The 230,686-nt window shown below is 42.3% G+C and carries 228 protein-coding genes, 12 tRNA genes, 3 rRNA genes, 1 other RNA gene and 1 riboswitch (2 of these 245 cut by a window edge); of the genes, 91 read left to right on the forward strand and 153 right to left on the reverse strand.

Features of this window, described 5'->3' with window-relative positions:
- Positions 1-1,063 carry the 3' portion of a PAS domain-containing protein gene (locus IEZ33_RS17590; protein ID WP_191601301.1) on the forward strand. It extends 173 nt beyond the left edge of the window, so 1,063 of the gene's 1,236 nt are visible here — the last part of the coding sequence; the start codon falls outside the window, past its left edge; its stop codon occupies positions 1,061-1,063.
- Between the two features lie 105 nt (positions 1,064-1,168).
- Here IEZ33_RS17590 and IEZ33_RS17595 read toward each other — a convergent pair whose 3' ends face one another.
- The 5 genes from IEZ33_RS17595 to IEZ33_RS17615 form a co-directional block, all read right to left on the reverse strand.
- Positions 1,169-1,675 (reverse strand): dihydrofolate reductase, encoded by a 507-nt coding sequence (locus tag IEZ33_RS17595; RefSeq protein WP_191601302.1) that lies wholly within the window; start codon positions 1,673-1,675, stop codon positions 1,169-1,171.
- 31 nt (positions 1,676-1,706) lie between these two features.
- Positions 1,707-2,540, reverse strand: a complete 834-nt coding sequence (locus IEZ33_RS17600; protein WP_191603695.1) for a thymidylate synthase — start codon at positions 2,538-2,540, stop codon at positions 1,707-1,709.
- A 68-nt stretch (positions 2,541-2,608) separates the two neighbouring features.
- Complete coding sequence (lgt, locus tag IEZ33_RS17605; protein ID WP_191601303.1) at positions 2,609-3,403, reverse strand: prolipoprotein diacylglyceryl transferase; 795 nt, start codon at positions 3,401-3,403, stop codon at positions 2,609-2,611.
- 29 nt (positions 3,404-3,432) lie between these two features.
- Positions 3,433-5,724, reverse strand: coding sequence for a phosphoenolpyruvate--protein phosphotransferase (gene ptsP / locus IEZ33_RS17610; RefSeq protein WP_191601304.1), 2,292 nt, complete (start codon positions 5,722-5,724; stop codon positions 3,433-3,435).
- 20 nt (positions 5,725-5,744) lie between these two features.
- Entirely contained in the window at positions 5,745-6,248 is a 504-nt protein-coding gene (locus tag IEZ33_RS17615; protein ID WP_191601305.1) for an RNA pyrophosphohydrolase, read from the reverse strand.
- Positions 6,249-6,382: 134 nt separating this feature from the next.
- Between IEZ33_RS17615 and IEZ33_RS17620 the strand changes: the two genes are divergently transcribed.
- On the forward strand, positions 6,383-7,039 hold the full coding sequence (locus IEZ33_RS17620; RefSeq protein WP_191601306.1) for a histidinol-phosphatase: 657 nt from the start codon (positions 6,383-6,385) through the stop codon (positions 7,037-7,039).
- 93 nt (positions 7,040-7,132) lie between these two features.
- Here IEZ33_RS17620 and IEZ33_RS17625 read toward each other — a convergent pair whose 3' ends face one another.
- Positions 7,133-8,329 carry a class I SAM-dependent rRNA methyltransferase gene (locus IEZ33_RS17625; RefSeq protein WP_191601307.1) on the reverse strand — a complete coding sequence of 399 codons (1,197 nt, stop codon included), beginning with the start codon at positions 8,327-8,329 and terminating at the stop codon, positions 7,133-7,135.
- Between the two features lie 105 nt (positions 8,330-8,434).
- Here IEZ33_RS17625 and IEZ33_RS17630 point away from each other — a divergent pair, with 105 nt between their 5' ends.
- Positions 8,435-9,301: an HDOD domain-containing protein gene (locus tag IEZ33_RS17630; RefSeq protein WP_191601308.1), complete on the forward strand. Its 867-nt coding sequence runs from the start codon at positions 8,435-8,437 to the stop codon at positions 9,299-9,301.
- Between the two features lie 22 nt (positions 9,302-9,323).
- Here the strand turns inward: IEZ33_RS17630 and IEZ33_RS17635 are convergent, their stop codons facing one another.
- From IEZ33_RS17635 to IEZ33_RS17690, 12 genes are all read right to left on the reverse strand, one after another.
- Positions 9,324-10,394: an ABC transporter ATP-binding protein gene (locus IEZ33_RS17635; protein ID WP_191601309.1), complete on the reverse strand. Its 1,071-nt coding sequence runs from the start codon at positions 10,392-10,394 to the stop codon at positions 9,324-9,326.
- A 22-nt stretch (positions 10,395-10,416) separates the two neighbouring features.
- Positions 10,417-12,069 (reverse strand): ABC transporter permease, encoded by a 1,653-nt coding sequence (locus IEZ33_RS17640; protein ID WP_191601310.1) that lies wholly within the window; start codon positions 12,067-12,069, stop codon positions 10,417-10,419.
- Positions 12,070-12,098: 29 nt separating this feature from the next.
- Entirely contained in the window at positions 12,099-13,127 is a 1,029-nt protein-coding gene (locus IEZ33_RS17645; protein WP_191601311.1) for a Fe(3+) ABC transporter substrate-binding protein, read from the reverse strand.
- Between the two features lie 132 nt (positions 13,128-13,259).
- Entirely contained in the window at positions 13,260-14,462 is a 1,203-nt protein-coding gene (locus IEZ33_RS17650) for a UbiH/UbiF/VisC/COQ6 family ubiquinone biosynthesis hydroxylase (protein WP_191601312.1), read from the reverse strand.
- Between the two features lie 32 nt (positions 14,463-14,494).
- Positions 14,495-15,799, reverse strand: a complete 1,305-nt coding sequence (locus tag IEZ33_RS17655) for an aminopeptidase P N-terminal domain-containing protein (protein ID WP_191601313.1) — start codon at positions 15,797-15,799, stop codon at positions 14,495-14,497.
- A 38-nt stretch (positions 15,800-15,837) separates the two neighbouring features.
- Positions 15,838-16,428, reverse strand: a complete 591-nt coding sequence (locus IEZ33_RS17660; protein ID WP_191601314.1) for a UPF0149 family protein — start codon at positions 16,426-16,428, stop codon at positions 15,838-15,840.
- An 84-nt stretch (positions 16,429-16,512) separates the two neighbouring features.
- On the reverse strand, positions 16,513-17,355 hold the full coding sequence (gene folD, locus IEZ33_RS17665; RefSeq protein ID WP_191601315.1) for a bifunctional methylenetetrahydrofolate dehydrogenase/methenyltetrahydrofolate cyclohydrolase FolD: 843 nt from the start codon (positions 17,353-17,355) through the stop codon (positions 16,513-16,515).
- Between the two features lie 84 nt (positions 17,356-17,439).
- Positions 17,440-19,167 (reverse strand): single-stranded-DNA-specific exonuclease RecJ, encoded by a 1,728-nt coding sequence (gene recJ, locus IEZ33_RS17670; protein WP_191601316.1) that lies wholly within the window; start codon positions 19,165-19,167, stop codon positions 17,440-17,442.
- A 399-nt stretch (positions 19,168-19,566) separates the two neighbouring features.
- Positions 19,567-20,283, reverse strand: coding sequence for a 16S rRNA (uracil(1498)-N(3))-methyltransferase (locus IEZ33_RS17675; protein WP_191601317.1), 717 nt, complete (start codon positions 20,281-20,283; stop codon positions 19,567-19,569).
- 131 nt (positions 20,284-20,414) lie between these two features.
- Positions 20,415-21,800 (reverse strand): threonine synthase, encoded by a 1,386-nt coding sequence (gene thrC / locus IEZ33_RS17680; RefSeq protein ID WP_191601318.1) that lies wholly within the window; start codon positions 21,798-21,800, stop codon positions 20,415-20,417.
- Between the two features lie 9 nt (positions 21,801-21,809).
- Entirely contained in the window at positions 21,810-23,111 is a 1,302-nt protein-coding gene (locus IEZ33_RS17685; RefSeq protein ID WP_191601319.1) for a homoserine dehydrogenase, read from the reverse strand.
- Between the two features lie 149 nt (positions 23,112-23,260).
- Positions 23,261-23,980, reverse strand: a complete 720-nt coding sequence (locus tag IEZ33_RS17690; protein ID WP_191601320.1) for a thioredoxin fold domain-containing protein — start codon at positions 23,978-23,980, stop codon at positions 23,261-23,263.
- Positions 23,981-24,402: 422 nt separating this feature from the next.
- On the opposite strand from IEZ33_RS17690, the gene IEZ33_RS17695 reads away from it, so the two are divergent.
- Entirely contained in the window at positions 24,403-24,756 is a 354-nt protein-coding gene (locus IEZ33_RS17695; protein WP_191601321.1) for a hypothetical protein, read from the forward strand.
- 152 nt (positions 24,757-24,908) lie between these two features.
- Here IEZ33_RS17695 and rplS read toward each other — a convergent pair whose 3' ends face one another.
- The 5 genes from rplS to ffh form a co-directional block, all read right to left on the reverse strand.
- Complete coding sequence (gene rplS, locus IEZ33_RS17700; protein WP_191601322.1) at positions 24,909-25,271, reverse strand: 50S ribosomal protein L19; 363 nt, start codon at positions 25,269-25,271, stop codon at positions 24,909-24,911.
- A 73-nt stretch (positions 25,272-25,344) separates the two neighbouring features.
- Positions 25,345-26,097, reverse strand: a complete 753-nt coding sequence (gene trmD / locus IEZ33_RS17705) for a tRNA (guanosine(37)-N1)-methyltransferase TrmD (protein ID WP_191601323.1) — start codon at positions 26,095-26,097, stop codon at positions 25,345-25,347.
- Between the two features lie 25 nt (positions 26,098-26,122).
- Positions 26,123-26,665 carry a ribosome maturation factor RimM gene (gene rimM, locus IEZ33_RS17710; RefSeq protein WP_191601324.1) on the reverse strand — a complete coding sequence of 181 codons (543 nt, stop codon included), beginning with the start codon at positions 26,663-26,665 and terminating at the stop codon, positions 26,123-26,125.
- A 14-nt stretch (positions 26,666-26,679) separates the two neighbouring features.
- On the reverse strand, positions 26,680-26,928 hold the full coding sequence (rpsP, locus tag IEZ33_RS17715) for a 30S ribosomal protein S16 (protein ID WP_191601325.1): 249 nt from the start codon (positions 26,926-26,928) through the stop codon (positions 26,680-26,682).
- A gap of 196 nt (positions 26,929-27,124) precedes the next feature.
- Complete coding sequence (gene ffh, locus IEZ33_RS17720) at positions 27,125-28,495, reverse strand: signal recognition particle protein (protein WP_191601326.1); 1,371 nt, start codon at positions 28,493-28,495, stop codon at positions 27,125-27,127.
- 131 nt (positions 28,496-28,626) lie between these two features.
- On the opposite strand from ffh, the gene IEZ33_RS17725 reads away from it, so the two are divergent.
- The 3 genes from IEZ33_RS17725 (at position 28,627) to IEZ33_RS17735 (ending at position 31,276) form a co-directional block, all read left to right on the forward strand.
- Positions 28,627-29,394: a cytochrome C assembly family protein gene (locus tag IEZ33_RS17725; protein ID WP_191601327.1), complete on the forward strand. Its 768-nt coding sequence runs from the start codon at positions 28,627-28,629 to the stop codon at positions 29,392-29,394.
- 84 nt (positions 29,395-29,478) lie between these two features.
- Positions 29,479-30,735, forward strand: a complete 1,257-nt coding sequence (locus tag IEZ33_RS17730) for an HlyC/CorC family transporter (protein WP_191601328.1) — start codon at positions 29,479-29,481, stop codon at positions 30,733-30,735.
- A 4-nt stretch (positions 30,736-30,739) separates the two neighbouring features.
- Complete coding sequence (locus IEZ33_RS17735; protein ID WP_191601329.1) at positions 30,740-31,276, forward strand: NUDIX hydrolase; 537 nt, start codon at positions 30,740-30,742, stop codon at positions 31,274-31,276.
- Positions 31,277-31,283: 7 nt separating this feature from the next.
- On the opposite strand, the gene IEZ33_RS17740 is transcribed toward IEZ33_RS17735, so the two are convergent.
- Genes IEZ33_RS17740 through greB form a run of 3 tightly spaced genes read right to left on the reverse strand, consistent with a single transcriptional unit; the run spans position 31,284 to position 33,038 of the window.
- Entirely contained in the window at positions 31,284-31,592 is a 309-nt protein-coding gene (locus IEZ33_RS17740; protein WP_191601330.1) for a YqfO family protein, read from the reverse strand.
- Between the two features lie 55 nt (positions 31,593-31,647).
- Complete coding sequence (locus IEZ33_RS17745) at positions 31,648-32,493, reverse strand: DUF72 domain-containing protein (RefSeq protein ID WP_191601331.1); 846 nt, start codon at positions 32,491-32,493, stop codon at positions 31,648-31,650.
- Positions 32,494-32,528: 35 nt separating this feature from the next.
- The gene (greB, locus tag IEZ33_RS17750; protein WP_191601332.1) at positions 32,529-33,038 is read right to left on the reverse strand and encodes a transcription elongation factor GreB; all 510 of its coding nucleotides are present in this window, start codon (positions 33,036-33,038) and stop codon (positions 32,529-32,531) included.
- A gap of 401 nt (positions 33,039-33,439) precedes the next feature.
- Between greB and IEZ33_RS17755 the strand changes: the two genes are divergently transcribed.
- Positions 33,440-34,003, forward strand: coding sequence for a hypothetical protein (locus IEZ33_RS17755; RefSeq protein WP_191601333.1), 564 nt, complete (start codon positions 33,440-33,442; stop codon positions 34,001-34,003).
- Positions 34,004-34,132: 129 nt separating this feature from the next.
- The gene (locus IEZ33_RS17760) at positions 34,133-34,699 is read left to right on the forward strand and encodes a GDSL-type esterase/lipase family protein (RefSeq protein WP_191601334.1); all 567 of its coding nucleotides are present in this window, start codon (positions 34,133-34,135) and stop codon (positions 34,697-34,699) included.
- 57 nt (positions 34,700-34,756) lie between these two features.
- Here the strand turns inward: IEZ33_RS17760 and IEZ33_RS17765 are convergent, their stop codons facing one another.
- The 7 genes from IEZ33_RS17765 to dctP all read right to left on the reverse strand — a co-directional run bounded on the left by IEZ33_RS17765 (position 34,757) and on the right by dctP (position 42,899).
- Positions 34,757-35,545, reverse strand: a complete 789-nt coding sequence (locus IEZ33_RS17765) for a coniferyl-alcohol dehydrogenase (RefSeq protein WP_191601335.1) — start codon at positions 35,543-35,545, stop codon at positions 34,757-34,759.
- 28 nt (positions 35,546-35,573) lie between these two features.
- On the reverse strand, positions 35,574-37,031 hold the full coding sequence (locus tag IEZ33_RS17770; RefSeq protein ID WP_191601336.1) for an aldehyde dehydrogenase family protein: 1,458 nt from the start codon (positions 37,029-37,031) through the stop codon (positions 35,574-35,576).
- A gap of 12 nt (positions 37,032-37,043) precedes the next feature.
- Positions 37,044-38,327: an alkyl/aryl-sulfatase gene (locus tag IEZ33_RS17775; protein ID WP_191601337.1), complete on the reverse strand. Its 1,284-nt coding sequence runs from the start codon at positions 38,325-38,327 to the stop codon at positions 37,044-37,046.
- A gap of 57 nt (positions 38,328-38,384) precedes the next feature.
- Positions 38,385-40,031: a sulfatase-like hydrolase/transferase gene (locus IEZ33_RS17780; RefSeq protein ID WP_240009570.1), complete on the reverse strand. Its 1,647-nt coding sequence runs from the start codon at positions 40,029-40,031 to the stop codon at positions 38,385-38,387.
- Between the two features lie 9 nt (positions 40,032-40,040).
- Positions 40,041-41,336 carry a TRAP transporter large permease gene (locus tag IEZ33_RS17785; RefSeq protein WP_191601338.1) on the reverse strand — a complete coding sequence of 432 codons (1,296 nt, stop codon included), beginning with the start codon at positions 41,334-41,336 and terminating at the stop codon, positions 40,041-40,043.
- A complete protein-coding gene (locus IEZ33_RS17790; protein WP_191601339.1) occupies positions 41,329-41,790 on the reverse strand; it encodes a TRAP transporter small permease in 462 nt (153 codons plus the stop codon). Before IEZ33_RS17790 ends, IEZ33_RS17785 begins: the two co-directional genes overlap by 8 nt.
- Before the next feature lie 68 nt (positions 41,791-41,858).
- The gene (dctP, locus tag IEZ33_RS17795) at positions 41,859-42,899 is read right to left on the reverse strand and encodes a TRAP transporter substrate-binding protein DctP (RefSeq protein WP_191601340.1); all 1,041 of its coding nucleotides are present in this window, start codon (positions 42,897-42,899) and stop codon (positions 41,859-41,861) included.
- A gap of 143 nt (positions 42,900-43,042) precedes the next feature.
- Here dctP and IEZ33_RS17800 point away from each other — a divergent pair, with 143 nt between their 5' ends.
- The gene (locus IEZ33_RS17800) at positions 43,043-43,939 is read left to right on the forward strand and encodes a LysR substrate-binding domain-containing protein (protein ID WP_191601341.1); all 897 of its coding nucleotides are present in this window, start codon (positions 43,043-43,045) and stop codon (positions 43,937-43,939) included.
- 189 nt (positions 43,940-44,128) lie between these two features.
- Positions 44,129-44,962, forward strand: coding sequence for a TauD/TfdA dioxygenase family protein (locus tag IEZ33_RS17805; protein WP_191601342.1), 834 nt, complete (start codon positions 44,129-44,131; stop codon positions 44,960-44,962).
- 33 nt (positions 44,963-44,995) lie between these two features.
- On the opposite strand, the gene IEZ33_RS17810 is transcribed toward IEZ33_RS17805, so the two are convergent.
- Complete coding sequence (locus IEZ33_RS17810) at positions 44,996-45,829, reverse strand: LysR substrate-binding domain-containing protein (RefSeq protein WP_191601343.1); 834 nt, start codon at positions 45,827-45,829, stop codon at positions 44,996-44,998.
- Positions 45,830-45,989: 160 nt separating this feature from the next.
- Here IEZ33_RS17810 and IEZ33_RS17815 point away from each other — a divergent pair, with 160 nt between their 5' ends.
- Positions 45,990-47,756 carry a SulP family inorganic anion transporter gene (locus IEZ33_RS17815; RefSeq protein WP_191601344.1) on the forward strand — a complete coding sequence of 589 codons (1,767 nt, stop codon included), beginning with the start codon at positions 45,990-45,992 and terminating at the stop codon, positions 47,754-47,756.
- Between the two features lie 12 nt (positions 47,757-47,768).
- Here the strand turns inward: IEZ33_RS17815 and IEZ33_RS17820 are convergent, their stop codons facing one another.
- On the reverse strand, positions 47,769-48,221 hold the full coding sequence (locus tag IEZ33_RS17820) for a nucleoside-diphosphate sugar epimerase/dehydratase (protein WP_191601345.1): 453 nt from the start codon (positions 48,219-48,221) through the stop codon (positions 47,769-47,771).
- 95 nt (positions 48,222-48,316) lie between these two features.
- On the reverse strand, positions 48,317-49,528 hold the full coding sequence (pobA, locus tag IEZ33_RS17825) for a 4-hydroxybenzoate 3-monooxygenase (RefSeq protein ID WP_206696973.1): 1,212 nt from the start codon (positions 49,526-49,528) through the stop codon (positions 48,317-48,319).
- A gap of 183 nt (positions 49,529-49,711) precedes the next feature.
- On the opposite strand from pobA, the gene IEZ33_RS17830 reads away from it, so the two are divergent.
- Positions 49,712-50,617, forward strand: a complete 906-nt coding sequence (locus tag IEZ33_RS17830) for a helix-turn-helix domain-containing protein (RefSeq protein ID WP_191601347.1) — start codon at positions 49,712-49,714, stop codon at positions 50,615-50,617.
- Between the two features lie 44 nt (positions 50,618-50,661).
- Here IEZ33_RS17830 and IEZ33_RS17835 read toward each other — a convergent pair whose 3' ends face one another.
- The 3 genes from IEZ33_RS17835 to IEZ33_RS17845 all read right to left on the reverse strand — a co-directional run bounded on the left by IEZ33_RS17835 (position 50,662) and on the right by IEZ33_RS17845 (position 54,096).
- Entirely contained in the window at positions 50,662-51,654 is a 993-nt protein-coding gene (locus tag IEZ33_RS17835; protein WP_191601348.1) for an aldo/keto reductase, read from the reverse strand.
- A gap of 94 nt (positions 51,655-51,748) precedes the next feature.
- Positions 51,749-52,702 carry a Gfo/Idh/MocA family oxidoreductase gene (locus IEZ33_RS17840; RefSeq protein ID WP_191603697.1) on the reverse strand — a complete coding sequence of 318 codons (954 nt, stop codon included), beginning with the start codon at positions 52,700-52,702 and terminating at the stop codon, positions 51,749-51,751.
- A 158-nt stretch (positions 52,703-52,860) separates the two neighbouring features.
- Positions 52,861-54,096, reverse strand: coding sequence for a LysR family transcriptional regulator (locus IEZ33_RS17845; protein ID WP_191601349.1), 1,236 nt, complete (start codon positions 54,094-54,096; stop codon positions 52,861-52,863).
- Between the two features lie 202 nt (positions 54,097-54,298).
- Here IEZ33_RS17845 and IEZ33_RS17850 point away from each other — a divergent pair, with 202 nt between their 5' ends.
- Genes IEZ33_RS17850 through IEZ33_RS17865 form a run of 4 tightly spaced genes read left to right on the forward strand, consistent with a single transcriptional unit; the run spans position 54,299 to position 57,959 of the window.
- A complete protein-coding gene (locus tag IEZ33_RS17850; RefSeq protein ID WP_191601350.1) occupies positions 54,299-55,315 on the forward strand; it encodes an amidohydrolase family protein in 1,017 nt (338 codons plus the stop codon).
- 27 nt (positions 55,316-55,342) lie between these two features.
- Positions 55,343-56,020 carry a 4-carboxy-4-hydroxy-2-oxoadipate aldolase/oxaloacetate decarboxylase gene (locus IEZ33_RS17855; RefSeq protein ID WP_191601351.1) on the forward strand — a complete coding sequence of 226 codons (678 nt, stop codon included), beginning with the start codon at positions 55,343-55,345 and terminating at the stop codon, positions 56,018-56,020.
- A complete protein-coding gene (locus IEZ33_RS17860; protein ID WP_191601352.1) occupies positions 56,013-57,071 on the forward strand; it encodes a 4-oxalomesaconate tautomerase in 1,059 nt (352 codons plus the stop codon). The genes IEZ33_RS17855 and IEZ33_RS17860 overlap by 8 nt, the downstream gene beginning before the upstream one ends.
- A 15-nt stretch (positions 57,072-57,086) precedes the next feature.
- A complete protein-coding gene (locus IEZ33_RS17865; protein WP_191601353.1) occupies positions 57,087-57,959 on the forward strand; it encodes an amidohydrolase family protein in 873 nt (290 codons plus the stop codon).
- A gap of 133 nt (positions 57,960-58,092) precedes the next feature.
- Here IEZ33_RS17865 and IEZ33_RS17870 read toward each other — a convergent pair whose 3' ends face one another.
- Positions 58,093-58,938, reverse strand: coding sequence for a class III extradiol dioxygenase family protein (locus IEZ33_RS17870; RefSeq protein WP_191601354.1), 846 nt, complete (start codon positions 58,936-58,938; stop codon positions 58,093-58,095).
- Positions 58,931-59,332 (reverse strand): protocatechuate 3,4-dioxygenase, encoded by a 402-nt coding sequence (locus IEZ33_RS17875; RefSeq protein WP_191601355.1) that lies wholly within the window; start codon positions 59,330-59,332, stop codon positions 58,931-58,933. The genes IEZ33_RS17870 and IEZ33_RS17875 overlap by 8 nt, the downstream gene beginning before the upstream one ends.
- A gap of 146 nt (positions 59,333-59,478) precedes the next feature.
- Between IEZ33_RS17875 and IEZ33_RS17880 the strand changes: the two genes are divergently transcribed.
- Positions 59,479-60,360: a helix-turn-helix domain-containing protein gene (locus IEZ33_RS17880; protein WP_191601356.1), complete on the forward strand. Its 882-nt coding sequence runs from the start codon at positions 59,479-59,481 to the stop codon at positions 60,358-60,360.
- A gap of 117 nt (positions 60,361-60,477) precedes the next feature.
- Here the strand turns inward: IEZ33_RS17880 and IEZ33_RS17885 are convergent, their stop codons facing one another.
- From IEZ33_RS17885 to dinB, 6 genes are all read right to left on the reverse strand, one after another.
- Positions 60,478-61,299, reverse strand: a complete 822-nt coding sequence (locus tag IEZ33_RS17885) for a mechanosensitive ion channel family protein (protein WP_191601357.1) — start codon at positions 61,297-61,299, stop codon at positions 60,478-60,480.
- Between the two features lie 32 nt (positions 61,300-61,331).
- Positions 61,332-61,697 (reverse strand): hypothetical protein, encoded by a 366-nt coding sequence (locus tag IEZ33_RS17890; RefSeq protein ID WP_191601358.1) that lies wholly within the window; start codon positions 61,695-61,697, stop codon positions 61,332-61,334.
- A gap of 5 nt (positions 61,698-61,702) precedes the next feature.
- Positions 61,703-62,161 carry a DUF2489 domain-containing protein gene (locus IEZ33_RS17895; RefSeq protein ID WP_191601359.1) on the reverse strand — a complete coding sequence of 153 codons (459 nt, stop codon included), beginning with the start codon at positions 62,159-62,161 and terminating at the stop codon, positions 61,703-61,705.
- 132 nt (positions 62,162-62,293) lie between these two features.
- Entirely contained in the window at positions 62,294-62,404 is a 111-nt protein-coding gene (ccoM, locus tag IEZ33_RS20945) for a cytochrome c oxidase subunit CcoM (protein ID WP_338040927.1), read from the reverse strand.
- Between the two features lie 151 nt (positions 62,405-62,555).
- A complete protein-coding gene (locus IEZ33_RS17900; protein WP_191601360.1) occupies positions 62,556-63,230 on the reverse strand; it encodes an alpha/beta hydrolase in 675 nt (224 codons plus the stop codon).
- 76 nt (positions 63,231-63,306) lie between these two features.
- Positions 63,307-64,365: a DNA polymerase IV gene (dinB, locus tag IEZ33_RS17905; protein WP_191603698.1), complete on the reverse strand. Its 1,059-nt coding sequence runs from the start codon at positions 64,363-64,365 to the stop codon at positions 63,307-63,309.
- 211 nt (positions 64,366-64,576) lie between these two features.
- Here dinB and IEZ33_RS17910 point away from each other — a divergent pair, with 211 nt between their 5' ends.
- From IEZ33_RS17910 to IEZ33_RS17940, 7 genes are all read left to right on the forward strand, one after another.
- On the forward strand, positions 64,577-64,777 hold the full coding sequence (locus IEZ33_RS17910; RefSeq protein WP_191601361.1) for a hypothetical protein: 201 nt from the start codon (positions 64,577-64,579) through the stop codon (positions 64,775-64,777).
- A 72-nt stretch (positions 64,778-64,849) separates the two neighbouring features.
- The gene (locus tag IEZ33_RS17915; RefSeq protein WP_191601362.1) at positions 64,850-65,467 is read left to right on the forward strand and encodes an LPP20 family lipoprotein; all 618 of its coding nucleotides are present in this window, start codon (positions 64,850-64,852) and stop codon (positions 65,465-65,467) included.
- A complete protein-coding gene (locus IEZ33_RS17920) occupies positions 65,467-66,681 on the forward strand; it encodes a flagella assembly protein FlgT (protein WP_191601363.1) in 1,215 nt (404 codons plus the stop codon). The genes IEZ33_RS17915 and IEZ33_RS17920 overlap by 1 nt, the downstream gene beginning before the upstream one ends.
- A gap of 42 nt (positions 66,682-66,723) precedes the next feature.
- Positions 66,724-66,954: a cell division protein ZapB gene (locus IEZ33_RS17925; protein ID WP_191601364.1), complete on the forward strand. Its 231-nt coding sequence runs from the start codon at positions 66,724-66,726 to the stop codon at positions 66,952-66,954.
- On the forward strand, positions 66,951-67,415 hold the full coding sequence (locus tag IEZ33_RS17930; RefSeq protein ID WP_191601365.1) for a hypothetical protein: 465 nt from the start codon (positions 66,951-66,953) through the stop codon (positions 67,413-67,415). The genes IEZ33_RS17925 and IEZ33_RS17930 overlap by 4 nt, the downstream gene beginning before the upstream one ends.
- A 154-nt stretch (positions 67,416-67,569) precedes the next feature.
- Positions 67,570-68,544, forward strand: a complete 975-nt coding sequence (locus tag IEZ33_RS17935; RefSeq protein WP_191601366.1) for a ProQ/FINO family protein — start codon at positions 67,570-67,572, stop codon at positions 68,542-68,544.
- A gap of 58 nt (positions 68,545-68,602) precedes the next feature.
- Positions 68,603-68,686, forward strand: a tRNA-Tyr gene (locus IEZ33_RS17940).
- 176 nt (positions 68,687-68,862) lie between these two features.
- Here the strand turns inward: IEZ33_RS17940 and IEZ33_RS17945 are convergent.
- The 10 genes from IEZ33_RS17945 to IEZ33_RS17990 all read right to left on the reverse strand — a co-directional run bounded on the left by IEZ33_RS17945 (position 68,863) and on the right by IEZ33_RS17990 (position 71,103).
- Positions 68,863-69,174 carry a hypothetical protein gene (locus tag IEZ33_RS17945; protein WP_206696875.1) on the reverse strand — a complete coding sequence of 104 codons (312 nt, stop codon included), beginning with the start codon at positions 69,172-69,174 and terminating at the stop codon, positions 68,863-68,865.
- Between the two features lie 4 nt (positions 69,175-69,178).
- A tRNA-Lys gene (locus IEZ33_RS17950) sits at positions 69,179-69,254 on the reverse strand.
- 20 nt (positions 69,255-69,274) lie between these two features.
- Positions 69,275-69,351: transfer RNA gene (locus IEZ33_RS17955), tRNA-Pro, on the reverse strand.
- 2 nt (positions 69,352-69,353) lie between these two features.
- A tRNA-Asn gene (locus IEZ33_RS17960) sits at positions 69,354-69,429 on the reverse strand.
- A gap of 41 nt (positions 69,430-69,470) precedes the next feature.
- Positions 69,471-69,546, reverse strand: a tRNA-Lys gene (locus IEZ33_RS17965).
- A gap of 21 nt (positions 69,547-69,567) precedes the next feature.
- Positions 69,568-69,643 (reverse strand) — tRNA-His (locus tag IEZ33_RS17970).
- Between the two features lie 25 nt (positions 69,644-69,668).
- Positions 69,669-69,745, reverse strand: a tRNA-Pro gene (locus tag IEZ33_RS17975).
- Position 69,746: 1 nt separating this feature from the next.
- A tRNA-Asn gene (locus IEZ33_RS17980) sits at positions 69,747-69,822 on the reverse strand.
- A 39-nt stretch (positions 69,823-69,861) separates the two neighbouring features.
- Positions 69,862-69,952, reverse strand: a tRNA-Ser gene (locus IEZ33_RS17985).
- 62 nt (positions 69,953-70,014) lie between these two features.
- Positions 70,015-71,103, reverse strand: coding sequence for a polysaccharide deacetylase family protein (locus IEZ33_RS17990; protein ID WP_191601367.1), 1,089 nt, complete (start codon positions 71,101-71,103; stop codon positions 70,015-70,017).
- Between the two features lie 191 nt (positions 71,104-71,294).
- On the opposite strand from IEZ33_RS17990, the gene IEZ33_RS17995 reads away from it, so the two are divergent.
- The 3 genes from IEZ33_RS17995 to nudC all read left to right on the forward strand — a co-directional run bounded on the left by IEZ33_RS17995 (position 71,295) and on the right by nudC (position 74,430).
- Entirely contained in the window at positions 71,295-72,500 is a 1,206-nt protein-coding gene (locus IEZ33_RS17995; protein WP_191601368.1) for a glycine C-acetyltransferase, read from the forward strand.
- Positions 72,501-73,526, forward strand: coding sequence for an L-threonine 3-dehydrogenase (gene tdh, locus IEZ33_RS18000; RefSeq protein WP_191601369.1), 1,026 nt, complete (start codon positions 72,501-72,503; stop codon positions 73,524-73,526). It abuts the gene before it with no gap.
- Positions 73,527-73,623: 97 nt separating this feature from the next.
- Entirely contained in the window at positions 73,624-74,430 is an 807-nt protein-coding gene (gene nudC / locus IEZ33_RS18005; RefSeq protein WP_191601370.1) for an NAD(+) diphosphatase, read from the forward strand.
- A gap of 136 nt (positions 74,431-74,566) precedes the next feature.
- On the opposite strand, the gene ppnN is transcribed toward nudC, so the two are convergent.
- The 3 genes from ppnN to IEZ33_RS18020 form a co-directional block, all read right to left on the reverse strand.
- Positions 74,567-75,940, reverse strand: a complete 1,374-nt coding sequence (gene ppnN, locus IEZ33_RS18010) for a nucleotide 5'-monophosphate nucleosidase PpnN (RefSeq protein WP_275672784.1) — start codon at positions 75,938-75,940, stop codon at positions 74,567-74,569.
- A gap of 93 nt (positions 75,941-76,033) precedes the next feature.
- Positions 76,034-76,513 (reverse strand): peroxiredoxin, encoded by a 480-nt coding sequence (locus IEZ33_RS18015; protein WP_191601371.1) that lies wholly within the window; start codon positions 76,511-76,513, stop codon positions 76,034-76,036.
- A 60-nt stretch (positions 76,514-76,573) separates the two neighbouring features.
- Positions 76,574-78,553 (reverse strand): HAMP domain-containing methyl-accepting chemotaxis protein, encoded by a 1,980-nt coding sequence (locus tag IEZ33_RS18020; RefSeq protein WP_191601372.1) that lies wholly within the window; start codon positions 78,551-78,553, stop codon positions 76,574-76,576.
- 240 nt (positions 78,554-78,793) lie between these two features.
- Here IEZ33_RS18020 and IEZ33_RS18025 point away from each other — a divergent pair, with 240 nt between their 5' ends.
- The 3 genes from IEZ33_RS18025 to IEZ33_RS18035 all read left to right on the forward strand — a co-directional run bounded on the left by IEZ33_RS18025 (position 78,794) and on the right by IEZ33_RS18035 (position 81,393).
- On the forward strand, positions 78,794-80,200 hold the full coding sequence (locus IEZ33_RS18025) for an aminotransferase-like domain-containing protein (protein ID WP_191601373.1): 1,407 nt from the start codon (positions 78,794-78,796) through the stop codon (positions 80,198-80,200).
- Between the two features lie 261 nt (positions 80,201-80,461).
- On the forward strand, positions 80,462-80,872 hold the full coding sequence (locus IEZ33_RS18030) for an energy transducer TonB (protein WP_191601374.1): 411 nt from the start codon (positions 80,462-80,464) through the stop codon (positions 80,870-80,872).
- Between the two features lie 5 nt (positions 80,873-80,877).
- Complete coding sequence (locus IEZ33_RS18035) at positions 80,878-81,393, forward strand: DUF501 domain-containing protein (RefSeq protein ID WP_191601375.1); 516 nt, start codon at positions 80,878-80,880, stop codon at positions 81,391-81,393.
- A gap of 50 nt (positions 81,394-81,443) precedes the next feature.
- Here the strand turns inward: IEZ33_RS18035 and IEZ33_RS18040 are convergent, their stop codons facing one another.
- On the reverse strand, positions 81,444-81,728 hold the full coding sequence (locus IEZ33_RS18040) for a hypothetical protein (RefSeq protein ID WP_191601376.1): 285 nt from the start codon (positions 81,726-81,728) through the stop codon (positions 81,444-81,446).
- A gap of 126 nt (positions 81,729-81,854) precedes the next feature.
- Positions 81,855-83,342, reverse strand: coding sequence for a glycerol kinase GlpK (glpK, locus tag IEZ33_RS18045; protein ID WP_191601377.1), 1,488 nt, complete (start codon positions 83,340-83,342; stop codon positions 81,855-81,857).
- A 145-nt stretch (positions 83,343-83,487) separates the two neighbouring features.
- Here glpK and IEZ33_RS18050 point away from each other — a divergent pair, with 145 nt between their 5' ends.
- From IEZ33_RS18050 to IEZ33_RS18060, 3 genes are all read left to right on the forward strand, one after another.
- Positions 83,488-84,252: a DeoR/GlpR family transcriptional regulator gene (locus IEZ33_RS18050; RefSeq protein ID WP_191601378.1), complete on the forward strand. Its 765-nt coding sequence runs from the start codon at positions 83,488-83,490 to the stop codon at positions 84,250-84,252.
- Between the two features lie 173 nt (positions 84,253-84,425).
- Positions 84,426-85,925, forward strand: a complete 1,500-nt coding sequence (glpD, locus tag IEZ33_RS18055; protein ID WP_191601379.1) for a glycerol-3-phosphate dehydrogenase — start codon at positions 84,426-84,428, stop codon at positions 85,923-85,925.
- A gap of 134 nt (positions 85,926-86,059) precedes the next feature.
- A complete protein-coding gene (locus tag IEZ33_RS18060; protein ID WP_191601380.1) occupies positions 86,060-86,833 on the forward strand; it encodes a TSUP family transporter in 774 nt (257 codons plus the stop codon).
- Between the two features lie 20 nt (positions 86,834-86,853).
- Here the strand turns inward: IEZ33_RS18060 and gcvA are convergent, their stop codons facing one another.
- From gcvA to IEZ33_RS18080, 4 genes are all read right to left on the reverse strand, one after another.
- The gene (gene gcvA / locus IEZ33_RS18065) at positions 86,854-87,768 is read right to left on the reverse strand and encodes a transcriptional regulator GcvA (RefSeq protein WP_191601381.1); all 915 of its coding nucleotides are present in this window, start codon (positions 87,766-87,768) and stop codon (positions 86,854-86,856) included.
- 432 nt (positions 87,769-88,200) lie between these two features.
- Positions 88,201-89,580 carry a glyceraldehyde-3-phosphate dehydrogenase gene (locus tag IEZ33_RS18070; RefSeq protein ID WP_191601382.1) on the reverse strand — a complete coding sequence of 460 codons (1,380 nt, stop codon included), beginning with the start codon at positions 89,578-89,580 and terminating at the stop codon, positions 88,201-88,203.
- Positions 89,581-89,842: 262 nt separating this feature from the next.
- Positions 89,843-90,175, reverse strand: a complete 333-nt coding sequence (locus IEZ33_RS18075; RefSeq protein ID WP_191601383.1) for a DUF3392 domain-containing protein — start codon at positions 90,173-90,175, stop codon at positions 89,843-89,845.
- Between the two features lie 71 nt (positions 90,176-90,246).
- Positions 90,247-90,882 (reverse strand): uridine kinase, encoded by a 636-nt coding sequence (locus IEZ33_RS18080; protein ID WP_191601384.1) that lies wholly within the window; start codon positions 90,880-90,882, stop codon positions 90,247-90,249.
- A gap of 122 nt (positions 90,883-91,004) precedes the next feature.
- Between IEZ33_RS18080 and IEZ33_RS18085 the strand changes: the two genes are divergently transcribed.
- A complete protein-coding gene (locus IEZ33_RS18085) occupies positions 91,005-91,616 on the forward strand; it encodes a uridine kinase family protein (protein ID WP_191601385.1) in 612 nt (203 codons plus the stop codon).
- A gap of 31 nt (positions 91,617-91,647) precedes the next feature.
- On the opposite strand, the gene dnaJ is transcribed toward IEZ33_RS18085, so the two are convergent.
- From dnaJ to IEZ33_RS18125, 8 genes are all read right to left on the reverse strand, one after another.
- Positions 91,648-92,775 (reverse strand): molecular chaperone DnaJ, encoded by a 1,128-nt coding sequence (dnaJ, locus tag IEZ33_RS18090; protein ID WP_191601386.1) that lies wholly within the window; start codon positions 92,773-92,775, stop codon positions 91,648-91,650.
- Between the two features lie 160 nt (positions 92,776-92,935).
- On the reverse strand, positions 92,936-94,852 hold the full coding sequence (dnaK, locus tag IEZ33_RS18095) for a molecular chaperone DnaK (protein WP_191601387.1): 1,917 nt from the start codon (positions 94,850-94,852) through the stop codon (positions 92,936-92,938).
- A gap of 101 nt (positions 94,853-94,953) precedes the next feature.
- Positions 94,954-95,544, reverse strand: coding sequence for a nucleotide exchange factor GrpE (gene grpE, locus IEZ33_RS18100; RefSeq protein WP_191601388.1), 591 nt, complete (start codon positions 95,542-95,544; stop codon positions 94,954-94,956).
- A 327-nt stretch (positions 95,545-95,871) separates the two neighbouring features.
- On the reverse strand, positions 95,872-96,858 hold the full coding sequence (dgcA, locus tag IEZ33_RS18105; protein WP_191601389.1) for an N-acetyl-D-Glu racemase DgcA: 987 nt from the start codon (positions 96,856-96,858) through the stop codon (positions 95,872-95,874).
- Positions 96,858-97,871 carry an N-acetyltransferase DgcN gene (gene dgcN, locus IEZ33_RS18110; protein ID WP_191601390.1) on the reverse strand — a complete coding sequence of 338 codons (1,014 nt, stop codon included), beginning with the start codon at positions 97,869-97,871 and terminating at the stop codon, positions 96,858-96,860. The genes dgcA and dgcN overlap by 1 nt, the downstream gene beginning before the upstream one ends.
- 89 nt (positions 97,872-97,960) lie before the next feature.
- Positions 97,961-98,680, reverse strand: coding sequence for an ABC transporter permease (locus tag IEZ33_RS18115; RefSeq protein WP_191601391.1), 720 nt, complete (start codon positions 98,678-98,680; stop codon positions 97,961-97,963).
- A gap of 25 nt (positions 98,681-98,705) precedes the next feature.
- On the reverse strand, positions 98,706-99,434 hold the full coding sequence (locus tag IEZ33_RS18120; protein WP_191601392.1) for an ABC transporter permease: 729 nt from the start codon (positions 99,432-99,434) through the stop codon (positions 98,706-98,708).
- Positions 99,435-99,506: 72 nt separating this feature from the next.
- Positions 99,507-100,283: a transporter substrate-binding domain-containing protein gene (locus IEZ33_RS18125; RefSeq protein ID WP_191601393.1), complete on the reverse strand. Its 777-nt coding sequence runs from the start codon at positions 100,281-100,283 to the stop codon at positions 99,507-99,509.
- A gap of 118 nt (positions 100,284-100,401) precedes the next feature.
- Here IEZ33_RS18125 and IEZ33_RS18130 point away from each other — a divergent pair, with 118 nt between their 5' ends.
- Complete coding sequence (locus IEZ33_RS18130; RefSeq protein WP_240009571.1) at positions 100,402-101,397, forward strand: LysR family transcriptional regulator; 996 nt, start codon at positions 100,402-100,404, stop codon at positions 101,395-101,397.
- Between the two features lie 250 nt (positions 101,398-101,647).
- A complete protein-coding gene (recN, locus tag IEZ33_RS18135) occupies positions 101,648-103,318 on the forward strand; it encodes a DNA repair protein RecN (RefSeq protein ID WP_191601394.1) in 1,671 nt (556 codons plus the stop codon).
- 73 nt (positions 103,319-103,391) lie between these two features.
- Here recN and fur read toward each other — a convergent pair whose 3' ends face one another.
- A complete protein-coding gene (gene fur, locus IEZ33_RS18140) occupies positions 103,392-103,799 on the reverse strand; it encodes a ferric iron uptake transcriptional regulator (protein ID WP_191601395.1) in 408 nt (135 codons plus the stop codon).
- A gap of 69 nt (positions 103,800-103,868) precedes the next feature.
- On the opposite strand from fur, the gene IEZ33_RS18145 reads away from it, so the two are divergent.
- Positions 103,869-104,189: an outer membrane protein assembly factor BamE gene (locus IEZ33_RS18145; RefSeq protein ID WP_191601396.1), complete on the forward strand. Its 321-nt coding sequence runs from the start codon at positions 103,869-103,871 to the stop codon at positions 104,187-104,189.
- Positions 104,190-104,197: 8 nt separating this feature from the next.
- Here the strand turns inward: IEZ33_RS18145 and IEZ33_RS18150 are convergent, their stop codons facing one another.
- Genes IEZ33_RS18150 through IEZ33_RS18160 form a run of 3 tightly spaced genes read right to left on the reverse strand, consistent with a single transcriptional unit; the run spans position 104,198 to position 106,272 of the window.
- Positions 104,198-104,491 (reverse strand): RnfH family protein, encoded by a 294-nt coding sequence (locus tag IEZ33_RS18150; RefSeq protein ID WP_191601397.1) that lies wholly within the window; start codon positions 104,489-104,491, stop codon positions 104,198-104,200.
- A complete protein-coding gene (locus IEZ33_RS18155; protein ID WP_191601398.1) occupies positions 104,481-104,912 on the reverse strand; it encodes a type II toxin-antitoxin system RatA family toxin in 432 nt (143 codons plus the stop codon). The genes IEZ33_RS18150 and IEZ33_RS18155 overlap by 11 nt, the downstream gene beginning before the upstream one ends.
- A 1-nt stretch (position 104,913) precedes the next feature.
- Entirely contained in the window at positions 104,914-106,272 is a 1,359-nt protein-coding gene (locus IEZ33_RS18160) for a sodium-dependent transporter (RefSeq protein ID WP_191601399.1), read from the reverse strand.
- Between the two features lie 170 nt (positions 106,273-106,442).
- Here IEZ33_RS18160 and smpB point away from each other — a divergent pair, with 170 nt between their 5' ends.
- Both smpB and ssrA read left to right on the forward strand, forming a co-directional pair.
- Positions 106,443-106,922, forward strand: coding sequence for an SsrA-binding protein SmpB (gene smpB / locus IEZ33_RS18165; RefSeq protein WP_191601400.1), 480 nt, complete (start codon positions 106,443-106,445; stop codon positions 106,920-106,922).
- A 66-nt stretch (positions 106,923-106,988) separates the two neighbouring features.
- Positions 106,989-107,350, forward strand: a transfer-messenger RNA (tmRNA) gene (gene ssrA, locus IEZ33_RS18170).
- 107 nt (positions 107,351-107,457) lie between these two features.
- Here the strand turns inward: ssrA and IEZ33_RS20890 are convergent.
- The 18 genes from IEZ33_RS20890 to IEZ33_RS18250 form a co-directional block, all read right to left on the reverse strand.
- Positions 107,458-107,592, reverse strand: a complete 135-nt coding sequence (locus IEZ33_RS20890; RefSeq protein WP_275672785.1) for a hypothetical protein — start codon at positions 107,590-107,592, stop codon at positions 107,458-107,460.
- Positions 107,592-107,717: a hypothetical protein gene (locus IEZ33_RS20895; protein ID WP_275672786.1), complete on the reverse strand. Its 126-nt coding sequence runs from the start codon at positions 107,715-107,717 to the stop codon at positions 107,592-107,594. Before IEZ33_RS20895 ends, IEZ33_RS20890 begins: the two co-directional genes overlap by 1 nt.
- A gap of 8 nt (positions 107,718-107,725) precedes the next feature.
- Positions 107,726-107,869: a hypothetical protein gene (locus IEZ33_RS18175; protein ID WP_191601401.1), complete on the reverse strand. Its 144-nt coding sequence runs from the start codon at positions 107,867-107,869 to the stop codon at positions 107,726-107,728.
- 9 nt (positions 107,870-107,878) lie between these two features.
- The gene (locus IEZ33_RS18180) at positions 107,879-108,385 is read right to left on the reverse strand and encodes a lytic transglycosylase domain-containing protein (protein ID WP_191601402.1); all 507 of its coding nucleotides are present in this window, start codon (positions 108,383-108,385) and stop codon (positions 107,879-107,881) included.
- Positions 108,386-109,084 (reverse strand): hypothetical protein, encoded by a 699-nt coding sequence (locus tag IEZ33_RS18185; RefSeq protein WP_191601403.1) that lies wholly within the window; start codon positions 109,082-109,084, stop codon positions 108,386-108,388.
- 3 nt (positions 109,085-109,087) lie between these two features.
- Positions 109,088-109,894, reverse strand: coding sequence for a hypothetical protein (locus IEZ33_RS18190; protein WP_191601404.1), 807 nt, complete (start codon positions 109,892-109,894; stop codon positions 109,088-109,090).
- Position 109,895: 1 nt separating this feature from the next.
- On the reverse strand, positions 109,896-110,144 hold the full coding sequence (locus IEZ33_RS18195; protein ID WP_191601405.1) for a hypothetical protein: 249 nt from the start codon (positions 110,142-110,144) through the stop codon (positions 109,896-109,898).
- Between the two features lies 1 nt (position 110,145).
- Entirely contained in the window at positions 110,146-110,415 is a 270-nt protein-coding gene (locus tag IEZ33_RS18200; protein WP_191601406.1) for a hypothetical protein, read from the reverse strand.
- Between the two features lie 10 nt (positions 110,416-110,425).
- Positions 110,426-111,289, reverse strand: coding sequence for a major capsid protein P2 (locus IEZ33_RS18205; protein WP_191601407.1), 864 nt, complete (start codon positions 111,287-111,289; stop codon positions 110,426-110,428).
- Positions 111,289-111,453, reverse strand: coding sequence for a hypothetical protein (locus tag IEZ33_RS18210; RefSeq protein ID WP_191601408.1), 165 nt, complete (start codon positions 111,451-111,453; stop codon positions 111,289-111,291). Before IEZ33_RS18210 ends, IEZ33_RS18205 begins: the two co-directional genes overlap by 1 nt.
- 141 nt (positions 111,454-111,594) lie before the next feature.
- Entirely contained in the window at positions 111,595-112,287 is a 693-nt protein-coding gene (locus IEZ33_RS18215; RefSeq protein ID WP_191601409.1) for a type IV secretory system conjugative DNA transfer family protein, read from the reverse strand.
- Positions 112,284-112,775, reverse strand: a complete 492-nt coding sequence (locus IEZ33_RS18220) for a hypothetical protein (protein ID WP_191601410.1) — start codon at positions 112,773-112,775, stop codon at positions 112,284-112,286. The genes IEZ33_RS18215 and IEZ33_RS18220 overlap by 4 nt, the downstream gene beginning before the upstream one ends.
- Positions 112,772-112,963 carry a hypothetical protein gene (locus IEZ33_RS18225; protein ID WP_191601411.1) on the reverse strand — a complete coding sequence of 64 codons (192 nt, stop codon included), beginning with the start codon at positions 112,961-112,963 and terminating at the stop codon, positions 112,772-112,774. The genes IEZ33_RS18220 and IEZ33_RS18225 overlap by 4 nt, the downstream gene beginning before the upstream one ends.
- A complete protein-coding gene (locus IEZ33_RS18230; RefSeq protein ID WP_191601412.1) occupies positions 112,960-113,385 on the reverse strand; it encodes a hypothetical protein in 426 nt (141 codons plus the stop codon). The genes IEZ33_RS18225 and IEZ33_RS18230 overlap by 4 nt, the downstream gene beginning before the upstream one ends.
- Positions 113,378-113,674 (reverse strand): hypothetical protein, encoded by a 297-nt coding sequence (locus IEZ33_RS18235; RefSeq protein WP_191601413.1) that lies wholly within the window; start codon positions 113,672-113,674, stop codon positions 113,378-113,380. Before IEZ33_RS18235 ends, IEZ33_RS18230 begins: the two co-directional genes overlap by 8 nt.
- Positions 113,675-113,711: 37 nt before the next feature.
- Entirely contained in the window at positions 113,712-115,301 is a 1,590-nt protein-coding gene (locus tag IEZ33_RS18240; RefSeq protein ID WP_191601414.1) for a replication endonuclease, read from the reverse strand.
- Between the two features lie 8 nt (positions 115,302-115,309).
- The gene (locus IEZ33_RS18245) at positions 115,310-115,702 is read right to left on the reverse strand and encodes a hypothetical protein (RefSeq protein WP_191601415.1); all 393 of its coding nucleotides are present in this window, start codon (positions 115,700-115,702) and stop codon (positions 115,310-115,312) included.
- 11 nt (positions 115,703-115,713) lie between these two features.
- The gene (locus IEZ33_RS18250; RefSeq protein ID WP_191601416.1) at positions 115,714-115,992 is read right to left on the reverse strand and encodes a hypothetical protein; all 279 of its coding nucleotides are present in this window, start codon (positions 115,990-115,992) and stop codon (positions 115,714-115,716) included.
- A gap of 139 nt (positions 115,993-116,131) precedes the next feature.
- Here IEZ33_RS18250 and IEZ33_RS18255 point away from each other — a divergent pair, with 139 nt between their 5' ends.
- From IEZ33_RS18255 to IEZ33_RS18275, 5 genes are all read left to right on the forward strand, one after another.
- A complete protein-coding gene (locus IEZ33_RS18255) occupies positions 116,132-116,800 on the forward strand; it encodes a LexA family transcriptional regulator (RefSeq protein ID WP_191601417.1) in 669 nt (222 codons plus the stop codon).
- 11 nt (positions 116,801-116,811) lie between these two features.
- On the forward strand, positions 116,812-117,573 hold the full coding sequence (locus IEZ33_RS18260; protein WP_191603722.1) for a hypothetical protein: 762 nt from the start codon (positions 116,812-116,814) through the stop codon (positions 117,571-117,573).
- Positions 117,563-118,573, forward strand: a complete 1,011-nt coding sequence (locus IEZ33_RS18265; protein ID WP_191601418.1) for a phage integrase — start codon at positions 117,563-117,565, stop codon at positions 118,571-118,573. Before IEZ33_RS18260 ends, IEZ33_RS18265 begins: the two co-directional genes overlap by 11 nt.
- 390 nt (positions 118,574-118,963) lie before the next feature.
- Positions 118,964-119,362 (forward strand): hypothetical protein, encoded by a 399-nt coding sequence (locus tag IEZ33_RS18270; protein WP_191601419.1) that lies wholly within the window; start codon positions 118,964-118,966, stop codon positions 119,360-119,362.
- Between the two features lie 4 nt (positions 119,363-119,366).
- Positions 119,367-119,855: an ImmA/IrrE family metallo-endopeptidase gene (locus IEZ33_RS18275; protein ID WP_191601420.1), complete on the forward strand. Its 489-nt coding sequence runs from the start codon at positions 119,367-119,369 to the stop codon at positions 119,853-119,855.
- 365 nt (positions 119,856-120,220) lie between these two features.
- On the opposite strand, the gene IEZ33_RS18280 is transcribed toward IEZ33_RS18275, so the two are convergent.
- Positions 120,221-121,120, reverse strand: a complete 900-nt coding sequence (locus IEZ33_RS18280) for a LysR family transcriptional regulator (RefSeq protein ID WP_191601421.1) — start codon at positions 121,118-121,120, stop codon at positions 120,221-120,223.
- A gap of 99 nt (positions 121,121-121,219) precedes the next feature.
- Here IEZ33_RS18280 and IEZ33_RS18285 point away from each other — a divergent pair, with 99 nt between their 5' ends.
- From IEZ33_RS18285 to IEZ33_RS18335, 11 genes are all read left to right on the forward strand, one after another.
- Complete coding sequence (locus IEZ33_RS18285) at positions 121,220-121,543, forward strand: hypothetical protein (RefSeq protein WP_191601422.1); 324 nt, start codon at positions 121,220-121,222, stop codon at positions 121,541-121,543.
- A gap of 48 nt (positions 121,544-121,591) precedes the next feature.
- Positions 121,592-122,278, forward strand: a complete 687-nt coding sequence (locus IEZ33_RS18290) for a hypothetical protein (RefSeq protein WP_191601423.1) — start codon at positions 121,592-121,594, stop codon at positions 122,276-122,278.
- 323 nt (positions 122,279-122,601) lie between these two features.
- Positions 122,602-124,185 (forward strand): ABC-F family ATPase, encoded by a 1,584-nt coding sequence (locus tag IEZ33_RS18295; protein ID WP_191601424.1) that lies wholly within the window; start codon positions 122,602-122,604, stop codon positions 124,183-124,185.
- Between the two features lie 277 nt (positions 124,186-124,462).
- Positions 124,463-126,181, forward strand: coding sequence for a SulP family inorganic anion transporter (locus tag IEZ33_RS18300; protein WP_191601425.1), 1,719 nt, complete (start codon positions 124,463-124,465; stop codon positions 126,179-126,181).
- 294 nt (positions 126,182-126,475) lie between these two features.
- Complete coding sequence (locus IEZ33_RS18305) at positions 126,476-129,274, forward strand: monovalent cation/H+ antiporter subunit A (RefSeq protein ID WP_191601426.1); 2,799 nt, start codon at positions 126,476-126,478, stop codon at positions 129,272-129,274.
- Entirely contained in the window at positions 129,274-129,645 is a 372-nt protein-coding gene (locus IEZ33_RS18310; protein WP_191601427.1) for a Na+/H+ antiporter subunit C, read from the forward strand. Before IEZ33_RS18305 ends, IEZ33_RS18310 begins: the two co-directional genes overlap by 1 nt.
- Positions 129,646-131,157: a monovalent cation/H+ antiporter subunit D gene (locus tag IEZ33_RS18315; RefSeq protein ID WP_191601428.1), complete on the forward strand. Its 1,512-nt coding sequence runs from the start codon at positions 129,646-129,648 to the stop codon at positions 131,155-131,157.
- Positions 131,154-131,654, forward strand: coding sequence for a Na+/H+ antiporter subunit E (locus IEZ33_RS18320; RefSeq protein ID WP_191601429.1), 501 nt, complete (start codon positions 131,154-131,156; stop codon positions 131,652-131,654). Before IEZ33_RS18315 ends, IEZ33_RS18320 begins: the two co-directional genes overlap by 4 nt.
- The gene (locus tag IEZ33_RS18325; protein WP_191601430.1) at positions 131,648-131,917 is read left to right on the forward strand and encodes a K+/H+ antiporter subunit F; all 270 of its coding nucleotides are present in this window, start codon (positions 131,648-131,650) and stop codon (positions 131,915-131,917) included. Before IEZ33_RS18320 ends, IEZ33_RS18325 begins: the two co-directional genes overlap by 7 nt.
- A gap of 10 nt (positions 131,918-131,927) precedes the next feature.
- On the forward strand, positions 131,928-132,311 hold the full coding sequence (locus tag IEZ33_RS18330) for a Na+/H+ antiporter subunit G (RefSeq protein WP_191601431.1): 384 nt from the start codon (positions 131,928-131,930) through the stop codon (positions 132,309-132,311).
- A gap of 93 nt (positions 132,312-132,404) precedes the next feature.
- The gene (locus IEZ33_RS18335; RefSeq protein ID WP_191601432.1) at positions 132,405-133,214 is read left to right on the forward strand and encodes a DUF547 domain-containing protein; all 810 of its coding nucleotides are present in this window, start codon (positions 132,405-132,407) and stop codon (positions 133,212-133,214) included.
- A gap of 65 nt (positions 133,215-133,279) precedes the next feature.
- Here the strand turns inward: IEZ33_RS18335 and nhaD are convergent, their stop codons facing one another.
- The 11 genes from nhaD to serA form a co-directional block, all read right to left on the reverse strand.
- Entirely contained in the window at positions 133,280-134,536 is a 1,257-nt protein-coding gene (nhaD, locus tag IEZ33_RS18340; protein ID WP_191601433.1) for a sodium:proton antiporter NhaD, read from the reverse strand.
- Between the two features lie 209 nt (positions 134,537-134,745).
- Positions 134,746-134,860: ribosomal RNA gene (rrf, locus tag IEZ33_RS18345) — 5S ribosomal RNA — on the reverse strand.
- A 261-nt stretch (positions 134,861-135,121) separates the two neighbouring features.
- Positions 135,122-138,008, reverse strand: a 23S ribosomal RNA gene (locus tag IEZ33_RS18350).
- A gap of 374 nt (positions 138,009-138,382) precedes the next feature.
- A tRNA-Ala gene (locus IEZ33_RS18355) sits at positions 138,383-138,458 on the reverse strand.
- 133 nt (positions 138,459-138,591) lie between these two features.
- Positions 138,592-138,668 (reverse strand) — tRNA-Ile (locus tag IEZ33_RS18360).
- A gap of 96 nt (positions 138,669-138,764) precedes the next feature.
- A 16S ribosomal RNA gene (locus tag IEZ33_RS18365) occupies positions 138,765-140,298 on the reverse strand.
- Together the 16S, 23S and 5S rRNA genes with 2 tRNA genes alongside form the textbook arrangement of a ribosomal RNA operon.
- A gap of 465 nt (positions 140,299-140,763) precedes the next feature.
- On the reverse strand, positions 140,764-141,573 hold the full coding sequence (locus IEZ33_RS18370) for an ABC transporter permease (RefSeq protein WP_191601434.1): 810 nt from the start codon (positions 141,571-141,573) through the stop codon (positions 140,764-140,766).
- Entirely contained in the window at positions 141,570-142,457 is an 888-nt protein-coding gene (locus tag IEZ33_RS18375) for an ABC transporter permease (RefSeq protein ID WP_191601435.1), read from the reverse strand. Before IEZ33_RS18375 ends, IEZ33_RS18370 begins: the two co-directional genes overlap by 4 nt.
- The gene (locus IEZ33_RS18380; protein ID WP_191601436.1) at positions 142,450-143,532 is read right to left on the reverse strand and encodes an ABC transporter ATP-binding protein; all 1,083 of its coding nucleotides are present in this window, start codon (positions 143,530-143,532) and stop codon (positions 142,450-142,452) included. Before IEZ33_RS18380 ends, IEZ33_RS18375 begins: the two co-directional genes overlap by 8 nt.
- A 91-nt stretch (positions 143,533-143,623) precedes the next feature.
- Complete coding sequence (locus IEZ33_RS18385; protein WP_191601437.1) at positions 143,624-144,736, reverse strand: extracellular solute-binding protein; 1,113 nt, start codon at positions 144,734-144,736, stop codon at positions 143,624-143,626.
- A 365-nt stretch (positions 144,737-145,101) separates the two neighbouring features.
- Complete coding sequence (gene serA / locus IEZ33_RS18390) at positions 145,102-146,331, reverse strand: phosphoglycerate dehydrogenase (protein ID WP_191601438.1); 1,230 nt, start codon at positions 146,329-146,331, stop codon at positions 145,102-145,104.
- Between the two features lie 228 nt (positions 146,332-146,559).
- Between serA and IEZ33_RS18395 the strand changes: the two genes are divergently transcribed.
- Positions 146,560-147,099 (forward strand): hypothetical protein, encoded by a 540-nt coding sequence (locus IEZ33_RS18395; protein ID WP_191601439.1) that lies wholly within the window; start codon positions 146,560-146,562, stop codon positions 147,097-147,099.
- Between the two features lie 56 nt (positions 147,100-147,155).
- Here IEZ33_RS18395 and trmA read toward each other — a convergent pair whose 3' ends face one another.
- From trmA to tkt, 10 genes are all read right to left on the reverse strand, one after another.
- Positions 147,156-148,250, reverse strand: coding sequence for a tRNA (uridine(54)-C5)-methyltransferase TrmA (gene trmA / locus IEZ33_RS18400; protein WP_191601440.1), 1,095 nt, complete (start codon positions 148,248-148,250; stop codon positions 147,156-147,158).
- Positions 148,251-148,320: 70 nt separating this feature from the next.
- A complete protein-coding gene (locus IEZ33_RS18405; protein ID WP_191601441.1) occupies positions 148,321-149,310 on the reverse strand; it encodes a hypothetical protein in 990 nt (329 codons plus the stop codon).
- Between the two features lies 1 nt (position 149,311).
- The gene (gene mtnN / locus IEZ33_RS18410) at positions 149,312-150,007 is read right to left on the reverse strand and encodes a 5'-methylthioadenosine/S-adenosylhomocysteine nucleosidase (RefSeq protein WP_191601442.1); all 696 of its coding nucleotides are present in this window, start codon (positions 150,005-150,007) and stop codon (positions 149,312-149,314) included.
- An 11-nt stretch (positions 150,008-150,018) separates the two neighbouring features.
- Entirely contained in the window at positions 150,019-152,598 is a 2,580-nt protein-coding gene (locus tag IEZ33_RS18415) for a hypothetical protein (RefSeq protein ID WP_191601443.1), read from the reverse strand.
- 27 nt (positions 152,599-152,625) lie between these two features.
- Positions 152,626-153,639 carry a type 1 periplasmic-binding domain-containing protein gene (locus IEZ33_RS18420; RefSeq protein ID WP_191601444.1) on the reverse strand — a complete coding sequence of 338 codons (1,014 nt, stop codon included), beginning with the start codon at positions 153,637-153,639 and terminating at the stop codon, positions 152,626-152,628.
- Positions 153,640-153,739: 100 nt separating this feature from the next.
- Positions 153,740-153,824, reverse strand: a tRNA-Leu gene (locus IEZ33_RS18425).
- A gap of 99 nt (positions 153,825-153,923) precedes the next feature.
- Positions 153,924-154,991 carry a class II fructose-bisphosphate aldolase gene (fba, locus tag IEZ33_RS18430; RefSeq protein ID WP_191601445.1) on the reverse strand — a complete coding sequence of 356 codons (1,068 nt, stop codon included), beginning with the start codon at positions 154,989-154,991 and terminating at the stop codon, positions 153,924-153,926.
- A 155-nt stretch (positions 154,992-155,146) separates the two neighbouring features.
- Entirely contained in the window at positions 155,147-156,310 is a 1,164-nt protein-coding gene (locus IEZ33_RS18435) for a phosphoglycerate kinase (protein WP_191601446.1), read from the reverse strand.
- Between the two features lie 41 nt (positions 156,311-156,351).
- Entirely contained in the window at positions 156,352-157,365 is a 1,014-nt protein-coding gene (locus IEZ33_RS18440; RefSeq protein WP_191601447.1) for a type I glyceraldehyde-3-phosphate dehydrogenase, read from the reverse strand.
- A 79-nt stretch (positions 157,366-157,444) separates the two neighbouring features.
- Positions 157,445-159,439, reverse strand: a complete 1,995-nt coding sequence (gene tkt / locus IEZ33_RS18445; RefSeq protein ID WP_191601448.1) for a transketolase — start codon at positions 159,437-159,439, stop codon at positions 157,445-157,447.
- A gap of 340 nt (positions 159,440-159,779) precedes the next feature.
- Between tkt and metK the strand changes: the two genes are divergently transcribed.
- From metK to IEZ33_RS18475, 6 genes are all read left to right on the forward strand, one after another.
- Positions 159,780-160,943, forward strand: a complete 1,164-nt coding sequence (metK, locus tag IEZ33_RS18450) for a methionine adenosyltransferase (protein WP_191601449.1) — start codon at positions 159,780-159,782, stop codon at positions 160,941-160,943.
- Positions 160,944-160,994: 51 nt separating this feature from the next.
- Complete coding sequence (locus tag IEZ33_RS18455; RefSeq protein WP_191601450.1) at positions 160,995-161,729, forward strand: 16S rRNA (uracil(1498)-N(3))-methyltransferase; 735 nt, start codon at positions 160,995-160,997, stop codon at positions 161,727-161,729.
- 152 nt (positions 161,730-161,881) lie between these two features.
- Entirely contained in the window at positions 161,882-163,336 is a 1,455-nt protein-coding gene (locus IEZ33_RS18460; RefSeq protein ID WP_191601451.1) for a TolC family outer membrane protein, read from the forward strand.
- Between the two features lie 5 nt (positions 163,337-163,341).
- Entirely contained in the window at positions 163,342-163,932 is a 591-nt protein-coding gene (locus IEZ33_RS18465; protein ID WP_191601452.1) for an OmpA family protein, read from the forward strand.
- A 146-nt stretch (positions 163,933-164,078) separates the two neighbouring features.
- A complete protein-coding gene (gene gshB / locus IEZ33_RS18470; protein ID WP_191601453.1) occupies positions 164,079-165,026 on the forward strand; it encodes a glutathione synthase in 948 nt (315 codons plus the stop codon).
- A gap of 7 nt (positions 165,027-165,033) precedes the next feature.
- Positions 165,034-165,891, forward strand: coding sequence for an energy transducer TonB (locus tag IEZ33_RS18475; RefSeq protein ID WP_191601454.1), 858 nt, complete (start codon positions 165,034-165,036; stop codon positions 165,889-165,891).
- Between the two features lie 79 nt (positions 165,892-165,970).
- Here the strand turns inward: IEZ33_RS18475 and rpoH are convergent, their stop codons facing one another.
- The 4 genes from rpoH to ftsY all read right to left on the reverse strand — a co-directional run bounded on the left by rpoH (position 165,971) and on the right by ftsY (position 170,071).
- Positions 165,971-166,837: an RNA polymerase sigma factor RpoH gene (rpoH, locus tag IEZ33_RS18480; protein ID WP_191601455.1), complete on the reverse strand. Its 867-nt coding sequence runs from the start codon at positions 166,835-166,837 to the stop codon at positions 165,971-165,973.
- A gap of 121 nt (positions 166,838-166,958) precedes the next feature.
- Positions 166,959-167,972: a permease-like cell division protein FtsX gene (ftsX, locus tag IEZ33_RS18485; RefSeq protein ID WP_191601456.1), complete on the reverse strand. Its 1,014-nt coding sequence runs from the start codon at positions 167,970-167,972 to the stop codon at positions 166,959-166,961.
- Positions 167,973-168,644, reverse strand: a complete 672-nt coding sequence (gene ftsE / locus IEZ33_RS18490; RefSeq protein ID WP_191601457.1) for a cell division ATP-binding protein FtsE — start codon at positions 168,642-168,644, stop codon at positions 167,973-167,975. It abuts the gene before it with no gap.
- Positions 168,645-168,727: 83 nt separating this feature from the next.
- Complete coding sequence (ftsY, locus tag IEZ33_RS18495) at positions 168,728-170,071, reverse strand: signal recognition particle-docking protein FtsY (protein WP_191601458.1); 1,344 nt, start codon at positions 170,069-170,071, stop codon at positions 168,728-168,730.
- A gap of 188 nt (positions 170,072-170,259) precedes the next feature.
- Here ftsY and IEZ33_RS18500 point away from each other — a divergent pair, with 188 nt between their 5' ends.
- From IEZ33_RS18500 to IEZ33_RS18555, 12 genes are all read left to right on the forward strand, one after another.
- Entirely contained in the window at positions 170,260-171,564 is a 1,305-nt protein-coding gene (locus IEZ33_RS18500) for a peptidase M16 family protein (RefSeq protein WP_191601459.1), read from the forward strand.
- Positions 171,561-172,160 carry a 16S rRNA (guanine(966)-N(2))-methyltransferase RsmD gene (gene rsmD / locus IEZ33_RS18505; RefSeq protein WP_191601460.1) on the forward strand — a complete coding sequence of 200 codons (600 nt, stop codon included), beginning with the start codon at positions 171,561-171,563 and terminating at the stop codon, positions 172,158-172,160. Before IEZ33_RS18500 ends, rsmD begins: the two co-directional genes overlap by 4 nt.
- Before the next feature lie 178 nt (positions 172,161-172,338).
- Entirely contained in the window at positions 172,339-174,222 is a 1,884-nt protein-coding gene (locus IEZ33_RS18510; protein ID WP_191601461.1) for a methyl-accepting chemotaxis protein, read from the forward strand.
- 212 nt (positions 174,223-174,434) lie between these two features.
- Positions 174,435-175,592 carry a homoserine O-succinyltransferase MetX gene (metX, locus tag IEZ33_RS18515; RefSeq protein WP_191601462.1) on the forward strand — a complete coding sequence of 386 codons (1,158 nt, stop codon included), beginning with the start codon at positions 174,435-174,437 and terminating at the stop codon, positions 175,590-175,592.
- Positions 175,592-176,182, forward strand: a complete 591-nt coding sequence (gene metW, locus IEZ33_RS18520) for a methionine biosynthesis protein MetW (protein WP_191601463.1) — start codon at positions 175,592-175,594, stop codon at positions 176,180-176,182. Before metX ends, metW begins: the two co-directional genes overlap by 1 nt.
- Positions 176,183-176,191: 9 nt before the next feature.
- Complete coding sequence (locus IEZ33_RS18525; RefSeq protein WP_191601464.1) at positions 176,192-176,626, forward strand: DUF4426 domain-containing protein; 435 nt, start codon at positions 176,192-176,194, stop codon at positions 176,624-176,626.
- Between the two features lie 7 nt (positions 176,627-176,633).
- Positions 176,634-177,239, forward strand: a complete 606-nt coding sequence (rdgB, locus tag IEZ33_RS18530) for an RdgB/HAM1 family non-canonical purine NTP pyrophosphatase (RefSeq protein WP_191601465.1) — start codon at positions 176,634-176,636, stop codon at positions 177,237-177,239.
- On the forward strand, positions 177,239-178,423 hold the full coding sequence (gene hemW / locus IEZ33_RS18535) for a radical SAM family heme chaperone HemW (protein ID WP_191601466.1): 1,185 nt from the start codon (positions 177,239-177,241) through the stop codon (positions 178,421-178,423). The genes rdgB and hemW overlap by 1 nt, the downstream gene beginning before the upstream one ends.
- A gap of 332 nt (positions 178,424-178,755) precedes the next feature.
- Positions 178,756-180,345: a BCCT family transporter gene (locus tag IEZ33_RS18540; RefSeq protein ID WP_191601467.1), complete on the forward strand. Its 1,590-nt coding sequence runs from the start codon at positions 178,756-178,758 to the stop codon at positions 180,343-180,345.
- Between the two features lie 97 nt (positions 180,346-180,442).
- A riboswitch (yybP-ykoY riboswitch) is annotated at positions 180,443-180,572 on the forward strand.
- A gap of 78 nt (positions 180,573-180,650) precedes the next feature.
- Complete coding sequence (locus IEZ33_RS18545) at positions 180,651-181,217, forward strand: TMEM165/GDT1 family protein (protein ID WP_191601468.1); 567 nt, start codon at positions 180,651-180,653, stop codon at positions 181,215-181,217.
- A gap of 28 nt (positions 181,218-181,245) precedes the next feature.
- Complete coding sequence (locus IEZ33_RS18550; RefSeq protein WP_191601469.1) at positions 181,246-183,102, forward strand: putative nucleotidyltransferase substrate binding domain-containing protein; 1,857 nt, start codon at positions 181,246-181,248, stop codon at positions 183,100-183,102.
- A complete protein-coding gene (locus IEZ33_RS18555; protein ID WP_240009572.1) occupies positions 183,103-183,819 on the forward strand; it encodes a 3'-5' exonuclease in 717 nt (238 codons plus the stop codon).
- A 28-nt stretch (positions 183,820-183,847) separates the two neighbouring features.
- Here the strand turns inward: IEZ33_RS18555 and IEZ33_RS18560 are convergent, their stop codons facing one another.
- The 7 genes from IEZ33_RS18560 to IEZ33_RS18590 form a co-directional block, all read right to left on the reverse strand.
- A complete protein-coding gene (locus IEZ33_RS18560) occupies positions 183,848-184,927 on the reverse strand; it encodes a LacI family DNA-binding transcriptional regulator (protein ID WP_191601470.1) in 1,080 nt (359 codons plus the stop codon).
- A gap of 22 nt (positions 184,928-184,949) precedes the next feature.
- Positions 184,950-186,566, reverse strand: a complete 1,617-nt coding sequence (locus IEZ33_RS18565) for an alpha-glucosidase (protein WP_191601471.1) — start codon at positions 186,564-186,566, stop codon at positions 184,950-184,952.
- A gap of 19 nt (positions 186,567-186,585) precedes the next feature.
- Positions 186,586-187,683: an ABC transporter ATP-binding protein gene (locus tag IEZ33_RS18570; protein ID WP_191601472.1), complete on the reverse strand. Its 1,098-nt coding sequence runs from the start codon at positions 187,681-187,683 to the stop codon at positions 186,586-186,588.
- A gap of 84 nt (positions 187,684-187,767) precedes the next feature.
- Positions 187,768-188,910: a carbohydrate ABC transporter permease gene (locus IEZ33_RS18575; protein ID WP_191601473.1), complete on the reverse strand. Its 1,143-nt coding sequence runs from the start codon at positions 188,908-188,910 to the stop codon at positions 187,768-187,770.
- Between the two features lie 2 nt (positions 188,911-188,912).
- Positions 188,913-189,923, reverse strand: coding sequence for a carbohydrate ABC transporter permease (locus tag IEZ33_RS18580; RefSeq protein ID WP_191601474.1), 1,011 nt, complete (start codon positions 189,921-189,923; stop codon positions 188,913-188,915).
- A gap of 184 nt (positions 189,924-190,107) precedes the next feature.
- Positions 190,108-191,475: an ABC transporter substrate-binding protein gene (locus IEZ33_RS18585; protein WP_191601475.1), complete on the reverse strand. Its 1,368-nt coding sequence runs from the start codon at positions 191,473-191,475 to the stop codon at positions 190,108-190,110.
- A 393-nt stretch (positions 191,476-191,868) separates the two neighbouring features.
- Positions 191,869-192,897 (reverse strand): carbohydrate kinase family protein, encoded by a 1,029-nt coding sequence (locus IEZ33_RS18590; protein WP_240009573.1) that lies wholly within the window; start codon positions 192,895-192,897, stop codon positions 191,869-191,871.
- A 159-nt stretch (positions 192,898-193,056) separates the two neighbouring features.
- Here IEZ33_RS18590 and IEZ33_RS18595 point away from each other — a divergent pair, with 159 nt between their 5' ends.
- Both IEZ33_RS18595 and IEZ33_RS18600 read left to right on the forward strand, forming a co-directional pair.
- Positions 193,057-193,806, forward strand: a complete 750-nt coding sequence (locus IEZ33_RS18595; protein WP_191601476.1) for a response regulator — start codon at positions 193,057-193,059, stop codon at positions 193,804-193,806.
- Positions 193,803-195,257: an ATP-binding protein gene (locus IEZ33_RS18600; RefSeq protein WP_191601477.1), complete on the forward strand. Its 1,455-nt coding sequence runs from the start codon at positions 193,803-193,805 to the stop codon at positions 195,255-195,257. The genes IEZ33_RS18595 and IEZ33_RS18600 overlap by 4 nt, the downstream gene beginning before the upstream one ends.
- 77 nt (positions 195,258-195,334) lie before the next feature.
- On the opposite strand, the gene IEZ33_RS18605 is transcribed toward IEZ33_RS18600, so the two are convergent.
- From IEZ33_RS18605 to IEZ33_RS18655, 11 genes are all read right to left on the reverse strand, one after another.
- Complete coding sequence (locus IEZ33_RS18605) at positions 195,335-197,227, reverse strand: methyl-accepting chemotaxis protein (protein ID WP_191601478.1); 1,893 nt, start codon at positions 197,225-197,227, stop codon at positions 195,335-195,337.
- Positions 197,228-197,538: 311 nt separating this feature from the next.
- Positions 197,539-198,396, reverse strand: coding sequence for a D-amino acid aminotransferase (locus tag IEZ33_RS18610; RefSeq protein ID WP_191601479.1), 858 nt, complete (start codon positions 198,394-198,396; stop codon positions 197,539-197,541).
- A 57-nt stretch (positions 198,397-198,453) separates the two neighbouring features.
- Entirely contained in the window at positions 198,454-199,314 is an 861-nt protein-coding gene (locus tag IEZ33_RS18615) for a DUF4392 domain-containing protein (protein WP_191601480.1), read from the reverse strand.
- Positions 199,315-199,364: 50 nt separating this feature from the next.
- Positions 199,365-200,291 carry a 5-oxoprolinase subunit C family protein gene (locus tag IEZ33_RS18620; protein WP_191601481.1) on the reverse strand — a complete coding sequence of 309 codons (927 nt, stop codon included), beginning with the start codon at positions 200,289-200,291 and terminating at the stop codon, positions 199,365-199,367.
- Complete coding sequence (gene pxpB / locus IEZ33_RS18625; protein WP_240009574.1) at positions 200,288-200,980, reverse strand: 5-oxoprolinase subunit PxpB; 693 nt, start codon at positions 200,978-200,980, stop codon at positions 200,288-200,290. Before pxpB ends, IEZ33_RS18620 begins: the two co-directional genes overlap by 4 nt.
- Positions 200,980-201,711 carry a 5-oxoprolinase subunit PxpA gene (locus IEZ33_RS18630; protein WP_191601482.1) on the reverse strand — a complete coding sequence of 244 codons (732 nt, stop codon included), beginning with the start codon at positions 201,709-201,711 and terminating at the stop codon, positions 200,980-200,982. The genes pxpB and IEZ33_RS18630 overlap by 1 nt, the downstream gene beginning before the upstream one ends.
- Before the next feature lie 29 nt (positions 201,712-201,740).
- Positions 201,741-202,550 carry a putative hydro-lyase gene (locus IEZ33_RS18635; RefSeq protein WP_191601483.1) on the reverse strand — a complete coding sequence of 270 codons (810 nt, stop codon included), beginning with the start codon at positions 202,548-202,550 and terminating at the stop codon, positions 201,741-201,743.
- A 210-nt stretch (positions 202,551-202,760) separates the two neighbouring features.
- On the reverse strand, positions 202,761-203,267 hold the full coding sequence (locus tag IEZ33_RS18640; RefSeq protein ID WP_191601484.1) for a winged helix DNA-binding protein: 507 nt from the start codon (positions 203,265-203,267) through the stop codon (positions 202,761-202,763).
- Positions 203,268-203,271: 4 nt separating this feature from the next.
- Positions 203,272-204,579 (reverse strand): TRAP transporter large permease, encoded by a 1,308-nt coding sequence (locus IEZ33_RS18645; RefSeq protein ID WP_191601485.1) that lies wholly within the window; start codon positions 204,577-204,579, stop codon positions 203,272-203,274.
- Positions 204,579-205,115 carry a TRAP transporter small permease gene (locus IEZ33_RS18650; protein WP_191601486.1) on the reverse strand — a complete coding sequence of 179 codons (537 nt, stop codon included), beginning with the start codon at positions 205,113-205,115 and terminating at the stop codon, positions 204,579-204,581. Before IEZ33_RS18650 ends, IEZ33_RS18645 begins: the two co-directional genes overlap by 1 nt.
- A gap of 58 nt (positions 205,116-205,173) precedes the next feature.
- On the reverse strand, positions 205,174-206,142 hold the full coding sequence (locus IEZ33_RS18655; protein ID WP_191601487.1) for a TRAP transporter substrate-binding protein: 969 nt from the start codon (positions 206,140-206,142) through the stop codon (positions 205,174-205,176).
- A 469-nt stretch (positions 206,143-206,611) separates the two neighbouring features.
- On the opposite strand from IEZ33_RS18655, the gene IEZ33_RS18660 reads away from it, so the two are divergent.
- Complete coding sequence (locus IEZ33_RS18660; RefSeq protein WP_191601488.1) at positions 206,612-207,463, forward strand: AraC family transcriptional regulator; 852 nt, start codon at positions 206,612-206,614, stop codon at positions 207,461-207,463.
- A gap of 23 nt (positions 207,464-207,486) precedes the next feature.
- Here the strand turns inward: IEZ33_RS18660 and IEZ33_RS18665 are convergent, their stop codons facing one another.
- On the reverse strand, positions 207,487-208,077 hold the full coding sequence (locus IEZ33_RS18665; RefSeq protein WP_191601489.1) for a LysE family translocator: 591 nt from the start codon (positions 208,075-208,077) through the stop codon (positions 207,487-207,489).
- A 140-nt stretch (positions 208,078-208,217) separates the two neighbouring features.
- Between IEZ33_RS18665 and IEZ33_RS18670 the strand changes: the two genes are divergently transcribed.
- The 3 genes from IEZ33_RS18670 (at position 208,218) to IEZ33_RS18680 (ending at position 209,816) form a co-directional block, all read left to right on the forward strand.
- The gene (locus IEZ33_RS18670) at positions 208,218-208,514 is read left to right on the forward strand and encodes a Dabb family protein (protein WP_191601490.1); all 297 of its coding nucleotides are present in this window, start codon (positions 208,218-208,220) and stop codon (positions 208,512-208,514) included.
- A 98-nt stretch (positions 208,515-208,612) separates the two neighbouring features.
- Entirely contained in the window at positions 208,613-209,326 is a 714-nt protein-coding gene (locus tag IEZ33_RS18675) for a helix-turn-helix transcriptional regulator (protein WP_191601491.1), read from the forward strand.
- A gap of 115 nt (positions 209,327-209,441) precedes the next feature.
- Positions 209,442-209,816, forward strand: coding sequence for a VOC family protein (locus tag IEZ33_RS18680; RefSeq protein WP_191601492.1), 375 nt, complete (start codon positions 209,442-209,444; stop codon positions 209,814-209,816).
- Positions 209,817-209,988: 172 nt separating this feature from the next.
- Here IEZ33_RS18680 and IEZ33_RS18685 read toward each other — a convergent pair whose 3' ends face one another.
- Complete coding sequence (locus IEZ33_RS18685) at positions 209,989-210,642, reverse strand: glutathione S-transferase family protein (protein ID WP_191601493.1); 654 nt, start codon at positions 210,640-210,642, stop codon at positions 209,989-209,991.
- Positions 210,643-210,762: 120 nt separating this feature from the next.
- Between IEZ33_RS18685 and IEZ33_RS18690 the strand changes: the two genes are divergently transcribed.
- Positions 210,763-211,632: a LysR substrate-binding domain-containing protein gene (locus IEZ33_RS18690; protein ID WP_191601494.1), complete on the forward strand. Its 870-nt coding sequence runs from the start codon at positions 210,763-210,765 to the stop codon at positions 211,630-211,632.
- 88 nt (positions 211,633-211,720) lie between these two features.
- Here IEZ33_RS18690 and IEZ33_RS18695 read toward each other — a convergent pair whose 3' ends face one another.
- The 6 genes from IEZ33_RS18695 to IEZ33_RS18720 all read right to left on the reverse strand — a co-directional run bounded on the left by IEZ33_RS18695 (position 211,721) and on the right by IEZ33_RS18720 (position 218,221).
- Positions 211,721-212,374 (reverse strand): HAD family hydrolase, encoded by a 654-nt coding sequence (locus IEZ33_RS18695; protein WP_191601495.1) that lies wholly within the window; start codon positions 212,372-212,374, stop codon positions 211,721-211,723.
- A gap of 39 nt (positions 212,375-212,413) precedes the next feature.
- Entirely contained in the window at positions 212,414-213,334 is a 921-nt protein-coding gene (locus IEZ33_RS18700) for an EamA family transporter (RefSeq protein ID WP_191601496.1), read from the reverse strand.
- A gap of 27 nt (positions 213,335-213,361) precedes the next feature.
- Complete coding sequence (locus IEZ33_RS18705) at positions 213,362-215,080, reverse strand: putative 2-aminoethylphosphonate ABC transporter permease subunit (RefSeq protein ID WP_191601497.1); 1,719 nt, start codon at positions 215,078-215,080, stop codon at positions 213,362-213,364.
- Positions 215,077-216,153, reverse strand: coding sequence for a putative 2-aminoethylphosphonate ABC transporter ATP-binding protein (locus IEZ33_RS18710; RefSeq protein ID WP_191601498.1), 1,077 nt, complete (start codon positions 216,151-216,153; stop codon positions 215,077-215,079). The genes IEZ33_RS18705 and IEZ33_RS18710 overlap by 4 nt, the downstream gene beginning before the upstream one ends.
- Before the next feature lie 114 nt (positions 216,154-216,267).
- Positions 216,268-217,296 carry a putative 2-aminoethylphosphonate ABC transporter substrate-binding protein gene (locus IEZ33_RS18715; protein ID WP_191601499.1) on the reverse strand — a complete coding sequence of 343 codons (1,029 nt, stop codon included), beginning with the start codon at positions 217,294-217,296 and terminating at the stop codon, positions 216,268-216,270.
- 217 nt (positions 217,297-217,513) lie between these two features.
- Positions 217,514-218,221, reverse strand: a complete 708-nt coding sequence (locus IEZ33_RS18720; RefSeq protein WP_191601500.1) for a UTRA domain-containing protein — start codon at positions 218,219-218,221, stop codon at positions 217,514-217,516.
- A gap of 389 nt (positions 218,222-218,610) precedes the next feature.
- On the opposite strand from IEZ33_RS18720, the gene IEZ33_RS18725 reads away from it, so the two are divergent.
- The 4 genes from IEZ33_RS18725 (at position 218,611) to IEZ33_RS18740 (ending at position 222,965) form a co-directional block, all read left to right on the forward strand.
- The gene (locus IEZ33_RS18725; RefSeq protein ID WP_191601501.1) at positions 218,611-219,858 is read left to right on the forward strand and encodes an ABC transporter substrate-binding protein; all 1,248 of its coding nucleotides are present in this window, start codon (positions 218,611-218,613) and stop codon (positions 219,856-219,858) included.
- A gap of 67 nt (positions 219,859-219,925) precedes the next feature.
- Positions 219,926-220,855 (forward strand): carbohydrate ABC transporter permease, encoded by a 930-nt coding sequence (locus IEZ33_RS18730; RefSeq protein WP_191601502.1) that lies wholly within the window; start codon positions 219,926-219,928, stop codon positions 220,853-220,855.
- Entirely contained in the window at positions 220,848-221,735 is an 888-nt protein-coding gene (locus IEZ33_RS18735) for a carbohydrate ABC transporter permease (protein WP_191601503.1), read from the forward strand. Before IEZ33_RS18730 ends, IEZ33_RS18735 begins: the two co-directional genes overlap by 8 nt.
- Positions 221,736-221,855: 120 nt before the next feature.
- Positions 221,856-222,965 (forward strand): ABC transporter ATP-binding protein, encoded by a 1,110-nt coding sequence (locus IEZ33_RS18740; RefSeq protein WP_191601504.1) that lies wholly within the window; start codon positions 221,856-221,858, stop codon positions 222,963-222,965.
- A gap of 247 nt (positions 222,966-223,212) precedes the next feature.
- Here IEZ33_RS18740 and IEZ33_RS18745 read toward each other — a convergent pair whose 3' ends face one another.
- Entirely contained in the window at positions 223,213-223,776 is a 564-nt protein-coding gene (locus IEZ33_RS18745) for an NADPH-dependent FMN reductase (RefSeq protein WP_191601505.1), read from the reverse strand.
- A 75-nt stretch (positions 223,777-223,851) separates the two neighbouring features.
- Here IEZ33_RS18745 and IEZ33_RS18750 point away from each other — a divergent pair, with 75 nt between their 5' ends.
- From IEZ33_RS18750 to IEZ33_RS18760, 3 genes are all read left to right on the forward strand, one after another.
- Positions 223,852-224,205 (forward strand): hypothetical protein, encoded by a 354-nt coding sequence (locus tag IEZ33_RS18750; protein ID WP_240009575.1) that lies wholly within the window; start codon positions 223,852-223,854, stop codon positions 224,203-224,205.
- A gap of 130 nt (positions 224,206-224,335) precedes the next feature.
- Positions 224,336-224,764, forward strand: coding sequence for a tetratricopeptide repeat protein (locus IEZ33_RS18755; protein ID WP_191601506.1), 429 nt, complete (start codon positions 224,336-224,338; stop codon positions 224,762-224,764).
- A 78-nt stretch (positions 224,765-224,842) separates the two neighbouring features.
- Positions 224,843-225,562 carry a spermidine synthase gene (locus tag IEZ33_RS18760; protein WP_191601507.1) on the forward strand — a complete coding sequence of 240 codons (720 nt, stop codon included), beginning with the start codon at positions 224,843-224,845 and terminating at the stop codon, positions 225,560-225,562.
- 88 nt (positions 225,563-225,650) lie between these two features.
- Here the strand turns inward: IEZ33_RS18760 and IEZ33_RS18765 are convergent, their stop codons facing one another.
- Positions 225,651-225,938, reverse strand: a complete 288-nt coding sequence (locus IEZ33_RS18765; protein ID WP_191601508.1) for a hypothetical protein — start codon at positions 225,936-225,938, stop codon at positions 225,651-225,653.
- Between the two features lie 289 nt (positions 225,939-226,227).
- Between IEZ33_RS18765 and IEZ33_RS18770 the strand changes: the two genes are divergently transcribed.
- A complete protein-coding gene (locus IEZ33_RS18770; protein WP_191601509.1) occupies positions 226,228-226,512 on the forward strand; it encodes a hypothetical protein in 285 nt (94 codons plus the stop codon).
- 247 nt (positions 226,513-226,759) lie between these two features.
- Here the strand turns inward: IEZ33_RS18770 and IEZ33_RS18775 are convergent, their stop codons facing one another.
- The gene (locus IEZ33_RS18775; protein ID WP_191601510.1) at positions 226,760-228,196 is read right to left on the reverse strand and encodes an SEFIR domain-containing protein; all 1,437 of its coding nucleotides are present in this window, start codon (positions 228,194-228,196) and stop codon (positions 226,760-226,762) included.
- A gap of 45 nt (positions 228,197-228,241) precedes the next feature.
- Positions 228,242-228,793 (reverse strand): hypothetical protein, encoded by a 552-nt coding sequence (locus IEZ33_RS18780; protein ID WP_191601511.1) that lies wholly within the window; start codon positions 228,791-228,793, stop codon positions 228,242-228,244.
- A 1,102-nt stretch (positions 228,794-229,895) separates the two neighbouring features.
- On the opposite strand from IEZ33_RS18780, the gene IEZ33_RS18785 reads away from it, so the two are divergent.
- Positions 229,896-230,180: a hypothetical protein gene (locus IEZ33_RS18785; protein WP_191601509.1), complete on the forward strand. Its 285-nt coding sequence runs from the start codon at positions 229,896-229,898 to the stop codon at positions 230,178-230,180.
- A gap of 324 nt (positions 230,181-230,504) precedes the next feature.
- Here the strand turns inward: IEZ33_RS18785 and IEZ33_RS18790 are convergent, their stop codons facing one another.
- A protein-coding gene (locus IEZ33_RS18790) for a 5-carboxymethyl-2-hydroxymuconate Delta-isomerase (RefSeq protein ID WP_191601512.1) crosses the window boundary here: on the reverse strand, positions 230,505-230,686 show its 3' portion. 163 nt of this gene lie beyond the right edge of the window; the window shows 182 of its 345 coding nt (coding positions 164-345); the start codon falls outside the window, past its right edge; its stop codon occupies positions 230,505-230,507.

Genomic DNA, 230,686 nt, shown 5'->3' on the forward strand with positions numbered 1-230,686 from the left:
TTCTGAACAAGATAATTGGGATTGGTTATCCAATGAAATTGATATGGGTAATATAGATCGTTGCCAAGAAAAAATTCAAATTGGTGACATCGTTATAACCGCTGAGTTAGGCTTTCAATCGGTTGATGACGATCATTACCTGACTTGCGTTTACAGCACAGACTATATGGACCTTTCATCGGCTGAAAATACACTCTTGAAGTTTGCTCTTACTGAGTCCTCCACTGGCTTATGGTTATGGGAAACAGATGGCGACCTGGTTGTTTGCTCTGAATCCATTTCAATCTTACTTGGTGGTAACCCTATGGATTCACCACAATCAACAGAAGAGTGGCATAACTTAGTTCATCCCGATGATGTTCTTAAACTTAAGACCCTTGTGACTGAGCATGTGGCTAATAATGCCGATTACTACGAAGCGGAATACCGCATTAGGAAAGGCGATAACTCGTACATGTGGGTCAAAGAACGTGGACGCACTTATTCAAGAGACAGCAAAGGAAATATCGCTAAAATCATTGGTTTCATGGAGGACATTAGTTCAAGAAAAGAGCTGGAAGAACACCTTCGTAATCAAGCCACTTATGATGAATTAACTGGGTTATTGAATCGAGATGCGGCTATTTCACACTTCAAAAAGCAGCTTGGATTAGCCAAACGCCAATATACACCACTTATTATGGTGAAAATTAATATCGGTGCTGATAATTGTTTAATCGGTCTTTCTAATCAGGCTAAGAATGAAGCGATTCGAACGTCAAGCCAATATATTTATAATCATATTCGTGAAGCCGATGTATTGGCTCGAGTTGAGCCTGAAAAGTTATTGCTACTTCTACCTAATACAGGAGAAAAAGACGCTTTAAAACTCATTTCGAATATTGTGGATTCCGACACAAGATTGACCGTTAATCTATCAGACGGCAGTATTAGAGAGTTGAAACTCTGTGCAGGCGTCGCTATTTTCCCTGAAGATGGAGATACGATAGAAGAGTTAGCCGAAAGCGCTAATCTTGCTGTTGAGTCATGTGCTTCGTCTAACCGTAAAATAGCCTTAAACTAAAAAGAGGCCGTTAGTTGAGGTAACTAACGGCCTCTTTTTAGTGATTATTACATCATAGCCATCGTTAAAAAAACGCGTTTTTTACTTTTACACAAACGTAAAATGCTATCCTTTGAGCTTATCGTATACAACAAAACTGTAATCATACGGGTTTGGCTCTTGTGCTTTAAAGTCTTCTCGTGTGACTTCGTTAAATGACGACCAAGTCACATCAGGAAAGTAAGCATCGCCTTCAACAACATCATGTACATGAGTAATATAAAGACGATCGACCATAGGAAGAATTCTTTGGTAAATTTGAGCCCCCCCTATCACCATTACCTCGTCATGACCTTCAACAAATGCAATATTGTTCCCAAGAGAAATAGCTTCTTCTAACGTCTTCACACAGTCAACTCCAGTAAATTGCCAATCATCTTGACGACTCACGACAATATTTCTTCTTCCTGGTAGCGGCCTTCCAATAGATTCAAACGTTTTACGCCCCATTATAATAGGCTTCCCCATAGTAACGCGTTTAAAGTACTGTAAATCATTCGGTAAATGCCAAGGAAGGGAATTATTAATTCCAATTACCTGATTCTCAGACATAGCAACGATTAAAGACAACATAATTCTTCTCTTATGATTTTTTCGGTATTATTTAAATCGCAATAGGCGCGGATATATGACTCTGAGGTTCATAACCAAGAATTTCAAAATCGTCAAAGCGATAATCAAATATTGAATCTGGCCTGCGCAACATATTGAGTTTCGGCAAGGCAGAAGGCGTTCTCTCAAGCTGTAATTTTGCTTGTTCAATGTGATTCGCATAAAGGTGGCAATCACCGATCGAAAGAACAATTTCTCCTGGCTCTAAGTCACATTGCTGAGCCAGCATATGGGTTAAGAAGGCCAAAGAGGCTGTATTATAAGGGTTTCCAAGAAATAGATCGTTACTGCGAATGTAAAGCGACGCACTTAATTTTCCATCACAAACGTAAAATTGGTATAAGACGTGACAAGGGGGTAACGCCATTAAACCGGCCGCCGCATTCTCCCAAGGTTTTTTGGTTTCGTCTGGTAAACAAGCCACGTTCCAGCCATTGATAATGTGTCTACGACTAGAAGGGTTATTTTTCAATCCTTCTACGAGTGTGGCCACTTGATCGTATACCTTACCGTCTTCTCCTTTCCAATTACGCCACTGAGCACCATAAACAGGGCCAAGTTCGCCCTCATCCGTCGCCCATTCATCCCAGATGCTTACACCATTCTCTTTTAGGTAGCGAATATTTGTCTCACCACTTAAAAACCACAAAAGCTCATGCAAGATACTACGGATATGAAGTTTTTTTGTGGTTAATAAAGGAAAGCCCGCTTGTAGATCATAGCGAACTTGACGGCCAAACACACTGTAAGTGCCGGTGCCAGTTCGATCACCTTTAAATTGTCCGTTGTCTAAAACATCCTGCAAGAGTTGCAGATAAGGAAGCATAAAATCACCTAATAACCTGAGTAAAAATGCTCGTAATTCTAGCATTTCTACTCAGGATTTAGATAAATTTATTTAGCCGTTAAACTCGACTTGTAACCATAAAGGATCAAGGCTACCCCTCCAAACACCATTGGCAAAGATAACAACTGACCTTGAGTTAACCAGTCAAAGGCTAAATAACCAATATGAGCATCAGGCTGGCGGAAAAACTCAACCACAATCCTAAATAAACCATAGAAAAGTAGAAACATACCAGAGACACAATATCTAGGTTTCTGTTTCTGAGAAAAAAACCATAAAATGACAAAAAGTACGATGCCTTCAAGTACAAATTGATACAGCTGAGACGGATGACGTACTAGTTGGCTTGGGTCATTCGGAAATACCATGCCCCAAGAGGCTTCTGTGGCCTTCCCCCAAAGCTCCCCACCAATAAAGTTTCCAACTCGCCCTGCGCCCAACCCAATAGGGACTAAAGGTGCGATAAAGTCTGTCACGTCAATCAGGTGCTTATTATAGCGACGACTAAAGAGTAACATCGCCACTATTACGCCTAATAAGCCGCCGTGGAATGACATTCCGCCTTCCCAAATACGAAATAAGCTTAAGGGGTCGCTTAGTAATCCTTCGAATTGGTAAAACAAGATATAACCAATACGACCACCAAGAATAACGCCCATGGCACCATAAAAAATAACATCACTCATTTGATCTTTGGTCCAGTTGCCGGAGGACAACTTTGCTCTGTAAGTGCCCAGCAAGTACGCACCAGCAAAGCCGATCAAATACATAATTCCATACCAATGCACGGACAGTGGACCAAGAGAAACCGCAATAGGGTCAATATTAGGGTAATCAATCATTATCTTGTATAACCTTTATAATAAAACAACTAGTGCACCGATTGATTGCTTTTACTTGGTTTAACCAAGCGTTCAATATCCGCTTCTCTCATAAGGCGTGTCATCGTTTGAGTCACCGCATCAGCGTGAACCAAGTTCATAACTTGTTCCAGCATTTCATTAGCCTGTTCTACCGTAATGTTTCGTATAACCGCTTTCACCTTAGGCAAACTCGTTGAACTCATAGACAAGGTGTCATAACCCATTGCCATCAATAAAATAGCACCCATTGGATCTCCCGCCATCTCACCACAAACACTTAAACTGATGCCTTCATGCTTCACATCAATCACTATATTAAACAGTGCCCGTAATACAGCAGGATGGAAAGGGCTGTATAAGTCGGCTACTCGTGGGTTGTTTCTATCTACCGCCAGAAGATATTGTGTTAAATCATTGCTGCCCACTGACATAAAGTCGACGATAGCCGCTAATGCTTTAACTTGATACACGGCAGCAGGGACCTCGATCATGACGCCTATTTGAGGCATTTGAACATCATAACCTTCTTCCTTTACCTCCATAAAAGAGCGCCTAATCAATGACTGAGCTTCTTCCACTTCCGCCACATTAGATATCATAGGAAGCATGATTTTAAGATTATGCAGCCCTGCACTGGCCTTAATCATCGCACGTATTTGACCTAAGAATATTTCGGTATGGTCCAATGTGACACGAATGCCACGCCATCCAAGGAATGGATTTTCTTCTTTTATAGAGAAATATGGTAAGGCTTTATCGCCACCAATATCCAACGTCCTCATCGTTACTGGAGCCGGTGCAAAACCTTCAAGCTGTTGCCGGTATATATGCTCTTGCTCTTTTTCAGTTGGAAAACGCTCGCGTACCATAAATGGCACCTCGGTACGGTACAGCCCAATACCTTCTGCTCCACGATCAAGAGACAGTCCTATATCGGCCGATAAACCAGTATTCACAAACAAAGACATGCGATGACCGTCTTTGGTTTCGCAAGGTAAATCCCTAAGCGTCAGGAACTCTTCTTCTAATAGTTTTTGCTCATCAACAACCTGTTGATAACTTTCAATCATTTTCTCTGATGGATTGGTAAATATTCTTCCCGTATAGCCATCGATAATCATGCTTTTTTTATCAAGCTGAGCATAGGGTAAATCCATTGCGCCCATCACGGTGGGGATTCCCATCGCTCTTGCCAAAATGGCGACATGAGAGTTGCCAGACCCTCTAACGGATACAAGCCCTTTAATCATATCTAATGGGATTTCACCTAACATGGAAGCGGTTAGCTCTTCTCCAATCACTATGGCCGGTTCGGAAAAACGGTTCGCAGCATTAGGTGAACTTTCCTGAAGGTGAGATAAAATACGACAACCGAGATCTCGAACATCAGATGCCCTTTCTCGTAAATATGGATCATCCATCATATTAAATTGTGCAATGTGCGCCAGAAAGACTTGACGCAATGCACCCTGAGCCCAATTTCCTGCCTTAATTTTATTCTCGACTTCAATCGCAATGGTGTTGTCATCTAACATTTTTAAATAGACATCAAACAAGGCTCGCTCATCGGAAGAAAGATGCTGGCTAAGACGGCTACTTGCTTGTCTGATGTCTTTTCTAGCGCCTTCTAGCGCCATACGAAACTCTAAAATTTCTTGCTCTGAGTCATCCGTAACTCGATCTGGAATGGCATTTAAATCGGCAGGAGGGTACACAACAACCGCCGTGCCAATGGCAACACCAGAACTACCGGCTATCCCTTTGTAACGCAAATCAGAATGAGCGACTTCGTTTGATTTATTAAAAACCGTCATGGCACCTGTTGCTTCAGCATGAGCAATGATACTGGCTAGCTGAGCCGATAAGGTCATTAAAAAGGCTTCTTCACTTTCATCAAAACGACGTTTTTCCTCGTGCTGTACCACCAATACACCCAGCACCTGACGGTGGTGGATAATCGGTACGCCCAAAAAAGATTGATAGCGCTCTTCTCCTGTTCCTTTTAAAAAATGGAAAGCTGGGTGTTTTTGCGCATCTTCTAAATTGACGGGTTCAGCCCGACGACCAACAAGACTCACTAAGCCCTCATCAGGCTTCAAACTGGCATTACCAGCCACCTCAGCATTTAAGCCACGGGTCGCCATTAACAAATATTCTTTCGAATTGGGATCAACCAGGTAAACTGAGCATACTTCGGCCCTCATTGAGCGCCTTACTCGCCGCACAATAATATCCAATGCGGCAGACAAGGATTCTGCGGCCGCCACTTCTTGTGTAATGCGCCTTAACAAACTTAGCATGGTTCTCCTTTTATTTATCCTCAAGCTACTGACCTATCTACCTTATCTAACCATCTGTGGGCATTAGGAATTAATTCCTTTAATGCACGACGGTAAACATCCTTTTTAAAAGCAACGACCTGACCTAAAGGATACCAATAACTTACCCAACGCCACCCATCAAACTCGGGACATTCTGTCCCATCAACACATACATCAGCATCAGGACAGCGAATAGAAAGCAAAAACCACTTTTGTTTTTGCCCAATACACAAAGGTTTACTATTATGTCGTAACATACGTTTAGGCAAACGATACCTTAACCAGCCACGTGTTTTTCCAACAATTTCTACTTGATGAGGCTCTAAGCCAACTTCTTCTTTCAATTCTCGAAATAGAGCATCTTCGGCGGTTTCATCATTCTTAATACCGCCTTGAGGGAACTGCCAAGCATTTTGACCTATTCGCCTTGCCCATAAAAGTTGGCCTCGCTCGTTCATAAGTATGATGCCTACATTCGGCCTATATCCGTCTGTATCAATCACGAGACACTACCTTAAATCTAAAAAATAATTGAATTCATTGTTCCATAATTCATCTAGCTTAACAATTAACACTGGTGTTATTTCTCTGTAAGGTCATTATACTCCCTCATATTTGTATTAATTGAGGATGAAACGTGACGCTTGCTATATTTGATTTGGATGGGACCCTTTTAGAGGGTGACAGTGATTACAGTTGGGGGCAGTTTTTAGTTGAGCAGAACCTAGTCGACGTTGACTTATATAAAAAAGCCAATGATCGCTTCTATCAGGATTATGTTGCAGGGACACTTAACATTCACGAATACCTTGAGTTCAGTTTAGCGCCGCTAAAGAATTTTTCTGAAAGTGAGCTTGACGCTCTTCATAAGACGTTTGTTGAACAGAAAATTAACCCTATGATCCATCAAAAAGCATTAGATTTAATTGCAGATCATAGAAAAAGAGGTCACTTTTTACTTATTATCACCGCTACAAATCAATTTGTAACGGGCCCAATTAGTAAAATGCTGGGCATGGATGACCTTATCGCACCTATCCCTGAAATTATTGATGGTCGCCACACGGGAAAAATCGTTGGCATACCAAGTTTTCAAGCAGGCAAAGTAACTCGTCTACACAGCTGGTTAAAAGAAACAGGGCACTCACTTGAAGGCAGTTATTTCTACAGTGATTCACATAATGATTTGCCTTTATTAGAACAAGTGGCGTTCCCTGTTGCTGTAGATGCGGACAAAACATTAGCCGATATTGCAATGCAAAAAGGGTGGCCGCACATATCGTTGCGAGACTAGTACGCATTGCGTTCAATAAAAAAGCGCCTTCTTGATCCCTTGTTTATGCTAACAAAGGACAAGAAAGCGCTTTATATTCGCCAGCAACCGATTTTATAAGCCCATATTATTGTGCACACGATAAAACAATGCTTTCAGATATTCCGTTTCATCAATGGATGGATGAACTGGGTGATCTGGTGCTTGTGTACCCCGGTAAATGAGCTGAGAAAAACGCTCTAATGATCGAGTGTTGCTACGAACAATATCATGCAAGCGAGATTCTTCTAAATGCATAGAACATGAACCCGTCACTAAAACGCCACCTTTCGCCACCAATCTTAGCGCCAGTTGGTTTGCTCTATGATAAGCGCCCTCACCCGCTTTAATATCCTTACGACGAGTAATAAAGGCTGGCGGATCCATAACAACCACATCAAAACGTTGTTTGTCCGCAATTAATGACTGCATTGCTTCAAACGCGTCGCCCTGCATTAATGAAGAATGACCTTCATATTGGTTTAATTGTAAGTTAGCCTCTACATGACTTAATGCACTTTCTGATGCATCAATGAAAGTAACATCCGTTGCTCCAGCAGAAGCCGCTTGAACTCCCCAGCCTCCAATATACGAGAAAACATCCAACACTCTTTTGCCATCACAAAACCCTTGCATGGTCTTACGATTTTCACGGTGATCATAAAACCAACCCGTTTTTTGACCGTCCCAAACAGGCACTTGGAACAAGACATCGTTTTCTTGAATAAAGACTTCTCTAGGAACGGTACCATAGACTTCTTCAACACTCGTTTCTAAACCCTCAACTGAGCGCATCTTGCCATCATTTTTCATCAGTATGGCTTCTGGCTTAATGACGTCAATCAAACCATCAATGATGTCTTGTTTTACTCTTTCCATACCGGCTGTAGATATTTGTACAACCAATACATCGCCAAATCGATCCACAACTAATCCAGATAATCCATCTGAATCGCCAAAAACCAAGCGATAATAAGGCCCCTTATAAGCCATTTCACGAAGAGAAAGAGCAATTTTAAGGCGATGAACAATAAGAGATTTATTCAGCACGGTACCCACTTCACGACTAAATAATCGGCCGTAAATCAAAGTATTTGGGTTTACGGTCGCCATACCTAACGCTTTTCCATTCGCTGCCTCGACCACAACCTGATCACCTGCGACGAATTGCTTCAGTGGACTCACATTTGTATCAATCTCATTACTGTAAATCCATTGATGGCCTGCACGCAATCGTCGATCAGCCTGCCCTTTTAGTCGAATTATGCTCAAAATTTTCACCTAAACCTATAAAAGACGCTATTATAATTACTCAACACTTTTTTGCGAATGTTAACGCGAACTTTATTTATTATTTGTTCAATTGAAAGGTCAGGAATGTCTACAGAAATCACCGAATCGCAGCTTCAGCGTATATTGCAAGGAATCAGTATTCCACCACAACCTCAGGTTATGGTGGATCTAAACATGGAACAAGCGATGCCAGACCCAAATATCAATCGTATGGCTGAAATTATTTCACAAGATGTTGGTTTATCCGCTGCTATTTTAAAACTAATCAACTCTTCTTATTATGGCTTACCTAGAAAAGTAACATCCATTCAGCAGGCGGTTATGATGCTGGGAATCGGCAGCCTAACCAATTTAGTCAATGGTCTATCGGTTAAAAGTCAGCTGTCTGATGAGTCGATTCAAGCATTACATGGTTTTTGGGACAATGCGATGGATGTCGCAGCGGTGAGCGCCAGTATAGCGAAACAAATCGGATTTCGCTTTCAAGACGAATGCTACTCCTTAGGTTTGTTTCACAATGCCGGCATCCCTCTGATGATGATGCGTTTTAAAGGTTACTCAAAAGTATTAGAAGAGTCCTATCAAGATCCAAATTTTGAATTAACCAATAATGAAAACAAACGCTTTAAAACGAATCACTCGGTAGTCGGGTATTATTTAGCGAAATCGTGGGTTTTACCAAGAAGCAGCTGCCATGTTATCGCCCACCATCATAGAACTGAAAAATTGTTCCAAGAACGAATAGCGGGTGACAAAAATACGTTAGCTTTTGCCGCTATTTTAAAAATGTCTGAGCACATATCTGGGACTTATAAATTAATAGGCAAAGCATCTGTTGATTATGAATGGGAAAAAATTGGAGAGTATGCGTTAGAACATTTAGAGCTGACCCAATACGATTTTGAAGGCATTATTGAGGCCTGCCATGAACAAGGAATAGGCCTCGGGTAGAGGCCATTTTTCTTTCAGTCAATTAACCCGCTTTAGGAAATAAGACTAAATGATCCAAATTGACTGAAAGACCAATCTCTTGGTCAACACTATGGTTATGATGAGAAGAGGCGAAGCAAAACACGACTTTTCCAGAAGGCAGTTTCACACGATATAAAAAGTGAGACCCTCTAAACCACTTATTCACAATTAATCCTTTAAAGTTGCTGTCATCATCGTGCAAAATATCATCAGGTCTTACCAATAGATCCACTTTTTCACCTGATTCGAAACCATGAAAACCACTTCCTCTGATTTCACCTAAATCCGAATGCACACAATCATCACCACAAACAACAGAGGATAAAAAATCACCATGTCCAATAAAGCTCGCAACAAAACGAGTGCTTGGTCTATGATAAATTTGATAAGCCGTCCCTGTTTGATGGATACAGCCTTCACTCATCACAGACACCTGGTCGGCCATAGCAAATGCTTCAAGCTGATCGTGTGTTACTAAAATAGCGCTCATATTTTCTTGCAATAAAATCTGACGAATTTCTGGTACAAGCTCCTCTCTTAATTTGGTGTCTAAGCCTGAAAAAGGTTCATCCATTAATAATAATCGTGGTTTAGGGGCCATGGCTCTCGCTAGAGCGATGCGTTGTTGCTGACCTCCAGATAAAGAATGAGGATAGCGGTCATCGTAGCCAGATAAGCCAACAAGGTCCAATAAATAGGAGACACGTGAAATTTGCTTTTGCTTGCTCCAATGCTTAATACCAAAAACAATATTTTCGAAAATGGTTAAATGCGGAAACAAGGCGATGTCTTGAAATACCATGCCAAACTTTCTTTGCTCTGGCGGTACTGAATACGTTGTGGATGCCAATAGCTCGCCATCAATATGGACCTCTCCATAAGTCAATGGTTCAAAGCCGGCAATCGCCCGAAGTAAAGTGGACTTACCGCAACCACTCGGTCCCAGTAAACAGCCTATTTCCCCTTCTTTCAAAGAGAAACTTACCTCTTTGATGATCTGTATATCATCATACGAAATTGTCACATTATGAATGGATAATTCGGATACGGCTGACGTAGAAGGAGAAGTCATTAAAATAGATCTCTATATTAATTTAAGTTCGTGAAGCAATAGAACGGCTAAGCAATATAACAGGGATTAGCCCGACCAGCACAATCATCATGGAAGCAGGTGCGGCATCCGCTAAACGCTCATCAGAAGCTAACTCAAATGCCCTCACCGCTAACGTGTTAAAATTAAAAGGTCGTAATATTAACGTCGCTGGTAACTCTTTAAGCACATCAACAAACACAATTAAAAGTGCCGTCAATACCGAGCCGCGTAGTAAAGGAAAATGTATCTCCCTTAAAACACCAACAGGCGTTAAACCAAGTGATCGTCCCGCCATGTCCAAACTTGGTTTGATCTTACCTAAGCCACTTTGCACAGCACCAAGAGAAACCGCCATAAAGCGCACTATATAAGCAAACAACAAAGCAAAAATAGTGCCTGACATTAACAAGCCTATTTTATCTCCTGATAAGGATTTAACCGCATCAATAATTTGATGATCCAACCAAGCAAATGGAATAATCACACCAATCGCAATGATAGTTCCTGGTAGCGCGTACCCAAGACCCGATATAGAAACCGCCGTATTAACAGAACGACTTGGAAATAAGCGACTGGCGTAAGCTAAAACAAGAGCACAAAACACCGTTAATACTGATGCGATAAGAGCCAAAGAAAGGGAGTTCCAAGCCAGTTTATAAAAGCTCTTGTCTAAGCCAATTGAGTCAAAAAAAGCCCAATAAGCCAATTGAAGAACCGGGAACAGAAAACCGAAACAAATGGGTATTAAACAGAATATTAGGGCCAAAATGCCATTACGACCCTTTAATTGAATTTTGCGGCGGCTTGCCTTGCCTAAACCTGATGAATGGTAGCGTATCTTACGCCTTGAGTAACGCTCAAGAACAATAAGTACCGTCACAAAAAACAATAGAGTGGCGGCTAATTGAGAGGCGGCAACAGCATCCCCGAAACCATAAAAAGTACGAAATATACCTGTGGTGAAGGTATTTACGCCAAAGAATTGTACCGTCCCATAATCCGCTAACGTTTCCATCAAGGCTAAGGTGACACCGGCGACAATCGCGGGTCGAGCTAAAGGCAGACCTAACTTAAAAAAAGCGTTACGGTTGCTGTATCCTAAAGTGCGGCTGACTTCTAAAGTATTAGAAGACTGCTCTAAAAAAGCCGATCTTGCCATAAGATAAACATATGGATACAAAACCAGAGAGAGCATAACAACAGCCCCTGGCAAAGAACGAACGGTAAAGAACCAATACTCGCCGTAGCCTAATCCAGTGGTATCTCGAATAAGGGTCTGAATAGGCCCAGCGTAATCAAATAATCCAGTATAGGTATAAGCAATAATGTAAGCGGGAACGGCAAGAGGCAATAAAAGCGCTATTGAAATCCATTTATGGCCAGGAAACACGCACACACTGGTCAGCCATGCCGTAGGCACACCCAATAAAAGCACACCAATTGTGACGCCTCCCATCAAATAAAGGGAGTTTGCAATGTATCCAAAAAGTACAGTGTCTACAAGATGCCCCCAAACGGAGGCATCACCTAATACAACATGACTTAAGATAACCAAAATAGGTAAGGACAAAACGACAGAAAGGGCGATAGAAACGCCCTTTAGCCAACCACTTTCAGATTTAGAGGAAGTGGCAGTAAACACATTATTAGACATGTTTTCTCAACATTTAAACACTTTTACGATTACTTCCAACCAGCAATGTCCATCATCTCAACCGCTCTACGGTTATTTTCACCTAATTTAGTTAAGTTTAATTGATCAGATTTAAACTCGCCATACTTAACCAAGGAAGATGGATAAGGATTGCCTTTTACTACTGGGTATTCATTATTTACTTCTGCGTACCAAGTTTGCGATTTATCAGACAAAAGGTACTCGATTAATTTAACCGCATTTTCCGTATTTTCTGAAGAAGCCGTTACGCCTATGCCACTCACATTTACATGAGCGCCGCGATCACCGCTGCCTTGATTTGGCCAGAACAAACCTAACTTTTCAGCAACCGCCCTGTCTTCCGCTTTTTTGCTATTGACTAAGCGCCCAAAATAATAAGTATTAGCAACCGCAATATCGCACTCACCTGCCGCTACCGCTTTCAATTGATCGGTATCACCACCAACCGGTGGGCGAGCAAAGTTTTTTACCAAGCCGTTAATCCACTCTTGCGTATTAGCTTCCCCATCAATCTCAATCATAGAGGCGACTAAAGACTGGTTATAAATATTACCAGAGGAACGAATACATAATCGACCCTTCCACTTTGGATCAGCTAACCCTTCATATCGAGACAATTCAGCTGGATCAACTCTGTCTTTAGCGTAAAAAATGACTCGTGAACGCTGTGATAATGAATACCAATAGTTCTCAGAGTTTTTTAAATTGCTCGGTACTTTTTCATTTAAAACATCGCTTTGGACTGGCTGCAAAACACCGGCTTCTTTTGCTCTGTGTAAACGTCCAGCATCAACGGTAATAAATAGATCCGCAGGACTGGCATCGCCTTCAACCTGCAGACGTCTTAGAAGCTGATCATCTGACCCTGTAATTAAATTTACGGTTATTCCAGTATCTTCAGTAAAGTTTTCAAGCAATGGTAAAATTAAGGATTCTTGACGAGCGGAATATAAATTAACCTCATCAGACGCCAAAAGTGGTGGTGCCATTAAACTTGTAGCAGCAAGAATAGAAATAGAGCATGCTGTTTTTTTCATAGAATATTCACCTTCAAAAAGTAACCTAAAACAATAGCTAAACTATAAATGAAAACAATTACCATTACTAACCTCTTTTAAGAGTTAACCCATAAAAAAAGGCGCATTCCCCCCTTAAAAGAAATAATTTACTTAAGCTTTACGATGTCCAAAAGCCTTCTCTACCACCAAACGCTTAATCTCTGCATTTTTGTTAATAAAGTTCATGCCAGTATTACGCATTTGTACAATGAGAGGATTTTGAGTGGAATAAAGCCTTTTAAAAGACTCCATACCGGCTGCCATTTGCAAATTATCTAGCATCCTAGCTCTTTGATAACGCCTTAGAATGGTTAATCGACCAATATCATCTTGCCGTTTATGCGCTTTTAATAGGATTTCGACTAAAGCACGAACATCTGAAAACCCAATGTTAGCACCTTGACCTGCTAGAGGGTGTATTGTGTGGGCCGCATCACCAACCAATGCGATTCTCTCTTTAACATATTCCGTGGCATGGCGTTGCGTTAATGGAATCGAAAGTCTTGGAGACAGTTCTGATAACACGGAAAAACGCTCAGAAAGAGCATAACTTAACCGGCGACAAAAATTAGGCTCATCCAACTGACACAATGACTCCGATTCAAGTGGGGGGACAGACCAAACAATTGACGCAATGTGCTTTCCCTCAATACTGGGTAAAGGTAAAAATGCCAAAATACCTTCATCTCCAAACGCTTGCCAAGCGGTATTCTCATGCGAGCGATCAATTTCTATCGTTGCCACAATGGCATGGTGTCCATAATCCCACTCGCGACAAGAAAAACCGGCTTCGCGCCTAACAAATGAATTTGCACCATCCGCAGCCACTATTAACGTGGCCTGAATTTTTTTCCCCGACTTGAGTATGATATCAGAGTGATTTTGTTGTGCATCGAATGCAACAACTTGCTCACCAAAGAACGAATGAAGCTTATCTAAATCCGCATTTTTTTGATTCAACGCATCACTGAGCACTGCATTTTCTACCATGCACCCTAAAGAAGGCACGCCTAAGCTCTCGGCTTGAAATTGAATATCACTCGTACCAAGCCCATCCCAAACGTTCATAGTACGATAATGTAACAATCTCTCTTCTGGTATTCTATGCCAAACACCCGCCGTTTCTAATAAATCTTGAGATGCGGCAGAAATCGCACTCACCCGCGTATCATAATGAGGGGGAGAAGAAAGAGTTGATAGACCAGTCGATGGATCAATTAAAGCAACAGAAACCTTGTTTTGCGCAAGCAGAGACGCGATCAAACGGCCTATCATGCCAGCACCAATCACAGCGACATCATATTGATTTGCCATTACTTCCTTCCCCTTAATGCTGAATAAAACGTTTAGTTACCTGCTATCAGTAATTCTATATCGGCAATTTCTTTTGGTAACCCGTGAGTTAATACATAAGGACCTTGATCCGTAATCACGATATCATCTTCAATACGGATACCAATACCGCGCCACTTGGACTCAACATCCATATTGTCTTTTGATACGTAAATACCAGGTTCCAAAGTCAAAACCATGCCCGCTTGTAATGCTCTTGAATCAGATCCAATTTTGTAAGCGCCAACATCATGCACATCCAAACCCAACCAATGACCCGTATTATGCATATAAAAAGCACGATATGCTTTGTTTTCAATCAAGGTTTGCAGATTACCACTCAATAAACCTAGCGTTAAGAGACCCGCCGTGATGGTTTCCACCGCCGCGTTATGGCACGCTTCGTAAGCTTCTCCAACAGTCAACTTCTCAAAGCCCGCATAGTAAGCCTCAAGGACAACCTGATATAACGCGGCTTGTGCTTCACTAAAACGACCATTAGCAGGAAAGGTACGCGTAATATCTGAGGCATAGCACCCTAATTCACAGCCTGCATCAATTAATACCAGATCGCCATCGTCTATCTGATCTTGATTATTGATGTAATGTAATGTGCATGCATTTGCACCAGACGCCACAATATTGTTATACGCTAATTGACGCGATCCAGACTTCATAAATTGATAATTTAATTCAGCCTCAAGTTGGTATTCCATCATCCCAGGCTTGACCGCTTGCATGGCCGCGCGATGTGCTTGAACGCTGATTTGCGCCGCTTTTTCCATCAAGGCAATTTCTTCCGCACTTTTAATCAAACGCATTTCAGACACAATCGGCGTGAGGTCTCTCAATATGGTAGGTGCAATAGCGCCTGCTCTCGCTCGCTTAGATAAAGTAGAGCGCCACGCCATTACCTTATCCTGTAACACAGTATCCTCTAATGGAAATACGATCTCAGCGGCACCATCGAGAATAGCGAGTGCATCCCCCTCCAAAGCAGACAAAGTTTGAACCTTATTCACGCCGAAAGCATCGGCGGCATCTTCACCATAGCGAAAACCTTCCCATTGCTCTTTTTCAATGTCTTTTGGCAAAGAAAATAAATTCGCTCGTCCTTCTTGATCGATAATTAAGTAAGCGTCGGGCTCAGGAAACCCAGTAAGATAAAAAAACAAACTATTAGGACGAAATTCATACTCACAATCATTATTGCGTGTGCATAAGCCCCCTGTACGTAGTACGGCAACTGACCCTTTAGGTAAAGTAGCCATGACGTGTGCGCGACGTGACTGATAAAGCGTATTTGATAATTTCGTCATAAATTTATCCTGTATTATTCGCTAGAAATAAAACTATTTTAATGGACTAGGTTGCTATTTCTCTGTTCTGCATCTAGCTGAACATCATGATGTTCAGAGTACAACATCATGGCGGATAATCTCGCGTATTCAACTAACTCAGTCAAATCGGCTTCATTATCATTGCTATCTTCCAAGTCTTGCATGTCTGCTTGCATGGACGATACATTGGCAAAATCTCTTAGCACTTGTTTCGTTTCTTCAGAAAGATTTTCTTTTCTACCAGACAGACCATAGCCTGCTAAAAAGCCATGTGACCATTGCGCCAGAGTTAAACCACGCTCACTCAGAGGTGCATCCTCGTCCGCGATCGTTGGAACTAGGCCATAGTCACCATTCTGGAACAAAGTCAGAGTAGCCGTGTACAACTCAACAATCACCCTGCGACTTGCTTCCTCTTTCCATGAACCAATGTCACAAAATTCAACCACCATAGTCAGCCAATCTTCTAAGGGTAAGCGAACACCAGAAGCAAGATAGCCACACAATTGACCATGTAGCTCAGCGGGTGAGGCGCTAATGGACTCGGTAACAAATACATCCGCTAATAGATCAAAATCTAACGCGTCTTTTAATAATTCCGTAGACATGGACAACCTGCTGTTTCAAAATAAAATAGAAAGTGAAAAGCCGCAGTAATAGCGGCTTTTGTTTTATTCGCTAAGCAAAAGACGCTAGCTCAGATGTTTTAGACCCGATTCCAATGTTTGCAGAATCAGGGTATTAATCGTCATCGGACCCACACCACCAGGAACGGGAGTATACGCCGAGGCTCTATCAACTAGAGGAGCAAGCTCAATATCACCGATGCCTCCAGGGTGGTAGCCCGCATCAACAACAACCGCGCCATCCTTGATCCACTCGGCTTTAATGAGCTCAGGTCGACCAACAGCGCCAACAACAACATCGGCTTGCTTAACCAGCTCAGGTAAGTTTTTAGTGCGTGAATGACAAATCGTTACCGTTGCATTCGCGTTCAACATCATCATCGCCATTGGCTTACCTAAAATTGGGCTACGTCCGACAACAACGACATGCTTGCCTTCCAAGTCAATGTCATAGTTTTCCAGCAAGCGCATTATGCCGGCCGGTGTAGCGGCTCCATAAGCAGGCTCTTGCATTGCCATACGACCAAAACCTAAGCAAGTGACACCATCTACGTCTTTATGGGCGGCAATCGCGTCAAAACATTCACGCTCATCAATTTGTGGCGGAACGGGATGTTGTAGCAAGATACCATGAACATCAGGGTTACTGTTTAACGCTTCGATTTGAGACAATAACTCATCCGTCGTAGTGTGCTCAGGCAATTCAATTGCCATGGAGTCCATACCAACGCGACGGCAAGCATTGCCCTTCATTTTAACGTATGTTGCAGAAGCTGGATCGCCACCTACAAGTATAGTCGCCAGAATTGGGGTTCCGCCAGTACGACTTTTCAACTCAGCAACTTGTGCTTTCAAACGCGTTTCAGTTTCGGCGGCACAACGCTTGCCATCAAGAACCAGTGCAGTCATGACAATATAACTCCTGCAAAAAATAAGGTGGATGAATGAGGGATGGACATTATAGCGTAAATATCCCCACAACCGCAGCCACTGTCACTTAATTGCCTCAATATAATCCACTAATAATTGCAAATTCCTTTGACCTCGAAACTCATTAATTTCCAGTTTATACACTAACCGGGCTCTATGAGCCGTATTCGGCCACTCTTGTAAATCGATAAAGAAGGCTATCGCGTCTAATAAAAGCTCCGATTTAGGCTCTTTGATTAACAGTTTTAAATGTTTCTCGCCTACAATTCTCTGCTGTAGAATGTCAAATTCACCGTCGAACACTGGCTCTGGGAAATTCTGTCCCCAAGGCCCACTGCGGCGAATTAATTCCGCAAAACTTAAACTAAAATCTTCCGGCGCTAAATGACCATCCGTTACAATACGAGCTTCCAGTAAATCTTCACTTACACGTTCTGTGACAACGTCATTAAAAGCTTTCGAAAATCGTGGATAATCGTCTTCTTTTATACTCATCCCTGCAGCCATCGCATGCCCCCCAAACTTACTTAATAGATCAGGAGAACGTTTTGCAATAACGTCTAAAGCATCCCGAATATGCAATCCTGGAATAGAGCGAGCAGAGCCCTTAATAATGCCATTATCGGCTTTAGCAAAGGCAATAACGGGGCGGTAACACTTATCTTTCATCCGTGAAGCAAGAATTCCTATGACACCCTGATGCCATTCTTCATCATAAAAACAGACGCCATTTGGGAGATTCGTTTCTTCTAAAAGATCTTGGAGAATAAATTCCGCTTGTGACTTCATATCCGATTCAATACTTTTACGCTCGCGGTTTAATTGATCTAACTTTTGCGCAATCGTTTTTGATTGAATAGTACTTTCACTTAATAAACACTCGATACCAATTGACATGTCGTCCAAGCGCCCTGCTGCATTCAACCTTGGGCCCACTACAAAACCAAGATCGGACGCTTTAATTTGCGTGTAATCTCTCCCACCAATCGTCAACAATTCTAAAATACCAGGTCGCGCAAAACCGGCTTTAATCCTTTGGATACCTTGATAAACAAGAACTCTGTTGTTGGCATCTAACGGCACAACATCCGCCACCGTTCCCAAAGCAACTAAGTCCAAATAATCAGCCATTTTTGGCTCTTTAATATGTTGGGAACTAAACCATTGTCGAGCACTCAACTCCGCCCTCAACATACTCATCAAATAAAAAACAACACCCACACCCGCCATTGCTTTACTAACAAAATCACAACCAACTTGATTGGGGTTAACAATGGCATCGGCATCGGGAATATCATCGCCAGGTAGGTGGTGGTCCGTGACGACGACTTTCATACCTAACGATTTCGCCATAGCCACCCCGTCCATGCTGGAGATGCCGTTATCCACCGTCATTAAAACGTCCGGTTGACGCTGAGCCGCCACGGCCACTATTTCAGGCGTCAACCCATAACCGAACTCAAATCGATTTGGCACTAAGTAGTCAGGGTCAATCGCTCCCATTGCCTCCAGAGCAAGAATCCCAAGTGCGGTACTGGTTGCGCCATCCGCATCAAAATCTCCAACAATGAGAATGCGTTCACCCGCTTCAATTGCATCTGCCAGAATACCCGCCGCCGCCGCCACCCCTTTAAGAGGCTCAGGTCGTAACAACGACTGCAGACGATAACCTAGCTCCTCATCTGACCTGACACCTCGGGAATACAAAATCCTTTGCAGAGTAAGCGGGTATTGCGTTGAGAATGCGACAAATGATGACTCACTTTGGCGCCGCTTAATGTGTTTCTTCATTATTTTTACCGCCTAAGGCCCTAAGGATGAAATCTAAAGCAAGATACGACAACACTACTCTACGATTACAACGCATAAAACTGGCCAAAAAAACGTGATTAATTTGACAAAAGCTCTCGAGAGCTTTAACTTGGATGTCCTACGCAGAGTCTGCAGTTTAGATTGTAGTTTCCTGTGTATACCTCTAGCCCGTATTTCGAGATTTATTTCGACTTGCGGGTTTTTTTATTGGCACTTATTCTATCCAACTCTTATGGTATTAAAAACACTATTTACGGCTCTCGGTTTATTTCTGATCAGCCTTGGTATCCACAATGAAAGCCTTATAGACCTTCTTTTAGGCTCCACTTTTTTTATTTTCTCCGCTTACGACTTATATCGCCGTATCAAAAAACGAAACTAGAGCCCTGCAGGATAAAGTCGAGCTAAAAGGGTTGGCACAACCGTTTCTACTTTTAAAATCCGATCGCCTAGATGAACTTGATCAAAGCCTGCTTCACTCCACTTATCAACTTCAAATTCATTCCACCCGCCTTCTGGACCAATAGCGAGTACAGAGCTCTCTGTCAAAGCAACAGGACAAACATTTGCATTATAAGGGTGAGCTAACAAACAGCGTTTGCCAACCACCATTTGTGGAATCATATCTTCTACAAATGGTTTGAAGCGTGGCATCAATTGCAAAGAAGGCAGCAAAGTATCTTTAGCTTGCTCCAAACCTTCTCTTAAAATTTCTTGTAAGTTTTCATAAGCTAAAACGGGAGATTGCCAATAACTTTTTTCTACTTTCGCTGAATTGACAATCACAATATCCTTAACCCCCATACTGGTTACGTTCAACAAGGTTCTTTTCAACATATTTGGACGAGGTAAGGCTAACACTAGGGTTAAAGGAATTGGCTTAGGCGGGTCTTGATTTAATGATAAGATCCGAATAGCAGCCGCTTCATGACCTAAATATTCTCCATAGCCCATTTTCCCATTGAGCAACCCCATTCGTATGCGCTCACCGGCTTGCATTTTAATAACCTCATGGATATGTTTTGACTGCCTTGAAGTTAATCGCACAAGTTCATCATTAACTCTTTGCTCATTATCAAATAGAACAATATTCAAACTACGTTTCTCATCTAAAATGACACTTTTTATCCAGTCTACACACGACTCTAGCCATAAAAAAACAAACGGCAAGTTACTTTGTCGGTAACTTGCCGTTTGGCAGAGCGTGAGCCGTTTATCGCTTTGATCTACAGCTTTGCTGTAACAAAGTTTTGAACCGCTTTCAAATCATTATCAAGCACATCATAAGACTCTTCTCTTTCGAACAAGTCTTTCATGTGATCAGGCAGAACTGGAGACACACATCCAGCCTTTTCGACCGCTTCAGGGAATTTCACTGGGTGTGCGGTCGCCAAGGTAATCATAGGAATGGATTTATCTTTCCAACAAGCACGAGCCGCATCTAAACCGATCGCCGTGTGCGGATCTAGCAAGTATTGAGTGTCATCGAATACTTGTTTAATCACATCACATGTACGGCTGTCATCCACTTTGTAACTATCAAAATGACGCTTAACAAACGACCAAGCGTCATCATTCAGAGAAACGTCACCGGCATTAAATCGTGTCATCAAATCATCAATTTCAGCACCATCACGGCCATGAGCATCAAACAATAATCGCTCAAAGTTACTCGAAACCATAATATCCATACTAGGGGACAAGGTAACATTCAGCGATTGACGACTCATGTCATTTTCTGAAATCACACGATGAAGAATGTCATTTTGATTCGTTGCAACCACAAGCTGATCAATGGGCAATCCCATCTTTTTCGCCAGATAACCCGCAAAAATATCGCCAAAATTCCCTGTCGGCACAGAAAAAGAAACCTTTCGATCCGGCGCACCAACAGAAAGAGCAGAGGAAAAGTAGTAAACGATTTGAGCCATAATGCGAGCCCAGTTAATCGAATTCACAGCACCAAGCTTAGCGCCCTGTAAAAAGGACTGATCGGCGAAACTGTTTTTAACCATACCTTGGCAATCATCAAAATTACCTTTAACGGCCATATTGAAAACATTGTCATCAATGATCGTCGTCATCTGACGTCGCTGAACTTCCGATACTCTTTCATAAGGATGAAGAATAAAAATTTTCAAATGATCAGAATGGCGACACCCTTCAATAGCGGCTGACCCGGTGTCACCCGATGTGGCGCCTAAAATCACCAATTTTTCTTGGCGTTTTGTCAGCACATAATCCATCAAGCGACCGAGCAACTGCAGAGCAAAATCTTTAAATGCTAGTGTCGGACCACGAAACAACTCAAGGATCCATTCATTTGTATCGGTTTGCACCATTGGTGCAATAGAGGAATGATTGAAGCCTGAGTAAGCATCGTTAATCATCTCTTTAAATGCATCCGCTGGAATATCACCTTCAACAAATGGGTACATTATATTGAATGCTAATTCCTGATAGCTTAGTCCAGACCAAGAAGCAATTTCCTCTCGAGAGAAGGTTGGCAGTGTTTCGGGCACATATAACCCACCATCACTCGCCAATCCTGCCAATAATACATCGCCAAAAGAAAGCGCTGGCGCTTTTCCTCTAGTAGAAATATATTTCATAACCGTTTCCTACACTAAATGCTCTACACGAATACGTTGTACTTTACCTGATATTTCAGATAAAGCTTCAATTTCAGAAATCGCGGCGTTCATATTGCGTTCCTTCACAATGTGGGTCATCACGACCAGAGGAACCAAGTCACTACCTTCTCGTTCTCGCTGAATCAAAGACTCAATACTGATACCATTCTTAGATAAAATTTGAGTAATATTAGCCAATACACCGGCCTTATCTTCAATACTCATATTTAAAAAGTAGCCACTTTCTATTTCTTCAACAGACAGCACCTGTAGATCAGACAAGGAATTTGCTTGGAATGCCAAATGAGGCACACGATTGTCAGGGTCAGCCGTTAACGTTCTTGCCACATCGATCACATCAGCCACAACAGATGAACCCGTTGGCAAACCGCCTGCGCCTGCGCCATAAGTTAATGTTGGACCCACAGCATCTCCTTTAACCATAACAGCGTTCATTACCCCATTCACATTGGCTAACAATTGCTTCTTAGAGATCAACGTTGGGTGCACGCGTAATTCAATTCCCTGCTCTGTACGACGAGAAATACCTAAGTGTTTTATGCTATAGCCAAGATCATTTGCAAAACCAACATCTTCAGCGGTAATGTTGCTAATACCCTCGGTATAGGTTTTTTCGAACTGAAGCGGAATACCGAACGCAATAGAAGCCAATATTGTTAACTTGTGCGCCGCATCAATACCTTCAACATCAAAAGTAGGGTCGGCTTCAGCATAACCTAACGCTTGAGCTTCGGCTAACACATCAGAAAATGGGCGATTTTTTTCACTCATTTCGGTCATGATAAAGTTGCCAGTACCGTTAATAATACCAGCCAACCAATCAATACGGTTCGCCGACAAGCCTTCTCTTAATGTTTTAATAATTGGGATACCACCGGCAACGGCGGCTTCAAACGCAACCATGACCCCTTTTTCTTGCGCTCTAGCAAAAATTTCATTGCCGTGAACCGCAATTAAAGCTTTGTTTGCCGTAACAACATGTTTCCCATTTTCAATGGCTTGCAATACTAACTCTTTGGCCATTGTTGTGCCGCCAATTAGTTCAATCACAATGTCAATTTCAGGATTAGCAACCACATCAAAAATGTCGCGAGTCACATCGACACCCGTTAAGTCACACATATCATTATCACGACGAGCACCCACTTGCTCAATAACAATACTACGACCAACGCGACGTGTAATTTCTTCCGCGTTATTTCGAAGGATATTAAAGCTACCAGAACCTACAGTTCCTAACCCACAAATGCCGACTTTTACCGGTTTCAAAATAGTACCCCACAGAAATTCATAAAAAATAATTCAAATTGATTGAATCTCAAACAAATTGATTAAAAACATTATACCGTCAGTAAAGTCAAAACCTAAAGCCGAGTTACCCTGATAAAGCCAACTTATTAGATTATTTTAAGCTTTATTTATAAACCAAGCTCTTTAGCCAGTTCATCGGCCGGCAAATAACCCGGAATAAACTTGCCATTGTTTAATATAATACTTGGTGTTCCACGAACCCCAACCGCTTTACCTAGCTGATATTGCTGAGCGACTGGATTAGTGCAATTGGATTGAGGGACCACTTTTCCAAGCTTGGCTTCTGTCATCCACTTCTGCGGATCATCAGAACACCAAATGCTAACCAATTTTGCGTGCGCTTCAGAGCCAGTACCAGCACGAGGAAAACCTAAATAACGAACAGTAATGCCCATCTCATTTAACTTAGGCACCTCTTTATGCAGCATACGGCAATACCCACAATCCACATCGGTAAAAACGGAAATATGCGCTTTTTCTTCACCTTTAGCCGCATAAACCACCATGTTATCAAGTGGCATACTCTCAACCTGTTGCAACTGTGCTAATTCAGTTTCATTGGTAATACCATCACTTTCAATACGGTAAACATCTCCAGCAATAAAAGACTTACCGTCGGCGCTCACATGCAACACAGGGCCGCCATCCAAAGAAACAACATATAACCCCGTGCCTTTGTGCAATTCAATCGATTGAATAGCGTATTGAGGTATTGCCGCTTGAATAGAGGAACGAACAAGATCTTCTGGCGCAGAAAATACAGAAGTGGACACGACAGCCGCGCCCAAAATAAGCATCGAGTATGCTTTTGAGATTAGGTATTTCATAAACGTCCTATTTTAAAACAAAAGTTAGGTATCATTAGGCCATAAAATAAGAAGTAAGTTCCATAAAAAAGGCCAACTAAGCTGATTTATATAATTTTATAAGCACAAAAATAATGAGAAAATGATTCATTGAGAACAATACAAAACAGATAAGCGAGCGAACCGATACGTTACTCACCGTTGTAACCATTCCGCCTAGCTTCACGACTACAATCAACATTGAACTAAAAAATGAAACCAGCGAAAAAGTCACTTAAGTTTAAATGAAATTGAAATTATAATAATTAGTAGGAAAAACGGAAAAGAGGCGCATTAATCACCCTCTTTTGGTGTGTACTTAATCCAGTTAATCTACTAAAGTATAACATTGCTTTTGCTTAATCGTTTTTGCTTAATCATTTTTATTTAAAAGGTCTTTTAGTATGGAAAATCGGAGTTTAGAGTTAGCGGCTGCAAGAAAATTATTTTTCAGATTTAATAACGCGGTTGAAATCTTGGCAACGCACTCAGGAGTTATTAACTATAGAGTCAACTGTGCGTATTTTACTGGCCTTAACGCCATCAAAACAAAAGATTTTCAGCTTGATGAATTAAAAGAGATTGCTAACAAGTTTACTCTTTTAAAGGAAAAAGTAGAAAGAGATACTGATGGCTGGGATCAAAACAAAGCGTATCCCCTGGCTAAAATAGATGAACATAGAGCACTTGGTTACGCCAGTGATATTTTTGAAATATATCAGGATCTAATTGAAATCATAAAAGAGCCAAAAGATTAAACGCCCTTATTGCGCCAAAAAAAGAAACGCTAACATCTATTAATAAACACATTGTCTTATAGGGCGCAAAGCAATTAATGACGCTGACCGCCCTATTGACAGACATAAAAAAAGACAGCCGAGGCTGCCTTTTTTCAGATAAGATCTTAATCTTAGCGTTTTGCCAACTTCTCTTTGATACGAGCTGATTTACCAGAACGATCGCGAAGATAGTAGATTTTCGCTTGACGAACATCACCACGACGCTTAACAGCAATGCTGTCAACCAATGGGCTGTAAGTCTGGAAAGAACGCTCAACACCAACACCGTTCGAAATTTTACGAACAGTGAAAGCCGAGTTAAGACCACGGTTACGTTTCGCGATTACAACACCTTCGTAGGCCTGTAGACGCTCACGCGTACCTTCTTTAACTTTAACTTGAACAACAACAGTGTCACCAGGTCCGAAGGCCGGGATTTCTTTTGTCATTTGTTCAGCTTCAAGCTGCTGAATAATTAATGTTTTGCTGCTCATGGATTTGACTCCCAATGATTTGGTTTCTTACCAAGTGGAAGAAATATCTTCCACTCTGATAAGTTCACAATTCCTACTCTGCCGAGGTTGAATCTTCAGTTTCGTGAATAAACTCTTTCAACAACTCTTGCTGTTCCTTGTCCAACTCAAGGTCTTGCAAGAGGTCTGGCCGGCGTAGCAAAGTTCTTCCGAGCTTTTGCTTTAAACGCCAACGTCTAATCTCCTCATGGTTCCCGCTAAGTAGTACAGACGGCACAGGCGTCTCATTTAATACTTCCGGTCGAGTATAGTGCGGACAATCTAACAACCCATCAGAAAACGAATCTTCCTCTGCGGATGCTTTGTGCCCCAATACATCTGGAATCATACGAAACACAGAATCCATCAGAACCATTGCCGGCAACTCGCCACCACTTAACACAAAGTCGCCAATAGACCACTCTTCATCAACCTGAGATTGAATCAAACGCTCATCAACGCCTTCATAACGTCCAGCTACCAGAATTAATTCTGCTTGTTTAGCAAGACATTGCACACCTTCCTGCGTGAGTGTGCGCCCTTGAGGGGACAGAAAAATAACTTTTGCATTGGGTAACTTTTTACGAGCCACTTCAATTGCATCATTTAGGGGTTGAACTTTCATCAACATCCCTGGACCACCACCATAAGGTCGATCATCAACGGTCTTATGCTTGTCATGAGTAAAGTCACGAGGATTTAAAAAGTCTATTTCAACCAAACCTGACTTAACGGCTCTCCCTGTTACACCATATTGGGTAATAGCTTGAAACATTTCAGGAAACAGTGAAACAACACTTACCCGCACATTTAACCCTTTACAAAAATAATCGTTAAAACTCTGGATCCCAATCTACAACCATCTCTTGCTGCTCTAAGTTAACGCTTAAAACATATTGATCAGGTACGTAAGGAAGCAAGCGCTCTTCGCGATCAAAACTGCCTTCACAAGCTCGAACAACAAGCACATCATTCGCACCTGTTTCCATCATCTGAAAAACTTTACCTAAGAGGACACCCTCTTTGGTGATGACCTTCAATCCTTCCAATTGACTCCAGTAATAATCACCATCGTCAAGATCTGGTAGATTGCTTGCATCGATATAAACGTCCATACCGCAGATTTCTTTTACAAGATCTCTATCGTTATAACCTTTAACCGCTGCCACCAAGCCTCGCCCTTGAAGACGACCTTGGTTCAATTCAATCGATTTCCAACCGCTAGCGGTTTTCAACCACCAATTTGGGTAATCAAAGATCCCCTGCATTGGGTCGGTGTGTGAATATAACTTCACCCACCCTTTCACGCCAAAAACCGAAGTGATGCGTCCAACAACAAGCGGTTGCCCTGGAGCGGCTTGTTTATCTTTAGACATACCTACCTCAATAATTAAACGTTTTTGCTAGCATCTTTTACAAGCTGAGCAACACGGTCAGACAGTTGAGCACCTTGAGATACCCAATGGTTAACGCGATCTAAATCGATGCGTAAACGTTCTTCTTGACCACGAGCAACTGGGTTAAAGAAACCAAGACGCTCGATATAACGACCATCACGAGCACAACGGCTATCAGCCACGTTCAAGTGATAGAAAGGACGCTTTTTAGAGCCTCCACGAGAAAGACGAATAGTTACCATATTATTGGTTCCTTATTGCTTAACGAAACACCTCTTGCATCGGCAAATTTGAGCCATAGATCAAGAAGGCGGCATATTCTAGTTGATATAAAGAAAAAACAAAAGCGAAGTTTCACTACTTCTGCTGTTTTTTCCAACAATTTTCCAAAATTAAAGTCTACATTGCGCATTTAAGCGACAAACAAAGCACTCAAATTTACATTTTTGGGAATCCACCACCACCTGGCATCATTCCACCCAAACCGCGCATCATCTTTTTCATACCCGATTTGGAACTGAATTTCTTCATCATTTTCTGCATTTGCTTATGCTGTTTCAACAAGCGATTGACGTCTTGTATCTGCAAACCTGCACCAGCAGATATTCGTTTTTTACGCGACCCATTAATAACATCGGGATTGCGACGCTCTGCTGGAGTCATTGAATTAATCAGTGATTCCATCTGAATAAACATTTTATCGTTTACTTTATCTTGGATGTTGGCCATCTGACCACCCATACCAGGAAGCTTATCTAACATAGCCCCCATGCCACCCATATTTTTCATTTGTTGCAATTGTTCTTTAAAATCTTCTAGATCAAAGCCTTTGCCTTTCTGCAGTTTGCCGGCCAATTTTTGCGCTTTGTCTTTATCGATTTTCTGCTCAGCCTCCTCGATCAATGAAAGCATGTCCCCCATACCGAGAATACGTGAAGCTAAACGATCAGGATGGAAAGGCTCTAACGCTGTGGTTTTTTCACCTACACCTAAAAACTTAATTGGCTTACCAGTAATATGACGAACAGACAAAGCGGCACCGCCACGGGCATCACCATCCGTTTTCGTTAGGATGACACCGGTAAGAGGCAAAACATCACCAAAAGCTTTGGCCGTATTCGCCGCATCTTGACCTGTCATGGCATCCACCACAAACAAGGTCTCAACCGGATTAATCGCCGCGTGAAGCGCTTTAATCTCAGACATCATGTCTTCATCAATGGCTAAACGACCAGCCGTATCAACAATCAATACGTCTTTATGAGATTTTTTTGCCACATCAATGGCATTATTGACAATATCAATAGGTTTTTGCGAAATATCACTGGGAACGAAACCCACCCCGACTTCATTCGCTAAGGTTTCAAGTTGCTTTATTGCCGCAGGACGATAAACATCCGCACTGACAACCGAGACCGACTTTTTTTGACGCTCTTTTAAGAATCGAGCCAATTTTGCCGCCGAAGTCGTTTTACCGGCCCCTTGTAAACCTGCAAGTAAAATCACGGCAGGAGAAGCCGCTCGCAGATTCAATTCATCGTTCGCCTCCCCCATTACCTTTTCAAGCTCTTGTCTGACAATTTTCAAGAATACTTGTCCAGGACTCAGGCTTTTACTGACTTCTGTACCGATAGCCCGCTCTTTTACACTCCCAATAAAGTCTTTTACAACTGGCAGAGCCACATCGGCCTCAAGCAATGCCATACGGACTTCACGCAATACTTCTTGTATATTGTCTTCTGTTAATTTAGCTCGCCCTCGGATTCGATCCAAAGACGAGGTTAAGCGATCAGATAAATTATCAAACATAACAGCCCCAAAAAAATGTGTTCTATACGGAAAAAAACCGAGATCACGGTTTATCCAATGTTGAATTGCCCCTATTATAGCGGATAAATTATTATCACCCTATACCTTTACTAAATGGACTATTGAGATTCATGACTCAGACCACACTTTGGATAGCAAGTTTATTCTCCCTTTTTGCTGGCGCGAGCTATTTTTACCGTCCATCAAACAAGGCCACTCAACTTATTGGCGCCGCTACTATTACCATTAGCGGTATTGCGCTAGTGCTGCTTTTTAATTCAAAGGATGGATTTGACTTTCTAACCATTGGATCTTTAATTGCCATAATAGGCAGTTTACTGCTTTGGTTTAGCAATCGAAATAAAGATCTTTCGTTATTGCTCACATTTGCTTTTCCATTGTCCGCGCTAATGTTAATCCTTAATGCAATTGAACCATGGCACTTACGCTCTTTACATAGCCAATCGCTTGGCACATCCATACATATTTTGATTGCGGCGGTAGCGTATAGTTTATTTACCGCCGCCTGTGGTATATCCATACTTCTGGCATTACAAGAATACCAATTAAAGCACCATCACCTAAGACAACTGTTACGAGTTCCACCATTGCAAGTATTAGAAGACCTGATGTTTGAGTTTATTTGGGCCGCTTTTATTCTACTGACTATCACCATCGTTACCGGGGTCTATTTCATAGACGATATATTTGCCCAAAAACTGGTTCACAAAACAGTCTTCACCATCGCTTCATGGGGGGTGTTTGCAGGTTTACTCGCAGGCCATCATTTTATTGGATGGCGAGGTCAACACGCAGTGAAACTCACTCTTGGTGGCTTCATATTACTCATGCTTGGTTACTTTGGTAGCTCAATCGTTTTACAATTTTTAGCAAGATAGTAAAATTAGTTCTTGTCAGTGTTTGACAGCATGCTTTGAAACGACTAATAATCAACATTCTTAATTCTATAAGGTCTAATTTTTTTGAACGATGTCCCCTTAAGTATTCTTGGTGGAATACTGTTTTGTCTTATTATATTTTCCGCGTTCTTCTCCAGTTCAGAGACAGGAATGCTATCGGTCAATAAATACCGTCTAAAACACCTAGCGAAGAATAAAAATCGCTCTGCAATAAAAGTAAGTCAGTTACTTGAACGCCCCGATAGGTTGATTGGAGTCATTCTTATCGGCAATAATTTTGTCAACATCCTTGCTTCAGCCATTGCGACCGTTATCGCCGTTCGTCTTTGGGGCGATGCCGGCATTGCCATCGCAACGGCGGCACTTACATTAATCATCCTTATTTTCGCAGAAGTGACCCCCAAAACATTGGCCACCATTCACCCAGAAAGAATAGCCTTCCCAGCGTCATGGGTGCTCAACATACTGCTTAAACTGCTTTATCCCTTAGTTGTCGTTGTTAACCTGATTTCTAATGGTCTACTGAGGTTAATGGGAGTACATGCGAACCAAGGAAACCAAGACAACATCAGCTCGGAAGAATTAAGAACAATAGTAAACGAAGCAAGTGGTCTTATTCCCGCGGCCCACCAAGAGATGTTAATTTCCATATTGGACCTTGAAAAAGTATCAGTCGAAGACATTATGATTCCCCGTAATGAAGTAATCGGTATTGATATTGAAGACGACATAGAAGAAATCATTGAGCAAATATGCCAGTCAAGACATACCAGAATGCCTGTATACAGCGGTGAAATAAACAAGGTAATCGGTATTCTGCATGCTCGCCACGCCGCCGTTTTTTTAAGAGAAGAGAGCCCGTCAAAAGCGGCCCTATTGAAAGCAACGGTAGAACCCTACTTTATTCCTGAAAGCACTTCTTTAAATACTGTGCTATTGAATTTTCAGCAAGGCCACCAGCAAATGGGATTGGTCGTCGATGAATATGGCGATGTTCAAGGAATAGCCACGCTAGAAGACGTACTAGAAGAGATTGTCGGTGAGTTCACGCCTCCAACGGAAAACGAGGAAGACGAAATAAAAACGCTCGAAGATGGTTCTTTTAGAATAGAAGGCACAATTCACATCAGAGAAATAAACAAAACGTTAAATTGGCACCTTCCTACCGATGGACCAAAAACACTCAATGGCTTGATTATTGAAACCCTAGAATTAATTCCAGAACATCCAATCGGGTTAAAAGTGGGTAATTATTTAATTGAAATATTGGAAATAGAAGACAAGGTTGTGAAATACGCCAAATTAAGACTCAGAAGGTAATCAGATGCGTTTTTGTCCTAAATGCGGTACTCAAGTTAGTTTTCAAACGCCTCCTGGTGATAATAGAGAGAGAGCCGTTTGCGCGAACTGCCATCATATTGACTACGACAATCCAAATGTCATAACAGGCACCATCCCAATTTTTGAAAATAAAGTACTTTTGTGCAAACGTAATATTGAACCGAGGTTAGGATATTGGACATTACCCGCTGGTTTTATGGAGAATCAAGAGACCACCAAAGAGGGCGCACTTAGAGAAACCCTTGAAGAAAGTGGCTCAGACGCTATCTGCGGACCGGCTTTTAGCATGATTAGCATCCCACACATTAATCAAATCCATTTATTCTATTTAGCAAGGTTGCCAAAAGCCGATTTTCACCCTACGGAAGAGAGCTCAGAAGTAGAACTTTTTGATTATGATCAAATCCCATGGGATGACATCGCCTTTAGCAGTGTTAGCAAAACCCTTAAATTTTATTTGGAAGACTTAAAGAATGGGTCCTTTGAATTTCACGAAGACACCATTTATCCTGTAGAGTAAAACGCTATCAAAGAATAATTTCAACAAGGTAATACGGTACAACCTCATAGGGATGGCTCTTTTTCAAGGCTTGCACGCACTCATCTTTAACATCTTTTGCAATCGCCATTTCAACTCGATACTCCTCCTCTTTATGTATCTCACCAATTGTCCCTAAAAAGGGATTGCTTGACGACCCAGGCTTAAACTGCCCCTCACCAAGCACTTGCCAACAGCAATTTTCATAACCGTCCATAGAACCACCACCCACCGCAAAGATAGCGCTTTTTACACTCTCAACATGAGATACAGGGACGTTAAAAACTAAAGAATACATAACCACTTCCTAAAATAATGGAGATAAAGTGTCTCATTTACCGAATGACGCCAAATTAAAATAAAGAGTCTTGCTCAGGCCGCGCAGGTAAAGCGATACGAGCCGAGTACTCTGGCAACAAATCGAGCATTTTTTGTTCGAGAACTTGAGCTAACATAGGAGCCTTAACGTTATCCGATGAATGAACAAAAACATAGGGCGAATGGCCCAAATTCATCCAGCGTACTAACTTATGAGCCCATTGCTCTAAATACACCTCATTTAAGGGTAGATCTGGATGCCCTATGAAGCGCACAACAGGCTGACTTGATGTGGCAATAGGATGACAAGGTACTCTCGGCTTTTTCGACTGCGCCTCAACCAAACTGCCACAATACGCCTCGGTTGAGAATATCGGACGTGAGTCCATAATAACTCGGTTCATTTTCTTGTCTGACAGCATTCGCAGAAAGGCGGACTCTTCCTCACTTTTATTAAAAAAGGCTTGATGCCTCACCTCTACCGATAAAGGCGTCTTTAATGACCAAACCTCACATAATCGCTTAATATAAGATAAGTCGTTAGGACCAACAGTGGCAGGGAATTGCATCATAGTCACCCCAACTTTGTCTTCAAAAGCGCTCAATTGCTTACAAAATTCACTTAATTTTTTGCAGCTCGATTTGATTGTTTGCTCACTAAGATGATGGGTTACGGTTTGGGGGATTTTAAATGAAAAGCGAAAATCGGCAGGCACCTGCTCATACCACTGGCGAATGGTGTGATCGGTTAAGTCCGTATAAAAACTGCTCCCCACTTCAACACTATTAAAAAAATGAGCATACTCCTCCAGTCGAGTAGAACGGCCAGAACCATTAGAATACAGCCACCCCACCCAATCAGGATGATGCCATTGAGCCATGCCAAAATACACCTTATTAAACAAAGGTATTCCCTCTACACCGTCAACTCAATATACTCTATGTCTTCTAATGAATAGATTTTCTCTTTGCCTTCGACTCGAATCAACACCTCTTCTCCTTCTTCTTTTTTTAACAATGCTCTGGCTACAGGTGAATCAATACTGATGTAGTCGGGATGGTGGTCTAACTCATCGGGACCGACTATGCGGTAACGTTTGCTATTTTCTTGTTCGTCTTCAAGGGTTATCCAAGCGCCAAAGAACACCTTACTGCGGTCATTCGGTATACGGTCCACTACCGTACAAGCCTCTAAGCGTTTTTCTAAATAACGCACACGTCGGTCAATTTCTCGCAATTGTTTTTTGCCGTAAATGTATTCTGCGTTCTCTGAACGATCGCCTTGAGCAGCGGCCTCTCTAACGGAATCTGTCACTTGGGGACGTTTTTCTTTCCATAAATACTTCAATTCAGACAGTAATTTATCGGCGCCCTCTTTGGTGATATAAGCGGATTTGGGAGCAGAAGGAGGACGGTAACGACTCATTAATGTATTCCTATTTTTCAGTAGTACGGTAAGTCATGCCGTGACAAGCGTTATTCACCGCATAATTTTTACCAGAATGCCACGATTTTATCATAACCAGACCCGCTCCTATTAACCTATTCGAAGGAAGAAAAAACCTCCTATTAAGAGATGTATCGATCCGTTATGTCTTATGATACAAACTCATTGTGTTTCCAATCAAAAGAACTCACCATTCAACACCTATTCATAAGGATTTGGTTTTAGAAGAAACAAGCTTGTGGTTCAATGGTTATCGTTGGTCAACAGGTTCATTTTCAAAATGCAACTCGCCTCGGTCCGACGCAATCGCGCACTTATTGTCTGAGTTTAAAGCTAAATTCTGTCTTAATTAAGCGGCATAAGGAATACAAGGAGTCAATATGAAACGTTTTACCCTATTAAACACCCTAGTAATAGGCACATTGTTATCCACACAGGTCAGTGCAACCGACTTTTTTTCACATACTAGAGTGAATTTACCCGATGGACTTCACCACAATAGTGCCAGCTCATGGTCGAAAGTAATCAACTCTCAAGCAGAACTTGAAACCTTTTATAACGATTTGCCAAAAGCGTTTAATTGCTATTACAAAAACCTTATCGTAACGACAGAACTGGAAGAAAACCCCAACTTACCTCAAGATAACAGTTGTCAATTCAGTATGGTGATTAATACGTCTGAAGTACCTGAAATACCCACTATCGATTTTGAGCAATTCACCTTTGTTCTTGGTGGAATCACCCGAAACTCTGGTTGTCACTCGCTGAATATTGATCAAGTGTCTTACTCGGGTAATGACACCAATATCTCGGCAGAGGAACGTATATATACTGGTCTATGTACGATGGCGGTATCCTTCAATAATGTAGGACTATTAATTCGTAAAACAGAAGCCGAAAACATCCATATATCTCTGACCCAGTACAGTTATGGCCTGTATTAACGTGCTTATAGGATCATTGACATCACGCTAATCCACTCCAACCCTCTGCCACCAGCCTTAACGCCGTCAACACAAGATGCGGACTGGTGGTTGCCGCGTCATGAAGAGAAACTGAAGCAGAAGGATTCAATGAAGTCCGTCGACCTGGTTTTTCTAGGGGATTCCATTACCCAAGCGTGGGAAACAAATGGCATGAACGTATGGGACACATTTTATCGACCTCGTAACGCACTGAACCTTGGGTTTAACGGTGACCGAACCGAGCACGTATTGTGGCGTCTTGAACATGGCGCGGTGGAAGGAATTCGTCCTAAATTGTTGGTACTGTCTATCGGCACTAACAACACAGGACACAGACAAGATCCAGCAGAAGAAACAGCGCTTGGCATCCAGAAAATAGTGGATGCTTTGCAAGAAAGGCTTCCCAATATCACGATTTTACTGCTGGCCATATTTCCCCGGAGCGCAAAACCGACACAAAGAATGCGACGATTAAACAACGACATTAATGCCCTTATTCAATCCTACGCGGATAATACCAGCGTCTTTTATCTGGATATTAATCCGCATTTTTTAACTGAAGACGGTCGCTTAACAAGTGACGTGATGACGGATTTTTTACACCCTAATAAAGATCAATACCTCATGATCGCTAGATTACTCGAACCTCATATCAAACGCCTTATGTTAGAGTAAATTCAGCCCGTTAATGATAACAAGATAATCACAGTGTCATCATTATTCACATGTAACTTAAGACCTGCTTAAACGCTTAGGAAGCGTAAATGCATCGGTAAGGTGGCAGGCTCCCATTCCACCGTCGACAGTAATATCAATGCCTTTCAACCAGTTGCTTTGTGATGAAGCAAGGAACAGGATGACTTCTGCTACCTCCTTAGGCCAACCCGCTCGGCCAACACGAGCAATATTCTTAAGGGTTTTTTCGCCGAATGCGTCTTTAAAATCTTGTAATATTCCTGTTTCAATGGCAGCAGGGCTAACGGAGTTGATTCGAATGTCTTGTTTTAATAACGCTTCACATTCAGCCATGCCCCACACAATGACGGCTTCTTTGGATAAGTTGTAGGCACGTACATCATCAATGTCATGGGCTTTACAAAATTGGGCCAATTCATCTGTAGAAGACAAAGCCATCAATGATTTTACTTGCTCTATATTCTGACGCCACATTGCTCCAGCTTTTGATGCCACATTAACAATAGAGGCCCCTGAATTTAGTTTACTCAACATGGATTCCGTAAATTCGCGCGTCCCCATAAAGTTGACCTTGAGTCCTAAAAGCGCATTGCCTGCTCGAGGAGGCAAGCCCGCCACATTACACAGTGCATCGTATTGTCCTGATACTTTTGCAACCGCTTCTTTAATGCTGTCAGGTTCTGATAAATCTAATTCAATGTATTCATCTACTTCGTAATCTGGCTTAAGAATGTCAAATACCGTAACTTTTCCGCCTTGTGCATGAATCAACTCAACTACTTTTTGACCAATTCCAGTGGCTCCGCCAGTGACTGCAATTCGCATAAAACTCTCCTAAAGAATAAATAGATAACTAATCGATACGGGCTGTGACGTTGATTAAATCTGAGAAAAACTCCAATGATTCTCTGCCGCCTTGAGCCCCAACGCCAGAAGCACCAAGACCGCCCATTGGCGTACGAATGTCTCTTAACTGCCAATCGTTGATCCAAATATTACCCGCTCGAATTTTAGAGGAGACTCTGTGCGCTTTAGAAAAGTTTTGTGTCCAGATGGAAGAAGCTAAGCCGTATTTTGTATTGTTAGCTAGTTTGACTACTTCTTCTTCCGTATCAAATGGGGCTATGTGGCAGACAGGACCAAATACCTCATTACGAACAAAGCTAGCCGATTCAGGGAGGCCAATCGCTACAACGGGCTGAATAAAGGCACCATTATCTTTTTCATCATTAAATTGAGGGATGCGGCCGCCAGTGACGAATGTCGCACCGTCTTTTAGGGCTTCATCTATCATGGATTTCACCTTATCCCTATGATGGTGAGACACTAAGGGCCCCATTTGTACGCCGTCTTCTTCAGGTGAGCCAATTTTCATATTGCCAACGGCGTTTCCTAAGCGTTTCACAAATTCATCAAAGATGGGGCGCTCTACATACATGCGTTCTGTTGAATAACAAATTTGACCGCAATTGGTGAATGCTGAACGCAGGGTTCCAGCAACGGCTTTATCTAAATCAGCGTCAGCAAAAACAATCCCTGCATTTTTACCGCCTAATTCAAGGCAGACATTTCGCACGCCTTTTGCCGCACTTCGCATAATAATTTCGCCCGTGCTGGTGTCTCCTGTAAACCCGAAAGCGGCTACGTCTGGGTTTTCTGTTAGAAAAGCACCTGCTGAGTTCGCGCCAAAGCCATGTACCAAATTAAATACGCCAGCGGGAAAACCGGCTTCTTCAATAATTTCCGCTAACAAAGTGGCGGATTGAGGGGTTACTTCTGACGGTTTCGCAATCACACAATTGCCCATGGCCAACGCAGGGGCGACTTTAAAGACCAGAAGCAATAAAGGCACATTCCAAGGTGAAATGGCCCCTACCACACCTTTTGCTCGTCGCATCGTATAATGCAGTGCATGACCGCCGTTAGGGGGGGTAAATTGATGGGACTGCTCAAACATATTGGCCACCTCATCAGCATACATGCGAAAAGCAAACGCCGAACGCCCTACATTTAACATCCGGGCGGCCGGATACGGCACGCCAACGTCTGTACTTTCTGCCAGCATCAATTCTTCACTGCGGCGTTCCATAATATCCGCCACATTACGCAGTAATCGGCAACGCTCTTGCAGTGTCACTTGCCCCCACTCTCCTTCAAAGGCTTCTTTTGCTTTTTGAACGGCAAGGTCAACCATCGCTTTATCGGCTTCATATACCGTCGCAATCTCACGACCGTTTACCGGGCTCACTTTAATAAATGGCTTATCGGATTTGAGCCATTCACCGTTTATATAATTTAAAAGCTCTTTCATCTTTAATTCTCGTTATAAACTGTTCTGTAGTTCAAGCGCACAGGTTAAATAATAATTACGAGCAGGAGCGTTCATTTGTAAATCAGCAATCTGTCGTAATGCCTTGATACGAGTCTGTTTAACCTTAATAGAATCGGAATGTTGTAATAACCAATCTGTTAAGTGCAATGCCCATTGATAGTCTCCCTTGGTCATGGCGGTCTCAAGTTCAGTGCAGAGTTTCTCATCTCCCACCAGCGCGATAAATCGGTTGGAGTACTCCTGCGGCGTAAAAGGAAAAAGGTGCGTCGGGTTGCCATCAAACCACCCTATTTTGCCTGCAAAGAACGCTCTTACAGACCATTCCACCGTGCCATAAAACTCGGCTAAATAAGGTCGGCTGCGTAGCGGCTCTGGCAGGGTGACAAACGCCACTAACTCATCTGGCGTCATTCCCTTATTCATGCCCTCAACTGACTTTTCAATAATAAATCGAATAGCGGCGCTGTAATCTCCCAAACATTGGGAGATGGCCTCTTTTCCAGCGACTGGCTGTCCATGTCCGGTTAACATAAGTTCCGCCCCCATGGATTGGATGTTATCTAAGGTATCCGCCCAGACTTCAAAGTCTCTATAAGATGTGCCGCGAATGGCATACAGATTAGGGAAAGAGTGGTAAAAGTTGTCCGCTGCAAACACAATATTTTCGGTCGGCATCCACACCATCATTTGATCGTTGGTTTCTCCCGGAGCGGCGATTAGATCGAATATACGATCACCAATATTTAAACGAAGTGCGTCGTCAGAAAACGTGTCTGTCGGCGTTAGAAAACCTTTTCCTAAGCCTTCAATAGGTCGATCTGCTGGGCCAATGCCAAGGTTAATGCGCTCACTTCCTGCTTGAAGAGGAATGCCGAATTGGCGGGCGGCACGCTTTCTAAAAATGACATCAGGGTTGGACGTACTGCCGCCTTCTGCCATTTCATTGCTTAAATTGGCTCTGGCATAAATCTTTACCTTTTCATGCTCAAAACCCTCCGCCGCAAAAACAGACGCACCGCCTACATGGTCACGGTGACCATGGGTATAAATGATAGCGACCACTTTATCTTGTGTGATTTTGCGTAAATCCCGCAAAATATTGTCTGCCGCCGTGGTGCTTTCTGTTGTGTCTATAATCACTAAACCAGCGGATGTACTGACAATCGACACATTGGAGGCGGCGTAACCAATGGCAATCCAGATACCTTGAGATGGCTCTTGTATCGATTTTTGGAAACGCTCACTGTGCTGTTTAAGCTTGTCTAATGGTTGCATTGGAAAAACCTTCCATTGAATGTTTGTGGTAAATAACAGTATCAATGTTGCATGGTGTTAGAAGATGCCTGTCTTCGTCGGAATTTTGCGATGAGGAGGAACACTCTCTTCACACCAAAACCCAGGAAGTATGCCTTGCTGTAATGATTTGCCAACAGAGCTCTGAAACATCTCCTCACTAACCGCCGTTCGGTTGCGTAAATTGGCACTCCAATCCAGTAGTTTTTCCTGCATTTGATAACGGATATGGGCATAACCAGAATCTCGACCTAGATCAAAAAACTCCTGAGGATCATTCTTCACATCAAATAAAATGGGGTCAAAGCCCAGCGCGTGAATAAATTTATACTGTCCATCAAAGGCCATCGTCATACGAGCATTATAGGGCGTGCGTTTCAGCGCTTTTGCCACGGGCAATCGACCATAATCGTCCTCACAAACAATAATGTCACGCTCAGGTTCAAATTCGCCACCATGAAGAATGGGGCACAATGATCGACCTTCTAAACGGTGATAAAGCGGTTCTTGTCCCATTAATTCCATAAAGGTAGGGATCAAATCAATGGCACAGGTTAATTCATCACAAACTTGCCCTCGAGTCGCATTTGCGGCAGGTGACGGATCATGAATAATCAGCGGGACGTTAATGGCCGAATCGTGAAAGAGGTCTTTTTCACCCAGCCAATGGTCACCGAGATATTCCCCATGATCTGCGGTAATAACAATGCTGGTATTCTGATCCAAACCTTTCTCTTCAAGGTGCTTGAATAATCGCCCTAGCTCATCATCTAGCTGTTTCACTAACCCAAGATACGCAGGCATAACATGATTGCGTTTCGCGTCATCAGAAAACACCTTAGCGACGCCAATCTTCATAAACTCACGATAAATAGGATGTGGATTTTCTCGCTCTTTCTCTGATTTAATCGCCGGCGGTAAGTCAATCCCTCGATACCTATCGTGATAAGGCGCTGACACCACAAATGGCCAATGGGGTTTAATATAAGAAAGATGCAGACACCAGGACTTTCCTTCAAGCGAATTAATGGTCTCTATGGCTCTGTTGGTCATATAAGCTGTTTCAGATAATTCATGAGGTATTCGTGCAGGCAAGTGAGCATGCTGCATAAAAAATCCAGAGCGAACCTTACCATCGTTATCTACAACGGCATTAGCCCACTGTAACCACGCATTATCACCTTGGTAACCTTGTTTTTTGACCCACTTATTGTATTCAGGGTCAACCTTGCTATAGCGACCCAGAGGCCCTTCTGGGTGCAGTCCATCATCATGCTCGCCTTTGACAAACCCGGCATTTTTAACATGCTGCCCAACAGGAGAATTGATATCGATATCAAGGCGTGACATCCCATCTAGATCCGGTTTCATATGGGTTTTTCCCAGTAAAACAACTTCCGCACCAGACGGTTTTAAATAGTCACTCAGCGTCCACTCAGCGACATGAAAAGGCCAATCATTCCAGGTAGCGCCATGTGACCGTACATGTCGCCCTGTGTAATACGAAGCGCGCGAATTACCGCAACTGCTGCCTTGAACATAAGCCTTAGTGAAACGCACGCCTTTCGATGCAATACGATCAATATTAGGTGTTTCAATTACTGATTGCCCGTAGCAAGACAAACAATCCCAACGTAATTGATCCATCATAATAAATAATATGTTGTTATTTTTCTGCTGATTCACACTCTTCTCCTAGCGCATCAAATTCGGTAAGCCCATAGCAATCGACGGAAAATAAAGTATTAACATTGCTGTGACGATCATCGCCATCACAAACGGCGTCACGCCCATAAATACTTCTTTTAAACGAATATCTGGTTGTGCGGCTTTAACCGTAAAAACATTGATTCCTAATGGAGGGGTAACCAGTCCAAGTTCAACCAAAATAATAACAATCACACCAAACCAAATAAGGTCGATACCTTGTGCGGCTAAAGAAGGGAGAAAGATAGGAATAATCAAAACTAAAATACCAATAACTTCGAATACCATACCCAAGAAAACACATAATATACTGATCGCGATAACCAGCTCGATCCCAGTCAACCCCCATTGATCCATTAGGTCAACTAACTCAAAAGGCAAACCGCTGATGTTGACAAACTGACTGAACACTAAAGCGCACGAGGCCACAGCAAAAATAGACGCTGAAATACCTGCTGAAGCACCAATAACCTCACGGTATTCCGTTAAGGTGCGCATTTTTCCACGATGAAGAGAGAATAAAAATGCCCCAAAAGCCCCCACACTTGCCGCTTCCGTAGGTGTGAAAACCCCTAAATAAATACCACCTAAAACAATGGCAAACAGCACAAGAAAACTACGTGCTCGCATTAATGATCCAGGCTTAACTTCCAACTCTTTTATGTCTGCGGATGCGGCCAAATCTGGTTTTACTTTAACCATTATAATGATGGTTAAGATAAATAAGGTCATCATTAATAGACCTGGAACAATGCCAGCCATCCACATTTTACCAATGTCTTCTTGCGCAAAAATGCAGTAAATAACCATAGGAACACTAGGCGGAATTAAGATTCCCAAAGTGCCACCTGCTGCCACTGTTCCAGCAGATAAAGAATCTTTGTAGCCTAGCCGTCTCATCGGCGGCAACGCCACCTTGGTCATAGTTGCGGCCGTCGCAATAGAGCTACCGCATACAGTCGAAAAAGCACCGCTTGCAATCACTGTCGCCATCGCAAGTCCACCTTTAAAGCGCCCCATCATATGTTGACCTAATTCATATAATTCGTCCGTAATACCGGCACGACGAACGAGCTCACCCATAAGAATAAAAATAGGGACAACAACCAGATTAGGATTAGCTATAAGTTCAGCAACCTGCTGACTGGCCATAAACAAAGACGATTCTAAGCCTCGATAATACGCAAACCCTATGAGGCCAACCAATAAGGTTGCAAAGGCTAAGGGGACGCCTAAAAGACTGACACCAATAAGTACAGCAAAACCGATGAGAGCCTCAAACATGTCTATCACTCCTTTTTATTGGTCGAAAAATATAAAGAGCGGACAGCGCGGAAAAGACACTTGTGACAAAAAAGACAGGAGCAATCGGCCATTCCAACACCACGGTAGCTTCTTCAAACTCCCAAGCTTCATAGGTATAAACACCAACAATAAAGGCAAATAAGAAGGTTCCTAATACCTCTAAAGCCTTCACAAAGGCATGATATTTTTCACCAAACATACGTAAGAACGTACCTTCTAAAATATCTACTTTTATGTGACTTCTATCGGACGCCGTTACCACTAGACCGCCACCTATAGACAAAGTAAGTAGCAGATTTGCTATTTCATTTGATCCATATATAGGGCTATTAAACACCCAACGTAACACCACATCTGTCACCGTCATGGAGATCAACACCATTAACGCTAGTGCACTTAACCACTGCCCAGAGTGATATAAAAAACGATGCATAAAACACCTCTTTACATTTAAGGGGTAATACAGGACGAGGCTTATTTAGTGAATAAGCCTCGCTTAAATTATTCAGATAGGTTGTTGGTTTCTTTGGCGTTTTCAGATTTGAAAAAATTCAGCATTTCATTACCGTTGACACCAATTTTATCGGCTTTTTTGACGAAATCGGTGAACAGTGGCTTAGCCGCATGTTGTAATCCTTGATATAGATCCTGCGACCCTGGTATGACTTTTATACCGGACAGTTCCATTGCAGTTAATGCAACTAAAGATGCATTTGCGGCGGCCTTACCGACTTTTCGAGAGAGCGCTTCACCGGAAAGCTGCTTAATAAGCATTTGATCTTCTTCGCTTATTTTCGACCAAGTGCGCTTATTTATAAATAATGAGAAACTGGTGGAGGTTCCAGCAAAAGGAAACTGTACGATATTTTTAGTATACGGTGAGGCTTTAAAGTCCGTAACGCTTTCATAAGAAATACCGTAGAAGGCATCGACCACCCCTTTTGAAACCACTTCACTGACTTTTACCGCAGGACCCGTCACAGGACTGACCCCAATATTTTTAATATTATTGGCCGTGTAACCTGGAAGAGCCCATAGACGCTTAGATTTTAACTCCTCTATGGTTTCTATAGGCTTGTCTTCTAGACCGTACAAATTCCCTCCTGAATAGTTAAACACGCTTAACATTTCTACACCGTACTTTTTCAATGGTGCTTTGTTCGCCAAGAATTTTTCATAGGTACGCCAATTGGCGACAGACGCCGCTTCGGCATTACTCACTAAAAAAGGCAAAGAGGAATAACTTAATACGGGTACTTGTTTTTGAATGAAGATATTCGCTGTCATGGCCACATCGGCAATACCCGACTTAACAGCCGATAATTGCTGTGGTGGTGGTGCCAATGTACCGGCTGGCACAATGAATGTGACTCGCCCATCCGTCGCTTCTGCTACATCACTTATCCATTCATTCATCACCCCATGAATAAAATGGGACGGTGGAAAAAAATTGTTAAAAATTAACTCTTTCGCTTGCAGAACAGAAGTAGATGAAGCGATAGCAACACTCACAGCAGCCAACTTAATTGAACGTAAAAACATATTTTCACTTCCTATTGTTATTTTTGTATCAGATGGACTAAGACTAGCAAAAAGTCAGGTGAAAACTTAAGATGTAAATTTAGTCTTTATGATAACTTTTTGGCATCACTGTATTACTTTTTATATAACTAACGAGCCGCTTTATGAAAATAAAATCGATTGAAGTCTTTCTTGCTACAGTACAAAGTGGCAGTATCCGAGCAGCGGCTAGACAACTTGAGCTATCTCAACCCGCCGTATCTAAAGCAATTAAAGCCTTAGAAGAAGAGGTTGGAGCCCCTTTATTAACTCGTGGAACGAAAGGGGTTTATCTGACAGAATTTGGCAAGGCCTTCCTCATCAGAGCGACCACTATTTCCCAAGAAAGCGCGAAAGCAATAGAGGAAATCAAACAGATGAGAGGAGAAGTCAATGGTTCTGTGTCCATTATGCTATCCCCTGTTACCGCCATGCTATTAGCCCCCCTGGTCATTAAACAGTTCCTTCATACTCATCCAGCAGTGAAAATACACATATTTGAAGGTTTGCAAGCGTCCGCTGTTGAAAAGCTGCGTACGGTTGAAATTGACTTCGCCATTGCCGCAGTGACTAAACCTCACTTACTCTCTAATAAAGAATTTGAAGTGCACCCTATAAAAGAATACCCGATGGCGATTGTTGGTCGTCGAGACAACCCATTTAAAAATAGAAACAGTTTGGTTGAATTACACAGTGCAAAGTGGGTGCAAATCGGTTCAGGAGGGCATTTAACAACATTAATTAATGACTTTTATGAAACAAAGAACCTGACACCGCCAAATATCAATATTGAATGCCACTCGTTTACCAGCTCTCTCGCCATGATAGAAAATACAGATATGTTAGGCATGATGCCTGAAATTTGGCTAAATGATCCATCCTATTCAAGTCGCTTTTGTAAGATCGACGTTAAAGAAGGAATGGCTGTCAATAAACTGCAACTAATTTTTCGACGAGACAAACCCTTAACCCCTGTAGCAAATCAACTGCTAAATCACTTCTTGCGACGCGCTGACGTATAAAGCCTTCTTCTGGTGATCAATAAAAAGTCTCATGCACAGCCTTCTACGTTAATAATCAGAAGTAGATAACAGATAAAAGAATGCTAAAACCGATGACAAAGAGGAAGCAATCGATTACAAATGATCATTTTGACGCTTTTTTAATACTGTATTAGCGCTGTTAACAACCGAGCAAAGGCCTTTAGACATATGAAAATACAGCCATTATCGCAACACATAGGCGCTCTCATTGAAGGCATTCAGCTGGCAGAACTGGACGAGCCTGCTTTTAATGAACTGCAACAAGCCTTTCTCAAACATCAGGTGTTATTCTTTCGAGAACAAACCATGTCTCCTCAGGAGCATCTTAAATTGGGGCAACGCTTTGGTCAAATCGAAGCCGTGCACCCTTTTTTTCCTCATTTAGACGACGCCGATCAAGTGGTTATCATTGAAACCTCGCGAGGCAACCCTCCTGGGGAAAGCTTCTGGCATACGGATTTAACTTGGCAAGAAAAGCCTTCTAAATGCTCTATTCTGCACGCTCAGTATGTGCCACAAACCGGAGGTGACACTGTCTGGTGTTCCATGCAAGCGGTGTGGGACAGGGTGCCCGCTGAGCAAAAAAACTACCTGCGAACATTGCAAGGTCATCATGCCCTACACGCCTTCGAAGGCAGCCGCTACGACCGCCATGAAACAGATCAACCTGGCAAGCAACAAAGCTTCGTCGCCAACAAATCCAAAGAATACCCGCCAGTCATTCACCCAGTCGTTACACGTCACCCTGAAACAGGAAGAGAAACTTTATTCGTCAATGAGCAATTCACTCGCTCTATTGTTGGCATGGAAGACGCTGAAAGCCAAGCCTTGTTAAACGAACTCTTTGCACTCGCCAGATCGCCCGAATTTCAAGTACGCTTTCAATGGCAAGCTGGTTCAGTCGCCCTCTGGGACAACCGCAACACCCAACACTACGCCGTTACCGACTACGGCGACCAACCAAGGCGACTGCACAGAGTCACCGTTTGTGCGGATGGGTAGCATAAAGCCCATGCATTGATACACACTGAACAATCAGATCTTTGCCAGTATGGATTTGATCAAGGCGCTATGCTCCCCTTGGGATTTATAGGCGGCAAAGGCGCGCATTTCGATCACGGGTGCGTCGACGACTTGATGCAGTTGTCCAACTTCCAGTGCTTGCTTGACCATGACATCGGGTAAATAGGCGGCACCGCCATTGTTTAGAATCAAACTGAGGGCGACTCTACCACTGTTGACTCGTACACGGGCGAGGGGTCGTTGAGGAAAGTGAGACTCGTGCATCACAGCAAAGGCCGTGCCCCATTCGACACGAATATAACCTTCAGCGACCGCTTTCTCGGTTGAAATACCTTGTTTGTCCGATACCAGAATCATGGGCACCATGGCCACCTGTTGAACAATTAAACCTTTCATGGAAGGTGGCTCGTACATGAACCCCACATCAATCAAGCTTTGATCCAATTTTTCCACCACACGTAATGGGGTACTTTCTTCAGCGCGTAAGCTGAGCTCTTTATGGGAAATATGAATGTCATTGAGCCAGTCTTGTACAAAAATATCCCATAAACTGGAGACCGCCGCGACCACCAAGCGTCTGTGGTGTCGCTGACTGAGGGCCGTGTCTTCATAGGCTCTTTCCCACGCTTTGAGAATGAAGTTCGCGTGCCGCTCGAGTCCTTCACCAGAGGGTGTCAAACTGATTTCATGATGCCGACGAATAAACAGCGACACCCCCATAATGGATTCTAATTGTTTTATTCTAGCGCTGACCGTAGAGGAAGAAACGTTCAGGTTAATGGAAGCTTGCCCAAAGTTCCGAGTTTTCGACACTTCTACAAAGGTTTGCAATAAGGTGGTATCCAAATCAACATCCTATTTTTTTGGCCGTAATAGCCAATTAATTTCGTTTTTCATGCCATCTAGTATCGCTTAACATTATAAGCTAATGCAAAAACGAACCTAACCACTCAACAAAATGCCCTGATACAAGGCCAACACTGAGGTTGACATACGGAAAAATACCATGAAAAGAAAGACAACGCCTTGGCCCACAGGGTCGGCCCGAAAATGGATGCCCTTTTTAATCTGGGGTAGGACACTCAACAAACACTCCTTTTTCGCCGACCTGTTGGCGGGATTAACTGGCGCCATTATTGTACTGCCACAAGGTGTCGCTTATGCCCTTATAGCTGGGTTACCCGCCGAATACGGTTTGTACACAGCCATCGTAACGCCTGTGATTGCCGGGATATTTGGCTCCTCATTGCACCTTATTTCTGGACCAACGGCCGCCATTTCGATTGTGGTGTTGAGTGTCGTCAGCAGTGTGGTTCCTCAAGGAACGGACGCTTTTATTCCGGTTGTGCTGACCTTGACTTTATTAACGGGCATCATTCAACTGGGCATGGGATTGGCCCGAATGGGTATCTTGGTTAATTTTATTTCTCATACTGTCGTGATTGGCTTTACCGCCGGAGCCGCTGTACTGATTGCCACCAGCCAATTAAAACACGCTTTGGGCATCCCTGTGCCTTCTGGGTCGTCTTTTTTTGAAAGTTGGCAGGCGTTGTTACAAGGTCTTTCACTCATCAATTTTTACTCTGTCAGTATTGCTGTCATCACCATTGCCGCCACTCTTTTTGTAAAAAAAGTCTACCCAAAAATGCCCGCCATGTTATTTGGCATGATTGTCGGCAGCGTAACGTGTTTTTTACTGAGTGGCGAGCAACACAATGTTCCGCTTGTTGGTGCTCTTTCTGGCCGTTTGCCTCCACTGTCCTTGCCAGATTTGTCGGCAGGCACTATTAGCCGCATTCTGCCGGGGGCCATCGCCATTGCTATTTTGGGGTTAGTCGAAGCCGTATCGATTGCTAGGGCCATTGCGATCCGTTCAGGGCAACGTATCGACGGCAACCAAGAGTTTATCGGTCAAGGATTATCTAATGTGGTCGGGAGTTTTTTCTCCTGTTACCCTGGCTCAGGTTCTTTTACTCGCTCTGGGGTCAATTACGACGCAGGCGCAAAAACCCCTTTGGCGTCCATTTTTGCCGCTATGATCTTGGTGGTGATTATCGTGTTCGTTCCACAAGTGACCGAATATCTGCCTCTGCCCGCTATGGCAGGCGGCATTCTGTTAATTTCATGGAATTTAATCGATACCCACCACATTGGCCAAATTCTTCGCAGTAACAAGCAAGAGGCCGCCATTTTAAGCGTCACCTTCTTCTCCACCTTGATTGTTGAACTGGAGTTTTCTATTTATCTGGGCGTATTGCTGTCGTTAATCTTTTATTTAAAACGCACAGCCAATCCAAGAATCATGGAAGTGGCCCCCAAAACACTGGACCAAGGAACGGACTTACGCAGCATTTCACGTTTTCAATTGTCGGAGTGCCCACAAATAAAAACCGTGCGCATTGATGGTTCCATTTTTTTTGGGGCCGCGGATCATATTCAAAAAACACTGATCGACACCAGCACCAAGATAGAAGCAAACACCCACCTTATTCTACTGTGCAGTGGCGTGAATTTTATTGATGTGGCTGGCGCTGAAATGCTCCTGCAAGAATCATCTAGAATGAAAAAAGCAGGCCATCACTTGCACTTCTGCTCCCTGAAAAATACGGTGAAAGACGAGTTATCCGCAAACAACTATTTAGCTAAATTAGGAGAAGATAACTTTTACCCAACCATTGATGAAGCACTGACCAAATTGGTGCCATTGCTTGATCAACCAAAGTGCCAGAACTGCACAAGGCGTGTCTTTTCTCAATGCCCACCGTTACCATAAAAGTGCACTCAGCTAGGAAGGCACTGTGCCTTCCAAAGCGTGCTGTAAAGCAGCAAGATCTTCGAGTGAATCCTTTTTTATGGTTAACTTAATGCAAGTAGCGTCTTTTTCTGGCAATGCACATATGGCTTGCCAAACCTCATGAGAAAGGGTCAATCGCTCACCTTCTAATTCAATAATGATGGCGACAGAGTGCTTACGGACCAAAGACAATACATCACTTTCTGGGTGGACTTTTGCGGAGAAAAGTTCCACTTTTTTATGCCATGGATTGTCATCCACAAACGCCATAATTTGGTACTGCACTGAGTGATGTTTATTAAGCGTTTGCAACAAGGTGGCAAATCGATGTGAAGCGTATTCGATTCCCACTACTATAATAGGAACAATGGGCCTCGCCTGAAAAAGCCATCGACCGCTTCCAGAAGCGATGGCCTTAAGAAAATGTAAGACGTGCTTTATCATAACGCTAAAAAGTCCGTTGACTAAACCCGCCTTACATTAACATAATTTGGCGCCTGGCCTAAGTCGCTAGCGCCTCTGCAACAGGCCCGCTTACACTAAGGCTTTAGATCTTCATAAGGCAGGCCAACATACTGCTCAGCAATGACTTTTTTGCCGCTCTCAGACCCCGTGTAGTAACTTAATTCTGACGCCATAAAACGAGAGAATGTCACATTCCCCAACTCAGAGTCTGACGTTTCGGACGCATCAAACTTATGCATCATATTAGTCATCCACCAAGAAAAACGCTCACCATTCCAGACACGCCTTAACGCAATGTCTGAATACTGACTCACGCAAGAAGCGTCTCCTTCTTTATAAACGCGTGTCATGATTTTATACAAGGTAGCCACATCCGATGCCGCTAGATTCAAGCCTTTTGCCCCTGTTGGAGGCACTATGTGTGCCGCATCACCAACTAAGAACAATCTTCCATACTGCATCGGTTCGCAAACAAACGAACGTAATGGCGCAATGCTTTTTTCAATACTGGGTCCGGTAACGAGATTGTCGGCGGCTTTTGGCGGCAAACGCTTTCTTAATTCATCCCAAAAAGCATCGTCTGACCAGTCCTCAACGTTATCGGTTAAAGGGACTTGAATGTAATAACGTGAACGGGTTTCAGAACGCATGCTCACCAAAGCAAAACCTCGATCCGACTTACTGTAAATAAGCTCTTTGCTTGCTGGAGGCGTTTCACTTAACACTCCCAACCAACCAAACGGATACACTTTTTCATGTTCAGTCCGAAGCTCCGCCGGAATCGTTGGGCGAGAAACCCCATGAAAACCATCACAACCCGCAATGTAATCACACTCTAAACGGTAAGTTTCACCATTTTGAGTAAAGGTGGCACTTGGAGACTCTGTATTGACATCATGCAGTTCAACGTCTTTCGCCTCATAATAGGTTTCTAATTCTGCGGCGTCTCGAGCTTCCATCAAATCAGCGGTGATTTCAACTTGACCATAACAAAGGACGGTATCACCGCCTGTTAAATTTTTTACATCGATGTATGTGCTTTGTTCATTGAACGCTAACTCAAAGCCCTCATGCACAATGCCTTCCGCATCCATTCTTTCGGACACACCGGCTTCACGCACCAGATCCGCAAAACCTTGCTCCAAAATACCCGCTCGAATACGTCCCAGCACATACTCGCCAGTCATGCGTTCAAGAATAATATTACTGATACCTTGCTTAGATAACAGTTGGCCAAGCAGCAAACCTGATGGGCCGCCACCGATAATGGCGACTTGAGTTTTGATGGTTTTCATAAAGACTCTCTTCTCACATTTTTATTATTAGTCACACAACTAAAAGCTGTTTTGTATAACGTCATAATGGCCTTTAAAAGCCACCTTATGAATTCACTTATCGGACAAATACTTGTACTTTTCAATCAAAGAGAGTATTACTAATTTGTACAAACAGAATCAGAAAAGCGCCTTATGAGCAACGAAAAACAAGATATCCCCCAGTTCTCCTTGTATGGCGAAGCCACTTCAAATAAGGACCCTGGCTTTGTCCACATTGAAGACATTGCTACTCGCAGCAGTGAAAATGGTTGGTTAATAAAACCTCATCGTCATGGGCGTATGTTTCAGGTTTTATGCATCTTTGATGGCAGGATTGAGGTCAGAATTGATGAGCAGAATCATCATTTAACGGGAGGTTGGGCCATCACAATTCCAGCAGGGTCCGTGCATGGGTTTCGTTTTTCACCCGATACCGATGGGGTTATTTTAACGCTAGCGGACCCCATTTTAGCGGATCAGACTCAGCAAAAAGCACACCACTATATTGAAGGGTTAACGCGGATGGCCAGTGTCATTCAAATTGATCCGAAAAATGTACTTTTTAATCAGCTCAAACAATATTTACAGTTAATCAAAGCCGAAATTAAAAATCATTACAGTGGTCAACAAGTTATGTTGGAATGGTTGGTCAGAATGGTGTTGGTGACACTGCAAAGACAAGCCGATTACAGCCGATTATCCACGGACGACAATCAAAGCAGTAACCGCTTACTCGATCAGTTCAAGCAGTTAATGGAAGCCCACTACCACGAACAATGGAAAGTGGCTCAGTATGCGAAAGCCATGAATATGTCTGTATCCAGTTTAAATCGCTTGTGTCACGAGACCATTGGCAGCGCGACAAAAAATGTACTGCAAGACAGGTTATTGATCGAAGCCAAGCGGAAATTGATTTATACCCGTGAGCCACTCGATCAGATTGCTTATGCTCTAGGCTTTAAAGACCCTGCCTACTTCTCTCGCTTCTTCAAAAAAATGGCCGGGGGTTCACCAAGTCTTTATCGTAATGACAATAACTATGAAACCACCAACCATTAATCAACACTATGACCCCTTATTACTGAACGGCCGGTAAAACCGCGTTATGCAAACTCTTCGGTATCGATCTCCGCCTGTGTTGCGGCATTATATCGGGCTCCCATTACCGTATTTTGATTCAGAATTTCATCTAATTGCTGATAAGACGTGGCACTAAGTTCTACCTCTGCCGCGCTAAAGTTTTCCGATAAGTGCGTTAGATTGGTCGTTCCAGGAATAGAAACGATGTGCTCTCCTCTTCCTAATGTCCACGCCAATGCCAATTGCGCCAATGTGCAGCCTTCTTGCTTAGCGATCAACGCCACTTGCTCTAACAGGGTTAAATTATGAGCATAATTCTCTGCATGGAAACGCGGCATATTACGACGTATGTCTTTTTCTACTAGACTATTTACCTCCGTCAATGCCCCTGTTAAAAACCCTCGCGCCAGCGGACTAAAAGCGACAAACGTGGCACCCAGTTCTCGGCAAGTCTCTAATACCGAAATTTCAGCATTACGAGTCCATAAAGAATACTCGGTTTGGACCGCGGCAATAGGGTGTACCGCATGCGCTTTACGCACTGTATCCGAAGACACTTCCGACAACCCAATTTCTCTGATCTTACCTTCTTTTACCAAATCCGATAACGCACCAACACTGTCTTCTATTGGCACATTTTTATCCCAACGGTGTAAGTAATACAGGTCAATAACATCGGTTTGCAGACGGCGCAGACTGTCTTCACAGGTTTTTTTAACCACCTCTGGGCGACCATTAATTTCACGCACACCCTCGGCATTTTTAAACATGCCACACTTGCTTGCCAAGATATAATCATGACGACGAGATTTGAGTACTTTGCCTAACAATTGTTCATTATGGCCAAAACCATAGAGCGCCGCCGTATCAAGTAAGTTGTAGCCCATGTCTAGCGCACTTAACAACAGGTTTTCGGCGTCTTTCTCTGATGGCGGAGTGCCGTAGGCATGGGATAAATTCATGCATCCTAGTCCGATAGGAGCACAGTCAAATGAGCCAAACTTACGAGTAGTCATAATTTACGGTTCCTTAATGCAAAACATCCATGCCCTCTTTAAGCAGATGACATGGATGAGAGAAAACAAAAAACGATTCGAGACCTGAGCCTTTCTATTCAGCGTCTAAACATTTTTCCAAACGATCTAATGATTCCATGGCCGCATAGCACTTCGCTAGACTTGAGTTCGGTTCACGACCTTCTCTAATGGCAGCAAAGAACTCACGGTCTTGAAGCTCGATACCGTTAAATGAAACGGCCACATCCGATAGATCTATCGGGTTACCTTTACCATCTTCTAAATCATCATAACGCGCAACATAGGTGCCATTATCACAAATATAACGGAAGAAAGTCCCAAAAGGACCATCATTATTGAAAGATAACGAGAGCGTACACAGCGCACCGTCCGGTACCTTCATACCAATACTCATGTCCAATGCAATGCCTAAATCAGGGTGAATTGGACCTTGCATCGCTTGTACTTGAGACGCCGTTTGGCCTGTCTGATACTGGAACAAGTCGACCGTGTGGCAAGCGTGATGCCATAACAAATGATCCGTCCAAGAACGCGCTTCACCTTTGGCATTGGTGTTTGTACGGCGAAAAAAGTAGGTTTGCACATCCATTTGTAATACGTTTAATTCACCCGCTTGAATTTTATTGTGTATCCATTGATGACTCGGATTAAAACGACGCGTATGACCCGCCATAGCCACTAAACCCGTTTCTTTTTGCAAAGCCACAATGGCTTTAGCGTCTTCAAGGTTATCCGCCATTGGGATTTCAGTTTGTACGTGTTTTCCGGCGCGTAGACATTGAGCAACTTGTTCCGCATGCACTTGAGTTGGCGTCGCTAAGATCACACAATCCACATCATCACGGGCTAAGCTTTCCGCTAAATCCGTTGTGTAATGAGGAATATTATTCGCTTCAGCAAAAGCTTTGATTTTTTCCAAATTACGGCCACCAACAACGGAGACGACTTCCGCATCTTCTATCGCATTGATGGCGTCTAAATGTTTCATGCCAAAAGCGCCGGCGGCACCCGCAATACATACTCTCATCATTTCGGCTTACTCCGTTTTTAAATACGTTTTAAAATAGGTCTAAATAACCGTTTGACTGAATGTTAAAATACCTTATTTATCTGATTAAAAATCTAACATTGGTATCTTGTCGAAGATAATTAAATAACCAATATGGCTATTCATTTTTTGCATAGCTAAGGTGTTTTATTAGGTTTGTTAATGGTTTTAATTAATTCCGATGAACGTAACTTTTCCAAAAATGAAAGCTGTGTTTTCGTTGGCTTCCAGCTTCTTCTTACGGTAATGCCTATTGGCCGTGTCGCATCAACAAGATCATAAGGAACTGACTTAAGCGTACCCATTGATAATTCATATTGAATTTGATTTTCGGAAATAATGGTTAATCGATCACTGTCTAACAGCAGCGATTTGATTAACAATTGCGAGCCACTTTCCACCAGCCTTTCAGGTGTACTCAAACCCGCATCGACGAATAAAGACTCGAAAATAGCGCGCGTTGGCGTCCCTTCATGTGGCACTACCCACGGGTAGCCGCGCAGCATAGAGAGAGTCACCTGCGGCACATGAAACAAAGGATGGTCAGGACGAGCCACAATTTCCACTGGAGAACAAAACAACTCCTCTTGCTCTATGTCTTCCGCTGGGGGCGGGAAGCGCAATGCGCCCAATAATAAATCAATCTCTCCGTGACGTAAGTGATACAACAAATCATCGTAGGAACCATCTTGAATTTTTAGACGAAAATCGGCATGTTGGTCAGAAAATTGAATGATTGCGTGAGGCAAAACTGAGGTTCTCGCTAAAGGCATGCTACCAATGACTAATTGCCCCACTTCACGATTGTGCAGCGCATCCACTTCATCACGCCCTTGATGAATTTCTGAAAAGGCCAATTTGCAGGCACGTGATAGAATACGAGCCGCTTTTGTGTAACCGATACCAAGACTGTTTTTTTCAAATAACACCACCCCCAACAACCCTTCCAGCTCACGTGCAGCACGGTGCAAAGACGATTGGGAAATGCCCATATTACGGCCTGCCGCACTGAAGTTATGCGCTTCGGTGACGGCCACCAATGCCTTTAGCTGAGTTGTCGTCAGTTGCTGCAACAGACGCGTCGGTTTTATTTTTCCGCCGCCTAAACGCATGGCGCCTTTTAAGCCGGACAAAATCATATCGAGTGCTCTTTGCACCCTAAAGGCAAAGAGAGTCCCTGACTCACTCACATACATACCATCACTTCTACGCTGAAATAACGCTGTTCCTAACTCGGTTTCTAATTTTGCAATCGCTTGAGTAATCGCCGGTTGAGATAAAAAGACTTTTTCTGACGCTTTACCAATACTTTTACAATCGACCACTTCTAAAAAAACCCTAAGATGTCGAATATTAGGGACTTCAAAAGCCATAACAATCTCCTTATTTTGCCAAGATAAAAACATAACCTATATCAAAATTGAATACCATTACTTTAAAAACCAAATAGCCATACCCTACGTAGAGTTCAATACTGTATCGCATTCGGTGATCGCTTTTTTTTACAATAGTCGATCGCTTTTCAATAACACTTCTATTACAAAAAGAAGAGCCGTAGATAACAGAGAGTGTAAAATGATTATTGATTGCCATGGACATTATACAACTACGCCACCAGGTGTCGGCGCGTACCGAGACCAACAGAAACAAGAGGTTGCCAAAGACCCTAGCTTTAAAGGATCAAAAGGTAAGGTAATTGTTAGTGACGATGAAATTATTGAAAGCATTGAAAGCAACCAATTAAGACTGCAAAAAGAACGTGGCACAGACCTGACTATTTTCTCTCCTCGCGCAAGCTGGATGGGGCATCATATTGGTAATGAACACACGAGCCAATATTGGACAGAACATCAAAACGATCTGATTAAGCGCGTTTGTGATTTATTCCCAAAGAATTTCGCCCCGGTTGCTCAATTACCTCAATCGCCCGGAGTCGACCCAGCCAAGTCTGTGGCCGAACTTGTTCGTACGGTTGAAGAAATGGGCTTTATTGGCTGTAATTTAAACCCAGATCCATCTGGCGGTTATTGGCAAGATGCGTCGTTAAGTGATCGTTCTTTTTACCCTCTTTACGAAAAAATGTGTGAATTAGACGTGCCAGCCATGATTCACGTCAGCGCTTCTTGTAATGATTGCTTCCATTCCACCGGGTCGCATTATCTGGGGGCAGATACGACAGGCTTCCAACAACTTGTTATGTCGGATGTCTTTAAAGACTTCCCTGATTTGAAAATCATTATTCCACATGGTGGCGGTGCCGTACCTTACCACTGGGGACGTTTCAGAGGGTTAATGCAAGACCAAGGCTATGAACCATTAGAACTCTCCGCGTTGAAAAACATCTATTTTGATACCTGCGTTTATCACCAAAAAGGCATCGATCTACTACTGGACATTATCCCTACTGAAAACATTTTGTTTGCCTCTGAAATGATCGGTGCGGTACGTGGTATTGACCCAGAGACAGGTCATTATTTTGACGACACAAAACGCTATATCGACAATAACACACTGTTAAACACGGAACAAAAGCAGCAAATTTTCGAAGGCAATGCGCGCCGTGTATTCAGTCGTTTAAAGATTGTCGAATAATTCACACTCAGATTTAGGAGCAAAGACATGCAAGGCAATGTTGTAGTACAAAAGATCGAACGCGCGGACCCTGTGATTATTAAAGCGCTGGGAGAATGTGGGGTAGCAACGGTTCACGAGGCTCAGGGGCGTCGTGGTTTACTGGCCGATTACATGCGACCTATCCAACAAGACGTCACCATCGCAGGCTCCGCCATCACCATTTCAGGTGCCGCTGGGGATAACTGGATGATGCATGTGGCCATTGAACAATGCCAAGAGGGTGACATCATGGTCTTTGCCCCTACGTCTCCATCTAACTTTGGTTTTTTTGGTGATTTATTGGCCACATCGGCGCTTTCTCGCGGCGTGGCAGGCTTGATCATCGAAGGCGGTGTACGGGATACACGCGACCTGCGCCAAATGAATTTCCCTGTTTGGGCGAAGCACGTTTTCTCACAAGGCACCATTAAGGAAACCCTTGGCTCGGTCAATATTACCATGACTTGCGCCAACGAAATCATTCATCCAGGCGATATTATTATTGCTGACGACGATGGTGTGGTTGTCGTGCGTCGTGAAGAAGCGGAAGCGGTATTAGCCGAAGCGCAAGCCCGCGTTGCCCGTGAAGAAGAAAAGCGTATTCGCATGGAAAATGGCGAATTGGGCTTAGACATCTACAATATGCGTGGTCGCTTGAAAGAAAAAGGCCTGAAGTATGTCTAATTCCGCTCGCTGCATGATGATGCGAGGAGGCACATCTAAAGGTGCCTATTTCCTCGCCGACGATTTGCCCAGGAATGTCGCAGAAAGAGATCAGTTCTTGCTGCGCATTATGGGATCACCTGACGCGCGTCAGATTGATGGCATTGGTGGTGCTGATCCACTTACCTCTAAAGTCGCGGTAGTGCAAAAATCCACCCGTGATGGCGTCGACGTTGACTATTTGTTTTTACAGGTTTTTGTCGATCAAGCCACGGTCACCGACGCACAAAACTGTGGCAACATTCTGGCTGGCGTTGGCCCTTTTGCCATTGAAAGAGGTCTTGTAGAAGCCTCATCAACCACAACATCCGTTGCCATCTACATGGAAAATACCGGGCAAATAGCCGTCGAAGAAGTCGCAACGCCTAATGGAAAAGTAAGCTACCAAGGCGATGCACATATTGATGGCGTGCCCGGCAAAGCCAGCGCCATTCCAATTACCTTTCAAGATACGGCAGGATCGAGCTGCGGCGCGCTACTGCCTACCGGTAATCAAGTTGATGTGATTAATGGCGTACCTGTTACCTGTATCGACAATGGTATGCCCGTCGTCATCATGACAGCCGAATCCATGGGCGTATCAGGCGATGAAACGCGGGAAGAGCTTGAGCAAAACGAGACATTAAAAGCCAAACTGGAAGCCATTCGCTTGCAAGTAGGCCCTATGATGAATTTAGGTGACGTCAGCCATAAGTCTGTTCCTAAAATGACCATGGTCAGTCGCGCCACTAGAGGCGGCAGTATTTCAACCCGTACTTTTATTCCTCATCGATGTCATGCCTCTATTGGTGTTCTCGGCGCGGTCAGCGTCGCGACGGCCTGTATGTTGCCTGATTCACCCGCTCATGCGCTCTCAACTATCCCAGAAGGCGACATTAAAGCCATGCCGGTAGAACACCCCATCGGCGAAATGACGGTTATACTCAATATAAACGAGCAAGGTGAGGCCCAAAGCGCGGCGATCTTGAGAACCGCCCGTAAACTTTTTGATGGCGACGTCTTCGCCGACTAATACATAGGAACCTTTATGGACATCGATTACATTCCATTCCATGACACCCCAAGTAAACCGGACTTTATCGCACCCGCTGGCGCTGTTGACGCGCATTGCCATGTCTTTGGCCCGGCGGATAAATTCCCCTATCACCCAAAACGCAAGTACACGCCCTGCGATGCATCAAAAGAGCAACTGTTTGCCTTGCGCGACCATCTTGGCTTTACTCGCAATGTGATCGTGCAAGCCTCCTGCCACAGTACAGACAACGCCGCCTTGGTGGATGCACTAGAAACCGCCGGCGATTTGGCTCGTGGTGTCGCTTTTGTAGATGATTCCATTACCCATGCGGAACTTGAAACCATGCACGCAGCAGGCGTTCGAGGTGTGCGCTTTAACTTTGTGAAACGCCTTGTCGACAGTACACCAAGAGCGGTTTTTTTCTCGATTGCGGAAAAAATCCGTCCTTTTGGTTGGCATATCGTTGTGTACTTTGAAGCCGCCGACTTAGAAGACTTGATTCCTTTCTTAAAAGAGCTGAACACAACCATAGTCGTTGATCACATGGGAACACCAAGCATTGCTAATGGTGTCGATCATCCCGACTTCCAGCGTTTTGTTCACTTCATGGCTGACAACGACAATGTGTGGTGTAAGGTAAGTTGCCCAGAACGTTTGACGCAGCATGCTCCCGACTATTCTGACGTGTATCCATTTGCTCGCACATTGGTGGAAAATTTTTCTGATCGTGTGTTATGGGGAACCGATTGGCCACATCCGAATATGAAAGTGGAAGCGCCTAACGATGGTCACCTTGTGGATGTCATTCCCCACATTGCACCAACGAAAGAACTGCAACAAAAATTGTTGGTGGATAACCCAATGGAACTGTATTGGAATACGTAATCGATTCGAAAATGAACGCAAATAACAGATTTTATTTGCTTTCATAACAACATAAAAAACCGCAAGTGAGAAACACACCCTCACTTGCGGTTTTTATTTTTCAATAACATTCCAGCATTAACGTTCGAATACGTCAGTCAGTACCATCTGTTAATAACAACACACCGGCACCTGTATTGGATATAGGCGCATGATAATGCTTATGCAATAGATTTACGTTCGGGGACAATGCCCCACGCATTACCATCCACATAATCACTTCTATCCCTTCTGTTCCTGCGATATCCATGATCTCCGTGTTACTTAACTCGTACATTTTTTCAGGGTCGTTCACAATCCAATCCATGCATTTCAAATCAAAATCGACATCGATAATGCCTGATCGTTCACCCTGAAGCTGATGAGACATTCCACCGGTACCCAAGATGACGATTTTCGTATCTTCTGGATATGATTCAATGGCTTTGCGTAATGCTTTACCTAGATCGAAACAACGCTTACCGTTTGGCAAAGGATGCTGTACGGTGTTAACCGCCAAGGGAATCAGCTTACATGGCCACTCAGGCAGATGACGCCACATTAAACTCATTGGCACTACACAACCATGATCCACCTTCATTTCTTGGCACATGGTCATATCAAAGCCTTGATTGATCAAAGACTCGGCAAGGTGCCAAGATAAAGGAGCATCCCCTTTAAATGATGCTGTTGTTGGAATCCCCCAACCTTCATCGGCATTGTGGTACTCATCGGCACAACCAATAGCAAAAGTTGGTACCGTATCCAAGAAAAAATTCAAACCGTGGTCGTTATAAACAACAATCGCTACATCCGGTTTTTCTTTTTCTAAAAACGCTTTTACCGGCTCGTAGCCATCAAAAAAACGCTTCCAATAAGGGTCGTTTTCTAATTTATTTGCCATGGCATTGCCAACAGCAGGAATATGAGAAGTGGTAACTCCACCAATAACTTTAGCCATTCCAGTAACCTCCACGCTTTTCTAATTCGTCTTTAAAACCTTCGGCGTTATCTAGCAAAATTTGCTTAAACTCTTCCGTGGTAATGTTATGAAAAGACGCGCCAGCATCTTGCATATTAAGCCCGTGGAAGGTGGCTAATTTTGCTAGATAATAGATATTTCCGCCCAATCTCAACATTTCTAAGAAATTGCCTTCCACAACCGCTTTACGTTGTTCGTCAGTCACATTAAATCGACGACAATACGCATCCATATCAGCCGCGAACTCGTCACGATTGGCCGCATCGTTTAAAGAAAACGCCATTTTATTTAGATTAAATGCCGAGTTGGCGCGTTGACCGTCAAACACGTACGTGCCTGGGATATCGTCATAATCATGTTTTTGCCAAGCCATGTTGATTACCCTTTAGTTGTTATTAATGGGAGCAAGTTACCTTGCAATATATAGTTTATGTATTTTTATCGAATATAGAGGCATAATTAAGGGACAAAACCATCATTAAATTGTACTTTTCGAATATAGATGGATAAATTACCCTGATGACAAATAATTTTCCTATTCCAACCGTACAGTTCTACGGTGAACAAGAGCAACAAGTCACACCGGACTTACTTCATAGTGAATTGCTCATCACCAAAAGTAGAGCCCATCATTTCAAAATTCGCCCTCACAGACATCATGGTTTAAGCCAACTATTTTATGTCCGAAAAGGGGAAGGCGAAGCGAATATCGATGGCAAAAGCATCGCCATCACAGCGCCATCAGTCATTGTTATTTCTGAAATGTGTGTACATGATTTCCTTTGGTCTAAAGAGGTGGAAGGATACGTATTGTCCATAGCAAACCCTTTACTTGAACGAGTTGAGCGTTTACTCAAGAAAGAACAAACCACAATTAAATCAACACGCATTATTCCAATCAAAAAAAACCAACCGGCGTTGGATTCTATTTTTTCATTAATTCATCTGGAATACAGCGAATCCATTATGAGCGGACGCTCTGAATCATTAGGTTCCTTAGTGCAATTACTCGGTATTTGGTTAGAAAGAAACTCATCTCAACACACTCATTCGAATCACATTAACAGCAAAAAAAGTGACTACCTACATCACTATAACGACCTAATTAATAAAGACTTTGTGAAGCACAAAAAAGTAGAAGACTATGCAAAGACTCTAGGCATCACGGCGCCTTATTTAAATAACCTCTGCCAACAATTTGTTCAGAAAAGTGCCTTACAGCTCATCCATGACCGAGTGCTATTGGAAGCGAAACGTTATTTAATGTACACCATTCTCAGCATTAGCGAGATCGCCTACACTCTTGGTTTTCATGACCCAGCTTATTTTACTCGATTTTTCAAACGCCTCACCAAAGAATCCCCAAAACAATTTAGAATAAACGCTGTCAATCATCAGTAATGGATTTTTCTCTATTGTTTTCAAAGGCAAAAAAAATACCCCGATGCATTTTATCATCGAGGTATTTCTTATCTCTACTCGTATCAGTTAATCTGATATTGAGTTAAAAAAAGCCAATCATTCTGCTTCTTTTTGAATATGTACATCCATTTGAGGGTAAGGAATACCAACGCCTTGCTCATCAAAAGTGTATTTGATTTTTTCTAAGATATCCGCTCTAACAGCCCAATAATCTGCCGCATTAACCCAAGGACGAAGGTTAAAGTTTACCGAACTATCCGCCAGTTCAGAAACCGCAATACCACAAGCCGGGTCTTTTAGAATACGTTCATCCGCATCCACAATTTCTTGCATGATATTTTTGGCTAATTTGATATCTGCATCGTAGCTAATACCAATAACAAGATCGATACGACGCGTCTTCTCTTTAGAGAAGTTTACAATCGCACCATTCGCAATCGCAGAGTTAGGAATAATAATAACGCGGTTATCAGGCGTTTTCATGTAAGTAGAAAACAATTCTATACGATCCACTGTCCCAGCTTGTCCAGCAGCATCAATAAAGTCACCCGCTTTAAATGGACGGAATAGAATAATCAATACACCAGAAGCAAAGTTAGACAATGAGCCTTGTAAAGCAAGACCGACAGCCAAACCAGCCGCACCAAGAATGGCAATAAAGGAGGTTGTTTCAACACCCAGCTGACCCAATGCCATCAAAGCAATACCTGCAAACATCAAAGCATATAAAATGCTTGATGCAAATCCCGCTACCGCTTTATCCACATTGGACTTTAACATTCTATTTTCGACAAATTTAGCGACTTTAGACGCTAACATTTTACCTACGATAAAAATTGCAATTGCAATTGCAAGGTTCAATATCATTTCCATAATCCACGGAGCCCAACTGGCCCCTTGATCCAACATATCATTCATATTTTATTCCCAGCCATTAAATAACATCAACGTTATATATCAAAATCCACTTTAAATTGCCATTCATCCAATAAAGATGCCAGCGCCTTTTTCCCTTCTGATGAGAATAATACACAAGCTTGAGAATTAACCAAGCGACTTCCTGTTACATATTGTTCATCTATGTCTTCACATTGTTGTCTTAACGTATCTAATTCAGCCGAATGAGTGATGGTTACACCAATAAAAAAATGCCAATCGGCAACGGGAAGATCGCCCGATATGGCATGTTCGAGAAGGCGTAAACAATACGTTTTATTCACGCGGTAATAAGGAACCTGTTGTTTGTATTTCAAATAAAATAACAATAAGGCCACCAAAACCAAAAAGCAGGCCGCTATGGAAATAAGAAAGTTCATTGGTATTAAACCAATGGGTAATCGAGTAAGGCCTGTTTTCCTCGCTGTAGAGCGTCCAAATACTGAGCTTCACATTGTTCCATTTGTACGCGAAATTTTTTCTTTGCCGAGGAAGGAAGTTCATTCCAACTATCGTGAGTAGGTATATGCTCTGTTTCAGCATACACCTTGTAGAAAACACCAATATCTTCATTTGTTGATAGATCAAAACTCAATTGATCCAATAGCACTTTCACCCGTATGGCGGCTTCAATCCAACCAAGCTCCTCGGTACCAACTACTTTCAATAGTACACGAATACTGTCAATACGCTCAGAGCGTCCCTCTAGGACTCTTTGCTCAGCCTCAGCTAAGGCCAGCTTTCGCTCTTGATCCTTTTTTAATAGACGAAGAATAAGCAGGGCCAACCCTGCAATCACGAGAATTCCTGTAGTTAATGCTAAAAAGAAAACACTCAAAGACATAAAGCGAACCTGCAAATTAAACTAATTAATATATTAGCCTAAATTCTAACACTATGCAGACAGCCCATTACAGTAAATCCATCGCATTCCAGAAAGACACATCTATATGGAGATAAACGAGCAAATTCAAGACTAAGGTTTACTCTTCATCGCTTTATAAGCGATATAAACAAACCCACCTAAAAAAGCCAACATCAAACCGACAGTCAGTACACCAGCAAGAACAACATCATCTAAAAACATAATCATCACCTCATTTGTTATGCGTTAAATGTAGCCTTTCCTTCAGTTCTTACCTTGATATAAGTCAATATTTATCAGTCTAGAGGAGGATCAGGGAGGCGTTTACTGACGTGTATCAATAAACGCCTTCCTCAGTATCATTTCTAGGCCTTTAAAGAGGTTTTAACAAAACACGTTGCAGCCAGTTAGAAATATCACCAATCTGCTCAGGACAGACAGAGTGAGGCATATTGTATGATTTAAAGGCCACATTATAAGATTTATTCAACAGCGTTTCTCGAGCCGTTGTACCTAATTGTAGAGGAACCACTGGGTCTTCAGATCCATGGTGAATTAAAATTGAAGTGCTACCATTAACGTTTTCAGTCGCATGTGTTAATGCTTCGGCTTCTACCAAATAAGTAGACAGCGCCATAATTCCAGCTAATTTTGACTGGGTCGTTAGACCCAATTTATAAGCAATGACACCTCCTTGTGAAAAACCCGCAAGCACAATCCGCTCACTTGCCATACCTGAAGCGATTTGCGCATCAATGATGGCTTGAACGTGAGCACAGGATTCAGCAATATTTTTACTGTCCACCTTTCGCTCAATCGTCATTTCTAAAATGTCATACCAAGCTCTCATTTCCATACCACCGTTTATCGTGACAGGGCGAATCGGAGCATGTGGAAAGATAAAGCGTACGCCTAATGCCTCTGGCAGAGACAAGCTTTTCACAATAGGTTGAAAATCATACCCATCAGAACCAAGACCATGTAACCAGATAACAGCACTGTCTATTGATGAAGATGTTTCGACGACAACACACTCTAATTCCTGCATTTATTTGTTCCTCTTTTAAGATAGTCGGTAACTTACACATAACGGCCAATCAAAACAGCAAAAGCGGCACGTACTTTCACTCGAATGGAAGTCGCAACTGCATTGAATCGTTGGATTTTAACCGATAACCCAATCCAAGTAATCGTACTGGTCTATTTTGACGAGAAATCGCTTCTTTTATTAACATAATAAAAAATGCGTACTCCTGACCTTTTTGATAGGCTTTCTCAACCGTTGTTTGTTGGAAATTATCAAACTTCACTTTCACATAAAACTTACTCGGAGGATGAGTGAATTTTTTATCCGCCATTCGATGAGTTAATGCTTCGATCAATTTTGGAACTTGCTTTAAACAGGCATCAACGGAATCTAAATCCTTTTCATAAGTATGTTCGACAGAAAAGCTTTTTCGCACGCGATTCATTTGGACGTCTCTGTCATCCACACCAAAAGCCAGTTGTGAAAGGCGGTAAGCAAAGCGACCGAATAGTTGAATTAGACTGGCTAACTCTATTTGCTGCAGATCGCCGCAGGTTTTGACACCTAACTTATGAAGCTTTTCTTGACCAACTTTCCCAATCCCCCAAATGCGCTTAATAGGAATATTTTTTACAAACGCATCCTGCTCCGATGGTGGGACGACAAACTGTCCATTCGGTTTATTCCAATCGCTGGCGACTTTCGCCAAAAACTTATTCGCGGCAATGCCCGCAGAGACAGTAATGCCCGTTGTATCCATAATTTTTTGACGTATCTCTTGCGCCATTAAAGTGGCACTTCCTCGACATAACGTCACATCCGTTACATCAAGATAGGCTTCGTCAAGCGATAAGGGCTCAATAAGACGAGTGTATTCGCCAAAAATACGATGCATTTGTTGGGATACCTCTCGATACTTTTGCCTATTTCCAGGAATAATAACGATGTGAGGACACAGACGAACGGCATGAGCCGAAGACATAGCCGAGCGTACACCATACTCACGTGCAATATAATTCGCTGTAGCAATCACCCCTCTTGACGTCGCCGATCCGCCAATTGCTAATGGAATATCACGTAACTCAGGGTTATCTCGCATTTCTACTGCAGCATAAAAGCAATCAGCATCTATGTGAATTATTTTCCTTTGGGACATATTCTCTTGGATATATAGAAACGGTAAAACAAGCACTAAAGTACCATAAATACTGTATATAAAAACAGTTAAACTGAATTTTTCGTCGTCCATTTAATTACTCAACGCTTAATCTTGTCGCTAAATACCCAAGATTTAAATTATCCTTTAAGATATGTGTTCAAACGCCGTAAACTTATTATCTAAGGTAATCACATAGGAAACTTATAAAATGCGTTATAAGATACCTTTAATACTAACCGTATTAGTAAGCACTCTTTCTGGATGCAGTTATTCATATCATAAAACGTCCAGTGAAGAGGAAATTGCAAAACCGGCCAATCCGATGCAAATTACCGTAGATGAGGACACCGTTGAAAGTGCTCAAATAAAGAAAGCCCCTAGAAAAATAATTATTTACAGAATTCATTAATTGGAACTTTTTAATAAAATGCCACAGATCATTACACGTGGTACGATTACCAAAAGATTAGGAGACATTGCAATGCGCTTTCTAAAACCTGTGTACCTTTTATGTTTTGCCAGTTTATTTCTAACGGCATGTAATGCAATTCAAAACGCAAACAAGTGCACAAGTATTGCACCTTGCAATGGTAATACTGTTAGTAATTCTCTTGCCGATAATAACAGCGATAGCCCTTTCGAGATCGTGGATGTTATTCCAAGGGAGCCTATCATCATTAATGCTACCGGCTATTCTGCACCTATAACCAATAAAAAATTTTCTAAGTCACAAGCGAAACTGCTCTCGTTACGAGGCTCTAAACTTGACGCTTACCGTAATTTATCTGAGCGCGTATATGGCTTAAAAATTAATGGTACGTCCACTCTTAGTAATATGATGACTCAAAATGACGAGTTAAGAACCTTTGTCGATGCTTATCTTGTTGGTGCTAAAGTCGTTTCTCAAAGAGAGCTAGATGATGGAAGTTTTGAAACCGTTGTTGAAATGGCACTACAGGAAAACTTTCGTCGATGCGCAGGCTCTCCAGAAAGCATACGAACCAACCCAGCTTGCCAAATTAGACCCTCTTATCGCAGTACTGGAAACAACAGCACCTCCTCAAAGAACAAAACCAATAACTTTTACTCTGTAGAATAATGAATAAATTCATTAAACACTTAATCACCAGCGTCATAGGCTTAATGGGCTTAGCCGTTAGCTACACCTTAACTGCCGCCAGTATTGAAGCGTCTGGACAAGCGATTATTTATAATAATGACATTGAAGACGCACGTTATAGAGCGACTGAACAGGCCATCAAGCAAGCGGTTTTACAATCCAGCGCGACCTTAATGTCAAACGACTCGTTAAATAATGGTGAACTCAATTCATCCATGCATTTGCAAGCTTCGGGATATGCCGAATCAACAGAGATATTATCAGAGACTATTTCGGATAATATTCTTCGAATTCGTATATCCACCGATGTTACAGATGATATGCAATGTCGTAATGGTGCGACGAACCTTTACCGCAAATCGGTTGGCATTACTGGTTTTGCCTTACAAGTACCACAGCAAGCTAATTTAGGGGCGCTTCACAATATTACACGAGGCTTCCCTAAAAGCTTAACCGATGAAATTAATAGACAAGGCTACCTACACGCACTAGCCGCAACCAATACCATTATTTATCCAGACCTTATTAATGCACCAACCTCAACCAATGTCGACGGATCGTTAACCGATGTAGCACGAATTGGTGAGGACTTAGGCGTACAATACGTGATAAGTGGCGTTATTCGAGACATCGATGAATTATCCCCTCAACACCCAGATCAAGACACACCACTAAATTCTCTTTTAAAGTGGGCCAATAAAGAAACCAATGCGCGCACTATGATGCTAGACATCTATATATATGACGGTTTTAGCGGTGCGTTACTTTTTGAAGCAGGCTATCAGGAATCAGGAGACTGGACACTTCCTCGCAACAAAAAAGTAGGCTTTGGGTCTTCTTTATTTTGGAAAACAAATTACGGTAATATTGTGCAACAAATTTTATGGCAAGCGTCTTTAGATGCTAGCGAAAAACTACGCTGCCAGCCTTTTGTTGCTAACATATTTCGTACAGAAGGAAATAAAATACACTTGAACGCTGGCTCTCTTGCAGGCATCAAGACAGGCGACAAATTTAATGTTTATCGCCGATATGAAATTTTTGATCAACTACAAAATGCCCAAACACAACTGAACAATGCCAATATCAATGTTACCATTACCCAAGTACAGCCTAATTTCGCGATTGGAGAATTAGCTGTTGATGCAAGAATTTTGAATGTACAGCAACAAGATGTTGTTATCGCTTGGTAAATCACTACAATCAACACAATACTTTTTTAACAAGGACATCACATGAACAACGAATTGCTACATCACTTAGAACAACGTATTAATCAAGCTGTTGAAGAAATTAATGCTCTTAGAGGAAAAATTTCTGACCTAGAAATGAAAAACTACGAGCTAAGTGAAGAAAAAACTGAGTTAGAAGCTAAATTCTCTCAGCAAGAAGAGCAGCAAGCAAATTGGGAGAACTCATTAAACGGTATGCTTTCTCGCTTAAACCAGTTGGATAAGCATCAATGAGATACGCTGCCGCCGCTGCATTGATGCTAACAACATTAAGTGCCAATGCAGCTGGCACTTGGTCTACATTGCTCAATTATGACCATATTTTTAGCAAACCCTCCACAGCGACAAGTAACACAGATTCAATTCTATCTGGCGCTATGGAGTATACCTTTCCACGAAGCTTAGCTTTTTATGGCGGAGCGTCTTTCTTCTTACGAGACAGCTTTGAAAGCACGCTTCATCTTGGCGCTCGCTTCTACAGCATGGACCCAGTGACCAGAGTGGGCAACGTTCCTGTCTGGAGCTTTATTGGTTTAGGTAATTATTTCGTTACTGATAACGCCTATTATCCTGAAATAGGGCTACGCATTGGCATTAGTCAACAGTCTCGAATTGACGTAACATTGAAAGTACTGAACAGTAGCGACACCGCATACGATAACCATGCTGCTTTAGGTATTGGTTTTGCGTTTTAACTATGAGGCCAGTTAAATCGGCTTCATTCTGTTTATTATGTTATTTATCAGCACAGACGCTTTCATAGCCATCTCTGCTTTACAGCTCGATATTATTGTTATTTAAGACTTTCATAATTTTAGATAGCATACGAAGCGATTAGGTTTTGTTTTTATGGATCAACTTATTCAGCAACTTCAACACAAAGTTGCTTTTCTACTCCAAGAGCTCAATGATGCTCGTGCAGAAATCGCGGCACTAAAAAGAGCAACATCTACTGCTGGCAGTGAAGATACAACGTCTCCATACGACTTACTGAGTCAAATGAACAATTTAACGCCCAATGATCAACTCCAGCTTTACATTGAAGACTCCCTTGATATTGAAACGGCAGAATCGACTGAGCCCACAGAAGACAGGGAGGATTCAGAAAATCAGCTTAGCTTTGACTTACCCCCTGAGATAAACCTGTTTGACTCAATGATAGAAAATACGGACTTAACGCCACACACTCCCACTACTGAAAACGCATACGCAACTGAGAAGCAAGTGACCTTAGAAGAATTAACTAATTTTGAAGACGCCTCTACGGAAAAAAATACTGACCTCACTCACGCATCAGAAAGTGACTCAGTCGAGATGAAAAAAGAAGCCATGCTCAAACCCACAGACTCAGAGCCTGTAGGCCAAGAAGCAGAAGCCTCTACAGAAGAACAGCAGCTTGCCAGAAAGCGTAAAAAGAATAAACAGAACAACATTAAGCTTATTCAATTACTAGAAAGAAAATACCCTAAAGCGTTTAATTGGAATAACCCTTCTCCCCTGAAGATCGGCATTGATAAAGAAATGCAACTTGATGACGAATTAACAGAGAGTAAATTAAAACGCGCCTTAGCCGCTTACACACGCTCTGATCGCTATAAAAAGAGTGTAAATAAGCAAAAGTTGCGTATCGATTTAGATGGGAAGCCTATTTTACCGAAAAAAGCAGCAAAAAAACCAATCAAAGCAAACACCGAGAATACGGTCAAACCAGTCATTGATAAAGCGATAACAAATAAGGTTGAAGTGGAGCCAGATGACGGCCTTTCAAACGAAGAAAGAATGAAGCGTAAATTAAATCTGCTTTTATCAAAAAATAAACACTAATTTAAAAAAAACTATTTACAAAGCACAAAGGCATAGATAATATATGCCGCGCTGCTGTGGAGGGGTTCCCGAGTGGCCAAAGGGAGCAGACTGTAAATCTGCCACGAAAGTTTCGGTGGTTCGAATCCACCTCCCTCCACCACATCAGCATCTTCTACGAAAACACACTTCTAAAAATTCCTTACTGATTGATACCATCCATAAAAAGCACCTTCAGACCCAGTCTATAGCGCTAAACCCACCTAATCCACTACACTCACTTTATAAACTAAAGTTACCCAGTAAAACCACACCGTACTGATAAATCCGCACCACACATCAATATAAAGCCACGACAACTCCATAGACGACATAGCCCCAGCGAAAGCCCACAAAAACAGCGATAAGCGATAAGCGATAAGCGATAAGCGATAAGCGATAAGCGATAAGCGATAAGCGATAAGCGATAAGCGATAAGCGATAAGCGATAAGCGATAAGCGATAAGCGATAAGCGATAAGCGATAAGCGATAAGCGATAAGCGATAAGCGATAAGCGATAAGCGATAAGCGATAATTTTAAACGTTAGGCTTAAAATATAAAGGCGATATAAAAATTTTTTACAGAGGATAAAATAATGAGGGATACACAAGAAGTGGTGGGCCGTACTGGATTCGAACCAGTGACCAATTGATTAAAAGTCAACTGCTCTACCAACTGAGCTAACGGCCCGCTCATGCATTAATAAACAATGGTCGGAGTAGAGAGATTCGAACTCCCGACATCCTGCTCCCAAAGCAGGCGCGCTACCAGACTGCGCTATACTCCGGATGGCTCCTCGAACTGGACTCGAACCAGTGACCCAATGATTAACAGTCATTTGCTCTACCAACTGAGCTATCGAGGAATCAAGAATTTCCAGAAAGAAATTGTCATGAAGATTAATAGTGGTGGGTCGTACTGGATTCGAACCAGTGACCAATTGATTAAAAGTCAACTGCTCTACCAACTGAGCTAACGACCCAACTATAATGTTCATCAGTAATGGGGTGGACGATGGGGCTTGAACCCACGACCGCCGGAATCACAATCCGGAGCTCTACCAACTGAGCTACGCCCACCATTACTAGGTAGTGATTAAATTAGTGGTCGGAGTAGAGAGATTCGAACTCCCGACATCCTGCTCCCAAAGCAGGCGCGCTACCAGACTGCGCTATACTCCGATGGCTCCTCGAACTGGACTCGAACCAGTGACCCAATGATTAACAGTCATTTGCTCTACCAACTGAGCTATCGAGGAATTACTAATTTAGTTGCTGCAACACACTTTTATTTAAAGTGGCGGAGGAGGAGAGATTCGAACTCTCGGTAGGCTATTAACCTACGCCAGTTTTCAAGACTGGTGCATTAAACCGCTCTGCCACCCCTCCGTTGCGAGCGAGGTGTATATTACTGATTTCAAAATTCAGTGCAACCACTTTTTGCATTTTTTTTAATATTTTTCGCTTTTTTCCATTACATAACCCTCTTCCGCTCTTGGTTTGACCCAAACATTAGAAAACCAATGGTAATGAGCCCCTTTATTTGCGGGCATAGTGCAGTTTATCCGTCCTCGGCCATAGGAAAATGGCTCGGCGGCCGTAATCGCTACTTTTTGCGGCGCTAGCCATTCTAGAGAGGCTTTCCCTTGACCTGAAACATAACAGTTAAGTTCTTTGGTACGATATTGGCCATTTTTTAAAGTCAGCGTCATAGTGACAGGATCATCTCCCGCAAAATCACCTTTTGTTTCAACCGCATCTAAAGGCATGGGTATAGAAGATAGCTTTGTTTTCAATGCCTCTAGATCGGCATAGGCACCAGCGGCCGGAAAACGAGGTAAATTGGTAAAGTTTGAATCGACCCCCACCACACCAGATTGCTGTCCGAAGCCAATAATGCCTTCTTGCGTTAAAAACGCTCGTATAGCGTCATTCGATTCCCCGTAAGGATAAGCAAGCATTTTAGGAGATTGCCCTAATTTATCAATAAGCAATGTTTCAACTTGAAGAACTTCATTTTTAATACGCTCAAACCAGTCACCATACGTTTCACCTTTCTCCTTACGCACCATATAAGGGTGACTGATAGTATGGTTAGCCATAACACCACCATATTGTTGCATTTCACGCATGTTGTCCCAGGTCAAAAACTGCCTATTACGTTTTAAGACTGGGTCTGAATTAATAAAAACAGTAAAAGGAAAACCTTTTTCCTTTAAGATTGGAAAACCATTGTCATATATATTTCTATAAGCATCATCAAAGGTTATCGCCACGGCTTTATCAGGCAATGCCTTCCCAGCCCTCAGAGTATTTAACCCTGATCGTAAATCGATGACTTGAAAACCTTCATTTTGAAGATAGTCAAGATGTGCTTGAAATTGAGCTGGGGTCACCGACGTCGAGAAAGGCGTCGTTTCATCGACGTGATGATATTGCAATATAGGTAAATGGTATTGATCAGCATGAACACCGAAAGACAAGGACAAAAAAGCACTCGCAACCAGCCCTGTTACATGGAACTTAACTAAAGACATCATTCTCACCACTCTATTTTTATAAAACATAATAACAAAAAAACCAGATAAGTAACTTCCCGAAAATACTCAAAAACACGCCCGTTATACCAAAACTGTTACGGTCAAAATACTACGTCACTGCATCTACTTACTTTTGACGCGGTCTTCTACACTCAATAAAAACGTAACAAACTAAAAAATGAGGGTACATCATGAGCAAGTCAGCCTTTTTAAATAACCTTGAACACCAATTAGCCGAACTCAAAGACCAAGGCTTATTTAAAGAAGAGCGAATGCTATTATCGCCCCAGGCAGCGCAAGTTACAGGCAATGGCAATCAGTCGCTCATCAATCTATGTGCTAATAACTATTTAGGGTTGGCTAATGATCAAAATATTGTTAACCATGCAAAGACAGCACTCGATGAATACGGCTATGGAATGGCCTCTGTACGTTTTATTTGCGGCACCCAGTCAATACACGAACAACTAGAACGTCAGTTAAGTGAATTTCTTGGCATGGAAGATACTATTCTCTACTCTTCTTGCTTTGATGCTAATACAGGCTTATTCGAAACCCTACTTTCTGATAAAGACGCCATCATTAGCGACGCATTGAATCATGCAAGCATTATCGATGGAGTAAGACTGTGTAAAGCCAAACGTTTTCGCTACCAAAATAACGACATGCAAGACCTTGAGGCGCAATTGCAGAAAGCGGTTGCAACAGGTGCCGAAACAAAGCTCATCGTTACCGACGGCGTTTTCTCTATGGATGGTATCATTGCAAACTTAAAATCTGTTTGTGATCTGGCCGATAAATACGATGCATTGGTCATGGTCGATGACTCCCACGCTGTCGGTTTTCTTGGTGAGAACGGTCGAGGCAGCCATGAATACTGCGACGTCATGGGACGTATTGATATTATAACAGGCACCCTTGGTAAGGCACTTGGCGGTGCATCCGGTGGCTACACAAGTGCCTCAAAGCCAATCATAGAATGGTTGCGCCAACGATCTCGTCCTTATTTATTTTCAAACTCATTAGCGCCAGTGATTGTGTCCACTACCCTGCATGTGCTTGAAAGGATCAAATCGGATCATCAGTCTCGAATCGCCATTAAGCAAAATAGTCACTATTTTAGAGAGAAGATGACACAACTCGGGTTTACATTAGTGCCAGGAGATCATGCCATTATTCCAGTGATGCTCGGAGATGCAAAAGTATCACAAGTTATGGCTAAGAAACTCTTTGAGAAAGGCGTTTATGTGACTGGCTTCTATTACCCAGTCGTGCCTCTTGGAAAGGCTAGAATTCGCACGCAAATGTCAGCTACACTCACACAAGAACAACTGGATTATGCTATTGATGCCTTTGCCTCAGTAGGCAGGGAACTTAATATTATTGGAGCGTCATAAATGAAAACCTTAGCCAAAATACATAGCACCCCAGGAATATGGATGACTGAAGCCGACATTCCTGAATATGGCCACAACGATGTTTTAATAAAAATTCGCAAAACCGCTATTTGCGGTACCGATATGCACATCTATCACTGGGATGATTGGGCGAAAAAAACCATTCCCGTTCCAATGACAGTAGGGCATGAATTTATCGGAGAAATTGCCGCTGTTGGTCCAGAAGTTACTGAGTTCAATATAGGGGATCGAGTCTCGGGTGAAGGCCACATCACCTGTGGCCATTGCCGTAATTGCCGTGCAGGCCGTAGACACCTTTGTAGTAAAACGATCGGGGTAGGCGTAAATCGTACTGGGGCCTTTGCGGAATATCTTGTTATCCCTGCATCGAATGCGTTCAAGATACCTGACAGCATTTCTGACGATATCGCCTCTATCTTCGACCCTTTTGGTAATGCCGTTCATACAGCGCTTTCCTTTGACCTTATAGGTGAAGATGTTCTTATTACCGGTGCAGGTCCAATTGGAGCAATGGCCGCCGCCATTTGCCGTCACGTTGGCGCCCGTAATGTGGTGATTACCGATGTTAATGACTTTCGTCTAGAACTTGCTAAAAAGATGGGGGCGGACAGAGTTGTTAACGTTACTAAAGAAAGTGTAAAAGATGTCATGGCTGACATGGGTATGCGAGAAGGCTTTGATGTAGGCCTAGAAATGTCAGGTAACGATCAGGCATTTAACTCCATGTTGACTAATATGAATCATGGAGGCAAAGTCGCCATGCTCGGTATTCCAAGTGAAGGCACCGTTATAGATTGGAACCAAGTTATTTTTAAAGGCTTACATATAAAAGGCATTTATGGCCGAGAAATGTTTGAAACTTGGTACAAAATGGTGGCCATGCTTCAATCAGGGTTAGACATTAGTCACATTATTACTCATCACTTTTCTATCGATGATTTTCAATCAGGCTTTGACGCCATGGCATCTGGTTTGTCAGGTAAAGTCATCTTAGATTGGACCTAGCGCTATCTAACCAATTTCTGAAAAGAATTGACGCGATCACTTGCGTCAATTCTATCGAAAAGGTAGCGTTAAGTTTTCGCTTAATCAGAGCCAAGACATGCTAACCATTGGAACAAGCACTCATCCAACACCTCATCATGAGGCCCTATTCCTTTTAATGTATAGAGGAAACGTTCTGACGACAGGAGAATTACAACACTACCTTGTCACGATTGATCAATTCCAACCTGATGCTCAATCCCAACCCGTATTTTGTGGTGAATGGCATGGCAAGGATGTATTCGCCTGCCTATTACAATCTGTGCCACCACGCTTCCAAGAAATCGACTTACGAGAACTCCTCTTTGCTCAAGATGAAGCGGGGTATTATTTACTTAGCCGCGCACGACAGTTGGCCACATGGGAATCTGATCATCGGTTTTGTGGGCGCTGTGGAACAAGTTTTAAAAAGAAACACGATAATGAGCACACAAAAATATGCCCTAAGTGCAACCTTAGGCATTACCCACGCATTTCACCTTGCATCATTGTTTCAATTCGTAATGACAACAAAATATTACTTGCTAGAGGGATTCACTCAGCGGTCAATCGGTTTAGTAATATTGCCGGTTTTGTTGAGGCTGGAGAAAGTCTTGAGCAAGCGGTTGTAAGGGAAGTTAAAGAGGAAGTAGGTCTCGTTGTTAACAATATTCAATACTCATCCAGCCAGCCTTGGTCTTTTCCACACCAGCTAATGGTCGGTTTCTTGGCAGACTATGTAAGTGGGGAGATTGTTCCCGCCCCAGGTGAAATAGCAGAAGCCGCATGGTACAGCATTGATGAATTGCCTGCCATTCCTCCACCAGCGACCATTTCAGGCCAAATCATTCTAGAACAAATTCAACGGATAAAGGCAGAAGGTTGATTTTTAATCGACGATACATATTTTTTTCACCAAGACGCCATCTCTACAAAAAAAGCCCCCAATAATTGTTGTCCAACTATTGGGGGTCAGCTCATATCTTATTTTTAATGGGCTTTTTACTTTACAACCCATTCTATTAGTGCGTTACGACCTTATAACATGGAACATAGGTGCTTCCAGGCAGCTTCATACGTTGTTGCAAAACAAAGGCTTGCAGTAATGCATCCAACTTAGCCAAAAGCGTTTTATCTCCATGAATTTCAAATGGCCCATGGGCTTTGATATAGGCAACCCCAGAGGCCTTCACATTACCAGCAACGATCGAAGAAAACGCTCTCCTTAAATCGGCTGCAAGTAAATGCACTGGTTGGTCAAAATTAAGGTTTAACGCCGCTACCTTTTCATGAGTCGGTTCAAACGGATGCTGGAACTCCTCAGGGATATGCAACTTCCAATTATAGTAGAAAGCATCATGGTGAAGACGACGGTAAGTTCTTACCTCATCCATTCCATCCTTCATCACTTTAGCGACAGCGGCCTCATCATTAATAATAATGCTGTATTTCTCTTGTGCCTCTTTACCTAGCACATCACCAATAAATTCATGTATTTGCTCAAAGTAAGCGGCACTTTCTTTTGGACCTGTAAACACCACCGGGTATGGAATATTGGCATTTTTAGGATGCAATAAGATCCCCAGTAAATACAAAATTTCTTCTGCTGTGCCTGCGCCACCAGGAAACACAATAATGCCATGCCCTGCTCGAACAAAAGCTTCTAAGCGTTTCTCTATATCCGGCATAATAACAAGTTGATTAACAATGGGGTTTGGCGATTCAGCGGCGATAATTCCAGGCTCAGTTAATCCAAGATAAACGCCATCTTTAATTCTCTGCTTAGCATGAGCGATAGCGGCACCTTTCATCGGGCCTTTCATCGCACCAGGACCACAGCCTGTGCAAATATTAAGATCTCTTAAACCTAACTCATGGCCGACTTTTTTAGTGTAATCATACTCATGACGAGCAATAGAATGGCCGCCCCAACAAACAATTAAATCTAAATCATCTGAACGCCTTAGAGCATTAGCGTTGCGCAATAATTCAAAAACAACGTTAGTGATTTTATCTGAACTGGCGTTATCTAAGCCTTTTTCTAAATTGTACTCATGGTAAGAAAAAATAATATCTCGAAGCACTGAAAATAACATTTCACGTACGCTGCGTATCATTTTACCATCAACGAATGCACTGCCAGGTGCATTAATCAATTGCAGTTTAACGCCCCTTTCTTGCTGTACAATACGAATGTCAAAGTCATTAAACTCATCCATTACCGCCTGTGCATCATCAGAATCACTGCCACAATTCAAAATAGCGAGAGAGCAGCGACGAAACAATTGATATAACGAGCCTGAGCCTTCAGAAATACGAGCTATCTCATCTTGAGAAAGCATTTCAAGCGCACCTTTAGGTGCAACAAGTGCATTCACGCGACCTTCATACTGCATTGATCGCCTCCTTTTAAAATTCGTTTAGTTGAAATAACATAGTGGTATCAGAACGTTATTTTATCAAGTGATAAAAAAACCGCTTGCGCGGTTTTATAGTTGACTCAATACATATTCAGCTGAACTCACATTAAACTCGCCCGGTTCATCAAGCCATAACTGGCTGATAATCCCGTTATCCACTAGCATCGCGTAACGCCGACTACGAATACCCATTTTTGCGGCTGAAATATCCAACTCTAACCCCATGGATTTTGTTAGTTCGGCTAGCCCATCCGCCGCCATAACAATATTATCGGCATTACTCGCATTACCCCACGCGTCCATTACAAACACATCATTCACAGATAAACAGACGATTTCATCGATACCCTTTTCCTTAAATGCATCAGCATGGGCAACAAACCCGGGTAAATGACTTACGCTGCATGTTGGAGTAAATGCACCAGGTACCGCGAACAAAACGACTTTTTTACCTGAAAAGAAATCCGTAATATTAATAAATTCAGGCCCATTTTCACCCATTATTTGAAACTGACCAATGGGTAGCATATCCCCAATTTGAATTGACACTTTTCCTTTCTCCCAATTAAGTAACCACATTTAGAGTATCTATCTAAATGTGGTTACATCTTACATTTTACGAATAGTAAACTGCTTCAATAAATCTTGTTGATGGCCAGCTAATTGCTCCAAAACAATACTGTCTTTCGCTGTATTCTCAGCCGCTAGTGACGCTTTTTCAGACATATTGGCAATATGGTGAATGCTTTGACTAATATCTTTAGTCACCGCAGATTGCTGCTCTGCCGCCGTCGCTATTTGAGTTGTTAAATCTCTAATCCCTGAGACAAGCGTTTGCATTTCTTGCAATGACACCCCAACTTCTTGAACCTTAGTTACGCTATTATAAGCACTGGCGCAACTTTTAGACATGCTAGAAACCGTCTCTTTCACACCACTTTGCAACTCAATAATCACTCGTTGAATTTCTTCGGTAGAACTATGAGTTCGTGTGGCCAATGTTCTTACTTCATCGGCCACAACGGCAAACCCTCGGCCCTGCTCACCAGCACGAGCCGCCTCAATGGCCGCATTCAAAGCCAACAAGTTTGTCTGTTCGGCAATCCCTTGTATCACTTCCAGTATTTTACCAATACTCTGAGAGTGCTCATCTAGAATATTGACGGCTTTTGCAGAAGCCTCTATTTCTCGTACAAGCATCTCAATTTCACTGATATTAGCGTCCATTTGATGGCGGTTATCCAACGCTTTTTGATCTACTATTTGAACTTGACGAAGTGTTGTTTCGGAGCTTTCAGCGACTTCCTGAACCGTTGACGCCATTTCAGTCATGGCCGAAGCCACATTCGTAGTTTGTTCATTTTGAGAGCTCATAAGCGCTTTGGACTCATTCGCTAAAACAGAACTGTTTTTAGCCGAGTTTGACACTTCGGTAGACGCTTTATTGATGTCAGTCATGACACTTTCTAACTTATTCACCAAATCATTCACCCAACGAGAAAGCTCACCAAACTCATCATTAGAGGAAATTTTCACTTGCTTAGTTAAGTCTCCTTGAGCAATTTGACCCAATACAGACATAACTTCGCTTAATGGACCTTTAATACTCCGGCTAACCCATAGAGCAACCAATAAAGCAATGACAATTGAAATCAGAACAATAATAAGCGACGCTAACCGAGAGACATCAGCCGCGCCAGAAGCATCATCACGAGCGATTTTTCGGGTTCCGTCAGCTAAGATCAACAAGTTATCTGTGTTTTGAGAAATGGTATTCATTATTTCTGAAAGAGATTTGGCGTTCTCAACCGATTTTTGCTGCATCTCTAGGAAATAACGATAGCGCATCACTACACCTTCATCAGGAATAACGGCGTCTTCTACTTCTTGAATTAGAATTTCAATATTTTCATCTTGTATGTATTGCATTTTGTTATGAACATCAGAAAACAGACGTTCCAACGAAGCGTAAAGTACACCTAAGTAATCAATGTCTTTTTGATCAAAATAATCATTTACAGTCGCTTGCATACTTTCCATTTGAGTAATCATATAAGTTGCAGCGAATTTAACTTCGGAATCATCTGATTCAACTAATACCTGCAAATCTTCAATGGTAAATAATACGGAGTCCTTTAAATCAAGTTTCTCCTCTAAAACAATCGCCTCGTTATCGATCATTGCCCTATGATTCGCAAAGGCTTCTTGAGAAATTCGGTAAAACTCGCCCGCCTCTGCCTCTATTAAGGACAATTCAGATGACATATTCGATCTGTTTTTTATGAGTTGGCCTAGCTTTTGAGAGCGCTCAGAAAAGCGTTCTTTATGCGCCATAAACTCTTCTTCTAATAATGAAAAATCTTCTTTGTCTCGGCTCAAAAGAAATCTCAGCATGACGGAGTTAGATGCCATCAACTCATCTTTAATCTGATTACTTGACATCACAATGTCAGCCACGTCACCAGTTACCACATCTAATTTTTCTTCAACTTGCTTTAGACCTAAAAAGCCCGCACTGGCAACAACAATGATTAAAAGCACCAAAACAGCAAAGCCGCTCAAGATTCGCTGTATTACTGATAAAGACATTAGGCTCCCCTTAAATGAAAACAGATCAATACGACCCATTAGTAAACCGTTCGATGAACGTTAACACATGCCACACTCACAAACATTTAACTTGAAACAAAAAGAATATAAAACATTTTTATGTAAATAGAGTTTCAAAGCGACCAATATCCTGTTCATTTAGTCAATTGATTTATTTAAGCACCTCAATCTGTTAAATTCCAACACTAATCTTCTTTTCCAAACATGTGCCGCAAATTTATGGAACAACCTTTATACGAAAAAATTGCTAATCAAATAGAGCAACAGATTTTAAACGGTGTTTTTTTACCTGGCACAAAGATAACATCCGTAAGAAAGTGCAGTAACCAACTAAATGTAAGTGTTGCAACCATTTTACAAGCCTACAGTCTATTAGAAGATCGCGGAGTCATTAAGGCTAAGCCTCAAAAGGGCTATTATGTGCAAGATATACTTCCTAATACAAAGCAAACAGAAATTATTGCTCCTGCCAAAGTAACGGACTCAGTTCCTATTTTAATTAACAAACTGCTGCACGCATCACAAGATGACGCCATAATACAGTTTGGCGCCGCCATACCCGAAGGGCAATTTCTACCGATCAGACAGCTACAAAGATCTGTTGGCCGGTTAATGCGCTTAGAGCCTGAGATTTGTGCGGCGTATGAATTTACTCCAGGGGCACTTAGCTTAAGACGACAAATTGCTATTCGCATGCTCGACTCGGGTTGTAAAGTACAGCCTAGCGACATCACTATTACCTTGGGTTGTCAAAACGCCATTATGCATGCTCTCAAAGCCGTCACTTCATCGGGCGATACCGTCGTTGTTGAAACGCCTACCTACCATGGTATTTTACAAGCCATTGAAGTCCTTCATCTGAAAGCCATCGAAGTACCTTGTCTACCCGACTCAGGTATCGATTTGGATCATTTAGAGAAAGCACTTAACAGATGGGACATAAAAGCCTGCTTAGTCACACCAAACAATCAGAACCCTACGGGCTCATCGTTAACTAAAGAAAGCAGAGAAAAATTACTTAAGATATGCAATCAACATAATACAACTATCATTGAAGATGATGTTTATGGCGAGCTGAGTTATGAGAACAAGCGCGAAAATTCTTTAATGTCTTACAAGGAATACAGTAATGTTATTTATTGCAGCTCATTCTCTAAAAGCATTGCACCTGGCTTTCGTGTTGGCTGGATAATTGGAGGTCTGCAACAAGAGAAGATTGAGTATTATGCTTCTGCACAGTCACTTGCAACACCAACACTGACTCAAAGAGCACTTGCAAACTTTTTAGAAAACGGTGCTTACGATAGACACTTAAGAAAAACCCGCCAAGCCTACGAAGAAAACATGCATCGATGCCGGTCACTCATTGCTCAATACTTTCCTGAAGGTACCACCATATCGAAACCCTCTGGAGGGTTCTTATTATGGATATCGTTACCTAAAAATATTGATGCACTTACGCTTCATAAAAGTGCATTACTAGAAGGGATAGGTACGATTCCCGGCTTAGTATTTAGTATTACCCCTAAATTCACCCATCACCTCAGAATCAATTACGCCATTTCGTGGAACAATAAAACAGATACGGCCATTAAGAGAGTCGGAGAGCTCTGTCAGGAACAATAGGCCGAAAAATAGCTGGCTATTTACTAATCGTCACAAAATAAAATCCCCCTTTTAGTGGTAAGTTTGCCGGTTTTATCTTATCCCTAATAAGGTAGAGTTAGATTAAAGCTTTTATATAAGATAAGCTTATGATTAATTAATAATTAAAACTTATTTTAACCTGTACAGGCAGTGCAAAAAGCGTACAATTCGCACTCTTTTTTAAATTAATCGACCTAACGGCCGATAGTTTTATTATCATCTTAATTACTGGCATTTGTGATGGAATTTGTTGATCACCCCCAAGACATACCACTTCAAATTAAAGAAGTTAATGATCGAACGTTTCCAGAAACTTCTTTTGATCGAGTTGGTTTTGCTGGCATTACCTGCCTTTCAACACGTGCTTATGAAATGGGTCAATCTGTACAGATCACCCTAAAAGAAATTGATCCTAATTTCTGTGTTACAGGTCGGGTTGCTTGGTGTGATAATCATCAAGCTAGCTTCAAAATTGCGATCGAATTCCCAGAAAAAGAAGATTGCTTTTGTGTCAGAATGGTTGAACAATTATCACAAATCGAACACTACCGACGTCAAGCCAAAACCCAAGGCCGACGCTTAAACTATAATGAAGCCGCGGCAGAATGGATAAGTAAATTTGCCGCATCCTTCCCAGCTTTTACGATTTAATTTTTATGAACACAACGCTTAGTCAGGAACAACTTGACATTATACGCTCTCAACTAGGTCGCGAGCCTAATGGGATCTCAGCTATTGCTCACTCATCTCCAAATGCTATTCCACAAGTACTGCAAATGGAGAGCTGGGTCTTTAACCAGCCATTCCCTACATTGTACTGGCTTTCAAGCAAAGCAATAGATAAAGCCCTTGCGCGTATTGAAAGCCTAGGCGTGGTTAAGCAGTTAGAGCAACGGATCAAGGATGACTCGGAGCTAAGAGAAGCCCATCACAAATCTCACAGAGATTACATTCAAAGGCGATGGGACGCTATGCTACCTGAACATAAATCAATCATTGAGAAAAAAGGATTCTCAGGCTTATTTGATACCCTAGGCATTGGTGGTATAGCAAACTGGGATCAAGTACGATGCTTGCACATGCAATATGCTCATCACCTTGCTGGAGACAATGTCATTGGTAGAATATTAGACGAAGAATACGATATTAGAGCCATTGCCGACGCCGAATAGTGTATAAAAAAAGGGCTCAATAGAGCCCTTTTTTTATACATTTTCATTCGTTATTCTTTTAGCCATTTCTTTAATTCATCCGCCGAGTCAACTTGAGCTAAACCCTCGCGAAGTTTATTAAACGCGGCGGCGGCCACCGCAGGACGAGAGGCGTAAGTCGTCAAAGCGCCACCAGTCCAACCTGCCATTTTTAACGCTTCCTTTTTAAATGTATTGCCAGCTACACCATGACCACCAAGTGATAATAATGCATCTTCAATATCCAAGTAACTTGGTCTTTCCGCGCCAAACTTCATAAAGTCATCTTGCTCAACCGCATCAAATGTTTTTGTCATGAATAAGAGTCCTATTATTTTAATATATCCATTAAAGTTATCCATATCAGACAAAATAAACAAGGTATTTTTAAGTAAGAAACTTAAAAATACGATTGAAAACACCAAAAAATAATATTCTTACTCTCAATCCACTTTTGTTTTAACTCGATTGATGGCTTCTAGCCACCCTGAGTACAATACATGACGTCTTTCATCATCCATTTTTACATTAAATACTTTATCTACACGCCAAAAGTTTGATATTTCATCCGTAGACTCATAAATACCAACCTGTAAACCGGCAAGAAACGCCGCCCCCAAAGCGGTTGTTTCCGTTACTTGTGGACGTTCCACACGTATGCCGAGCATATCCGATAAGAACTGAACAACAAGATCATTAATGACCATACCGCCATCAACCCGAAGAGAGGTAAACTTAGCGCCATCTTGCTCCATCGCCCCAACGAGATCCTTCGTTTGATAGCAAACAGAACGTAGCCCAGCACTAACAATATCTGCAACACTCGTGTCTCTTGTTAACCCAACCATGGCTCCACGTGCATCAGGGTCCCAGTAAGGCGCTCCCAAGCCTGTAAACGCAGGCACTAAATAAACAGAATCATCATTACCAGCACTTTCAGCCAGTGCCTTTGTTTCTTTAGCATCGGTAAAAAGTTTTAGCCCATCTCTCAACCATTGAATGGCTGCCCCAGCAATAAAGATACTGCCTTCAAGAGCGTAGGTCACTTTACCGTCCAACCGATAACCTACGGTAGTTAGCATTTTATGCTCTGATTTTAGCGCTTTATCTCCTGTATTGATGATCATAAAGCATCCTGTTCCGTAAGTACTTTTCACCATTCCAGGCTCAAAACACGCTTGACCAATAAGCGCCGCCTGCTGGTCACCAGCCATCCCCGTAATTGGAATTTCTGCGCCAAAGACACTCTCATCAGTGACCCCAAAGTCAGCACTGCAATCCATCACTTCAGGAAAGTTGACACCTTCAATACCCAGTAAAGAAATAAGTTCTTCATCCCACTCTTGCGTATGGATATTAAACGCCATCGTTCTAGCCGCATTGGTCGCATCTGTTTTGTGAGAGCGCCCATTGGTTAAACGCCACAGCAGAAACGCATCTACTGTACCAAACATTAAGTTACCTTTATCTCTTAACGTCTTTGCTTCTGGTACGTTATCAATGACCCAACGAATTTTAGTGGCCGAGAAATAGGGATCAATTAGCAAACCTGTTTTTTCTTGTACCTTGTCACTCAACTCTTGATCAACCAAGGACTGGCAAAATTTAGTCGTACGTCTATCTTGCCATACGATGGCATTATAGACAGGCTCACCTGTTTCCTTATCCCAAAGCAATGTTGTTTCGCGTTGATTCGTGATCCCTATCGCCGCTATCTCTTGGGCATGTATGCCTGTATCCTTTAATACTTTTATGCAAACAGAAAGTGTAGACGACCAAATTTCTTCTGGTTTATGCTCTACCCAGCCATCATGGGGGAAAACTTGGGTAAACTCTTCTTGAGCCTGACCAATTCGCTTCCCCTTAGCATCAAAAACAATGGCTCTACTGCTGGTTGTTCCTTGGTCGATTGCCAGAATATACTTTGTCATGTCGTCGCCTCTTATTGCTGCGTATATGGTAAACAGATGTCATTTATTTTTATTTTCGAACATTTCATGTTCAAGTTTGAATGCTGCATATTAAAACCACTGCAGCCAATGATAGCAAGTTAAAAAAATAGGAGAGCTTTACTCAATGGGTCAACAAACACGACAAGAAAAAATAGTGTCTTTAGTTCAGGACCAAGGTTATATAAGCATCGATGATCTCGCCGCTCACTTTAAGGTTACACCACAAACCATGCGCCGCGACATTAATGCTCTTGCCAAAACCAACCAAATTCGTCGTCATCATGGTGGTGCCAGCTGTGACTCTAGCACAAGCAATGTGTCTTACGCACAACGCCAGGTTTTAAGTCACGATGCAAAACACGCTATCGCCCAGAGAATCGCCGCAGAGATACCAGACTATGCCTCTCTTTTCATTAATATCGGAACCACTACAGAAACGGTCGCAAAAGCCTTATTACAACACTCTGGGCTACAGATCATCACAAACAACCTTAATGTAGCCACAATACTGAGCAGTAAAGAAGATTTCACCGTTATTATCGCTGGGGGCAAAATTCGCTCGCGTGATGGCGGTATAATGGGAGAAGCAACCATTGATTTCATTAGTCAATTTAGAGTGGACTATGGCATTATTGGAATCAGCGGCATTGATCCAAGTGATGGGTCTTTACTGGATTACGACTATCAAGAGGTACGTGTTGCTCAAAGCATTATTAAAAACTCACGTACAATCTTTTTAGCGGCGGATCATGCAAAATTCGGACGCAATGCGGTGGTACGTTTAGGTAACATTACTCAGGTAAATAAGTTGTTTACGGATCAAGCACCTCCGCAAGCAATTCAAAAACTACTCATAGAAAATAATATTGACTTAGAAATTTGCTCCTAATGTCTATGTCTCCTTATAAATAACCGGTTTAAAGCCTTCGAAATAAGTAAAACTTGGTCACTTCTCAACCAAGTATTGCTTATAATCTCAGTTTGATCTACTCTTCACCTCTATAAATGTTCGTTTTAGAACATATAACATTCAAATTCGATAATTAATGTAGGTGTTGCACGATGTCTAATAAACATTTCGATCTTTTTGTTGTTGGCGGTGGAATAAACGGCACAGGTATCGCTGCTGATGCCGCAGGTAGAGGCTTGAGCGTCGGTTTATGCGAAATGAATGACCTGGCAAACGCAACATCATCTAACAGCAGCAAGTTAATTCATGGCGGTTTACGATATTTAGAACATTACGAGTTTCGCCTAGTAAGGGAAGCACTGAGCGAACGAGAGGTGCTGTTAAAAATAGCGCCACATATTGTTACACCAATGCGCTTTCAAATGCCTCATCGCCCCCATTTAAGGCCTGCGTTTCTTATTAGGCTCGGGTTATTTCTATACGATCACCTAGGAAAACGCGAAGCATTACCAGGGTCAAAGGGCGTAAAATATGGCTCATCAAGCCCACTAAAAAGTGAAATCACCCAAGGCTTTGAGTATTCTGATTGCTGGGTTGATGATGCCCGCCTTGTCGTACTCAATGCATTATCCGCGCAAAAACATGGCGCACAAATACTTGACAGAACTCGTTGTGTCAGTGCAAAACGTGTTTCTGGAAAGTGGGAAATAGAGCTTAAGAAAGAACATAACGACGAAATCATAAAAGTAACCGCCAACGGGTTAGTCAACGCGGCAGGACCTTGGGTGTCTTCTTTTATTCAGACCGGCTTACAACAAAAAGCCCCCTATGGAATTCGTATGATTAAAGGTAGCCACATTGTAGTGCCTAAACTCTATGAAGACTCCAATGCTTTCATTATGCAAAACGAAGACAAGCGCATCGTTTTTGCTATCCCATATCGTGACCATTACACTCTTATAGGCACAACAGACGAAGAGTACAAAGGAGACCCATCTAAGGTAGCCATTTCTCAAGCAGAGACCGACTATATTTTATCTGTTGCGAACAAACACTTTAAAAAGCAGCTATCCCCGAAAGATATTGTTTGGGATTACTCTGGTGTACGTCCGTTGCTTGAAGACGAATCAAGCGATGCATCCGCTGTTACGCGAGACTATACGCTTCATATAGCGGATGAAAATGGTAAAGCCCCCCTTTTAAGTATTTTTGGTGGCAAGATCACCACCTACAGAAAGTTGGCTCTATCTGCACTAGAAGACTTACAAAAATACTATCCAAATTTAGGGGAGCCTTGGACAGACAAAGAGCCCCTTCCTGGAGGTAACTTAAATGGCAGCCTTAGTGACTACGCTGCCACACTAAAACAGCGTTACCCCTTTTTAACGCTTGCATTAGCAAAACGCTACGCAAACAGTTATGGGACTTTGAGCGAAACCTTCTTAGCAGGAAAGCAGGATATTGAAGCACTAGGGAAAGATTTTGGTCAATCACTATATCAAGCCGAGGTTGATTACCTAGTTGAACACGAATGGGCTCACACAGCCCAAGATATTTTATGGAGAAGAACCAAGCTTGGCATAGAATTTACTGATGCAGAAGCTGTGGCGTTGTCCGAGTATGTATCTGAAAAATTGCAAGCAAGTCATTAATTAGACAAACACCACAAACCTCACAGGCGTATTAAAATTTAATATTCGATATAACCACTAGAGATCTATGATCCTAGTGGTTTTTTTTATACTCTTCTTGAACCTTTCTCACTCACTAGGACGCACACAATAGTATGGACGTTGAACTTCTCGGATTCCCCATTGAACTTTATCTTTTATTAACAGCCGTTGCGGTTTTTGCTGGGGCCATTGATGCTATTGCTGGCGGAGGCGGGCTGATAACGGTTCCAGTCTTATTAGCCGCAGGCCTGTCTCCTGCAGAAGCACTAGCCACTAATAAACTACAAGGTTGCGCTGGTACCCTTTCGGCATCCGTACACTTTATAAAAAAGGGGCAAGTCCATCTCTCTGAAATGTGGCTGGCCATAATAATGACAGCCATAGGAAGCATCACAGGGACGTTACTGGTTTCCTATCTGGATGGTGAGGCGCTCATTAAAGTCATCCCAGCTATTTTAGTATTTGTCGCACTTTTCTTTTTCTTCTTACCTAAAGTTCAACCCTATATTGCAAGCCGAGTATCACTTAGCAAAACGGCCTTTGCTCTTATTGTTGGTACCAGTATTGGCTTCTATGATGGACTCATTGGTCCGGGGACAGGGGCTTTTTTCTCAACAGCGTTCCTGTGCTTTATGGGAGCCACTATTATTAGCGCAACCGCTCAAACAAAAGTACTAAATGCGACAAGCAATGTCTCCTCTCTATTTATTTTTGCTTTTACTGGAAACATTATTTGGGGGCTTGGCGTTGCCATGGGCATAGGGCAATGGATAGGGGCGCAAATAGGGTCACGCCTAGTGATCACAAAAGGCAGCGCACTTATTCGCCCCCTAGTAATCATTATGTGTTTGGCTATTTCAGTCAAACTCATATTAGAGCATTGGTAGCAATCAAATAGCACGCCTCTTTAATCTATTTCAGGGGCGTGTTCTGCACTTTCATTGATCAACCATTGCAAGAGTTTATGAACGTAACCACGCTCTCTGTACTCTTCTGGGCAAACAAATAAATAACAGTTCCCCATATCCAACTCCTCCTTAAAAGGCCTCACTAGACGTCCTTCATTAAGATCGTCCATAACCAGTGGCGTGCGCCCCAAGGCAATACCTTGGCCTGCGATAGCCGCCTGTACCGCCAAATCACCACGATTGAAACTCACTCCTTTTGCCGGGCGGACGCCACGAACTTGTGCAAGATCGAGCCAAGCCTCCCATTCCGCATAAGGAGTTGAAAACATCCAACCCGAATCGTCATTCAGCAGCGCAACATTAGAAAGCTGATTTGGCTCAAGTAAGTTATGCTCTTTGGCATAAGCAGGACTGCAGACAGGAAACACCTTATCCACTAACAAAGGTGTCGAATAGTTCTTGCCGTTATAAATGTAACTATTGATAATCGCCACATCTATTTTATCTCTACGAAAGTCTACCTCTTTATCGCTCGCCTGTATTCGAAGCTGAAGTTCGGGATAAGCCTCATGCAGTCGCCCCAAACGAGGAATCAGCCATTTTGTTGCCAGCGATGGCAAAACCGACAAAGTCAAAATACGGTCACTTTCTTCAACCCGAAGCTCCGTAATAATAGAATCGATATCATTAAAATTTTTGTGTAGGTTAACCGCCAAACGCATCCCTTTTTGAGTCAGCTCAAGACGGCGATGCTGCCTGACAAAAAGTTCAAAACCCAAACGCGCCTCAAGTTGACGTATTTGCTGACTGATAGCGCCTTGAGTTAAGCTAAGCTCCTCCGCTGCTTTGGTAAAACTTAGGTGTTTTGCAGCAATGCTAAAAGTATACAAAGTGGAAAGAGGCAGTGATCTCATTTAAGGCCTTTTATTAAAAGTACATCCAAGTTCATACAAAGACGGCACGTCGATTTCAAACTGATAATTTAACCTAAAACCGTACAAGCCATTACGAATTTCACATTAGTAAAATTAATCCATAGCGTTAAATTATATCGCTTGAAAACCACTTAAAACAACCTAAAATTGATGTTTCAAGTTTAGGCATACAGCGGCCTAAACAAACTAGTATAAATAGAAATCATCTCATTTCTATAGTGTCCATTAGCCGTCCCCACAGCATTTAATGGAGTGAATACAGCGCCCACAAGGTGTATTTCTCACTAATTACTAGTTGCTTTTGTTTAACCGGACTTTATGTCCGGTTTTTTTAGGCCTATACAGTCGGAATAACGAAGGAAAAAAAAGCAGCTTTAAAAGCTGCTTTTTGAATATTCGGATTAGCTCAGATTAGGCAGCAACTGACGACTCTGTATCTTTACCTTCATTTGCTAACGCTTGCTGAGCAAGCTGCTCCATTAAACGAACTACCTGACAACTATAACCAAACTCATTATCGTACCAAACATACAATGTCGCTTGATTACCGCGTACTTTAGTCGATAATGAGTCCAGAATCCCTGCTTGCGTGCTGCCAATGAAGTCAGACGATACCGCATCGGCTTCTATACTAAAGCCAATTTGACCTGATAACTCAGCGGTTTGTGATGCCGATTCCAATAGCGTATTAATTCCCTCAACCGTAACGTCTTTTTCAAATCGTAGGCTTAAGACCGCTATCGATACATTGATCACTGGAACACGTATAGCACTGCCACTCAGCTTGCCTTCTAAAGATGGAATGGCCTTTGAAACCGCCTTTGCAGCGCCAGTTTCTGTCATCACCATGTTTAGGGCGGCCGCACGGCCTCGACGATCGCCTTTATGTACGTTATCAATTAGATTCTGATCGTTTGTATAAGCGTGAACGGTTTCAACATGTCCCGATTCAATGCCGTATTGTTGCTCTAATACAGATAAGATTGGTGTGATTGCGTTTGTTGTACACGAAGCCGCTGAAACAATACGGTCATCTAATTCAACATCATTCTGATTGACGCCGAAAACAATGTTTTTCATCTGCTTGCCAGGCGCCGTCAACACAACACGGTCAATGCCTGGTCGTTGTAAGTGAGCACTTAATCCATCATGGTCACGCCACATACCCGTATTATCAACTAACAAGGCGTCTCTAATACCATAAGACTCATAGTCCACTTCACTTGGATGAGAAGCGTAAATAACTTTTACCGCTTGACCATTTATAGTTAATGTAGATTCTTCTTCATCCGACTTAACAACGCCCTCATAAGTGCCATGAACAGAATCAAATTTTAATAAACTGGCTCTTTTCTTTAAGTCTTTATCGCCGGCTTTACGAACGACAATCGCCGCTAACTTCATTCCAGGAGTGGTATGACCAAGTGCACACATACGGCGGGCTAAAAGTCGCCCTATTCGACCAAAACCGTATAACACAACAGGCACTTGCTTTAGAGATGATGTACTTTGAGCGATCAAAGCCTCAACATCACTTTCAACCAAAAGGCTTTCCAAATCTACGGTAGTGTTTTGCACTGGGGTAGATTGAAGATCAGTTAAAAGAGCAATCACTTTTACAAGGTCAATTTCTGGATATTGGTCAAAAGTCGTCATTAACGCCGTTACTGAATCTGACATAAGTGGCTGGCCTGCCAGTTCCACTTTAACCTCTTGCTCACGACCAAGTTTACCAAGAATAGGAATCAAAGATTCCACATGAGAAAGCGTTTTTAACCAAGTATTCGTCATTGTTCGCCCCTGAAAGAGTCTCTATGTTGTATCGATGGCGGGAGTTTACCTAGCATTTAGGTCTATGACAAATTGTAAAAAGGCAACAAAAAACTAAGAAAATCAGACATTTGGTAAGTAATATACAAGAAAAGAATGGAACAAAACAAACAGCAAAGAAAATTTACTACATTTAAAAGTCATAAAGGGGCTTTACACTGAAAGATGGCTAAAAATGTAGTAATTTGCCAACTTCAATGAATAATAATTACATTTTATTTTTTTATAAATGGCGTTTTCTTTCCGCTAAAACGCCCAATAGAATGAAACAAAAGAGAATGATTGTAGGCCTGTACTCAATGGGTACCTGTAAAATCCCCAAGCGGACGATTGGTTGTCCCCATACCGTTAACAATCCGTAGCCAAAAGTACACATCAGGATAAACACAGTCACTCTAGCAATAAAAACCCAATGAGAGACAGTCCTTTTCAAAACCCTGTTTAATCGATCACCATAAATAACCAAGACAGTAGCCACTAATGCCAAAGCGACATCACCTAAATAGGGTGTTATTTGATACGCCAATTGAGTATTTAGTTGTAACAAAAAGTCCATTTAATTCTAGCTCAACGGTAATATTTACTAAGTAGGTAAAGGGTCATCAAGATCATTCCATTAGACAGAGGCTAGCGAGTGCTTGAGTTTTTTTTCAAGAGCGACTCAACATCAATTTGACCAGATAAAGACTGTTCCTTTGGAGAGCGATCTACGTAAGCGATTGAGACATCAAACGTTGTATTACGCAGCTGAATAAGCGTACCATCATAGAACAGCCATTGGGCCCTGCCAAAGCCATCATTCACAAAGCCAACAGTAGGCTTACCGTATTTATTTATCAGTAAGTTACCTAATGCTTTACGTTTTTCATTATCTTTCACGACGCCAGCTAGAGATATCTTTTCAATAAATTTAAATTTATTGTAGACCACAGTTAACGTTCGCACCCCCAAAATCCCTTCTTCTCCTAAACTATAACTAGCAATGCCTTGACGAAAACTTGGATAGGAGCGAAGCCCCATTTTTTTCAACTGCTCTTCAAATTCCGCTTGAGATAAATCGTTTATTTTCAGACCAAAAAGCTCTGCAGCATTTGAATATACTTTAGGTTCAGCAGGTACGCTTTCCTCAGAAACCACTTTTTCAGCGCCCTCTTGCTCAGCAAGCACCTCTTCAGCACTCACTTCTGAAGCCAAAGAAAAACGCAATAACAAACTTATAGGAATTGCTTTTAGAAATGGGAGTTTTCCCAAAGAAACCATCATTTTTTCTCTCTCATACGCCTAGCCGTCATACTAGGAAAGCAATATTTCAACATTCTGATATAATATATTAGTTCGCTGTTTCACTACAGTAAAAGACTAACTTAAATTTCCAGAGGTGTTACATGGCGCTCGTTATTGGCATAACAGGAGTATCTGGTAGCGGTAAAAGTCGGCTTTGCGCTCTACTAGCGGAAGGACATGACGATAAAATAACCGTTATTTGTCAAGATAATTTTTATAAAGGGTGCGGTAGTATCGATCCAGACGTATACAATTTTGATGATCTGAATGCCCTAGATGTTGAAAGCCTAACTCTCGCCATTCATAACTGCAAAAATCGTCAACAACCAAATGAGATACCGGTATATGACCACTCTCAACATAAACGCGTTGGTTACCGTAATTTAGAGCCGACGCATGTTGTTCTCGTTGAGGGCCATATGATGTTTCAAGACCAAGGTGTTCGTGATGCTGTCGATTATCTCTTATTTGTCGATACCGACCTTGATATTGCGGTTGTTCGTCGACTTAAAAGAGACATAGCGGAGCGCGGACGTAATGTGAACGAGGTAACAAGTCGCTATATGCGTCACGTTAGACAAGCGGCATTAAAAACGCTTGAAATAAAGAACAAAGCAGACTTTATTATCCCAAACAACAACAGCTTTACAAACGCAGCAGGACTATTAAGACACCACATTGACTTCATTTTAAAAGAAAAAGGGGCTAAATAAGCCCCTGTTCCTTAATCACTTAAGGTGTGAGCTATTTTTTAATTTCATCAAAAAACTTTTTCACACCATCAAACCAACTTGATTGCTTAGGAGAATGACTAGAACCTTCCCCCATACTATCATCAAGCTCTTGTAAAAGTTCTTTTTGTCTTTCTGTTAATTTAACTGGCGTTTCAACAATAACGCGGCAAATCAAATCACCTACTGGACCACCGCGCACTGGCTTCACGCCTTTGCCACGTAAACGGAACAATTTACCTGTTTGGCATTCTGGAGTGACCTTTAAGCGTACACGACCATCCAATGTCGGCACATCAATCTCGCCTCCTAAAGCCGCTTTTGTAAAGCTAATTGGTACATCACAGTGTAAGTTAGCACCATCCCGCTCAAAAATAGCATGAGGTTTAACGGATACTTGAACAAATAAATCACCCGCTGGAGCACCATGAGCCCCCGCTTCACCTTCACCGGATAAACGAATACGATCTCCTGTATCCACACCAGCAGGAATCTTAACAGACAAGGTTTTGTATTCTTGTGTACGCCCTTGTCCATGACATGATTTACAAGGATCAGAAATAATCTGACCTTGTCCATGACATTGAGGACAAGTCTGTTGCACAGAGAAAAAACCCTGGGCCATTCGCACTTGACCCTGACCTTGACAAGTAGGGCAAGTCACAGGTTTAGTGCCAGGTTTCGCACCACTACCGTCACAAGGTTTACAATCGACTAGCGTCGGAATGCGAATTTTTTCGTCACAACCCCAAACAGCCTGCTCTAAATCCAGCTCTAATGTATATCTCAGGTCAGAACCACGTCGAGCACGACTGCCGCCACCACCTTGGCCACCGCCGCCGAAAATATCACCAAACACATCGCCAAAGATATCACTAAAGCCTCCTTGTGCGCCGCCATAGCCACCACCTTGACCATTAACAGCATCATGGCCATATTGATCATAAGCGGATCGCTTCTCGTCAGAAGAAAGCACTTCGTAAGCTTCGCCAATTTCTTTAAATTTTTCCAGTGCTTCGGTATTGTCTGGGTTCTTATCAGGGTGGTATTTATTGGCTAGAGATCGATAGGCTTTTTTGATCTCTTTTTTATCTGCGCCACGTGCTACCCCTAGCACTTCATAATAATCTCTTTTGCTCATAACAGGTGGTCCTGGGCAGTAAAGTCGAAAGTAGATACATTCATTTTATTGAATACAAACAAGAATAGAAAAACTCGTGTAATAAATAACAAAACACGGCCATTGACCGTGTTTTATTATTACCGAAAATCTAGCTAGATCTACCTAGATTCATAACGGCTTATTTTTTCTCGTCTTTTACTTCTTCGAATTCAGCATCAACGGCATCATCTTGCTTAGCGTCTTCAGCTGATGGTTGTTCACCCGCTTCGGCAGCTTCAGCTTCTGCATACATTTTCTGAGCCAGTGTTCCAGAAGCTTGAGTCAACGCCGTGGTTTTCTCTTCGATCACTTCTTTATCGTTGGACGTCAATGCTTCTTCCAATTCAGTAATCGCTTTCTCGATCGCTTCTTTTTCTTCCGCTGTCGCTTTATCACCAGCATCAGTCAACGTTTTACGAGTGGCATGGATCATACCGTCGGCCGTGTTACGAACCTGAACAAGCTCTTCAAATTTACGATCTTCTTCAGCATTCGCCTCAGCATCACGAACCATTTGTTCAACTTCGTCATCACTCAAGCCTGAAGACGCTTTGATCACAATAGATTGCTCTTTGCCTGTTGCCTTGTCTTTGGCAGAAACACTCAAAATACCGTTAGCATCAATATCGAAGCTTACTTCAATTTGTGGTACACCGCGTGGAGCAGGTGGAATCTCTGCCAAGTCAAAGCGACCTAGTGATTTATTTTGAGACGCCTGTTTACGCTCACCCTGTACCGCATGAATTGTCACTGCGCTTTGGTTGTCTTCTGCAGTAGAGAATGTTTGCGACTTCTTAGTAGGGATAGTCGTGTTTTTCTCGATCAGAGCCGTCATTACACCACCCATTGTCTCAATACCTAGAGACAAAGGCGTCACGTCTAATAGAAGAACGTCTTTTACATCACCTGCAAGTACCGCACCTTGAATAGAAGCACCGATTGCCACAGCTTCGTCAGGGTTTACATCTTTACGAGGTTCTTTACCAAAGAACTCCGTTACCTTAGCTTGCACTAAAGGCATACGAGTTTGACCACCGACTAGGATAACTTCATCGATATCAGAGGCACTCAGATCTGCATCTTTCAGCGCTTGACGACAAGGCTCAAGAGATTTCGTAACCAACTCTTCAACTAAAGACTCAAGTTTAGAGCGAGTCAATTTAACGTTTAAGTGTTTTGGTCCTGACGCATCAGCCGTAATGTAAGGTAAATTAACTTCTGTTTGCGTAGCTGATGACAATTCAACTTTGGCTTTTTCGCCAGCTTCTTTCAAGCGCTGTAATGCTAGAGGATCGTTATGTAAATCGATACCAGATTGTTTCTTAAATTCCGCGGCTAAAAATTCAATAATACGCATATCGAAATCTTCACCACCTAGGAATGTGTCTCCATTGGTAGCCAATACTTCAAATTGTTTCTCACCATCAACGTCAGCGATCTCAATGATAGAGATATCGAATGTACCACCACCAAGGTCATAAACCGCAATAACGGAATCGCCAGCGTTTTTGTCTAAGCCATAAGCTAGAGCGGCCGCTGTTGGTTCGTTGATGATACGTTTTACTTCAAGACCGGCAATTTTACCGGCGTCTTTTGTTGCTTGACGCTGAGAATCATTGAAATAAGCAGGAACCGTAATTACGGCTTCAGTGACTTTTTCACCTAGATAATCTTCCGCTGTTTTTTTCATTTTTTTCAAAACTTCAGCGGAGATTTGTGGTGGCGCTTTCTTGTCGCCTTTCACTTCGACCCATGCATCGCCATTTTCCGCTTCAATAATTTTGTACGGTACCATTGAGATGTCTTTTTGAACCACATCATCTTTAAAGCGACGACCGATCAAACGCTTAACAGCAAACAATGTATTCGTTGGGTTGGTAACGGCTTGACGTTTTGCAGACTGGCCAACCAATATTTCGCCATCATCAGCATAAGCCACGATGGAAGGCGTGGTGCGATCGCCTTCAGCATTTTCAATTACACGCGCTTTGTCACCGTCTAGTACGGAAACACAAGAATTTGTTGTACCTAAATCTATACCTATGATTTTACCCATGGTTTTCTTCTCCAGTAAAAATCAGTTATTACGATGTTATTCTGTATTTGGGTGCTCTTTTGAGCATTTCAACCGATCAGTGTCAAAAAAATGACAGATTTTTAAGCTGCACTCGAAACGACTACCATTGCAGGTCGCAAAAGGCGCCCATGTAATGTGTAACCTTTCTGAATCACATCCATTACCGTGTTCGGCTCTAAGTCAGGGTTAGGCACCATAGTCATCGCTTGGTGTAACTCTGGGTTGAAGGGTTCTCCATGAGGGTCAACAGCATGCACCTCAAAGCGAGCTAAGGCTTCAAGTAATCCCTTCAATGTTAACTCAACGCCTTCACGCATCAAATCTTCACCATCGGCCTTTTCAGTTGACGTAAGTGCCCGCTCTAGATTGTCTGCTACTAAAACAATTTCTTTAGCGAACTTCTCTAAGCCAAATTTATGAGCCTTTTCAACATCAAGATCTGCACGACGACGAATATTTTGCGCATCGGCTTGTGCACGTAACGCTGCTTCTTTATATTTCGTAGCTTCTTCTAAAGCTACAGACAGCTGCTCATCAAATTCAGAACTGAAACCTTCCGCTTCAGGTTCTAGAATGGATTCGACACTTTCATTCTCAGGTTGAATGTTTTCTGCTTCGTTGTTCAAAATTTGCTCCGCATCAAAAGATGGATTTTTTTGCTGATCACTCATTAGTTCCTCCAAATAACAGAACGTGTTCAATGTCTGTGTGGCATATATGGGGATGAGCAGATTACTTTCAATAGCAAACCCGCATTAAATTTAAGGGGATTTTAGAGAGGAAATTATCTTTAGAAAAAGAAACGTTAAATCTTAGGTTTGGCGCAGATACGGTTGATGAAAATACGATAAAATTCAGATAAAGAAAGTCAGCAGGCATGACGTATAAGCGTTTAGTTATTTATTTTTCGTCGTTATCACTCTGTAGAAAAACGAACGCAGAGCCATCTCTTATCCAATAAAGTTTTGCGCTGCGTTCGACCCTCTCATTACTCTATTCTACTCACCCCAGACACTGGGGTTGGGATGCACAAGACTCCCTTCATAATGCATTCTTGCTTGTCTATCTTTAGAGAGTAATAATGGACCATCAATATCAACCCAACGCGCTTTCTGAGACAACAATAAAGCGGGCGCCATGGCCAATGACGTGCCAAGCATGCAGCCCACCATAATCTCAAAGCCTTGATTTTCAGCCTCATCAAGCAACGCCAACGCTTCGGTCATACCTCCAGTCTTATCCAATTTGATATTAACGCCTTGATAGCGCCCTTTTAACGCCTCTAGCGAAGAACAGTCAAGACACGACTCATCAGCCACGATTGGTATTTCTGGATGTAACCCCTCCAATAAATGCTCTTCTTCAGGACACAAGGGCTGTTCTATCATTTCAACACCCAGTTTGACCAGCTCAGGTAAGTAAGACGTTAATTGTGAGAAACTCCAGCCAGTATTAGCATCAATTACCAAACGCGTGTCAGGAGCCGCCTCTCGGACGGCCTTGACTTTATCTAAATCGCCTTGACGGCCTAATTTCAATTTTAGAATTGGCCGGTGTTTTTGCCTCTCAGCCGCTTTTGCCATATTCTCCGCTGTATCTAACGACAAAGTGTATACAGTAACAACAGGGTGAGGAGGTCCACTAAAACCGGCCAGTTGCCAGGCAGGCAAACTAGCCTGCTTGGCTTCTAACTCGAATAAGGCGCAGTCGACTGCATTTCTGGCGGCTCCAGAAGGTAAATGCGAACGAAGATCTAAACGATTAAGTCCAGATTCAATGTGTGTTTTAACGCTTTCTATCATCTTTACAACATTTGGATAGGCTGGTTCAAAGACATCCATACGCTCGCATTCTCCGCGACCTATCAAGCCATTTTGCTCAATTTCGACAACAACGACTTCGCCGTTTAGCTGTGGCGCCATACGAGAAATGATAAAAGGCTCATGCAGTGGCCATTTTTCCACATATATATTCATTTTACGCATTATAGAGTCTCCAATTTATTTACGATTGAAGAAACGCCCGTGCGCACAGGATCTACAACGGGCACACCAAATTGAACTTCTAATCGAGCCATTTCACGTAGAGCGTCAGCTTCTGACAAATTCATTGTATTTAAAGCAATCCCGCCAAGAGAAATACTTGGGTTGGTTAAAGCGCCCATAGCTAAATTTGTAGCAATTACCGTTTCTAGGTCAGGTACTAAATAACCGTCCATAGAATCCATTTGATCACGTCCCGCTTCATGACAAACAATCAGCACGTCCGCTTGAGCACCATGCAACAATCCCAAACTCACGCCAGCGTAGGCCGGATGAAATAATGAGCCTTGGCCTTCAATAATATCCCAATGATCTGTGGTGTTATCAGGAGAAAGCGCTTCAACCATGCCAGCAATAAAATCAGACACAACCGCATCCACTGGCACACCGTTCCCTTCGATCAAAATGCCGGTTTGACCTGTGGCTCGAAAGGACACATTTAGGCCTCTTCGTTCCATTTCTTTATGAATGGCGAGAGTTGTGAACATTTTACCAACACAACAATCTGTCCCAACACTAAGCAATCGTTTGCCTTTTCTCGGCAGGCCAGTACCACATACCATTTCCCCTTTTGGTATTCTCACATCAAACAAGCTTTGCCCTGTTCGTTCGGCGGCCGCAACCAGCTCGGGAATATCACACAATCGCATATGCAAACCACTGGCAATATCTAATCCCGCTTCCATGGCTTCCGTAAGCAAACCTATCCATTCTGCTGGCAAGGTCCCTCCAATTGGGGCCAGACCAATGACAAAAGTTTTTGCGCCGGCATCAGCCGCCTGCTGAATAGAGAGGTCGGGCAAACCTAAATCGGCCTTTGCCCCTGGTAACTTAAGCTGAGCTACGCACTTTTCAGGGCGCCAATGAGCAATGCCTTTCGCCACTTTTGCCATTAATAGATCATTAGCATCACCTAAGAAAACCAAATATGGCGCTTTTAATATCAAGGTGTTCATGATTGCCTTCCTTTTTAGGTCAAACGATCTCCCAGAAGCGAAAATCGCCCTGTTAATAATCGTTATTGGGTTAATAAATTTGAATTAGCTCAGCGCACTCTTTTCAAAGTGGCTTTAGCTTTACTTTGTGAGTAAGTTAGATGTCGTTTAAAATGCTGCTCCAGTTGTCTCCACAAGAGAACAAAGCAGGTTGTAAGCAACAAATACAAGCAGGCCGCTGTAAAGTAGGTTGAAATATCAAATGTTTGCGAAAAGACTCGACGAGTTTGCCCCATCAAATCCATAACAGTAATCACGCTTGCAACCGCCCCACCCTTTAACATCAAAATGAATTCGTTACCTAACGCTGGAAACGCGATGCGGTAAGCCAGTGGCAAAATAATGTGTCTATACAATAAGGAGGCAGGCATCCCCATCGCGCGTCCCGCTTCGATAGCACCTTGGTTTACTGACTGTAAAGCACCTCTTAGAATTTCTGTTTGGTAAGCTAAGGAGTTCAAAGTAAACGTAAGTAAGGCGCAATTTACTGGATCTCTGAAGAAACCCCACAAGCCTGCATCCATTAACAAAGGCCGAAATTCTCCTGACCCGTAATACACTAAGAAGAGTTGAGCAATCAGTGGTGTACCACGAAAAAAAGAGATATACACTTGTATCGGAATTCTCAGATAGCGGCTAGGGTTGGTTCTCAATATCGCCATAGGCAAAGCAAAAATAGCGGCAATTAACACCGCAATAAAAGTGATTTTTAATGTTAACAGTGCCCCATCAACGAAAACAGGTGCATAGTTTTGAATAATATTAAGCACAATATTCTCCTAAGCCGTCGTGTTATTAATGACGAGGTTGCATGCCCCGATTGGCCCTAATCTCAAGCTGAGCCAATACCCGCTCAAACAAAATACAAATCAGCCAATAAAGCGCGCACACAGTGAGGTAAAACAAAAATGGTTTTTTTGTCGCACCAACAGCAATATTGGTCATTCTCATCAAATCATCTAGCGCAATAACAGACACTAACGCTGTATCCTTGACTAAATTAATCCAAAGGTTTCCAAGTCCAGGCAGAGCCAAACGAATAATTTGTGGCCGCTCGATTAACCAGAAAATTTGCACCCTCCCCATAGCAAGAGACTGACCGGCTTCTCGTTGTCCTTTATCAATAGACTGCCACGCCCCACGCAACACTTCTGCAGCATAACCACTAAACACCAAACTCAGAGCGATCACGCCAGCAAGAAAAGGACTGAAGTCAAAATAGCCATTATTGGGGCTGAACCAGGCGAGCAGTTGATTTATGAATAAGCCAACACCGTGATAAATCATAAACAGCGTTAACAGCTCAGGCAGCCCTCGAATAACCGTTGTAAACAGAAGTGCTATACTTCTTGTTAAACGTGATTGACTCATCGACATTGCCGACACACTGCCCCCCAAAAGCAAACCAAAGGGGAGAGCAGAACAAGCCAACAATAACGTAATCAGTAGACCTTTGAGCAGTTCATCACCCCACCCTTGATCACCAAAACTAAGAAGTGCTAATGCTTCAGAGAACCCTGTCATGTTTTAAGCCACCCTTCAAAAAAAACCATAGAAAGACGCGCGACAATAAACGCATTCGTATAACCTAAAGATTTATTCCAACGTCAGCAGGTTAAGAGTGAAATATTTTTTATTAATTTTTTGATAGGTGCCGTTCGCAATAATCGCCGCTAAGGCAAGGTTCACGTCTTTCAATAATGCCTTATCGCCCTTCCTCATCGCCATACCAACACCGTCACCAACGTAAGCAGGGTCCGTGATCATTTCGCCAACCCGTTCGCAACAAGCACCATCGACAGAGTTCAACCAATCCGTCATAGGCATAATATCGCCCGCTTGAGCATCAATGCGTCCGCTCACCAAATCCAAATTAACAGCGTCTTGTGTTGGGTATAAACGCACATCAGATTCAGGATAATTTGCGAGTAGGTACTCAGCTTGAGTAGTAGAACCTTGAGCCCCAATAATTTTTCCCTTCATGGCATCAGGTGACACATCAGTCAGTGCAACGTATTTATCCGCCACAAACGTCATCGCAGAAGCTTGATAAGGCTGACTGAATGCAACCTGCTCTTTACGCGCCTCTGTAATAAACATTGACGCTAATACAAGATCGTACTTGTTTGCTAAAAGAGCCGGAATGATACCGTCCCAATCTTGAGCAACAAACTTACACTCACGCTTCATTTCCAGACAAATCGCTTTACCAATATCAATGTCAAATCCAGCCAATTGGCCATCCGCTGTATAATAATTAAATGGGGGGTAAGCCCCTTCTGTTCCGATTCGTAAAGTATCGCTAGCCACAACGGACATCGCCGTTAACGAAAGACAAGAGAGAACGGCACTGGTCAAAAAAACATTTTTCATACTGAGTTCCTTACTTCTACAACAAGAATGATCCGCATAGCCCTTTATAAGAGAAAGGATGCGAGGAGTCGTTTCGAGTATCGTCAAAATCCCCACACTATAAAAATGATAAATAAATATGCTATACATAGCCTACCGCTATGCTTATTTACATTTATGGAATTTAACCATGCTGTCAGCCAAAGATAGATTGCTTCGAAACTTAGATTGGAACCTCCTCTACACTTTTTTAGTTATAGTCAATGAAGGTGGCATCAGTGCGGCCGCCAGGAAGCTTTCGTTAAGTCAACCTAGTGTCAGTAATGCATTAAAAAGATTAGAAGAACACTTCGATAAGCCATTGATATTACGTAAAAAAGGCTTTTTCTCATTAACACTCCAAGGTATGAGGGTGTATGAATATGCGTCTGCGGCAAGCCGAGTTATCGGCAATATGGCCGATCAATTTGTAGAGCAAAAAGACACAGTTCAAGGTGAAATAACCATTGAAATCGCCAGCCACTTACAATGCCCTGCCTTCGATAAAACCTTAGCCAAGTATCATGCTCTCTATCCGAACGTCATTTTCAATATCAATACACACCCAAGCGCCGATATTGTGAGTCATGTTCTCGAAGGTGCTCTACACATTGGCTTAAGCAATAAAAAAATGGCTAAAACAGGACTTCGCTTTGATTTTATTGGGTATGAAAAAATGGGCTTTTACTGCGGTAAAGATCATCCTTGCTTCGGTAAACCGGATCTATCTATAGACGACCTTAAAGGTGGAGCTTATATCTCATTTGAAAGCGATCAACCAGGAGAGGGATTAGATGCGATTGCCCAGTTTCGGGATGAGCATCAATTCTGGGGGAAATTGGTCGCTGTATCTTCCAATGTTGAGGAAATTCGTCGCTTAATTCTTGCTGGTATTGGCTTTGGAGCCTTGACCATAGACAGCGCCACACCCTATGTCGGTCAAGGATTATTATGGCCCTTGCCCCCCTATAATGACTTTCCGGTCACAGAGATTTACCTTGTTAGTCCGGAAACAGTTAGTCTGAAAGAGATAGAAACAAACTTTATTAAATTACTAAAAAAACAAGTGAGAGAAGAAATATCACTCAATCAATAAGCAAATAGCAAATAGCAAATAGCATTGCATAATTTAATGACTAAAAGCGCATGAGTTTTAACGTATTGGCTTTAAATTACCCATCATAAAACCGTATCACGTCAAAAAAAAGCGGTTTAATCTGACCAAATAAATTTATTTTCACTTTAAACACTTGTCAAAAAACAACCAACTACTGTATAAATAACCATGTAATTTGAAATATAATGAAATCAGAATTAGTCTCACCTTTTTCATGGAGCAAAACACCATGCTGACAAGTATTGCTATTGCCAATTTTGCCATTGTTGAATCCCTAGAACTTGAATTGCGTAAAGGAATGACCGTTATATCCGGTGAAACAGGTGCGGGCAAGTCGATAATGGTGGATGCTTTATCTTTATGTCTCGGCGCCAGAACAGACAGTGGCGTCGTCAGACATGGTGAAAAAAAAGCCGAAATCAGTGCCACATTTGATGTAAGCAATAATATCAATGCAACTAAATGGCTACACGATCGAGATTTAGAGTCTGATCAATATTGTATTTTGCGAAGAATCATTACAAAAGAAGGCAAGTCAAAAGCCTATATCAATAATCGCCCTTGCGCATTAGCCGATTTAAAAACCATTGGCGCCTATTTAATTGATATTCATGGACAGCATGAACACCAGTCTTTGTTGAAAAAAAGCGCCCAACGCGTTCAAGTTGACGCTTTCGGCGGCCTAAATTCACTAAGCCATAAAGTAAAAAGCCAATATCAAGATTGGAAAAAAATGCGAGACGAACTAAACGCACGGCTAACTCGCTCTACAGATCAAGAATCCCGCATTCAATTATTAACTTATCAAGTGCAAGAGTTAGAGGTTTTGAATCTCAAAGGCGGTGAATTAAAAGCATTGGAAGAAGAGCAAAAATTTTTGGCAACAATTGCCGATGCGCAACAGAAGGTCTATCAAACCAACTTACTACTTGCTGAAGAAGAGGATAGCAACATTCGCTCCTTGCTCAATCATGCCTTATTAACGGCCTCTAGTATTCAAACGCGCACGCCTCATTTACAAAGCGCTTGCGACTTAATGAATGAAGCCATTATTCAAATTGAAGAAGCGTGCAATAGCCTTTCTCATTATCAAGACACACTTGAGCAGGACCCAGCACGGCTAAATGAAGTAGAACAACGTCTCAGCGATATTTATGACACGGCCAGAAAACACAAAACAACACCGGAAGAATTGGTCTTATTACAGGAAACCCTTACCGCCGATTTAAATGACATCATCGGCAGTAATGAAAATCTAGACGTATTAAAGGAAAAAGAAGAAAAGGCGTATCAGGCCCTGACAGAAATGGCAACGGAGCTTACAGAACAAAGAATGAAAGCTAAGGAAGTTCTAGCGACAAAAGTTGAAGAGCAGATTCATGGGCTAGGCATGCCTTATGCTCAGTTTCAAATTCATTGCCATCCTTTAGACGAAGTCACAGCAAATGGCTTCGAAGAGATTGAATACATGATTGCTTCAAACCCAGGACAACCCGCTCAACCTTTAAGGAAAGTAGCGTCTGGAGGTGAGTTATCTCGGATCAGCTTAGGGATACAAGTCGTCACGGCGAGCACATCAACGATACCAACGCTTATTTTCGATGAGGTTGATGTTGGTATCAGCGGAGGAATTGCAGAAGTTGTAGGGCGCATGTTGCGTTCCGTAGGTACAAAAGGGCAGGTTTTTTGTGTTACCCATTTAGCGCAAGTAGCAGCGCAAGGCCACCAGCACCTGTTAGTACAAAAACAAGTCGAGCAAGACCACACATCGTCTCAAGTCACTACGCTGCATAAAAAGGACCGGACCGTAGAAATTGCTCGTCTGTTAGGAGGATTAGAACTCACTCAACAAACGTTAGCCCATGCAAGAGAAATGCTTGGTAACGTTCACCTTCAATAAACCACATGCATTGTATAAATAAAAAAACCACTTACTAGATCATTCTAGTCAGTGGTTCTAGGTTTGCTCTGCTCTACGATTTTGGCTTAACGTATAAAATCAAATTATGATCTTCGATTTCGTAACCGTGTTCAGCGGCAATTTCTTTTTGACGTTGCTCAATAATAGGATCAAAAAACTCAATCACGGTACCTGTATCTAAACAGATCATATGATCATGATGCTCTTCTTGAGCGATTTCAAATACCGCCGTTCCTGCTTCAAAATGATGGCGCATAACCAAACCAGCACTTTCAAATTGAGTCAGTACACGATATACAGTGGCTAGACCGACATCCTCCCCCTGATCTAATAACTTACGGTATACATCATCAGCACTTAAATGGGAACCTTCTGAACCTTCCAAGATTTGTAAAATCTTTACCCTAGGTAAGGTTACTTTTAGGCCTGCTTTCTTCAATTCTTGATTTTCGTTTGTCATTGGCTATTCTCTACTCGAACTTATTTTAAATTACTTTATCATTAGTTGATCTAAATTAGGATTAAACAAATGAAAAAAACACTCATCACGTTCACCCTCGCCCTTTCTTTAAGTGCATGTAGCTTATTTCCAGATGCGTATAAAACGCCAGTCCCTCAAGGAAATGTCTTAAAACAAGAAGATGTTACGCAATTACAAATTGGTATGACGGAGCCTCAAGTGAAGTTCCTAATTGGTACACCTATGATTACCGATCAATTCACATCCAATGAGTGGCGATATCTGTTCACTTCTACCTACGCTACAGACAAAACAAAAAAGAGCGATTTAAACAAACTGACGTTAACCTTCAAAGATGGCGTTTTAATTAAAATAGACCCACCACTCTAATCCAAAGTTTACTTTCCAGCCTTGGCGGCACGATTGGCCCGAGCTTGCTTCGGGTCAATTTTCAACTCTCGATATATCTCAACTCGCTCACCAGCCTTCAAGAGTTGTGTTTCGGGATTACGGACCGACTTACCAAAAATACCTAATTTGACTGAACTTAACGCCAAATCAGGGAAAAAAGCATTTATATTGGACATCATGACAGCATCACGGACGGTGCACCCCTCCTCAACCTCCATCGCAATAATTTTTTGTTTTTCAGGGAGAGCATAAGCTACTTCCACTCGTATTTTATCCACCATAAACAACCTTCGCTCTATTACTAAATGCGTCAACCATAGAATTTGCCACCTGACTAAACACCCCACCAAAAGCAAATTTCAGCATACCACTTAGTTCAAACTCTAGAGATAACGCTATTTTACAACTGGTATCCGATAGCGGAGTAAATACCCAAACGCCCTGCAGTTTTTTAAAAGGGCCTTCCACTAAATGCATTTCAATTTTATTTACATAATGTAAGGTGTTTTTTGTCGTAAATGACTGTTTTACAGGTCCTTTGCCTACTTCTAGCGCGGCAACAATCACCTCATCAGTTTGCGACTTCACTTGAGAACTGATGCATCCCGGTAAAAACAGAGGATATGCCTTAATGTCGTTCACCAGATCAAACATTTGCTCGCAACTGTAATTTACATAGGCCGATCTTTCGATTTGACTCACTCTACACTCCTATCCAACCCGTGATCGTAATTACCAACATAATTGGAATACTGAAAAACTTCAAAACATTATACCACCACTTGAAATGCTTAGGGTTACGAGTAATAAGCTCATTTTCTAGTCTACTTCTTGGGATATTCAGAGCCACAAGAACACTTAAAAGAAGCGCAACAACAGGCAACAAAATGAGAGAGGTAAATTTATCAAGCAAATCAAAAAGAACATAACCAAACACTGTCCAATCACTCCAATCATTTAGAGACAATAAGCTTGCAAAACCCAACAACCAAACACCAACACCAAGAAGCAAAGAAGCCTTGAGGCGACTAATATAAAAGCGCTCATGTAACCAAGACACAAACAGTTCTAGCATTGAAATAGCGGATGTCAGAGCCGCCAGTATCAACAACAAGAAAAATACCGACCCGACCAACTGTCCTCCAGGTAAACTCCCAAACGCGACAGGCAATGAAATAAAGGTTAAACTTGGCCCAGTATCCACATTAATATTTAAAGCAAAAACCAGAGGCAGAACAACAAGACCAGCCAGAATAGCCACTAGCGTGTCCACCCCAACAACAATAGAACAAGCCCTAGCAATAGACATATGCTTACTCATATACGCCGCATACGCAAACATGCCACCCATCCCAATACTTAAGCTAAAAAAAGCATGGCCCACTGCCGCCAAAACAACATTAGGGGTAATTTGATTCCACTTCCAGGAAAACAAAAAAGATAAGGTCTGATCTAGGTCTCCCACCAACACAGAGTAAACAGACAAACCTAATAACATCAGAACCAGAGAAGGCAGTAGCACCTTAACTAATACGGCTAGACCTCGTGTAACTGACTGCCCCACAGCCAGAATCACCAATACAACAAAAACTGAGTGCCATAGCATCATTTCAGAAGGAGAACTAATTAACTCCTGAAAGACAGATTGCGTCTGAACTTCATCCGTCTCGGTGAAAACTCCTTTTAAAGAACGCTCAAAAAAGGCTAAAGCCCAACCCGCAATAACGCTGTAAAAGCTCAGCACTAAAAAGCCTGCAAGACCAGCAAGATAAGGCACAAGAACCCAAGCTTTGTTGATAATATGACGTTCATGTAAATCATTGATGGTATCAATAGGGTTAGCTCGAACCGAACGACCCAACGCCACCTCGGCAATGAGTACAGGCAAACCTACAAACAACATGCACAACAAATACACGAACAAAAACGCACCGCCTCCGTTCTCCCCTACCATATAAGGGAACTTCCAAATGTTACCAAGACCAACTGCGGAACCACTGGCGGCTAAAATAAACAACCAAGGACTAGTCCAAATCCCTTGCACACAACGATTTTCGGGCATAAATTACGCTCTTGCTTAATTTCATTACAGTCTAGCTTGAACGAATTAACTCGCCACTTTAAACTGTCTACGATTAGACTTTTTTAAAAAATGTGAATTCTCTAACATTAAGCGCCTGAGCTCAAGAAAAGCATAGGCTTTTCCAACCTGGAATCGTATAATTTTGACCTATGAGTAAAGCAAAGAAGAAATCCACCAGTACAGGCACTATTGCCTTAAATAAACGTGCTCGCCACGATTATTTTGTTGATACAAAATTTGAAGCCGGTTTATGCCTAGAGGGTTGGGAAGTAAAAAGCCTACGCGAAGGTAAAGCTCAGCTCGTAGACGCCTTTGTTATCATCCACCAAAATGAAGCTTGGCTAATCGGTGCTCGCATTACCCCGCTGTTAAGTGCATCCACCCATGTGGTCTGCGACCCCGTGCGTAAACGTAAACTCCTACTGAATCGTAAAGAGCTGGATAAAATCATCCAAGTTACTGAGCAAAAAGGTAAAACCTGCGCCGCGATGGCTCTCTACTGGAAAGGCAATCACATTAAATGTGAAGTAGCCCTTGTAACAGGTAAACAGGATCACGACAAACGTAATACAGAACGTGACCGCGATTGGGCACGAGATAAAGAAAGATTAATGAAACACAGTGCATAAACTGCGCTATTTCAATCTTGCTGCTAGCGTAAAGCAATGCTTTGCGTTAGAATCAGCCTACTTTTTGGGGGCGACATGGTTTCGACGTCGGTTACAAACCCAAAGGTGCATGTCGAGAGCGGTATGTGATCTCGTAAATCCCCCATACCATTTTAATAGTCGCAAACGACGAAAACTACTCTTTAGCAGCCTAAACCCCTGCTAAAGTGCTGTCCTCAGGTTGCTTGTAGCCAGAGAATCGACAGTATCATAAATTACGAGATGCTAACTGATGCCCCGCCTAGGGATAAGGTTCTAAGACTAAGTAGGCTCGCCATTAACACCCTGTCCTTCGGGCGGTTCGTGGTCAAATAATAGAAGTGACTATGCATGTAGAGCCGATGGCAGAGGACTGACGGACGGGGGTTCGATCCCCCCCGCCTCCACCACTTAAGTGGTTGTTTTTAAAAGGGTTTTTATCTATTTTTAAAGCAATGACACACATTTGACACACCGCGCAAATTAACTGTTGTTCAAATGACCAAAAAAGGGGCGATTAATTCGCCCCTTTTTCGTTTTTCCCTTCCAATGTTTGAATCCTAATTTCATGCCGAAACAGCACATAACTAATTAACATTGTTGCGGCGTCCGCCCCCGTTCCTGTTAATTGACTAATAAGCTCTAATTCCATTAAACATGCTCCAGCTGTTCTTTTGCCTCGTTACCCAGCTCAACAGCGATAGGAGCGGGTAAACCTAGGTGAATTGCAACAACCGTAACTAATACCCCCGCTATTCCTGTAATCCATTTTTTCATAATTCCACCTAAATCATTTTCTTATTTTTCATGTAAAGATAAGCAAGCGCGGCAATGATTACCCACTTCATCCAACCGTATTTTTCATTTGTAAACCAGCCAGCACCAAAGCCGACACCGCCTGCTATGAGCGGTAATAGTAATAACGGCATCATCCCCCCTTATGCCAGCGCGTCCGCTGAAATTTCATTAACGTAATCTTGTGTTTCCGTTGGTGCATGAGCGAGCCAATCAGCGCCGTAATTATTCTGAGCTTTTGACACATTACCCCGCCCCCAGTTGTAAGCGGCCAAAGCGGTTCCCCAATCACCAAAGCGTTTTTTAAGCCGCGCTAAATATTCAGCGGCGTAATAAATGCTATCAATGGGGTTTAATGGGTCAACATTTGGATGCCATCGTGGGACGATTTGAGCGATACCCACAGCCCCCGCGCTAGACATCGTTTGCCCTGTGATAATGTCAACACGAAAGCGGCTCTCTTGGTAAAGCAAGCGAGCAAGTAAACCGGCTCTAATACCGTTTTGCTTTTCAGCTTTCTTAATGTCTCTTAGATAGGGTGCGGCTGTTTCTGGCGGCACCCACGAAGTTTTTTTAATAGAAAGTAGCCCCCCACAATGAGGGCAGCAAAAAGAACTTTTTTGTTCATTTTTTATACCTGATGAATTCATCTAAAATGGCACCTGAGTAACACGACAAGCATTACCCACGTCTTCATAATAAAGAGTGGTAATTGTAATTTTTGCGGGTGCGTCACTTAGATTACGTAAAACTAAATAGTTCATTCTTCCACCCACAACCCAGCCAGAATCAGCAATATCCCCAATGTGCCCAACACACCAAAAACCGCCGCTATCGTTCATATCTGAAATACGGCATTTTGTTAATGTGTCAGACACATTCTGAACCATGAAACGGCTCACTTTCATTGCGTTCATTGGTGTAGAAATCGAAAACGGATGAACATCAATATTGCTATTCGCTGGTACTTCATAGTCTTCAGAATGAAAATACGCCATATTTAATTCAGCATTTACAACGGGTGAAGCAATATCAACACAGATAGAGCCGCCAGAGCTTGGCGGTTCTTCTTCACCACCCTCATCAACAACTGCCCCTGTGTTACTAGCTGGCGTCAACATTCCCCAGCCTGTTCTAAATTCAATTGTTTGGTTTTCGCCTGAAGATCGTAACTGCAGACCAACAAAAGAAAGATTTAGAGTATCCCCAGCAGCTAACTCAACGCTTCTTTTACCGCCATCCATATCAATAAACGTACATTCAACATTGTATTTTGCATTTTGAATAACGATCCAATCACCGATCACGGGAACATCAACCACGCTACAACAAAAAATATCAAACTTCATAAATCACCCCTTCATCATAGCGATAGCGAGAACAGCAAGCCCAGCTATCCCAACAACCCACACCATGTTTTTGGATGAGTCTGCTTGCATTTCACTTTGTCCGCTTGTCATTACGTTACTAAGAACATTGTTTAGTTGCTCTTGGCTTTTCGCTTGATTTGCAGACAATTGTTGTATTGACGTTTGAAAACCCGTCGTAGCCGCATCAATAGCTGTTTCCTGTGAGTCAGCAACACGTTCAAGAGATTCATTAGCAAACTGAGACATTGCATTCATAGCTTGACCATTCGCCGCCAGTGCTTGCCCTGCCATTTGCTGTGTTGAATTCAGAGCATCAGAATTTGTTGCATGAACCAACGCCATTGTGTTTTCAGTATTGCGCAACAAGGCTTCACGGTTTGCCGCTGATTCCGCCGTAACTGTATCAACCGCGTATTTACCCGCGGCCAATGTCACGTTTACGCTGTTGTCCATTGAACGGCCAGCTAATGCAATTGCATTGTTATTCATCTGTGCCGCTAGTGCTGTGCTATTGTCGTTAAACCGACCTGCTAAAGCGGTGTTATTGTCATTTGCACGAGAAATAACCGCCGCCGCCGTGCCGCTTTCATTCGCTGTTTTTGCCTGATTTTGAGCCACAACACGATCCGCCAGAGACAGCGCAGATTGAACCGCGCCGCCGTCTGTTACCGTTATGTTTGCCCCTGCTTCTGCGTTATAACTGTTAATGTCACCCGTATTGGATTGACCCGCTTGGCTTTTGCTTACGTTTTCCGTGGTCTTTTTTGACGATGAACTAAATAAACCCATATCAACCCCGCTTTTTCGTAAACATAAACAAAGCCACCGCTACACCAACCGCCGCCAACAACCACACACCGCCACCGCTGCTTTGAACACTCACAGAGGAAGTGTTTGGCATACCCGGCATTGTTGGTAATGGGGGCAAATAACCAAAGTTAATATTAGCGCCCCCCGTTAATTGATCATTACCACCCGCACTACTACCCGCATCCAAACCACCGCCACCCGTTAAAGAGCTTAATTTTGAAAAGTCCATATCAACGCCCCCGAGTCAGTAAAACAACCAACAATAAACCACCGCCGCCAATCAGTGCCAAAGCTTGATTGCTAATACCTGAAATCAATTGACTTGATGGTGTAACCGTTACGGTTTGCTGTGTTGGGGTTTGTGGGGCAGATGCCACAGGTTCTGTTACACCAACGCTTGCAGGTATTTGAGGCTGATCCGTTTCTTTTGCTTCAACATAGTCAACGAACACGCCCCCCACTTTCCCAAAAAAATCACCCGCTTCATCCCATAAAGACATGAAACCCCCTTTAAGCAATTCGCTTAATGTAATCAGTTAAAATTTCAACTGTACCGCCAGTGGCCGCCGTGAATTTTAGAGATATTTCATCGTAATTCGTGACCATCAAATCAGCATACGCAAAGCCCGTTGCAACAGGGTCTATAATGAAATAGCCATCAATGGTTTGGATTCCATTTCTCTGGGCACGTACTTTTTGAAGATACTCGTTTAATTTTTTCGATAATTTCCAGTTACTCTGGATTTGGCCGTCCCGCTTACCTTCAAACTCTATTTCTGTAATATCGCCTTTTAGGTAAATTGTGCGGATGTTGATGTTTGGTCCCTTGATCAACTTATCAAACGTGTTCACACCTTCCACCGCCGCCGTTACCACTTTACGATCTAAGCGGCGTTCAACGGTTCGTGTACGTTGCACTAAATTTGCACCGCCTTTGCCGTCTGGAACTGCTTTGATAGTACTGGAGGTTTCACGCCAGACTTGGAAACGCCATCCGCCAGCGGGCGGGGTGTCTGGTAATGTCCCAAGCTCAATTTTCAAAAGCCAAGAATCCCCCGCTTTTGGCACCAGAGCCGTCAACTCTTGCACTTCTTGCTTTGCTGCGTCTGGATCAGAAAAACGAATCGGGATAATTTCACCTACAGTACGATTACGGTGTTTTTCTAGTACGTCCACAATTTCTTTGCAGTACGTTACAAGATAGTCATCAGAACCATTCGTAACGCTGATTTTACGTAATGAGTCATGCGGAATATTTGTATCTAAATACAAATTTTCGTAAACGTAACCATTACCCATTGCGAGCTGGAGAGTGTTGTTTGATGCAATAGCACCGTCCGGCGATTGCATTTTATCCGTAATAGTACGAGACATTATTTGCCCCCTTTTGCGATAGCCGCAATTTGCTTACCCATTTTACCCATTTTGCTAATCGCAAAAATTGCAAAGCCAGCGGCAAACACTGTCACAACACCCGTTACCAACAATTTAGTGTCTATGTTGTCTTTTACTTTGTCTTTGATGTCGTCTACATCCATTTTTTTTACCTGTTATGTTTTGGTTAATTGATTTTGCTTGAACAGGCTGGAGAATAAGCGGCGGGGTCGGTATCGAGTCAATAGCAAAAATAGCCTGATACCTTTAGGTATAAATTTACAATTTCTTGACAAAAAGCCGCATCAAGCGGCTAATTTTTTAAGTTTTCCCGAATCGTACTTTCCTATGTCGTGGGCATTTGTTTTAACTAGATAGTGGTATCTAGGTAGTTTTTTAATTGCTTCAACTGGAAAATCTAACTCTTTTGAAAGGTAAACAGCGTCATTCATGCGTTGCTGTCTACCCACCCATTTATTAGGACAATTACCCACAATCGTTTTAGGCACTTCTTGCCCTCGTTGAAAAATACAAATCGCTTCTAATCCAAATTTTCGGCCACCCGTTAATATTTCACCAAACGCCCCATTTGCTTTACCGCTTGTCGTTAAGCACTTGGCTAATTCTTCCATGACAACTTTAAGCGGTTTTTTATGAGTACCATTCCCAGCACCCCAAACCACTTTACAGAACCCAACTAGGCTTTCAGGTGTTGCGCCACTATCTGGACTAAACGCAATCTTAAACCCTCGTGCTTGCTTTGCTGCTCTTGCTGAAAACACAGCCTTAGCAAATTTCGCTAGTGACGAATAGCGCCTAATTTCTGCATTACATAATGAGTCATAATCTAAATACGGATCAAATAGAACAACTTGATCCGTTGCTTTAACAATGCCCAATTGTTTAACCGCGGTTGTCTTACCAGAACCAGAAGACCCCACGATTAACCAATGGTTTTCAGATAAGTTATTATTGCTATTGATTGGCTTTAAGATCATGCGGCCACCCTCACACGTTCTTTTTCTTCCTTAGCTGCTTCTGCTTTTTCAGCATCGGCTTTTTTCAATTTATGGGCTGTATCGATACCATCCGCCGCGAGTTTCCCCACGGCCATGGCCGCCTTTATTTCTGCGTCATATTGGCTTAACCAACCTGGCACAATAGCACCGTATTTAATCAGGACGGGAGAAAGGTTTTCGATTGCATAAGCCTTAGTGCTTTCAGTAAATTCAAAATCAGGATGCACTACACGGCGTAAAGCAAATTCAATAGTCCCCAACCCCATGGCCGCCGTTATACCCGCTGTTTCTTTGTCAAAGTCGGCTTGTTTTTCCGCTGCTTTTTCTTCGAGTTTGGCTTGCTCTGGGTCAAGTTCCGCCGCCGCTTCTTCTGCTTCAAGTTGATTGATAAATGCCGTTTGTTCTGTAGGTATAGCGGCTGTTTCTTCTTGATCGTTTTCGATCATGTCTAGTTGCTCTTCACTCATGCTGCTATAACCCCTCTTTCTACATTCATAACAATGCAATCATTAGCATTAACAAACACTGTTTTATCTCTGTATACGAGAGTACAAGCAGAGTAACCCACAGAATAAAAAATTCTTTCTGGTTCTCCTGTACTTTCCAAAATTTGTAATAATTTTGGAGCTATTTTTAGTAAGTTTTTATTACTCATGCTGTTTGTCCTTTATGTTTATTTGTAGGTTTACGAGTTGCAAAAATGGCCGTTACAACAGCCGCGATTAATGCCAAAGCTCCCAATAAAACGGGGGGAGAAGCGGCGGAGCCTTTAGGCTTATTTTCAGGTATCGGCTTAGGCTTATTATCGGTATCCTCTGAAACACTCAAAGCCGCATTCTGTGTAGGTATAGCGCCAGTTTCTTCGGTATCGGATACAGACCCTTTTTCCACTTCTTCACGAGAAGCCTTTAGGTTATCCACTAGGTATTTTTGACGCTTTTCCCCGTTAGCCTGATTAGTGCCACAATCTGGACACCATGTGTAAAGTGACTGACGTTTACCGCCAGCTTTTCGCACTTCGGCCACTTCCTGACAGTCTGGCTCTGTGCATTTAATAAATCCGATTGGTTCAGCCATTGATAATCCCTTCTAAGTTATCTAATTTTTCCTTATAGCCAAGCGTATCTCTTACAAGTTCATTAATTACTTGGCTATCCTTTAACGCTCTGCTTGTTAATTCAGTAATGACTTGATCATTAAGAAACGCCACGCTTTCAAGCTGAGCCGCCACGCTACCCAGCCCCTTAAAACCGCCACTAATCAAACTCATAGGGCTTACGTCTTGTAAGTTTTTCAATGAGTTCATTAGTAAGTCTTGTGCTGTTTCACGTTTTTGCATGATTTCTATTAGCTGTTCATTTTTCATTTATTTTTTTCCTTTTATTAGATTGTTAGTTTGTTTTTCAGGGGCGAATACTGCCCCCCGTACAGTTATTGACACGAGTCCAAGGAACGGCTTCGCCGTTTTTTAAAGACAGAGATTCAGAGCCAGACCCAACGCGCTGAACTGTCCACTCATATAAACGAGTTATGATTGATTCAATACCAGAGACCAAAGCAACGCCTTTAATGGATTTGACCATCTCACCGAATTGGTTTTCCTCTGGTTCGGAATAATGAGGCTTAAGAGCTTGTTCACGGCCAGCGAACACACCGCCCATTAATTTCACGAATAAAGACCAGTTGTCACCATTTGCAGCGTGATAAATGTCTTTGCACATAGAAGGCGCCGCATCGACACCAAGACGGCGTAATTCACGCCATACCGTGACCGAAGCACCACCCACAAATTGAAATTGTCTAATGCGGTTTAATCGTGCCCATGCGGTAATGCGTTGCGCGGCATCCGTTCCGCTTTTGCCTGTTTCTAAATCAATATCGATATTTTCGCCATCAATGTTCTTTGCAACGTACTTAGCCACGTAACCCGCCGCCGATCCCTTAGACGGGTCAATCTTAACGACTGTAAAACGGTGTTTGTCCGCGCCTCTTTCGTTTCCGTCTTCTTCCATTGCATACTTACGGAACGCATTTAAAAAGTGCTGTGCTTGCTCTGGTTTAATAAAAGTGATCATGTGCCAGTGTGGGCACCCGTCATGGTGAGGTTCAACAGTACGCAAACCATAGAAGTGCATACCGTGATTACCGCAGTAAGCACGAAAGCGCCGCCAAACCGTGTTTAAGTAGGCCTGAGCTTCTCGCACGGTTGGGCAATCCGCTTTTAAGTATTTACGGTTGCGTCGTCCATTGCTGATTGGATGGTATTTAGACGGGCATGTAATCGTTATAAAATACGCCTCGTGCCCAAGTTCAGCAGCCAATTCTTCAAAGCCGCGAATCCTTACCATCAGTTCCGTTTTACGGTTCTTAGGGTTTGAAATGCCTTTTTCTGAAAGTTGCGCCAGTGTGTACACTTGGCCGTGATTGTTAACAGCCTCCCAACCTTCGAGAAAAGCACGATTGTTTTGTAACTGTTGACGGAATTTATTTAACGCCCAGCTAGACGTATAAGGTGACGCGTGGCGGTGTACTTGGCCGCATTCCCTTAAAACTTGCTCAACAAGCACCCATTGGCGTTTTGCTTGACGTGCCCACCATGCCGCCGTAAACATACGCGCCGCCATGCCTAGCACTCTATCCATGTCATGCCAGTGGCCAAACTCAACACCAGCATAAGTCGCTTCTTTCTTTAAAAATTCAATGGCTCGCTGTTTACCGAACTTATGAAATAATTCATGAAATCCGACCTCTGTTAAACTGGCTTGATTATCCGCCCAGTTCACCAAGCTTTTACCGCTTAATTCGGTCACATATTGGTCACACCAACTTAAACGCTTAGCTATTGAACGTAACCAAGTGTTAGCCGCAACATAGCCCACGGTTTGATCTAGTCGGTATAACTCAGTTTCAACAACGGTTTTAATCACAGTAATGCGTGACAAAATTTTGCCACGCCATTCAATACACTCAGCCGTGGGAGTGGATAAAATCATAACGCCCCCTAAGGCCAGAAAGGGGAAGCAAGGAAGCGGCGCACAATCTTTGATTCGTGTTCGCTCATGTTTTTAACAGCGTGCATAAAATCAAAATCAAACATGTCCGAATTGCCAAACCAAACAGACCCAAAAAAACGCAACAAGACACACTCCTCTTTTGGCCGTCTGTGTAGCACGGTTTGTATTGACTTCATTTTGATCATGCGCTCTTTTTCGTCCCAGTATTGTTTTAGTTCTGGGGCGGCTTCGAGCATCTTAAAAAAACGGCTTTCGGCTTCTTCGTTGAACACTTTTTTAATCTCCAAGAATTGCGCCCATAACTCATAGAAGTTATCAGGCGCGGGGTATTGCTTGAGTTGCTTAGATAGGTTTTTGTATTGCTGGGTTAGAGTGGACAAAGCGCCCTTCCCTAGTTCCACGGCTTAGCGTCAAGAAGACGGCGTGTTTCCATGATGACATTCACGAATAAATCACCCTTTGGTGAAAACTGATGTCGAGCCATACGGCGGTTATAAAGAGCAAGTCGAACAACTTCGACATCCATTCCCGTGCGTTCTGCCCACTCTTCTGGGGTGCAATACGGGGCGGAAACTTCCACCACAACGCCCTCAGCATGAATTTTCATTAGTTGAATTTTCTTAGTTTCTTCTTTTTTTTGGGTCTTTATCGCTGGTTTTGTTGGCTTCATCTTTCTATACTTCCTTATTTATACAATTTTGTTTGGTTTTATCTATTTTTTACACATATGAAAACAAACAAATGAATATTAATACTTAACACAGACAAACGTCAACACCTGAAAAGAAACATTTGAAAAGGAATTATTTATGACACCACAAGCTAGCGATGTAATTGATCGGTTAATGGAAGCTTTTGGCGTTTCCAAAGCCGCTGGATTAGCAAAATCTTTAAACGTTACAGCAGCCGTTATAACAAACTGGAAAAGACGAGAAACCATTCCCTATAAAGAGGTTTATGAAGCCTCCAGAACAACAGGCTATTCAATGGATTGGATTTTGACAGGCAAAGGAGAGGCTCAAACCGATAAAATTCAAGTCATCCCAAAAGAAGAAGATGGTTATTGTCACGTTCCACAATACAGTATCGAAGCCAGCGCAGGGCAAGGGGCGTTAATCGAAGCGGAAACCATCGACCAGCATTTAGCGTTTAAAGAATCGTGGTTAAGGCGCTCAGGGATAAACCCCATTAATTTAATCGCCATGTATGCCCGTGGGGATTCAATGGAACCCACCATTTTTAGTGGTGATTCGCTGGTGATCGACAAGACAAGAGACACGGTAACCAGTGACGGTGGTGTATACGTCATTAATTACGATGGGGAATTGTTTGTAAAACGGGTGCAAAAGCAGTTAGATGGATTGGTGGCTATTACGTCTGATAACAAGAACTATCAACCAATGACAATACCCGTTGAATCACTAAGCAAATTGCAAATAATCGGCCGCGTTGTGTGGTCCGGTCATCCAATGATTTAGGTGGAACAGTCATGAAAGGTAAAAAGAAGGATTGGTGGTTTAGAGGAATAGCTTTTATCAGCATTCTTTATTTCGTAGCGGCATGGATTATTTTAGCCATGAACTTGTGGTACTCCCCTCCATCACCAAAATTAGGCCTAAATGAAATCGGTGATTACTTGGCAGGCTCATTTAGCCCCCTAGCTTTTTTCTGGCTTGCTTATGGATACTGGATGCAAAACAAAGAACTAAAATCCAACACCTTAACAGCAAACGAATCTAAAGAAATAACAAAAAACCAACTCCATTATCAGAAAATAAAAGAACAAAATGACGCTCAACCCTACTTCTACATTAATAAAATAATCGAAAGCAATGAACTTTCAAACCTCCATCAGATAGAGATTCATCTTAAAATAAATGGCCCAACTATTTATAATTTCCAAACATTTGGAAAAGAAATAATACAAAGCAGAGAAAAGAGATTCGACAACCATACAGTCGTAAATATTTTACTTAGAGTTGATTTAGAAGCAATTGATAATATAAAAGACCACTTTAACGAACTCAAAGAAAACATTAGAAAAAATGTAGTAACAGATTTTCCAGAAGCCATTAGATACAATGCAAAGCTATTCATAGAAAAAAAAATAGCCACAATAGACTTTGAATATTTAGACAAAATTGGCTTTAAACAAAGAAATAAAATAACAATAGGATACCTTCACGACGGAATAAAAGTAGAAGTAGGACATAACATAATAGAACAAAGTAGGGAGAATTATGTCAATTAAAAAGGTACCAACAGGCTACGAAGTACGTTTTCGCGTCAACGGCCGTGGAAGTCGTGAACATAGAAAAGTGTTTCCAACGAAGACCGAGTGTGAGCGGTTCCAGCGTTACACTATCGCCCAATTTGAAACCCAAGCCGATGTAAAACCGTGGCTAGAGAAGCCCAAAGACATGCGCCGCCTGTCTGAATTGGTGGAGCTATGGGACGACACACACGGCCACTTCCTGAAAGACAGCACACGGCGCAAAAGTAAGTTACTTATGATAGCCCACGAACTAGGCGACCCCGCAGGCTCAAGCCTTACCCGCCTTGATTACACCCGCTGGCGTACCCAACGATCTAAAAGCGGTTTAACACCCAAAACGTTAAATAATGATTTGGGGTATTTGTCATCCATGTTTAATGTGTTGATCAAAGCTGAAGAAATACACTACCCCAACCCACTGGCTGATATCGACAACATCAAAGTACCAGAGCGGGAGCTTTCCTATCTAACCAATGAACAGATAATAGAGCTGTTAGAAGAAGCCAAACGAAGCGAAAACAAACACGTTTACCTGATTACGAAAATATCCTTATCAACGGGCGCACGCTGGGGCGAGGCCGAAGGGTTAACACGCCAAAGGGTCAGAGATAACAAAGTTCACTTTACAGACACCAAAAGCGGCCGGAATCGAAGCGTACCGATCACCTCAGAACTGTATGACGAAATACAAGAGCACGCAAAAAAAGCCAAGGGAAACCAGATTTTTACAGGCTCAATTACCAGTTTTAGACGCGCGTTAAAAAGAACATCAATAGATTTACCAAAAGGCCAAGCCGCACACGTACTAAGGCATACATTCGCCAGCCACTTCATGATGAACGGCGGCAACATCTTGACCCTGCAAAAGGTACTCGGTCATAGCGACATCAAAATGACCATGCGATACTCGCACCTATCGCCCGACTTCCTAGAAGAAGCCACCAGATTAAACCCTTTAAGCCACTTAACACCTTAAAATGACATCACAAAGACTAAATAAACATTAAAAAAATGTATAAAAGAGGTCAAAAAGACATCAAAAGACACTCAAAGACACTCAAAGACACTAATTTATCTTTTGTGACGTGTCACAAAAGAGTACACTAAAGTGTAACGTGAGCGCTCACGAAAGAGTGTAATAGAGTATTGATGGATCAAGTTTAGACCTAACAAAATGAAAAAAAGTATAAAAAGTAAAAAAAGCAAAAAAATAAGCATAAACCTACCTATAAAATGCTGTATATATTGGTCAATTCTTAGCTTAGGTCTACTTGTGTTTTGCTTAATTCATTTTTCGGTAATAGATTCAGTTTACGCCAATAATTTAGTAGATGATGTACTTGCTCAACTAAATCAGACGCACTCGATGACACAGCAAGGCACTGTAAATCTAACCAAAGATGCTATTGGCATCGCCTATCAGTTAGGTCGATTGGACTTTGCTACGTTTGCAATAACTTTTGTTACCGTAGTTATTGCAATAGCAGGTTTTGCCGCATTTGCAGGCATCAAAACTACAGCAATTGAAACAACAGAAAATAAAATTTTAGAACTCCTTGACGACCCTGATTTTGAAAATCAAATCAGAGAAAAAATGAGTGAGGATATTAATTCTAAAATAAATAAAGTGGTTAACAAGCTTATAGACGATTCCCTTGGGGGATTAGTTCGAGAAGCCGTTAATGAAAAAATGCAAATGAAAGAAACTCTTTTCGATCAAACAATTGGAACAGAGTTTGATGATTATCTCGATAAAGGGGAGTGAGAAGATGCAAGATTCATTATATAAAGAATTTAATGAAGCTATTAAAAAGCCTCCAGTTGATCTTGAAATTTTATGTCAAAAAATAAATATTGAATTGGTTACAGTGCCTATGGATGACCGTATTTCTGGCATGCTTGAGCCAAAGAGCAACGGAGAATATAAAATCACTGTGAATAGCAATATGAGCAACGGTCGACAAAGATTTACTATTGCACATGAGTTAGGTCATTTAGCATTACACAGAGATCTTATTGGAAATGGTCTTGATGATAGAGCTATGCGAAGCACTACGCCGGGTTGTTATGATAATACTTTAATAACTAGAGCTCATGAGACAGAAGCGAATCAGTTCGCTGCAGCATTATTAATGCCAAAAGAAGCTGTTCTAAGAGAAGCATTGCGATTAGACAAAAATATCTTAGCGTTAGCCAATTATTTTCAGGTATCAGAAAGTGCTATGCAAATTCGTTTGTCATCTTTGTTAAGCAACTAAGATATATTTTACTTTGAATAATAATGCCTTCTTTAACTAAGAAGGCATTTTTTTTGACACACATCCGACACACCGAGCACCTAAAAACAACCAACAATACTGTATACATATACAGTATATGTATCTTTATAAATCAATAACTTACTGATTTTAAAGATGTTTTATACAGGGTTCGATCCCCCCCGCCTCCACCAAATACAAGAAAGGCCGCCCTTAGGGGTGGCCTTTTTTATTGCCCAAACCCTTGTAAACTCTGGCTTTCAGGCCTATTTATCGTTTAAATAACATCCTGTATTGGGCCGTATGTATTTGAATCGTATAAGATCCAAGTAACGATAAAGTATAGGTGTTGTATTCGTATCTAGTTATTGCTCATAATCAGAAAACTCCGAGACTAAAAAATCAAATACCCGTCTGATTCGACGGTTAGTTCGCAGTTCATTGTGGGTAACTAGCCATAGGTCTACGGTCACCAGCGGGAGATCAGAGATGGAAATACGTTCAACGAGCGGCTCGTTATCTCCAATCGCCTCTATCGTGGCACTAATTGCCACGCCTCTTTTAACTAACTCCCACTGAACAATATGACTGTTTGCAATGACTGGAAAATTGTTTTTACTTAGAGAAAGGCCCTGTGAATTAAGCAACGCCATGAGACGCCCCGGGCTCTCAGTATCAATGTAGTTCGCCTTGTTTAACTCGGCAATTGATGGCGGGTTACCTAATTGCTGCAAATAACTTTTGGCAATGTAGAGATGTCCTCGAACACGACATAATTTTTTGGCAATCAATTCGGGCTGTGTTGGACGAACACTCCGGATAGCAATGTCAGCCTCTCTTCGATTGAGATTACGTTCCTCGTTAGTGGAAAAAATTTTGATTTCAATGCCAGGTTCTAATTCCCTTAGGTTCTTGATCACAGGTGACAATAAGAATGTGGAGAAAAGTTCGGAAGCGGTGATGCTAACGTCACCCTCAATGGCGTCTGATTTACCCGAAGCGGATAAAGAAAACTGGTTGGCGGCCTGTCCCATCAGCCGCACATGTTCTAGTAATTTAATGCCATTTGGCGTTAGTTCCAATCCTCGACCTTGCCTGGTAAATAGATCAAATCCAATTTCTCTTTCTAGCGCCGCCACCTGTCGCCCTAAGGTAGGCTGTGTCATTCCCATTGAACGAGCAGCCGCTGCCAGAGAGCCTTCCTCTGCCGTTACCAAAAAAGCTCGCGCACGGTTCCAGTCGAATGTTATTGATGTCCAATCCATACATAAATGCATATCTGATTTTAATATTTCATTATATTGATCTCATTAATGTATTGATAGAATTATAAACATTAAATCATTTTAACGAGATTGATCAATATGAAACTACCTACTATCGCACTGCTGTTCGTCACACTATTACTCGGCGCATGTTCGGGTTTGATCCAAACAGCCTCCATTTCTGAAGCGTATAAACATTATGATCGTCAGCAATACGACCGGACATTGAAACTGATTTCTCAGGCAGAGAATGCTGAAACCATGTCGCCTGACACGAAAGCAGAATTGGTCTACCTAAAAGCAATGACCTACGAGGAGATGGGTGAGATCGAGACAGCCAACACGCTTTATGAGTACCTAATTAAAGAACATAGTCATTCACAATACGGCTATATGGCTGTCAAAAAGTCGAATGGTTACTAGTCCATTTTCATTATCCGTTTTAGCCTACCTATTACCGAGACTTTACTTATGAAAGACATCATTGTTTGGGCAATACATACCCCAGGGGGAACGATCGCCTTAGTAGCAGCGGCTCTTGCCATGTTCTCTAAGAAAGGGAGTGCACGGCATAAGAAAGCAGGTTCCTGGTTTACGGTATCCATGATGATTATGCTGGTATCAGGCATTGTAGCCGCTTACCTCAAAAACGCCATTGATGATATGATGTTGGGCGCAATTGTCCTGTATACCGTATTTACCGCCTGGTTAACGGTCTATCATAAAAAAAATGAAACTGGCATTCTGGAATTGACGGCTTTGATATGGGTTGTTGGCTTCGCCATTATTGCATTTTGTCTCAGTATGGTTTGGGAAGAGGTTGAAACGCCTGCCCCCTATCTTGTCTGGGGTGTTTTGGCTACTCTGTGTGCACTGGGGGATATCCGTAACCTTTATTATGGTGGTCTTTCAGGCACTCAACGAATGATTCGGCATGTTTGGCGCATTGGCTTTACACTGATATGGGCTGCATTAGCGTTCACCGACAAAATCGTAAAAATGATGGGCGCCAATGTTAAGAACATGCTTGAAGAGCAGGTACTAATAATTGTAGCACCACCGACATTTCTCATACTGATCACAGTTCTGTATTGGATAACGCAAATTTTGTTTTTTTCCCGAGAAAAATTTGCGACTCACGACAAGCCAATTGAATAAATATTATATGCATAAAGGTATCGCTGCTAGAGATTAGCCGTAAGGCCAACTTGTTTCTCGCTTCCGGCTATCATAGTACTCTGAAAACGCATTCTAAAAGTACTCTCCTGTTGAAATCCATATTAGACGCAGTAATCCCATCAGAAAACAGCATTTACATTGTTTCTAGTCATCTAAGCCGGTTGAAACTCGACATTAGCGTGCGAACTGTCTATAGTCGCCCTCTCTCGTGGTTGATGTTTATTTATGCAATGAATGTGTCATCATTTATTGGCTCGTCACCTCATTATTCTTAGCTTATTCATTCTATTCGGGACACTTTCTTGATCTCCACCGCTAACATCACCATGCAGTTTGGTGCGACCCCTTTATTCGAAAATATCTCTGTCAAATTCGGCAACGGCAATCGCTATGGCCTAATCGGCGCGAACGGTTGTGGCAAGTCCACTTTCATGAAAATCTTGACCGGTGAACTGGTACCAACATCGGGCAACGTTTCTATCACTCCAGGTGAGAAAGTCGGTACGCTGAGCCAGAACCAATTCGCTTTTGAAGAATACACCGTTGTTGATGCGGTTATTATGGGGGATACGGCGTTATGGAAAGTAAAACAAGAACGTGACGCCATTTACGCGAACCCTGACATGTCTGAAGAAGACGGCATGCGTGCTGGAGAATTAGAAGCCGAATACGCCGAGATGGATGGCTACAGCGCAGAAAGCCGTGCGGGTGATATTCTTCTGGAAGCAGGCATTGATGAATCAGAGCATTTCTTGTTAATGAGCCAAGTACCACCTGGTAGAAAGTTACGGGTATTATTAGCTCAAGCGCTTTTCGCGAACCCAGACATCCTGTTGCTTGATGAACCAACCAACAACTTGGATATTCATACCATTAGTTGGTTAGCCGATGTATTAAACCAACGTAAATGCACCATGGTAATCATTTCCCACGACAGGCATTTCTTGAACTCGGTTTGTACTCACATGGCTGATATTGATTATGGTGAATTGCGTGTTTATCCGGGCAACTATGATTATTTCCTAGAGGCATCAGCACTGATACGAGAGCAGCTTTTGTTAGAGAATTCAAAGAAAAGTGCCGAAATAGACGAGCTGCAAGCGTTTGTTAATCGCTTTTCTGCCAATGCGTCAAAAGCAAAACAAGCCAGTTCACGAGCTAAGAAAATGGATAAAATTGAGCTTTCAGAAGTCAAGTCATCCAGTCGAATGACACCTTCTATTAGCTTAAAACAAGACAAAAGACTGCACCGCCAAGCACTCATACTGGAAGAGTTAGGGCATGGTTTTGACGACGGCCAGCTATTCACCAATGGTAGCCTCATTTTAGAAGCCGGCGCAAAGCTGGCGGTCATTGGCGAAAACGGTGCAGGTAAAACGACGTTCCTACGCTGTTTGGTTGACGAACTGCAAGCAAACCACGGTTCTGTTAAGTGGTCTGAAAATGCCGTAATAGGCTATTGCCCTCAGGACAGCAGCGCCGATTTTGATTCTGATATGACACTGTTTGATTGGATGTCTCTATGGCGTACAGCGAAACACGATGATCTGAAAGTACGAGCCATGTTAGGTCGTTTATTGTTCACCGCAGACGACTTTAATAAAAAAGTCCGTGTTTGCTCAGGTGGAGAAAAAAACCGCTTATTGTTTGGTAAATTGATGATGATGGATCTTAACGTTTTAATCATGGATGAACCAACGAACCACATGGACATGGAAGCGATTGAAGCACTTAACAATGCGTTGCTGGAGTTTGATGGGACACTTATTTTTGTCAGCCATGATAGACAATTTGTTTCGTCTTTAGCGACACGTATTGTCGAAATCAAAAATCAACAAGTGATTGATTTTCAAGGTACTTATGATGAATATCTAACGCATCACTAATACGCTGTTATAAAACCAAAAGGGATGGCTATTCACTGTAGCCATCCCTTTTTTATTCCAATCTAATGAGCTAATCGCTGTGCTTTAAATCCAAGTAGAACCAAAGAAACAGCTCGAAAAAACACCATTACTTATTCTCATCTAATACATTTCGCTGATAAGTTAAATTGGTAATATCGATATTCTTTTATGTAATAAGGAGCGGTATTATAAATTTTCTTGTGGTAATTTATCGACCCTGTTTCTGATACTTTATTCCACCAGTAAGTAGACTTTTATGCGATTAAATACAGTGCTGCCACTTCAACATTGGCTGAAATCCTATTCCAAAACCGCCCTGATTAATGATTTCATTGCGGGCATCATTGCCACCATTGTGATGGTTCCTCAAGGAATGGCGTATGCGCTGCTTGCGGGTGTACCGGCTGAATACGGATTGTACTGTGCTATTTTACCGACCTTGCTTTACGCCTTGCTTGGGAGTAGCCGAAGCTTGTCAGTCGGACCTGCCGCGTTGATCTCCATTATGGTCGCCAGTTCAATTGGCGCCTTGAATCCACAATCAGAAGTTGAATACCTACATTATGCCGTCAATATTTCATTTCTAGCTGGGATGTTTCTCATTGCCATGAGACTGTTCCGCTTAGGCAGTATCACAAATTTTATCAGTATGCCTGTTGTCAGTGGCTTTACCAGTGCTTCTGCCATTATTATCACCACCAGCCAACTTAAGCACATTTTTGGTCTTCCTGTTGCTTCAGGCCTAAGCTTTAATGAAACCCTTTGGCAGCTTGGCACTCACGTCATGGACATAAATTACCCAACCTTATTTGCTGGTATACTCGCTTGCGTTGGCCTTTGGTATTTCAAAGAGCACTTTCCTAAATTAGTAAAAAGAATGCCTTTCCCAACTTGGCTAAATCAAGCGATGAGTAAAGCTGGCCCAATGTTTGTCGTATTAATTGGAGCCATTTTAGTGGGAGCCTTTGACCTGCATGAAACGGCAAATATTGCCATTGTTGGGCTCATTCCTGATGGATTACCTTCACTGCACTTCATTGCTATTGATCTTGCCCTATGGAAAAGCATTGCTCTACCTTCTTTTCTGATTGCGTTAATGTGTTTTGTGACCAGTATTACTGTCGGTACCAGTTTGGCTGGAAAGCGTAAAGAACGGATAGACGCTAACCAAGAACTGTTGGCATTAGGTGCTGCAAATCTTGGCGCCGCTCTTAGCGGTACTTTTGCTCTGGCCGCCAGCATGAGTCGCTCTGCGGTAAATCACAGTGCCGGAGCCGAAACGACCATTGCCAGTATGGTATGCGCTTTAGGCGTCTTAATGACGCTGCTTTTCCTTACCCCATTATTTTACTTTTTACCATTAGTCGTTTTAGGCGCCATTGTTATTATGTCTGTGAGCTCTTTAATTGAGCTTTATCAGATAAAACGCTGTTGGAAACTTAATAAGGCCGATGCTTATAGCTTATTAGCCACTTTTTCTACTGTGCTGGTGTTTGGCATAGAAATTGGCATATGTGTCGGCATTATAGGTTCTGTCATTCTCATTATTCATCGAGCAAGTCATCCACACATCGCCATTGTTGGACGTGTGGGAAACAGCGAACATTTTCGTAATATTGAACGCCACGATGTTCAAATAGATAAGAACGTACTGGCAATCAGAGTCGATGAGAGTATCTATTTTTCAAACATACAATGCATAGAAGACTTTATTTTCGACGCTTGCTATAAACGACCGGAAACACGTCATGTTGTGCTTATTTTTAGCTCTGTCAGCTTTGTCGACACCACAGCAGTAGATGCATTAGATAACATGCTCAGCAAATTCAACGATTTGCATGTGCAATTACACTTAGCCGAAGTCAAAGGTCCTGTTATGGATCAATTACAAGATTCTCAATTTGTAACAGACTTAACCCCCGGTAAGATTTTTTTCACTACAGATGAGGCGCTTAAGAGCCTCTCCTCTTCATAAAACTCAAATTTCAGGGCCTCCTTGCCTAAGATTCTTTTCTGCCTACAAAAGAAAACAAAATAATGCCGTTGTTAATTGTTAACGGCACTTCTAAGCTCTATTATTGCAGCCGTATTTTAAATACCTACTTTAAATATAAGAAGGTCAACACTATTATTTATGAGATGATCTAATTTGGTACTCACATAAGAGCTCGTTTCACCGCATAATATTTGATTCAAGTTGATGTATACGTTACTTTTTATCAAATGATTTTTTTATGTATTTATCGTTTTTAACGCAGGAGCACTACAGTTGAATACCTTACTTTGGCTTCCTTTACTGCCACTACTTGGTAGTTTGGTCCCTCTCTTTGCCGCACGATATAGTCGGAATGTGTGTGCTTTACTCACGGCGATTTTGCCTTTTATTTCTCTGCTTCTCGTTTTAGAAATGACGCCTGATGTATTGAATGGTACTAATCACTATGCGTTTGCCGAATGGATTCCTCAGTTAGGACTCAACATCGCTTTTCGTTTGGATGGGCTGTCTCTTTTATTCACCATACTAATTCTCGGCATTGGTCTCTTAGTCATACTCTATGCTCGTTATTACTTATCTTCTAACGACTCTATTGGTAAATTCTACGCATTTTTAATGTTGTTCATGTTTTCTATGTTGGGCGTGGTTTTGTCCGATAATTTATTGCAGATGTGGATGTTCTGGGAATTAACCAGCATTAGCTCTTTCTTGCTCATCAGTTTTTGGGGCCATAAGTCAGAAGCACGTAAAGGTGCTCGTATGGCACTGACTATTACAGGCGCAGGCGGCCTAGCATTACTGGCTGGCATTATTATTTTAGGCCACGTTGTCGACAGCTATTCGTTACAAGTTGTATTAGACAGTGGTGATGTTATTCGTTCACACAGTGCCTACCCAGTTATTTTAGTTTTAGTCTTGCTAGGTGCGTTCACAAAATCGGCTCAATTTCCTTTCCACTTCTGGCTTCCTCATGCCATGGCGGCCCCTACGCCAGTCAGCGCTTATCTGCATTCTGCTACTATGGTAAAAGCAGGCATATTTTTAATGGCACGAATGCATCCTGTATTAGCGGATACTGACCTCTGGTTTTTAATTGTCAGCTTAACCGGTTTAACCACCTTATTATTGGGTGCTTACACCGCATTATTTAAACATGACTTAAAAGGCTTACTGGCCTATTCAACCATTAGTCACCTTGGTTTGATTACTTTGTTACTTGGTTTGGACACTCGTTTGTCAACGGTCGCCGCACTCTTTCATATCATTAACCATGCGACCTTTAAAGCCTCTTTATTTATGGCCGCAGGAATCATCGACCATGAAACTGGGTCACGAGATATGCGTCAATTAAATGGCTTATGGAAATACATGCCTCATACCGCGACTCTCGCCATGGTCGCGGCATCATCCATGGCTGGGGTACCTTTATTAAACGGTTTCTTATCTAAGGAAATGTTCTTCACTGAAACGTTACACCAAGAAGCGCTTGGATCCCTTTCTTGGATGATCCCAGTTCTCGCCACCATGGGTGCCGTCTTTGCTGTCGCCTACTCAACCCGCTTCATTCATGATGTGTTTTTTAATGGTGAACCAATTAACTTACCAAAGACTCCCCATGAAGCACCGAGATACATGCGAGTACCTGTAGAAATCCTCGTCGCACTTTGTTTATTGGTCGGTATTTTCCCTGGTTTTATCGTGGGTGATTTGCTGTATTCAGCCTCTATGGCCGCGATTAATGGACCCGTACCAGAGTACAGTCTCGCTATTTGGCATGGTTTCAACTACCCATTATTAATGAGTTTTGTGGCCACGGCAGGTGGGTTAATTATTTATTACTATCGCCAGCCTTTATTCGCATTCCAGTCGAACTTTGCTGAACCAGACGCTAAGCAGATTTTTGATGACATTATGCAAAACATCATTAAACGCGCAACAACCTTATCAAATCTATTAGAAAATGGGTCATTACAACGATATAACGGTCTTTTGATTGGTTTAGCCGTTATTATGATGGCGGCCCCTTTGATGGATTTAAACTCCACTCTCGGTCGACGTCCTGAACTGCCCTATACCTTAATAGATGTGACAGCGGCTTTTCTATTAGTTGTTGGTGCTCTGACGACCGTTATTTGCCACAGAAAGCGAATGCTTGCCCTAATTACCCTTTCTATTGTTGGCTTTATTGTTTCTTTAGCTTTTGCCCGTTTCTCAGCACCCGATCTCGCCTTAACGCAACTGTCCGTAGAAGTTGTGACGATCGTATTGCTAATGCTGGCCTTATTCTTCTTACCACAAAGAGCACAGAAACAGTCTAACCCGAGGCGCATTATACGTGATTTAAGTATTTCAGCCGTTATGGGGGGCCTGATTGGTACCATTTGCTACGCCATATTAACGCGTCCACTAACGAGTATTTCGGACTTCTTTATTGAAAACAGTAAAACCGGTGGGGGAGGCACAAATGTGGTTAACGTCATCCTAGTAGACTTCCGTGGTTTTGACACCTTGGGAGAGATTACTGTTTTAGGCATTGCCGCATTAGGCATATATAAATTGATCTCCAGAATGGGGCTATTTATGCCAAGCAGCGATCTCTATGGACGACCTTGGTCAAACGACGCTCACCCAATGATGTTAGCGGTATTGTCACAGAGTTTGTTACCGATTGCTCTTTTAGTGTCCGCTTATATTTTCTTAAGAGGTCACAATATGCCTGGCGGTGGTTTTATTGCTGGCTTAATTACCTCGGTAGCCATTATCCAACAATACATTGCTCACGGTGTTGACTGGATGAAACACAGAGTAAAAATTGATTATCAAATTTTAATCGGAAGTGGTATTGGGATTGCCGCCTTAACCGGAGTCGGCAGCTGGTTCTTTGATAGACCGTTCTTAACCTCTTGGTTTGACTACTTCTACTGGCCTATCGTCGGTAAATTCGAACTGGCCAGCGCCATGGTGTTTGATCTAGGAGTCTACTTGACTGTGATCGGTGCCACTATGCTGATCTTGGCTAATCTTGGTAAATTAACTACCAGTGAACGGCCTATTCAAAAGGAGGGCGAGTAATGGAAGGTATTTACGCTTTTTGCGTTGGTTTCTTAACGGCTTGCGGTATTTTCTTGACCCTACGTGGTCGAACCTTCTCTGTTGTATTAGGTTTAACTATGTTGTCATATGCTGTTAATTTATTTCTCTTCGCAAGTGGTCGACTAACCATCGACAGTGCCGCTATTTTAGGTCAATCAGAAACTTATGCGGACCCACTTCCTCAAGCCTTAGTGCTTACCGCTATTGTTATTGGTTTTGCCATGACCGCTTTTGTCGTTATTTTATCGATGCGTGCACGAGCCGATTTGGGTAATGATCATGTGGATGGCAAAGACCCAAATGAAATACCAACAGACATGTCTCAAAGCAAAAAAGGGGAGAGAAACTAGATGCAACATTGGACAATTTTGCCCATATTACTGCCCTTGCTAGTCGCATCTGCCATGCTACTACCACCTCTGTCTTCTAGACTTAACTGGTTACGTACTGCATCGGTAAGTACCCTATTTGTAATGACTATTCTGGCCGCCATGCAAGTTGCTACGGTAATCGACGAAGGTTCACAAATGTATGTCCTAGGAGGATGGACACCTCCTTTCGGGATAGCTTTAGTAGCGGATAAAATGTCGGCTTTACTGGTTTTATTAACTAGCTTTTTGGGGCTAGCCTGCATGGTATATGCCTGCGCGGGGCACGACAAAGGCGGAGAATATTTCCACCCTCTTTTCCTTTTCCAAATAATGGGCATTAACGGTGCTTTTTTAACAGGAGACTTATTTAATTTATTTGTATTCTTTGAAGTACTCTTAATAGCCTCTTACGCTCTACTTGTTCACGCTGGTGGTAAAAACAAAACCCAAGCAGCGGTCCATTACGTTGTGATTAACCTGCTAGGGTCGAGTTTATTCTTGTTCGGTCTTGGCATTTTATACGGTACTCTTGGTACATTAAATATTGCGGACATGGCAGTGAAAATCGGTCAATTACCGCATAATGAGACCATCATTGCTAAGATAGGGGCCTTGTTGCTATTGATCGTGTTCGGTTTAAAATCCGCCATGCTACCTTTACAATTCTGGCTGCCAAAAACCTACTCGTCGGCCAGCGCCCCCGTTGCCGCACTGTTTGCAATCATGACAAAAGTAGGAATTTACAGCATATTCCGCGTATTTACCGTCATCTTTGGTGACAATGCAGGAGAGTTAGCTAACTTTGCATCTGGTTGGTTATGGCCGCTTGCTTTGCTGACGATTTCTATAGGATCTCTTGGTGTATTGGCAAGTCCAACGCTAAAACTACTGTCTGCAAATCTTGTCGTCGTCTCCGCAGGTACGTTATTGGTGGCCGCCGCACTTCATTCCGAACTAGCAACGGCAGGGGCGATGTACTACATCATCCACAGCACCTTAGTAACCGCTGGCTTATTCTTGCTGGCTGACATTGTTGCGAAACAAAGGGGACAAGCCGAAGACAGGCTGGTTCACTCAAGGGCACTTGCTCAACCACGATTAATTGGATTTGGTTTTGCCATAATCGCCCTTACTTTTATTGGTATGCCTCCTTTTTCAGGCTTTATCGGTAAAGTGATGATCCTCAATGCCGCCGAAACTATGACGACTCGTTTATGGATATGGCCGGTTCTCCTTATGAGCAGCCTTATCGCTCTCATCGCCTTCTCTAGAGCCACTGCAAGACTTTTTTGGAAAGCACCCAACAGTAAAAATACAGCGTTAGAAAGCGCCCACTCTTTTGAGGTAACCGCTATTATATTACTCATTTTAGGGGCGCCTTTGCTGGTTATTTTTGGCGGACCAATAACTGATTATGTGATACAAGCTGCTGCCGACCTTCATAATATGAACGTATCGGTTCACCCATTATTGCCTGAGGTATCATTATGAAGTCTAAAGCTTTTCGATTTTTGCCTATGCCTTTCCACAGCATTTTGTTGTTTACAATTTGGCTTTTATTGAATAATAGCGTCTCCGCAGGGCATTTATTATTGGCTTTTATTTTTGCCATTATCATTCCTTGGGGAGTGGCCAGCATGACAACTGAACGCCCTCGGATTCAAAAACCTTTGCTAGCCGTCTCATATGTGTTTCTTGTGCTAAAAGACATCGTTAGCGCAAACTTTACTGTTGCTCTATTAGTGTTGGGACCGCTGAAAAAATTGACGCCGGGGTTTGTCGCCATACCTCTTGATATTGAATCTGAGCTTGGCATTACCTTATTGGCAAGTACGGTATCATTAACGCCAGGAACGGTAAGTGCTGAGATTTCAGAAGATCAACAATGGCTCTATGTTCACGCATTGCATTTAGAAGATACGGAAGCGTTAATTAATGAAGTTAAGACCCGTTATGAGACCCCGTTGAAGGAGATATTTGGATGTTAGATTCAGCCATAATAATCGTATCAATCATCTTATGTATTGCCCTACTATTAAATTTATATCGCTTACTGGTAGGGCCCAAATTACCTGATAGAATCCTTGCGTTAGACACTTTGTTTATTAATGGCATTGCCCTTATTCTCTTATATGGAATAGCGGTAGAAAATGCAATTTACTTTGAAGCGGCATTATTAATAGCGATGTTAGGTTTTGTTAGCACATCCGCACTATGTAAGTACTTACTTCGCGGCGACATAATAGAATAATAGGATTAATATGAATTTTTTTGTAGAAGCAATATCCGCCTCTATCCTAATATTTGGAGGCGTATTTTTATTAGTTGGTTCCATTGGCTTGGCTCGTTTACCAGATATTTATACTCGCTTACATGCGCCGACAAAAGCCACCACTTTGGGAATAGCCGGGGTATTAATCTCATCCTGCATTATTCAGTCTTATCGACAGGAAAGTCTGTCTATAAATGAATGGCTAATTACTTTATTTCTAATGATTACAGCGCCTGTTGCTGCCAATATGATCGCAAAGGCTGCCTTACATCATGATATAGAACCAATACATAGAACCCAGGGCAAAGAATTAATGAAATCAGCTAGAGAAAGACAAGCACCTCCATCAGAGACGCCAAAAGAAAATAAGTAATTAAGGAACATAATCCAAACAGTTTCCTTAAAAAATGAACTTTCATACAGCCTCATAGTCTTATATACCTCTACAATTCTATGAGGCTTAAGCATGAAGTTATTCTTATTTATCACCTTAAACAGCCTATTTATTTCAAGTCTTTGGGCGGCCCCAGAGAAAGACCTGGACAAGTTTTGGCTGCCTCACGCACCAGAGAAAACAAAATCAATTTCTCATAGTCAATGGCAAACAATCTTAAATTCTTATCTAGTTACTACTCAGGAGCAACAAACCTTTTTTTCTTATTCTCGAGTGTCTAAAAAGGACCTTAAGCAACTCAAAGGCTATATAAATGAGCTTGTTAACCTCGATCCTCATACATTAACCAGAGCCCAACAAAAAGCGTATTGGATCAACTTATATAACGCAAAAACAGTAGATTTAATATTAGATAATTACCCTGTGAAAAGTATTACAAAGCTTGGAAAAGGCTTTTTCTCCTTTGGCCCTTGGGACGACAAAACATTAACTATAAATAATAAAGAGCTTTCATTAAACGATATAGAGCACCGAATCTTACGCCCTATTTATAATGATGCACGTATTCACTATGCGGTGAACTGTGCCTCTTATTCCTGCCCCAATTTAGCCGATCAAGCTTACACTGTAGAGAACATGGATCAGCTATTAGATAAAGGAGCAGAACACTATATTAACCATCCAAGAGGGGTATCAATAAAAAACAATAAGCTCACTCTCTCTTCTATTTACTCTTGGTATCAAATTGATTTTGGAGAAGATGAAAAAGCGTTAATCAAACATTTAACTGATTATGCAAAGCCAGGGTTAAAAGCGGCATTAGATGTGATAAAAGGAAAGATAGAGTACGATTACAATTGGGATTTGAACGAACTTAAATGATACAAAAAAGCCAGACGACAATCATGTTATCTGGCTTCGCTGAGGTTCTTTAGCACAATTGAGTTTTAATTCATCGCCATACTGGCAACGTAATAGACAATGGCATAACCAATCGTATATGAAATCAGTAGGGCTATACTGTAACGAGAATAGGAACCAAAAGTTAAACCCTTTACTTTACTCATTGCAACAATGCCCGCAGCCGAGCCTATTACTAACAGAGAACCACCGACGCCAACCGCATAGGTAAGAGCGAGCCAATCGGCACTAGACATCACAATACCCGCTTTAAGAAGTGCTGCGGTTAAGGGTACATTATCTATAGCCGCCGATAAAATCCCCATCAAATAGCTCGCAGCAAATGGAGGTAACACGTCATACAGCTGAACAAAAGAGTCCAATACATCAATCTCTTTTAGCATACCGACCAACAACAAAATGCCAAGGAAGAAGAGTAAGGTTTCAAACTCAATAACTCGTATATATTCTAAAATAGGATCCGCTTCAATATCTTCATTGAAAAAACGAGCAATCAAAAACATAGAAGACATTCCAAACATGAAAGTCAGTACTGGAGGAATATCAAATAATACGTTAGCGATAATAGTGCCAATGATGGTCGCTAGAAAAACGACAGCAATAGCAATATCGACCTTACGAACGTCGGTTCGATGAAGTTGAACTTCTACCGTTTCTGCCATTCCCCTTGCTTGCATACAGGTAAGTAATATCACAGCGATAAATGCAGGAATAGACAACAATAATAAGTCAATAATACTCACTTTATGTGCAAGGAATATCATTAGGGTCGTTACATCACCGGTAATCAGCGCAACGCCTCCAGAGTTAACAGAGAAAACGACTAATGTAGCAAAACGAATGGTTTTTTTAGGGGTTAAATTAAGTGATAGAATTAATGTAATAGAAACTAAAGTAGCCGTTATATTATCGGCTAATGAAGAGAAGACAAAACAAAATATCGCAGTCAAAAATAGCAATGCCCTTTCACTAATACGTTTAGGCAAGAAGAGATAAATAAGGTTTTCAATCATGCCTTTCTTATTTAAATAAGCGACAAACGTCATTGCCGACACAAGAAATAACCAAAGACCTGCAATCTCAGAAATGTTCTCTTGGAAACCCGACATGACCTTTTCAGCATCATCACCTTGCCCATGGAAGATAAATAATAAAAGCCATGATAAAGTCCCTAAAAACAAAGTTACTTTAGCCTTATTAACATGAATAATATCCTCTAACACAACACCTAATAAGGCAATTACAGCCATACCAACAAGCACCATTTGTAAAATCACAGACATCTATTCATCCTCTAAAGTTAAACGTTAATTCTAAAAAATACGCTATTCTACAAATGTTATGTTCTATCTAATAGTATGGCAGGGAAGAAATGAAAACTAATTACATTATTATTAAACTCCAACTCTCTTCTATCGATAACGTGATAAATGCCGATTTACAGACGAAAAAAAACCCTGACGGCGTGAGCCATCAGGGCTTTCTAATTAAAACTTGACGACGACCTACTCTCACATGGCGAATGCCACACTACCATTGGCGATGACGCTTTTCACTTCTGAGTTCGGGATGGGATCAGGTGGTTCAACGTCTCTATGATCGTCAAGCAAACCGGTTGCGTTCGTTCTGAGTGCCTGTGTTAAGCCCTTAGGCTTAATCCAGCTTGTTCACTCACAACACGCCAGTACGTGCTTGAATCTTTAACAATGCGTTTTTGAAATAGCGATAACCAAGTATCAAACCAGCCACATCATCGCTGATGCGCGTCGTAATCTGTGTCTCTATGATCTTTTCATGATGCCGTTTGACCCTTCTCTGTTCGAGTTTTCTCAGTCTCTCTTTATCACTTAAAACCACTTTGGTGTTATATGGTCAAGCCTCACGAGCAATTAGTATTGGTTAGCTCAATGCCTCACAGCACTTACACACCCAACCTATCAACGTCGTAGTCTTCAACGGCTCTTTAGGGGACTTATGTCCCAGTGAGATCTCATCTTGAGGGAGGCTTCCCGCTTAGATGCTTTCAGCGGTTATCCCGTCCGAACATAGCTACCCGGCAATGCCACTGGCGTGACAACCGGAACACCAGAGGTTCGTCCACTCCGGTCCTCTCGTACTAGGAGCAGCTCCTCTCAAATCTCAAACGTCCACGGCAGATAGGGACCGAACTGTCTCACGACGTTCTAAACCCAGCTCGCGTACCACTTTAAATGGCGAACAGCCATACCCTTGGGACCGGCTTCAGCCCCAGGATGTGATGAGCCGACATCGAGGTGCCAAACACCGCCGTCGATGTGAACTCTTGGGCGGTATCAGCCTGTTATCCCCGGAGTACCTTTTATCCGTTGAGCGATGGCCCTTCCATACAGAACCACCGGATCACTAAGACCTACTTTCGTACCTGCTCGACGTGTCTGTCTCGCAGTTAAGCGCGCTTTTGCCTTTACACTCTTCGCATGATTTCCGACCATGCTGAGCACACCTTCGTGCTCCTCCGTTACTCTTTGGGAGGAGACCGCCCCAGTCAAACTACCCACCACACAGTGTCCTCGATCCCGATAAGGGACCTGAGTTAGAACCTCAAACATACCAGGGTGGTATTTCAAGTTTGGCTCCACTAGAACTGGCGTCCTAGTTTCAAAGCCTCCCACCTATCCTACACAAGTAGGTTCAAAGTTCACTGTGAAGCTATAGTAAAGGTTCACGGGGTCTTTCCGTCTAGCCGCGGATACACAGCATCTTCACTGCGATTTCAATTTCACTGAGTCTCGGGTGGAGACAGTGTGGCCATCGTTACGCCATTCGTGCAGGTCGGAACTTACCCGACAAGGAATTTCGCTACCTTAGGACCGTTATAGTTACGGCCGCCGTTTACTGGGGCTTCGATCAAGAGCTTCGCTTACGCTAACCCCATCAATTAACCTTCCAGCACCGGGCAGGCGTCACACCCTATACGTCCACTTTCGTGTTTGCAGAGTGCTGTGTTTTTAATAAACAGTCGCAGCCACCTGGTATCTTCGACCGGTCAATGCTTACGGAGTAAATCCTTCACACTAACCGGCGCACCTTCTCCCGAAGTTACGGTGCCATTTTGCCTAGTTCCTTCACCCGAGTTCTCTCAAGCGCCTTGGTATTCTCTACCTGACCACCTGTGTCGGTTTGGGGTACGGTTCATGTATATCTGAAGCTTAGAAGTTTTTCCTGGAAGCATGGCATCAACTACTTCGTCCAAAAGAGGACTCGTCATCAGCTCTCGGTCTTAAGAAAGCCCGGATTTACCTAAGCCTTCAACCTACTACCTTAAACACGGACAACCATCGCCGTGCTAGCCTAGCCTTCTCCGTCTCTCCATCGCAATATACATAAGTACAGGAATATTAACCTGTTTCCCATCGACTACGCATTTCTGCCTCGCCTTAGGGGCCGACTCACCCTGCCCTGATTAGCATGGGACAGGAAACCTTGGTCTTCCGGCGGGGAGTTTTTCACTCCCCTTATCGTTACTCATGTCAACATTCGCACTTCTGATACCTCCAGCCTGCCTTACAGCTTGACCTTCAACGGCTTACAGAACGCTCCTCTACCATGCAAGATAAATCTTGCATCCGTAGCTTCGGTGTACAGTTTTAGCCCCGTTATATCTTCCGCGCAGGCCGACTCGACTAGTGAGCTATTACGCTTTCTTTAAAGGATGGCTGCTTCTAAGCCAACCTCCTAGCTGTCTAAGCCTTCCCACATCGTTTCCCACTTAACTGTAACTTTGGGACCTTAGCTGACGGTCTGGGTTGTTTCCCTTTCCACGACGGACGTTAGCACCCGCCGTGTGTCTCCCGTAATTGCACTCATCGGTATTCGGAGTTTGCATGGGGTTGGTAAGTCGGGATGACCCCCTAGCCCAAACAGTGCTCTACCCCCAATGGTGAGATACGAGGCGCTACCTAAATAGCTTTCGAGGAGAACCAGCTATCTCCGAGCTTGATTAGCCTTTCACTCCTATCCACAAGTCATCCCCGGACTTTTCAACGTACGTGGGTTCGGTCCTCCAGTTAGTGTTACCCAACCTTCAACCTGCTCATGGATAGATCGCCCGGTTTCGGGTCTATTCCCAGCAACTAAACGCCCTATTAAGACTCGGTTTCCCTACGGCTCCCCTAAATGGTTAACCTTGCTACTGAAAATAAGTCGTTGACCCATTATACAAAAGGTACGCAGTCACGGAACTAAGTCCGCTCCCACTGCTTGTACGTACACGGTTTCAGGTTCTATTTCACTCCCCTCGCCGGGGTTCTTTTCGCCTTTCCCTCACGGTACTGGTACACTATCGGTCAGTCAGGAGTATTTAGCCTTGGAGGATGGTCCCCCCATATTCAGACAGGATACCACGTGTCCCGTCCTACTCGATTTCATTGATAAGGCGTTTTCGTATACGAGGCTTTCACTCTCTACGGCCAAGCTTTCCAGCTTGTTCTACTAACACCAAATCAACTTAAGGGCTAATCCCCTTTCGCTCGCCGCTACTTAGGGAATCTCGGTTGATTTCTTTTCCTTCGGGTACTTAGATGTTTCAGTTCCCCGAGTTCGCCTCATTAACCTATGTATTCAGTTAATGATACCCGCAAGCGGGTGGGTTTCCCCATTCGGAAATGTTCGGATCAAAGTTTGTTTATCAACTCCCCGAACCTTATCGCAGATTACCACGTCCTTCATCGCCTCTGACTGCCAAGGCATCCACCGTGCACGCTTGGTCACTTGACCATATAACCCAAAGTAGTTTTTTGATGCCTAACGCTTCTTAAAGAAGAGCCAGTATCAAAACAACACTCAGATCACATACCAACGATGCTTTTGTGTCATCACTGGATTTTACGATTTTAGAAAGTCATCCAGGTTATTCTCAATAAAGAGAAAGATGCTTTCCACCGGTTTGACGCTTGATTATCGTCTATTTCAAAAAGTTACATTGTTAAAGAGCAAGTTTAGTGCAAAGCACTAAGTCAGAAATTAACGCATAAGAATGCCTAAATAATTAACATGAATTATTTAGAGGTTAATGTCTTGCTTAAGGCTTTGACCAGATTGTTAGCAGCAGAATGAATACACTAGGACAGCGAATTCAGTTGAGTAAGTAATGGTGGAGCTATGCGGGATCGAACCGCAGACCTCCTGCGTGCAAAGCAGGCGCTCTCCCAGCTGAGCTATAGCCCCATTTATTACTCTATGTATTTGGTGAGTTAAAGAAGATGCCTTCAACTGCATACCAGAACACCAAGAACAAGCTGCTTAACACCGACCTTTAGCGAACTAAATGAAAACGTAAACCACACTGCTATTGATATATTGGTGGGTCTGGGCCGATTTGAACGGCCGACCTCACCCTTATCAGGGGTGCGCTCTAACCAACTGAGCTACAGACCCAAATACATAAGAATCAATTGATTCAATTTTCTGTGCTTCTCTATAAATTAGTCATCAGATAATTTGTGTGAACGCTCACCAGAGCTTCGTATCGTTTAAGGAGGTGATCCAGCCCCAGGTTCCCCTAGGGCTACCTTGTTACGACTTCACCCCAGTCATTGACCACTCCGTGGTAACCGCCCTCCTCGAAAGGTTAAGCTAGCTACTTCTGGAGCAATCAACTCCCATGGTGTGACGGGCGGTGTGTACAAGGCCCGGGAACGTATTCACCGTGACATTCTGATTCACGATTACTAGCGATTCCGACTTCATGGAGTCGAGTTGCAGACTCCAATCCGGACTACGACGCACTTTGTGGGATTCGCTTACTTTCGCAAGTTCGCCGCCCTCTGTATGCGCCATTGTAGCACGTGTGTAGCCCTACTCGTAAGGGCCATGATGACTTGACGTCGTCCCCACCTTCCTCCGGTTTGTCACCGGCAGTCTCCTTAAAGTTCCCACCCGAAGTGCTGGCAAATAAGGATAAGGGTTGCGCTCGTTACGGGACTTAACCCAACATTTCACAACACGAGCTGACGACAGCCATGCAGCACCTGTCTCAGAGTTCCCGAAGGCACTAAGCTATCTCTAGCGAATTCTCTGGATGTCAAGAGTAGGTAAGGTTCTTCGCGTTGCGTCGAATTAAACCACATGCTCCACCGCTTGTGCGGGCCCCCGTCAATTCATTTGAGTTTTAACCTTGCGGCCGTACTCCCAGGCGGTCTACTTATTGGTTAGCTTCGCCACTAAGTCATTACAACCCAACGGTAGTAGACATCGTTTACGGCGTGGACTACCAGGGTATCTAATACTGTTGCTCCCCACGCTTTCGCACCTCAGTGTCAGTATCAATCCAGAGTGTCGCCTTCGCCACTGATGTTCCTTCCTATATCTACGCATTTCACCGCTACACAGGAAATTCCACACTCCTCTATCGTACTCTAGCCTGCCAGTATCGGGTGCCATTCCAAGGTTGAGCCCTGGGCTTTCACATCCGACTTAACAAACCACCTACGCGCGCTTTACGCCCAGTAATTCCGATTAACGCTTGCACCCTCTGTATTACCGCGGCTGCTGGCACAGAGTTAGCCGGTGCTTCTTCTGAGGGTAACGTCACAGCTATTGAGTATTAATCAATAACCTTTCCTCCCCTCTGAAAGTGCTTTACAACCCTAAGGCCTTCTTCACACACGCGGCATGGCTGGATCAGGCTTGCGCCCATTGTCCAATATTCCCCACTGCTGCCTCCCGTAGGAGTCTGGGCCGTGTCTCAGTCCCAGTGTGGCTGGTCATCCTCTCAGACCAGCTAGAGATCGTCGCCTTGGTGAGCCTTTACCTCACCAACAAGCTAATCTCACGCAGGCTCATCTAATAGCGAAAGGTCCGAAGATCCCCTCCTTTCCCCCGTAGGGCTTATGCGGTATTAGCATGCGTTTCCACATGTTGTCCCCCACTACTAGGCAGATTCCTACGCGTTACTCACCCGTCCGCCGCTCGACGCCTGTAGCAAGCTACATCGTTTCCGCTCGACTTGCATGTGTTAAGCCTGCCGCCAGCGTTCAATCTGAGCCATGATCAAACTCTTCAGTTTAAGATCTTGTGCTGATAAATCAGCTTGCTTACTCAAATTTAACTCTAACTAAACTTAAATGTTTGTTTGATAAATCAAACAAACAAGAACGAATTGAAAGTGTTTGGACTCTCGTAAGACTTCAAATTTTTCGAAGTCTCCAGCGAGCGCCCACACAAATTATCTGATTAACTATTTTAAAGAGCGTGCTAACTAAAGTAAGACAAGAAGAACACAGTATTTTGTTTCTTCTTGCTGGGCAGTCACTCGTTGTTCTGAGTGGTTGTCCGTGTCAGCGAGGGCGTATATTAAGGATCTACAGATTTAGTGCAACCCTTTTTTGGCATTTATTATAAAAAAAACGCCAAATTGAGAAAAAACACTATCCGGTGTTTATTTTTCATACAAAACAACACAAACCACAAACAAAACCATCCTCTATTGATAAACATGAGGGTTAATTCACCCTCATATATTACAACGGCACTATAAGTTAGTACTGGCTTTGGCAGCCTCTTCTTGACGCCGCTTCCTTTCATAGATAATAGCAATTACTACAGTGACTAAAATCATCAACAACCCCAAAGCATTAACAGATGGCGTTAACCCTGTTCTTACTTTTGATGCGATATAAACAGTGAGCGTTGTATCGTACCCTTTAACAAACAGTGTTGTGTTGTAGTTTTCAAAAGATTGCAAAAATGCAATCACAGCAGCGGAAATGACCGCAGGCTTTAAATAAGGCAACAATATTCTGCGAAACGTTTGCCACTGACTCGCTCCCAAACTCATCGCAGCTTGCTCTAAAGTCCTATCGAACCGTTGTAAGCGTGCCAACACCATTAACATTACATATGCAGAGATAAACGTTGTTTGAGCAATGACAGTCAATACCATCCCGCCACTTACTGATAACCCCTTCCAAAAAATCAAAGTAGAAATACCGACAATAACGCCTGGCGTCAACAATGGCGACATCATCAACGAATAGATAAAGGTTTTTCCCCTCCCTTGAATTGTAGATAAAAACAGTGCACAACAAATACCAATAGGTACCGCAATAATTAACACGCCGAAAGCCACAATGATGCTTGTAAACAAAGCATTCCACATAGCACTGTCTTGCGCCAATTCTTCAAACCACTTTAAAGTAAACCCTTTCCATGGGGACACCGTTGGAAATCGGCTGTCATTAAAGGTAGCGGCCCCCATAATAATAAGAGGCGTAAACAAATAAATGAAAAACACTCCGATATAAAAACGTATACCCCATTTTAGTATGGTTGATGACTTCATCGAGCAATATCCCCTAAACCTACTTTAAAGATACGCATAACCAGTGCAATAAAACCAATACAGATTAGCAATAATAGAAATGCGTATGCGGCACCTTGATTCCAGTTACCGCCTTCAAAAAACCAATTATAAATAATTTGTGTAAACCAACGACTGCCAGGTGAGCCTAGTAGAGCAGGAACCGCATAACTGCCTGCGGCCAGCATAAAAGTCATAATACAGCCTGTTGCAATACCCGGTTTTGCATGCGGAATAATGATTCTGACATGAGTCCTAATCCAACCAGCACCGAGACTACGAGCGGCTTTAATTTGGTTCATATCTAAGTTTTCAATGGCATTATAAATAGGAAATATCATGAACAAGATGTAAGCGTATACCATGCCTAACATGACAGCACCGTCTCCATTCATAAACCTCATTGGGCGATCAATCAGACCAAGCGCTAATAACAAGGAATTCAATGGGCCTTTATAAGCCAAAATGATATACCAAGAAAAGGTTCTAAGAATTTCATTAATCCAAAATGGGATAATCAATAACAATATACACAATGCTGCCTGGCCAGGCGTAGCCACCTTAGCCAGATAAAAAGCCAATGGATAACTGACACAGAGCGTTAGCAAAGTCACCAAAACGCTAGACCAAATCGTTTTTAAGAAAATAGTTAAATGAATTTTATTGTCAAACAAGGTTTCATAATTAACTAACGAATAAGTATCTTTCTCTCCGCCTAAATCGCTTGGTAATAAATTTGGGCGCAATGAATAATCAACCATGAGTAGTTGAGGCAAAATAACTAAAGCGATCAACCACACAGAAATAATGGAAAGGATTGCTATTGCCAACCCCCCACCAAAACGTGCTTTTAATTGCTTAAACATGCTCTCCTCCAGTTATGACTACCGCATCTTTATTATGGTACGACAGTGTAATATGAGCGCCTGGCACCATTTCAGCTGAATATTGATCTGAGCCTATTTGCACCGCTAGACTATGGCCATATGCAGTTGTCGCATTAAGTGTTAAATAAGCCCCCTCAAAATTAATTTCTTTTATTGTTGCTTCAAAGCTATTACCTGCAGAAATCGAGGCCAAGCTAATGTGTTCTGGGCGAATATATAAAGTAGCTTCTTGCCCTTTTGCAATAGCGCCAACACCTTTACCAATCAATGAACCCAAAGGACCGCAGTCCAACACAATTTCTGCACCATTTATGTCTTTAACCGTGCCTTTAAAGGCATTATTTTCACCCACAAAAGAAGCAACAAAACCTGTTACAGGCTCACGATACAGTGTAATGGGATCGGCAACTTGCTGAATTTGACCTGCTGACATAACAGCAACACGATCAGACATAGTTAAAGCTTCGCCCTGATCGTGTGTAATATATATAAAAGTAATGCCTGTTTTTCGTTGAATTTCTTTTAGCTCTGTACGCATATGTTGGCGTAACTTCAAATCCAAAGCTGAAAGAGGTTCATCTAAAAGCAGGACTCGTGGTTCAACAGCTAATGCTCTCGCGATTGCAATACGCTGTTTTTGCCCACCAGATAAAGCAGAAACTTGCTTATCAGCACTGTCAGGTAAAGCGACCAATTCCAACAGTCTATCAGAGGCTTTTTTCCGCTCGCTCTTACTTACACCACGAACCTCAAGTCCAAACTCAATATTCTCCGCTACTGTCATTAAAGGAAATAAAGCTAGGTTTTGGAAAATCATCGATGTAGGGCGTTTATTGGCAGGAACGCCTCGCATATCCTCACCACCAATTCTAACCGCACCTTCAGTAGGATCTAGAAAACCGCTGATCATATTGAGAATCGTTGTTTTACCACAGCCTGATGGCCCCAAAAAACTAAAAAACTCTCCAGACTCAATTTTTAAGTCGGATTTTTGTATTGCTGTGAAATCGCCAAATTTCATTACTACATTATCTAAGTGAACACTGCTATCCATTGAAACTCTCTAACTCTATAATTCAATATTTAAAACGCAAAAAAGCCTCTACCCATATAAACAATAGGATAGAAGCTTTTTACGAAGGAGCTTAAGCTGACAAGTAACGATCTTGATACTCGTTACGTAATGCAACATACCAAGGTTCCTGGATCGGCCACCACCATAGATTCTTCAGCTCATCAGCTGTATAAGAATTTTGGAAGAACGCTTTCGTCGCTTCAGGCAGCAACGCATCCGCACCTTTTGCCGTTGAGTTATAACCTGTCGCTTTTACAAACATGGCTCCGGCTTCAGGAGTGTAGTACCAGTTAATAAACTCATAGACAGAATCAACATTGTTGGCATTTTTAGGTATAACAAAACCTTCCATCCATGCAAGCGCACCTTCTTTTGGTGCACCATAAGCAATAGGCTCTCCTTCAGACTGCAATTTAAACGCCGTGCTGTCCCAAGTTTGACCAATGACAGCACCATTTGTACGGAAGGCACCTTGCGCTTCATTTTCAGTTGACCAGAACTGAGCAATCATTCCTTTATGCTCAGAAGCCGTTTTCAGAATGACATCAAAGTTAGCACGCATTGCTTTTTCATTTTTATACGAGTCAAGCATAGGATAAGGAAGCTTACCCATACTTTCTAACCATAAACCAACACCTACTAACGCTGAGTGTCCTCGAACGGTTACGCCATCGGCATGCTCGGGGTTCCAAAGGTCGCCATAACTTAAATTGGAGCGGTCAACCTTAGCGTAGTCTTTATTATAAGCAATCGCTTCAGTACCCCAGTCAGATGGAGCAAAATAACGTTTACCATCAACAACGCCTCCCACTTCAGATCCAGAAAGCGCACTGTCTAAACACCCGTCCCAGTTGATTCTGGATGTATCCAAGGGCTGCACCAACTCGAAATCAACATACCCAGGAACACGATCAACGGTTGGCATTATAATATCAAAGCCCGTTCCATCTGTTGCACGCAATGAGTTCATTAGCTCATCATTTGTACCATAAGGTGTAAACGTCGCATTAATACCAGTTTTAGCTTTGAAATCTTGTAACATCTCATCTGTGATATAGCCAGCCCACGCATAAATGCGCAATTCTTTATTTGCCGCTACGGCTTTATTTATTGAAAATGTTGAGGCGGCCGTTACACCGGCAACTGACGCACCTTTAAGAAACTGTCTGCGGGAAAGTGTCATGTTCTTATTCCTATAATTAAGTCACACTGAAATACCAAGTGAAACGCACTTGAAACTCATGATGCCTAAAAGCAACACATTTATACTAGTTTACTACATTAATTTTAAATACCATTTAATACAAAATAATGACAGTTCTATCAAGTTGGAAGTTTTTTCTTGTCAAAAACACTCTTTTCATAGTAAATGTCGTTTTTGTGATACTTATGTCGCAATATAGCAAATGAAAGAAGATAGCATTTCATTTGAAACAAAAGGATGCCTTGTCTATCAGCCTTCACCTAGCATTAACAATATAAACAACTAAATAAAAAAAAGGCCAGCATAATGCTGACCTTTTAATCAATTAAAAAAAACAAGACAAACTAGAACAACACTCTAGCCTTAATAGTGCCTTCAACTTCTTTTACCTTCTCTAAAGCCAATTCACTCGTATCATAGGCTACATCCATAACCATATAACCTAACTTTTCTGTTGTACGTAAATATTGTCCCGCTATATTAATACCATTATCAGAAAAGATGCTGTTAATGCTAGAAAGAATACCAGGTCTATTCTCATGCACGTGCAATAAACGATGAAAGCCATCTTGAGCAGGCAATGCAACTTCAGGAAAGTTCACCGCCGCAGTAGTCGTACCGATATCAGAATATTGAATAAGCTTTTCGGCGACTTCAATACCAATATTTTCTTGCGCTTCCATAGTACTACCGCCCACATGAGGCGTTAAAATTACATTATCTAAACCTCTTAGAGGAGAAATAAACTCTTCGGCATTGCCTTTTGGCTCTACTGGGAATACATCAATGGCAGCACCGCTTAAATTGCCTGCTTTAAGAGATTCGGCTAATGCATCCAAATTAACAACCGTTCCACGAGAAGCATTAATAAAAATCGAACCTTTCTTCATTGCCGCAATTTCATTTACGTCAATCATCATTCTTGTGGATGCTGTTTCAGGCACATGTAAGCTAATAACATCACTTGTAGACAAAAGCTCCGTTAAGCTTTTTACTTGGCTGGCATTGCCCAAAGGTAACTTGGTGACAATATCGTAAAAGCAAACCTCCATACCTAACGACTCAGCCAATACGCTCAACTGCGTACCGATACTACCATAGCCAATGATGCCTAAACGCTTACCACGAGTTTCAAAAGAACCCACAGCTGATTTCATCCAGCCACCACGATGACAAATAGCATTCTTTTCAGGAATACCGCGCAGCAACAGAATCAATTGGCCTATCACTAACTCAGCAACACTACGAGTATTTGAAAAAGGCGCATTAAATACCACAACCCCCTTCTCACTGGCCGCATCTAGGTTCACCTGATTCGTACCAATACAAAAACACCCAACAGCCATCAATTTATTCGCATGGCTTAATACTTTTTCTGTCAATTGCGTTCTTGATCGAATACCAACAAAATGCGCTTCTGAAATTTTGTCAATTAATTCATTTTCCGCTAATGCAGTTTTGAAATATTCAATATTGCTATAACCAGCGGCATTCAATGCATCAAGTGCTGATTGATGAACACCTTCTAACAATAAAATTTTGATCTTATTCTTGTCTAATGAGGTATTTCTCATGGCTCGTTCGACTTCTCTATAGTAAGTGGGGGATAAGGTCCTCTATCTTAACACACAACAACACTAGCTATAATAAACATAAAGGAATGTCTTTCATTTTATTAATGAGTAATACTCATACAACGAACATAGATTAAGATAATTAAGAAAATACATAGCGTTTTTGGATATTGAGGTCTACTATATTAGAGTGTTTTTTAACCAACCGATAGATAGAGGTTTCTTGTTATGGAAGCAGGTTTATTAGCTGCGGCTGACAGAGCAAATTTAACCAGCTCTATACGGCCAATCACACCACCAGCAATCAGTGGTGGCGATAAAAGTCAGAATGAATCAACTCACTCTCCTAGCGTCCAAGTAAATTTATCAGACGCAGGGAGACAACGATCCATCGAATCACAGCAACAAAGTTCGGTTCAAGCTTCTGCAGAATCAGAGTCTGCAGAAAATCGTCCAACAAGATTTTCTGAAAGGCCATTAAATACCATCACCTCTTCTACAGGTGAATCAACCATCGCTTTGGCTTCAAACACAGCCACTGAAAGCCTAAACAACACGCCTTCTGCTAGCCAGATAAATAGCCGCAGTACAGCAGAGCAATCAAACAATATAGGTACACAAGAAAACGCTAACACGGGCACGGTAAACAACGCGACGACCGCTATATCACAACAGCAAGCTAGGCCCAATCAAAATGCCAGTGTGGTCACTCAATACAATGTGACACCGGACTCCATTCTTGGACAGTCTATCAGCACCCAAGCTTAAAAAAATAAAGTGCCTCATACATTAAAAACAGAAGGATGAATGAGGCTTTTCTGTATCTATATTCGACTCAAATAAACGCCACACTCTATATGGTGCGTATAAGGAAATTGATCAAATACGGCGTACCTATCAATCTTGTGAGTGGTTGAAAGAGCCTGCAGATTATTCTTTAATGTTTCAGGGTTACATGAAATATACAAAATCCTATCTACTTTACGCACTAACTCAACGGTAGCATCATCTAATCCAGCCCTTGGGGGGTCAACAAGCACCACATTTGGAGACAGTGATTCCATCCCGGCTTGAACAAGTTGCTTAGGCAGGTCGGTATCTCCATTTAACGCAGCAGAAACATCCTCACTCGCCATTTTAACAACATTCACATTTTTCATCCCATTCAGTGCGACATTCAATTCCGCTGACTGCACAGACACTTTGGAGATTTCAGTAGCAACGACCCGATTGAACCTCCGGGCTAATGGGATAGAAAAATTACCATTTCCGCAGTACATTTCAAGAAGATCGCCAGAGTCATCCTTTGTGACATCTAATGACCACTCAAGCATCTTTTCACTAATACCAACATTAGGCTGAGTAAAGCTATTCTCTACTTGCTGATAATGATACTTCTGCCCATTTACTGTTAACGTTTCTAATACAAAATCTCTTGTCAAAACCATTTTCTTTTTACGGCTACGACCCACAAAATGGCAGGCAGGAAAAACATCATATAACGTGGCGGATGCGGCCTGCCACACCTCATCAATTGGCTTATGATAAAGCAGGCTTATTAACGCCTCTCCGGTTTGTGTGGTTAAAAAGTCCACTTGGAAAAGCTTGTGTCGTAGAACAGAAATGCCTTTAATTGCGTCTAACAGCTCAGGCATTAGTTTATTAATAAGTTTGGATGCCACTGGAAACTGATCTACTCTGATCGGTTTTCTTGGATCATTCGAGTCAAACATAGCGTAATACATTTCATCACCATCGTGCCAAATTCGAAATTCAGCTCGCATCCTGTAATAAGAGTCTGCACTTTCAAACACCTCAACTTCAGGCATCGCCAACCCTTGGAATAACTGCTGTAAAGTCGTCAATTTTTCTGACAATTGATGATTATAAAGTTCAGGTTGAATGAGATTTGGGTTCATTAGAGTCGCTCGAAGGAAATGAGAATAAATTGATTACACTCAGGATTATACGGAATGCTCTAAAACAAATCTAATGCCTAATGCTAGAGCTTAAATAATCTTCGCCAAGTAAAATCTCTAAAGAAAGAGTCAGAGAAAACTCAGGATCAAAATCATTATCTGATTCATGCGTCATTTGGGGTGTAACTTGACCTATCAACCAGTTCCGATACAACACTCTTTTATAATTAATTGAATATAAGTAAGTATCAAGATCAGGGGCTGGATCGCCTGACTGAAGCACACTAAACTGATAGCGAATTTTATTATGATCATTAATAGAATGGTTTAAAAACACATTTTCACGGTAATAATACGTCTCTTCACGATTTAACCATGTTGAGCCAAATGACGTACCAAAGACTAAATTATTCGTCAAGGGAGTTGTTGCCTCAGAAGTAAAACTGATGCCAAACCCCTGAGAATAATAAGAAAATATCGATTCACGCAAACGTATAGACCAAGAAGAATAACGCCGATCTTGAGTAAAGCGAACTCTTACAAAAGGATCTAATGGAAAATCAACAAGAATACCGGCATCAAAATTGGCGTTCCATTCTGTTTTAACATATCGGATCGCCGCCGAGAATGTTTCTCCGAGTGCTTCTTTTTCAAAAGTAGAGGATGTGGCTTCTTGTATTTTATTATTTTCAGTAAGCTCATTCGCATCCGAGTCAATAACGAGTCTTAACCTATCTTTAGTATTTGGCAGACGGACTCCCATATGTAGCCCGAGAAAAGGAGAAGAATTACCAGTATCCGTAAAAACACCACCCATCTCCAAGCTGACAAAGCTTTGATTTGGTAAAGTAGAACTTTCTCCAGAGAAAAAAGCATCGAGCCCATTTGACCACTTACTCACCGTTTGTGACGCATTTTTGTGAGATACGGCCCACCACTCCAATTCATTAACACCCTCCACGTCTGCAGACCACGCAGGCATGGAGATAAAAGCAAACAACGCAAGCACATACAGAGAAACACATGTTAATGCTGAGAATGTTTTTGCGTTACATTTCATGTTAGATTGCCTTCAGCATTGAGCGCACCATCAAAGAGGAGTTCTTTGCAGCCACTTCAAGATAAGATTCAAAACTCAAGGAAGACTCCTTACCAGCAATATCGGATAATGCTCTGACAATGACAAAAGGCGTACCAAATTTATAACAAACTTGAGCGACAGCGGCCGCTTCCATTTCAACCGCCATCAAAGATGGAAAGGTTTCTCTAACGGCTTGAACTCTCTCAGGGTCATTCATAAAGCTATCACCCGTGCCAATTAAGCCTACTTTGGCCGTAATACCTGGAATCTCAGAAATGGCGTCTTTAGCCGCACTAATTAAATCATGATTGGCATTATACTCTGCGGGCATATTAGGCACTTGACCCATAACGTAACCAAAAGCAGTGACATCAACATCATGATGAATAACGGCATCAGAAATAACCACATCACCCACATTCAATTCAGCATCAAATCCACCAGCGGAGCCCGTGTTGATTACCTTGTCTGGGGTAAATCTTGAAAGCAATAAAGCGGTTGAAACAGCCGCATTCACCTTACCAATCCCAGACTTTAACAAAACAATCTCTCGACCATCTAATTTACCAAAGTAAAAATCGCATCCAGCGATGGTTTCACAAGATAAATCCGATAGCCACCCCTTAATTAAAGACACCTCTTCGTCCATTGCACCGATAATCGCCACTAAACTCATTCAAACACCCTCTAATTTTTTATGTCATTCTTGCTACTTACGAATTCTATCATTTCTTTTATACGAGACGCATCGTGTGGCAATCTAATTAAAAAAATCTCTGCGTCAATCTCAGCATCTATGGGTTGGGTCAATAGTATTCTGACCGTTGGAAACTCCATTTTCATGGTGGCCAGCTTACTTGAAACTTTTGTATCTAACGCCACAATAACTTCTATATCATAGTTATGTAAAAGAGAGGTGTAAGACTCCATTTCATCAACGAAGTGTGGCACAATATCATGATCAACAAGCTCACTTTTGACGATCGCTTTGGTCACCTTCGTTCCACCAACTAACAACCAATTACGGCCGTTAAGGCGTAAATCTTCAGGTATGACAGGCCTCAGCTGGCACAAGGAAATCAATAATTCAGCTACACTATAAGAAAACGGATAATAATCTAAGATAAAATCAGACCCATTGTCTACTTTATTACAACCAACCATTGCAATAGGAAGGTCTTTACGGTCAAGCATCATAGACATAGTTTCCGCCAACTCATTATAGTCAGGGTAAGAGTAATCCGCACACCCAACCAAAATAGCATCTATTTTTTCCAACGTATTTGATTGTAAGAAAAAATCGTCAACTGACCTCACACAAGTAACATTTACGGCAAGCCTATGTAAAGCAAACATAACCAAAGCACTTCTTTCATAACCATTTTCAATCCAGACAACAGAGAAATTACTAGGTAATTCAATCAATTCAGTTTCAGTAAACACATAAGGCAGAGATATCGATAAATGCTTATCGTTTCCGACCTCAAGTTTTGCCCCAACTTTCTCAACTAAGCGTTCTACAAGTTTAGAAAATACAGGCCTAGAATGGCTAACACCAAGAACATCAATGGTTAGTTTTTGATGGCTCACCTTAAAAGAAATGGATTTTTCCTCAACCAGCTCATTAGAATGAATCATCATGACTAACGAAGAAAGTAACGCTTTAAATTCACCTGGCCAGAAGTACATAACACTGGCCGCCTCCATATCACAATCAATAACAATATCGCCTCTGCTATAAAAAGTAATTGGCACTCTATCCAATTCACTGCAAAGTACCTTTCCAAGAGAAGATCGAGCTGAGTTTTCATCTTTTAAATCAGAAAGCCCTTTTAAACAAAACACCAAAGCATTTAACCATTCTCCAATTGGAAAGCTGTTCGAACTATCGCACCGACCCGCGAGGTATGAGAGCTCCAAGAGCAACTCTTCACTACCCACCTGTTGACCAATTAAAAATGCAGCAGGTTGAATCTGAGAAAGCTGCCATTCCAATTGAGTTTCTTTAGTAATGTCCTTCCCTATAAGAGCTAAACCACGAAAGCCACTTTCAGCTATATAAGCATAAATCGTCCAATGATAGGTTTTATTAACATGCGAAAAACTTAATGTAAAAGTCGTTCCAGCTTCACCTTTAAGCGCCTTCTGAATAGATGAATGGCTCGTAATTGGCATAAAATCAAACAGAGTTCTCGCATTCTCGGCATCACTAAATAGAACTTTGGCATCTTGGTTCATGCGTAAAACAGAGGCCACTTCATCACAGAAGATAACGACCGTTGAGCTCCCTTCCATAAGAAGCTGCAGTGCGCCAAGCTGCTCTTTTTCACTTGCACTTCTTCCATTAATAATTTTTTCTATTTCATCAAACTCTTTATAGGCCGCATTCTGAGTTAACATCAAATCATTCATTGAATATAACATCGGGGTAAAAATAGCGCTTCTAGCCAGCTTTACAATGGTCAAATAGCCACTCAGCAATATCAAGGCTAGAAGGAGCATTTTATACGGAACCTCATCCTCAAAGGAGAAAAGTTCCGTTTGCTGTAACAAAACACCTAACTCGATTTTTGATGGGGTGCCAGACAAACTTATCTCCTCTTTATACATACGCATCCATTCATCGACTGGTGCTTTAGGCGTTTTTACATCAAAAATCCCCCCCCCTTGATTCGTCAGTAAACTCACACCATCCACACTGGCACTTTTTAACAAAGAGTGAGCAAATACAAAGTTATTATTGAGAGAAATAAACCCGTAGATATAACCTAAATTTCGGCCTTGCAAAGAAACGATTTCTTTTTTAAAAACCAAAAAGTAATCACTTACACCTGTTGTAAATACTTGCCACTTACCTATTTTTGAAAACATATCGTACACAGAAGCAGAGCCATCTAAATAAAGTTGACTTCTCGGGTCTTCAATTGAAAAGCCATCTTCCCTTTCAATGTGGATAAAATCGATGACGCCTAATAAAAAAGTGTCATGGCTAGAAAAGAGAGATTTCATCTCTCGGCCACTTGGAAGACCAGAGCTCGCAAATAGCTGAGCAATCCCACTGATTTCAAATTCAGCTTTTTGTAAATAGGTAAAAAAGGCTCTTTCTACTAAATCGTGTTTACTCTTTAATTGATTCAATGAATTCTGTTTGAACTGAGTAAAATCCCAAGCCATAACAAGACAGGACAAAATAATAAATCCTAGTGTGAAAAAAACACGAAGACGCTTTTTAAAACGCTGCTCCAAGCTCTCTTTTTCTACAGGCATCAAGCGCACCTCATGTGAACGTACTTTTTACATCAGAAGAGGATCAAACAGATAACCTTCAAAGGTTAAGTTTGATAAGTATAAAGTTGGGTACCTCTTACTCTCCAAGTGGTGTTTGATCATTTCAGCTAAAGCAACTTCAACTTTATCAAAAGGCACCTTAAACCGAACTAAAGACGCATCTTTTTGACTCAAATCGCCTTCATACTGCCAGCGATTGATAATAGTCACCTTATCCTGACTCAAGCCAAATAAATCCAAATGCTCTATAGATAAAAAATTATCGCACTGAAAAACTAAGACATTTCTATTTTCACTTTTTAACGCTCGCAGCAGAGTACGTCTTAATGAATCAGACCCATCAAAGTACACAATTTTTTCCGCTGTATACCCACTAGCCGTGAAAGAGTCCAAGAATTCGTTACAATATTGCTGATTTCGATAGCCACTATCAAAAGCAATTGTCACAATATCAGAATCTGGCCGATGAATATGACCCAAAAGGTTAGCAAAAGAATCAGCAAGTGCTAAATAGTTAACGCCAGCATAAAAAACAGCACTTTCGTTTTCCCAGCCCTTTACTGGCGACGAGACGTCATAGAGCATTATTTTAGTGTCATTTTTTCTTAAAATAGATTCAATAATGGCTTTTTGCTGAATCCTTTCTAGGGTAGTAATCAAATAATCTGGAGGGTACTGCATCACTTTTTGGTAAGCCTCAAACAAAGTGTCATTCTCAACATCTAGACTGTATTCAACAACATCTAATCGATAATCTATTTGAAGACGCTTCATTCTCTGCTTAAAAGCACTCAAAAAAGAAGACCGGCGAGTGTTTTTCGGTAAAATGGCCGATATATTAATAGTATTAACTTGAGGGAACAGAAGAGGTTCTGCAGGACGGTTTACGACACCCTCGAACTGTTTCATTAAAGAAGCTTGTCGAGGTCGCTCTTCCAAATAGACATCGCTATTTAAAAATTCAAATCCATAAGAATCATTTACGGCAATAAAGATTACCAATAGAAAATAACGTAGCATAGTTTCACTCAATCTTGGAAAACATCCATTTCATGTAGTGTACTACTTAGAAGAAAAATAAAGAAAAAAAAAGCTGACATAAAGTCAGCTTTTTTTAATTTGGTGCGGAAGGAGAGACTCGAACTCTCACGCCGTGAAGCACTGGAACCTAAATCCAGCGTGTCTACCAATTCCACCACTCCCGCAAGGAATGACGAGCATTATAGGGCGGTATTTCTTAACGTCAACAGTTTTTTGAGAAAATCATTAAAAAAATGCCATATTAAAAAAAACACACCTAATATCTAAAACTTACGATCGTCATTGTACAAACCCTGCTCATAACGTACAGCCATTTCTTCTAGGTCAATTGTATTGATTCTTGATGCCTGACCAGCGCAACCAAACGCTTCATAACGATCAATACAAACGGCCTTCATTGCACGAATACTTTCAGTCAAATATTTGCGAGGATCAAAGTTTCCTTTGTGTTCAGCAAGACTTCGACGAATAGCGCCAGTAGCCGCTAAACGTAAATCGGTATCAATATTAACTTTACGCACACCATAACGAATGGCTTTTACAATTTCTTCCACTGGTACACCATAAGTTTCTGGGATGTCACCACCAAACTCATTAATAATAGATAACCAATCTTGAGGCACGGAAGAAGAGCCATGCAACACAATATGTGTATTAGGCAGCAACTCAACAATCTTAGCAATACGCTCGATATCAAGAATGTCACCAGTAGGCGGCCTAGTAAACTTGTAAGCACCATGACTTGTACCAATCGCAACGGCTAACGCATCAATCCCTGTCGCATTAACAAAATCTACAGCTTCTTTAGGGTCTGTAAGCATTTGATCCATCGTCAAAATGCCCGCCGCACCAACGCCATCCTCTTCACCTGCTTCGCCTGTTTCTAGAGAACCTAAAACACCTAGCTCGCCTTCTACAGAGACACCACAGGCATGAGCAAACTCAACTGTGCGACGAGTTACATCAACATTATAATCATAACTTGCAGGTGTTTTACCATCCGCCATCAAAGATCCATCCATCATGACGGATGAAAAGCCAAGCTGAATGGAGCGCTGACATATAGCAGGTGAAGTACCGTGATCCTGATGCATAACAACAGGGATATGTGGGTAATCCTCAATTGCCGCCGCAATCAGATGACGAAGAAAATGGGAACCCGCATATTTACGAGCGCCTGCCGAAGCCTGCATAATAACAGGAGAATTTACTTCATCTGCCGCTTCCATAATGGCTTTAACCTGCTCCATGTTATTCACATTAAAAGCTGGTAAACCATAACTGTGTTCCGCTGCGTGATCTAGCAACTGACGCATACTAATTAAAGGCATAAATGTTTCCTCTGAATATATATCGTTATTAAGTGCAAATAACGAATTTCGATTGGTGTATGTAAACTCTCTAGTTTTTATCAAGCTAGTACCCAATAACATGAGCACTAACAAGTGGCTTTTTGCCTTATAATTTTTTTATATTCTTTATTAAACTAGTTTTTTGATCGGGTTTCTAGCATTGCCACCGCCGGCAGTATTTTTCCTTCAACAAATTCAAGAAATGCACCACCACCAGTTGATATATAAGACACCTTATCCTGAATGCCATATTTATCAACCGCCGCTAAAGTATCGCCACCGCCAGCAATTGAGAACCCTTTGCTATCCGCAATCGCCATAGACAATGTTTTTGTACCTTCTCCAAACTGGTCGTATTCAAAAACCCCTACCGGACCATTCCAAATAATGGTTTTTGCTTCTCCCAGTAACGCGGCTAGTTTTTGTGCTGTTTTTGGGCCAATATCTAAAATCATGTCATCTTCAGCAACATCTTGTACGTCTTTAATGGTCGCAGCCGCTTCAGCAGAAAACGTTTTCGCCACAACAACATCTACAGGCAACGGAATCGATGTTTTTTGCATTAGCGCTTTTGCTTGCGGAATTAATTCTTTTTCATAAAGCGACTTCCCTACTGGATAACCTGCCGCCGCCAAAAAGGTATTAGCAATGCCGCCTCCAACAATAAGTTGGTCTACCTTTTCAGACAACGTTTCCAGCACGGTGAGTTTAGTCGACACTTTTGAGCCACCAACAATCGCAGCCATCGGTTTTTCTGGTGCAGCCAAAGCCTTTTCTAAGGCATCGAGCTCAGCGGCTAACAGAGGACCAGCACAGGCTACTGGAGCGTATTTTGCGACACCATGAGTAGAAGCTTGAGCTCGATGAGCCGTACCAAAAGCATCCATTACAAAGACATCACACAACGCGGCCATTTTTTTCGAAAGCACATCGTCGTCTTTTTTCTCACCTGGATTGAATCGTACGTTCTCAACCAAAACAATTTGCCCTGCTTCTACAGCAACGCCATCAAGCCAGTCTTTCATTAACGTGACCGGCTGTTTCAATAAATCAGAGAGGTGATCAGCAACAGGTTGCATCGAAAACTCAACATCAAACACCCCTTCTGTTGGACGACCCAAATGGGACATGACGATCACTTTAGCACCAGCATCCAATGCCATTTTTAAAGTAGGTAAGGCAGCACGAATACGAGCATCACTAGAAACCTTGCCATTTTTAATTGGCACATTAAGATCTTCTCGAATCAAAACTCGCTTATCAGCCAAGTTCAAATCCACCATTTTTACTACGGTCATGTCATTTCCCCATTTAATAAAATATATTAAAAACTACAATATTAGATCTTACGCCCCCAATAATTCGCGACGTCTAGCATTCTATTTGCGTAGCCCCACTCATTATCAAACCAGCAAAGCAGCTTCACCAGTTGACCATCAACCACTTGAGTTTGTGTGCCATCAATAATGACAGAACGCGCATCATGATTAAAGTCAACGGACGCATGAGGCTCTTTGGTAAAGCCTAATATATTATGATATTTACCACGAGAAAGGCGTTCGAAATAAGAGTTCACCTCCTCTTTCGTTACCATTTCTTTCGTTCTAATAACAAGGTCAATTGCCGATACATTAATCGTTGGCACTCTCAGGGCATTACAAGCAATCTTTGATCCTAACGCTGGAAGCAACCGTTTAATCCCCTTAGATAGACCTGTATCTACTGGGATAATTGAACTCATAGCCGATCGTGTTAAGCGTAAATCATTCTTATGATAAGCATCAATAATGGGTTGATCGTTCATAGCAGAATGAATGGTTTGAGTCGTTCCATGTTCAATACCGACCCATGCTTCCATGGCTTCTAGAATTGGAATAATGCAGTTCGTTGTACAAGAGGCGGCGGAGACAATAGTATGAGACGCCTCAATTTCGGATTCATTAAAACCAAAAACAATTGTCGCATCCACATCACTATCTGCTGGCTGAGACAATAACATCCTGTGAACGCCCGCATTAATGTACTTTTGCGCAGATTCTCTAGAAGAAAAGCTACCAGAGCACTCCAGTAGCATATCAATACTGAGTGATTGCCAATCGACTCTATCCGGATCGGATTCCGCCAAACATAAAATCAGATCGTCACCGACTTTTAACGAGCTTTCTTCGCATGAAACAGACATCGGAAATCGACCATGCGTACTATCATAACGGGTCAAATAGCTAATAGTATCCAAATCCGATAGTTCATTTATCGCTACAACCTGTATGCTATCCCTATAATCGTTTTCATAAAGCGCTCGCAATACAGAGCGACCTATACGCCCATACCCATTAATAGCCACTCTTAACATTGATTTATAACACCTTAAAACGACGTTTATAATTCCAGTAAAAAAGGGCCATTATGGCCCTTTTCATAGATCATCGAATTTACAAAATACCGTTCACAGTTTCAACGACATTATCGACAGTAAAACCGAAATGTTTAAGTAGTTCACCACCGGGAGCCGATTCTCCAAAAGTGGTCATGCCTACAGCCGCGCCTTCAAAACCAATATACTTATGCCAGAAATCCGCATGAGCCGCTTCTATAGCAACACGCTTAGTCACTGATTTAGGCAATACTGACTCTCTGTAATCCGCATCTTGAGAGTCAAACGCGTTAGTGGAAGGCATAGAGACAACTCGAACGTTTTTACCTTGTGCTGAAAGCGCCTCAGCCGACTCTCGCGCCAACTGAACTTCAGAGCCAGTAGCAATCAAAATGACATCAGGAGTACCTTGACAGTCTTGCAGTACATAGCCACCTTTTTCAACGTTGGCCAATTGCTCCGCCGTTCGATCTTGCGCTTTTAATCCTTGACGACTAAAAATAAGAGACGTAGGCGCATCACTGCGTTGGATGGCCACTTTCCATGCAACAGCTGTTTCAGCTGCATCGCATGGGCGCCAAACAGACATGTTCGGTGTCATACGCAAATTAGCTAATTGCTCAATAGGTTGGTGTGTTGGACCATCTTCACCTTGACCAATAGAGTCATGGGTATAAACGAAGATATTCTGAATCCCCATTAAGGCGGACATACGTACAGCATTACGCGCATATTCCATAAACATCATGAACGTTGCGCCGTAATTGATAAAACCTCCATGTAATGATGCACCATTCATAATGCCGCTCATACCAAACTCACGAACGCCATAGTAAATGTAATTACCTGCGGCATCATCTTGAATACCTTTAGAACCAGACCAAAGCGTTAAGTTAGAGCCTGCAAGATCCGCCGATCCACCTAATAATTCAGGTAGCATAGCGCCATAAAAACCAATTGCGTTTTGCGATGCTTTACGACTTGCAATGCCTTCCGCTTTCGCCTGGCACTCTTGAATAAAGGCTTGAGCTTTCTCTTCAAAGTCAGCCGGAAGCTCACCTTTCAAGACGCGTCGTTCATATTCTGCCGCTAATTCAGGAAAAGCCAACTGGTAGGCCGCAAACTTGTCATTCCAAGCCGATTCATTTTCAGAGCCTTTATCTTTAGCATCCCAACCAGAATAAACATTTTCGGGAATGTCAAAAGGAGCATGATCCCATCCCAAAAAACCACGTGCGGCGGCAATTTCAGCGTCACCAAGAGGCGCGCCATGACAATCATGACTGCCCGACTTATTCGGTGAACCAAAACCAATAATGGTTTTGCAACAAATCATAGATGGTTTATCCGTTACCGATTGGGCTTCGGTGATCGCAGCTCGAATTGCCTCAGGGTCATGGCCATCAACACCTGCAATGACATGCCAACCATAAGACTCAAAACGTTTAGGCGTATCGTCGGTAAACCAACCTTCTACATGACCGTCAATAGAAATACCGTTGTCATCCCAAAATGCGACTAATTTGCCTAGACCTAATGTACCAGCCAATGAGCAAGCCTCATGAGAAATACCTTCCATTAAACAACCATCACCTAAGAAACAGTAAGTAAAATGATTCACTAGATCATGCCCTGGACGGTTAAATTGAGCCGCCAATGTTTTCTCAGCAATCGCCATACCTACAGCATTACTAATACCGGCTCCCAAAGGCCCTGTAGTCGTTTCAACACCTGGCGTGTACCCATACTCAGGATGGCCAGGTGTTTTTGAATGCAACTGACGGAACTGTTTAAGGTCTTCAATCGATAGATCATACCCAGATAAATGCAATAGAGAATAGATCAACATTGATCCATGACCATTTGAAAGAACAAACCGATCACGGTCAGCCCAGTTTGGGTTTACTGGATTATGTTTTAAAAAATCATTCCAAAGGACTTCTGCAATATCAGCCATGCCCATAGGGGCACCTGGATGTCCTGAGTTGGCTTTTTGTACAGCATCCATACTTAATACGCGAATGGCATTAGCGAGTTCTTTTCGAGATGACATCTATTTCGGCTCCTGATGGCGTTTAAATATCTAAGTATTCTCACCTCTATTGTCGCCCTATGCAACGCCTACGCTCTCATATAATGCTCATAAAAGGAAAAAAACACGGTCCTTCAAGAAAACATAAATAAAACTTAACAAATTTACTTCAAAGATCGGTTGATTTTGCTCTTATTCTGGTTCAAAATTGGACATTAAAGCGTCGATTTGTTTCGGCTTGCGGACGCTATATAAAATCAGCTAAACAGAAGCAATACGCCTGTTTAGCTATTCTTCAAAGCTAAGCGGGTTTTTTTATGCCTTTTTAGCGCTTTATTCATTTATTGATCGAGGCACTAACATGTCAGAATATTCTTTATTTACTTCCGAGTCCGTTTCCGAAGGACACCCAGATAAAATTGCAGACCAAGTGTCTGATGCCATTCTTGATGCTATTCTTGCTGAAGATCCAGAGGCACGTGTTGCTTGTGAAAGCCTGGTAAAAACCGGCATGGTTTTAGTCGCAGGCGAAGTTCGTACAAACGCTTGGGTTGATATTGAAGAAATCACTCGTAAGGTGGTACGTGAAATTGGTTACAACAGTTCTGAGATGGGCTTCGACTGGGAATCCTGTGCTGTCATGAACGCAATTGGTAAGCAATCGGCTGACATTGCTGTTGGCGTAGATGAAGCTGGAGACCATGAACAAGGCGCTGGTGACCAAGGTTTAATGTTTGGTTTCGCCACAAATGAAACAGATGTATTAATGCCAGCGCCAATCACCTATGCCCACCGCTTAGTTCAACGCCAAGCAGAAGTACGTAAAAACGGTACGTTGGACTTTCTTCGTCCAGATGCAAAAAGCCAAGTCACCTTTCGATATGACGAAAACGGCAAACCATGCGCCATTGACGCCGTTGTCCTGTCTACTCAACACAGTGCCGCCGTAAAACAAAGCGATCTTCGCGAAGCTGTTATGGAAGAAATCATTAGACCAGTGCTTCCGGAAGAATGGCTTTCTAAAGAAACCAAATACTTCATCAACCCAACAGGTCAGTTCATTATCGGTGGCCCGGTTGGTGATTGCGGTCTAACAGGTCGTAAAATCATCGTAGATACATACGGTGGTATGGCGCGTCACGGCGGCGGCGCATTCTCAGGCAAAGACCCATCTAAAGTGGATCGCTCGGCCGCTTATGCAGGTCGCTATGTGGCGAAAAACATCGTTGCTGCAGGCCTAGCTGACAAATGTGAAATTCAAATCTCTTACGCTATTGGCGTAGCTGAACCAACCTCCATCAGCATTAACACTTTTGGTACAGGTAAAGTGAGCGATACCGTCATCAGTCAATTGGTACGTGAACATTTTGAATTGCGCCCAGCAGGACTGGTTAAAATGCTTGATTTGAAACGTCCTATTTACCTTCCAACAGCCGCATACGGGCACTTTGGTCGTACTGGCGACAACTTTACTTGGGAAAAAACGGACAAAGCCGCTGCATTGAAAGCATCTGCTGGTTTATAAGTTCTCTCTTTTCCGTTATAAAAGCCCTCTACATTGAGGGCTTTTATTTTTATGCGTATACCTAGAGTTTATATCGACCTACCACTTTCTGAAAACACCCGTTTTTCACTTCCCGAAGCAACCTTTCATTATCTGTGTAAAGTACTACGATTAAAGTCTGAACACCCATTAATTGTTTTTAATGGTAAAGGCGGTCAATATAACGCCACTCTTAAGCAAGTTGAAAAGCGCACCGCTGAAGTCGACACCCATGGTTTTATTGAGCTACACAATGAATCGCCAATTAAAGTGGCTATCGGGCAAACTCTTTCAAGAGGTGAAAGAATGGACTACGCTATTCAGAAAGCCGTCGAAGCTGGCGTATACTCAATACAACCTTTATTCAGTGAGCGATGTGAAGTAAAACTCAACGACAGTCGAATAGAAAAACGCGTCCAACACTGGCAACAGATCGCAATTAGTGCCGCCGAACAAAGTGGCCGTGGCATAGTACCAAAAGTGCATTCTCCAATGCCATTAGAGGAATGGACATCGAATTGTAACGAAATGTTAAAACTCACTTTACATCACCGCACAAAAAAAGAGCTAACAAAACTATCCAAACCATCCGATAATACAGTTGCTGTTTTAATTGGGCCAGAAGGAGGGCTAACAGAGAACGAAGTTAAACTCTCCGAAAAACAAGGATTTACATCAATATCTTTAGGTCCAAGAGTGCTTAGAACAGAAACAGCACCGATTGTAATATTGACAACACTGAATGTAATGTGGGGAGACATTTCCTAAGCTAGCGCTGAACACAAGTTGGATTTGTACACTAAATAAGCAAATAAAGTGAAAAATATACAAACTGATTACATACATATTTTACTTAAATCATTAGAATCGTTGTCATAGAATGAGTTTCATATTCCATTAAAGAACATGAGTACAATAAAATGAATAAGTTTTCAAAAACAGTTCTACTCACATCAATTCTATACAGTGCAGCAAGTTCGGCACTGACTTTAGAAGAAGCGACATATATAGCTATAGAAAATGACCCTACTGTGCGTCAAGCAATTTCGACATACAATGAAAACAAAAGCCAGATTGAAATCTCCAACTCTGGCTATAGACCTAGCTTAGATTTAAACGCAGGTGTCGGTAGAGAAACCACCTACAATGAGGGTGCTGACGATGTGGATTTAACACGTCGAGAACTTTCTCTGTCTTTCTCTCAGCCGTTATTCAGAGGCTTCCAAACTCAGAACGAAGTAAAAAGAACCAAGAATGAAACAGAGGCAAGCCGTTGGAGCGCTCTTATAGCCGTAGAAAACGCGTCCCTAAATGTTGCTGACGCTTACACTAATGTATTGCGTTATAGAGAGCTTTTAAAGCTCTCTGATCTCAACCTAAAAACTCACGAGCGCATTTACTCACAGATCAAGTTAAAAAGTGATACAGGAGTTGGACGTAAATCCGATCTAACTCTAATAACAGCGCGCTTAGCAAAAGCCCACTCCAATCGCTTGGCCGCTCTAAACAACCTAGTTGACGCTAAAAGCCAATATCTTTATGTTGTCGGTGAGCTTCCACCTGAAAATATGATTTACCCTATTCCAGATCGTGACCTTTTGCCGACCACTCTTGAAATGGCAATAGAAGAAGCCATTGCAAAAAATCCGGCCATTGAAGTTACCAACTGGGATGTTAAAGCGACGGAAAATGCTAAATCTTCTAGTGACGCTACCAACTACCCTCAACTAGATTTTGTTGTTGAACGGACATGGGACGACAACATAGATGGCGCAGAAGGCGCTTCTGAAGACCTTCTGGCAATGGTTCGCTTAAATTACAATTTGTACAATGGTGGCTCTGATACACAAAGACGCAAAATTGCTGAGCAACAAATATTGCAAGCCTCTGAAGTTCGCCGCAGCACAATAAGAGATACAGAACTGACGGTTCGCTTGGCTTGGGCTGCGTACAAATCAACAGCAGCGCAAAAGAAACACATTCAACAGCACGTTATCGCCACCAAGCAATCTCAAAAAGCCTATGAAAGTCAATTCAGATTAGGACGTCGAACATTATTAGATGTTCTAGACAGTGAAAACGAACTTTTTGAAGCAAGACAGAGCTATGTAAATGCTGATTATGACGAACAATTTGCCGAGTTCAGACTATTTAATGCTAAAGGCGAACTAATGAGAGCGCTACGTATTTATAGACCTGCTATTTTAGGCTTTGAAGACCAGATTGAGGATGAATCTATCATCTCAACAGAGCAAACAATCAGCGCCATTGACAGGCTAAAAACGGTAGAGGCTGAATCGGTAAGTGATCCAGAAAGCATCCTACCTTCAAGCGAAGAACTATTCATAGACTCTGAAACTGGCAGCGGTTGGTAATTATTATGAAAACGATTGGATTATGCATTTGTTTAATATTGCTGTCTTCACAGTCAATGGCATTCTCTGTTTATGGAGATCAGCTAGATCGTGAAGAACTTAAAGACGATGACTTAGATGGTGTCATTAATGTACGTGATGCGTGCCCTAACACGCCAAGAAATGCGGCTATAGATAATATAGGGTGTCATGAAGAAAGCACCAAACTGCTGTCTGTAGAGCTTAATATTTTATTTGATTCGGGAAGGCATGAAGTAAAACCTCAATATTATAAAGAGGTGAAAAAACTGGCCGATTTTTTAAATGATAACCCGGGAAGTACGGCTGTGATTGAGGGCCATACAGATAATATAGGATCATCTGATTCCAATGAACTTCTCTCTCAGCGTAGAGCTTCGGCTATCGTCGACGTATTAATAAGCAGTTTCAATATTGATGAAAATATTCTACGTGGTATTGGCTATGGTGAAAGCAAACCTATTGCGTCAAATGACAATGGTATAGGTAGGGCACAAAACCGCCGAGTTGTCGCGGAAGTTTTTGCGCAATCTACAGCAAAAATTGAGCGATGGGATATTTATAGCGTTGATAGATAAGCGTTAAGTGTAAAAAACAGCAACAATAGAGTTATTGTTGCTGTTACTCCCTTCTCATACCCCACATATTTCTATAGCATGGCTTTTTATATATTAAATATTTTTTGGGCGCAGCTTCTGCCTCATCTACCCTACAGGAATATTCAATGACCATTAAGCTTGGCATCGTTATGGACCCTATTGCGTCTATAAACTACAAGAAAGACACGTCTCTCGCTATGCTCTGGGCCGCTGCAGAAAAAGGCTGGGAGCTTTTCTACATCGAGCAAAAAGACTTATTTTTAGAGTCAGGCAAAGCCTTTGCTATAACCAAAAATCTACACGTCTTCAAAGATCCAGAAAAATTCTATACGCTAGGAGAGGAAAGAAAAACTTCATTAGCAGATTTGAATGTTATTTTAATGCGTAAGGACCCTCCATTTGATGGCGAATTTGTCTATAGCACTATGATTTTAGAGCAAGCGGAACGAGAAGGAACCCTAGTCGTCAATAAGCCTTCGAGCTTACGTGACTGTAACGAAAAACTTTTTGCAACACAGTTTCCAGAATGCTGCCCTCCCGTTCTGGTAACGCGCCGCGCAGACTTGTTAAAACAATTTCACAAAGATCATGGTGATGTGATCTTTAAGCCGTTAGATGGCATGGGAGGAACATCCATATTTCGTCTGCGCCATGATGACCCTAATGTAAGTGTCATTATTGAAACATTAACAAATATGGGCACTGAACAAATCATGGCTCAGAAATTCATCCCAGAAATCACTCAAGGCGATAAACGTATTCTTATTGTAGACGGAGAGCCGGTCCCATATGCTCTAGCGCGTATCCCTGCTTCAGGAGAAACCAGAGGCAACCTAGCCGCTGGAGGCCGTGGTGAAGGTAGACCACTTTCAGAGCGTGACCTTTGGATTTGCAACCAAGTCATCCCAACATTAAAAGAAAAAGGGCTGCTCTTTGTAGGTCTTGATGTCATTGGCGACTATCTAACCGAAATCAATGTAACCAGCCCAACATGCGTTAGAGAGCTCAATAATCAATACAATCTAGACATTGCAATGGACTTAATTCGAGCCATAGAGAAACGTTTGAACTAGTATTCTTATGCGTACAGCAGATCGATTCTCAATTGCATTATTTGCCGCCATAAGCATGCATGTACTTATGGTGGTTTTTATTAACTTTGAGTTAAACCTAGCACTCCCCCCCTCTAAATCATTAGAGATCACCATTGTTCAACATAAATCAGAAGCGCCAAAAGAAGCTGACTTTATCGCTCAAGCAAACCAGCAAGCCAGTGGCACAGAGGTTCGAAAAGAAAAACTAACCTCGACCGAAGAGGCCCAATTCATCGCTGATGAAATTAGAGAAATAACCCCTCCTGTTAAGCCACAGCTGGCCTCTAATACCGACATAAAAGAGAAAAAAATCATTTCATCTCAACAGGATTCAATATTCAAAGTACTTGAGGAACCTGATGACAACAATCAAACTCTAGAAGAAAAATTTATCGGCCAAACTCAATTACCGAGCCGTTTGTCGTCAGATATAGCAAGCTTAGAAGCTCTGCTAGATAAACAAAGGCAAGAATTTGCCAAAAGACCAAGAATCAGACGACTCACCTCAGTTTCAGCCAAGTCTTCCGTTGATGCACAGTACCTAGACGATTGGAGACGAAGAATAGAGCGAATTGGCAACATCCACTACCCTATTGAAGCAAAGCGAAATAAACTCTATGGTAAGCTGCGCCTTGCCGTCTCTCTCTCATCAAACGGATACGTAAAGGAAATAGACATCTTGCACTCTTCAGGCGTAAGGGTTCTCGATGATGCCGCCATTCGAATTGTTCGGTTGGCCGAGCCATTTCAACCCTTCCCAGCAGAGCTATCAAAGGAAGTCGATCAGTTAGAAATCATTCGAACATGGCAGTTCATTTCTGGCAATCAATTACAAAGCCAGTAGCCCATCATTTAACATCAAAAAATCCAGACAAAAAAAAGCCCGTTACAATGACGGACTTTCATTTCAAAAACTCTCTCAATTATGAAAACTGATTTTCACCCATCGATTCTCTAATTTTTTTCATAGCGTTCTTTTCAAGCTGGCGAATACGCTCTGCAGAAACGCCATACTCATCAGCCAATTCATGCAATGTTGACTTTCCATCAGATAACCAACGTTGAACCAAAATGTTACGGCTTCTGTCATCTAATACAGACATGGCTTCTTCAAGTCGTCTATTAGAGTCTTCTTCCCAGTTACCATTCTCTAATAATTGAGCAGGATCATAACGATGATCCTCTAGATAATTTGCTGGTGCTTGAAATGCGCTATCATCATCGTCATCCGAAGACGCGTCAAATGTCATATCAGAAGAACTCATACGTCCTTCCATTTGACGAACAACCTCAGGAGAAACGCCTAGATCCTCTGCCACTGACTCTACTTCTTTGTGGCTAAACCAAGACAATGTTTTCTTAGCACTGCGTAAATTAAAAAACATTTTACGTTGGGCTTTGGTTGTCGCAACTTTCACAATACGCCAATTCTTAAGTATGAACTCATGAATTTCTGCTTTAATCCAGTGAACGGCAAATGAAACTAAGCGAACCCCAACTTCAGGATTAAAACGCTTTACCGCTTTCATCAAGCCAACATTACCTTCTTGGATTAAATCACCTTGATTCAAACCGTAACCGGAATAGCTTTTTGCAATATGTACAACAAAACGCAAATGAGACATTACCAAGGTTCTAGCGGCTTCAAGGTCCTCTTGATAATAAAGACGTTCTGCTAACTGGTGTTCTTCTTCAGCAGTTAGAATTGGAATCGTGCTAACTGCCTGAATGTACGACTCAAGATTTTGACCTGGAGTCATAATATCAATAGGCTGAAGAGCTTTACCCATCTTTATATCTACCTCTATAAATAAGTTGTATTAAATACTAGCAAGTTAACCAAAAGTGAATGTGATAAAAATGTGCATTTTATGCGATATTAAAGTAAACATGCCTGTAAAGCCGTAAATATCACTGTAATTCTATATCTGAAATATGTCTATTAACAGCTACCCATGCACCCACAACACCAATGATTGCGCTCATAGTTAAGCATAAAACAACTTCATCTGCATTAAAATACTGCAATGAAAAGTCGCTTTGATATAACGCAATAATTCTCTCCGCGGGCGTGCTTACCCAAAGGCTAACACATAAAATCGTTATACTCGCCAACATGCCACCCAGCACACCAAACCAAAACCCCATATATAGAAAGGGTCGTCGGATAAATGAATCAGTCGCACCAACAAGCTTCATAACAAGCACTTCATCTCGACGGCTTTCAACAGCCATTCGAATGGTATTTCCGACTATCAATAAAACAGCGCCCACCAAAAGCGCCGAAAGCGCATAAATAAAGCGCTGCCCAAAGCTTAACACACTTGCCAATCGGTGCAGCCATTGAGCATCTAGCTCCGCGTACTCAACCTCAGAAAAGTTAGCCAAGTCATTTCTCAGGGATTCCAAACGAGGCAAGGTATCAACTGAAACATCATAAGCGGGAATCACTTGAAGGACAATTGGTAAAGGGTTTTCAGGTAAGGCCGATAAGATTTGCTCGTACCCACTCGATTGCTCGAAGTACCTCATTCCCTCTTCTTTGGAAACATACATTACATTTAACACGTCATTACGACTAGACAACTGATGCGATAACGACAAAGCCTTTGTATCTTCAAGATCGGCAAACAAATACAAACTAATAATAGATTGCTTATCCCATTGATCCGTAATTGATTGAACATTTTTTAACCCCACGTATAAACCGCCAGGTAAGGATAAAGCAATCGCGATCACCATGACCGTCATAATACTAGCTAAGGGGTCCTGCATTAGACGCATCAAACTTTCTAGTAACGTGCCTTGGTGATCACGGAGATAGCTTGAGAAATGAAAAGGCGTTGACAGCCGCGTTTTTGTATTAGGCGTGACAACGCTCGTAGACTGCCGCGTTGCACCTCTAGGTTCAGGCTTCTGAGACATTTAGCTAAACCCTCCATCATTTACAATCCTACCTTGATTAAGCGTCAGTACTCTATGTTGCATACGAGCGATCAAAGACAAGTCATGACTGGCAACTAAAACGGTGACGCCCACTCGGTTAAATTCTTGGAAAAGATTCATTATTTCTGAAGATAGACGAGGATCTAAGTTTCCAGTTGGTTCATCAGCCAACAAAAGCTGAGGTTTATTTACCACAGCTCTGGCAATACCTATACGTTGCTGTTCACCACCAGATAGTGCCATAGGGTTATATTTCTCTTTCCCTAATAAACCCACTTTGTCTAATGCCGCCCTGACACGTTTAGCAATGTGCAAAGGGTCAGCGCCACTGACTTGGAGCGGTAAGGCAACATTATGAAAGACACTCCGATCAAACAAAAGTTGATGATTTTGAAATACCACACCCACTTTTCGTCTATGATACGGGATGTATTTTCGACTCAAGGTGTACAGATCTTCCCCATCAATAATGATTTTCCCCGTACTTTGACGTTCAATCATCATAATCAATTTTAATAGGGTACTTTTACCTGCGCCAGAGTGGCCTGTAAGAAAAGCCATTTCACCTTGTTGCAAATGAAAACTAACTTGACTAAGCGCTTCTTGCCCCGTTTCATATTTTTTGCCGACACGTTGAAATTCAATTTCCACAAACTTTACTCACGCTCATATTTATACAAACAACAGATAAAAGTAAAACGGTCCTGTCTCGAAGCCATGCTCTTCAAAAGAAACTAGGCTTCCTCAAATAAGGCGTCGACAAACTCTTCTCCGACAAAAGGTCGTAAATCGTCAACTTGCTCACCAACACCAATAAAACGTATAGGTATAGCAAATTGTTTCGCAATGGCAAAGATAATACCGCCTTTGGCCGTACCATCTAATTTAGTCAGTGTAATACCACTTACCCCAACCGCTTCAGTAAACAACTTCGCTTGACTCAACGCATTTTGACCCGTCCCAGCATCCAGAACAAGCATCACTTCGTGGGGAGCATTTACATCAAGCTTTTTCATCACCCGAACAACCTTGGAAAGCTCGTTCATTAAATTACTCTTATTCTGCAAACGCCCGGCCGTGTCAGCAATGACAATATCAATGCCTTTTGCTTTCGCCGACTCAATAGCGTCAAAAATAACAGAGGCCGAATCCGCGCCTGAATGCTGAGCAATAACAGGGACATCATTCCTTTCACCCCATACTTGTAACTGCTCTACAGCGGCCGCTCGAAATGTATCACCAGCCGCAAGAAGTACGCTTTTCCCTTCCGCTTGAAATTTTTTCGTCAATTTCCCTATGGTGGTCGTTTTACCCACACCATTCACACCCACCATAAGAATAACAAAAGGCCCTTCTTGCTGACCAGTTTGTAATGGTTTTTCAGATTCAGACAACATCTCTTTTAACTCGAGCTTTAAGGAAGACAATAACGCATCTGAATCTTTTAACTCTTTTCGGCCTAGTTTGTCGGTAATAGAAGCTAATAAGGTTTGTGTCGCATCCACACCAACATCCGCGGTTAATAGTTGAGTCTCAATATCCTCTAGCAACTCATCGTCAATTTGTTTGCGCCCAACCACTAGGGAAGCTAAACCATTCCCAAAACCATTACGAGTTCGAGATAAGCCCGCTTTTATTCGCTGGGACCAGCTAAGGCCTTCTGTTTTTTCAACGACTACTTCTGGCTTTCCAGCCACTACTTCTGGTTTTTCAGCTACTATTGGCTGAGTAACGTCTTCAACTGTGGTCTTATTAACCGTTTTGACAGACGACAGGGCGATTTCCGCTTGATCCTTGTCGATGACCTTAGGACTTGTATCGTCATTAACAATCGAGTTTTCCATACTGGCTTCAGCGGATAAATTTTGTTCTGCAGGCAGGGAGGAAGTATCATCATTCGAGTTTTCTGAATCCTTTTTATGGGCTTCTTTTATTTCTGTACCTATTTTTTTGGTATAGCCACGTCGAATGTAAAATGCGATTAACGCCATCAGCGTACCAATAACAATGGGGACGTAGCGTGCGTACTCTCCTAAATAAGGAGTAAAAAAACTAATAATTTGATTTACAAATTCCATTAAGTCGATCTCTATAGTGGATGCCGTTAACCGCTTTATAAATAATCTAAGCCGTTAAACTCAATTTTTTTACTATTCTGTGGTAAAAAGACACAGAAAACATGCAATTTTAACATTTTTCAATACATCAAACAGTCCTGAAATGGTCGATCTAACGCTTTAATCTATTTTTTTGGAATAATTACAGAATGCCTAAGACAAAAAAACCATTATTTAGTCGACCATTTTTGTCAGCCCTGATGATTATCATCCCTGCAATGGTTCTACTGTTAAACCTCACGGCAAATGAAAAACATTATGTGATGCCTGAGATCAAAACCTGGACAACGGCTTCTGGGGTTCCTGTAATTTGGTTGGTTCATGATGAATGGACCGCCCGTGACACTATTGAAATACGAATTCTATTCAATCACGGGTACAGTAACGATTCAAAATTATCGTTAACTGAATTCACATTTGATTTCTTATTAAAAGACACCTTGCCACTTAGTACAACCTATATCAATGACAGGTTGAAACCTCTCGCAGCCAGTGTTAGCTATAAAGTCCAATCTAATAAAAGCGAATTGGCGTTTTCTATAGATGGCCGCCCCTCTTTATTGAACCCAAGTATCGAGTTATTGTCTGCTTGGCTACCAGAGCCATCATTTAAATTGAGAACCTTTGCTAACAGGGAAAACGCACTTAAAAGTTCGTCACCACAAAAACAACAGTTACTCAATGCGACATTTGGAGCCGACGTCAATAACACATCCAAAACACAGTTTTATGACCCCATTCAAATGGATGATATACATCAAACCTATCAAATACTTCAGCAGCATATTGATAAGATTGTTGTTGTTGGCGCGCTTCCCGATGTAAATAGCATTAAACAAAACCTAAATAGTATCACTCACGGCTTTTCGGCATCATTAATTACGTCACCTGTTGTACAGGTACAAACAAAAAGCCTCCAGACAAATGAAGGTCGTAATCTACTTGAAAGCTATGGCGGATTGCCCCTGCCAACGTTAAATCAACCAAAAGAATGGTTTACTCTGCAATTTTGGGCGACTTATTTTCTTCAAGAAGTCAATAAAGAAAACAACGCCAATCACGTTGAGCTGCGTATTGAAGTCGCGCAACCATTGCCTTGGATATGGTGGAGAATTCAACATGCACCCCCTATTCTACAGAGCCCACAAACGAACCCACCGCTCGATGACGGTACTGTCTATTCAAAGCCGTTACTCGACAACATGATACCGAATGCAGATGAGTTTGAGACAACAGTAGAATTATTTCAGGAGAGGATGTTGCAACAGTCTAAACAAACGATATGGTGGGCTAATATCGCTACCCAAGTCACTCAAGGCAACACACGTCAATTAGAATCATGGATTAATAATTACACTCATGATTTAAACAATTTTTCCTATAAAATCTACCAACAAGAACTGGTTAATCTTATAAAACTAAATCAACTACATGAGGTTCAAATTCGCCAATGAGGCCCCCTAAAGAAATCACTAAATCATCTAAAGTTACCAAATCAAAACTTCGCATCATTGGTGGCGAATGGCGCTCAAGAACCTTACCTATTCCAGAAGTCGAAGCTCTTAGACCAACCCCAGATAGAGTCCGAGAAACCCTGTTTAATTGGATTTCAGTGTGGGTACCTGGCGCTCATTGCGGAGATTTATTTTGTGGTAGTGGCGCTTTAGGCTTAGAGGCGCTATCAAGAGGCGCATCAAGTTGCTTATTTGTCGATAATAGTCGTGTTGTTACACAGCAAATGAAAGCGAATTTAGCCACCTTAAAAACATCAGCCGGAAAGGTAATCCAACAAAACGCCCTTGACCTATTAAAAACACAGCCATCAAAACCATTCGATATTGTATTTTTAGACCCTCCATTTAGAAAAGGTTGGTTAGAAGAGCTCATTCCCCTTTTAAATAATCAATGGTTAGCGAATCGCGCTTGGGTTTATATCGAAATGGAGAAGGAGTCTAACCTCCCTGAAACGCCCTCAAACTGGGCATTAGTGAAAGAAAAGAGTGCAGGACAGCTCTGTTACCGGCTATTCGAAGTCAATAAAACTGAGTAAATTTAAGGTCTATTAATAAAGTACATTAAATTTCATAAGAACTATTGTTTTTTAGTCTATCAATGTTTAAAACTAGGTTATCAAATGTTATTTATTGTAGAGATTTATTCTAATGAGATAACAAAAAACGACATTGGTGACTAACATTTAAAGTAAGATTAAAAAATAAGGACACGTTATGTTTTCAAACCTCAGCTTTCGTTCAAAGTTAGTCGGATTACTTGTGTCTTCTGTAATCGGTTTTTTATTGGTTACTCTCGTTGCATTTAATGGCTTTAATAACCAACAAGACGCCAACCAAAAGCTTCATAATTATTTCACAATAAAAGAAAGCATGGACACGCTGGCCATTGCCATGCTGGAAGAAACAGAAGCGTTCGCAACGGTTAACGACAGCAATGTCAACGACTTTTTAACTATGATAGAAGAGAGTAATATTGCGTTCCAAGAAATTCTAAACAAAAGCATTCTACTGGCCAGTTCAGATCAAATACGAAATGCGTTAAAAGACACAAAAACCTATTTAGATAATTACTCCACTGTTTTCGTCATTTTGCTGGATCAACAAGGAGCCATAGGCTTTGAATCATCTTCCGGTTTAAGAGGTGAAATTACACGTCAAGGCGACGAAATAATGGACGCTGTCGCTAAATTATCGCTACTAAAGCGTGAATTCGTTAACGTAAGAAAAGTAGAAACCAGTTTTTTATTCGAGCCCACTGAAGAGAACTTTAATCAAGTAACCAGTAGCTTCGAAAAGTTCCAAAAACGCATTAATACATTTGGCTTAACAGACAAACTTAGCATCACCGCCTCCTATATAGATTCAATTAACCAATATGTTGAAAAATACGCTCTCCTTAATAACTCAAAGCAGCAATTTTCAACCATCAATGAACAATTTAAGAATCAACGAGAAACAACAGCGAACATCATTCGAAAAGCCGTATTAGCCGCAGAACAAGACGCTCATGAAAGTGCGGAAACAGCCAATATAACGCTGATCTCTGTCAGTGTCATTGTAACGGTTTTGGCCGCTCTTATTATGTACGGCATTGGCATTAGTGTGAGTTCATCTATTTCTCGTATTACTCAAGACCTCAATAAAATAAAAGGCGGCGACCTAACAGCACGAGCCTTTGTGAATGAAAACAGGAATGATGAGTTTGATTCTTTAAGTAAGTCAGTAAATGAAATGACGGCTGGGTTAAGTAATGTCCTAAGCGATGTAGTTCATACAACAACCGATGTAAGCGGTATGGTCGTTGAATTGAACACAGCGATATCAAGTATTGCTGAAAATAACCGCTCAGTCAGCAAACGAACTGACTCTTTAGCCGAATCAACAGAGGACATTTCTGAACGTTTGTCAGATGTCTCAAATACCACAGACAGGCTCAAACACGATTCAAACGAAACCTACGAGTCAGCAAAACAAGGGGCGAAAACCATCAAAGCGGCCCTAGACAATTTAAGCCATACGGTAGAAGTCGTAACCAAAACAAGTCTACAGCTTGATGAGCTAGGTCAGCTTTCAAAAGACATTGATGCGGTGATTGGAATGATTAATGATTTAGCCAACCAAACCAACTTACTGGCGTTAAATGCAGCAATAGAAGCGGCGCGCGCAGGTGAGGCAGGACGAGGGTTTTCAGTTGTGGCTGATGAAGTACGATCACTTGCTGAAAAAACCGTTGAAGCAACAGGAAAAATCACATCCATTGTCAGCACGATTCAAAGCTCGACACAAAAAGCAATTGATACGATGGAAAGTGGCCAAACGAGTCTCGATGCCATCCAAGAAAATGGGGCGACAGCAGGACAGGCCATGCTTGAAATTGAAAAAAATGCGTCTACCAGCTCTTCTGCATCCATTGATATGGCGCAAATTATCCAAGAGATAGCGTCTACCGCCGTACAAATGAATAAGGACATGGATGACATTGCTCAACAATTAACTAACGATACATCTTCTATTGAGACTATCTCAAATAAAACCAGTCAAATAGAAAATCAAACAATGGAGTTAGGCCGTAAAACAAGCGTCTTCACTTTATCTTAATCGTATATCCACTAAAGCCCAGTGACTTTCATCCATACATACTCACTGGGCTTTAACCTTTAATACCCTTTACTCAACCCTTTCTCTTCACCTTTTGATCTAAAGCGCTTGATGGCGATTGATGCAAAAGATAGACTTACATGAGTTGTGCCTTTCTATTTATTTGGCCGCCTTTCTCGAACATCCAACTCAAATCAGGAAGTCAAATTATTATGCCGGACACTATTCCAGCCGATTCTGTTGGTATTGTCACTCCTAATATTGCCGTATTTGATACGCCCCTTACTCTCACAAGCCAAAATACGCTTGAGCAATATCAACTTGTTTATGAAACCTATGGTGAGTTAAATGCACAATCCACAAATGCCATTCTTATTTGCCACGCATTAAGTGGAGATCATCACGCAGCGGGCTACCATTCTATGAATGATAAAAAGCCTGGATGGTGGGACTCAGCGATCGGCCCGGGAAAACCGATCGATACCAATCGTTTTTTTGTGGTTTGCTTAAATAACCTTGGCGGTTGTTCTGGAAGTACAGGACCAACCAGCCTAAATCCAGCCACAAACACTGAGTGGGGGGCTGATTTCCCAATTCTCACCGTTGCGGATTGGGTTGAAAGTCAAGCACGCCTTGCCGACTGTCTAAACATAAAGACATGGGCCGCCATTATTGGTGGTAGCCTAGGTGGCATGCAAGTGCTTGAATGGAGCATTCGCTTCCCTCATAGAATTAAGAATGCGGTGGTTATTGCCTCAGCACCAAAATTGTCAACACAAAATATCGCGTTTAATGAAGTCGCTCGCCAATCCATTAGCCGAGACCCAGATTTTCATGATGGCCATTACACAGCCAACAATACCATTCCAGTGAATGGTTTAGGACTTGCTCGTATGCTTGGCCACATTACTTATCTATCAGATGATTCTATGGGGAAAAAGTTCGGCCGTAAAATGCGCCACGATGATTACCAATACCATTACGGAATCGACTTTGAAGTTGAAAGCTATTTACATTATCAAGGGGAAGCGTTTACCAAACGCTTTGATGCTAATACTTACCGTTTAATGACCAAGGCTCTAGATTACTTTGATCCAGCCGCTGAGACAGGTGGCGATTTATCTAAAATACTAAGTCGAGCTCAGTGTGAGTTTTTATTAGTCTCTTTCACGACGGATTGGCGGTTTTCACCGGCTCGAAGTGAAGAGATCGTAGACGCCTTAGTATTAGCCGGTAAACATGTCAGTTACGCAAAGATAGAATCCAATAAAGGTCATGACGCTTTTTTATTCCCAATCCCACGCTACATGTCAGCACTACGTGGTTTCTTAAATCGAGCACATAACCTTCTTCTAAAGGAGACTAACTGATGCGTTCAGACTTAGATATCATCAACGATTGGATTCAAGAAGACAGCAGAGTGCTTGACCTTGGTTGCGGTAATGGCGAACTACTTCAGCACCTTATGGGTCAAAAGAATGTGAAAGGCTATGGCATTGAAATTAACGCCGAGGACATTAACCTTTGCATTGAAAATGGCATCCCTGTTATCGACCAGAACATAGATGATGGTTTACACAATTTTGGAGACCAAAGTTTCGATTTGGTTATCATGACGCACGCGTTACAACAATTTCGTCGGCCAGATTTACTGCTGGATGAAATGCTCAGAATTGGCAAGGAATGCATTATTACCTTTCCAAATTTTGGACATTGGCGCAATAGATTGCACCTAGGTATAAAGGGACGCATGCCGGTTTCTGAGTTCCTTCCTTATAACTGGTATGATACACCCAACATACATTTTTGTACTTTTGTCGACTTTACAAAATTGTGTGACGAGAAAGACATAAAAATCAAACGTTGGGCAGCCGTTGATGGACACCTAAGAGATCACTGGTGGATTAGGGCATTACCTAACGTCATGAGTGAAACAGCCATTTTTCACGTTAGTAGATAGGAAAACACTATGAAATACATAATTGCCAGCTTCGTACTTTTATTTTCGATGTTGAGTCTTGCAGAGCAAGTGAAATCCTTTGGTGAATACGATTTACATTTTAATACGTTTGAGTCTACTTTTTTGACGCCTAACATTGCTCAGCAATACGGTTTTATCAGAAGTAAAGGCCAAGGACTATTAAATGTGGCGGTTACCAAAAACACCTCAGGAAAACTTCCCGTTCCCACCGCCGCCATTGTTAGTGGAAAAGTCACTAACCTAATAGGGCAGATCGTCACTTTATCATTTGTCACAATTGATGAAGGCGATGCCATTTACTACATCGCACCATTCACAAAAACCAACGATGAGATTTTACGCTTCTCAATCAGCGCGAAGTTAAATGCCGATGCGGCACCAATGGAAGCGTCTTTTCAAAGACACGTATACGTAGAAAAATAGGATTATAATGACAAAATCTATTGTATTAGCAAGTAACAACAAAGGGAAAATTGCCGAATTTAATCTACTACTTGCACCGCTTGGTTACGACATAAAACCTCAAGGAGAGTTTCAAGTAGAAGATGCCATAGAGGATGGGCTTACTTTTATTGAAAACGCGATATTAAAAGCGCGTCATGCTTGTGCGCAAACAGGCTTACCTTCGTTGGCTGATGATTCTGGACTAGAAGTCGACTATTTAAACGGTGCGCCCGGTATTTATTCCGCCCGCTTTGCCGGCGAACACGGTAATAATTTAGCCAACAACGAATTACTATTAGAAAAATTAAATGGTGTACCGACTCATGAGCGTGGTGCTCGTTTTCATTGTGTGCTTGCTTATATGAGGCATAAAGAGGACCCCACGCCGATTGTTGTGCATGGATCGTGGGAAGGCCGTATTTTAGAGTCTATTGAAGGCGAGCACGGGTTTGGCTACGACCCCCTATTTTTTGTCCCTGAATGCGGTTGCAGTGCGGCGAGCTTACCAAAAGAAGTAAAGAACTCAATCAGCCATCGTGCAAAAGCACTCACTCAATTGTTAACCCACCTCACACCGAAAGTACCGTTTTAATGTCACACCCCAATGCGTTACTTTTACCACCTCTAAGCTTATATATTCATCTACCTTGGTGCGTAAAAAAATGCCCATATTGTGACTTTAACTCTCATCAGGCGGATCGCTTTGAAGACGCGGGAAAGTTGCCTGAAGAAGCCTATTTAGTGCAACTACTTGCCGATTTAGAGCAAGATTTAGCTTTTGCTTATGGTCGTAAAATACACAGCATATTCATTGGCGGTGGTACGCCTAGCCTTATGAGCGCTCGGTTCTTCCATGAATTGCTTGATAAAATACGTAATAAAATTGCTTTTGTCGATGACATTGAAATCACCATGGAAGCCAACCCAGGAACCTTTGAGCAAGATAAGTTTCGTGAATTTCGGCAGACAGGCATTAACCGTCTATCCATTGGTATTCAAAGCTTCCAGCCACATTTATTAAACGCCCTCGGACGCATTCATGGTAGAGAGGAAGCGATAACAGCAGTAGAAAAATCTCGGCTTGCGGGCTTCGACAATATCAATATCGACCTCATGCACGGCCTTCCCGATCAATCTATAGAACAAGCAATGGAAGACTTAAATATGGCCATTGATTTAAACCCAGAACACTTATCTTGGTATCAACTGACCATTGAACCAAACACTGAATTTTATCGCCGCCCTCCTGAGCTTCCTCAAGACACGACTCTCTGGGATATCCAAGATGCTGGACAAGCACGTCTTAAAACCAATGGTTATGCACAGTACGAGATATCGGCCAACGCAAAAAAGGGCAAACAAGCAAAGCACAATCTTAATTATTGGCGCTTTGGTGATTACATCGGCATTGGTGCTGGTGCTCATGGCAAACTCACTTTAATCGATGGTCAGATATTCCGCACCCGAAAAACGCGTCACCCTAATCATTACTTAGGGAATTTAGCACAAGCACTGAGTATTAAAGAAGAAATTGCCAAGGATGACCTAGCTTTTGAGTTTATGATGAACCGATTAAGGTTATTTGAGTCATTTGAACTATCTGATTACTATAAGTTTTGTTACCATAGCCCCTCAGAAACATTTATGGATAGCTGTAAACTGGCTATTGATAAAGGACTCTTATGTGCGCCTTCATGGAAGAAAAACACCATTAAAACAACAGAAAAAGGCCAACTTTTTCTCAATGATTTATTGGAATTATTTCTGCCTGGCTAGCACATCAACCATGGCTCTGTTTGATAAAACGCTCATGCGGATCGCCAATCATATGCGCCTCTAAAGGCGAATAAAAGTTCTTCGCTACCGCGTAGCTCAAGAACCTAGCACTATTTTAATAGTGCGATTCAAAAAATATCGTATGGTAGTGACTGAGACTTATTTAAGCGCAACGTATATGGCTAAAGTTAACTCATTTGCATTAGAACACTTTATGACGTTTTTAGAACAATTTTTTATATTGTTTGACATAGTATTGAAATGGAGTCGCTGTAAGGTAAACACAACCTTCTTTCAATAATAATTAAATTACTCTGAATAAGGAACGCTCTATGAACTTAAAAAAACCTGACGGTGGTCGGGCTGAATACAATACCTCGTACAAGGTAGGACAAGATAACGTTCAGTTTCTTGGTCTAGACGTACTTAACCCTGTATTTAGTACCAGCGCTGTTATCATTTTTGCATTCATTATTGGCAGTATTTTATTTCCTGCTGATGCCAGTGCAATATTATCAGGCGCCAAAAATTGGTCGATCAATAATTTCGATTGGTTCTTTATGGCATCTGGTAACATTTTTGTACTTTTCTGCTTGCTACTGATCGCCCTGCCTTTAGGTAAGATCCGACTTGGTGGCACGGAAGCAAAAGCGGAACACTCAACCATTACGTGGTTTTCGATGCTGTTTGCGGCTGGAATGGGGATTGGCTTAATGTTCTGGAGTGTGGCCGAGCCCGTTGCTTATTACACTGGCTGGTACGGCACACCATTTGATGTTGTGGCAAACACACCTGAAGCAAAAGACGCCGCTATGGGCGCAACCATGTTCCATTGGGGTCTCCACCCTTGGGCAATTTATGCGGTTGTCGGCCTGTCTTTGGCTTTCTTTGCCTATAACAAAGGTTTGCCTCTTACTATTCGTTCGGCTTTTTATCCATTATTAGGTGAAAAAGTGTGGGGGGGAATCGGTCACGTAATCGACGTTGTTTCGGTGATTGCTACCATCTTTGGTTTAGCAACATCACTTGGTTTTGGTGCACAGCAAGCCACCAGTGGCCTTAACTTCTTATTTGGCATTCCTAATACATTAACAACGCAAATTATTGTTATTTGTGCGGTAACCGCCGTTGCCATTATATCGGTTGCTCGTGGCCTAGAAGGTGGGGTTAAGCTACTTTCAAATGTCAATATGATTATTGCGGCGGCATTAGCCTTATTTATTGTGATCGTGGGTAACACTGGGGCCATCTTTACCGCTATAGGCGCATTCTTCTTAAACTATGTTGAAAACATCATTCCACTCAGTAATTGGATCGGTCGTGAAGATGAGACCTTCTATCATGGCTGGACTGTGTTTTATTGGGCTTGGTGGATTTCTTGGTCCCCATTTGTCGGTATGTTTATCGCTCGTGTTTCTCGTGGCCGTACTGTTCGTGAATTTATTGTGGCCGTGTTACTAGTACCGACTGTTGTGTCCATCGTTTGGATGTCTATCTTTGGTGGATCAGCGCTTGATCAAGTAGAAAATGGCGTGGGTGCTTTAGCAAACGGCATCACGGACTCATCACTTGCGATGTTCCAAATGTTCGCTAGCCTACCTTTGACCTCTGTTATCTCGTTCGTTGGTATTGTCCTTGTATTAGTATTCTTCGTAACGTCCTCTGACTCAGGCTCTTTGGTTATCGATGGTATTACCGCTGGCGGTAAAACAGATGCGCCAATGATACAACGTGTGTTCTGGGCGATTCTTGAAGGCATCATCGCCATCGCCCTACTTGTCGGAGGTGGTTCTGAAGCATTGGGCGCGATTCAAGCGGCTGCGATTACCATAGGCCTACCTTTTACTCTGCTCATGTTGATCATGTGTGTGAGCTTGTGGAAAGGCTTGCACAGTGATATCCATCTTTATAAAAGGTCATAAATTGACGGTATTTTTATAAAGCGTCATTTCGGCTAAAAACAACGCGAACGCCCAAACAAGACGCTCGCGTTGTTTTTTTTCTATAAATATCTTATTATCAGCGTCCTCTTAGGGGAGTAATCTTCTTTGCAATATCAACCGATGTATTGTGAAGATTCTTTGTCAACATAATTGAGCCTCAAGCTCATGGTAAAGAAGTCCTGATCCGATATGATAACGGCAGGGTTGATGAGACTTAAGACAATGACTTGGCTCAGGTGGGCTCAAGTGTTGTCTTTTGTTTAATGCCCACCTAGGACCACTCAATGGAAGCTCTACTCACGTCTATCTCTACGGTTGCCCTGGCAGAGATGGGAGATAAAACTCAGCTGCTCGCCTTATTTCTTGCAACACGTTTCGCATCTAAACTTTCTATTGTGCTTGGCATTCTGGCGGCGACCCTACTCAATCATGCTCTGTCGGCTTGGTTTGGTGTTGAAATTGCGCAATGGATTCCAAACGGTGCCGTCAGCTGGGTCATCGGTTTAAGCTTTATCGCGGTAGGTTTGTGGCTATTGATCCCAGATAAAGATGACAGTGAAGCCACTACTGTACTCAAATACGGTGCTTTTAGTGCCACCTTTATACTGTTCTTTCTAGCTGAAATCGGTGACAAGACGCAAATTGCGACCGTTTTATTAGGCGCTCACTATGGCAGCGTCTGGATGGTCTTGCTAGGCTCAACGATTGGAATGATGTTAGCGAATGTACCAGTAGTCTTTGCAGGCAACTGGATAATGGACAGAATCAATGCAGAGCGAACTCGACAACTTGCTTGTTCACTCTTTATTATCATGGGGGCCGTTACCATTCTTGCCCCGCTTTTATCATAGCTCAGCTCTAGCCAACAGGAGTCGTCTAATGGATGTCGAATTAACGGAAATACTTGAAGCACTTTGTCAGCACCCACCATTTAATGAGATAGCTGACGATCCACAGCTCAATGACATGACCAGAGAAATCGAGATTCAATATATTCGCGCGGGTGAATGGGTCATTGAGCCAAGCGCATTAAATAACACACTCTTTTTTATCCGAAGTGGCGCTATTGAAGTCCTTAACAAAGAAGAAAAATTAATTCGCCGCATGAATGAAGGAGAGTTATTTGGCTACTTTTCCTTGTTACGCGGAGGAAAGTCTTCACAGTCCATGCGAACCATTGAAGACAGCTTATTGTATCGGATTCCTGCACGTTGGTTTCTGAAGTTATATGAAGAAAACGACACTTTCTCTGAATTTTTTGAACTCGCTCGTGAAGTACGTTTACGCGTCGCAATGGATTCAAAAAGCTCAGATGTGTCTTTAATGACATGCCCAGTGATTAGCCTATTAAGACGTCCACCCATCAGTGCGCCTATGAGTTCAACCATTCGAGCGGCAGCACAAATCATGGCTGAGCACAAAGTATCAAGTTTACTCATCACCGATAATGAAGAGTTGATCGGCATTGTTACAGATAGAGATCTTCGCACTCGTGCCGTTGCCAAAGGGCTTGACTACGACACGCCTATTGCAGACATCATGACTCGCGACCCCATTGTTATGGACAGTGGTGATTATGCTTCTGAAGCCGTATTAAAAATGATGGAGCGGAATGTGCATCATATTCCGATTGTGAAAAATGGACTTCCTATCGGGGTCGTAAGTACAGGCGATATTATCCAAAAAGAAAGCCATGGAAGTGTCTTTCTGATCAGTGACATTTTTAAACAAACAGACATCGAAGGCTTGAAGAGCATCAGCCGTAAAATGACTCATACTTTCACTCAGCTGGTGGTCGCAGATGCAAATACGCAAATGATAGGCAATGCCATGTCCCACATTGGTACCGCCTTTGTGAAAAGACTTTTGCAACTGGCAGAGGAACATTTTGGCCCACCGCCAGTGGCGTATTGCTTTATTGCGCTGGGGTCACAAGCAAGAGAAGAACAAACCATTAAAACCGATCAAGACAATGCATTGATACTAAGTAATAAATTCGATGAGAACTTACATGGCGACTACTTTAAAATGTTGTCAGACTGGGTGTGTCACCATCTAGACGATTGCGGCTATACCCTGTGTACGGGTGACATCATGGCATCAAATTCACGCTGGCGTCAGCCATTGAGTGTTTGGAAAGAGAATTTCAGCGAATGGATACAGAAACCAAAGGCCGAAGCGCTATTAAGCCTTTCCATTTTCTTTGATTTGCGCGGTATTTATGGAGATAAAAACCTCGCCAAGCAGCTTAATCAGCACATACGCAAAGAGGCCAAACAACACTCAGGTTTTTTAACCCTGATGGCCCGAAACGCAAACCAACGTAAACCACCACTAGGGTTCTTCCGACAATTTGTGCTTGATGGTGAAGGTAAACAGTCACGCACCTTTAATTTAAAAGAACGAGGTATTGCACCTATTATTGACATTGTACGTGTGCATGCCCTGGCTTGCGGCAGCGATAAACTGAATACCCTAGAGCGTATAGAAGACATCGAGGCCGCAGGTCTCTTGCCCGATGGACGGGCCAAAGATCTTGCTTTGGCCTTAGAAATGATAGGCATGGTGCGCATCCGAAATCAAAAAGATCAGATTGAGGCGGGGGAAGAAGCAAACAATCACGTTAACCCAGAGAACCTCTCCTCGTTCGAGAAACGTCACCTTCGAGACGCGTTCCATATCGTTTCTCGTCAGCAAGAGTTTATTAAATTTCGCTATGCCGGGAAGCGTCATTAAATGAAAAGAACAGTATTAAAACCCAAACCACAGAGCGGCATGCAAGACTGGCAAGCCATGTTTAAACAATGGGCGGCTGAAGCCCCTGAAGGCCCTTTAAAGCGCTATTATGAGGCTGGAATGATTGCCCCTCAAACGGCGCTAAATAATACCCCTTTATTAGCATTAGACTTAGAAACGACAGGGCTTGACCCAACCCAAGATGAAATTATTAGCATTGGGGTGATTCCCTTCACCCACAAAACGATTCGCTGCCAAGGTGCTCAATATTGGATGGCAAAGCCAGAACGATCATTGAACCCTGAGTCTGTCACTATCCACGAAATAACCCACTCAGAACTGGCTGAAGCTCCGCCTTTACACACTATTTTAGATGACATACTCACCGCCTTCACGCATCAAGTGATGGTTGTCCATTGCGTTGAGATAGAAAGGCAGTTTTTATTAGAGGCTTCAATGAAAGTCTACGGCTATCCTCTGTATTTTCCGGTGCTGGACACTATGGATATTGAACGTCAGGTTACTTATAAACCTTGGTGGCAACGCTTTGGAAGGCGACCTTCGTTGCGCTTAGATGCTTGCCGCCAACGCTATAAATTACCTCGCTACAAAGCACATCATGCTCTTACGGATGCTTTGTCCTCAGCGGAGCTTTTGCAAGCGCAAATTGCCTACCATATGGACCCTAAAGCTGATATTGCGCATTACTGGATCTAATTAGACGGTATCTCGTTTATTAAGTTAGCTACCCAAGAGTCGTTTGAACGACCAAAGGGCAACTTTCGCGAATCGTCAATTCGGTTTCTAACACCACATCTTTCGCTTCCCGCAAACCAAGAAAAAGCTCAGCCGCTATTCGACCTTTTTCTTCACTTTGCTGATGAATGGTTGTAATTGAAGGGTGCAAGTTAGCCCCTTCAGGAATGCCATCAAACCCTACTACTTGGAGATCTTCAGGCACTCTTAATCCCATTTTTAATGCCGCTTGTACGGCGGCTATCGCAATTCGATCGCTCATGCACAACAGCAATTGAGGGCGATCAATCGTCATCAATGCCTCTCGAGCTGCCTGATATCCCTGTTTATGAGAATTCGTTGGAACATTCCAAATATTATCAGGGCTCACCCCATATCCCTTCTCACTGAGCGCATCAAAATAGCCATGTAACCTTTGCACTGAAATAGAGGCCGCCTCATCCAATAGTTCATCACTTTGCATGCGACACACTCGATCGGTATTCAAAAGGCTTAATCCTAAAATAGCAATTTTATCAGGCTTATGGAGCAAGGCATGCGTTGCTACTGTTTTGGCCCCATGATAATTACCAATATTGACAGAAGTACAACCATCGATAAATCCGTCTACCGTGATAACGTGCTTATTCGGCATGAGCCAAGGAGCGTTGTGACACTGTTGTGGTTTGTGACCATAAACGATAAAGCCATCGACCATAGAAGCCTGCATGCGATGTTGAGCATCCTGCTCTAATGGATTGGATGATAAAAGCAGCATATTGTATTCATGTGCGTCTAATACATCCGCCATACCTTTAATAAACTGATTCGCTACCGGGTCACTTACGCTGTAGCTTAAGCGATCCGACAGGACAATACCCACAATCCCCGTTCGACCAGTTCGCAAGCTACGAGCCGCCGCATTTGGGCCAAAATAGCCCATACTTTCGCATTCAGAAAGAATTTTATCTCGTAGACTTGCCGATAACTGATCAGGTCTATTAAACGCGTTCGAAATGGTCGCCGTTGAGACGTTTAAATTCTCAGCAACGTCTTTCAGTGTCAACTTTCGAGGCGTTTTAAATGTCATAAACCACTTACCTTAAATAAACTTAATCGATACGGGCATAAAATGCTTGATATGGAGGAAGTACTAAGACGCTATTCTCCAAATTAAAGTTAAATCCATGGCCTTCTAATGGCGTCATAGACATAGACACGTGTGCATTTTGCGGAGCGCCAGTCATGTTGATAACGACCAGCATGCTCTCATTGCCTAAGCGTCTAACGTACGCAATAAGTTCCTCATTCCCTAGATCGACTTGTTCCAGTTCTCCTTGAATCAATACGGGTTGCTTCTGTCTCCAGAGTAATAATTGACGAACCTTATGTAATAAAGCATCGGGATTAGACTCCTGCTCAGCCACACTTAATGCTAAGTGGCGATCGTCCACAGGAAGCCATGGTTCTTGAGTCGAAAAGCCACCGTGTTCACTTTTGTTCCAAACCATTGGCGTTCGACAACCATCGCGGCCTTTAAATACGGGCCAAAGAGGCAGGCCATATGGATCTTGGATACGCTCAAATGGCACATCGGCTTCAGGTAACCCAAGCTCTTCACCTTGATAGAGACAGACACTCCCTCGTAAAGACGTAATCAGAGCCATCGCGACTAATGGGTATTTCTCTTGATCTTCATGATTGCCCCATCGGGTTATTGCTCTCACGACATCATGGTTTGATAAAGCCCAACAAGGCCAGCCATCACCCACAATATCCTGCATATTCTTCAATACAGAGCGGATATAAGCCGGTGAATGTGGTGCATTTAATAAGTCAAAGGTATAGGCCATATGCAACTTATCACCGCCAGAAGTATACTCCGCCATTCTTTCAAGCGGAAAGTCGTCTCCAATTTCACCGACGGTTGTTGTACCAGGATATTCATCCATTAAAGCCCTCAACTCTTTTAAAAAAGTTAAGTTCTCTGGTCTACTTAAATCATACACATGTCGCTGATAAGTATACGGGTTATCATGAGGTGCCCCCATGGTTTTCGGCTCTCCTGGGGGGACAGGCGGATTGTCTTCTAAACCTTGACTGTGATAGAAAAAGTTTACTGTGTCCAAACGAAACCCATCCACGCCTAGGTCCAACCAAAAGCGCATATTATCTAATTGCAACTGTCGCACTTCATCATTGTGGAAGTTCACATCCGGCTGACTTGTTAAGAAATTATGCAGGTAATACTGCAATCGACGACTGTCCCACTGCCATGCACTGCCGCCAAAAATAGACAGCCAATTATTTGGTGGTGAGCCATCTAGTTTTGGGTCACTCCAAACATACCAATCGGCTTTTGGATTGACTTTATCTTGACGACTTTCGGCAAACCAAGGGTGTTGATCGGATGTGTGACTGAGAACTTGGTCAATCATCACTTTTAACCCGAGAGTATGCGCCCTGCTGACTAGGGTTTTAAAGTCCTCTAAAGAGCCAAATAAAGGGTCAATGTCTCGATAATCAGAAACATCATAACCAAAATCTTTCATGGGTGATGTAAAAATTGGAGATAACCAAATGGCGTCAACACCCAAAGACGCAACATAATCTAGCTTAGATGTAATACCAGCCAAATCACCCACACCATCACCGTTCTCATCCATAAAACTACGCGGATAAATTTGATAAATAATTCCGCCTTTCCACCAGTTCAAATTGGTTGTCATACCCAATACTCTCCAATAATCAAATCGCGTTACGATAGGTCAAACCTGTCGTATCAAATAAATGCATTTTTTCAGGCACTGTCATTAACTTCACCTGATCTCCCCTTTTAAACTCGGTCGTCCCTGATAACTTACCTATCACCATATCGTCGCAATTAGGTACTTTCACATACAATAGAGTCGCTTCACCTAATGACTCAATAAAAGCAATGTTGCCCTCTACTAAATAGTCACCCTCTGTTACAACAAATAGATCTTCTGGCCTAACACCAAAGCTCACCAACGCATCATGGTCTTTGTCTGGCGTATTGAGCGGTACACTAACGTGTTGCTGAGCGACAATTTGCACCCCTGTAATGCCACCTGTTTGGGTGATCTTGGCCGGAATAATATTCATCGCTGGTGACCCAATAAACTTAGCAACAAAGACATTTCTCGGATTGGCATATAATTCTAGCGGAGGGCCGACCTGCTCAATATTACCGGCTGATAGCAACACAATTCGGTCAGCTAAGGTCATGGCTTCTACTTGATCATGAGTAACGTAAACCATGGTAGATTCTGGCATGCTTTCTTTTAAGTTAGCGATTTCCATTCTGGTTGCTACTCGAAGCGCTGCGTCTAAGTTTGACAAAGGTTCATCAAATAAAAACACTTTCGGTTTACGAACAATCGCTCGGCCTATCGCCACGCGTTGACGTTGACCACCAGAAAGCGCCTTAGGTAGACGATCAAGATACTCAGTCAATTGCAGCATATCGGCCGCTTTTCTAACCTGTTGATCGATGTCGGCTTTGCTGACTTTGGCAATTTGTAAACTAAACGCCATGTTGTCATAGACACTCATGTGAGGGTAAAGGGCGTAGCTTTGAAACACCATAGCAATACCACGCATAGCGGGCGGAATATCATTAACTAACTGACCATCAATTTCTAAGGTACCGCCAGAAATACTTTCTAATCCTGAAATCATTCGTAGTAAAGTCGATTTACCACAACCAGAAGGGCCAACAAACACAATAAATTCACCTTGCTTGATATCCAAATTAATATCTCGCATGACTTCTACTTGATTGTTATACACTTTCTTAATATTGGTTAACTTCAAATCTGCCATTGTATAGCCTCTAAAACTTGCTTAACTCATACGGCCTACGCTGTCATATGATGTCGGTAGGCCATCGTTTTATTTTTGTTAAATTTATTTTACGGATCCCGTTAACAAGCCCCTAACCAAGAAGCGCTGCAAACTGAAGAAAACACATAGTGGAACAATGATGGTTATGAATGCCGAAGCCGTTAAAATCTCCCAATTCCCCCCACGAGAGCCCAGTAACTCACGTAGTTGTCCGGTCAATACCAACTCATCCGCACTGGTGCCTAAGAAAACGGTGGCGATGAGCAAGTCATTCCAAACCCATAAAAATTGGAAGATCGCAAAAGAAGCCAAAGCAGGAAAGGATAAAGGCAACACAATTTTTCGAAAAATATCAAAGTCAGTAGCGCCATCCACACGAGCCGATTCAATAATTTCTCTTGGTAAGCCTGCAATATAATTGCGCAGTAGATAAATCGCCAAAGGCAAGCCAAAGCCCATGTGCGCCAGCCAAATCCCAACATACCCTTTCGACCCTATTCCAAAAATATCGCCAATAAAGTTATAGCTTTTCAGCAATGGAATCAGCGACATTTGTAAAGGAACAACCAACAAACCAACAACCGTTGCGACTAACAGCGCTCTGCCCGGAAACTTCATCCAAGCCAACGCATAGGCGGCGAAAGCCGCCACTAATATTGGAATGATTGTGGCTGGAATAGTCACGGTCAGCGAGTTAATAAAGGATTTACCTAGCCCTGCAGAGCCCAATACTTCACGGTAGTTATCTAACGTAAACCGAGGAGGAATTTCGGCGGTATAAAAAATACGCTTGCCTCGACCCTTAAACGCGTTTGGTGAGGTCATTTTATAATCACCATTTTCCAAAACGACCAGTGTGAGACCGCGTTTTAATTCAGCCTTCTCGCCCACGGTGTATTCTCCTGGCCTTAGAGAGCTGTCACCAAACTTGGTAATAACGCCAGTCTTACCTTCCTCAAATACATTACCGGTTAGCACATACTCATCATTTTCTTGTGTCGGTTCTTTCGGTATTTCGGCTCGAGTAACCAGTCGTTGCTCTGACGTTGACAGTGCTGTCCACCAGCCAGAAACGGATAATTGATCTTTATCCCGTATGGATGAGATAAAAAGGCCCGCTGTTGGAATCGTCCATATCACGACCAAAAATAAAACGGTTGCATGAACTAACCAAGTTAAAGGAGAGCGTTTTGATGATTGAACCATGATTAACGGCCCTCCATTTCTGCATTTGCACGACGAATATTCCATACCATAATAGGTACAACCAACACCATTATTACAATGGCCACAACAGCGCCACGACCAAAGTCACCACCGCCACGGAACATCCAGTCAAACATTTCATTCGCCAATACCTGAGTTCCCCACTGACCATTAGTCATGGCTAATACAATATCAAACACTTTAAGTACAAGAATGGTAATGGTCGTCCAGACAACCGCAATGGTCCCCCAAATCTGTGGCACCATAATCTTATAAAAAATCTGGAATCCATTGGCTCCGTCTAAAACCGCGGCTTCAATGGTCTCATCGGGGATGCCTCTTAAAGCCGCCGATAAAATCACCATAGAAAAACCTGTTTGAATCCAGATGAGGATGATCATCAAGAAGAAATTATTCCAAAAATCAATGGTGATCCATTGCTGAGGCTCACCGCCAAAAAAGATAACAATCGCATTGAGTAAGCCAATTTGAGGGTCTCCACCACTTCTAAAATCATAGATAAACTTCCAAATAACAGACGCACCAATAAACGAAATGGCCATCGGCATAAAAATCAGGCTCTTGGCAATGTTGCCCCACCAAATACGATCTGTCATAACGGCAATCACTAATCCAAAAAAGGTAGCCGCCGTTGGAACCACAATGAGCCAAAGCATGTTATTTTTAAATGCTTGATAAAACTCATCACTATTAAATAACCAAGCGTAATTGGCCAAGCCAACAAATTCATCGCCTGAACGCCCAAAAAAAGACAGTCGAAAAGACTCGACTACAGGATAAATCAGGTAGAATCCTAAAGTAATTAAAGCCGGCCCAACAAATAACCACGGCCTTATATAACCCGTGATACGTAAATTACGCGCAACCACGTCATAAGGACGATTCTTTGAAGGGAAAAGTTTATCGAGAAGGAAATTTGAGCCGTAAAAATACGCGGCGCAGCCCAAAACCCCGAAAATAACGATGATCAGCGCTGAGGCTAACTGTCCCATGAATGCTCCTGGTTTGGTTTACTGCCAATCAGACAGTGTCAAATAAAATAGTGCGACGGATCATTCATAGAAAGTTGATTAACAACAATGAACAAAAACCTTATAACGCCGCTAATAATATGAAGATCAAACAAAGCATCAACACAGGTGTCCTGATGCTTTGTTAAACTACCTTGTCATTGAATTACTTAATGGCATCCCATGATTTTTGAATGCTCGTCGCCACTTCTTTTGAGTCTTTGCCGCCAGTGTAGTCAACCATACCGGTCCAGAAAGCGCCTGCTCCTATTTTTCCAGGCATCAAATCAGAGGCATCAAAACGGAAGGTTGTTGCATAACGTAAAATTTCACCCTGCTTCTTGGCCGCATCTGAAGAATACAGTTCTGGGTTTGCTTTCAAATGAGCAGAAATAAACCCGGTTTGAGCCATCCACAATTCATGGGCAATAGGAGAACGAATAAAATCTACAAAAGCGTGAGCTCCCTTAGAATCATTAGTAATACTTACGAGGGTACCAGCGCCAAGAACGGGGTTTCCTAAATCTTTTGACGCATAAGAAGGCATGTAGAAAAAGTCCGCATCTAAACCTAACTCAGTTCCTTCAGGAAAAAAGGCCGGGATAAATGATGCTTGACGGTGCATATAACATTTAGCGGGTGACGCAAATAATCCCTTAGGACTGTCACGGAAGTCCGTTGAAGAAACAGCAGCGGCCCCCCCATCAACAAAGTCAGCATTACGAGCAAACCAACCAAATTCATCGATCGCGCTCACAACTCTTGGATCATCAAATGGAATCGTATTATTCACCCATTGATCATAAACTTCTGGAGTTTGAGTACGCAACATAAGGTCTTCAACCCAGTCGGTTGCAGGCCAACCTGTCGCCGAGCCGGAACCCAGTCCGATACACCAAGGCGTTGCTCCATCGTCTACAATTTGCTGAGTTAAGGCTTTTAGCTCTTCCATTGTTTTAGGCACTTCATAGCCTGCATCTTCAAAGTTTTCAGGAGAGAACCAAACCAAGGACTTTAAATCAGCGCGATAAAATACACCGTAAAAATCTTTTTCACCTTCAGCGCCGTTAAATGTCGCTAGATCAACCCATGATTGACCTGCCGCATAATCTGTCACAACACCGTCTTTAATCTTATCGTCTAATGGCGTGATCAAACCTTTCGCCGCCAAATCTGCCGCTAAGCCAGGCTGTGGGAAAATGGAAACATTAGGGGCACTGCCTGCTTGAGTATCGATCACAATTTGTTGCTCAAATGAGTCTGAACCAGCGTACTCAACCTCCGCCCCTGTCGCTTCTTCAAAATACGCAATCACATGATCAAAGTGCTCTTTCTCTGAACCCAGCCAAGGACCAAATACAGAAATTTTTTCACCCTTTAAATCCATAGACTTTAATGCTTCGTAGCTGGACCAACTAAAGCGAGAATCTTCACCCGGTGTGAAAAGTAAGTCTTCGGCTTGCGCACTGGAGACGGAAAAAGCACTTGCTGATAATGTTAAAGCCATTGCCGTTGAAAGAATTGATTTATTCATTGCCACTCCTCTCGGAATACTGAAGGATTCAGTCATTCCTTATTTTTATTATGTAAGTTAATGAGCACGTCTTAATGTTTTCTTTAAGGATTAAGATACTTTTAAAAGTATTGTCAAAGTGCTGGTTTTTTTCAATATCAGAGCGGTCTTAATATCCACTTAATTTTGTTTGTTTTTTAAGCAAACGTAAGTCAACCCAAAGATAAAAAATAAAAAAACCGAGCAATCCAAGAAAACAACAATTAAATCAATGGTTTAATTTCAAAAAAAACACAGAGATCTCACGTCAGCATAAAAAATGAGGTAACGAAAGGTTATTTTAAGTAAGAAACTGGCAATAGCGAAGAAAGGCGAGCTCAACTTAAACCTTTAAATTGAGCTTCTAAAAAAGACTTATGAAGTAAATGAATTAAGCATGTCGCTTGCTTCAGAATAAGAAGGCAATGAAGGGTACGCACCCAATTGGGTTACGGCTAATGCACCACACGCTACAGCAAATGAAATCGCCTTATGTATCTCTTCTTGAGTCATAAGAGCAACCGTTGTTTCTCCTGCCACTTCAGATAAACAAAATAGTAAACCACCGACAAAAGCATCGCCTGCTGCTGTGGTATCTTTTACCGAGACTTTAGGGGTAGCCACTTCTCCAATAAGCCCAGTCTTATGAAAGTACCGGACTGAATTCGCACCATCCGTCAGCACAAATAAACTCACGCCTTTTTCAAGTGACGACTGAATTAAAGCCATTGGGTCACTTGATAACTCAACTAACTCTTCCATACTGGCTTTAACCACATCGGCCGTTTGAAACCAATGGATCACGCGCTCAATATCCACGCCCGATTCAGGCCATAAGTTTGCACGCAAATTAATGTCGGCGCTGACGATCCAACCTGCCATTTTCGCCATTCGTACACCTATATGGGTAGCTTTAGTAATGTGCTCGTCTGTTAATGTGTTAGAGCAAGTATGAAAAACGCCTCTTGAGGTATAAAACCATTCAGACAGAAAATCTTCCGGGCGAAATAACATATCGGCCGAAGGATTACGATAGAACTCAAAGCTTCGCTCACCCGTTTCATCCAAACTGACAAAAGCCAGTGCGGTTTTAGCGGCACTCGTCATCAGTAAAGCATTGGTGTTAACACCATACTCATTTAAAGAATCCTTCAAAAAATGCCCGAATGAATCATTGCCTACCTGCCCTACAAAATGACTATTGCCACCTAATTTAGCCACAGCCACAGCCACATTAGCGGGAGCACCGCCAGGGTACTTGGCAAAGGTTTGAATCTCATCCTTGCCTGTGTTCTGAGCAAGAAAATCAATCAAAGCCTCGCCAAAAGACATCACCTTAGCTAAGTTTTTTTCCTCATTGTGATCACTTTCAGAGAAGGACATAGAGTTATTGATATCAGACATAATTTTATTTCCTAGGTTCAAATAGACAGCAGTATGACGCCAGAATTAGATTAAATCAATCTCATGTATTTAAGGTTTTTTTCTATACTTACGCTCAATTAGGTATAGTAGACCTAGAGGGAAAATTCATTGCTATAAAACAAATAAATGAGAATGAAAATGACAAAAGCACGACGTATTTTTGTAGTAGATGACGATGATGATATTCGTAGTTTATTAAAAACTTATTTGGAAAAGCATCAATTTTACGTTGAGACTGCGGAATCGGGGGAACGCTTCATAGAAATGTTTGCGCAGAATCCTGAATTTGATTTGATCATTTTAGACATCATGCTGCCAGGTGAAGACGGCTTTTCTATTTGCCGACAATTGCGCACCAGTTCTCATGTACCAGTCATCATGCTAACGGCAAACTCAGACGAAACAGATCGTATTATTGGCTTAGAAATTGGAGCCGATGATTACTTAGCCAAGCCGTTTAATCCACGAGAGCTGCTAGCAAGAATGAAAGCCATTCTTCGTCGTATGGAACATATTGAGCCGATTCCAGCCGAAAAAAGTAAACCACACACCCTATTTAACTTTGCTAATTTTTCATTAAATACGGTTTCTCGTGAACTCACAGACCCAGAAGGCCATACCGATTCTCTCACCGGAGCCGACTACAATTTATTAACCTTATTTTTGCAGCACCCTGGTGAAGTCCTATCACGTGATCAGATTGCTGAAACAACAAGAGGACGTGATAGTGCACCTTTAGATCGGTTTATTGATGTGCATATTAGTCGATTAAGACAAAGACTTGGAGAAGATGCACGCCATCCACAATTAATCAAAACCGTCAGAGGAGAAGGCTATATTCTGACAGCCGATGTCAGCAAGTCGCTCATGCCGCCTAGTCCAATATGATGCCTATTCAATCGAAAATGCGTAACCTTCTTCACTCTCTCTCTGGGCAGATATTAATCGTTATGACGTTTGGCGTCGCCTTAGCGCAGTTTATTAGCTCAAGTATTTGGTTAAAACAATTAGAAGCCGATGCCAAACAAAATGTTAAAGAGGTGTCCCAACCTATGGCATTTCGAGTCGCCTCAACCATTAGTTATTTTTCCTCTTTACCAAAAAGCTATCGCCATATTGTCATTGACCAATTACAAGATATGGGTGGGACTCGCTTTTTCGTGACAGTCAATAAAGAAGAAATTCTCATTAATGATTTGCCCAACTCTCCGTTAAAAAACATTGTCATTGAAGAGTTCCGCCACACTTTGTCAAAGCAATTGGGCATTACCGATCCTAAAATTGCTTTCTCGAGTCCCGATGATCTGCATGTGATTAGCAACAACATTAAGTTAACCGACTTACCGGAACGTTGGGGACATCACAGCTTATTAGTAAAGCCTCTGGCCCCACCGATCTTGGTGATTCAAATTGAGATTAATGAAGACGAATGGCTCTATCTTGCGACCTTGATGCCAGATCCTTATTTTCTTGAAGGTGCCTCTCCAATTTCCGCTGAGCGGTTGTTTTCCTTAGCCGCGTCCATTATCACTGTCTTAATATTAAGTTTATTGGTGATTCGCCGCGTAACAAGACCTTTAGCCACCCTAGCGAAAGCCGCAGAACAGTTCGGGCAAGGCGACTGGCGACCGATGCAAGAAATTGGTAGTACGGAAGTACGCAACACCGCCCATGCCTTTAACGACATGCAAATTCGCTTACAACGTTATTTGAATGATAGAGAGCGATTATTTGCGTCTATTTCACATGATTTAAAAACGCCCATTACACGCTTACGTTTACGCGCCGAAATGCTGGAAGAAGATAACGTTAGAGACGCTATGATTCGAGATTTAGAAGATCTCGATATGCTAGTAAAAGGGGCTTTACAAAGCGTAAAAGAAACCGATATTCATGAAAATAGAGTCGAGGTCAACATTCAAAACATGCTGTTGGACATGCAATCGAGCGCGGCTCTGGCTCACAAAATCATACGGATTCATGGAGAGTTAAAGACGCCTTATATAGGTAAACCCTTTGCAATTAAGCGCTGTCTTGGCAATTTAATTGATAATGCCCTGTATTATGGTACCTCGGCGACCGTTTACCTCGATGATAATGAGGAAAGGCTGTGTATTCGTATTCAAGATGAAGGTCCCGGCATTCCTAAAGACAAGCTAGACAAAGTCTTTCAACCCTACACCAGACTCACCAGTGACCATTCTGGGCACCCTAGTGGTATGGGACTTGGTCTCAGCATCGCTCGCAACATTGCCCGTGCGCATGGAGGGGAAGTCACCTTAAGGAATCTAGACAATGCCAAAGGGCTCGAAGCGGTTATCAAGCTACCTAGACATTAACTATTACAATGACTGAGAATATAAAAAGCCCAATTTTGGGCTTTTTATATAAACAGAATACTGATCTACAGAGTGATCTACACCTTAAAACGAGCAACCAGTGAATCTAGATCAACAGAAAGTATCCGTAGAGATTTACTGTTTTCAGTCAATCCATTTGCCGTAATAACGCTGTGATTAACCGACTCTTGAATGTTGGTAATATTTTGACCAACGTCCCCCATAGCTAATAACTGCTGTTCTGTCGTCGCTGCCACTTGTTGATTAAGCTCATTCATTTTATCTACCTGTGCAGAAATAGTATTGAGCGCAAGGGCAACACTCTTAACAGATTCAGCGCCTTCGCTCGCTTTTTCCTGCCCGGCTTGTGACGCCAATAACGCTTTGCGGGATTCGGATTGTAATTTATCAATCATTACTTGAATTTCATCCGTTGATTGAGCTGTGCGCTTCGCTAAGTTACGCACTTCATCAGCAACAACGGCAAAACCACGGCCTTGTTCACCCGCTCTAGCTGACTCAATCGCCGCATTCAAAGCCAATAAGTTCGTTTGTTCTGAGATGCTGCGAATAACGTCTAGAATACTTCCTATTTGCTCCGAGTTTTTCGCTAGATCTGCAACAGTTGACGCAATACGCTCGCTTTCTGAGGACAAGTTTTCAATAATAACTTTAGCGGAATCGGCTACTTTTAGGCCCGCATTAACCTCTCTATTTACATCTCGGGCGGAAGTAGCGGCCTCGGCTGCATTTTCAGACACTTCTCTAACTGACATTTCCATTTCATGAACCGCTGACACAACCATTGAGGTGCGATCACTTTGTAAACGAGCATCTTTAAGTATAGTTTCTGCTGAGTGAGACATTTGTTCTGATGCTTGATTAAGCTGACTACTGGTTTGCAATACTTGCTTAACCATATTATGAATAACAATAACGAACTTATTAAATCCATTACCGATATCAGCCAGTTCAACAGGGCCATCTGCACTTAGACGGTGGCTTAGATCACCGTCACCTTCACCGATTTCTTTTAAGTTATCCGCGACCACACCTAACTGTTTAACCAGAGCGGCACCGATAAATGAGGCTGCAACGGCGGCCACAATACTTAATATTACACCTAGTATCAGTAAAGTATTTCCCATGGAAGAAACGCTACCGAAAACAACATCATTAGGTATTTCAGCGACTAATATCCACCCCATAGCAGGTATAAATTGACTCGCTAAAACGGCGTCTCCTGTCATTTGAATGTTTACGCCTTTTTGTCCTAATAAGGCTTGGCCTACCTCTGTTCCATATAAATCCGTTACACTACTTTTTTCCAATAATTTACTATTACGGTGAACCTTAATAACCCCATCTTGCGACACAAGATAAACGAAACCACCATCACCGATGTTAAAACTGTTTAAATAATTCGTCATTTGAGTGAGCTTCATGCCAAAACCAGCCAAACCTTGACCATTCAAATTTTGATAATTGACAAATAAGCTGACTTCGCCTGTCGATTTACTGCGATAAACACTCACATTTTTATTTTTAGACGATGTCGTAAAGTCAAAAAACCAACTATCCGTCTCTTTTGTCATGACGCGTAAAAAACCATCTTGGTTCCAATACTTTCCCGACTTCCTGTCTGCCCATGAAGCAACGTCCAAATCTAAACGTTCACGGATATTGCCTAACAAAGAAACAAGAGAGGTCTCGCCATCTTTAGAGAAGCCCTTTTGAGCCCAGTCTAAAATCATCGGATTATTTGCTAAAATTTCAGCATTAGTAGAAAGCGTTTCAATCTGATTTTCTACTTCATTTTTTATTTGCGCGATTTGAGCTGGCAGTTCAGTCTTGGTTGTACGCTCCAACATCACAGATCGGGCCTGAAAGAAACTTAACAACCCCATCGCTATCGTTGTCGTTAACACGGCAATCACAAAAGCATAAATTAAACGAACTTTTACCGACATGAATCAATTCCTCTTATCCACTACAACGTCCTATTTTAGACCGCTCAAAAAGGCTCAAGCAATCTATCAATTGCGTAAAATCTTATCAAGAAGACAAGATAATCACACGGCTAATTACCAAAATGCACTCTAAAATTAGCAATAGAGCGACTATTAAGTCACTAAACCAAGTTATATCATTTTATTATAGTAAAAAATTCGCAGATAGCAGGGGATAAATTATGTTAGAATTTACGCTAAGAAAGGATAGGCAATAGCAGAATGATAATGATCACTATGCTATTACCTACAGAGATTGAGTATACAGTATTTTAATAGTCAAACTTAAACTGGGTATAAAGCGTAAAGGCGGCCTCCCAAACGTCACCCACTTTCCCATTGCCGACAGGCTTCCCATCTATAACGGTAACAGGCGCTAACTCTTTACTGGAGCTGGTCACCCAAATTTCATCCGCGTTGAATACTTCTTCCATCGTCACATTACGCACTTCAACAGGGATAGAGCCGTCTTTTTCTAGAATATCCAAAATTAATTTACGCGTGATACCCGGTAGAATTTGGTTATCCTGAACTGGCGTAATCACCACACCATCTTTTACTATAAACGCATTGGAAGAACTGGCTTCGGTTAAAAAATTGTCTTCGTTGTACAACAAGATTTCATCATTACCGCTGGCATAACCTTCTTGGAAATGCATCACATTACCCAAAAGAGCTGTGGATTTTATTTGGCAACGTTTCCAACGCATATCTTGCGTTGTCGCTACAGAGAAACCTTTTGCGGTACTCGCATCCGCTTCAACAGCCGGTTTAATCGGGTTCGACATTGCGAAAATCGTAGGCTCAACGCCTTCAGGGTAGGCATGATAACGTTTCACGTCCGCTCCACGGCTAACTTGCAGATAAATACCCTGATTACCACCACCATTTTGATCAATCAGCTCTTGTATCAGCGCTTTCCAGTCATCTAGAGACTTAGTACACTTAATGCCAATAGCAGACAAACCGTCAAACATGCGTTGCATATGTGGCTCTAATCCCACTGTTTTTCCATCATAGGATGGAATCACTTCATAGATACCATCTCCAAACAAAAAGCCACGATCTAAAGGGGAAATTTTTGCTTCCTCGATAGGCATAAACGCGCCATTCAAATAAACAGTGCTCATAGTGTTCTCCACATAAAATAAAAGTCAGTAATGAAAAATGGCGGCTGCCAAAAGTGTTTATTCTGTCTTGCTAGACACATCAAATCCGGTCAATTTACGTAACTCAAGTATCACGGAGTCACCTACAGAAGAGTCCAGACCGTCTTCCGTTAATTGATTTAAACGCGTTACACCGTCCACACTGCCCAACTTAGACAAATACTCTAAGGTTACTATAGGGTCAAACTCCGCCAATAAATCACGATTATCTAAGTACCCCATCATGGCAATAAGGCCGTACCCACCCCAGTTTGAGACATCCGCCACAATGAGTTCATCACAAGTCGTGGTCGCAGAGACAATGTCGAGGCTTTTTAACGCTGACGTCACATTCCCCATACCGATTTCGTTGCCGCCATCACCAATGGCAATAGTTGGACAACGGGCTTGTTTCATAAAGGTGTCATAACATGCGGTGCGAGCACTGATGTCTTCACCTCGCATATTATAATAATTACCGTCTGCCGCTTGGCCTGGACGCTCAATAGAAAGCACAACGCTGGGCATCAAATCATCCAACACCGCTTTTGCTTCTTGTGCTTGGTAGGCGTGTTTACCGACTTCTATTTCAACAATGCGGTAATCTTCCCTTAACGCTTTTGATAATGGCGCACCACAGACGATATAAGGCGTTGAACCGACCGCTTCTAACGCTTGGTACAGTGCAATTGCGCCTAAAGGGCCATCTGTTTCAAAGGTATCCGTTACCGGAAAGCCCGTCCCAATCAAAACCACACCTTTTGCACTGAATAAGACCTTTGCCGCTCTTAAACAGTATCCTGGCTTTAAACTGGGTTGCACGCTTGCCATGCCTCGAAGATTACGTGCCACTAGCGCATTTTCTAGAGCAACACTCATCGATTCTAAAATATCTGTCATAGTTTCTCCGACAATTTAACCTAGCCTATTACGAGCGATTGATCTGCGCCTCAAAGAGAAGCCAGTTCAATCCTCGCTTCTTTACGACGTGCTAATACATTAATTGCATGTGCCTCTTCGACCGTTACCGGCGTAAAATACACTTTTTTGCCTTGCGTCATTTGCGCTAAACGAGCCGTATCGATTGACATCACTGAACCAAGCTTGGGATAACCACCGATTGTTTGCCTATCATTTAACAGCACGATTGGTTGGCCATCTGGAGGCACTTGAATCGCGCCATGAGAAATTCCCTCAGACAACATGCTTGATACGGAAGAGTGGCATTCTGGGCCCGTTAAACGATACCCCATACGATCCATTCGCTCGCTGACGGTATATTCGCCATGAAAAAAACGCGTTTTATCAAGGCGACTAAAGCTGTCAGCTTGGTAACCTAACACAACTCTTAATGGAGAAGAGTCTGCGTAATCTGGTCTGTGCTGTTCTGGCATAGCAACGCGAGCTTTGAAGTCCGTATTATGTAAGGTCAATACATCACCTTTGATTAACGCTTTGCCGGATAAGCCACCTAAATTTTCTCGTACAACCGTTGCCGTACTGCCAAATTGCGCCTCAACGTTAAACCCACCAAGCACCGCAAGATAGAGACGGCAGCCTTGCGATGCAAAGCCAAGTTTCAATACATCACCCGCATTTACATCCAAGGTTTCCCACATAGAGACTGGCTTACCGTTAAGCTTCACATCCACCGTGGCGCCGGTAATCGCTATTTGCGTTTTTTGGGTAAACTCGGCTGAAAAACCACCGATACTAATCTCAATGACACTTTCGTTATCTTGATTATGGCAAAGACGGTTGGCCCAACGAAACGCAAATGGGTCCATAGGACCGCCGACAGTTAAGCCAATTCGATGTTTGCCGATACGGCCTAGATCCTGAACCAAAGACAGTACACCTGGCTGTAGGATTTTCATAATTCACCTCCTAACGCCAAATACTCATCTTTGTTAATGGCATAAAATTTCACTTTATCGCCAACTTCCACCGGCATACATGGCGTCGCGCTTGCATCAAACATGGCCGTTGGGCACAAACCAATCAAATTCCATCCTCCTGGAGAAACCGATGGATACACCGCTGTTTGTCTATCTGCGATGGCAACCGCGCCTTTTGGCACCGCTTTACGAGGCGTTGCTTTTCTTGGCGCGGCAATACGCTGATCCACTTCACCTAAAAAAGCAAAACCAGGCGCGAACCCAATAGCGAACACTTGGTAAGACTGCGACTGATGAATTTCAATGACTTCTTCAACGGATAAATTTGCCTGTTTAGCCAGCGCCTCTAAATCTGGTCCAGCGTCAGTGCCATAATACACAGGCAATTCCACGGTACGACTTTCTTTTGCTTCAAAATTTTGGTTTTCGGCTTGCATGCGTTGAGTGATCTCATAACGCATACGGTAAACATCGAAGTATTCATCATCATAAACAACCAAAAGAGAAGCATAAGAAGGAATTAAATCAATGATTCCATGCCCCACTAACGCTTCTAAGGCTTGAGTGGCCGCAAACACATCCGCGGCCGATTGCTCACTGGCCACCTCTGCAAAATATAGAATCAACGCGTTCTCGCCAGCGATGTCTATTCTCATCGAAGCCTTCATTAGGACATCATCTCCTTGATCGCTTCAATTGAACGAACGCCGGCCTCATTGTCACCATGAACACATAAAGTATCTACATCAAGCGTCATTTCATGGCCACTGATGGTCGTAATTGTGCCTTTATCAATCAGTTGCTGAACTTGCGCCAGCATCTTTTCTTTAGAATGCACGGCGCCTTCTTTTGAGCGAGCCAAGAGCTTACCGTCATCGGCATAACAACGATCGGCAAAGGCTTCAAAGGAGACAGCTATACCATACTGATCGGCTTCTTTACGATGCTCCATCGATTCAGGAGTCGCTTGCAGAACTAAACGAATCGGACGATAGAATTTGGCAACGGCTTGCATAATTTGACCGCGCAACTCGGTATTGGCCATCATATCGTTATACAAAGCACCGTGCGGTTTCACGTAAGTCATTTCTAAGCCGTGACTGCGAGCCATGCCGTCTAGAGCCGACATTTGATACAACATTAGGCCATGCACTTCTTCTGCCGAGCACTTCAAACTGCGGCGACCAAAGCCGACAAGATCTGGATACCCAGGATGAGCACCGACTTCAACAGCGTGCTCTGCCGCTAAGGCCAGTGTTTTCATCATCCACTGTGGGTCACCAGCATGAAAGCCACAGGCAATATTAGCTTGATCTATATGGGGCATGGCCAAACTGTCCAAACCCATTTTCCAAGAACCGTAGCCTTCACCTAAATCGCAATTTAATTTCATAGTCATTTCAACCTCTTTTACATCACATGTCAGTTTTATAAAATAGCCAATTGGCTATTGCGCATGTCAGTTACTAGCATGCAACCAGGGCTGTGTGTAATGCAAAATGGGGGCTTGGCTTGCTCTAATGCAACTTGAGGCGTTACACCACAAGCCCAAAAAACAGGCACTTCGCCTTCTTTGATAGTTACCGCGTCCCCAAAGTCAGGTGTGGCGATATCTCGTACACCAATCGCGGCAGGGTCACCAAAATGCAAAGGCGCACCATGTACAGACGGAAAACGAGTACAGATTTGAATAGCACGAATAGCGTCTTTTGGTACCATTGGGCGCATGCTAACAACCGTTGTACCAGAGAAGGGTCCTGCTGCACGACATTCAATGTTCGTACGATACATAGGGACGTTAACACCTTCCGTAATATTTCTGACTTCCAAACCATCGGCAATTAATGGCTCTTCAAAAGAAAAAGAACAACCCAATACGAACGTCACTAAGTCATCGCGCCAGATAGAAGTAATATCATGTACTTCTTCCACAAACACACCCTCGTGAAAGACTTTGTAGCTTGGTACATCGGTACGAATATCGACATTGTCACCCACTGAAGACAATAAAAAATCACCCGGCTCATCAGACATGCCAACAATTGGACACGCTTTAGGGTTTAACTGACAAAATTTCAAGAAATCATCGGCCCATGCTTTCGGCAGAATCACAATATTTCCCTGAACATAGCCTGAAGCCGCCCCAGATGTGTTCGCCTTCCACTGACCAGAACGAATCTGTTCACGAACCTGTTTAGGAGATAGCTGCGACAAGGGAATACTCTTTTCGATAGACATAAACACACCTCAAATATCGTATTTTTGAATTAAATCATCTAATTCTGGATCATTCTACAATCAGACAATAACTTAGTTAAATAATCTTAAAAAGAATCACTTTAAAGTTTATAACACCTTTTATTTATTAATATTAAGTTTTTTATTTCAAAAAAAAGGCTGCCGATAAAGACAACCCTCTCTTCATTGCTATAACGTGTCTAAAAAAAACTATAAAGACGCGGCCTCTCTCGAAGCCTGATCATATAAGCCTGACAGCGCTCGCAAGTTTTCTGCAATTTCAGTCAGTTTATCTGGCGAAAAGTTAAAGCTTTTAAGAGAATCAACCAGACAATCTTCTCTAACTTCCCGGTAACGTTTACAAAAAGCCCGACCTTCTTCACTGGTTTTATAAAACATCTCCTTGCCCACTTTCTCTCCCTGAACAAGATGACGCTTTAATAACTTTTTCACAGAATAGTTAACGGTATGAACATCTTCAACGTTAAGCACGAAACAAATATCTGACAATCGTTTAGAGCGCTCTCGGTGGTTAATATGATGCACAATTAGAATATCTAAAGGGGCCAAATCGACCACCCCACTGGTCTTAGCGCAATGCATCATCCAACGATGGAAAGCACTGTTCGCGATAATCATACCAAACTCGAACTCACTCAAACAGGTTCCCTTCTCTGATAACAAATGAGAAGAGGCCACTATCACTTTATCTGGCATCCGACTATCTCCCTGTCATGTTTGTCGGCAAAAAGGTAACGATTTGCGGAAACCATGTGATGAGTACAACAGCCAATAAAATCAACAAAAAGAAGGGCAAAGCCGCTCGGGCAACATACAAGATATCTTTACCTGTCAGCGCTTGAATGACGAACAAATTGAACCCGACTGGAGGGGTTATCTGCGACATTTCAACAACTAATACAATATAGATACCAAACCAAAGTAGATCTATTCCAGCTTGTTGCACCATAGGTAAGACAACCGCGGTTGTTAAGACAACCACCGAAATACCATCGAGAAAGCAGCCTAAAATAACAAACAGCACAGTCAAATAAAGCAGCAATTCAACTGGCGACAAGCTCATCTCAGAAATCCAAAATGCTAACGATTTTGGTATGCCTAAAAAGCCCATGGCCAAGGTTAAAAAGTGCGCTCCAACCAAGATCAGACCGATCATACAAGAGCTTTTTACCGCACCCTGTAAACTTTCAAGAAAACTTTTCCGAGTTAATGCTTTAGAAATAAAAGCCAGAAATAACGCACCGACGACACCCAAAGCCGCGGCCTCAGTCGGAGTGGTTAAACCACCGTAAATAGACCCCAAGACAAAAACAATCAGACCGACAATAGGAAACAGCTTTTGTAACGCTACAATCTTATCTTTAACACTGATTTTTTCATCTGAGCTTTTCGGCAGCTCATCTTTATTCAACAAGGCCCAACAGGCGGTGTACCCCATAAACAGAGTGACAAGTAAAAGGCCCGGTAGTGCACCTGCAATAAACAGTCGACCAATCGACACTTCCGCCGCCACACCGTACACAATCAAAATAATAGACGGAGGTATCAACAGACCTAATGTCCCCGAACCCGCCAATGTACCAACAGCCATACGCTCACTGTAACCACGAGCCTTCAATTCAGGCAACGTCATTCGCCCTATCGTCGCGGCTGTGGCGGCAGATGAGCCTGAAACGGCAGCAAAAATGCCACAACTGAGCACGTTCACATGCAATAAACGTCCTGGCAATCCACTAAGCAAAGGAGAAAGACCTTTAAACAAATCTTCTGATAAGCGGGTACGAAATAAGATTTCCCCCATCCAAATAAATAAAGGCAACGCCGTAAGAGACCAGGAAGTACTTGCTCCCCACGTAGCCGTAGCAAACAATAGCCCTATCTGATCGTTACCAGATAAAACCAAGCCCAGTACACCCACTCCTACAAGGGAAAGCGCCACCCAAAAACCAGATGCCAGCATCAGTAACAACGCAACAGCTAAAACTGTTGATAAAATAAGGGTATCCATTAATTATCTCCCCCAAGGCCAGATTCTAAATCAATCTCTTCTTCTTCATGCATCAGGTAATTAGGCTTTTGACCGAGTAACGTACAGAAAAAATCATCCGCTATCGCAATGGTGAACATCACCATTCCTAAGGCAACTGGTACTTGAGGTAACCAGAGAGGGACAGGAATGTAGCCATAAGACACTTCTTCAAAAATATACGACTCCCAAGAAAGGTGTATCGTATAGAATGACATGAAAGCACTTAACAACAAGGCTACGGCTAAGATAAACAATTCTTGAAAATGTCTCGAGCCAGCAGGCAAAAACTTAATCGCTAAACTGACACGAATATGGCCACCTTCTCTAAAAGTATAAGCCAGACCAAAAAAAGTGGCGGCCGCAAGACTGTAACCGGAAAAGTCCTCAACAGACGGTACAATAAAACCGAATAATCGACCAATAATTTGAGAAACAATCAATAAAGTAATAAGAAGGATGCAAAAGCCAGACAGATAGCCTGAAGCCAAATACATGTTATTGAGTAATTTGCGCATAATAAAGCCTTTTTTTTAAAAGGCCATCAGCGTTCAGCACTGATGACCTTATATAGAATTACTTTTTATAATTTTCTATCAAAGCTTTTATTTCAGGACCCGATTCAGCTAACCATTCGGCTTCCATGGTTTCGCCAATAGTAGCAAGTTCGCCCAGTAATTGTTCTGAAGGCTGAGCAACAGCAATACCATTATCAATTAGCGTTTGTGTGTCTTTTTTCGCTTCCGCTTGCACAACTTCCCAGCCAGCTTTCTCCGCATTAGCCGCGGCATCAAGGATAACTTGTTGCGTCTCTTTATCTAAACGTTTAAACGAACGAGTATTTACCACCACAACATTCTTAGGGATCCAGGCTTGGATATCCGTATAGTTATTAACGTAATCCCATGCTTGACCGTTAGCACCGGTTGAAGGGGATGTGATCATGGCATCAATGATTCCAGTACTAAATGCTTGAGGAATCTCAGGCACTTGAATCGTTGTTGGCGTTGTTCCCATTAAATCCGCTAAACGAGACGTTGATGGGCTGTACGCTCTCATTCGTGAGCCTTCTAAGTCCGCCAAAGAGTTAACCGGATCCTTGCTGTACAAACTTTGAGCAGGCCAGGCCACAGCATAAAGTAAAGTCATCCCTTCTTTATTTAACTGTTTTTGCATCTCAGGCTTTGCCGCTTCCCATAATTTCTTCGCATCAGCATAATTTGTTGCTAAGAAAGGGATATTGTCATGTTTAAAGATAGGATGGGTATTACCCATAATACCAATAAACACTTCTCCCATTTGCACCTGCCCGGTTTTGACTGCACGAGGAATTTCAGGATGCTTAACCAAAGACGCGCCAGAGTGAACCGTAATGTCCAATTCACCTTTTGTGTTTTCTTTAATTTCTTCTGCAAATTGATACGCAATTTTTGTAGGATGATTCGAATCACCATAAGGCGTAGGCATATGCCATTGAGCCGCACTTACTGAGGCAACAAGGCCACCCGCTAAAATTGAACCAGTTATAATATTCTTTATCAACATTCTCTATTCTCCACTGTTTTTATTATTAGCTCAGTTTGCAGACAAACCACACAACCGAAACTAATTATTAAACGACTTAACGACAATACGCCAGCGTTTTGTTAATGTTATCAAGGAAAAGCAAATAACAAGCCAATAGTTTATAAAACCTTTAAATAAAGTATTTATAGTGTATTAAACTGCTCAATAACATTGTATACAATGCAATACACTAACGTATTATTTTTTCGCCAATCTATATATCGACAAAATTTTTTTCTCCTGCTCAATCACTGTGCAATTTAACAACACAAAAATCCCCCCATGAGTATTAAAGGTGCAGTCTTCATAACCTCATGCAAAGTGGTTATATAAGGTTTTTTTGCAAACGTTATGACTCTTAAAGACTAGTAGACTAACAATCCAAATTCCATTTATGGCATACTCAAAGGTCTCTCTTTTAAAAAGACCTTCAACGAGATATGAATCCATGACACCTTCTACCCACCCCGTATTCTGGCGAGACGAGTCCTTACCTTATATCGAATTAAGGCATGTAACGGATGGGCATAATGTCACCTACGCGGCCCATTCACATAAAGAGTGGTCTATCGGTGTTATAGTAGGTGGCGAAAGTACGTTTTTATGCGCTGACCGACGCCATCAAGTGTCACAGGGAGACATTGTTATAATGAACCCAAATGTTGTGCATCATTGTAACCCTCTTCCAAAATCCTCTTGGGCGTACTATATGATGCATATTGACGTGTCTTGGCTCGCGTCGTTTTTGCATCAGTCTGGAGTGACTCAAGAGAAGATTTTTCAACCTACACGGGTTGATACGCTTCATGAAGATGATTTCTATGTAGGCTTTATAACACTGGCCCAAATCTTAATGTACGATCAGGACAACACCATAACCAGTGAAGGCAAGGATAAGCACATAAAAGCGTACTTTGCTGAGTTATTTCATTTCATCTATAGAACGAAACCACATGAAGAACAGAAAAAACCAGCAAAATCAATAATAGAGGTAGCGACTTACCTTGATGAGCATTATTTAGAAGACACCTCAATAGAACAATTAAGCGAGAAATTTGCGCTCAGCACTGGCTACCTAGTCAGAACCTTTAAAAAGCATTTCAACCTATCACCACATGCTTATCGATTGAATAAACGCATTCAAATGGGACAACTGGCCTTAAAATCTGGCGGTTCCATTATTCATACTGCGCAGGAAGTTGGCTTTAATGATCAATCCCACTTTCAACGTACTTTTAAGCAACGAGTGGCGGCAACGCCAAAGCAATATCAAAGCACTACCAAAAGTACTCAACGTTGAGAGCATTGGACTTTGCTGTCCAATTAAAAAAGAATAAAGAAGCAACTTCCAGCCAAAAGAATAGCAAGCGTTTTATTCAGCATCCGCATGCCTTTCGTATTTTCAATGAACCGCCCTAATACAACACCTGCCACAACCCATACACTTAAAGAGAGCCAGCAAATCGCAAAATACAGTCCAGCAAAAATAACCAAACTCTGTCCATTCGGTTCAGGAATATACGAGACAATACCGGCTAAAGAAGCCATCCAGGCTTTCGGATTTAACCATTGCATATAAGCGCCTGTCATAAAAGACGGTGCTCCAGACGCTTCTGAAACCGTAATTTCACCTTTATCTTTAAAAAGCTGATAACTCAGATGAAGTAAAAAGACGACCCCAACCCATTGTAATACTTGGGTAATAATAGGTAAGAATGCCACTACGTAATGCAAACTTAAGCCAATAACAACAAACAAAGCCATAAAACCAACGGTTGCTCCGGTAACAAATTTTAAGCCAATAAGCGTTCCGTATCGTGCCCCACTGCCAATACAGACTAAATTTACTGGCCCAGGAGAAAGAGACGCAGCCAACGAAAACAAAGACATAGACACAATTAACGAAAGGGTCATTACAATCATTCCATCACAATAAAAGGAACGTCAGTTTCCTCATTATGCCTTGTCGAGTATTGAACAAAATTGACCTTTTACATTTCTTTCTTTCCTTGCTTTACTGTCTACTCATTCACTCAATGATGGGAGAGAGCGTTATGATCAGACACATACTTTTTATTCAGTTCACAGAGGACGTTCGAGAAAAGGACGTGGCTTCTATTTTTATGATGTTCAGAGAGATAAAATCGAAAATTAGCGGCATTCTCTCAGTTGAGTGCAGCAAAAATAACAGTCCAGAAGGCTTAAACAAAGGCTTCTCTCATTGTGTAGTGATGGATTTTGTTGACGAGCATGCAAGAGACGCCTATCTACCTCATCCTGAACATGAAACGTTAAAACAGCAATTTGTTCCTATGATAAAAGACATCATTGTCCTAGATTACGAAGTATAAAAAACACACCGATCGATTCACCAGCCGTGTTTTGAACGTACGAGACAAACAGTTAAACTAAACGCACTATAAAATAATAAATTTAGGAGCACATGGTCTTGTCTCGTTCTCAACGCTTACTGACCTTAATTGACTTATTACGTCGTTATCGCTATCCGATCTCGGGAAAAAAATTAGCAGAACAACTTAATATAAGCGTTCGCACCCTCTACCGAGACATCGCCACGCTGCAAGAACAAGGGGCTAATATTGAGGGGGAAGCGGGTTTAGGTTACGTCCTTAGGCCAGGCTTTTTGTTACCACCACTGATGTTTACCGAAGACGAAATAGAAGCCCTCGTATTGGGAGCCCGCTGGGCGCAAACGCAAACAGACAATGGCTTAACCGAAAGTGCGAAGACCGCGCTCACAAAAATTGGAGCCATCTTACCTACAGAATTAAAAGACTTGATAGACGACTCTTCATTACTGGTTGTCCCCAACAAAAACACCTCGAAAGACAGTGTCGATCTGTCTTTAGTACGTCAATGCATCCGAGACGAAAAAATCTTGTCCATTCATTATCTCGATTTAAAAGGGAATCAGACACAACGTCGAATTTGGCCCTTTGCCTTGGGGTATTTTGACGAAGTACGTGTACTCGTAGCGTGGTGTGAGCTACGACAGGAAAGTCGTCACTTCCGCACAGATCGTCTGATTAGCTGCACGGCCATAGACACTCGCTATGCGACACCTCGTCACGCACTACTGAAACGTTGGCGCGCTACCTTGACAACACCTAACGGCAAAGCCGCGACTGCTGACAGAAACTGACACCCCTCCTATTTATGCTATTCCTATCGCGCAACGATCTGGCGATATTTACGGATACGACTCGCCTTTCCATTACGTATCTAATCGTTATTCATTATGAAATAGGAAAAACAGCATGGATCTTTCAAACTTTACCATCTTATATGTCGAAAACGTTCGACGCAGTATCGACTTTTATCTTCCTTTATTTGAACGTGAGCCTGCACAAATAAGTGACGGTTTTGCTTTATTTGTATCAGAGTCCGGTGCCAAATTTGGGCTATGGGCAAAGCACGACGTAACACCTAAAATACAAGGCCGTGCTGCAGGAGCCATGGAAGTCGTACTGGAAGTGAGCAATGTCATTACCTTACAAATAAACCACACCAAGTGGCGGGAATTGGGGGTTAACATCATTCAGGAACCCATTGAACTGGATTTTGGAACAAGTTTTACGGCCGAAGACCCTGACGGCCATCGTCTGCGAGTTTTTTGTTACGAGAAATCTTAATGGCGTGCTGCCTAAAGAGGCGACAGAGCCATTAACGCTTCTCCGCTGACGTCTACGTAACAAAGAATACTTTGCACTCTTTCACCGCCATAATTGATCAAGGTAAATCGGAGGTAAGTTTTTTCATCATAACAACCTAGCTCCGACGCATTGATTCATTTATTAAACCTGTTTATACGACGTTGCCCACTTCTTCTTCTTCGATAACGTGGGTTTCGCTTTTAGCGTCGCTCAACCATTCTTGCATAGATGGATGCGATAACATGGTATCTCTGTAGATTGCGGCGGCACCCGAGAGCTCAATGCCATAAGTTTCAAATCGAAAAACGACAGGAGCGAAGAAAACATCCGCTAGGCTGAAGCTACCAAATAGATAATCTCCTTTATTGGCATTCTCGTTTCTTAACTGCGTCCACGTTTCATTCATCCATTGCGCTTCTTGTTGCGCTTTATTTGACAAGGTAATTGTTCGACTGGCTCGACAATTCATCGGCATTTCACTGCGTATAGCAAATAAGCCCGAATGCATTTCTGCCACAATAGATCGAGCCTTGGCTCGTTGGCTTCTGTCCATTGGCCAACCTTTCCCATCCAAACAATGCTCATTAATGTATTCACAAATAGCGAGTGAATCCCAGACGCTTAGGCCGTCATCGACAAGAACAGGAACTTTGCCGACCGGAGAGTGCTTGGCCAACTCACTGTAAAACGCATCGCTAAATAACGTTAATTTAACTTCCTCAAAAGGGATATTGAACGCTTTTAACGCCAACCAACCTCGTAAAGACCAAGATGAATAATTTTTATTGCCGATGATCAGTTTCATACTCTGTATTCCTTTTCTTTGTTTATCTTTGATGTATTCCATTATTGCGGCTTGTTTTTCGAATGACTAACGAATAGTTTTGATACCACCTATTTCAAACACTTATAGATGGTTCTGTTTATGGACATTGATGCACTTCGTAGCTTTATTGCTTTTGTTGATACAGGCAGCTTCACTCGTGCGGCAAAGCAAACTTTTCGCACGCAAAGTGCGATCAGTATGCAGATGAAAAAACTTGAAGAAGAGACTGGGCATGTGTTGTTTGTAAAGGAAGGCCGCAACCTTGGGCTTTCGGATCAAGGGCAGCAGCTGGTGAGTTATGCGAGAAGGCTGGTGTCCTTGCACGATGAAGCACTTGGGTATTTTTCATCGCATCAGCTTCACCCACCGTTAACCATAGGTTGCCCAGACGATTACGCTGAATCCGTCTTGCCTTCTATTGTTAGCTTGATTCGGAACACATTACCCAATCAAGGTATTAGGATAGTCTGTGAATGCAGTACCCAATTACGCTTAATGCTCGACCAGGGAAGAATAGACATCGCCATTTTGACGCGTGCACCTGATGCCGAAGAAGGCTATTTACTGCGGCATGATGCAGGGGTGTGGGTACAGGGTAAAGATATTCAATCAGAAGCCCAACTTGCGAGCCAACACAGCGTATCCTTAATATTGTACGAACCCGATTGTAAGTTTCACAGCGCGGCAATTGATGGGTTAGAGAAACAAGGTCGAAGCTACACACTCCTTTGCAGCAGCTCCAGTGCAACAGCGATTAAAAGCTTATTACGTCGTGGTTTAGGCATTAGCGCTATGGCCAGATCAAGTGTGTCTTACGGACTGTCTATTATTGAAGAAGGCAACTTGCCAACGCTCCCCTCTGTGGACATTGTGCTCGCCGTTGCACCCGTTCCGCACCCATTATTTAGCTCACATTTGGCGGCCGAGATCAGTAAAGCGTTCTCAAAGCAGTCTAATAATGTGTCTTAACGTCGCTAACTAGAAACACAAAAAGCGAACACCGATCAAGTATTCGCTTGTTTTACCTTACTTGACAACAAACACCAGCAAGACGTTCCTAGCGCAAACTAATAATAGGCCATTCTCTGTCTTTCGCCGTTTGCTGCAAGACCGGATCAGGGTCCACGGCAACAGGGTAAAGCGCCTTTTCCAATAAAGGCAAATCATTACGAGAGTCGCTGTAGAAATACGTTTCATCCATAGAGAAGCCATGCTGTTCCGCCCATTGTTGTGCTCGAACCACTTTGCCCTCCCTAAATGTTGGCGTTCCGACCAATGCGCCAGTGAGGTGGCCGTCTTTTATTTCTAGGTCAATTCCAAGAGCATGTTTTACGCCTAGATATTTTGCGACAGGGGCCACTATGTGTATTCCGGTGGCCGAAATAATAACGACTTCATCCCCTGCATCATGGTGTTTTTTCAATAAGGCATTTGCTTTAGGCAAAGCCATATCAACAATAATATCGCGGATGAATTTTTGTACAAAAACATTCAAATCTTCAGCGGTTAAATGGCATAACGGAGAGAGTGTGTAATGCATGTATTTTTCTAAATCTAATACGCCATTGTCGTAGTCTTCCATGTACGCGAGATTGACCTCTAGGAAATTGTCAGGTGTGATCAGTTCACTGGCTACCATGTATTCAGAAAACGCTTGCGCTGTGTCGCCCGCAACCAATGTATTATCAAGATCAAAAAATGCCAGAGCCATTATGGTTCCTTAAAAAAAATAAATAAATCCACCGCAACATTACCCTAATGCCACGGCTACTAAGCCAATAAAAGTCACTAAGACTCCAATCATTTTAGGGGCTTTTAAGGTCTCCCCGAACCCTATTACAGCGAACAAGACACCCAATGGAATGCTGAATTGGCGAAGTGCAACGACATAACTTACGTTACTGACATAAGCCATACTCAATATAACCAAGGCATAAGTCCCTAACATGAGCCCACCTGTTAGCCATGCCGCTTGCCACTGAGCCTTGATAAGAACAGACATGTCAATGCGTTTTTTTGGCGTGCTCACAACAAACCAGGCCATCCAAAAAACGGCAAATGCGCTTTGTAAGGTAACATAAACCAAAGCAACCTCACTTGCACTGGCTATGGGCTCACCAGCAGAATTTGTCAAACCTCTCATTAACTGAGTCGCTTTATTATCCACTAAGGAATAACCCGCGGTAGCAAAAGCCGCAACAAGAGCAAAAGCGGTCGTACGATTCTGGTAATTAGAGAACTTTAATTCACGAAAACTCGGGAGAGGAATAAACAAACAACCCAATACAATCAAGATAATCCCCATCACCGCTTGCATTGAAACATGACTTTGTTGCCCAAGAAAAAAACTGGTAATGCAAACCAGAATAAGAGGGGACGATCTGGCAATAGGGTAAGCAATCGACATGTCTCCTGCTTTGTAGGCCTCAGCCAATCCCCATAAATAAAAAGATTGGAAAAGACCGGTCAAAAACAAGAGCACAATTATGTTGTAATCAAAAGCTTGAACCAACTCCCAATGAATAAACACCATGGGAGAAAAAATGACCGTACCCGCCACCATAGTCAGAAAGAAAAAGGCCAACGTAGGGCTGGTCTTCTTGCCAAAGAAATTCCAACCTGCATGCATAAAGGTCGAAATCAGTACTAATATAATGGCGGTCAGTGTCATTTACTATCGTCCTTACTTCTACGGCACCTAACGTTTACGCCAATGCTGTGTCTTTTTGAGCAACACGCTTCCCAAAAACCAGTGAGCCACACGCGCTAACATGCATGTCATCATGATCATTACGGCCATTGCAGCGGCGGGTGCAATATCGCCCGCATCATCCATATTCAACACCGCCACCGACGCTAAGGTCGTATTGTAAGAATAAAGAAACACAACGGCTGAAACGGTTGTCATCGCGTTAACGAACAAATAACTGGCAATATCCAATACGGCCGGCATACAGACGGGTAAAGACACTCGCCAGAAAGTCAAAATTTGCGGCACCTTAAGCGAGGCGGATACAGATTCGAACTCAGCGTCAATTTGCTTTAATGCCGTCGTGGCCGTGAGATGACAGACAGTATAAAAATGGCTGACCGTACAAACAACAAGGATGGCCATCGTACCATAAATGCTATTTAGTGGGTTATTAGGGGCATTGAAAAAGAAAATGTACGCCAACCCCAGTACTAGGCCTGGCACCGCCAGTGGCAGAATAGCAAACAGATGAAAGAACCATTTTAGCACTTTAAAACCGGCCAATTTAGCGACCAAATAGGATTGAAAGAAGATGAATCCTGTACCAATGACAGCCGTATAAGCCGCGAGTTCAATGGAATTCCAATAGGAATCCCAACCGCCGCCATCCATTAAATCAAAATTATAATTTTTCAAAGACAAGTTGAGATTATAGGGCCAAAAAGTTACCAAAGAAGCATAGACAGCCATGGCAATTATGCCAAGGATGACCACAGAAACCGCAACCATCAGCAGTAAGAAGGCTTTATCAACAATGGCTCGAACAGGTGGTGTCCAAGGTACCGCCTTTGATGTGAGTAAGGCCGATTGTCGACGCTGTAACCAACGGTCCGTGATAAAGGTCAACACCGCAGGCAACAACAAAATAACACTCACGGCCGCCCCCATTTCAAAGTTTTGCTGCCCAATAACTTGTTTATAGATATCGGTTGCCAATACGTTAAATTGCCCACCAATCACCTTCGGCACACCAAAGTCGGTAATCACCAAAGTAAAGATGACAAAGGCCACACTGATAATACCGTATTTGGCGGCAGGCAAGGTGACTGTGAAAAAAGTACGCATCGGCGAGGCGCCTAGCACTTCGGCCGACTCATACAATCTCGCATCCGTATTGGCTAACGCCGTTATCATAATCATCAAGGCATGGGGAAAGGTCCAAAAGCAGGAGCCAATAACAATACCAATTGGCCCATAAATACTTTCCCCCATTAATAATTCTTTTAAAATACCTTGGTTACCAAACAGATAAACCAAACTAATCGCTGGTAATAAAGAAGGTGATAGAATGGGCAATACCAGTACTATTCTAAAAAAATTCTTAAGCGGGATTCTCGTTCGACAAATCGCATAAGCCGCTAAGAATGACAAGCTGGTGACAATAAGGGTCGAGAGCAGAGCAATAAATAAAGAGTTACTCACTGAGCTGTAAAGACTCGGAGTCGAAACAAATTTAGCGAAGTTTGCTAAGCCAATAAATTGACCGTCACTGTTTTGAACACTTTTAGACAAGAGTGTATAGAGCGGCAGGACAACACAAAGTAATAGCCCGATGACACCGACAACTAACACCCCACCGAGTGACCATTCATCTAAACTACGTCGACCATACCATGGCTTTTTTGAGGAGGCTAAAGACGCGTTGCTGGAAGCGGCTTGACTCATGCTGCGCCTCCAAAAACGTGTAAACGATCTTGTGGTAACTGACAGGCCACTGTTTGGCCTTGAGTCAGTTGTAAACGGGCCATTTCATTCATAGAAACATCGGCTAGGATAGGACGTTCATGATTGTCCAGCTTCAACATAGAACGTACTCGAGACCCTAAGAATTCTAAATGGATTACTTGAGCGTTTACAATATTATTATGAGTCGAGTCAACCGCAAAACGCACGTCCTCAGGACGAATGGCCAGTTGCACAGGAGAGCCTGTATTGAGCGACGTGGATTGGTCACAAAAAAGCGTTAAATCACCCGATTGCATTTGACCTGATGCATCCACCTTTGCACTTAAGAAATTCATTTCCCCAACAAATTCAGCGACAAAAGGCGATATTGGTTGAGCGTATACCTCTTGAGGCGTTCCTATTTGCTCAATAACACCTTGATTCATGACCACGATTTGATCCGCCATCGTCAGCGCTTCTTCTTGGTCATGCGTTACCATGATAGTGGTCACGCCCAACTTTTCTTGCAACTGTTTAATTTCTTGACGTAAATGAGCGCGCACACGCGCATCGAGTGCAGACAAGGGTTCATCTAATAACAATAAACCAGGGGATGTCGCCAACGCACGCGCTAACGCCACACGTTGTTGCTGCCCACCAGAGAGTTGAGCTGGATATTTGTCCTCACTGCCAGACATACCCACCGTCGCCAGTAATTCCGTTACTCGAATTCGACGATCGTTTGCAGATACTTTTTGTGAAGCTAAGCCATACGCAATGTTGTCAGCCACTGTTAGGTTTGGAAACAAGGCATAAGATTGAAAAACAATGCCGAAATCACGATGCTTAATAGGAGCATGAGTGATGTCTTTACCTGCTTGCAGAATTAAGCCAGCTGTCGGTGTATCTAAGCCAGCAATAATTCGTAGTAAACTGGTTTTGCCACAGCCAGATGGACCTAAAAAACAAACAAACTCACCTTCTGAAATACTTAAAGAAACGTCTTTTAATGCTTTATGCGAACCAAAGGACTGATGGATATTGGTAAGTTCTAGGTATGTGTTACTGGACATTGATCGGCCTCTTTCAATCCATATATTAAAACGGTCATGTAAAGCAGTGGCTTTACATGACTAAAAAGGAATCAGACAAAGAAGACAATTTCTGTGTCTGATGTAGACTTGATGTTACTTAGGTTCACTTTTACCGTCGTAACGTTGCTGCCACGTAGACAGAATCAGGTCACGATTTTTTGCAGACCATTCGAAGTCATTATCAATCATCAATGACTCTGCATTTTCAGGGTAAAATTCGATTGGTTTAGCAATACCAGGCATAGCCACAACAGCATATCCTTCGTTGTACATTTCATTGGCTTGTTTCGAGATGGTCCAATCCACCAAGGTTTGTGCCGCATCTAACTTATCCGTACCTTTGATAATCGCGGTTGCTTCCATATCCCAACCAAGACCTTCTTCTGGAAAGATAATGTCTAATGGCGCACCTGATTTTTTTGATTTAGCCGCGCGGAACGCAAACGAGATGCCGATGGGAATTTCACCTGCTGCGGCTAATTTACAAGGCTTTGACCCGGAGTGAGTATAACGGCTGATGTTCTCATGCAAGCCATCCATATATTCCCAGCCGCCATCTTGTCCAAAAATTTGTAACCAGCTACTAACGTCTAAGAAACCCGTACCCGAAGAACTTGGGTTTGGCATAATAATATGCCCTTTGTAAGCAGGATCCTTCAGATCGCTCCAAGACGTTGGTTTTGGTAGACCCAGTTTCTCGGCTTCCACTGTGTTATAACAAACGGCGGCAATCCAAGCATCCATGCCTGTCCAGACAGGCTCTTTATCAAGGTCTTTGAAATTAGGGGAGATCGCATCATAGCCTTTTGGCTTGTAAAATTGCAGCATGTCTTCATTTTTTAACATCATCAAACTTGTTGCCGCCAATCCCCAAACAACATCCGCTTGTGGGTTGTTTTTTTCGGCTAATAACTTGGCTGTCACAACCCCTGTCGAGTCACGTACCCAGTTGATTTTAATTTCAGGATGCTCAGCATTAAAACGCGCAGCGTACTTTTTAAGGTCTTGCGCTTCAACCGCAGTGTAAACCGTTAATTCAGTTTGCGCCGCATTGACAGACATCGATGAGGCGGTAATACCAGCCAAAACAGCCAGACGTTTTAGTAGCGTATTCTGTGTCATTTTCTTCTCCATGCATCAAATTGTAAGCTTATGTATAACAAATATATTGCGAACCATCAATTGGTATATACCAGATTAATCAGTATGCAAAATAGCAGCCAAAGGTTACAAAAACATGACAAAAGAAGAGAAAAAAGATGTATGGCGACATTAAAAGAGACAATATCGCGGATGAAAAAAAACGGAATGCTAGGCTAAATTGAGATCGTTTTAGCGGTCAATTATTGATCGATATTTTAATGGAAACGGCATCATGACGCCAAAATTCATAATCAATTTCAAGGACTTTTTTATCGGCCGTATAATTAATTCTTTCAACGTGCAAACCCGCTTGTCCAGTAGAGATCCCTAGATCATTGGCCGCATGAGAAGGCAAAGAAGTCGACTTAAAAGACAGATCCATATCACGGTATTGACGCTGATATTTCTGCTGCAATATAAGGCTTAATGATTGACTTAGATCTTCGTTTTCTATATCTGGTAACAGGTCAATATTAATGTACATTTTTTCAATTAAAACGGGTCGTTGATCAATCGAACGCCGACGATGTAAAAATAACACTGGAGTGCCCTCCTTTATGCACATTAATTGAGCCACTTCTGCACTGGCTGGCTCAACTTGCTGCAATAATTTCTCCGTATACGGCACATGACCTTGTTCAGTTACATATAAATTAAAGCTTAAATTGCTCGCTGGATCATAAATAACCGCTGGCGGAGTAACAAACCAGCCACGACGATTTTGTCGGTATATTAACCCTTCCGCTTCGAGATTTTGCAATGCTTGCCTAACGGTGACACGGGTTAACTTAAAGGCTTCTCCTATTTCTCTCTCAGATGGCAACTTAGCGCCAGCCTCAAGAAGTTTTTTCTCAATTAGGTCACTAAAGTGTCTCTGTAATGCGCGGTATTGGCTATTAGCCATGTCTATTCCTAATGAAAAGTCTGAGTTGAATAGCGCTGTGCGCCAAGTAAAATTATTGCGCCAGCATTCTACCTATAAAAGTGCATTTTTCTTAGTAAAAAGTAACCAGCACTTTTCTAGAACGGACGTTAATCAAAAAGCACGCTCGTCCCCTCTTCTTTTTAAGGCGCATTCGAACAAAAACAAGGCTATTGCAAGACTTTGTTACAATAGGTTGCTCTACTTTACCCCATAGACTCTCAGTCTTTGCTAGATTTAACCTATCGTTTTATTAAGTCTATTTTAAGTGGCCTCATGGTAACTTAAAGATGCAATAAAAAGCGGTACTAAATTCGAAACATCCACTACTCAGTAAGTGGGTAACTATAAAAATAACAAGGGTTACAATCATGAAAAAACTTGCTTTAAGTTTAACCGCCGTTGCTTTCTCTATCTCTGCTGCAACAACCCATGCTGGTGAAGTAGAAGTATTACACTGGTGGACATCTGGCGGTGAAGCGGCTTCTATTAACGTCTTAAAAGGGCTAATGGAAGAAGAAGGTCATACTTGGAAAGATTTCGCTGTTGCAGGTGGTGCGGGTGAATCAGCCATGACCGTTCTAAAATCTCGTGCGATTTCTGGTAACCCGCCAGCCAGTGCTCAAATCAAAGGCCCAACCATTCAAGAATGGGGTGACTTAGGCTTCCTAACAAACCTAGATGACGTTGCTAAAGCGGGTGACTGGGACGTGGTATTGCCTCAAGTCGTGAGCAATACAATGAAACACGAAGGTCACTATGTTGCCGCACCGGTAAACGTTCACCGTGTAAATTGGTTATGGGCGAACCCTGAAGTATTCCGCAAATCTGGCGCTAGCATCCCTACCACGTGGAAACAATTCATTTCCGAAGCCGATAAAATCAAAGCGGCCGGTTTCACACCGCTTGCACACGGTGGTCAAGCGTGGCAAGACGCTACTTTATTTGAAGCCATTGCGTTAGAAAAAGGCGCGAAGTTCTACAACAGCGCGTTCATTGGTCTATCCGATGATACGCTGCGTAGCGACGAGATGATTGATGTCTTCCGCACCTTCAAAAAAGTACGTGGTTATGTGGATTCCGGTTTCTCTGGTCGTGATTGGAACATTGCGACTTCTATGGTTATCAACGGTGATGCCGCCATGCAAATCATGGGAGATTGGGCGAAAGGTGAATTCACCGCGGCAGGTAAAAAAGCAGGCATCGATTACGTTTGCTACCCAGCGCCAGGCACAAGCGAAATGTTTACCTTTAACATCGACAGTTTAGCGATGTTTAAAGTAAAAGGTGAAGACAACCAAAAAGCACAGCAAGATTTGGCTCGTTTAATCTTAGAACCAGAATTCCAAGAAACCTTTAACTTGAATAAAGGATCTATTCCAGCGCGTCTAAACATGTCTCGCGAGAAGTTTGACACTTGTGCTCACTCTTCTATGGATTCTTTCCTAGCAAGTTCAACTACAGGTAACCTGTTACCAAGTATGGCCCATGGAATGGCCGCCTCTTCAATGGTTCAAGGCGCTATCTACGATGTAGTAACAAACTACTTCAATGACGAGTCTATGACGCCAGAAGTCGCTGTAGATAAATTGGCTAGAGCGGTAAAAGCAAGTATGTAAGCGTTCTTCGAGGTCGGCTACACAGTAGCTGACCTCTTATATTCTCTCCTGATTGAAGCATCACACTATGAAAACAAACGCCATTAACTCTGAGCCTACTAACGCTCGGGCAGGCCGACCTGCACGCTTATCGCTCGCAGACTGGATGCCAAAAATTGTCATGGCACCTACGGTTATAGTCACGCTAGTTTGCATGTACGGATACATGATCTGGACGGCCGTACTTTCCATGACGAACTCTCGTATGCTGCCATCTTATGATTTTGTTGGATTAAGCCAATACGAACGCTTATTCAACAATGATCGCTGGATTGTCGCCCTGACTAACTTGGGCATTTTTGGCGGTTTATTTATTCTTATCTGCTTGGTTCTAGGTGTTATTTTAGCGATTTTCCTAGATCAAAAAATTCGTTCTGAAGGCGCTATTCGTACCATTTATCTTTACCCTATGGCGATTTCTTTTATCGTAACGGGTACGGCTTGGAAGTGGTTATTAAACCCAACAAACGGTTTTGAAAAACTCATGATCGACATGGGCTTTACCGATTTCACATTTGATTGGTTAGTTAATCCAGATAAAGTAGTTTACTGCTTAGTTATTGCCGCTGTTTGGCAAGCATCTGGTTTTGTAATGGCCTTATTCCTAGCGGGACTTAGAGGTGTGGATGGCGACCTTATTAAAGCCGCTCAACTTGATGGCGCGAATACCTTTACAACGTATCGTCGGATCATTTTACCTTCGTTAAAGCCTGTTTTTTTCAGTGCTATGGTGATCTTATCTCACATCGCTATTAAGAGCTTTGACCTAGTAGCCGCCTTGACCAATGGTGGGCCGGGCTATTCTTCCGATTTACCCGCCAACTTCATGTATGCGCATACGTTTACCCGTAGCCAAATCGGCCTAGGTTCCGCCTCCGCTATGGTGATGTTGGGTTGCGTACTTGCGATACTCGTTCCTTATCTGTATTCCGAATTACGAGGAGAGCGCAATGAGTAATATTCAAGCCATTCGCCGTAAAACAACCGCTGTTGAAAGACTGCTACGCGTTGCCTTGTATCTGGTGTTAATCAGTGTTGCGGCGATTTATTTGTTGCCTTTTATTGTTATGCTGATTACCTCATTAAAGGACGTTGAAGAAATACGAACAGGAACCCTTCTGTCTTTGCCTTCAAGTTTGTATTTTGATTCATGGAGCAAAGCGTGGTCATCTGCCTGTACTGGCAGTACCTGCGACGGTATCTCTCCGTTTTTCTTAAATTCATTTCAAATCGTAATACCCGCGGTGATTATCTCCACCATTTTGGGAGCCATTAATGGTTATGTTATTTCCATGTGGAAATTCCGTGGTAGCGACTTGTTCTTTGCGGCCTTATTGATTGGCTGCTTCATTCCCTTCCAAGTCATTTTGTTGCCAATGGCAAGAACACTCGGTTGGTTAGGTATCGCGAATACCACGACCGGATTGGTTTTTGTCCATGTGGTCTATGGCGTCGCGTTTACAACCTTATTTTTCCGTAACTTTTATCAATCCGTGCCAGGTGAACTCGTAAAAGCCGCTCGCTTAGATGGCGCTGGCTTCTTTACCATTTTTTATCGCATCATACTGCCGATTTCGACGCCCATTATTGTGGTAACCGTCATTTGGCAATTTACTCAAATTTGGAATGACTTCTTATTTGGTGTTGCATTCTCTGGCTTCGATACACAGCCAGTTACCGTTGCGTTGAATAACTTGGTGAACACCAGCTTTGGCGGGAAAGAATATAACGTCGATATGGCGGCCGCCATTATGGCCGCCTTACCAACACTGATTGTGTATGTATTAGCTGGAAAATATTTTGTTCGAGGATTAACAGCAGGCGCTGTCAAAGGCTAACTCAAGCCAATACTCGAACCGTACCAAGATAACAATAAATATTGATAGAAACAGTCGTTCGCTTAGACATTATTTACCTTACCAAGCGAACGTACTGATCTCACATTCGGAGTTCAGAAAATGGCAAACTTAGTCATAGATAATGTAATAAAGCGTTATGGTCAAACAGAAGTTTTAAAAGGCATCAATATTGCGATTGAGGCGGGTGAATTTCTTATTTTAGTCGGCCCATCTGGTTGTGGTAAGTCTACATTGATGAATTCTATTGCAGGATTAGAGGATGTGACTGACGGACGTATTTTAATCGATGATAAAGATGTGACTTACGCCAACCCAAAAGATCGTGACATCGCCATGGTGTTCCAATCCTACGCTTTGTATCCAAACATGACAGTGGAACAAAATATTTCATTTGGTTTAGAAATGCGAAAAGTACCAAAAGAAGACCGTGATATTGAAGTGAAGCGCGTTGCTGAAATGTTACAAATCACCCATCTTTTGCATCGTAAACCGGCTCAACTATCCGGCGGTCAAAGGCAGCGTGTCGCCATGGGCCGAGCTCTTGCTCGTCGACCACAGCTTTATCTATTTGATGAGCCACTGTCCAACCTTGATGCAAAATTGCGTGTAGAAATGCGTACTGAGATCAAGAAACTGCACCAAAAACTGGGCACAACCATTGTGTATGTCACCCACGACCAAATTGAAGCCATGACCTTGGCCGATCGAATTGCCGTAATGAAAGACGGGGAAGTTCAACAGTTAGGCACACCACAGGAAATTTACGATAATCCAGCTAATTTATTTGTCGCTGGCTTTATGGGATCGCCTGCAATGAACTTTATTCCTACTAAGGTTGTTGCCACAGAAAATGGCCCGATGTTGGAACTGGATGCGGTACAAAAAACATTACTGCCTTTCCCAAACAAAGATTGCTTAGCAAACTATGTCGGCAAAACCATCATGCTTGGCTTACGCCCTGAAATGATTACCGAGCCACAAGCACATAAAGATGGGCAGCCTTTTGTGGTCACCACAGACATCAATGTTGAAGTGACCGAGCCAATGGGTGCCGACACCATGATACTGACTCGAGTAAAAGACAATGAAATCAACTGTCGATCTCATCCAGCGTATCCGGCCAAGCCTGGCGATAACATCAAGATGATGTTTGATACCTCGAAAGCCGTTGCCTTTGACAAAGACTCAGGCGTTCGTCTCGACACATAAGCTTTTATTACGGCTTACTTATCTCGGCAACAGAGTGTGTTTTGACGTTTCCTCTGAGAAATACATTCTGTTTGCTTTTGCCAACTTTCGAGTTGGCTTTTTTTTGTTGACCAGACTCAAAATAGAAAAAGCAGGCTGTATGATGCCACCTGTATATAGGTAACATCATACAGCCTTGGTCGTCACAAACAGAAGAATCGCTTCTGTATTGACATCAGTGCAGCGCCTCTACAACTTAAGCGCGTGCTTAACGACTATAGTTAGCAAGGTCTTGCAATAAAGTGTCCATTTTATAAGACAATTCATCATTGCGAAGCCGGGTCATGTTCTCATCAAACGCATCAAAAAAGCTCGGAATAGCCAGCGCACCCACAATCGCCGCCCCAAAACGAGGTAAGGATTTTTCGGCGATTTCCAACACGGATTTACCGCCACGAGCACCGGGAGACGTCGCTAACAATAAAGTAGGCTTGTTTTGAAACATCTTCTGTTCAATGCGAGAAGACCAATCAAAAAGATTCTTAAACGCGGCGGAGTAGTTACCATTGTGTTCGGCAAAAGACACAATCACCACATCGGCCGCTTGAATTTTATCGAGAAAAGATTGGGCGTGTGGATGGGCTTTGTTACCTGTTTCTTGCTCTAATGCCTCTTCTTGCTGCGATGTAAACAGAGGTAAATCAAAATCGTTTTCCTCCAAGGTGGTTAATTCAATCGGTGTTACACTGGGCAATTTATTCGCTGCAAATAAAGCTAATGTTTGATTAACCGACGTACGGCTGCCACTCGCGCCAAAAGCAAATACTTTCATCTCGTTATTCTCCGTAAAAATGATGTTTAAAATACAGCGACTTAGGCTGATTACTCGACAAAACAATAGAATCAAATGACGCCATCTGCTACCAGAATAGACAAAATCATTGCTTTTCGCTACGCAGGAATCTACTCTTATTTGATCAGCACAGATAGAGAGATCAGCATGCAAATCAATGGTTCCGCATTCCAACAGGGCTTAGCAGGCTTTCAAACAAGTCAATCAAACTTAACGCAAGCAAGTGCTAAAGTGGCTCAAGCCCCGATCACTCAATCCTCGATGACGGAATCGAATAATACCGATTCATCTGCCATTCAAGACGGTTTAGTCGACGCAAACAGCCGTAAAATTGAAGCACAAGCCAACGCAAAAGTATTGGAAACGGCGAATAAAACCCTCGGCTCCATTATTGATATCACGGCGTAACACCACACTATTCGTATTTTATCTTTCATAAGTTTCTCATGACCAAGTATGATACGCATCTACTCACCATGATAGCCCAACTTTATTGGCTACCTCACAGTCTAAAAGTGCAAGAAAAAGGTCATACACAATGATGAATACTAAGATCTACAAATCGGTCCATACTCTAGCGGAACAACTAATGGCCGCCTCAGAAAAGGAAGATCGCACAGAGTTTGACGCACTTTATGCGGAACTAAACGCTATTTGTATCGACAATGAAAATACCGATAAAGATCACCCTGTCCAATGGGAAACATTAGCGGATTTTACGGAAGAGTTGGAAGACGCTATTTTAGGGTATGAGAAAGCGCTCAAAAAAGCCGTAGCCATTAATTCTAAGGATTATATGTCTTCTATTGCCTTTTCAATGGCAACGCTGCAGCTGGAATTAGGCCAAACTGATGAGGCCATTAAGAACCTACAAGCCGCTAAAGTAAGCGCGAATAAGATTGAAGACAAAGAATTCAAACGAGAAATCCATTCTCTATTGGAACGCTTATTGGTGGAAGCTAGATAATACCAATCGTTTACCCTACCCCTTACAACGACAGCCACAATGATGGCCGCCCACTCATCCGTTCAGGATTAAACGTATATGTCCCTATTATTTGAAGAAATTGATAGCCAAGCGTCCCTATTAGGTGAAATCTCTCTGCGCAGAAGGCGTATACCCGCTTTAGGAGAGAGAGACATTTATGAAGTTAAGCTTGGCGAAGAGTTTTTAATGTCGAGCATGTTTGTGGATGCCGAAGAAGCACTTGCCGAGTTTGGCTTAGCGGCCGTAAAAGGAGACACCATCAGTGTTGCCGTGGGTGGATTGGGCCTTGGATACACCGCTGTTGCGGCATTAAAAGACCCTAGAATTTCTGAGCTCTTTGTGGTCGATGCACTGGAAACCGTGATAGGCTGGCATAAAAATGAGCTTGTTCCTCTCGGAAAAATATTAAACGCGGATACACGTAATCACTACGTACTAGGCAGTTTCTTTGATCTAGCCACAGAGACAACGGCCGGCTTTGATCCGCTTAACAGGGGGAAGAAAATGGATGCCATTCTGTTGGATATTGACCATTCTCCTACAGAATTTTTGAATGCAGCAAACGCACGCTTTTACACAACGGAAAACCTAAGCATTATGGCTGGGCACCTTAAGGAAAACGGCGTCTTTGCCATGTGGTCACAAAACCTGCCAGAAAGCCGTTTTGAAGCACTCTTAAGCACGGTATTCACAAAAGTAGAATCTCACGTAGTGACCTTTGATAATCCCTTCCAAGGCACACCATCCACAAACTCCGTTTATGTTTGTATCAAGTGATAACAGTACAACTAATCCCTAAGCACTAAGAAAACCCAGTCCAGTGAAGACGCTCTAATAACGTTGAGCGCTTCGCCTATTACTCATGTTAAAACCGAGTCCAATTCGTCTGTAACCATTTCATGGCGTCAATTTGCGTCTTGACCTCTTCTGGTAGCTCTTTATCCATCACTTCAGCGACTTTCACCAATGATTTTTTCAGCTTTAAACGCTTAACGCTGGCGAAGCGAGTAATCAGATAATGGACTTCAGACGCTTCATGACGATTGAAGTCGGTTTTATCCGGTGTACCCGATACTCTTGGGTCATCACTTGGAATTGGCGTTTTTTGATACGCAATATGGTTCGGTAAATCGGTAACTTTAAAAGGCTTCAAGTGGTGTCTCTACTGTTATGTTTCAATTGTATTGGCAAAATACATCCTGTGGCTTTACCAAGGTCAGTTTACGCTACTTTCGCCTTTTTCGCTTGTGAACTGTGCTTAAAATACAGTCTAAACTGCACATTCCATCCTTTAAATTCTTAATTAATCCCAATCATACACACATCAAGTAACAACCGCGGAAGCCAGGTCCAAAGGCTATTTTTATTACTTTCATTGCGTAATAATCACTCCATCGAAACGCAACAGCGCTTCACATTCACATCAAATTTGGAGATACATTATGAACACATTGACTAAAGCAACATTGGCTCTTTTAACCTCTTCTGTTATCGCTACGTCCGCGTTTGCGGTAAACGGTTCTTCTGATGATTCCGCTTACGAAACGTACCGTAACAGCATCTCAAGTGTAGAAGCGTTATCAAATACGCTTGATGCGAAAGGCATTGAATACAATGCCGACGTTAATCTGAAAGGCGCCAACACCTTCTCTAAAAAAGCAGAAGCGTACAACGACAAGTACGAAGAACTTCAAACTATCTTCAATGCAAACCACTTTGCAAACTAATTGAGTTACATCGATTTAAGATCCGCTCTTCCTTTTACAAGGTTCCTTTTAGCCAGATTATCCTTTGATACTCTGGCTTTTTTATTCAGATCGTCTAGCACCTGATCTAGCCTTATTTCCAGATAAACGGCTCACCCTTCAGCAACGTATATTCACTTTGAACAGAGGTAAAGTTATGGGCGGCCGGTATTATTTTCACCGAAATATTTGGAGTGTAGCGAGTAATTTTTCCGCGTGCAGCAACTTGTTATGTCTTTGTTGCTAATTGTTCATAGCCTAGCAATACCGGTGGGCTAAATGAATCAAACAGCCACCCTGGCAACCTCTTTCGCTCGGTTCTATAAACCTCCATCAACTCATTGAGGTCTGATGGTTTATCTATACCGAGAATACATTTTGATTTTTCAAAATATGACTTAGATGAAGATCTCGCGAACACCTCGAGTGCGCTGTGAAACCGACCAATATAAACTAAGGTGTATGGAAACCAGCGGGAGTAATAGTCAGACTGTTGCACTTCGGCTCTCATGAACAATATAAAGTCAGCTTGCATAAGGTATCTAAACTCAATCCCTGAAAGTTTGCTACGCTGCTCCATTAGATCAGCATGCAGTGATACTCGGTTCAATTTTAACCGAGTGTTCCTATGTTCCAATGACCGTAAGTGTGTTCGAAAAGCATCGTAACCCACCATCACATCTTTACCATAATCGGATTGACCTGATACATAATATTCTTGATTCAATAGAAGGTTAACTTCTGAGAATTTTTCATGCTTAATTAGAACGGCTACTAAATAGAGGAACAGTTCGTGTGCAATAAACTTGAAGTTGTCGAAGTCCCATTCATTCCAACTATGCACGTTTTCAGGCCTATTCATATAAGGTATTAATGCCTCGAAAAAACGATGTAACTTCGAAATATTTTCTTCCGTTGGCGCATATTGCGCTAACGCTACAAACAAAGAAATTGCTTCATTTCGATACGGGATAAATTTCTCAAGGCTATCTATTACTTGATCGTCAAATTCTCCATTTTTATCTTTAATTCTAAATTTATCTAGATTACTCACAAATGTCGTCAAATATTCATCTAGAGCGCCCGATAAAAACGGCTTATTTTCTTTAATTGCGGATATCGCCCTTTTGTGAGTCGCAGTAGTCCCTAATGAAATACCTTCTGATCCCTCTAAAAATGACGGGCGCTTTCCTATTTCTGGCCTCGTATAGAGGGGCTTGTCATATATCCATCTCAGTAACTTCTCGAAGTTATCTGCGTAATTGTCTGGCTCACTCAGATCTATATATATCCTAGATTTATAATATGTAGGTAAAAATGCTTTACCTTGATCATCTTTTTCAGGAATGATTGCTACAAATTTTCCTTGCTCCTGATTTTCATATACCTCACGTGAAATGATCTGCGTTTCAGTTCCTACACCTCCCGACCGACCATCTGCTTTTGATGCATAAACTTCATCGCATACAATTGCCACTTTTGATATTTCAGGGTCAGTAACCATCTTTTCCATGAAAGCTACAGAATCATGGCCTTCCTTAAGATCCCACTTATCTAGAATGACATGAATGCCAGATTCGGTTAACTCGTTTGCTAACTCAATAACCCATTGCTCGTGTGTTGGATTAGACCAACTATAAGATATAAATAATTTTGGGGTTTCCATCAGAGTTTAATTCCTTGGTGGGCATAACGCCCTGTTAACAGCTTGTTATGTGTTCATTGCTAGGTTTACAGCACTAACATTAGCCCCATTAACCTCAAGCTCTAAATTAACTTTTTTATTTTGTACAACACTTAAAAATATACTGACGATTTTTATAAGCTGAACATAGTAAACTCGTTTTTTGTACTCTTTATCCGAAGCAAAAAAGAAGCCCATGCAACCTAAACCACCAGGAACAAATGGAGAATATATTTTGCTATGGATAAATTGATTACATAACCTTTCCAAAGCTAGTTCATGCTTATCACTTTTCCCAAAGTGATATTTTTTAGACCACTTTTCATCGTCTTCACTTTCAAGCTCAGCTTTACTTTTAATAGGGTACGAAATTAAACTAGTATTATAACCTGATAGCTCCGTACTAAGTAATTTACTCTCTTTCAATTTACGAATTGCGTAACAACCAAGAAATACGGCTTTTTCTGTTTTAAATTCAAGTTCGTTATCCCACACAGTTGTACGATATAAGCTCTCTAAGAATTTCGCGGACTCTCTCAATTCATTTAGCCAATATTCTTTTGTATATTCTTCAATCAAACCTCAACTCCTACACACATAACTACTAAGCGGTTGTTAAATGGCGCCGCCATGGTTATGAACGGCTGCTTTATTAATAGGGAGTTTGCTTTTTCAAAATTGGCGACGTCCCTGTTTACATCGTGGTGTTTTTTGTACTCTTCAAAAGTACTCTTAACAATCCTTTGTGTTTCTTATATTTTACTACTTCTACTCGAATTCTAAATATTAGACAAGTAAGATCCCTGAGACTTCACTACCTGATAGTTTTTACCCTTGCCATGACTTGATGCCATTCTTTTCTAACGACTATTGAACCTCCGCTGGGTATCTTGGTTGTTATCTCCCAGATACACTACCTTTGATTCACCACAAGATGGACATCGACACCCTGCTGGAACCGTGTCTGCTTTATAACTGGCTATGGTAGCCCGACATTCCAATGCAAATCTGCAATAAACATCCCATGGACGGCTCATTAAATGACTCAGTGTGCCATCCCATGCTGTCTTTTCAATCGTTGATCATACGCTTGGCGTAATTCGCTTACCATCGTGCCTCAAAAACGGTTTATTGGCCTAAAGATCAACGTTTCATGCACCCAAGCGAGTTCGGATGACTAAAAGCGCTTTGTCGGCCTGAAGGCCGACCTACAAAAGATTCTCATTTTAGGTGTGATGTGATACTACATGAAAAGTCTGCGTTTTTTCTGCGCTGACGACGACAGTGACGCAAGCAGAAAAGACGAAGGCTTTTTGAGTTCATACATTCTAAGAGCATTTGGGTGACTCAAAAGCGATTTGGCGGAATAAATCCCAACCTACTAGAATTGCATATTCCAACATTAGAGTGTTTTTCATCAAAATAACCTGATAAAAGGCACCAAGCTTCCGTTACTTTTACCTCGCTATTTTCACCATTTACGCTTGTGAACTGTGCTTAAAATACAGTCTAAACTGCACATTCCATCCTTTAAATTCTTAATTAATCCCAATCATACACACATCAAGTAACAACCGCGGAAGCCAGGTCCAAAGGCTATTTTTATTACTTTCATTGCGTAATAATCACTCCATCGAAACGCAACAGCGTTTCACATTCATATCAAATTTGGAGATACATTATGAACACATTGACTAAAGCAACATTGGCTCTTTTAACCTCTTCTGTTATCGCTACGTCCGCGTTTGCGGTAAACGGTTCTTCTGATGATTCCGCTTACGAAACGTACCGTAACAGCATCTCAAGTGTAGAAGCTTTATCAAATACGCTTGATGCGAAAGGCATTGAATACAATGCCGACGTTAATCTGAAAGGCGCCAACACCTTCTCTAAAAAAGCAGAAGCGTACAACGACAAGTACGAAGAACTTCAAACTATCTTCAATGCAAACCACTTTGCAAACTAAGTTAGTTACATCGATTTAAGATCCGCTCTTCCTTTTACAAGGTTCCTTTTTAGCCAGATTATCCTTTGATACTCTGGCTTTTTTATTCAGCCCTTCTAGCACCTGATCTAGCCTTATTTCCAGATAAACAGCTCACCCTTCAGCAACGTACATTCACTCTGAACAAACTCGGCATCCATTACAATTTTTTGTGTTGAGTCGGTTCATGTATGAGTGACGATAACATTAAAGACGATCCAATCATTGTAACCACTCTAGCAGTCGAAAAACGCGAAACTGTGATCGCCATAGACCCTTAATGACCTGTATTGTTAGCTATGTTAGTCAAAGCATGCTCCGATTACAGTAAGTTGCCTTTTCAAACTCACTGACATCCATCGCAATATTTGAAACATGTGGAAACATAGTAACTAGCTTTCCAACAACCGATTGTGACAACATTGCCCGCTGTTCAGTGGTGCGACCCTCCATAATGTTCGAAAAAACATGAATAAACAGTTCACGTT

The organism is Marinomonas algicola (genome assembly GCF_014805825.1).
Lineage (GTDB): Bacteria > Pseudomonadota > Gammaproteobacteria > Pseudomonadales > Marinomonadaceae > Marinomonas > Marinomonas algicola.

Bases quoted from the DNA above. Each gene is read 5' to 3' on its own strand.
- IEZ33_RS18315 (WP_191601428.1), top strand. From the start codon at position 129,646: ATGCAACATTGGACAATTTTGCCCATATTACTGCCCTTGCTAGTCGCA.
- IEZ33_RS17835 (WP_191601348.1), bottom strand. From the start codon at position 51,654: ATGACTACTCGTAAGTTTGGCTCATTTGACTGTGCTCCTATCGGACTA.
- IEZ33_RS18630 (WP_191601482.1), bottom strand. From the start codon at position 201,711: ATGACTATGAAATTAAATTGCGATTTAGGTGAAGGCTACGGTTCTTGG.
- nhaD (WP_191601433.1), bottom strand. From the start codon at position 134,536: ATGTCTGTGATTTTACAAATGGTGCTTGTTGGTATGGCTGTAATTGCC.
- IEZ33_RS18660 (WP_191601488.1), top strand. From the start codon at position 206,612: ATGACACCTTCTACCCACCCCGTATTCTGGCGAGACGAGTCCTTACCT.
- IEZ33_RS18475 (WP_191601454.1), top strand. From the start codon at position 165,034: ATGCGTACAGCAGATCGATTCTCAATTGCATTATTTGCCGCCATAAGC.
- folD (WP_191601315.1), bottom strand. From the start codon at position 17,355: ATGACTGCACTGGTTCTTGATGGCAAGCGTTGTGCCGCCGAAACTGAA.
- greB (WP_191601332.1), bottom strand. From the start codon at position 33,038: ATGAGTCGTTACCGTCCTCCTTCTGCTCCCAAATCCGCTTATATCACC.
- IEZ33_RS18740 (WP_191601504.1), top strand. From the start codon at position 221,856: ATGGCAAACTTAGTCATAGATAATGTAATAAAGCGTTATGGTCAAACA.
- IEZ33_RS17925 (WP_191601364.1), top strand. From the start codon at position 66,724: ATGAACAACGAATTGCTACATCACTTAGAACAACGTATTAATCAAGCT.
- gcvA (WP_191601381.1), bottom strand. From the start codon at position 87,768: ATGAGATCACTGCCTCTTTCCACTTTGTATACTTTTAGCATTGCTGCA.
- IEZ33_RS18755 (WP_191601506.1), top strand. From the start codon at position 224,336: ATGATGAATACTAAGATCTACAAATCGGTCCATACTCTAGCGGAACAA.
- dctP (WP_191601340.1), bottom strand. From the start codon at position 42,899: ATGTTTTTACGTTCAATTAAGTTGGCTGCTGTGAGTGTTGCTATCGCT.
- IEZ33_RS18190 (WP_191601404.1), bottom strand. From the start codon at position 109,894: ATGGGTTTATTTAGTTCATCGTCAAAAAAGACCACGGAAAACGTAAGC.
- IEZ33_RS18080 (WP_191601384.1), bottom strand. From the start codon at position 90,882: ATGATGGTTTCTTTGGGAAAACTCCCATTTCTAAAAGCAATTCCTATA.
- IEZ33_RS17845 (WP_191601349.1), bottom strand. From the start codon at position 54,096: ATGGCTTTTGAAGTCCCTAATATTCGACATCTTAGGGTTTTTTTAGAA.
- IEZ33_RS20895 (WP_275672786.1), bottom strand. From the start codon at position 107,717: ATGAAAAAATGGATTACAGGAATAGCGGGGGTATTAGTTACGGTTGTT.
- IEZ33_RS18120 (WP_191601392.1), bottom strand. From the start codon at position 99,434: ATGACAGGGTTCTCTGAAGCATTAGCACTTCTTAGTTTTGGTGATCAA.
- dnaK (WP_191601387.1), bottom strand. From the start codon at position 94,852: ATGGGTAAAATCATAGGTATAGATTTAGGTACAACAAATTCTTGTGTT.
- glpK (WP_191601377.1), bottom strand. From the start codon at position 83,342: ATGACAAAGTATATTCTGGCAATCGACCAAGGAACAACCAGCAGTAGA.
- fba (WP_191601445.1), bottom strand. From the start codon at position 154,991: ATGCCTTTAATTAGTATGCGTCAGTTGCTAGATCACGCAGCGGAACAC.
- IEZ33_RS17850 (WP_191601350.1), top strand. From the start codon at position 54,299: ATGATTATTGATTGCCATGGACATTATACAACTACGCCACCAGGTGTC.
- thrC (WP_191601318.1), bottom strand. From the start codon at position 21,800: ATGAAATATATTTCTACTAGAGGAAAAGCGCCAGCGCTTTCTTTTGGC.
- IEZ33_RS17900 (WP_191601360.1), bottom strand. From the start codon at position 63,230: ATGCAGGAATTAGAGTGTGTTGTCGTCGAAACATCTTCATCAATAGAC.
- IEZ33_RS18730 (WP_191601502.1), top strand. From the start codon at position 219,926: ATGAAAACAAACGCCATTAACTCTGAGCCTACTAACGCTCGGGCAGGC.
- IEZ33_RS18435 (WP_191601446.1), bottom strand. From the start codon at position 156,310: ATGACCGTAGTAAAAATGGTGGATTTGAACTTGGCTGATAAGCGAGTT.
- IEZ33_RS18570 (WP_191601472.1), bottom strand. From the start codon at position 187,683: ATGGCAGATTTGAAGTTAACCAATATTAAGAAAGTGTATAACAATCAA.
- IEZ33_RS18145 (WP_191601396.1), top strand. From the start codon at position 103,869: ATGAAAAAAACACTCATCACGTTCACCCTCGCCCTTTCTTTAAGTGCA.
- trmA (WP_191601440.1), bottom strand. From the start codon at position 148,250: ATGAACCCAAATCTCATTCAACCTGAACTTTATAATCATCAATTGTCA.
- IEZ33_RS17915 (WP_191601362.1), top strand. From the start codon at position 64,850: ATGCGCTTTCTAAAACCTGTGTACCTTTTATGTTTTGCCAGTTTATTT.
- IEZ33_RS18275 (WP_191601420.1), top strand. From the start codon at position 119,367: ATGCAAGATTCATTATATAAAGAATTTAATGAAGCTATTAAAAAGCCT.
- IEZ33_RS17865 (WP_191601353.1), top strand. From the start codon at position 57,087: ATGGACATCGATTACATTCCATTCCATGACACCCCAAGTAAACCGGAC.
- IEZ33_RS18250 (WP_191601416.1), bottom strand. From the start codon at position 115,992: ATGAAGCCAACAAAACCAGCGATAAAGACCCAAAAAAAAGAAGAAACT.
- IEZ33_RS18375 (WP_191601435.1), bottom strand. From the start codon at position 142,457: ATGTTTAAGCAATTAAAAGCACGTTTTGGTGGGGGGTTGGCAATAGCA.
- IEZ33_RS17655 (WP_191601313.1), bottom strand. From the start codon at position 15,799: ATGACGAAATTATCAAATACGCTTTATCAGTCACGTCGCGCACACGTC.
- IEZ33_RS18320 (WP_191601429.1), top strand. From the start codon at position 131,154: ATGAAGTCTAAAGCTTTTCGATTTTTGCCTATGCCTTTCCACAGCATT.
- IEZ33_RS17640 (WP_191601310.1), bottom strand. From the start codon at position 12,069: ATGTCTAATAATGTGTTTACTGCCACTTCCTCTAAATCTGAAAGTGGT.
- IEZ33_RS17870 (WP_191601354.1), bottom strand. From the start codon at position 58,938: ATGGCTAAAGTTATTGGTGGAGTTACCACTTCTCATATTCCTGCTGTT.
- IEZ33_RS17805 (WP_191601342.1), top strand. From the start codon at position 44,129: ATGAAAATACAGCCATTATCGCAACACATAGGCGCTCTCATTGAAGGC.
- metX (WP_191601462.1), top strand. From the start codon at position 174,435: ATGCCGGACACTATTCCAGCCGATTCTGTTGGTATTGTCACTCCTAAT.
- IEZ33_RS18075 (WP_191601383.1), bottom strand. From the start codon at position 90,175: ATGGACTTTTTGTTACAACTAAATACTCAATTGGCGTATCAAATAACA.
- IEZ33_RS18285 (WP_191601422.1), top strand. From the start codon at position 121,220: ATGAAACTACCTACTATCGCACTGCTGTTCGTCACACTATTACTCGGC.
- IEZ33_RS17600 (WP_191603695.1), bottom strand. From the start codon at position 2,540: ATGCTTCCTTATCTGCAACTCTTGCAGGATGTTTTAGACAACGGACAA.
- IEZ33_RS17740 (WP_191601330.1), bottom strand. From the start codon at position 31,592: ATGTATTCTTTAGTTTTTAACGTCCCTGTATCTCATGTTGAGAGTGTA.
- dnaJ (WP_191601386.1), bottom strand. From the start codon at position 92,775: ATGAGCAAAAGAGATTATTATGAAGTGCTAGGGGTAGCACGTGGCGCA.
- rpsP (WP_191601325.1), bottom strand. From the start codon at position 26,928: ATGGTAACTATTCGTCTTTCTCGTGGAGGCTCTAAAAAGCGTCCTTTC.
- IEZ33_RS17775 (WP_191601337.1), bottom strand. From the start codon at position 38,327: ATGCAACCATTAGACAAGCTTAAACAGCACAGTGAGCGTTTCCAAAAA.
- ftsX (WP_191601456.1), bottom strand. From the start codon at position 167,972: ATGTCTCAGAAGCCTGAACCTAGAGGTGCAACGCGGCAGTCTACGAGC.
- recN (WP_191601394.1), top strand. From the start codon at position 101,648: ATGCTGACAAGTATTGCTATTGCCAATTTTGCCATTGTTGAATCCCTA.
- IEZ33_RS17630 (WP_191601308.1), top strand. From the start codon at position 8,435: ATGTCTACAGAAATCACCGAATCGCAGCTTCAGCGTATATTGCAAGGA.
- IEZ33_RS17650 (WP_191601312.1), bottom strand. From the start codon at position 14,462: ATGGCAAATCAATATGATGTCGCTGTGATTGGTGCTGGCATGATAGGC.
- ccoM (WP_338040927.1), bottom strand. From the start codon at position 62,404: ATGTTTTTAGATGATGTTGTTCTTGCTGGTGTACTGACTGTCGGTTTG.
- IEZ33_RS17815 (WP_191601344.1), top strand. From the start codon at position 45,990: ATGAAAAGAAAGACAACGCCTTGGCCCACAGGGTCGGCCCGAAAATGG.
- IEZ33_RS18215 (WP_191601409.1), bottom strand. From the start codon at position 112,287: ATGATCTTAAAGCCAATCAATAGCAATAATAACTTATCTGAAAACCAT.
- IEZ33_RS17875 (WP_191601355.1), bottom strand. From the start codon at position 59,332: ATGGCTTGGCAAAAACATGATTATGACGATATCCCAGGCACGTACGTG.
- IEZ33_RS17725 (WP_191601327.1), top strand. From the start codon at position 28,627: ATGACTCAGACCACACTTTGGATAGCAAGTTTATTCTCCCTTTTTGCT.
- IEZ33_RS17645 (WP_191601311.1), bottom strand. From the start codon at position 13,127: ATGAAAAAAACAGCATGCTCTATTTCTATTCTTGCTGCTACAAGTTTA.
- IEZ33_RS18775 (WP_191601510.1), bottom strand. From the start codon at position 228,196: ATGGAAACCCCAAAATTATTTATATCTTATAGTTGGTCTAATCCAACA.
- IEZ33_RS18380 (WP_191601436.1), bottom strand. From the start codon at position 143,532: ATGGATAGCAGTGTTCACTTAGATAATGTAGTAATGAAATTTGGCGAT.
- IEZ33_RS18670 (WP_191601490.1), top strand. From the start codon at position 208,218: ATGATCAGACACATACTTTTTATTCAGTTCACAGAGGACGTTCGAGAA.
- IEZ33_RS18635 (WP_191601483.1), bottom strand. From the start codon at position 202,550: ATGTCTATCGAAAAGAGTATTCCCTTGTCGCAGCTATCTCCTAAACAG.
- IEZ33_RS18060 (WP_191601380.1), top strand. From the start codon at position 86,060: ATGGACGTTGAACTTCTCGGATTCCCCATTGAACTTTATCTTTTATTA.
- rdgB (WP_191601465.1), top strand. From the start codon at position 176,634: ATGACAAAATCTATTGTATTAGCAAGTAACAACAAAGGGAAAATTGCC.
- ftsY (WP_191601458.1), bottom strand. From the start codon at position 170,071: ATGGAATTTGTAAATCAAATTATTAGTTTTTTTACTCCTTATTTAGGA.
- rimM (WP_191601324.1), bottom strand. From the start codon at position 26,665: ATGTCTAAAGATAAACAAGCCGCTCCAGGGCAACCGCTTGTTGTTGGA.
- IEZ33_RS18220 (WP_191601410.1), bottom strand. From the start codon at position 112,775: ATGAGTGAAGAGCAACTAGACATGATCGAAAACGATCAAGAAGAAACA.
- IEZ33_RS17840 (WP_191603697.1), bottom strand. From the start codon at position 52,702: ATGAGAGTATGTATTGCGGGTGCCGCCGGCGCTTTTGGCATGAAACAT.
- IEZ33_RS18700 (WP_191601496.1), bottom strand. From the start codon at position 213,334: ATGACACTGACCGCCATTATATTAGTACTGATTTCGACCTTTATGCAT.
- IEZ33_RS18025 (WP_191601373.1), top strand. From the start codon at position 78,794: ATGGAACAACCTTTATACGAAAAAATTGCTAATCAAATAGAGCAACAG.
- IEZ33_RS18035 (WP_191601375.1), top strand. From the start codon at position 80,878: ATGAACACAACGCTTAGTCAGGAACAACTTGACATTATACGCTCTCAA.
- IEZ33_RS18600 (WP_191601477.1), top strand. From the start codon at position 193,803: ATGATGCCTATTCAATCGAAAATGCGTAACCTTCTTCACTCTCTCTCT.
- IEZ33_RS18760 (WP_191601507.1), top strand. From the start codon at position 224,843: ATGTCCCTATTATTTGAAGAAATTGATAGCCAAGCGTCCCTATTAGGT.
- IEZ33_RS18550 (WP_191601469.1), top strand. From the start codon at position 181,246: ATGGATGTCGAATTAACGGAAATACTTGAAGCACTTTGTCAGCACCCA.
- IEZ33_RS18650 (WP_191601486.1), bottom strand. From the start codon at position 205,115: ATGCGCAAATTACTCAATAACATGTATTTGGCTTCAGGCTATCTGTCT.
- IEZ33_RS20890 (WP_275672785.1), bottom strand. From the start codon at position 107,592: ATGGAATTAGAGCTTATTAGTCAATTAACAGGAACGGGGGCGGACGCC.
- grpE (WP_191601388.1), bottom strand. From the start codon at position 95,544: ATGAGTGATCAGCAAAAAAATCCATCTTTTGATGCGGAGCAAATTTTG.
- IEZ33_RS17595 (WP_191601302.1), bottom strand. From the start codon at position 1,675: ATGTTGTCTTTAATCGTTGCTATGTCTGAGAATCAGGTAATTGGAATT.
- IEZ33_RS18085 (WP_191601385.1), top strand. From the start codon at position 91,005: ATGGCGCTCGTTATTGGCATAACAGGAGTATCTGGTAGCGGTAAAAGT.
- IEZ33_RS17765 (WP_191601335.1), bottom strand. From the start codon at position 35,545: ATGCGAATTGCAGTCACTGGCGGAGCCACTGGAATTGGTCAAAAAGTA.
- dgcN (WP_191601390.1), bottom strand. From the start codon at position 97,871: ATGAACACCTTGATATTAAAAGCGCCATATTTGGTTTTCTTAGGTGAT.
- IEZ33_RS17820 (WP_191601345.1), bottom strand. From the start codon at position 48,221: ATGATAAAGCACGTCTTACATTTTCTTAAGGCCATCGCTTCTGGAAGC.
- IEZ33_RS18200 (WP_191601406.1), bottom strand. From the start codon at position 110,415: ATGTCTTTATGGGATGAAGCGGGTGATTTTTTTGGGAAAGTGGGGGGC.
- IEZ33_RS18665 (WP_191601489.1), bottom strand. From the start codon at position 208,077: ATGACCCTTTCGTTAATTGTGTCTATGTCTTTGTTTTCGTTGGCTGCG.
- IEZ33_RS18705 (WP_191601497.1), bottom strand. From the start codon at position 215,080: ATGAGTCAAGCCGCTTCCAGCAACGCGTCTTTAGCCTCCTCAAAAAAG.
- IEZ33_RS17890 (WP_191601358.1), bottom strand. From the start codon at position 61,697: ATGAACTTTCTTATTTCCATAGCGGCCTGCTTTTTGGTTTTGGTGGCC.
- IEZ33_RS18070 (WP_191601382.1), bottom strand. From the start codon at position 89,580: ATGACGAATACTTGGTTAAAAACGCTTTCTCATGTGGAATCTTTGATT.
- IEZ33_RS17745 (WP_191601331.1), bottom strand. From the start codon at position 32,493: ATGGCTCAATGGCATCATCCTGATTGGGTGGGGTGGCTGTATTCTAAT.
- metK (WP_191601449.1), top strand. From the start codon at position 159,780: ATGTCAGAATATTCTTTATTTACTTCCGAGTCCGTTTCCGAAGGACAC.
- IEZ33_RS18585 (WP_191601475.1), bottom strand. From the start codon at position 191,475: ATGAATAAATCAATTCTTTCAACGGCAATGGCTTTAACATTATCAGCA.
- glpD (WP_191601379.1), top strand. From the start codon at position 84,426: ATGTCTAATAAACATTTCGATCTTTTTGTTGTTGGCGGTGGAATAAAC.
- IEZ33_RS17785 (WP_191601338.1), bottom strand. From the start codon at position 41,336: ATGTTTGAGGCTCTCATCGGTTTTGCTGTACTTATTGGTGTCAGTCTT.
- IEZ33_RS18465 (WP_191601452.1), top strand. From the start codon at position 163,342: ATGAAAACGATTGGATTATGCATTTGTTTAATATTGCTGTCTTCACAG.
- IEZ33_RS17690 (WP_191601320.1), bottom strand. From the start codon at position 23,980: ATGAAATACCTAATCTCAAAAGCATACTCGATGCTTATTTTGGGCGCG.
- IEZ33_RS18300 (WP_191601425.1), top strand. From the start codon at position 124,463: ATGCGATTAAATACAGTGCTGCCACTTCAACATTGGCTGAAATCCTAT.
- IEZ33_RS18205 (WP_191601407.1), bottom strand. From the start codon at position 111,289: ATGTCTCGTACTATTACGGATAAAATGCAATCGCCGGACGGTGCTATT.
- IEZ33_RS18370 (WP_191601434.1), bottom strand. From the start codon at position 141,573: ATGAAGTCATCAACCATACTAAAATGGGGTATACGTTTTTATATCGGA.
- IEZ33_RS18050 (WP_191601378.1), top strand. From the start codon at position 83,488: ATGGGTCAACAAACACGACAAGAAAAAATAGTGTCTTTAGTTCAGGAC.
- IEZ33_RS18265 (WP_191601418.1), top strand. From the start codon at position 117,563: ATGTCAATTAAAAAGGTACCAACAGGCTACGAAGTACGTTTTCGCGTC.
- dgcA (WP_191601389.1), bottom strand. From the start codon at position 96,858: ATGCGTAAAATGAATATATATGTGGAAAAATGGCCACTGCATGAGCCT.
- IEZ33_RS18225 (WP_191601411.1), bottom strand. From the start codon at position 112,963: ATGAGTAATAAAAACTTACTAAAAATAGCTCCAAAATTATTACAAATT.
- IEZ33_RS18440 (WP_191601447.1), bottom strand. From the start codon at position 157,365: ATGTTAAGAGTGGCTATTAATGGGTATGGGCGTATAGGTCGCTCTGTA.
- rpoH (WP_191601455.1), bottom strand. From the start codon at position 166,837: ATGGGTAAAGCTCTTCAGCCTATTGATATTATGACTCCAGGTCAAAAT.
- IEZ33_RS17660 (WP_191601314.1), bottom strand. From the start codon at position 16,428: ATGTCTACGGAATTATTAAAAGACGCGTTAGATTTTGATCTATTAGCG.
- IEZ33_RS18175 (WP_191601401.1), bottom strand. From the start codon at position 107,869: ATGCCGTTATTACTATTACCGCTCATAGCAGGCGGTGTCGGCTTTGGT.
- mtnN (WP_191601442.1), bottom strand. From the start codon at position 150,007: ATGAGTTTAGTGGCGATTATCGGTGCAATGGACGAAGAGGTGTCTTTA.
- ptsP (WP_191601304.1), bottom strand. From the start codon at position 5,724: ATGCTAAGTTTGTTAAGGCGCATTACACAAGAAGTGGCGGCCGCAGAA.
- IEZ33_RS18195 (WP_191601405.1), bottom strand. From the start codon at position 110,144: ATGGACTTTTCAAAATTAAGCTCTTTAACGGGTGGCGGTGGTTTGGAT.
- IEZ33_RS18685 (WP_191601493.1), bottom strand. From the start codon at position 210,642: ATGAAACTGATCATCGGCAATAAAAATTATTCATCTTGGTCTTTACGA.
- IEZ33_RS18415 (WP_191601443.1), bottom strand. From the start codon at position 152,598: ATGCCTGTAGAAAAAGAGAGCTTGGAGCAGCGTTTTAAAAAGCGTCTT.
- lgt (WP_191601303.1), bottom strand. From the start codon at position 3,403: ATGATTGATTACCCTAATATTGACCCTATTGCGGTTTCTCTTGGTCCA.
- IEZ33_RS18405 (WP_191601441.1), bottom strand. From the start codon at position 149,310: ATGAAATGTAACGCAAAAACATTCTCAGCATTAACATGTGTTTCTCTG.
- IEZ33_RS18385 (WP_191601437.1), bottom strand. From the start codon at position 144,736: ATGACACTTTCCCGCAGACAGTTTCTTAAAGGTGCGTCAGTTGCCGGT.
- IEZ33_RS18715 (WP_191601499.1), bottom strand. From the start codon at position 217,296: ATGACACAGAATACGCTACTAAAACGTCTGGCTGTTTTGGCTGGTATT.
- IEZ33_RS17695 (WP_191601321.1), top strand. From the start codon at position 24,403: ATGGAAAATCGGAGTTTAGAGTTAGCGGCTGCAAGAAAATTATTTTTC.
- IEZ33_RS18130 (WP_240009571.1), top strand. From the start codon at position 100,402: ATGCTATACATAGCCTACCGCTATGCTTATTTACATTTATGGAATTTA.
- IEZ33_RS18420 (WP_191601444.1), bottom strand. From the start codon at position 153,639: ATGCTACGTTATTTTCTATTGGTAATCTTTATTGCCGTAAATGATTCT.
- IEZ33_RS18725 (WP_191601501.1), top strand. From the start codon at position 218,611: ATGAAAAAACTTGCTTTAAGTTTAACCGCCGTTGCTTTCTCTATCTCT.
- IEZ33_RS18610 (WP_191601479.1), bottom strand. From the start codon at position 198,396: ATGAGCACTGTTTATTTGAATGGCGCGTTTATGCCTATCGAGGAAGCA.
- IEZ33_RS18750 (WP_240009575.1), top strand. From the start codon at position 223,852: ATGACGCCATCTGCTACCAGAATAGACAAAATCATTGCTTTTCGCTAC.
- IEZ33_RS18695 (WP_191601495.1), bottom strand. From the start codon at position 212,374: ATGGCTCTGGCATTTTTTGATCTTGATAATACATTGGTTGCGGGCGAC.
- IEZ33_RS18455 (WP_191601450.1), top strand. From the start codon at position 160,995: ATGCGTATACCTAGAGTTTATATCGACCTACCACTTTCTGAAAACACC.
- IEZ33_RS17920 (WP_191601363.1), top strand. From the start codon at position 65,467: ATGAATAAATTCATTAAACACTTAATCACCAGCGTCATAGGCTTAATG.
- IEZ33_RS18575 (WP_191601473.1), bottom strand. From the start codon at position 188,910: ATGGTTCAATCATCAAAACGCTCTCCTTTAACTTGGTTAGTTCATGCA.
- IEZ33_RS18395 (WP_191601439.1), top strand. From the start codon at position 146,560: ATGGAAGCAGGTTTATTAGCTGCGGCTGACAGAGCAAATTTAACCAGC.
- IEZ33_RS18680 (WP_191601492.1), top strand. From the start codon at position 209,442: ATGGATCTTTCAAACTTTACCATCTTATATGTCGAAAACGTTCGACGC.
- IEZ33_RS18770 (WP_191601509.1), top strand. From the start codon at position 226,228: ATGAACACATTGACTAAAGCAACATTGGCTCTTTTAACCTCTTCTGTT.
- IEZ33_RS17995 (WP_191601368.1), top strand. From the start codon at position 71,295: ATGAGCAAGTCAGCCTTTTTAAATAACCTTGAACACCAATTAGCCGAA.
- IEZ33_RS18785 (WP_191601509.1), top strand. From the start codon at position 229,896: ATGAACACATTGACTAAAGCAACATTGGCTCTTTTAACCTCTTCTGTT.
- IEZ33_RS18150 (WP_191601397.1), bottom strand. From the start codon at position 104,491: ATGGTGGATAAAATACGAGTGGAAGTAGCTTATGCTCTCCCTGAAAAA.
- IEZ33_RS17860 (WP_191601352.1), top strand. From the start codon at position 56,013: ATGTCTAATTCCGCTCGCTGCATGATGATGCGAGGAGGCACATCTAAA.
- IEZ33_RS18330 (WP_191601431.1), top strand. From the start codon at position 131,928: ATGAATTTTTTTGTAGAAGCAATATCCGCCTCTATCCTAATATTTGGA.
- metW (WP_191601463.1), top strand. From the start codon at position 175,592: ATGCGTTCAGACTTAGATATCATCAACGATTGGATTCAAGAAGACAGC.
- IEZ33_RS18690 (WP_191601494.1), top strand. From the start codon at position 210,763: ATGGACATTGATGCACTTCGTAGCTTTATTGCTTTTGTTGATACAGGC.
- IEZ33_RS18615 (WP_191601480.1), bottom strand. From the start codon at position 199,314: ATGACAGATATTTTAGAATCGATGAGTGTTGCTCTAGAAAATGCGCTA.
- IEZ33_RS17855 (WP_191601351.1), top strand. From the start codon at position 55,343: ATGCAAGGCAATGTTGTAGTACAAAAGATCGAACGCGCGGACCCTGTG.
- serA (WP_191601438.1), bottom strand. From the start codon at position 146,331: ATGAGAAATACCTCATTAGACAAGAATAAGATCAAAATTTTATTGTTA.
- pxpB (WP_240009574.1), bottom strand. From the start codon at position 200,980: ATGAAGGCTTCGATGAGAATAGACATCGCTGGCGAGAACGCGTTGATT.
- IEZ33_RS18125 (WP_191601393.1), bottom strand. From the start codon at position 100,283: ATGAAAAATGTTTTTTTGACCAGTGCCGTTCTCTCTTGTCTTTCGTTA.
- IEZ33_RS17790 (WP_191601339.1), bottom strand. From the start codon at position 41,790: ATGCATCGTTTTTTATATCACTCTGGGCAGTGGTTAAGTGCACTAGCG.
- IEZ33_RS18235 (WP_191601413.1), bottom strand. From the start codon at position 113,674: ATGAAAAATGAACAGCTAATAGAAATCATGCAAAAACGTGAAACAGCA.
- IEZ33_RS18620 (WP_191601481.1), bottom strand. From the start codon at position 200,291: ATGAAAATCCTACAGCCAGGTGTACTGTCTTTGGTTCAGGATCTAGGC.
- smpB (WP_191601400.1), top strand. From the start codon at position 106,443: ATGAGTAAAGCAAAGAAGAAATCCACCAGTACAGGCACTATTGCCTTA.
- IEZ33_RS18270 (WP_191601419.1), top strand. From the start codon at position 118,964: ATGACACAGCAAGGCACTGTAAATCTAACCAAAGATGCTATTGGCATC.
- IEZ33_RS18580 (WP_191601474.1), bottom strand. From the start codon at position 189,923: ATGGGACAGTTAGCCTCAGCGCTGATCATCGTTATTTTCGGGGTTTTG.
- IEZ33_RS17990 (WP_191601367.1), bottom strand. From the start codon at position 71,103: ATGATGTCTTTAGTTAAGTTCCATGTAACAGGGCTGGTTGCGAGTGCT.
- IEZ33_RS17635 (WP_191601309.1), bottom strand. From the start codon at position 10,394: ATGACTTCTCCTTCTACGTCAGCCGTATCCGAATTATCCATTCATAAT.
- tdh (WP_191601369.1), top strand. From the start codon at position 72,501: ATGAAAACCTTAGCCAAAATACATAGCACCCCAGGAATATGGATGACT.
- IEZ33_RS18720 (WP_191601500.1), bottom strand. From the start codon at position 218,221: ATGGCTAATAGCCAATACCGCGCATTACAGAGACACTTTAGTGACCTA.
- IEZ33_RS18655 (WP_191601487.1), bottom strand. From the start codon at position 206,142: ATGTTGATAAAGAATATTATAACTGGTTCAATTTTAGCGGGTGGCCTT.
- IEZ33_RS17895 (WP_191601359.1), bottom strand. From the start codon at position 62,161: ATGTCTTTGAGTGTTTTCTTTTTAGCATTAACTACAGGAATTCTCGTG.
- IEZ33_RS18745 (WP_191601505.1), bottom strand. From the start codon at position 223,776: ATGAAAGTATTTGCTTTTGGCGCGAGTGGCAGCCGTACGTCGGTTAAT.
- IEZ33_RS17800 (WP_191601341.1), top strand. From the start codon at position 43,043: ATGAAAATAAAATCGATTGAAGTCTTTCTTGCTACAGTACAAAGTGGC.
- IEZ33_RS17760 (WP_191601334.1), top strand. From the start codon at position 34,133: ATGAAGTCCGTCGACCTGGTTTTTCTAGGGGATTCCATTACCCAAGCG.
- IEZ33_RS18230 (WP_191601412.1), bottom strand. From the start codon at position 113,385: ATGGCTGAACCAATCGGATTTATTAAATGCACAGAGCCAGACTGTCAG.
- IEZ33_RS18255 (WP_191601417.1), top strand. From the start codon at position 116,132: ATGACACCACAAGCTAGCGATGTAATTGATCGGTTAATGGAAGCTTTT.
- fur (WP_191601395.1), bottom strand. From the start codon at position 103,799: ATGACAAACGAAAATCAAGAATTGAAGAAAGCAGGCCTAAAAGTAACC.
- IEZ33_RS17830 (WP_191601347.1), top strand. From the start codon at position 49,712: ATGAGCAACGAAAAACAAGATATCCCCCAGTTCTCCTTGTATGGCGAA.
- IEZ33_RS18545 (WP_191601468.1), top strand. From the start codon at position 180,651: ATGGAAGCTCTACTCACGTCTATCTCTACGGTTGCCCTGGCAGAGATG.
- IEZ33_RS18510 (WP_191601461.1), top strand. From the start codon at position 172,339: ATGTTTTCAAACCTCAGCTTTCGTTCAAAGTTAGTCGGATTACTTGTG.
- recJ (WP_191601316.1), bottom strand. From the start codon at position 19,167: ATGAAGAAACACATTAAGCGGCGCCAAAGTGAGTCATCATTTGTCGCA.
- IEZ33_RS18735 (WP_191601503.1), top strand. From the start codon at position 220,848: ATGAGTAATATTCAAGCCATTCGCCGTAAAACAACCGCTGTTGAAAGA.
- IEZ33_RS18180 (WP_191601402.1), bottom strand. From the start codon at position 108,385: ATGAATTCATCAGGTATAAAAAATGAACAAAAAAGTTCTTTTTGCTGC.
- dinB (WP_191603698.1), bottom strand. From the start codon at position 64,365: ATGTCCCAAAGGAAAATAATTCACATAGATGCTGATTGCTTTTATGCT.
- IEZ33_RS18260 (WP_191603722.1), top strand. From the start codon at position 116,812: ATGAAAGGTAAAAAGAAGGATTGGTGGTTTAGAGGAATAGCTTTTATC.
- IEZ33_RS18565 (WP_191601471.1), bottom strand. From the start codon at position 186,566: ATGACAACCAATTTGAACTGGTGGAAAGGCGGAATTATTTATCAAATT.
- IEZ33_RS18335 (WP_191601432.1), top strand. From the start codon at position 132,405: ATGAAGTTATTCTTATTTATCACCTTAAACAGCCTATTTATTTCAAGT.
- tkt (WP_191601448.1), bottom strand. From the start codon at position 159,439: ATGTCATCTCGAAAAGAACTCGCTAATGCCATTCGCGTATTAAGTATG.
- IEZ33_RS18280 (WP_191601421.1), bottom strand. From the start codon at position 121,120: ATGGATTGGACATCAATAACATTCGACTGGAACCGTGCGCGAGCTTTT.
- nudC (WP_191601370.1), top strand. From the start codon at position 73,624: ATGCTAACCATTGGAACAAGCACTCATCCAACACCTCATCATGAGGCC.
- IEZ33_RS18020 (WP_191601372.1), bottom strand. From the start codon at position 78,553: ATGTCTTTATCAGTAATACAGCGAATCTTGAGCGGCTTTGCTGTTTTG.
- IEZ33_RS17930 (WP_191601365.1), top strand. From the start codon at position 66,951: ATGAGATACGCTGCCGCCGCTGCATTGATGCTAACAACATTAAGTGCC.
- IEZ33_RS18525 (WP_191601464.1), top strand. From the start codon at position 176,192: ATGAAATACATAATTGCCAGCTTCGTACTTTTATTTTCGATGTTGAGT.
- IEZ33_RS18185 (WP_191601403.1), bottom strand. From the start codon at position 109,084: ATGAAGTTTGATATTTTTTGTTGTAGCGTGGTTGATGTTCCCGTGATC.
- rsmD (WP_191601460.1), top strand. From the start codon at position 171,561: ATGAGGCCCCCTAAAGAAATCACTAAATCATCTAAAGTTACCAAATCA.
- IEZ33_RS17885 (WP_191601357.1), bottom strand. From the start codon at position 61,299: ATGAATGATATGTTGGATCAAGGGGCCAGTTGGGCTCCGTGGATTATG.
- gshB (WP_191601453.1), top strand. From the start codon at position 164,079: ATGACCATTAAGCTTGGCATCGTTATGGACCCTATTGCGTCTATAAAC.
- IEZ33_RS18645 (WP_191601485.1), bottom strand. From the start codon at position 204,579: ATGGATACCCTTATTTTATCAACAGTTTTAGCTGTTGCGTTGTTACTG.
- IEZ33_RS18210 (WP_191601408.1), bottom strand. From the start codon at position 111,453: ATGGATGTAGACGACATCAAAGACAAAGTAAAAGACAACATAGACACT.
- IEZ33_RS17935 (WP_191601366.1), top strand. From the start codon at position 67,570: ATGGATCAACTTATTCAGCAACTTCAACACAAAGTTGCTTTTCTACTC.
- IEZ33_RS17770 (WP_191601336.1), bottom strand. From the start codon at position 37,031: ATGAAAGAGCTTTTAAATTATATAAACGGTGAATGGCTCAAATCCGAT.
- IEZ33_RS17735 (WP_191601329.1), top strand. From the start codon at position 30,740: ATGCGTTTTTGTCCTAAATGCGGTACTCAAGTTAGTTTTCAAACGCCT.
- IEZ33_RS18590 (WP_240009573.1), bottom strand. From the start codon at position 192,897: ATGTCTGATATCAATAACTCTATGTCCTTCTCTGAAAGTGATCACAAT.
- IEZ33_RS18460 (WP_191601451.1), top strand. From the start codon at position 161,882: ATGAATAAGTTTTCAAAAACAGTTCTACTCACATCAATTCTATACAGT.
- IEZ33_RS18500 (WP_191601459.1), top strand. From the start codon at position 170,260: ATGCCTAAGACAAAAAAACCATTATTTAGTCGACCATTTTTGTCAGCC.
- IEZ33_RS18595 (WP_191601476.1), top strand. From the start codon at position 193,057: ATGACAAAAGCACGACGTATTTTTGTAGTAGATGACGATGATGATATT.
- IEZ33_RS18160 (WP_191601399.1), bottom strand. From the start codon at position 106,272: ATGCCCGAAAATCGTTGTGTGCAAGGGATTTGGACTAGTCCTTGGTTG.
- IEZ33_RS18310 (WP_191601427.1), top strand. From the start codon at position 129,274: ATGGAAGGTATTTACGCTTTTTGCGTTGGTTTCTTAACGGCTTGCGGT.
- IEZ33_RS18240 (WP_191601414.1), bottom strand. From the start codon at position 115,301: ATGATTTTATCCACTCCCACGGCTGAGTGTATTGAATGGCGTGGCAAA.
- IEZ33_RS18560 (WP_191601470.1), bottom strand. From the start codon at position 184,927: ATGACATTTAAAACGCCTCGAAAGTTGACACTGAAAGACGTTGCTGAG.
- IEZ33_RS18030 (WP_191601374.1), top strand. From the start codon at position 80,462: ATGGAATTTGTTGATCACCCCCAAGACATACCACTTCAAATTAAAGAA.
- IEZ33_RS18325 (WP_191601430.1), top strand. From the start codon at position 131,648: ATGTTAGATTCAGCCATAATAATCGTATCAATCATCTTATGTATTGCC.
- rplS (WP_191601322.1), bottom strand. From the start codon at position 25,271: ATGAGCAGCAAAACATTAATTATTCAGCAGCTTGAAGCTGAACAAATG.
- IEZ33_RS18540 (WP_191601467.1), top strand. From the start codon at position 178,756: ATGAACTTAAAAAAACCTGACGGTGGTCGGGCTGAATACAATACCTCG.
- IEZ33_RS17880 (WP_191601356.1), top strand. From the start codon at position 59,479: ATGACAAATAATTTTCCTATTCCAACCGTACAGTTCTACGGTGAACAA.
- IEZ33_RS17755 (WP_191601333.1), top strand. From the start codon at position 33,440: ATGAAACGTTTTACCCTATTAAACACCCTAGTAATAGGCACATTGTTA.
- hemW (WP_191601466.1), top strand. From the start codon at position 177,239: ATGTCACACCCCAATGCGTTACTTTTACCACCTCTAAGCTTATATATT.
- IEZ33_RS18605 (WP_191601478.1), bottom strand. From the start codon at position 197,227: ATGTCGGTAAAAGTTCGTTTAATTTATGCTTTTGTGATTGCCGTGTTA.
- IEZ33_RS18040 (WP_191601376.1), bottom strand. From the start codon at position 81,728: ATGACAAAAACATTTGATGCGGTTGAGCAAGATGACTTTATGAAGTTT.
- IEZ33_RS18290 (WP_191601423.1), top strand. From the start codon at position 121,592: ATGAAAGACATCATTGTTTGGGCAATACATACCCCAGGGGGAACGATC.
- IEZ33_RS17910 (WP_191601361.1), top strand. From the start codon at position 64,577: ATGCGTTATAAGATACCTTTAATACTAACCGTATTAGTAAGCACTCTT.
- ffh (WP_191601326.1), bottom strand. From the start codon at position 28,495: ATGTTTGATAATTTATCTGATCGCTTAACCTCGTCTTTGGATCGAATC.
- IEZ33_RS18710 (WP_191601498.1), bottom strand. From the start codon at position 216,153: ATGTCCAGTAACACATACCTAGAACTTACCAATATCCATCAGTCCTTT.
- IEZ33_RS18640 (WP_191601484.1), bottom strand. From the start codon at position 203,267: ATGCCAGATAAAGTGATAGTGGCCTCTTCTCATTTGTTATCAGAGAAG.
- IEZ33_RS18555 (WP_240009572.1), top strand. From the start codon at position 183,103: ATGAAAAGAACAGTATTAAAACCCAAACCACAGAGCGGCATGCAAGAC.
- ppnN (WP_275672784.1), bottom strand. From the start codon at position 75,940: ATGCAGTATGAAGGTCGCGTGAATGCACTTGTTGCACCTAAAGGTGCG.